This is a genomic window from Formosa sp. L2A11 (genome assembly GCF_009796865.1).
Lineage (GTDB): Bacteria > Bacteroidota > Bacteroidia > Flavobacteriales > Flavobacteriaceae > Formosa.
The window spans coordinates 2,595,218-2,825,903 of sequence record NZ_CP047028.1; the positions used below are offsets into that span (position 1 = coordinate 2,595,218).

The window sequence follows — 230,686 nt, forward strand, 5'->3', positions numbered from 1 at the left end:
GTTATGTATTATTGCTAAAGAACAAGACTTTTTAAAACGCATACTAAACAAGTCGTATAGCAAATCTATTAGTAACCATTCTAATGTACCACTCTTAATTCTGAGTATTAAAAATTTTTAAGTCAAAAAATGGTTATTTCGTTTAGTCCATTAAGAATCCTGATTTTAATAGAGTCGGGATTTTTTAATTTAAATAAGAAGGCTTAAATAAATACAATTATTAAAAAATGAGCTTGAATCTCTTCAATTAAAACGTTATAATTTAATTATATTTGAAAGGTTTTTTAACACATAGAAAATATCATTTTTTTAGACAAATAAATAGAATCTACGCCATATTATAAATGCATTTATGAAACAAGAATCACAAATTAAATACCTCAATTGTGGTACTACCATAAATATGTATGGTTCTATAAACGCAATAGCAAGAAATGCCATTTAATTTGTTAAAGCATTATAATTTACAGGAGACGAAGAAGACAACTTATTAAATAAACAACTATTATTAAATATACAAACACATGAAAATACTAGCAATTGGTAAAAATTATGTTCTAAAAGCAGAAGATTTAAAAACGACTGCAAAAAGCGGAAAACAACTTATTTTCTCTAAGCCAGAATCAAGTTTATCTAAAGACAATAAAGATGTTGAATATCCTGCATTTACAGAAAATTTAGCTTACGAAGCAGAGTTAGTTGTAGAGATTGGTAAAACAGGAAAAAATATAGCAGAAGCAGATGCCGCGTCTTATATTTCAGGAATTGCAATTGGTATAGATTATACAGCAAAAGATGTTTTAAACGATGTAAGAGAAGGAAAAGGCCCTTGGGATTTAGCTAAAGGTTTTGATGGTGCTGCACCAATTTCTCCAGTGAAAGCCATTTCAAACTTTCCAGATCTTAAAAACATTAATTTCGACTTAAAAATTAATGGTAAAACAGTTCAAGAAGGAAATACAGGATTAATTATTTACAACTTCGAAGAAATTATTGCATTCGTATCTAAATACTTCACTTTAGAACCTGGAGATTTAATCTTTACAGGAACTCCAGCTTATGGAACAGGTCAAATTCATAAAGGCGATCAATTACAAGCTTCTATTGAAGGTGAATTATTATTAGACTTTAAAATGGTTTAGTAATTAATTACCATTAAAATATTTAAAACTCGAGATTCACGTCTTGAGTTTTTATTTATAACATAAACGAATATATATTCGTTTAAATAATTACCTTTGTCTTGTGAAACAAAAAGATGAATTAAAACGAGAAGCAATTATTAACGAAACTATAGGCATAGTTTACGAAAAGGGTTTTGCAGGTGTTAAAATGGCACAGATAGCTAAAAAGGTAGATGTTTCGCCTTCAACTTTGTACGTTTATTTTAAAAGTAAAGACGATTTAATTAGTACAATTGCTACCGAAGTTTTAAAAAGCATCACACAAATAAATCAAAATCAATTGCAAAGTGATTTGCCTTTTAAACTCAAATTTAAAGCCATTTGGGTGTTTTATATCAACTTTGGTATTAATAATAGAAAGGAAATGAGCTTTATTAATCAAGTGAAGCAATCTCCTTATTATGACATGATTCCAGAAGATATTCGGAATTTAAAATCGTCTTTAGTTTTGGATTTGTTAGATGAAGGAAAACGTGAAGGTTTAATTAAGGATTTAGATAATACCATATTATCTGCACTTTTAGGATCGTTCCTTACAGAATCTGTTAAACTGATTGATACAAAAGCACTAAAATTGAATGATGTCACTATAGATGCTATGTTTCTATTGGCTTGGGATGCTATTAAGAATTAAAAAATTTGCTTAATAATCGAATAAAAATTCGATTAAAAAACACAACATGTTTAAAAAAACAATTAAAAGAATGGGAATTATAATTGGGGTTAGTATCGTATTAATAGAGGTAATAGGAATCATATTTTTATACACGAGTCCTGAATTTGGAGGTTCGCAAACAGCCCAAAAAGAAGCAAAATTTGCAAAAACTGACCATTATAAAGATGGGAAATTTGTGAATCTTGGGGCGGTAGATCTAAGTATGGGAATTAAAGAATTCGGTAAAATGTTATCAGGGTATTTTAATCAGCCAAAAAATGTAGTGCCTAATCATCTGCTTCAGGTGGAATCTATTATTCCTTCAGATTTAGAAAATTATAATGGAAAAACACGTTTATTTTGGTTTGGACATTCTACTTTTTTACTTCAAATGAACTCTAAAAATATTTTAATAGATCCTATGTTTGGCAGTGTTCCTGCACCTCATCCTATGTTAGGAACTAAGCGTTTTAGTACACATTTACCAATAGCTATAGAAGATTTACCACATATTGATGCTGTTTTAATCTCTCACGATCATTACGATCATTTAGATTATGGTAGTATTATTAAACTTAAAGATAAAGTCGATCAGTTTTATACACCGCTTGGTGTGGGCGCTCATCTAGAATCTTGGGGTATTCCTAAAAACCGTATTCATGAATTAGATTGGTGGGACACGATTGATTTTTCAGAATTAACATTTATAAATACACCGGCGCAACATTTTTCAGGAAGAGGATTAACCGATAAAGGAAAAACATTGTGGAGTTCTTGGATTATTAAATCTAATGAAGAGAATATTTTCTTTAGCGGAGATAGTGGTTATGGCCCACATTTTAAAGAGATTGGAGATAAATATGGTCCGTTTGATTTTGCGATGATGGAATGCGGACAGTACAATGCTTTATGGCACGAAATACATATGTATCCTGAAGAAACAGCTCAAGCCGCAATAGATATTAAAGCCAAACGTATGATGCCTATTCATTGGGGTGCGTTTAAATTAGCCACACATAATTGGACAGAACCTGTAGAACGTTTAAAGCAAGCAGCAAAAACACTCCGTTTAAAGTTGATTACACCACGCATAGGAGCGGCCATAAGTATTGAGAATACAAGTGAAAATTCGACAGATTGGTGGAAATAATTATTATTAACACTTAGTATTCTGAAATCCTGTAGGAATTAGGTGTCACTCTTCTGATAAATGTATATTTTTGCAACTTCAATTTTAGAACGTTAATAATTCTGAATATAAATATCTTAAGAAGATGCAATTAAAAGAATCCATAAAATTAATGCTGCTAAGTACGTTGGCTTTTGCATGTATGAACGGAGCTGTAAAATATTTAGATAATATTGGAGCCTTTCAAATTGTGTTTTTCAGATCGTTAGGATCGTTGTTTTTTACTTTTGGTTATTTATTAAAAAATAAGATTCCGTTAGTTGGTAAAAACAATAAATTACTAATTTTAAGAGGTCTTGTGGGCGTAACATCAATGTCTTTATTCTTTATGTCTACTAAATATTTACCTATTGGTACAGCGGTTTCTTTAAGATATTTAGCACCTATTTTTGCTGCTATTTTTGCGGTATTAATTTTAAAAGAAAAAATATTTCCGTTACAATGGGTGTTTTTTATTTTGGCCTTTTTAGGTGTCGTTATTTTGAAGGGATTTGATACAGATTTAAATACCTTTGGATTAACTTTAATCCTTATTGCTGCTGTATTTAGCGGATTAGTATATATAATTATTAGTAAAATAGGGAAGTCGGAACATCCTGTTGTTGTGGTTAATTATTTTATGATTATTTCTACAACCGTAGGCGGATTGGTTACTATTAATAACTGGGTAACCCCTGTAGGTTTACAGTGGTTATTCTTAGCATTACTTGGTGTTTTTGGATATTTCGGACAATTATTAATGACAAAAGCATTCCAGAATGCACAAACCAATCAAGTGGCACCCGTTAAATATGTAGAAGTTATTTTTACCATGATTCTTGGTATTACAATTTTTGATGAATCTTACCCATTTTGGTCTCTATTTGGTATTTTATTAATTATTGTTTCTCTTATTGCGAACATTGTTTATAAAGGAAAAAAGACTAAGAAATTAGCATTAGAAAACGCTAAATCTTAGTCTAGAATTACTTTAATTATTTACGAGTATACTGTGTTAACTCATTATAAATATCTGTTTTAAGCGCTCTATATTCTTTTGTGAGCGCAATATATTCTACGCGCCTCTTTTCGTGAAGTTTAGCACGGCTTATATTATATTCATTTTTTCCAAATTCTAATTCCTGACGTAAATGTTGTTCGTATTTACATAATTCGCCCATGCTGAGTGTGTTTCTGCGTCTAAAATCTTGAATTGATTTTTGAATCTTTTCACTCATTAAAAGTTGTCTGTTTAAAATACTAAACGTGTTAATTTCTGTGTTTTTATATTCTAAATCGTCTGTCCATTGCAAAATCTCAAGAATATCTTTTTTTATAAACAAACGCCTGTTTTCATCTACTTTATAATGCATATGCGTATTTATAGGATTGGATTGTAGCATAGTATGTGTTGTTATTGTGTGAGTTTAGATCTAAATATTTGGTATTCCTTTATGTGTTTTAAGTACTTGTTTTTATGTGTATTATGTTCGTAAATAAAAGCTGTGCTATTTTGCGAATCTTCACAATGTATCCACGCTCTAAATTCTTTATAATTCTGAATCCCTTTTAAAACAGAATTAATTTTAGATGTTTGTAATGCAATAGCCTTTCTTATTAAAACAGGATTAGCCGGTTTTGTATCAGAATAAAAACGGTGTAATTCCTTCTTAATACGTTTTAAATGTAGAATCCAAAATTCTAACTCACGGACACTTTGTTGATGTGTGAAACTTCTATCTATGTCTAAATAATATACATTCATAAGCCTTAAATTACAATGTCCAATCCACTATAATTGTATTCTTGTTCTACAGCTACAATTTTTAATTCTTTTGTTCCGTTAGGAAATTCCCAAGTAACACAATCGCCAATAGCGTAACCAAATAGGGCAGAACCCATTGGTGTGAGAATTGAAATTTTATTTTGTTTCAAGTCTTTATTTTGAGGAATCACTACCTGAATGGTTTTCTGCCATTCGCCTTGACTTACAGTAACAATACTGTTAAATCGAATCACATCATCAGGCATATTCTCCATATCGATAATATCTGCTTCAAGGAGTTCTGTGTTTAATTTTTGTATTGATTTTCTTGTTTCTATATCTTTAGAATACCCAGAGAGGTTAAGAATACGTTTTAAAAAAACGTATTCTTTTTTTTCTAGAATTAATTGTCCGTATTTCATTTTAATATTTTTTATGGAAAAATTCCACGTTGTATATATGCTTTTTCAATGCGCTGGATGGCTAAGCAAAATGCTGCTGTTCTCATATCAACGTTTTCTTTATTGGCATATTCATACACTTTATTAAAGGATTCTTTTAGTACTTTTTCAAGTTTTAAAATTACTTCATCCATATGCCAAAGTTCTCCGTTCCTATTTTGTAGCCATTCAAAATAACTTCCTATTACACCTCCAGAATTACATAGAATATCGGGTATAATTTCAATGCCATTTTCTATTAAAATGCGTTCACCTTCTACGTTAGTTGGTCCGTTTGCACCTTCGGCAATTAGTTTTGCTTTAATAAGATGTGCATTTTCTGCCGTAATTTGATTTCCTAACGCTGCAGGAATTAGGATGTCGCATTCTAATCCGAAGAAATCATCTTTTTCAATAGCAAAAGCATCTGGAAAAAGATTTACACTTCCTTCATGATTTTCAATATGTGCATTAAGTTGTTTTACTTCAATGCCGTCCGGTTTATATATACTTGCAAAAGCATCTTGAACGCCAACTAAAATAGCACCTTCTTGTTCCATAAAATGCGATGCCCAATATCCTACATTTCCAAAACCTTGTACAATAAATCGTTTTCCTTTAAGGGATACATTTCGTTTTTCTGCCCATAATTTAATGGTTAAAAACACCCCGTATCCTGTAGAACGGTCACGACCTTCAATACCACCAGAACCCACAGGTTTTCCTGTAACGACATGCTGATATCTAGAACGTTCTGCTGGACTTTTTGTAGACATATACGTGTCTGCAATCCAAGCCATAGTTTGTGCATTGGTATTCACATCGGGAGCAGGAATGTCATGTTCTGGCCCAATATTATCGCCCAAAGCATACGTAAAACGGCGTGTAATGCGTTCTAATTCTGATTGAGAATATAATTTCGGGTTGATTTTAATTCCGCCTTTAGCTCCTCCATATGGTAATCCGGCTAAAGAGGTTTTCCAAGTCATCCACATCGCCAAAGCTTTTGCAGCATCAATATCTACGGTTTCATGATATCGTAACCCTCCTTTATAAGGCCCTAAAGCGTTATTGTGTTGCACGCGATATCCTGTAAAAATTTCTACATTTCCATTATCCATTTTTACAGGAAAATGAATGATGATTTCATTATTAGTAACATTAAGAATGCGTCTTATATTTGGGTTTAAATCAATATGGTTGGCTGCTTTATTAAACTGCTCTAACACGTTTGCAACCATTCCTGACTCGCTTTTCTTTACTGGTAATTGGATGTCTTTTGTAATCATATAAAAATGTTTAAAACTGAAATTAATAACATGAATTAGTGATTTTCTGTTTTGGTCTGTTAGCCATATCTGAGAATAGTGCACTCTCAAATTCGCTACAAGATGTTACCTTCTCTTTCTGAGAGGTTAAAACACAGGCATTACAATGCACACATTCTGGACAGATACTATATCTTGATTTTTTCATGGTGTTTATCTTTATTAATAATAAGGAAAAGGCAAGTGTTGTGCCATTACCATTTAAAAGGGTAGAGCAAAAGCGAAAACCCCTTTAAAACGCTTGATTTTAAAGGGGTTTTGTTTAATGAAAATATAATTCGAATATTATGTGTCCGGTACAAAATTACCCGCATGAGTAAATTGTGGCCAAAAAAAGTATTAATCTTTTAACTTTTCGCGTAATGTCTTTCTGTTAATTTGAAGTATCTCTGCAGCTTTTGTTTTGTTGTTGTTACAAACACGAAGTACTTTTAAAATGTATTGTTTTTCCATGTCTTTTAGCGAAATAAAATCAGCTTCAGAAAAAGGAATATTATATTTTAAAGATTCAGGTAAAGCTTCAATTGTAACTGTTTTATCACTTAAAATAATGGCACGTTGCAATATGTTTTCTAATTCTCTAATATTTCCAGGCCACGTATAGCGTTCTAAAATAGGAAGTACATCCGGATCCATTTTTACTATTCTGTCTTTGTACTCTAATCCGTATTTATATAGAAATTTGTCTGCTAAAAGAGAAATATCTTCAGGTCTATTACGTAACGGAGGCACGTCAATTTCTACCACAGTTAAACGATAATATAAATCTTCTCTAAACGATTGATTTTTAATCATCTCTTTAAGGTTACTGTTGGTTGCTGTAATAATTCTTAAATCTATTTTTTCTGCTTTTTGCGAACCTACTTTTATCACTTCTTTTTCTTGAAGCACGCGCAGTAATCGCGATTGTACAGCTAAAGATGCATTACCAATTTCATCTAAAAAAATAGTACCGCCATTGGCTGCTTGAAAAAAACCGTTTCTATTGGTATCTGCACCAGTAAAAGCGCCTTTTACATAACCAAATAACTCTGCTTCAAGAAGGTTTTCGGGAATACCACCGCAATTTACGGCTATAAATGGACCTCTGGAAAACTGACCTTGATAATGAATGGAACGTGCTACAAGTTCTTTTCCTGTACCACTTTCTCCTGAAATAAAGACTGTTGCTTTGTTGTTTTTTACACGTTCTATAAGCTGTATAACATGATATATCCGTTTAGATTTTCCTATAATTTCACCATAGGTTTCATTAGTTAATATCTTGGTACTTTTTGTGTCAGATACCAGTTTATTCTGTGCTAAGGTTTTGTGTAAAGCATCTATTAATTCATTTTTAGTGAATGGTTTGGTTAAATATTCTACCACACCAGATTTTATAACTTTTAGTGAGTCTTGAATAGAAGGGAAGCCTGTTATTACCAGTTTTCCCATTTTTGGGTAATGTTCAGAGGTGAATTTTAAAAGCTCGAAACCATCAATTTCTGGCATGTTTAAATCTGTAATTAACACATCTATTTTAGTGTCTTTTAAAATGATAACTGCTTCGCGAACAGATACTGCTTTAAAAGTATGATATTGTAAAGATTGTAAATGGCGCTGTAGTATTTCTAAAACATGAACGTCATCATCTACAAGTAAAATATTTTCTTTTCGTAATTCCATGATTAGTAATGTTTTGGTAAATTAACAATAAATATAGCGCCTTTGCCTTTAGGCATGTTGTTTTCAACACTAATAGTGCCTTTATGACTTGCTATAATGCCATGAACTACGCTTAAACCTAATCCAGAACCATCTCCAACGGGTTTAGTTGTAAAGAACGGTTGAAAAATTTTATCTATATTCTCTTTAGAAATACCTTGACCTTGATCTGTTATTTTTAAGACTACATTTTGTTTGGTTTCCGAGATTTCTATAGTTACCAAATCGCCTGGTTTTGAATAGTAAATGGCATTTATAATTAAATTGAAAATAATTTGTGTCAGCTGAATGGTATCAGCTTTAAGGTAAATGGATTCACAATCTATTTTTACAATGTATTTTACTTGCTTTTTTTTGAAATTAGGCTCTAACAAGCTCAATGCTTCTTTAATTACAGCTACAATATTTACCTGAACCATTTCTTGAGGCATTTCGCAAGCAAAAAACATGAGTTTCTTAACAACTTCACGTGCATACATTGCACTGTTAATTATTTTATTTAAATCGTTAGCATCTTCTGTTGTTGTAATTTTAGGTTGTAATAATTCAGAAAAACCAAGAATATTTGCAAGAGGTGTATTTAATTCGTGTGCAATGCCTGCAGTAATTTCTCCCAGAATATTTAAACGATCACTACGTTCCATTTGTCGTTTTAAAACGGCCTCATTTTTTATAATTTGAAAGCGCTCTAATAAGCTTCCCAATTTTAATGCAACGTTATTTAGCAATTGTTGTTCTTCTTTTAGAAAAGAATTTTCAATTAATGATTTAGAAGAATATTTGGCTATAATACTTCCGTTTTTAGTGTTAAATAGTTTTATAGATGTTGAAATTTCTGGAGAATAAGAATCTGTTTGTCCTGTTTTTACACATGTTTTACCATATTGAATACAAATTTCGGTATGTTCTGGATACTGAAATGCATTTTTTAAACTATAAGATATTGCTTGAAAAACAGCTTCAATTTCTTCGTAATTAGCATTCACAATTATGGACGATACCTCGTATAAACAGGTTAATTCCTTAATGCGTTCTTGTAGTGCGTGTTCGGTAGTATTCATGATATTTAATTAATCTATAAAATTAATCAAAAATCACGCCCGTTTTTTATGTGAATGAATAATTTGTAGTCCATTTTTTAAGAATTTAGTTGTTTTTTAGACGAATAAATAATTCATTTAAAGGAAGATGTTTACTAATATTTTTAATGCATTTTATTTAAAAGCAATAGAATCTTTTGGTTTTATATTCATAATATTGTTTACACTTTTAGTATTACAATTTAAGTTTTAAAAATTTATGAGCAAACCACGAAAAGGCATATTAATTATACTCTCATTCTTCGCCATTTATGTTATTTGGGGTTCTACATATTTAATGAATAAAATTGTTGTTACAGAAGTAGCTCCATTTTTATTAGCAGCCATTCGTTTTTTAAGTGCAGGGACCTTAATTATGGTTATTTCTAAAGTTTTAAAGCTACCAATGCAGGTTACTAGAGCTCAGTTTATAAATTGTGTTATTGCAGGGTTTTTATTTCTGGTTTACGGAAATGGTATTTTTGTGTGGGCTCTTAAATATGTAGACAGTGGTTTTGCAGCATTAATTATGGCTACACAACCTTTGTTTGTTATTTTCTTAATGCGCATAATACAAGGCAAGAAAATACAGCCTAAATCGTTGTTGGGTGTTGGTTTCGGAATGGTAGGTATGTATTTGTTAATTAGTCAGAACACCTTAAACTTAACTCGAGAAAGTACAGTTGGAATTGTAGTTATATTTACTTGTGTTTTAGGTATAAGTTCTGCTAGTATATTTGTGTCTAAAGCAAATTTACCATCTCATTATTTTGTTACAACGGGGTACCAAATGCTAACAGCTGGTGCAACTTTATTATTAGGTAGTTTAATGTTAGGGGAAACCTGGACAAGTCCGTTAGATTGGAGTACCAGAGCACAAACAGCTATGGTTTTACTTATTGTATTTGGAAGTGTAGTTGCTTTTACAGCTTTTAATTTTTTACTAAAAGAAGTGTCTACAGAAAAAGTAGCAACATCTGCTTATGTAAATCCAGTGATTGCTTTAATGCTAGGTTGGTATGTTTTAGACGAAAATGTGAGTACACAATCTATAATTGCCGGAGGTGTTTTATTAACGGGTGTTTATTTTATTAATTCTAAGAAAAAACTTGTATTGTTTTCTAGATTTAGAAAGAATGTAAAACTTTAGTATATAAGTTTTTATATGATTTAGAACAATTGTGATTTTACGGTATCGTAATAAGAATCGCTTACTGGAATTACAATGTCATTCAGCAATAAATCACGACTTTTTAAACCCGTAACTTTTTGAGTATTTACAATATAAGAGCGATGTACTCTTAAAAATAATGAAGCTGGTAAGGTTTTTTCTAGAGATTTTAAAGATTGATAACTCATAATTTTCCGTCCCTTAAGATGAAACACAACATATTCGCTATCACTTTCTATGTAAATAATGTCTTCGAGTTTAATTTTATGTAAATCGTAACCAGATTTAACTGTAATATATTCAGATTTGGGTTTAGGCAATTGTATGGTAGCCGATTTTAGTTTATTTACTGCTTTTAAAAAACGTTCGAAAGTAATTGGCTTTAATAAGTAATCTAAAGCATCTAATTCAAAACCTTCTATGGCATAATCTGAATATGCAGTTGTAAAAATAATTTTAGTTTCTGCAGGAATCAATTTTGCAAAGTCGGTACCTTTTATATCAGGCATTTGTATATCTAAAAAAATAACATCTATAGTTTCATTTTTTAGTGTAACCATCGCATCTAAAGGGTTTTCAAAACTACCTCTAAGTTCTAAAAAGTCAAGTTTTTTTACATAGCCATTTAATAAAGTTCGGGCTAATTCTTCATCATCAATAATTAAACATTTATACATTTTTTTCTAATTTTAAAGACACACTAAATGTATTATTTACAGTTGTTATTTTTAAATCGTGACTATTAGGATATAATATAGCCAAACGTTTTTTTACATTTTCTAAACCAATTCCACCTAAAGCATCTTTATTAATAGGAGCTTCTGGTATGCTGTTCTCAATTTTAAAGAGAATGCTATGCGCGCCGGTTTCTATATAAATGGTTATAAAAGTATCTTTAATTTTTTCAATATTAGAATGTTTGAACGCATTTTCTACAAACGGTATTAAAAGCATAGGAGATAACATAATATTTGAAGAAGAGACATTAAAATATGTAGTAATAGGATATGTTTTACTACTTTTTAATCTAAATAATTTAATATAGTTATCTATATAATCCATTTCTTTTTGAAGCGAAACTTCTGGCTGTTCACATTCGTATAATACATAACGTAACATATCTGAGAGGTAACTAATGCTCTTTTGTGTTTTTTCGGTATCTATACCCGAAAGCGCATAAATGTTATTTAAAGCATTAAATAGGAAATGCGGATTAATTTGAGATTTTAATAATTTAAGTTCTGTATTTAAAGTCTGTGCTTTACTTTTTATTAAGGCTTCTTCATTTTTCTGATTGTAATATATAACCTCTACAACAGTAGCTAAAATGTAAGATAAAACAATGAGTAAATTTTGTGTAAGAAATTGAGCATTTGGTCTACGAGGATCCGGTCCTTCAAGGCCTTCTAAAGATCCTGGACCAAAGCCTAAGCCTCTAAGGCGCGGATCTGGCAATATGTTTTGAGGTGTAAAATAAGAAGCAGCTAAGTTTACTAATATCAAGATTAGTAAAGAAACACCAATAAAAAGCATATATTTTTTAGTGAACAAATATTTAGGTGCAGCAAAGAAAATAAGTAATAATATCGCTATAATTTGAGCTACAAAAGCAGACGTATTTTCTAGTAAAAAATGTGTAGCCCAAAACTGCCCAGACCATAAAATTAACCAAATGGTAAGTAGTAATACAATCTGAAAACTAAAGCGTTTTAATTTATTCATTAGTGTTTAATCTCTATTAATTTATTTCAATTGTAACCAATTAATCTGTTTACTAATACAAATTAAAGTATTTTTAAATGAATAGATACTTAATAATAGTAAGATTATAGGCATGAAATCAGCTGTTTACTTAAAGTATTATTGAATTCACTTAAAAGGTAAGGGGAGTCATTGAAAACTACAAATGTTACACAATATATAAAGACTTTCGTAATATAAAATAGAATATTATGTTTGAATTCTAATTAATAGAATAAAAAGCAAAATAACAATATGCGCTTTGTAATCCCTAAGTACAGAGTTCAGCTCATAGCAAAAATAAGGACTTGTTTACTTTAAAACGAGTCCTTTATTAGTTTAACTCGTAATCTAAACAATTTATAAAATGAGTAATAAGATAAAATTGTATCGTTTTAAAATAGTAATGTTACTTGTATGCAGTGTGTTATTTACATGTAAACAAAAACAAAAATCTATAGATGGTGTTGCTCAAAACACAAACAGACTACCTTATTATCAAGATGCCAGTTTTATGCCGTCTTGGTTTCAGGCTAACGATACGGCTTTGAAAAATTTTCATAACATACCCGATTTTTCGTTAATCTGCTACACCAGTACGCGATAGTGTACCTGTATTAAAAGCTTATGCGTTATAACACAACACCATGTAGATGGCAAAAAATGGCATTTACTAACAGGAGATTGTTCAGAAATTTATAAGTTAGGAAGAACATCTTATTTTATTGAAGAAGATTTAGGACTTACAAAAACAAACGATAATTTTCTGCACACAGAAAACTTTGTACTTATAGATAAACAAAAGCACATTCGCGAGATTTATAATGGCTTAAATCAAACCGCTGTAAAGCAGTTAATAGCAGATATTAAGACCCTGAAATCCGAATAAATTAAAATAGCAACCATTCCCGAGAAAAGTGTAGTTATCTTTGCAGAAAATTACAATATGTCAAAATCCTTTTCTAAATTAGGAATCCAAGAAGCTTTGCTTCAAAGTTTATCCGATTTAAAGATTACTGTACCCACAGATATTCAAACTAAAACCATTCCTTTAATCTTAAACGACACTAAAGATGTTGTTGCTTTGGCTAAAACAGGAACTGGTAAAACAGCAGCTTTCGGTTTGCCTTTATTACAATTAATAGATACTGAAAATTCTAACATTCAAGTCTTAATATTAGCGCCAACACGAGAATTGGGTCAGCAAATATTTGCTAATTTAACAGCTTTAGCATCACATAGCCCAGAAATTTCTATAGCTTCTGTATGCGGAGGTATTCCTATAAAACCTCAAATAGAGCGTTTAAAAACACCTACGCAAATTGTTATTGCAACACCAGGACGTTTGGTAGATTTGGTTAAGCGTAATGCTATTGATATTAAACATATTTCGTATTTTGTTTTAGACGAAGCAGACGAAATGGTAAGCGCACTTAAAGAAGATTTAGATCTTATTATTACGGAAATACCTAAATCGCGCCGTACTTTATTGTTTACAGCAACTATGCCAGGAACCATAAAGCAGCTTATTCAGAATTATATGTCTAAACATGTGGTTCAGGTAGAAGCAGACATGGATACTGTTGGTCATCAGGGAATCGATCATCAATATATAGTTGTAGAACCTATAGAGAAGTTAGAAGTGTTGCTTCATTTCTTAAAATCGAAAGAAGGACAACGCGGAATTATTTTTTGTAAAACAAAAGCAGCGGTAAATAAGTTAGCTAAAAATTTAGCAATAAATAAATTCTCATCCGGCGCCATTCATGGAAGTCTAACACAAGGGATTCGCGATCGTGTTATGGGGCAATTTAGAGAAGGCTATATAGATCTTTTAGTGGCTACAGATTTAGCAGCACGTGGTATTGATGTAAAAGATGTTGCCTTTGTAATTAATTACCATTTACCAGACGTTTACGATACGTATGTACACCGAAGCGGAAGAACGGCTAGAGCAGGAGCAAAGGGCTTATCTTTAACTATTCTACAAGAAGAAGAAGTGCAAGATATTGCAGATTTTGAAAATGAATTAGGGATTACGTTTTCTGAATTAAAGAAAGCAGATGCACAAACTTTAGAGGAAAGCAATGCTTTAATTTGGGCAAACAAAATTTTTAAAACAAAGCCTAATCGCGATGTGTCTGAAACCTTTAGAAATAAAATACACACTACATTTCATCATTTAACTAAAGATGAACTTGTAGATAAAATTTTAGCACAATATATTACAGAACATGCAGGAGTAGTTTCAAAAGAAATAGCTTCTAAAAAGAAGAAAAATAAATAATTTCGATGGCAAATTTTTTAAAAGAACAGCAGGATATTTTAAATAAACTGAATATCAAAGCGTTAAATCCTATGCAGGAACAAGCGCTTTTAGCTATTGAAAATGCAACAAATACAGTGATACTCTCTCCAACAGGAACAGGGAAAACCTTAGCATTTTTATTACCTATAATTAAAATGCTAGATCCAGAAGTAGATGATATTCAGGCATTAATTGTTGTACCAACACGCGAGTTAGCAATACAAATAGAACAAGTCGTTCGCGAGATGGGAACCGGCTTTAAGGTGAATGCCGTATATGGTGGTCGCCCAATGTCTAAAGATAAAATTGAAATTAAACATACACCTGCTATTCTTATAGGAACGCCAGGACGTATTTTAGACCATTTTAGTGCGAATCGTTTTTCTAGAGACTCTATTTTAAATTTAATCTTAGATGAATTTGATAAATCTTTAGAACAAGGTTTTGAAGAAGAAATGCGTGGTATTTTAAATCAATTACCAAATCTTAACAGACGTGTATTAACCTCTGCAACACAGGGTGTTAATATTCCTAATTTTGTAAAGCTACATCAGCCTGTAGTTTTAGACTTTTTAGATGCTAAAGTGGCTTCAAAATTATCTATTAAAACGGTAGTGTCTCCAACTCAAGATAAAGAGCAAACGCTTATAGATTTACTATTACATATTGGGCATAAGCAAGGTATCGTTTTTTGTAATTTAAGAGATAGTATTGAAAATGTAAGTGAAGCGCTTAGAAAAAAGAGAATCAGTCATTCTTGTTTTTCTGGAGGTATGGAACAAAAAGACCGTGAGCGTGCATTAATTACGTTTAGAAATGGAACCAGTCAGGTATTATTGGCTACAGATTTGGCGGCTCGTGGTATAGATATTCCAGAATTGGACTTTATTATTCATTACGAATTACCTCATGCAAAAGAAGAGTTTACACACAGAAACGGAAGAACAGCACGTGTAAATGCTAAAGGAACCGCTTATGTTTTAAGATCGAATCAGGAGCAATTACCTGAATTTATAGAGAAAACAAAGCCTATAGATATTTCTAAAAAAGTAACCTTTAAACCTCAATTTTGGGAGACCTTATTTATTTCTGGAGGTAGAAAAGATAAAATTTCTAAAGGAGATATTGCAGGATTGTTTTTTAAACAAGGTGGCTTAAAAAAAGATCAATTAGGTGCTATAGAGCTTAAACAAGATTGTGCTTTTGTGGCTGTGCCTAAAAGTATTGCAGATAGTTTGGTTGCAACCTTAAACAATTCACGACTTAAAAAGAAAAAAGTACGTATTTATGTTTTGTAAGTTATATTGTAGTTTAACGTAATTATGCTTAGACCCTGAACTAAATTCAGGGTGACGGTAAGATTAAGTCATACAGAATTTGATTAACTCCGTTGAATCTTCGATTTCAGTAGTACACAAACAGCATAAGTATTCATAATATTAGGGTGCTTGAGTGGAGTCGAAAGTCTTTTTAAGTGTATCTCGACTCTGCTCGATGACCATTAATATTCTAGTGTTTAACATAATTATTCATAATATTAGGGTGCTTGAGCGGAGTCGAAAGCTTTTTTAAGTATATCTCGACTCCGCTCGATGACCATTGATATTCTAGTGTTTAACATAAAAACATATTTATTTTATCTAAATACGCTTTTCAATTTCAGTATCAAACGCACTATGAATATGTGCTCTCATCACTAAATACCAATACATAAAACCCAACACCCATTAACAAGCGTAAAATCTAATCATAACATAACATTAATATAACATGCTGATTATTAGTTGTTTTTTATTTTAAAAAGATGATGCATACTAAAATATTAAGATGTACTTTTGCCGCTTCAAAAAATAATTGAATATGAAACGCATAACGGAATACAGAAAACTTTTTGAAGTTGATAAAAATGCAGATTTAAAGACTTTAAAAAAGCAATATCGTAGCCTTGCTAAAGAATGGCATCCAGACAAATTTCAAGCAGGAGATCCGTTAGTGGAAGAAGCTGAAGAAAAAACACGTAAAATTACAGATGGTTACCACTTTCTTGTAAGTATAGCTCCTGAAACCAGAGAAGCTAATAAAGATGTGTATAACGAAACTATTAATTCTGGTGTTGCAGATTTTCAATGGAACAGTTTAGTTCTTGAAGTTACTTTTGTAGATGGTTCGACTTACGAATATTTTGGAATAACAAAACCTGTTTATATAAAAATGATTAATAGTGATAAAGTGACTCGTTTTGCAAAACGTAACATTTTTCCTAAATACACATACAGAAAATCTAAACGTATTGTTGAGTCTGCTCAATAAGCAGATTTTATACATATTGTAGAATATAAAAGCACGAACCTCAATTGAGGTTCGTGCTTTTTTTATGGGTAATTTTTTTTAGTTGAATCTATATCTTTAATAGTATAATATGTAAATTGTAAAACACAAAGTAAACATTAGTTTATTCCGATAATAGTACTTACAAAAAGAGACTTTTGTTTGTATATAACTAGTTGTGGCTAATATAAAAAATGAGAACATTCAACGAAAGAGAAAAGGAAGTTTTAAAGATGTTGTATAATATATCCAATGACAAGTTGGAATTATTTAGCTTCCATTTACAGCATAAGTATTTTAAAGATTTGACTAATTCTGCACTTTTTCTCTTCCCAAAACGTGAAGAAGTGATCTTATATATTCCTAAAGTTCATTTTGACGACCTCGAGAAAAGAAAAAGCATTATGATGGAATTTATGGAATTCTTATCATTAATTAGTTTTCTAAAAGAAGAGCGTTTTATAAATATAATTCCTAACGAAGATGTAGGTAAGTCTGAACTACATATAATGAGAAAAGATTTTAACAATCCGAAAATTGAACAATCGACGCAAAATATAATTCTAAATGAGAATGGGGATTATATTGACACAAAACAAGCTCATCTGATTTTAGATTCTGATTCTGAAATAATATTTGAGGGTGTTGGACTTCAAAAATTGATTTACAATCAAGTGACTGAAAACTGTATGGGATTATTATTTGTTTCAGAAGAATTAAAAGAATTTGTTAGAAACAAATATATGTCAAAAGAAGATTTGAGATATAAACGTAGCCAAATTGCAACTTGGATTGGAATTTCATTAGCTATAATTTTTGGAATTCTGGGTTTGTTTAATCCATTCAATCATAAACAAAACACAGTTCCAATTGAACCTCAAGAATTATCACCAATCATTAAAAATAGTAACGAAATCCATCAAGACATACATAAAATCATTGAAATAATAGAAAAACAATAGATTCATTAACAAATTAAAAACTACACACAATAACTAAGTATTCGGCTCGCCGATAGGCCAGAGCTGAATATTGTGTTGACGAAGTCGGCAGAAGATGTCTCTTATGGGGAAAACGATGTGTTTAGGGAAGGATGCTTTGGTAATCGATTGTAGTTTACATGTTTAAACTACGCTGATTAGTCTTTATTTGGAAGAGATTGTTTCTTTTTTCGGTAACACTTAATATAATTTCACTTTATAATGGCTTAAATTTTAAGTTTAGCCATTGAGAGGTCTGTCCGCGCTTGCAGATTGTTTTTTTTAATTGACCCTATTTAATTTTTTATCTCTTAATAATACCCTCCAATTTTCGGGAGGACCACGATCGTTAAATAGTAGTATGGTATGTAGTTTTCCTTTTTTACAAACGGGACAACGACGGTGTAAAACAGGTTCGACTGTTTTAATACTCACTATCTTTTTACAAGCCAGTTCGGCTTGTAGTCTCGGTAATTTCTCTTTTTTCCAGCTGCTGCTTAAAATACCGTAATGCCGTATGCGTGTAAAGCCTTGGGTAAAATATGCAAAGCAAAGCGTCTAACAAATTCTTCACTGGACAAAGTCAACTTTATCTTTTTAGCTTGGTGCCGGTAATCTTTCGCGGTAAAAGTCACCGTTTTATTTTCACGATCTACAGCAATAATACGATGGTTACTTATTGCAATTTTATGCGTGTATCTGCCTAGATATTCAATAACATATTTTGGACTTCTAAAAGATTGTTTCGCATAGATCACCCATTTTTTACTGTACACTGTATTATAAACTTTCTTTGGGATTTTTACTTCACTTTTCCTAAGTTCAGAGATAAATTTAGCCTTAAACACCTTGCTCATAGATTTTACATTGAATAGATATTTACCTTTATTTTTTGCACTTTTCCATGTCCCTGATTTACGCCATCCACCGCCAGGAACAATACAATGCAAGTGCGGATGTAGGCTCATGTTTTGTCCCCAGGTATGAAGTATAGCAATCATACCCAGTTTAGCGCCCAAGTGTTTGGGGTTGTCTCCAAACTGTTGCAGGGTTTGCCATGCGGTTCTAAACAAACTGCTATAAATTACTTTACCATGACTCAGAGCGTAGGTATTAAACTCACTTGGAAGCGTAAAAACGATATGAAAATAAGGCACATTTAATAGTTCGCCTTCTCTGGCTTTTATCCACTGTTCACGTTTGTGTCCCTGGCATGTTGGGCAATGTCTATTTCTGCAACTGTTATAACTAATGTGTAAGGCTTGGCAACAATCGCATTTATCAATATGGCCACCCATAGCTTTGGTGCGACACCTTCTTATGGCTTGTAACCCACGGTAATGCCAAGAGGTCAGACTCAATGTTTTGAGCTGTAGCTGTTCCATTTCTAAAATGTCAGCTACTTTATGTTTACAAAACATTAATCGTAAAGTTTATCCAAGGGAGAAAATTTGGAACCACTAGGCAAATTGGCAACATGAAGATACGTGAGTGTCATCTCGATATGTGCATGTCCAAGAAGTTCCTTTAAACTGACGATATCAACACCATACTCTAATAAATGTGTAGCAAACGTGTGCCGTAAAGTATGGGCAGTTATCTGTTTAGAACTCCCTATTTTACTTCTGTTTTCTTTAATAATCCAGCGTATACCGTTGGTGGTTAATCCGCGTGATTCTCCAGCTTTAGAAACTTGGCTATTAAAAAGATGTCCCTGAGGGTTTTCTGTTGTGATGTATTTTTTTAATCCCCTAATCAGAAGCGGACTCAAAGGCACATAGCGATCTATTTTTCCTTTTTTCTTAGGAATAAACACGGTTTTACGCTCAAAATCGAGATCAGATAATTTAACAGCGCAGAGTTCGTAGCTACGCAGTCCACAACCGTAAAGCATACCTATTATCAAACGATGCTTAAGATATTTAGGCGCTTTTAAAAGGCGCTTAACTTCCTCTTTATTTAGAACACATGGTAGTTTAATATCTCTTTTAATTTGAGGAAGCGCTACACGTTTGGCTTCCATGCCCATCACTTTGTAGGCTGCTCTGAGTCCGAAAATGGTGTGTTTAAAGAAACTCTCGGAAGGTGTTTTGTGAAGTTTTTGGCAGTGGTAAAGATAGTTCTGAACGTGTTCTACCGATAGTTTTTCAGGACTTCGGTTGTAATGCAAAGCTAAGTGTGCCAAGCACCGGAGATAGTTGTTTAAAGTGCTTTTGGCTTTGCCATTAATAGAGAAACTCTGTTCGAGTTTGGTTTGAAGATGACTGAAATCCTTTACATCTGAAAAGGCGCGTTCAGCAATGGTTTTACTTTTTTTTAAACATAATAATAGATTTAAAATTTACCCATAAGTTAATAAATCTATTACTTTTACAAAAGAACCAACTTATTCTGAATCAGTCAGGAGGGCTTCCGACCGATAGGGAGGATTCGTTCAACATAGTATGTAATTTATTACTTAAACAATACGCAATCTCTTTATTTTTATGTGTTAGCAAATTTTTAGACTAATAGTTAGTCTGATAAATATAGTGAAGTGAAAGAATACTCTAAAAAATGAATTATTTGACTTAGATCAAATAGTTTGATGTAATACAACTTTATTTTTGCATATAAAATAATTAAAATGGTATCTACACAATTAAATACATTAGAGAAATTAAGTCACAATAGTCAAGAACTCTTAGAAAAAGCATTTGTACATCTTCAGAATGGAAAAGGAGTTATATTAATAGATGATAAAAACAGAGAAAATGAAGGAGATTTGGTGTTCTCTGCACATAATATGACTCTTAAAGATATGGCACTTATGATTAGAAATTGTAGTGGTATTGTTTGTCTTTGTTTAACTAATGAAAAAGCAGATTCACTTAATTTACCGTATATGGTAGAGGTAAACACAAGTAGTTTTCAAACGCCTTTTACCGTTTCTATAGAAGCAAAAGAAGGAGTAACTACTGGCGTTTCTGCCAAAGATAGATTAACAACAATACAAGTTGCGTCTAATGAAAATGCTAAGAGCCAAGATTTAGCAAAACCTGGGCATATTTTTCCTTTAAGAGGTAGAAATAATGGTGTTCTAGATAGAAAAGGACATACTGAAGGAAGTATTGATTTAATGAAATTAGCAGGCTTAAAACCAGAAGCTGTTCTTTGTGAATTAATGAACGCCGACGGAACTATGGCAAGAATAGACACGATTTCAAAATTTGCAAACGAACACGATTTAATGGTCGTGTCTATAGAAGATATTATTCATTATCGTAAATTTGTTAGAGACTTTAAATAAATGACAGACTATACAGAGCTCATTAATTTTATTAAAAAAAACGTTGAAATTGGAGATGAAGACTTAAAAATTATTTTGTCTTATTTTAAAATTATAAAAAAACATAAAAACGAGATTTTACTTCCTACTGGAAATATTAGTCAAGTTAGCTATTTTGTAAATAAAGGGTGTTTAAGGTTGTTTTTTATTGATGATAATGGAAAAGACGTTACGCGTTATATTGCATTCGAAAATCAATTTGCTACAGAACTTGTTAGTTTTATTACGAAAGAACCTGCCCAAGAAACAATTCAAGTTATTGAAGATAGCGAACTTCTTTACATTACTCACGAAGACTTTAGACATCTTATAAAAATTATTCCTAAATGGAAGGATTTTTATAGTGTTTATTTAGAAAAAGCATATGTAAATAATTCAAAAAGGCTAACATCTTTCACTACTTTAAATGCTTCAGAAAGATATAATCAATTATTTAAAATTAATCCCAATATTGTTAAACGTATACCTAATAAAATAGTGGCTTCTTATATAAATATATCACAAGAAACATTAAGCAGGATAAAGTCTAAAATCTAATTTTACCAATTATAAATTGTACAAAAAAGCACTAAAAGCTAACACTAGCCATTTCTTTCTCTTGGCACATTAATCCTTTTAGATATATGGCCTTTAAGTGCGTTTATCCTTTTATCTTTGTATTTCAAAAAACAGTATATAATGAAAAATCAACTTTCAATAATCGCTAAAATTTCAGCGAAAGCAGAACACACTGAATTTGTAAAAGACGCACTTCTACATCTTGTAAAAGCTTCTAGACCCGATAAAGGCTGTATAAACTATAATTTACTTCAGGATAACACAGACAAGAATAGCTTTGTGGTTTATGAAAATTGGAAGGACGAAGCAGCTCTAGATTTACATTTAAACACTGCGCATTTTAAAGCTTTTATGGAGAAAACAGAAGGTATGCTAAGTGAATTTACAGTGAATAAAATGACCATGATTTCTTAGACATAGAGTTAAGAGCATGTTATTAAAACAAGTATAATATGGATTTAAAATTAAAAGATAAAGTCGTATTTATAAGTGGTTCTACAGCAGGAATCGGATACGCAACTGCAGAGCGTTTTTTAACAGAAGGAGCAACTGTGGTTATTAATGGTAGAAATCAAGACCGTGTAGATTTAGCTGTTAATAAATTAAAAACAACTATAAAAGATGCGCAAGTATCTGGAATTTCTGCCGATTTTTCTAAAGTAGAAGAGATAGATGCTTTACTAGAAAAATTACCAGAAGTAGATATTTTAATAAACAATGCTGGAATTTTTGAACCTAAGGCTTTTGAAGCTATTAGTGATGCCGATTGGCTTCGTTTTTTTGAAGTAAATGTGATGAGCGGTATTCGTCTGTCAAGACATTATTTTCCTAAAATGCTAGCAAAAAATTGGGGTCGCGTAATTTTTATATCAAGTGAATCTGCTGTGTTTATTCCAGAAGAAATGATTCATTACGGGATGACAAAGACAGCACAATTAGGAGTTAGTAGAGGCTTGGCCGAGTTAACTAAAGGGACAAATGTAACGGTTAATTCTATTTTGCCAGGACCAACAAAATCTAAAGGTGTAGGCCAGTTTATTGATGATTTAGCAAAATCTGAAAACAAAACTATAAACGAAGTAGAAGCAGAGTTCTTTAAAACGCAGCGCCCAACGTCGCTTATTAGTCGTTTTGCAGCTGTAGAGGAAGTTGCCAATACGGTTGTTTATTATTCTAGTCCGTTAGCATCTGCAACTAATGGAGCTTCTATTCGTGTAGAAGGTGGACTTATAAAATCAGTTTTATAATTAGAAACTAAAAGTATTATTTATATAGCAAAATAATTAAAAACACGGAACAAAGCGTCTTAAAATAAAACGGTGTTTTATTCCTGTGTTCTTCAATTTTATCATAAAATTAAGTCTTAGATTATGTCTAGGGCTTTTTTTTATGTCTATAAGTTTAATAAAAACAAAAAAAACTCATCGATAAAAAAGGCTGTTTTGTATAGTGAAAAATGGCAAACTTCTATTGTGTTCTATATAATAAGAGTAAAGTATCAATTTTGGAGTGTAAATTAATAACACATTCAAAATAATGAAAATAGTTTTACACTTATTATGCTTTTTTAGTGTGGTAATAGCATCTGCACAAACAAACGATACTATTAGCAAACCTAAAATATGGTCTTTGGAAGATTGTATCGTTTATGCTATAGAAAATAACATCACTGTTAAAGATGCAGATTTAAATAAAAATATTTCTGAAGTTGCTTACGACAAGGCTAAATCGTCTAGATTACCAAACCTATTTGGTAGTGCATCTCAAAATTTTTCTAACGGTAATTCAATCGATCCTATTACAAGCGATTATGTAACCGATCAGATTTACTCAACTAATTTAGGGCTTTCTAGTTCTATGACGCTGTTTGAAGGTGGTCAGATTTCTAATCAAATTAAACAGAATAAATTACTTGTTAATCAGAATTCGTTTTTAGTAGAGGAAGCAAAGAATGACATTATTGTTAGCATTCTAGAAAATTATCTTCAGTTATTATATTCTAAAGAAGGCATTGCAATTGCTCAAAATAACTTAGAAGCTTCAGAAAAAGAAGTCGCACGAGCAAAAGCACGTTTAGATGCTGGTTCTATTGCTTTGAATGATTATACAGAAGCACAATCGCAGGCAGCAACAAATAAATACAGTGTAATTACAGCTAAAAACGATTACCAGCAATATATTATCGCGCTTAAACAATTATTAGAATTAAGACCAGAAGACACTTTGGAAGTTGAGGTTATAGACGATAATATGGAATTGGTTAATCTAGAAATGGATAAAATGAGTATCTATTATAAAGCGTTAAAAGTATTACCAGAGGTAAGTGCAAGCGACTTAGATATTACTATTAAAGAAAAAGATTTAGACATTGCTAAAGGCGCATATTTACCAACATTATCTTTAGTAGGAAGTGTAGGTTCTGGATATACAAGTATTTCTGATATTAATTTTTCTAGACAGTTAGATGTTAACTTTAATCAAAGTATTGGTTTGAGTTTGTCTGTACCAATTTTCAATAGAAATGAAACTAAAGCAGCTGTAAAAACGGCAGAAATAAATATTGAGCGTTCAGAAATTGAAAAACAAGCTACAGAGAAAGACATTTATAAAAAAGTAGAAACAGCTTACCAAAACGCACTATCGGCTCAAGAACAAATTATTGCAGCCAAAGCCTCTCAAGAAGCTGCATTACAGTCTTATAATTTAGCAAAAATTAAATATGAGTTGGGAGCGCTAAGTACAACAGATTTAATTATCAATCAAAACACATTTACGGCAGCACAGCAAAATTATATTCAAGCTAAATACTTAAACATTTTATATCTCCAATTACTTCAATTTTATCAAGGAAACGACATTAAACTATAAAACAACATGAAAACGAAAAAGAAAATCATAATAATTAGCATTGTTGCTGTGGTAGTTGCCATAGTCGCTTATAGTTTTATTAGTAGTGATAAAACGGTACTAATAGAAGCTAAAACAGTTACAGCTAAAAAAGGAGATGTAACCACTTTGGTTACTGCCACCGGAACAATTGAGCCTATTAATCAGGTAGATGTAGGAACGCAAGTTTCTGGAGTTGTAGAAAAAATATATGTAGATTATAATAGTGTTGTTAAAGAAGGTCAGCTTATTGCCGAGTTAGATAAAACTAACTTGAAAGCAGCTTTAACACAAGCACAGGCGTCTTACGATAATGCGGTTAGTCAGAGAAATTATATGCAAACCATTTATAACAGACAAAAAACATTGTTTGATAATAAAGTGATTAGTAAATCAGATTTTGATGATGCCACTTATAATTATGAAACAGCAAAAGGTACTGTTACACAACGTTTGTCAGATTTACAATCGGCTCAAACCAATTTAGGATATGCTAATATTTATTCACCTATAGATGGTGTTGTATTATCTAGAGAAATAGACGAAGGTCAAACTGTAGCTTCAAGTTATAGTACGCCAACCTTATTCACTATTGCACAGGATTTAAAAGAAATGCAAGTTGAAGCAGATGTTGATGAGGCTGATATAGGAAATGTTACAGAAGGACAACGTGTAACGTTTACAGTAGATGCGTATGTTGGAAAAATATTTGAAGGTACCATAACTCAAGTCCGTTTAGATTATACAGAATCGTCTAACGTGATTACTTACACAGTAATTATTAAAGCCGATAATCCAGATCTTAAATTAAAGCCAGGACTTACCACAACAATTTCTATTTATACTTTAGAATTAAAAGATGTGTTAACAGCAGAAGCAAAAGCAATAAACTTTAAACCAACTCCTCCAATTATGGAAGCTTACGATGCACAACATCAAATTGTAATGGTGCATCCAGAAGATGAAGAAGAAGGAGCAAAGCCAAGATCTGTAGACGATGAAGATGATAGTACCGCAGAGGTTTGGGTATTACAAGATAATGGAATGATATCTCCAAAAGCTGTTAAGTTAGGTGCCAGCGATGGTGTAAATGTTCAAATATTAGAAGGCATTAGTGCTGGAGATAAATTGGTTTATAGTTTAAAGGCTGAAGAAAACGGAGATATGCCTAAAGGTGGCGGAGATTCAGAGAGTCCGTTTATGCCAAAACCACCAGGATCTAAAAAGAAATAATCATGGCTAAGGAAATTATAAAAATTAAAGACTTGAAACGTGAATTCACCATGGGTACGGAAACGGTCCATGCACTTAAAGGGATTTCGTTTACTATAGAAGAAGGACAGTTTGTTACAATAATGGGGTCTAGTGGTTCTGGTAAAAGTACCATGCTAAATATCTTAGGATGTTTAGATCAGCCCACTTCTGGACTGTATGAAATAGACGGTGTGTCTGTAAAAGATTTAAGCCGAAATGAATTAGCAACCATACGTAACGAAAAAATAGGATTCATTTTTCAATCGTATAACTTATTAGCAAGAACATCTGCCATAGAAAACGTAGAGTTACCATTATTGTATAACAGTAAAGTGTCTACAGATGAACGACGAGAACGGGCTATTAAAGCTTTAGAAATGGTTGGTTTGGCAGATAGAATACATCATACACCATCTCAGCTCTCAGGAGGTCAGCAACAACGTGTCGCTATTGCAAGAGCGCTTGTAAATAACCCGGTGATGATTCTTGCCGATGAAGCTACTGGAAATTTAGATACACGAACATCTTACGAGATTATGTCATTATTTCAGGAACTAAATAAAACGCAAGGTATTACAATAACCTTCGTGACTCACGAACCCGATATCGCTATGTTTAGTAGCAGAACCATTGTTTTAAAAGATGGTCATGTTATAAAAGACGAGATGAATGATACCATTTTATCTGCAGCAGCAGAATTAGCAAAATTACCTAAAGAAGATCATTAATTATGAGATTATTAAACTTATTAAAAATCGCTTATAAGGCTATTGTACTTAATAAAGTACGAACCTTATTAACTATGTTAGGGATAATTATTGGTGTAGCTTCGGTTATTGCCATGTTAGCTATTGGTGAGGGGTCTAAAGAGAGCATAAGAGAAACTATATCTAGTATGGGATCTAATATGGTTACTATTAGACCTGGAGCAGATGTGCGTGGTGGGGTAAGACAAGATGCAAGTACAATGGAAAGCTTAAAGTTTGACGATTACTTAGCAATTAAAGAACAAACAACCATGTTAAGTTATATAACACCTGTGGTAAATGGTAGTGGTCAAGTTATTAGTGGAGCAAACAACTGGCCATCCACCATTTATGGTGTAAATCCAGAATATTTAGATATCAAGGTTTTAGGCTTACAAAGCGGAAGCATGTTCACAGATGCCGAGGTTAAATCGGCTTCTAAAGTCGTATTAATTGGTCAAACTGTTGTAGATAATGTGTTTCCTGACGGAGAAGAACCTGTAGGACAAATGATACGTTTTAATAATATTCCGTTTAAAGTTATTGGTGTGTTAGAAGAAAAGGGGGAAAATACTTTTGGTCAAGATCAGGATGATGTCGTTATAGCACCGTATACAACCGTACAGAAGCGTATTTTAGCCATAACTTTTTTACATCAAATCATGGCATCTGCTATAAGTGAAGAAGATGCTCCAGAGGCAGTAACACAAATTACTGCTATTATGAGAGAACAACACAAATTAGCAGATGATGAAGATGATGATTTTACAGTACGTTCTATGGAAGAACTTATTTCAACCTTTAGTTCAACTAGCGAAATGCTAACTATACTTTTAGTGGCAGTCGCGAGTATCTCGTTGTTAATTGGAGGTATTGGAATTATGAATATTATGTATGTATCGGTAAAAGAACGTACTAAAGAAATTGGATTACGAATGGCCGTTGGTGGTAAAGGCTCAGACATATTAATGCAGTTTTTAATTGAAGCTATTTTAATAAGTATTACAGGAGGTGTATTAGGAGTTCTTTTAGGACTTAGTGCTACGGTATTTATAGAAAAGTTTTTGCATTGGCCTACTAGTGTAGCACTGTATTCCATCATTATTTCGTTTGCAGTTTGTGCGGTAACAGGTATATTTTTCGGTTGGTATCCTGCAAGAAAAGCAGCAGCTTTAGATCCTATTACGGCCTTACGTTATGAGTAAAATTTTAGAATACGATTAATTTCAATTCATAAATAATAATATCATCTTATGAAAACAAGTATCATAAAAGTTTTGAGTTTTGGCGTTTTATTGGTTGTAATGGGCTGTAATAGCTCTAAAAAAAGCAGTAATAATACACCAAATACAGATATTCATTTTGTGTTGTCAGATACAGGACAAGATGTCTTTTATAACGATAAAGGTGAAGAGATTTCTAAACCTGAAAAGGAACAAGATTATTATGGTCAAGATGCACAATATACAGGTATCGCTTCTGCTTATAAAGATAATAAAGATGGTACGGTTACCGATTTAAATACAGGGTTAATGTGGCAGAAAACACCAGATAATAAGCGTCATAATTTTTACGATGCGTTTACGTATGTGGACGAATTAGAAATAGGAGGTTATACAGACTGGAGGTTGCCTACTATCAAAGAATTGTATTCACTTCTTAATTCAAATGGCGAACTTAATCCGAAAGATTTATCACTGTCTAAACCGTATATAGATACCAATTATTTCGATTTTAAATATGATGAAAGAATGCCTTATGCCGGACAATACTGGTCAAGTACTAAATATGTAAAAGGTCCAATTCAAAATATAGGAATAGAAGGGGCTTTCGGATTTAATTTTGCCGACGGACATATAAAAGCATACGAAACGGGTTTGTATTATAATGGAGAAGGTGGCGTAAGAAATCCTGGTAATTTAATTAGAGCTGTCCGTGGAAAAGAAAAGGTATATGGTGTTAACGATTTTGAAGTGAATAATGATGGAACAATAACCGATAGGGCCACAGGGTTAATGTGGCAACAAGCTGATGATGGACAAACGTATAATTGGAAAGAGGCACTAAACTATGCTAAAAATAGTACGCTAGCAGGATATTCAGATTGGAGATTACCAAATACCAAAGAGTTGCAAAGTATAGTAGATTACAATAAAAAAACAATTCCTGCTATAGATGAAAGTGTGTTTATATGCACAAATAAAGACAGTTGGTTTTGGACCAGTACTACCCAAGGAGATTTTAAATACACTGCTTGTTATATTGCGTTTGGAAAAGCATATAGTAAAGATAACAGTGCAGCCACAACATATTACGATTGGCATGGGGCAGGAGCACAGCGTTCAGATCCTAAATCAGGAAAGAGTGAAGATTATTTACTAGAGTCTGTAAACGCTGCAGATTCTATTAGAATTAATAATTATGTAAGATTAGTTAGAAACGTTGATTGAAATCAACATTAATGTATAAATTTTAAATTATGAAAACATTAAAAACCAGTACCATTATACGCATATTTATTTTTGCCTTGTTGTGTGGCTTTCTCATACAATCGTGTAAGGATAACAAATCGGCAAATAAAGAAGTTATAAGAGAGACTAGTAGTAACAACTATGTTCAAATAAGAACAGGACAAGTGGTTACGTATGGTGAAAATGGAGAAATTTTAGAAGGATTAAAACCCGGAGATTCTCTTTACGGTCAAGATGCTAGTTATTTAACTGGAAAACCAATGACTTATACTAAAAATGGAAATGGAACAATTACAGATAAAAATACTGGATTAATGTGGGAAGAAATTCCAACAACAGAAGGGTTTGATTGGCAAGGTGCAAAAGATTACGCCGAAAATTTAGAATTGGGTGGTTACAACGACTGGAGAATGCCAACAGCTAAAGAGCTATATTCTATTAGCGATTTTAGTGAAGGTTGGCCGTATATAGATACCACATATTTTTCGCTCGTTAATAATAAATATGTCGATAAAAGTGAACAGTACTGGGCAAGTAATAAATATGTTGGTCATACAGAAGAAGGGCAATATACTGCAGCATTTGGTGTAAACCATGCCACTGGTCATATTAAAGCATATCCAGGAGAAGAACCTAAAGACATGAAAGACCGTAAAGGTCCACCTCCAGGAAACCATGGACCTCAAGGGGAAAAAAGTGAAAACAAAGAAGTTGCAGCTAACGATAAGACTGAAGGAGAAAAAGGGGTAAAAAGAGATGAGAATAGACCACCACCTCCAGAAAATGGAGAGAGACCAACAGGTAACCCAATGTTAAAACATGTACGTGCTGTTCGTGGTAATGCCTATGGAATTAATAATTTTGTAGATAACGGAGATCAAACTATTACAGATAATGCAACGGGCTTAATGTGGGCTAAAAATGATAGCGGAAAAGGTTTAGATTGGAAACACTCCTTAGTGTATGCTGAAAATTCCAAATTAGCAGGGTATACCGATTGGCGTTTACCTAATATTAAAGAATTACAAGGTATAGTAGATTATAATTATGCGCCTGGAGCTCAGGATGTTTCAAAAGAAGGTCCCGCTATAGATCCAATATTTAATATTTCAGAAATCACAAACGAGAATAATGATCTAGATTATCCGTATTTTTGGTCTAGTACTTCTGCAAGATTTCAAAAGGGTAAACCTTTTTATTATGCATGGTATGTGGCTTTTGGACGTGCAGTAAACAATGAAGGTTTAGACTTTCATGGGGCAGGTGCAGTACGATTTGATACAAAACATGAAAACGGACCAGCAAGTGAAGGAGGAGAACGTTATTATAACTATGTGCGTTTGGTAAGAAATGTAGAATAAATAATTAGTTTAAAATAAATAAATATGAAGAAGAATATCGATTTAGGATTATTAGTGTTAAGAGTTGCCATTGCAGGTCTAATGTTATTCCATGGTATTGCCAAGTTAAGTGATTTGGATGTTATAAAGCAAATGCTAACAGAGGTTGGTATACCATCTGTATTAGCTTATGGTGTTTTTATTACAGAATTAATGGCACCTTTATTAATTATAATTGGCTTTAGAACTCGGTTAGCTTCCATTGTATTTTTCTTAGGTATGATTACAGCAATGCTCTTAGCGCATTCAGAACATATTCTTACAGTTTCAGAAAACGGAGGTTTACAGGTAGAATTATTATTGTTGTATGCTTTAGGGGCTTTGGTAATCTTTTTTACAGGACCTGGAAAATATGCAGTATCTACAAGTAAATCGTGGGATTAATTATTTTATAGAATATTATGAAAGCATTAATAGAAGAGTGAGCTTTAAATTAAAAATATAATGCAAAAGAATAAATATATAGTCGTTTTTTCTCACATCCTAGTTTGGCTTGTGCTCTTTAGTATGCCTTATTTTTTATCGTATCAGCAAGAACGTGACATTAATAGAATTACCGCTCATTTCTGGATCCCATTGGTGTTTTATGCCATGATTTTTTATCTGAATTTTTTCTATTTCGTAGATAAGTTCTTATTCACTAGAAAAATGGTGCAGTTTATCATTATAAACGTTTTTTTTATAGCCTTGTTTTTAGCATTAAAGGAACTTATTGAAGCAACGTACTTTAAAGAATTAACAGATAACGATCTTAGAAGAGAAAATGGAAAACCACCATTCGAAATGTTTATTTACATGCAAATGTTATCATACTTTGCTCCGCTGTTATTTTCAATAGCACTTAAAACAACAAAACGTTTAGTGACTACAGAAGCAGAACGTAAGGAAGCAACTAATATTAAGTTACAATCAGAAATACAACATTTACGATATCAATTACAACCCCATTTCTTTTTTAACTCATTAAATAATATTTACTCTTTAGTCGATGTTTCTCCAGAACAAGCTAAATCTACAATACATAGTTTAAGTAAATTAATGCGCTATTTATTGTATGAAACAAATATTGAGATGGTTCCTCTTTCAAAGGAAATCGATTTTATGAAAAAATATTTAGAACTCATGAAATTGCGCATTTCCGATAAAACACAAGTCATTTCAACCTTCCCTTCAGAAGGGAATAATATTAAAATTACACCTCTTTTATTTATCTCATTAATAGAAAATGCTTTTAAACACGGTGTATCTGCAAATAAGGAAAGTGAAATTTATATAGACATGTCTGTTAAAGAGCATGTTGTAGTTTTTAAAATTGTAAATAATAATTATCCAAAGCAAATAAGCGATAAGAGTGGTTCTGGAATTGGTTTACAAAACCTGAGAAAACGTTTAGAATTGCTATATCCAAACAAACATGTGTTTAAAACAGAGGTTGTAAACGGACGATTTTTTGTAGATTTACAAATAGAAACTTAAGCCTATGGAAACTTTAATACTGAGTTGTGTAATTGTAGATGATGAACCAATGGCACTTAATTTGGTTGAAAGTTATGTAAATAAAACACCTTTTTTAAATCTTATAAAAAAGTGTAGTAGTGCCATTGAAGCGATGGAGTATTTACAAAATGAAACGGTAGATTTGCTTTTTTTAGACATTCAGATGCCGGACTTAACAGGTTTAGAGTTTTCTAAAATGATTCCTAAACAAACGAGAATTATTTTTACTACCGCTTTCGATCAATATGCCTTAGAAGGTTTTAAAGTAGAAGCCCTAGATTATTTATTAAAACCTTTTGATTATGCCGAGTTTTTAACCGCAGCAAATAAAGCGAGAACTTGGTTTAATTTACTTAAAGGTTCTTCTCAAGATCAGGTTAAAAAAGCGTCTACAGATAAAAAAGAATTCTTATTTGTAAAATCAGAATACAAACAATTACGTATAAAACTTGCAGATGTACAATATTTTGAAGGCTTAAAAGATTATATAAAAATCTGGTTAAAAGATAATTCAAAACCAATTTTAACATTAATGAGTTTAAAATCGTTAGAAGAAGAACTTCCTAAAGACGATTTTATGCGTGTACACCGTTCGTTTATTGTTTCACTAAAAAACATAGAAGTGGTAGAGCGTAGTCAGATTATTATTAATAAGCAACGCATTACTGTTTCAGAACAATACAAACCAAAGTTTCTAGAATTTATTAATCAGAACTCTTTAAGTAATTAATTTTTTCTTTTTCCTTAATAATATCATCCTTAAAACTTGCCTTTTCATAGAGTGAATTACTTAATCTGTATATCTCTTTTCATAAGTTTATATAAGTAGCATACATTTATATCATAATATAAAATATCTGTTTTTATGAAATCAGTTTTATTAATTTTAGTTCTTTTTGGAGCTTCAGGATCTATTTACGCACATACAGAAACATCCCTTGTGCTTTTAGATACAATTAATACTTCTAATAACTATGTAAATTATCAAGTTTACGATAATCAAGAGAGTATTACGTTTAACATGAGAACTTCAGAACCTAGAGCAATCATGTCTATTTTACATCATGGCGTTACTATTTTCTTCGATATAAAAGGGACTGAAAAAAAGAAAGTATATGTAACCTATCCAGAAGAACCTCTAAAAATTACTGAAACACCTGAATTTGAAGTGTCTAATAATTTTCAATCAGAAGCAGATATTAAAAAGATAAGACATACCATTAAAGAACGTATTTCTCAGGATTTTCCAGAAGATGCTTTATTTGTTTCTAATCATGATAAAGAAAGCTTTAATGTGTTTTTAAATTCTATAGATATTAAGGCCATTTATAGTTACAATGAAAATAATGGCGAGTTAAATTATAGATTAACGATTCCTAAAGACAAAATTAATAACAAAAATAACTTCTCTAAGTTAAAAATTGGCGTGTATACCATTAAAAAAGAAAGATCTAACATAGACGAACAAGCAGCCAATTTTGGTAGTGGAATGAGCGGACCAGATAGTAATCAAGCTGGGCTTTCAGATACAAGAAATGACCGTGGAGGAAGTAGAAACGGACAATCTCAAAATAACCCACGTCCAGACGAATTAGATTCAAATGAAGGACCTATTGAAATCAGTTTTTGGTTTAAAGCACATATGTAATTTTTATAAAATATTAAGTTTAAATAGATTGTTGTAGTTTTGAAGCCTCAATTAAATGCATACACGGGATATTGAGGCTTCTTTTTATTTATATATTTATTTTCTTAATCGTTGAGGTTGTATACATAACTTAAATTATGTTTGCAGTTATATGGATTCACTTACACAAATCATTTTAGGTGCCGCAGTTGGGGAAGCTGTTCTTGGTAAAAAAATCGGAAACAAAGCTATGTTATACGGTGCTATTGCAGGTACAATTCCAGATTTAGATGTGTTGGCTTCTCATGTAACAGACACCGTTTCTGCTTTAGAACTTCATAGAGGTTTTACACATTCCATATTATTTTCAGTTGTATTTGCTCCCATTTTTGGATGGATTGTGTCGCGTTTCGAGCACTATAGAGATGTTAAAGGTTGGTCGTGGTTATTTTTCTGGGCGTTTATAACGCATCCCTTATTAGACGCGCATACTACTTGGGGAACACAATTGTTTTGGCCTTTAGATTTGCGTATAGCATACAAAACAATATTTGTAATAGATCCTTTATATACCGTTCCTTTTTTAGTGTTTTTAATTTTGGCAATGCGTCAAAAAAGAGGAACAAAAAAACGAAGCATGTTTAATAATTGGGGACTTATCTTAAGTACCGCTTATTTAGCAATTACAGTTGCTTTAAAAGGTTTTGCTTATACAGAATTTAAAGCCGCGTTACAAAATCAAAATATTAAATATACAGCTTTAGATACACGTCCTTCGCCTTTAAATACCATTTTATGGACGGCAAATGTAGATACAAAAGATTTTTATTTGGTTGGCTATTATTCGTTTTTCGATTCTAAGCCCATTACATTTTATAAGTACGCAAAGCATCATGAGTATGTAGATCAGTTTAAGTCTAATATTAAGTTAAAGCGCATGATTGCAATTTCTAAAGGTTGGTATACTATTTCAAAACACAATCAGCATTTATATTTTAACGATTTACGTTTCGGGACTTTAAGTATGCAACCGGATGCCCATAATTTTGTGTTTAAGTACGAAATTAAACCAGATGCCAATAATAATATCAATTTTATTGAAACACCTAAAAACAAAGACGACGCTAAACATTTAATGTCAGACCTTTGGTTGCGTATTCAAGGAAATTAAGCTTTAAATTTTAACTATAAATCTGTTTCAATTTTACCTATTATTTTAGTGTGTATTTTTTTATCATTTTTCTTTTAAAAGCGTGTGCGTCATGTTTCACTGAAAGTTGAGTGTACTTCACTTAATGTTCATTTTTCATCACGTTTTATTGTCGAAATTTGTTTTAACGACAGAAACTTTAACCTTTTGAAAAATGAAAAAAATAACTATTACATGTTTTATTGCCTTACAATTGGCTTTCATGTATTCTTGCTCGAGTGATAGCTCGTCATCAGATGATTCTGAAACACTAGAAGATGATAGCGTTGAAATTGTATTTGATGATACCGATTTTGAAACTACAGATTGGACGGAAGAAACGCATAGTAAAAGTGCCGATCCCGATTTTGATGAGGTCTTTGAAGACGAAGCAGTAAAACGTATTGATCTTGTAATAACCGAAGACCGTTGGAATAGTATGTTAGAAGATATGACAAGTCTGTACGGAACATTTGGTTCTCGTAGTAACTCCTCATTAAATGATTCTGACGAAGATCCTATTTTTGTACCAGGTGAAGTATTTTATAATGGTATAGAGTGGTATCGTGTAGGTATTCGTTTTAAAGGAAATTCAAGCTTACAGTCTAGTTGGTCTGCTGGGATTTTAAAATTATCATTCAAATTAGATTTTGATGAATTCGAAGATGATTATCCGCAAATAGACAACCAAAGATTTTACGGATTTAAGAAATTGAGCTTAAAGAATAATTACGAAGATAATTCTATGCTACGAGAAAAAGTAGCTGCAGATGTTTTTAGAGATGCTGGTTTAGCTATGTCACATACCGCTTTTTATACCGTGTATGTAGATCATGGAGATGGTCCTGAATATTTTGGAGTATATACTTTAGTTGAAGAAGTAGATGATACGGTAATAGACACTCAGTTTTCTGATAATGATGGAAATCTATATAAACCGGATGGCGATGGTGCTAGTTTTGCAGAGGGATCGTATTCTGAAGATGATTTGGTTAAGAAAACCAATGAAGATGATGCCGATTTTACAGATGTAGAAGAATTGTACGCTGCTTTAAACGCAGACAATAGAACTACAGATCCAGAAGCTTGGAGAGCAGAATTAGAGTCTATATTAGATACAGATACATTTTTAAAATATTTAGCTGTAAATACGGTAATTCAAAACTGGGATACATATGGTAGAATGACTCATAATTATTACTTATATAATAATCCAGACACCGAACGTTTATCGTGGATTCCATGGGATAATAATGAGGCGCTACAAGATGGTAATGGTCAAGGCGCAGTATCTATAGATTTTTCTGATGTAAGTAGTTCAAGTTGGCCATTAATTGGGTATTTGTACGCAGATGAAACGTATAAAGCACAGTATGATGAATATGTTCAAGAAACAATAGACGATTATTTTAGTGTTAGTAAAATGCAGTCTAAATACGCTACTTACTCGTCATTAATCGAGCCTTATGCAACTACAGAAATGGATGGTTACACATTTTTAAGTTCAAGTTCAGATTTTCAAACAGCTGTAAGCCAATTGAACAGTCACGTTTCAGAACGTGCCTCAATTGCAAGTTCGTATTTAAATAAATAGTTTTTTTAATCCTTTTAAGTTGGTTCTTAATTAAAAGCCAGTTATAAGAAATTATAGCTGGTTTTTTTATACTCTATATTCAGATATTTATTGTTTTAAGAATACAGAATTAGAAAAACGCCTAACATAATTCCTGCTAAAGGCACTAGTTTTTTTCGTTTGTTTTGTTCTTTAAAAATAAGACCACCAATAACTACAGCAATAATAATCTGGCTACGTTTAATTGCAGATAGTAGCATAATTAAAGCTTCTGGATCTTGTAAGGCTTTAAAGTAAAAATAATCTGCAGCTTGTAGTAAAACACCAACAGCAGGAATAGACCAACGAAATTTAAAAGCGTGTCTTTTTTCTGCATAAGGAAACCAAGTAATGCTTAGAATTACTAATAATATAGCAACGGTGTAAAAACAAAACCAGAATTGAAGTGTTTGCGGATTAAGGAGTAAACTTTGTATTAAAAATTTATCGTATAGTCCGCTTGACGCTCCTAAAAAAGTAGCAGCAATAATGGCAAAAATCCATTTATTACGTGTAAAGACAATACCTTCTTTTTTTCCTATTTTAGAATAGAGAATTACAGAACCTATAATTAAGAAAAAACCAATCCATTGTAAAGGATTAGGACGTTCTTGATAAATAAAAATAGCACCAATAAAGGTAAAAAATGGACCGGCAGAGCGTATGGGAGTAACTATGGTAATTGGTAAATGTTTTAGCGCTTGGTAAGCTAAAATCCAAGACCCAGCCATAATCCCAGATTTTATAAAAATTAAGCCATGTTTTTGTAACGAAATAGGTTCAATATAAAATCCGATAGATTTTGTAAAATCTGTAGCAAACTGAGAACCTAAATATAAAGGTAATAACACCAGAAATCCAGAAGATATGGTTCCTAATAACACAGGGAAAACTTCATTTCCTTGTACTGCGTGCTTTTTACATAAATTATGTAATCCTAAAAATACAGCCGATAACAGGCCTAAATACATCCACATGGGCGCAAATATAGTTTTTTAAGCGTTTTTTAGGTTCTGTTTTATTTATAATAATTTTTAAATATAGAGTTATGTGTTTTCGTTTTAATCTGTATTCCTTTTTATCTATAAATTCGGACTAATTCATCTAATTGTTAAGATTTTTAACAGTTTTAATAATGTCTAGCTCGTTGATTTGTATATTTTTGTTTTCATCAAATTAAAAATGAAATAGAATATGAAATCAGTATGTTTTGCCTTTTTTGTAATGCTTTTCGTCTCGTGTAGTTCAGACGATTCAGTATCAACAAAAGATTACTCAGAAGAGAATGATCAAGAAATTTTAGAATATATAGCGGCTAATAATTTAGATGCCACAGCTTCAGGTTCTGGATTATATTATGTGATAGATGAGCAAGGTGAAGGTGCTGAAATCACAGCAACATCAGACGTGTCTGTGAAGTATGTTGGAACGTATACAGATGGAACTGTATTTGATACATCTTCAGATGAAGTAGTCTCTTTTAATTTACAAAATTTAATATCTGGTTGGGTAGAAGGACTTCAATATTTTAAGGAAGGCGGAAGCGGTCAACTTATTATTCCTGCACATTTAGCTTATGGAAGTAACGACTATAATGGTATTCCCGGGGGTTCTGTGTTGGTATTCGATATTGAAATTATAGATTATGCTGCAGAAAATAAACAAGAAATACTAGATTATATAGCGGCTAATAGTTTAGACGCACAAGTTACAGCATCTGGTTTATATTATGTTATAGATGAACAAGGTGAAGGCGCACAGCCAACAAGTACTTCTAACGTTACCGTAACGTATAAAGGATATTACAGTGATAATGAGGTTTTTGATGAAAACACTTCTAGCACATCATTTTATTTAGAACAAGTGATTGAAGGTTGGCAAGAAGGTATTCCATTATTTAATGAAGGAGGAAGCGGTATGCTGCTTATTCCATCAGAACTTGCTTATGGTCGTTACGACTATAATGGTATTCCGGGAGGATCTGTACTTATATTCGATATAGAATTGATATCGGTAAATTAGATTCCGTTTTTTTATAATTTATAAAGCCCATCTTGTTTAAAGATGGGCTTTTTTTATGTTGAATTACTTATAATTAGAATGCTTAATTTTGAATAAAATCAGGATGAAACAACCAAAATTCTTGTAAGGTTGAATCTTTAGAATACATATTAATTTGTGCCAAAATTGAGTTTAAAAGTGTTCGGTAAGTCTCTGTTTTGTATGTGTCATAAAAAGCAGAAACGATCGGGATAAGATAAGAAATATCTATAGTCTTTAATGTGTCATGTCTCCATTTAGTACCTTCAGTAACAGGTGTTAAATATTGTAAAGCTAGAGTTAAACTCTTTTTGTTTTCAGTTTCATAATTCCACATATTCACATCTATTTTATTGGCTAGTTTTGCAATACTTATTAGTGCTTCAAGGTTAAAACAACTATAGAAAAAAGACCGTGTGCGCTCTAATTCATGAATTTGTCCACCTTCAATATTTAACATCTGTTCTAGGCTGTTTTCTGTTGCAATAACAGTATTTTTTGCTAAGGTTGTATCTCCTAAATATAAGGCCAAAGCCGCCACCTGAAATTTATACCAAGAACCGTGATTATTGGTAAGCAGACTCCCTTTTATACCCAACGGACTCTGAGTTAACCACTTTAAATAGTCACTTAGCCAAGCTGTCATTTCTGATTGATTTGTAGTTGTCCATTGTTTTGATGATGACACTAAATTTATGGCATCAGGAATAAATTGAACAATAGAGCGACCATCTAAAATACCAAAAGGTCTTGTGTTTGGTTTACCAGGAATACTTTGTCCGAATTTTAAATGCGGATTCATACGTGTTTCCGGATTTATAAACCAAGTGTCTAGCATGCTAATGGCTTTTGTAGCATATTTTTCATCTTCAGTAAAATAATACGCTAAACTTAATATGTATACACCTTTTCCCATTAACGCCAAGCGTTTTCTGTCTACAGCTTCGGTTTGGGTATCTGGATTTGTCTTTCCGTCTAACCGAATCCAAGGTAAACCATCTTCAGTTTCAGCATCTGGCCACCAATACCTGCTAATACTTAAATAATCATGCTTATCTCCAGACGGTGGCACTATACTTTTATCCATTACGGTTGGATTTTCTCTACTTAATAAACGGTTAGCTTGTTGTAAAAGTTGAGTGTAAGCATCTATTGTTTTTGAAGAAGCTGTTCCGTTATTAATCTTATTTTTAGAAGTCGCTAGACGAGTGGAATCTAAACGAATAAATGGATTTGAAAATGTTTTAATGCTGAATAGACATATAAATACAGCTACATAACATGTGGTTTGTGGTGTATTCATAAATAATATGGTTTAGTTTGTTTTATTGCTTAAATATAATCGAAATAAGAGAAGTCATTGCTTTAAAATTTAGCTAATTTGAAGTCTGTATTGAGATTAAAAAGCCGGTTGCTTGCTGTTATATTTATCGAAGAATAAAAAGTATCTTCGCATCCTAAATGTGAATATATGGAAGCAAAGACAGAAGGTGAAGTAGGAGTTGAATTGAGTGAAAAACAAATCGATGATTGCTTATATGTATTAGAACAATTAAATGCAGATACCAACTTAATTTTCGATATTCCAAAAGACAAACGCATTGCTTTAATTAAAGCAACCGGACAATTTTCTAGACCAAGTCGAGAAGAGTTTGCAAAGCGTAAAAAAGACGCTAAGAAAAATGCAAAGCGTAAAAAAGAAGTTCAAGATCGTGTTGCTCGTAAAGTAACAGGAATTCGAAATGCTCGGGAAACGCCAATTTTTATGGCGCCTAAATTATTAGCTGCAGCCGATTTAGATACTATAGAAACACCAGAGTTAGAAACACCTAGAAACTGTTACGTATGTAAAGAATCGTTTACTAAAATGCATCATTTTTACGATACGATGTGTACCGATTGTGGAGATTTTAACTACGCTAAACGCTTTCAAACCGCCGATGTTAACGGGCAAGTTGCTGTAATTACAGGATCGCGTTTAAAAATAGGATATCACATTACATTAATGTTATTACGAGGAGGAGCAACGGTTATTGCAACAACTAGATTTCCTGTAGATTCGGCAATTCGTTTTGCTAAGGAAGACGATTTCAATCAGTGGAAAGATCGTTTACACATTCACGGTTTAGATTTAAGACATATACCAAGTGTGGAAATTTTCTGTAATTATATTGAACAGAAATATGACAGACTAGATATTTTAATAAATAATGCGGCCCAAACCGTAAGACGTCCTGCTGGTTTTTACGCACATTTAATGGGTAAGGAAGAACAAGCTATTACTACGTTACCACAGGCTGTTCAAGATTTACTGTCCGATCATACCACGTGTTTAGACGAATTAAAATCACTGACTTCAGGAGCATCTTCAAATAAAAATATGCCAGTGACTTGGCATGGCCCAGAACCCGGAATTGGATTACGAGCGTCTGCAAAACTCTCTCAAATTCCGTATAGTTTCGATAATTCTTTAGTTGCAGATGAAGTCTTTCCTGAAGGGGAATTAGATGCCGATTTACAACAAGTCGATTTAAGAAAGACCAACAGTTGGAGATTGAAACTAGGAGCGATTGAAACGACTGAAATGATTGAAGTACAATTGGTAAATTCTGTCGCGCCTTTTGTATTATGTAATCGTTTGGCAGAGTTGATGAAAAAAGAGAATACGGGGCAGAAGCACATTATAAATGTAACGGCTATGGAAGGTAAATTTCATCGTGTGTTTAAAGAATCTCGTCATCCGCACACCAATATGGCTAAAGCTGCGCTTAATATGCTTACACATACAGCTTCTGGCGATTTAGCTAAAAGCGGAATTTTTATGAATGCTGTAGATACAGGTTGGGTAACAGATGAAGATCCTGCCGAATTAGCGAAAAAGAAACAAGACGAATACGATTTTCAGCCACCTTTAGATATTGTAGATGGAGCTGCTCGTGTTATGGATCCGTTATTAGATGGTATTAATACAGGCAAACATTGGTGTGGTAAATTTCTTAAAGATTACCGTCCAATAGAATGGTAAAAACTCTTAAATAAATTTCATTTTAAGTTTTTAGATCTAAATAAGTGTAAATAGGTTTTGCGTTAGTTTTATGCGTTTTCAAGTCAATAGAATCCTGATATTATGGGTAAATTGCAGTAAAATTAAGAACAATGGAAAACGTATTAGTAGTTGGTGCAACTGGTACCACAGGACATATTATAACAAATTATTTAAAAGAATCTCAAGATTTCGAACCCATAGCAATGGTTAGAAATGAAGCACAAGACAAGAGTTTTAGTGCACATAATATTAGAACAGTTCATGGCGATTTAGAAGGCGATGTTTCCAAAACAGTTTTAGGTATTGATAAAGTGATTTTTGCTGCTGGATCTGGCGGAAATAAGGTAGAAGCAGTAGATCAGGATGGCGCTATAAAAATGATTAAAGCTTCTGAAGCGGCTAATGTTAAAAAGTTTGTAATGTTAAGCTCTATGGGAGCAGATCAACCGGAACAAAGCGAAAAACTTCAAGATTATTTAAAAGCGAAACATAATGCAGATGAGTTTTTGAAGAAATCGTCGCTAAATTATACAATTATTAGACCTGGAACGCTTAATAATAACGCTGGAAAAGGTACAATAGCGTTAGCTGAAAAATTATCTAAACATGGCGAAATTACACGCGATGATGTGGCTCAAACACTCATTCAGGCCTTACGAGATGATGCCACAAATACATCTACTTTTGAAATTTTACAAGGACAAACTCCAATAGAAAAAGCTATTCATATGTTCTAAATGTGTAGAAGATTTAAATGTAAAAATGTATTAACTTGAAATTTTTATTATGATTAAACCAAGAACAGAAACACCAGACCTTACCATAAATTTAGTAAACGATACCAAATGGACACTTAGTGAACAACATCCCGAACATTTTACAATGCTTGTGGTGTATAGAGGGAAACATTGTCCGGTTTGTAAAACATATCTAGAAACCATACAAAAACACATAGAAGACTTTAAAGAAAAGGGTGTAAATGTAATTGCAATTAGTTCTGATACTGAAGAAATCGCTAAGGCTACATACAGCGATTGGAATATTGATGATGTGCCTTTAGGTTATGGCTTTTCTATTGAAGACGCACGATCATGGGGCTTATTTGTTTCTAAAGGCATTAAAAAAGAACCTGAAACCTTTATAGAACCTGGTTTGTTTTTAATTAGACCAGACCGTACATTATATGCGGCTTCTATACAAACTATGCCTTTTGCTAGACCAGAAATTAAAGCGATTTTAGGATCTATAGATTTTGTAATTAATAAAGATTATCCGGCTAGAGGAGAAGCTTAATAGATAAAATTGAGTCATACAAAAAGCCTGTAAACGTTAGTGTTTACAGGCTTTTTGTCTTTATAAATGTAAAATTATTGGTTTTATAAGGTATTTAATACTCTTAGTAAATTAGATTTTTTATTAAATAACTGATATTCAGAATCGATTTGTTTAAGTTGCGTTTCTATTAATTTAGCCTCTCTATAATTTACTAAAAATAAAGAGCCTTCTCCTAAATTAAATTTACGTTCTTCACTTTTTACAATTTGCTTATAATCTACCACTAGATCTAATAAAATATCATACTGTGTTTTGTAAGAAGCAATATTTTGAATGGTTCCATCAATCTTATTTTTTAATGTCACTTTAGTTAACGAAATATCATAAGCGATATCTTGTAACTTCATTTTTGCCATTGCTAAATCTCCGCGTTCTTTTCTTAAAAATAAGGGAAATACAACTTGTAAACCGCTTTTATAATCTGCTGTGTTAAATGCATCTAAATGTTCGTAATCGGAGGACAAGAAATTGTATTCTAGGTTAACAATTGGTAATAAATTGTTCTTTTTTAAGTTTCTATCTACTTTTAAAACAGCTTCTTTAAGCTGTAATTCTTGGAGTTTTGGATGATTTTCAATAAGTTCATCTGTACTGTTTAAAATAGAACTATTCAGTACAACATCAATAATATCAACAGTTTGTGTGTCTGGAACAATAGCGTCTTTTAATTCTAAAGGTAAATTATTCTCTAGCCATAAATAATTAGAAATATCTAAAGTAGATTTTACATAACCAATTCTAGCTTTTTCATAATCTAGCAATCTAGACTTGTAATTAATACTAGCTTCTAGAGTGTCTACCGCAGGATATTCACCAGCAAAGAAACTCTTCTTAACATTGTTTAATCTGTTTTTAGCATTGATAACATAATCACTATAGACTTGCTGTGCTTGGTAATTTTTTAGCCAATTAAAATAAGTTGTAATGGCTTCGTATAAGAACTCATTAACTAGTAACTGGCGTTTAGCTTCAACTTGCTTAGTGTATAATTTAGCCTGTTTTAACGTTGCCATACGTTTATTAGTTAATAAACCTTGTGCAAGGTTTAAAGATATTCCAGCACTGTATAAGCCGTCTTCAGGAGTGTTGTATTCTGGATTTAAATACTTACCATCAGAATTTTCATATTTAGCACTTAATTCTACACCATACCAGGTTGGAATTTTAAAAGTTGTATTTAATTTATCGTAATATTCTGTGCCCTTAAATTTCTTCCGTTTATAATCTACAGAAAGTTTAGGGTCGAAAGCTCCTCTAGCTTTTAATAGCTTAGATTCACCTTCGGTTGTTAATAAATGGGCTTGTTTTACAACAGGATGGTAGTTTTTTACGTAACCCAAATATTCTTCTAAAGATAGAATACTGTCGTTAAGCTGTGCATAATTCACAGTAACAAAAAGCAAGCATATAATAGTAAATAGTTTTTGCATTAATAACTGTTTTTATCTGTTGATGATTTTGATGCTCCTGCTGGTTGATAAAAGTTAGGAGGGAAGCTGTTAATTTGTCTCCATAATTCATACCAAATTGGCACATTATCTAATAACGCAATAGTTTGTGCTCCAGAACCTACACGTATGGCTTCTGGCCAATCTACATCATTTTCATCTGGACTAACTAATACACGATACATTCCGTTTGCACTTATAAAGTTCTCTATTGCTATAATTTTAGCACCATAAGTACCGTAAGATGCATTTGGCCATCCGCTAAATACAATTGCAGGCCATCCGTCAAACTGAACACGAACTGTTTCGCCTTTATGTAACAAAGGTAAATCTATAGGACGCACGTACATTTCTACAGCTAGTTCGTAGCTTGCAGGCATAATATTTACCAATTGTTCGCCTTCTTTAAGTGTTTCTCCAACTCCAGCTTTTAAAGCTTTATTAATGTAACCATCTAGAGGAGCCGTAATGTATAATAAACTACTACGTTTAGTATAACTCGCTAAACTACTTTGTAATTTAGACACTTCAACCTCTGCATTATAACCAATAGATTGCGCGGTATACAGATCGCTTTCAGATTTTGAAAACTTATCATTATAGGTGGCACTAATAGTTGAAATGGCTAACTCACTATTAATAACTTGATTTTTAGTGCTTAGAAATTTGTTTTGCAAAGACATTAATTTCGCTTGTGTGTCTTGGAGTTTTGCATATTTTTCTTCGACATCTTTAACCGCCTTTAAACCTTCTTTTTGAAGTGTTATAGTACGTTCGTATTGTGTTTTAGCAATATCTGTATTAATCTTAGCCGCTTCCAAATCCATACTGTCTGTGGTTACTTTTAGTCGGGCTTGAATTAATTTATTCTTTGCTTGTTCTAATTTTAAACGTCGTTCTTGTTTTAAAGCCGAAATTTGATTTTTTAAAGCATTTACTTTGTTTTTATAAGCCTCTACAGACGATGTTTTTGCTGTAATTTGGTTTCCTGTACGTTCTGTTAATTGTGTGTCAAAATACTCACTTTTAACTTCTGAAATACGAAGTATGGTATCTCCTTTTTTTACAAAATCTCCTTCTTGTACAAACCATTCTTCTATACGACCTGGAATTTGAGATTGTAAGGTTTGTGGGCGTTGTCCTGGTTTTATTGTGGTAACAGTACCTGAACTAGATATGTTTTGTGTCCATGGCAATAACATGATAAACCCAATGATTATAAAAAATACTAAAAGCAGCTTTTTTAATACTCTATGGTATTGTATGTCAAATATATACTGACCAGACTTGAATTTCTTCATGTCGATCTGTTCTGAAATGTGATTATGAGAAATGTTTAACATGTGCTATTAGAATTCGTTGATTATATTTCCATTTTTAAGTGTAATTTGTTTATTACACGTATCCTTCCAATGTTCGCTATTACTAACTATTATTAAGCTCCAAGGTCTTTCAGGATCTGTAAGTAGTTTAATAATACGCTCTGCTTCATCTTTTGGAAAATGATCTAATGGATCTTCAAATATTAATATTTTAGGTTGCTTTACTAATGCTCTTGCAATAAGTATTTTGCGTATTACAGTGTATGGTACTTGTTTTCCTTCTGGTTTTAAAATAGTACTTAAACCTTTGGGCTGTTGTTTTAAGAAATCTGTTAAACGGAGTTCTTCAAAAACCTTATATATGGTTTCGTTATCTATGTTTGGATTTCCAAAGGTGACGTTTTCTTTTATGGTACCTTCAAAAGGAAATTCGTCAGACAAGGATAATCCTAAATGTGCGCGATATTCATTTAAAAATAAACTTTCAATAGATAAATTATTTATATAAATATGTCCGTTAGTAGGTTCTAAAATACCAGATATAAGCTGAATTAAACTCGATTTCCCTGAACCACTTTCACCTTTAATCCAGATGCGATCTTTCTGATTAATTGTAAAAGATAAATTGTTTAATATGGGCTTGTTTTGTTCTGGTAATTTATAAGAAACATTAGACAATTCTATAGTTAATTCAGCATCTTGATCTATAGATTCACCTTTTTGTGCTTCTAAAGGCTTGTCTACAACCTGACCTAATTTTTCGATAGAAGTTAACACATCGTAAAAAGATTCTAAACCTAAAAGTAGTTTTTCAACAGAATTAATAATCAATAAAATTACAATCTCTGCAGCTACAAATTGTCCAATATTCATACGTTGGTCTAATACTAAAAGTCCACCAATTACTAATAAACCAGCAGTAACTAGAACTTTAAAGCTTATCATTTGTATAAACTGTAGCATTAAAATTTTAAAGTGATTCTCTCTCGCTTCTAAATAATTGTTTACTAAGGTGTCACTTTTTTCCATTGATAAATTGGTACGTCCAGAAAGTTTAAAACTAATAACAGTACGTGAAATTTCTTGTAACCAGTGGGCTACACTATACTTATATTTAGATTCTACCAAACTTGTGTCTAGTCCGGGTTGCGCGGTGTACTTAAATACAACATAAATAAGAACTAAAAGTAACAGACCAAATACCATAAAAAAGGCATGATAAAAAGAAAGCAGCACTAAAGCCAATATAATTTGTAATAGGGCAGAAGGGACATCTATTAGAATTTTAGATAATCCTTTTTGAATGGTTAACGTATCGAAAAAGCGATTTGCTAATTCGGGTAAGTAATAATTACGTAGTTCACTCATTTTAATCTTAGGAAATCTGTAACTTAAATCGAAAGATGCTCTAGTGAAAATACGTTGCTGTATGGTTTCAATAATACGCATTTGCATTAATCTTAAAGCTCCCGAAAAAGCAACTCCAGCAGTTACCAATATAATTAATACATATAGAGAGGCAGATGTTTGTGCACCTTGTAATAAGTTAATAATGGCCTGAATTCCTAGCGGTAATGACAGACCTACAATACCTTCAAAAACAGCATAATATCCGATTTGATAAATATCTTTGCGTTCTAATTTTAGAAGACCTAAAAAACGCCTCCATGGCGTTAACTCTTTAATTTTCATTAACTAATGTTTTTAGTGTTAAATCGATATAGAAATCGGAAGGTGAATGTGTCTTATTACAATTTGTAATAGATTTGAAATGATTTTTTATAAAATGTTGATGCAAAGCACCTTCTACAATGGTACTTGCAAGACTTAATGGAAAAGGATATTTTGTATTGTACTCTGATATAATTCCTGATAACCGATGAATAACACGTTTGTAAGGCATAAATGCGCCTTCCTTATTGTCTGAATCTACATTTTTTGTTAAATACGATTTAGAGTTTTCATGAATTATTATTTCATTTAAATAAACTTCATCAATATGGCCATATTTATGGTCTAGTTCTGCTGTTCTGCTTACCACATGAATCGCTGTTTTTAACTTGTCTTTAGTGTCGTTATTGCTATAGGTTTCAATGATAAGCTGACATTCTATCCAACTCCAATACCAAGAGGTTAAGTAAACTAATAATTTGTGTTTACTTTCAAAATAACGATAAATCGAACTCTCATTCGATTGTATCACTTCGCCTAGTTTTTTGAAATTAAAATCTTCAAAACCATGTTCTTTAATTAATACAATACTGCTTTCTATAATGCGTTTTCCTAAAGCGGAAGATTCTGGGTCTTTTAGATAAATACCCGTAGGAATCTCGATTTTAAAGGTTGAAAGTAAATCAATCATAAGTAATACTATTTCTCGCAAAGTTAATAGTATTACTATTATTTTAAAGTGTTTGACTATTAAATAAAAGTTAAAAAGAGTTAAGTGTATTGATTTTTAAGGGGTTAATAATTATGTGTCGTACAAAATATCGAATTACTAAAATGTGCTTTTATAATTGATAATTATATAATTAAAAACGCCCTAACCGTAATGATTAGAGCGTTCTATATTTTGAGTATTATTAAATAATTATTTATTATTTGCTATAGTAATGGCTTTTATGTTTACAAATTCTTTTAATCCAAAACCTCCATGTTCTCTTCCATATCCGGAATCTTTTACTCCTCCAAAAGGCATTTCGGGGTTGGCTAAACCAAACGTGTTAATAAATACCATACCTGTATCGAAATATTTTTCGGCTAAAAGTGTAGCACGTTTAACATCTTTAGAGAATATTCCGCCTCCAAGACCAAAACAGCTATCGTTTGCAATACGCATAGCATCTTCATCGTCTTTTGCTTTTATTAAAGCAGCTACAGGACCAAAAAGTTCATCGTTGTAAGCTGGTTGTCCTGGTGTAACATCACTTAAAACAGTTGCAGGATAGTAATATCCTTTACCTTCTTTAGGTGCTCCACCACATAATATTTTGGCTCCTTTATTTACACTTTCGGTAACTTGTTCATGTAATTTATCTCGTAAATCTGCTCTGGCTATTGGTCCTAAATTGGTGTCTTTTGCTTTTGGATCGCCCAGTTTTAATTCGGACATGGCTTTTACAAATGCATCTTTAAAGCTGTCGTAAACCGCATCTACAGCTATAAAACGTTTGGCAGCAATACAGGTTTCTCCATTATTATAAATACGTCCTTTAACTGCTTCGGTAACAGCTAGCTCAATATCTGCATCTTTAAAAATTAAGTAAGCATCGTTACTTCCTAATTCCATAACCGTTTTTTTGAGTTGCTTACCTGCTTTTTCTCCAATAATTCTACCGGCTTCTGGGCTTCCTGTTAAGGTAACACCTCTGACTAATTTATTTTCTATAATAGCATCAGATTGGTCGTGATTAATAATTAGTACTGTAAATAAACCATCTGGTAATCCTGCTGCCTTAAAAATAGATTCTAACAGTTTTGCTGTTCCTGTTACATTAGATGCGTGTTTTAGTAATACACTATTTCCTGCCATTAAGTTCGTTATAGCGTAACGAATAACTTGGTAAGACGGATAATTCCAAGGTTGTATTCCATAAATAATTCCAATAGGCGAATAGGTAATACGTCCTTTAGTGCCGTTAGCGAATTCGCGGTCTTCTGGTTTTAATACCGTTTCGGCTTGTTCTGCGGCATAATTACAAACTGCAGTACAAATGTCTATTTCTTGCTGACTTTGGGTGAGTAATTTTCCCATTTCATCAGTCATAAGTTCTGCTAATTCTGTTTTATAATGTTGTAATTCTTCACCAATAGATTTTATAATTTTTGCTCGTTTTTCAAAAGGTTGGTGTCTCCAATCTAAAAAGGCTTTTTGCGAAGCTTCTATCTTTTCGGTTACAGTATCATCCGTCATATATGTATATGTAGATAACGGTGTCCCGTCTGTTGGGTTAATTGTTTTAAACGTATCTTTTTGTGTTTCAGTCTCCATAATCTTTTCTTTTATCGTGTTATTTTGGCACCTTATTGTACCTTAACATTTGTAAAGATACCTCTGGATTTGGTGTTATCTTTGCTCTATTATAACAGATATTGACGCTAATGCAAAAGCATGAGTTCAATTCAGAAATATTAATGTATATTACTTTTACAATTTCTATATGAATAGATTTTTATTCGTTTCAATAATAGAATATTTACCAAAAAAATAGAATATTATGATGCACACCATGTATAGTTTACTCGCACAATTACCTTTAGGAACACCTAATCCAGACAATAACACACCAATAGATTTTACAAGTCCTTTTGATGTTATTGTATTTATAATCTTACCTATTCTTATGATTATTTTTTATGTGATTTGGAGAAAGAATCAGAAAAATAATAAATAAATTTAAAACTTTATTTACCTAATTCTATTAGTATTTTTGCTGTATATATTGAATTTTAAAAGTTGTTTTATAACTATTAAAATCACAAGTAATTAAAGAATACACCATGAGTTTTTTTGATACATTTTTTGAAAGTCAAGCAGAACACACGCACCATTTTCCCGAACCAACTAGCAATGGTGAAGTTAAAATAGAAAACAATACATTGATTTGCCAAGATTTTAAAGATAAAGGCATGCGTAGTTGTGTTGTGAATCTGGACGACTTACAATATGTGTATATTAAAGTGATTGATGAAAACGATAAGTATCTGTTTCTTTTCGATCACCATCAAAATGATATTCCTCTTACTTATAAAGGTTTTGAAAAGGTGTACACGCAATTATCTGAAACTTTTAATTTTAATGACGCTGTTTTTTTCGAAAATATGACTAAAACGGAACGTCTAAAAAAACAAATTTGGAGACGTAAATATCCTAAAACATATACCATTCTAGATACGAATTATAGCGATTATAACGAAGGTTTTGAAATTCAATCTCAACCAAAACAGTTTATATCTTGGGAGTCCACTTATGATGAAATTAAGGATTACGAAAATATTTACTTTGAAAAATCGCCTTACGACCAAACACTCTTAAAATTTAAATATCCAATTCGTATTGGCAATGTTATTTTAACGACGCTTCAAGCTTATTTTGATAACACGAGAACAGATGTTCCTGTGCTACATTATTATTGTAATTGCTATAACGATTTAGGGAATGATGGTAGTTATAATGATTTAAATAAGGTATTTACACAAGATTTAGTTCCCGATAAAGTGTTAAAAGGTTATGAAAGAGCAGATCAGAAAAATTGGTTCTTCGATTTGAATAACATCAAACTATCTATGTGTTATACTTACGATTCTAATTGGCAGTTTGATGGTGGAAATACATCTATAACTATTAAAAATCAGCGAGAATATCCAGAATTATTAATCGATGTCGTTTACGAAAAAGCTATTGTAATATCTGAAACCTTGTCTTTAGATGGCGATTTTAGTTGCCCTGAAGACTACATGAGAAATAGCAGAATAAAATACACGCCAAAAAGTATTACAGAGAAATTTAAAGCAGGCACTATTATATGGACAGATTCTGTGAATGAGAAAATAGGATTTGCCTCTAAAGGTTATGCTCAGGTTTTTGATTTAGCAGAAATAAAAGCCCTTAATATTCGTAATGTATTGCCAGCACGCGGAAGAGGTCGTGCAGATTTATTTGTAATAACGACAGATGATACTTTTCATACTGTGTTATCCGGAACTTGTAAAGTTTTCGATAAATATGTAGATAATTTGAAGCAATTAAGCGGAAAAATCATCATGTTTGAGCCCGAATATTACGACTGTTAATGCGCTGAAATTGAAATAATTTCTATGTTTTTGAATGAAAAAAGCAGATTTTTACATTGATTTTAAAATAAAATATTCATTTTTGATTTTCAGAATACAAACCACTACATCGTATTCTATTTAAAAGACAAAGACCATGTGCAAAGAAAAATTTATGAAAGAAGCTGTAGATGCAGCACTACGAGGAATGAATAACAACGAAGGCGGACCATTTGGTTGCGTGGTTGTTAAAGATGGAAAAATTGTTGGACGCGGTAATAATAAAGTCACCTCGACTAACGATCCTACAGCACATGCAGAAGTTACAGCCATTAGAGATGCATGCAAAAATCTAGATACATTTCAATTAGATGGTTGCGAAATTTATACTTCATGTGAGCCTTGTCCGATGTGTTTAGGTGCTATTTATTGGGCACGCCCAGATAAAGTGTACTACGGAAGCAATCAAGAAGATGCAGCAAATATTGGGTTCGACGATGCTTTTATTTATAAAGAAATTCCGTTACCGTACGAGAAACGAAGTATTCCGTTTACGCAACTTGCCAGAGAAATTGCATTAGAGCCTTTTCAAGAGTGGACTAAAAAAGTAGATAAAACAGCATATTAAATAGTATTATTTTTAAGCCTCTTTAAAGGGAAATTTATTTTCTCTATTAGAATAAGATCAATTCTAATTATAAAAAGCACGCCTAAAGTATAAGCTATTAAGTCGCCAAAACTAAATGTGCTTCCAAAAATTATACTAGCTATTCTATTTCCAGATAAACCTGTTAGTTCTAAAAAAGGAGTAAGTTGTAGTAATTCTACAAGAAAAGAAAATACTAAAACACCAAGTCCTAGTTTTATAGGTTCAATATTAAAAAAGGATTTTACTAAGACGTAAACACCTATTACGGCTAAAAAATCGCCAAACGTATCACGGATAAATCCCGAGGTTTTGGCTATTAATAGTTCTGTACAGAGTAATAAAACAAATGCGATAAAGTATTTATAATTAAAGGACATAGATTAACTTTTAGTCGGTTCATAATTTAATTTTTAAAAATTTAAAAAAGTATCAAGCCTTATAAAGCTTGATACTTTTTTTGTAAATATTATTCTCCGTTTTGCCAATCTATCTTTCTAGACGCATACATTACGGCCGCTAAAATTGCAAATAAACCAATACTACCAACTAATAGCGCGTAGCTTTCTAATTGAATGATTACAAATATAAAAGTGTATAATATGGTTAGCGAAAGACCTATAAAAAGCGGGAATTTTATATTCTTTAAAATAGATTTAGAATAGAGTGTAATTAGTACAATAACAGATGTACCAGCAATGATATAGGCTTTTAAATAACTACTATGTTCGGATATAGAAATTAGCAAGGTGTAAAACATAGTTAATGCAATACCAATCATTAAATACTGAAACGGATGAATTTTAATTTTACTCATGGTTTGTATTAAAAAGAAGATTAAGAACGTTAATCCAATCACTAAAAACCCCATATTTCGCAGAGCGTTCACTTTTCTGATATTCATCTACAGGAATCATAAAATTAACACCAAAGGCATATGCTTTTAAATCAGGAAGACCATTAAAAGATTCTTGAGAAAAAGGACGATTTATATCTAACACTTTCCATTTGGCATTAAAACCATTGGTAGAAATTTTATCAGAATTCTGAGGCAAGTATTCCCCTAAAAAATTGGCTGTTTTCCAATCAGACTGAATATGTACATTGGTTTCTTTCCCAACAGGAATAAATCGTATTTGCTTACTTCCGTTTATGTTAATATTTAAATTAAAAGGCACATCGTTTTCTATAGGTAAATCTGCTTCTTTTATAGATTTACTTTCTAATTTATGCAATTGCAAATCATCTAAATAACTAGTGTTATCTTGTTGGTATTTAGAATGTAAAGCATATTTGTTTTTGTTAAATGTAATTTCAACCAAACTATTTACACCTTTTAAGTTAGAGGTTTTAACAACCAATTTAGATTTATCCCATAAAATGTCTTCGTCTTTAATATCTTGTTCACTAAAATCGGGTTTAGTAAAACTACCAGTCACATCAATATTACTTTTATATACAGCAGTTTTATAAATACCACGTTGTTTTTCTTCTGGATTTATGGTTGATGTGATGTCTAATGTATTCGGAAAAAAGTAAGCATACTCTGTAGATGTGTAACTTTCTTTTTTAGTTTTTTTAGTGGTTTCATTTAATATTTCTTTAATATGATGCACTCGGTAAGGCACCTTTAATATTGGGCCATATAATAACACTTCTTTTCCCCATTTCTGATTAATTTCATTAACAACCTCTTCCTGTCTGTCCATTCTTTCATGAATTAGACTTTTTATAAACGATAGCGGAATTAAGAGTATCATTGTTAAAATACCAACCATTAACATTCTTGCTGTAATCGAGTTTTTTACCCATTTTCCAAATCTACTAGGTTGTTGTTTTTGTGTTTCCATTTTTTTTAGTTTTATATCTTAATATTTGTATTTTAAAAGGACTTTGAATTTCAAAGTATATAGATAAATAAAAAAAGCTAAGTGTTCTTAATTAACTTTTCTAGGGCATTAATATGTTTCTTAAATTCGGCTTTACCAAGCAGGGTAGAGGCATATTTTGTATTTGGTTTTCTTCCAATAAATTGTTTTTCAACAGTAATAAATTCAACTTTTTCTAAAGCCTTTAAATGGCTAGCTAAGTTACCATCTGTACAGCCTAATAACTCTTTTAGTGTTTTAAAATCTGCATACTCATTTACCATTAAAACCGACATAATTCCTAGTCGTATTCTATGGTCAAAAGCCTTGTTTATATTTAAAATAATGTTTTTCACAATACGTAGATTACTTTATAAGCGCCTATTATTTTCTTTCATATTTAAAGTACATAAAAATACCGTAAATAATATGCATAAACCCAAAACCAATTACCCAAAACCAAAAACCTAAACCAGGAAATAGCGCACTAATTAATCCCAAGCTAATTTCTATTAAACCTAAATATTTTACATAACCCAAAGTATGTTTAGACGCATTATATAAGGCTACACCGTAAAATACAAGCATTAAAGCTCCGGTTTGTCCATATTTTCCTTGACTTAAAATTATTAAGATGTATAAACCACCGGCAATAAGCGGAATTAAAAAACTCGCTAACAAATTTTTAGTCGTTGTGTTCCAGTAAGACTCTTTGTTTTTATTTGCTCTTTTTGTGGTTAAGAAAATAGAAGTTCCTACACTTAATACCAATACAATAAGTAGGTCTAATAAAACCAATCTAAAGACTTTTCCATCTAACATCAATGTGCCATAAGAAAAAGAGTGTACTAACCAATAGGCGTAACCTGCGCCAATTAAAGCATAAATACCTGCTAAAATACCCGATATACCACTTAATGAAATAAATCTGGATGATTTTGTCATTAAGTTTTTAATTTCCGAAATGTCGTTTAAATACTTTTCTGTGCTCATTTATAAAGAACTTTGAAATACAAAGTAAGTAAATATAAATGTATTGCACAACTAAATTTTTAAAAAGTATTTGGGCGTTACCTAAAGGTCGGGCTTTACATTATATCTTTTTATTTCGAAAAGAAAATAAAAAGGATGCCATTTCAATCCCTAACGCAAAAAGAAGCTCAAAAATATATTTTCATGTAATTAAAAAGTTTACAAACACAATTATAGTTAATATTGGTTTTAGTCCTTAAATAAAGTAACGCTGTTAAATTAAAGTTTCCTATTTTTAATGCTGTATTTACGTTATACAGCATTATCTAAATGAAAATATACTCAGTAAAATATAAAGACACGTTTGGATCTTTAAACACTAAAATCTATTCAGACGGTAGTATCTTAAATCTTACATTAAGAGGTGTTCACTTTAAAGGATATGATTTTGAAGCGCTTGAAGGCATTGTCGATAAAAGTAAATTCGAATATGCCGTGTATGACAATGGAGTAGGAGTTCTAACCAACTTTGAATTAACTACAGAAATGCCAATTGATATTCTGGATAATGGAATAGTAAAAACAGAAAACCTTATAGCATATATTGCAACAGGAAGTAATAAGAGTAGTGTCCGGTTAACATTAAAAACTGAACACGGCATATTTTTAAACAAAGTAGAATACGATTCTTTTGAAGATGCTATTCTTAATATTCAAAATCAATTACCAGAAAACGTAAAAATTAAAACCTGCTTAAGCTGTAAATATTCTAATTATCATCCTGTAGGAAATGGTATGTTTGGAGGATTAAATTGTTTTAAAAACGTAAAAGAAGATCTAGAACAGGTGTGTAATAAAAGTGATTTAATGCATTTATGGGACAAAGGTTTAGAAGAAAATAAAACCTTTAATGTTCAAGAAACAAATGTTTGTAGTTCCCATAAGTTTGTAACTAAAAATAACTGGGTTTATAAAAATTGGACCTCATAATTAAGTCTAATTTTAGTTACTTATTGTGGTTTAGGCGTTAATAAAGTCTGCTAAACGTTTTAATTAGTTCCGTAAATAATATTAAGTTACGAGTATATAATCTGTCAGTTTTAAACTAATTCTAATTTAATATTCGCTCATAATTTCAAGAATTCACAACTCTTTTTTTTGTATAAATTCAAATTAGTTTTACATTTGTATCGTGAACGATTTAATCTTAAACGATATGAATAATACTCAAACAAAAACAACCTTAATTCAAAATATTTTTAGAATTCTACTAGGAGCTTTTATGCTTTATGCAGGAATTGGACATTTAACTTTTTTACGTACAGAATTTCAATCGCAAGTACCAACTTGGATCGCCACAAATACAACTTTTATGGACTTTATTGTTCTGGCTTCTGGTGTGTTAGAAATTACATTTGGTGCACTTATGGTGCTTGGAGGAAAATTAAAAGTTAAAACAGGAATTGCCTTAGCTATGTTTTACGTCTTAATTTTTCCAGGAAACATTAACCAATATGTAAACCAAATAGATGCTTTTGGATTGAATACGGACACTAAAAGGTTAATCAGATTGTTTTTTCAACCGGTATTAGTGCTTTGGGCGTTATGGTCTACACAAGCGCTCTCATTTTTAAGAACTAAATTTAAAAAGTAAATATGGAAACCTCAATATATGATTTTTCTGCGACTAAACTGAATGGTCAAAAATTAGATTTAAGCGAATACAAAGGAAAAACAATTGTAGTGGTAAATACTGCTAGTAAGTGCGGTCTTACTCCACAATACGAAGGATTAGAAAACCTTTATAATACGTATAAAGATCAAGGATTAGTTGTTTTAGGTTTTCCATGCAATCAATTCGGACATCAAGAAAAAGGAACATCTCAAGATATTCAAGAATTTTGTCAGTTAAATTATGGTGTTAGTTTCCCTATGTTCGAAAAAATTGAGGTAAACGGTAAAAATACACATCCTATTTATAACTATTTAAAATCAAAATGCTCTGGAGGATTGCTAGGAAGCGTTATTAAATGGAATTTTACCAAATTTGTAATCGATAAAAACGGAACACCTATAAAACGTTTTGCTCCAACAACTAAGCCAGAAAAAATGGAAGCATTTATAAAAAAAATACTGTAAATATGGAAGACGTGTCAAGTCAACTTAAATTAGAAAATCAAATATGTTTTCCTTTATACGCTGTATCTAGGCTGGTTATTCAACAATATAAACCTTTACTAGACGAGTTAAATGTAACATATCCTCAATATTTAGTTTTATTGGTGCTTTGGGAACGCGAAAAAGTTTCTGTAAAAGACATTTCTGAAAAACTATTATTAGAGACTAATACGTTAACTCCGCTTTTAAAACGCATGGAAAGTAATGGTTTAATACATCGAAACCGCTCTAAAACAGATGAAAGAGTCGTAATTATTTCATTAACACCAGAAGGAAAAGATTTACAAGCTCAGGCAAAAGACATTCCCAAAGCACTTATTAATAATCTAGATTGTTTTTCTATAGAAAAAGATGAGATTTTGGTTTTAAAAAAAATATTAGACGGCATTCTAGAGAAAACAAAAAACAGTTAAACTTTTACCTATTATAAATCATAATCTTATTAATATAATCACAATAAAAAGCATCATATTTTGTGAGTCTAATATAGATTGGTTACCTTTTCTGCTAATTAATTAAAACCTCGACGTTATGTCTGCCATAGAAATGAATTCAGAGATTAATATGAAATTAATTATCTCTGGTTTACTCGTCTTTTTTGCTATTATTTTCTTTGTAGACTTACAACCCGGAAAACCAGAAGTAACATACACTGCAGCCATTGCATTTCTTATGGCATTTTGGTGGGTTACAGAAGCTTTACCAATCGGGATTACTTCATTTCTGCCCATAATACTGTTTCCAACACTTGGTGTTTTAGACGGAAAAGACATTTCAGATGCTTACATTAATTATGTTATTTTTCTATTTATTGGTGGTTTTGTTATGGCTTTGGCCATGGAGAAATGGGATCTCCATAAACGTATGGCTTTAAAAATATTATCTATAGTAGGCGGAAGTCCGTTTAGAATTATGCTCGGGTTTATGTTGGCATCTTCGTTTTTATCTATGTGGATGTCTAATACAGCCACAGCTATGATGATGCTTCCTATTGCATTTTCAGTAACTTCTGCTTTAGAAGAAGTGTATGGAGAAGGTAAAATAAGTTCGTTTGCAGCAGGTTTATTGTTGTCTATAGCGCATGCGTGTTCTATAGGTGGAATCGCTACGTTGGTTGGAACACCTCCCAATTTATCATTTCTAAGAATTTTTGAAATTATTTATCCCGATGCTCCAGAGATTTCATTCGGACAATGGATTACGTTTGCGTTTCCTATTACAGTCATGATTTTTCTGTTTTCACTCTTTTTATTGTATTTCACCTATCGTCCAAAAGGAGAAATTGAAGCTTTAGATTCTTCTTTTTTCAAAGATAAATATGAAGCTTTAGGCGCTATTAGTCCAGAGCAAAAACGTGTATTTGTTTTATTTACAGCTTTAGCATTGTTGTGGGTGTTTAGATCTAATCTTAATTTAGGTTTTATAACAGTTCCTGGATGGAGTACAATCTTTAAAAATCCTAAGTTTTTAAACGATGGAACAGTCGCTATTTTTGTAGCCATGTTACTGTTTATTGTCCCTTCAAGTAAAAAGAAAGAAGCCTTAGTAGATTGGAAAATTATGGTAAAATTACCTTGGCATATTGTGTTTTTATTTGGTGGTGGTTTTGCCTTAGCAAAAGGATTTATAGACTCTGGATTGTCTAGTTATGTTGGCGGACTTTTAGGCTCAACAAAAGGCATGTCTTCAATGAATTTAGTAGGAACTTTAACTGCTTTAATGTCTGTGCTTACAGAGTTTACCTCCAACACAGCCACTACAGAAATGCTTTTACCTATAGTTTCTGGATTAGCATCAGAGATAAAAGTGAACCCGTTATTAATTATGATTCCGGTAACCTTAGCAGCGTCTATGGCATTTATGTTACCTATTGCAACGCCTCCAAACGCCATTGTTTTTGGAACAGGGAAACTAAAAATGATACAGATGATAAAAACAGGAATCATTTTAGATATTTTTGCAACCATTATTATTGTGTTAATGACACTTTTTTGGGGAACTATTATATTTCATATAGATCCTAGTGTTTTCCCAGAATGGGCAGATCATGCAGTCAAAGTAATTCAGCATTAAATAGTAATTTAAAGAAGGTTCTATAGTTTTTATTAGTGTACAAATCTAAATCATTTAACATCTTTGTAGCATGCATACATCTATCGCGAAACACATACAAAATCATATCCATCCAAGTGCGATCGATATGCAAAAAATCTTTTCTATTTTAAATGAGGTATCTGTATCTAAAGGCGCCTTTTTATTAAAACCAGGAACCCGTGTTAAGCACGAGTATTTTGTTGTAAAAGGGTGCTTAAAGGCTTATTATATGGATGGAAAAGGAAGTAAACACATCTTGCAATTTGCTGTAGAAAACTGGTGGATTGGCGATTTTGAAGCCTTTTATAATCAGGGCAATTCAAATTTATATATTGAGGCTATAGAAGATGCGCAATTGTTATCTATTAATCACGACGCGCTTCAAGTATTATATGAAGATGCTCCCATTTTCGAACGTTATTTCAGAATTTTAATTACAAAAGCATTTATTTCTCAGCAGAAACGTATTTTATCTACACAAGAAAAGCACACACAAGAACGTTATCTCGATTTTTGTAAATCGTACCCGAGTATAGAGAATAGAGTTGCGAATTACGATATTGCAAATTATTTAGGTGTGACTCCAGAAAATTTAAGTCGTGTTAGAAAAACTTTAAAATAGTTAAATCTATCCCAATTGATATAGGTCAATGAGATTAGCTATGCTGTATTGTAAATTTGTTTCAATAACAATTTAAAAAATCACAGCTATGAGTAATCAAAATCTTTTAAAACCATATCATAAAAATATAAACCTTAAAAACAGAATCGTTATGGCACCAATGACGCGTAGTCGTGCCGATAATGAAGCTAAGGTTGCAACAGACGAATTACAGGGCTTGTATTACGAACAACGTGCTTCTGCAGGTTTAATTATTACAGAAGGCTCTCAAGTTTCTAAACAAGCAGTAGGTTATATTAATACGCCTGGAATTTATTCTGAAGCGCAAGTAGAAGGTTGGAAAAAAGTAACCAAACGTGTACACGATAAAGGCGGAACTATTTTTATTCAATTATGGCATGTTGGACGTATATCTCATCCCGATTTTCATAATGGAGAATTACCGGTTTCAGCTTCAGCTATAAATCCGCATGCTAAATCATTCACGCCAGAAGGTTTTAAAGAAACTGTAACGCCTAAAGCGATGACGATTGCAGACATTAAGCAAACAGTTACAGATTTTAAAAATGCTGCAGCAAATGCAGTAAAAGCAGGGTTTGATGGTCTCGAAATTCATTCCTCTAACGGGTATTTATTTCAGCAATTTTTTAACGCATGTTCTAATACCAGAACAGATGAATATGGTGGGAGTATAGAAAACAGAAGCCGTTTCTTCTTTGAAGTTTTAGATGCTATTAAAACAGTAATACCACAAGAAAAAGTTGGTGTGCGTTTTAATCCGTCTTTACACGGCATGTTTGGTATTACAATAGATGAAGAAACCATTCCAACATTCGAATATATCATTGAAAAATTAAACGACTACAACTTAGCCTATGTACATTTATCAGAACCGTTTACAGATGTATCTGATGTACCGTTTGCAGTGACAAATATAGCTAAACATTTCCGACCATTATATAAAGGAACGTTAATGATAAACAACGTATCTGATAAAGAGACCGGAAATAAAGTATTGGAAGATGGCGATGCCGATTTAGTGGCTTACGGTAAGTTGTTTATTTCGAATCCCGATTTAGTAGCGCGATTTGAAAACAATTTGGAGTTAGCCGAATGGGATCAAGATACCTTCTATACACAAGGAGAAAAAGGATATACAGATTATCCTAATGCCTCTAAATAGTATTAACAATTAAAACAAAACCTATGAAATTTACAAGACAAGCACATGCAGGATGGAAAGGAAGTGGAAAAGATGGCCAAGGACAGCTTACCACAGGAAGTAAAGTTCTAGATCACACACAATATTCTTTTAAAACCCGTTTTGAAGATGGTGAAAAAGGAACCAATCCAGAGGAACTAATTGGTGCAGCTCATGCTGGATGTTTTGCGATGCAATTAAGCTTTTTATTAAACGAAGCCGATTATACCGCAACAACTTTAGATGTAGATGCATCTGTTAATTTTGAAGATGGCGCCATTACTAAAATCATCTTAAATTTAGTAGGCGATGTACCTAATATAGATGCAGAAGAGTTTCAGCAAATAGCACATGAAGCGAAAGCCGTGTGTCCTATTTCAAAACTATTGAACACAGAAATTGAATTAAAAGTAACCTTAAAAAACATATAAATTTTGTCTACAACAACAGTAAAAGCATATGGTGCAACAGCATCTACAGCAGATTTAAAACCATTAGATATACAGCGTAGAGCTGTAGGAACAGACGATGTAAAGATTGATATTACGTATTGTGGTGTATGCCATAGTGATATACATACCGTAAGAAACGACTGGAAAGGATCGACATATCCCGTAGTACCTGGACACGAAATTATTGGTCGTGTTACAGAAATAGGTTCTGGCGTAAGTCGTTATAAAGTAGGCGATTTAGTTGGTGTTGGATGTATGGTAGATTCTTGCCATACTTGTGCCTCTTGCGCACAAGATTTAGAACAATTTTGTGAAAACGGAACCACATATACATACAACAGTCCTGATAAACATCTTGAAGGTTTACAAACCTATGGAGGGTATTCAACAGCTGTTGTAGTCGACGAAAAATTTGTACTTCGTGTACCAGAAAATTTAGACGAAGCAGCTACTGCACCATTATTATGTGCTGGTATTACCACTTGGTCGCCTTTAAGTCACTGGAACGTGAAAAAAGGAGATAAAGTTGGTGTTATTGGCCTTGGTGGTTTAGGGCATATGGGTGTTAAATTTGCAGCAGCATTAGGAGCGCATGTAGTTATGATTACTACGTCTCCAGAAAAAGGACACGATGCTAAACGCTTAGGTGCGCATGAAGTATTGGTGTCTAAAGATGCAGACGATATGAAAAAGCATCAAGGAAGTTTCGACTTTATATTAAATACCATTCCTGTAGGTCATGAAATGGATCCGTACTTAGCATTACTTAAAATAGATGCCACTATGGTATTAGTAGGTGCTGTAGAGCCCTTAAAACCATTCCATGGCGGAAGTCTTATTGGCGGACGTAAACGTGTTGCAGGATCTCTAATTGGTGGTATCAAAGAAACACAAGAGATGTTAGATTTCTGTGGAGAACATAATATTACTAGTGATATAGAGCTTATTGATATGCAAAATATTAATGACGCCTACGAACGTGTGACTAAAAACGATGTGAAGTATCGCTTTGTTATCGATATGAAATCGCTTAAAAAATAGTCCTTTTTTTAAGTTTAATACAAATTAGCAGTACCTAGAGTTATTTAGGTGCTGCTTTTGTGTGTATAGACAGATTTCAATTCGATTAAAACTTTAACCAAACAGATTAAGGTAACCTTATAATATTTCACACCTTTGCAAAAAATTACCCGTGTTATATAAATCAGACTGTTTATACATATGTACTGTCTATTTTTATTTTAAGCAAGGGCATTTAATTCGCTTAAATATCTAGTCCTTTTTATTTATGAAAACATACTATCTCGTCTTCGGTTTTTTTTTAATACTCTTTAATACTTATGCTCAAACCTATACTAGGGAGGAGGTTAATACTAGTATTAAGGAAAATCCGTCCTTTACAATTCATGAAGACAATTATCTTATTACAGGGGTGCCAACTAACACGGCAATAAAGTCTAGCACAGCAGATATTAAATACCAAATTAGTTTTAAGCAACTTATCTCTAGAGATCCTATAATCTGGGATTCGTATATGTTTTTAACCTATACCCAAAAAGCCTTTTGGAACATTTACGAGTTTTCTAGTCCGTTTCAGGAAATAAATTTTAATCCTACTATTGGCTTAAGAAAAGTAATTTACGATGAAACAGACCATGTAAAGGGGGTGGCTTCTATAAAGCTGAATCACGAATCTAATGGTCGAGACAGCATTTATTCTAGAAGTTGGAACCGATTAAGCATGAAATATGCTACAAATTTAAGTCATAAAAGTATATTAAGCGTAGAGGTGTGGGCGCCTTTTGGCTATCATGACGATAATTCAGACCTGTTAGAGTATGTTGGTTTGGGGCAGGTTACATATTCCCGCGAGATTACACCAGACAAGCTTAATTTTGAAATAGCCGTTAAAAAAGGCTTGAATTTAGATTGGAAAGGCGCCGTAAGATCGCGTTTGTATTATAATCCGTTTAAAACTAAAAACCAATACATCATGTTAGAGTGGTTTGCCGGATATGCCGAAAGCCTTATTGCTTACGAGAAGTTTACCAGTATGGTGCGTATAGGATTTGTTATAAAAACAAACGAATTAGATTTCTTAAAACCCATGATAAAATAAATTTAAATACAATAAATCCCTTAAACATATGTTTATGCTTAAGGGATTTAAAATAATACTCAAAGAGGTCTTAAAAATTATTAATCATCCTTAGTATTATCTATATCTAACTCTAGGTTTTCATTATCTGCACTACCTAAACTATAATGTTTATTCTCTTCATCTTTAGGAGGTTTTCCATTTGTTAATGGTCTTGCAGGACTCGCGCCTGGAATATCTAAATTCTCGGCAGCAAAATCAGGTGCGTTCTCACGCTTCTTTAAAAGCTCATCGTCTCCGTTATCTTGTCTTAAATGTCCAGACTTATCGCCTAATATTTGTTTATCTGCTTCAGTGATTTCTGGATTGTATGGCATTTTCTTATCGTTTGTTTTCATAATATATATTATTTACTGTTTACATAAAAGGCATGTATTACACCAGGTAACCATCCTAAAAGGGTTAGTAAAATGCTTACTAGTAATGTGGTACCAATACCGTGTTTTAAAAATACAGCTACAGGTGGTAAAAGGATACTAAGTATAATGGTGAGTAACGACATGGTCTTTGTTTTTTATGTTAGACTCAAAATTACATATTACATCTGCGGGGTATTAACTGAAACCATTTAAATATTGATGCTTTTAATAGGTTGAGTATGCTTTAAAAAAGCACGTTCATTTTTTTGAATGTTTTTAGAAAATAAACTAACATTTAAAATCGAAAAAAACCTATGTTTGCGGTTTCAAAATAATCCCGATATACGTGGTCTCAGATATTAAAAAGTATTGGTTTAAAACAGGAATCCTTCATGAATTTGAAGTTGAAAACCTAGGGAATTTATATGCCAAATCTTTTAATGAGTTAACAGTACCTCATAGAACCGAATTTTACCAAATTATATGGTTTAAAAAAGGAAGTCCTAAGCATATGGTCGATTTTAATCCGATAGAGATTAAACCAAATTCAATTTTGTTTGTCGATAAAAATAGTGTGCAGTGCTACGATAGTGATACACCTATAGATGGCGAAATCCTTTTGTTTAGCGATAACTTCTTTTGTAAAACAGAGGCCGATACTAAGTTTTTAAGAAGTTGTATGCTTTTTAACGATTTACATGCGCTTTCTAATATTGAAGTGGGCAGCGGACTAACAAAAATATTCAATAGTTTTTTTCAGCTTATAAAAACAGAACTAAAAACGAATGCAGATAGTTTTCAGTCAGATATTCTTAGAGGCTATTTACAGAACATATTATTAATTTCTGAAAGAGCCCGACAAAACAAACAAACCACCAAAATTAATAAGGGACCAGACTTAGAAATTGTTATTAAGTTTAGAGATTTATTAGACAGACAATTTCACGTTTTAAAATCGGTTAGTAAATATTGCATGCAGTTAAGTGTTACAGAAAAACGTTTAAATGCAGCGACATTAAAAATAATGGCTATCACGCCAAAACAAATGATAGATTCTAGAATTATATTAGAAGCTAAACGTTTGTTAGCGCATACTACAGATAGTGTTAAGGAAATTGCATATACACTTGGTTTTGAAGAGCCTACAAATTTTGTTAAGTATTTTAAGAAGCATCAAAAGGTGACGCCTTTAGAGTTTAGAAATAGGTTTAAATAAAAATTTTAAAAATGGCGTAAATTTACCATTTTTAGATGCTTTTGTATCATTTAAAATAAGACCTCTTACAAGACATTTGCACTTTAATATAACAACAAAAAAGAATCAAATTTAGTGAAATGAAATTGTTAATAGATGTATTAGGGTGGTCAGGTTCTGGCTTTCTAGTTCTAGCATATGGACTAACCCTTATAGAAAACAATAAGTACGTAAACTACTCTAAGTACTTAAATCTTTTTGGAGCCATTATAATAGCCATTAACTGTTATTATTACAATGCATTACCGTCTTTTGTTGCCAATTTAATTTGGAGTGTAATGGCTACTATGACCTTATACAAAGAAAAAAGTAAGCATCATCATTTCCTGAAACCGAAGCTTAAACTTTAAGCGTTTCAAGAGGTTTAAAATTACCATGCTCCGGATTTTTTTTATCATTTTTATCAGATAAAAACAAATTCAAATAGCAAATAAAATCCAAACCAAATATGTACTGTATTTAAGTCTTAAAATACATATATGTACAATATAAAAAAGGGTGCCATTTGGCACCCTTTTTTTGTTTTATAGAGCGGCGTAAAAAAAGATATTGGAAACATGATAATTAATCATTTTGTAATTCAGTTAAATCGGTCATAACTGAAAGGAAATACTCTAAATTTACTGTAGATGTACTATTCATGATTTTAAAACAAAGAGCGCAGAAAACGACCGAACTTTGTGTCTAGTCATTTACTGCAATTTTTAGACACTTTGTTTCCTGTATTGTCTTTGTGAAAATGCTGTTTAAAGCTATGTTTTACATTAACTTATAATACTAGTAAAGCAGAAACTTTTAGCTATAAATAAACTTTTAATGTTAATCAGATCCTTTTCTGCTTTTCTCAAAATGATTTCGAACAAAGGCCTCCTTTTCATTTTGAGTCATTTTGTCTGCAGACTCAATATCAATTCTAATATCTTTAAAATGTAAATCTTTGTTTAGAGAATTATGTAATTCTACCTTGGCATTTGTAGGACCAAATAATAGTACATGTTTATGTTTTAAAATCTGAGTGCCTATTTTGTTATAAAAATTTTCATGCATTTGTTGTCTTTTGTTGTGCATCAGACTTTCACTCCTATACAAGGCTTCTTCCTTGGTTTCTGAAGTAAATTTTGAATCAATATTGCGACATTCGTTATTTGAATTTATATCAATCAAATTAGCTGTTGAATGATCCATCCAAATACCGAGATTGTTATTTGTTTTCATATTGGTGAGTTTTAATTCTTTTTAAGGTTCCGAAGCCTTCTTGCTTCAAAGATTTTTATTGTGTTAAAAGCACTTATTTCAGCGTATTTATAGTGTTTTATTTGCTTGAATAGGGATCGCAATAGGTGTCATGCCTTCAATTCTACATGCTTTCATATCCGAGACATCATAAAAATTATCTTTTTTTGCACCTATATGTATAAGGTTATTTTTTATTCTAGTAATATAAGTCTCTAATCGTTGTAAGATTTTTAATGTTTGATAATTAAATACATCAGAACTGTTTTTTACGCAATTAATCGTTTTGTTAATAATTATTTGGATTGTCATATTTAAAGTTTTTTAATGCTCTTTAGCATACATTTCTAATATATTATTTAGGGAATCTAAATAATCTTTTAAAGCTTCTTTATTTAATTTTTCTTCCTTTTTAAGGGGGATGCCTCTCGGTATTTGATTAGTTCTGGATTCTCCTTTTGAATCTTTATTGTTATTAATCGTATGTTTTCATTGAGTTCATCTTGAGATTCCATTTTTTATATTTTAAGGTCTTAATAAAATTGCTTTTAACTTATAATCTGCTGAATTAGTCGGCTATGGTATGGTAATTCATAAATTTGCTTTGTGCCTTATTGGCAAGATTAAAATTAGCATGCGCAACTTTTGTACTTTGTGCTGCTTTTTTAAGATTGCCTTCCTGAAAATGTATAGCTGCTTTTAAATGGTTTTTTGCAGCAAGTTGTAAATACGCTGCTATTTTTCTATGGTTTTTAATCTCTTCAATGTTTTTACTTATGAATTTGGTAGAAATCTGTGTTTTATTATTTTTTATAGTGTTTTTCATTTGTTGCTTTGTTTTTTTTTAATGGTGGGTTCATTAATCTTATCCTTTTTGTTTAGTTGGTTGGTATTGCCAGTCGGGTTTGTAGGATTAGTCTGTTCTTTTACTGTTTTGAATTTCTTTCTATCTTTAATTATCCCCATGATTATGATGTTTTAAATGTTCTATCATAGTATAAGGCTTTAATCCTCTAACATTGCCAATACTATCTTAAAAACAAGGGATTATATTAAACTAGCTAGTGTAGTAACATATTTTATGAGTATTATATCTAGTAAAATATGTTATGTAAGAAGGTTGGTTGTAAAGACAAATCACTTTGTTATTTTAAAAAAGAGGTGTTCAAAATTATGCAACTATGATTTGAAAAGTATGCTCTTTATCACATTATGATTTTTAATAAACATATACTTGTTAAAGTAACTTTTTTATAGATAAAACATAATATTGGAATTAATTTGTGGTAAAACCGTAATTGAGATAATTAGTATAGGAAATAAGAGGAGTGTAGAGAGTAATAAATAAAATAGGTAATCAAAAGCTTCGGAATTTATTATTTATGTGCAGTTTTAATGCTTGTAAATATAACTATGCTTGCAAAGCAATATACGATCGATTAGTTGCCAAAGGAAAGAGTAAAAAATTAGCATTAATAGCCGTGTGTAATACCCTTACTAAAACAGGCTTTTGCCATAGCTAAATCAGGATTAACCTATGATAATAATTATAGAAGTGTTTTAGTAGAAAATTAATGCCTTTTTACTTGTTTTTTACCACAGTACTTTGTTGTAACACGTTTTTATTCCGATTATGACTTATGATTCCGTATATTTTAGTTTGTACAAATCTAATTGCTTTTTGTAATAATTGAACTGTCTAGCTGAGAAACCTAAGCAGAAAAGAAATGGTGTTAAAAGACTTAATTTCGGAAATTCTAAAGTACCAAATTCGATATTTGTGAAGTCCCAATTGTTGACTTTTAAATAAAAAAGGTAAAAAACAATAATTCCCAAAAAAATTAAAATTAAAGAAATAAGAATTCTGAATTCCCATTTTTCCATTTCTTTTTTATAAAATTTGATGTTCTTTTTTATTTCACTTTTTTTAGCCATTCAGTTATATTATCTCCATACAAAGATAAATTTCAACTGTTTGATATTCAAGTGTTTTAGTTAAGAGTTATAAACACGGTTTTAGAATATAATTTTATATTTTAGTTCGTATATTAGCAAAGTACTATAAAATATGGATATTTATGTTTTGTTTTATGAATATGTGTTTTATATTCTAATTATTGTTGATAACTTCTATTATTATGAAATTATATATCGTTAAAGGAATTGAGATTGACAGGAAAAAATCAGTCAGTACAAGTAAAAAAATAAATAGCTTTATAGGTTATTATTCAAACCTTAAAGAAGTTTATAGTCAGTTCGAGCGTAAAACTGTGAAATCATATTCTTCTATTGCAAATAAAATCAATGAGACCAACCACTATATTACTTATGATTCAAAATTTTCAATTGATCAGAAAATGATGAAGTTTCAACAAATCATAATTGAAAGAGTTCAAGTTAACAAAGTTTATAGTAAATCTAAATATATAAATTTAAGTCCGTTAATTGCTCAAGAATTGAGTGACTTCAGGTTTTAAGAACGGATTTTGAGTTTTTGCTCAAATGTCTAGTCCTGAAATATGGCTACAGGTTAAAATTGAATTTAGGCTGATAATTGATATATCATATTAGGTGTTTTATAATCTAAAGATAAATGTAATCTTATTTCGTTGTATAGATTAATTGCATTTTTTGTAGCTCTTTTAGCGTGTTGCACGTCAGTAAAGGTCTGGTCTAGGTAAAACTCATCTTTCAGGATGCCATTTACCCGTTCGGCCATGGCATTTTCGTAACAATGATTTTCTTCAGTCATGCTAATATCTATCTTTTTCCTTTTTAGTATTTGTGTATACACATTACTACAGTATTGTATTCATCTATCTGAATGATGTATGAGTCCGCTAATATCTTTAGCTTGATATATGGCCTTATTAAGTGCTCTCACGCATCCTTTTAGTTCTAAGCTATCACTTAGGTCATAACCCACTATTTTTCTAGAATACATATCCGTAATGAGAGCTAGATAGCAAAAGCCTTTTACGGTTCTGATATATGTAATATCTGATGCCCAGACCTGATTAGGTTTTGTGATTTCTAGATCTTTTATGATGTTGTTATATTTATAAAAACGATGATGCGAGTTGGTTGTTCTAGAACTATATTTCTTTCTTAAAGTGAGCATATTTTGAGACCTTAACACCTTGAATAGCGTATCTCTACCGACTTTTAGGTTAATCTTTGTAAACTCATCATTTAATGATTTTATAAGTTTACGAACACCTTCTCTAGGAAGCGATTTGCGTCTTTTCTTGACTATATTAATAATCTGTTGTTCTCGTTTTAAACGTTTATCAGCTCTGTTTTTAAACTTATAATAGGCATCTCGTTTTAGTCCAAAACAACTGGATATAGTTGATAAAGAAGCAAATCCCTTAGCTTTATCTTTTGCTTTTATTAAGGCTAGATATTGAGTTTTTTTTTGAGTTGTTGGACATTTTTGTATCCTAATTTCTCAGCCGCTACTTCCAGGTAAGATTCTTCTACCATAGCATCGAGATCCTTTTTAAGAAGTAGTTTTTTAAGCTGTTCTACTTCTTTTTGTAGCGCTTTAATTCTAGTAATTTCGTCTTTTGTTTCCACTTTTACTCTGGTGTTCATTAAGTCTTTACGTTCATACTTTTTAATCCACTCATTAACTGTTGTAGGAGCAATTGAGTAAAGTTTACAAAGGTCACTCTTTGTGTATTTGCCTGTTGTAAGTTCGGCTAAAATTTTCAATTTAAAAGGTTCACTGTACCTTCTAATTACTTTGTCATTTTTGTACATAATGTTTAAAATTATGTAGCCTTATTTCAGGACGGGTCAAAATGTGTTACAACGTTTATATGTATAAGAATAGTTGCGGGTTTGTATGCGAGGATTTTCCGAAGGAAAATCAGACGTTACAAACACGTAATGACCTTTGTTTAAGCACTAAACCGCAATTAATTTTATACGGTGTGTGTGCCCAGCATGGGCATCTTTTGATTTACCGAAAGGTAAATAATTAATCTATAGGGTGCAAGTCCCTTATGCGCAGGAGTAACGTTCTGAAGCATTAGTAAGTCGCAAGGGTGAAAACCGTGAGGTTTTATCTGAAGGAAGCGGAACTACAAAACTCGGTACTGACGAACAGAAACCGTATACAGAGGCATATTTACTCGGGTAAGCAACCACATCATTGTAACGCCCCAAGATTAACAAAAGGGTAAGTATGTAGATACGGCAGGAATTGAGGGAAAGAAGATGGCATTACCTGGAGGGCGGAGCGTAAAGAAAATGTCTGGTAGACATTTTTAGAGAACGAGCCAGCAGGCGTGAGGGGCAACTACGAGTTGGTTATTTGGAGAAGTCAGCAGAGGTCATAGTACTTACAGGAAACGAGCAGAGGCAATACCTCCGATGGACTCACAAGTAGGGAAGGACTGAACGTAATTCTCTTCAAAATTCGCATAGGAGCCCTAGTGGTAGCCTATGCTTAAACTAGAAGATAGTGCCAAGGGTGAAAAGAGCTTTGGTGTGATGATTTACGAACCGCCGTATACGAGACCCGTACGTACGGTGGTGTGAGGGGTGCACTCCGTCATTTGATGGCGGAGCCATCCACTCGATTAGCTTTAGTTTTTTATATTTCGACCGTTGATTTCATCTAATTTGTTAAATGACTTTTTCAGTTTCGCAGTCAGTTTATCCAAATCAGCTGTTTTCCCAGTTAATTTCATCTCAAAATTATCAACTCGAACCTTCGATTTATCAATTTCAGATTTGTTTACGTACGCAAATGCAAGAGTGATTTCTTGTTCAGAATCGTTTTCTTCAAACATTTCCTTAACCATATTCCAGTCAAAGTTTTTTAATTCGTCAAGATTTTCCGTTTCAACTTTTAATTCCGTTACAGCAGTTTTTGATTCTAACTTTTGACTCTTTTCAGTTTGTGCGTAAGTAACAAAAGTCATTAAAGATAAAATTCCAAGTATAATGTTCTTTGTTTTCATAATTTTTCGTTTTTTGGTTTAAATTAAAGCTAACTCCTTTTATCCAATATAAACATAGGGTTATCCCGATAAAACAATTGGATATTGTTAATTTTATGTCTAAATATATTACTTAATACTAAAAGAAGAGTACGGATAACCGTAAAACACACAATGTTTTAGCTTAAATAAATTAAAAGTGCACTAGTAAAACACGATTTACGTATACGACTAGTGCACTTTTGTTTACATACTAATTTAAGGCTTGTTTTTTGGTAACTGTTGTATGGCTATTTTACTCGTGTTTATTTGCTTTGTAGCAGTATGGTTTGTATGGCTATTGGTGCTATTTTCCTGTTGTAAGTTCGGCTAAAATTTTCAATTTAAAAGGTTCACTGTAACGTCTAATTACTTTGTTATTTTTGTACATAAGGTTTAAAATTATGTAGCCTTTTTTCAGGGTAAGACAAAATTCATTACAACTCCTTTTATACCAAATAAACATAGGTGTATCCCGTTAAGAGTACGTATTATAATTCCATCTTAAAAATAAAACAATTTAACCTAAGATAAGTACTGTAAAACCGTAATTACTCGATTTTATTCAGGTATAAGTTAAGAGCGCATCAGTGAATGTGCACTCTTAGGTGATACATAATAGAAAACATAATTTGTAGTGCACACATGTGCTTGTAAGGTGTATTACGATTTCACCATAGGACCAAGTACATCCCAAACGGTATATGCAACTAGCTTATGACCTTCAATATTAGGGTGAATACCATCGCCTTGATTCAGTTCTGGTTTACCTCCAACTTGTTCTAAAATAAACGGAATAAAGGCAATATTGTTTTCCGAAGCTAAATCTATAAAGAGTTGTTTAAAATCTGTAGTATATGCGGTTCCCATGTTTGGAGGCATTTGCATGCCCGCCAGTATAATTTTTGTATCTGGACTTTTAGCACGAACCACATCTATAATGTGTTGTAGGTTGGCTCGTGTTTCAGTAACGGGTACGCCGCGTAAGCCATCATTCGCCCCTAATTCTAATAAAAATATGTCTGGGGTTTGTTTAATTACCCAATCAATTCTGCTTTTTCCGCCTGCACTGGTTTCGCCACTAACTCCCGAATTAATCACGGTATACTCCAAGTTTAATGCATTTATAGTGTCTTGTAAAATCCCAGGATAGGCATCATCTGTATTATCTAATCCGTAACCAGCAGTAATACTATCTCCAAAACATAAAATGGTTTTGTCTTTTGGTTGTTCCGCTTCAGTCGATGTAACGGTAGTAGTTTCAGTTTTTTGGTCTTTGGCTTTTTCCGCTTTGCCATCACCACAAGAATACAGGGCTAGGGCTAAAATAAAATAACAAAACTTTAAGAGTTTAGAGACCCTAAACCCAGGGTGATTTGATTGCAATTGTTTATTTTGAGCCTCGCACATAAATAGTGATTTAAATTAAAGATTAGATGTCAAAGATATTAAAGATAACTGGGTTAGAAAAAACTTATACCAGCGGTAACAAACAATTAACGGTATTACACGACATTTCGTTTGATGTCGAGCAAGGGCAAATATTTTCTATTGTTGGACCTTCTGGAAGCGGAAAAACCACCTTATTGGGGTTATGTGCAGGTTTAGATCAGGCTAACGGTGGTACAGTGGAATTATGCGGACAAGATTTAGCGACCTTGAATGAAGATGAACGCGCACAATTACGAAACAAAAACGTGGGGTTTATATTTCAGAATTTTCAGCTTTTACCTACGTTAACGGCTTTGGAAAATGTGAGTGTCCCTTTAGAACTGCAAGGCGATAAAAACGCCACTCAGGTAAGTTTAGACTTGTTAGATAAAGTCGGTTTGGGCAGTCGTGTGCATCATTATCCGTCGCAGTTGTCTGGTGGCGAACAGCAACGTGTGGCTTTAGCACGTGCGTTTGCCAATAAACCAGCGATATTATTTGCAGATGAACCTACGGGGAATTTAGATGAGGAAACTGGAGAAAAAGTCATTCAATTGCTTTTTGAACTGAATGCAGAACACGGCACCACTTTAGTGATTATTACCCACGATTTAGAGTTAGCCAACCGTACCCAACACATCTTAAAACTTAAAGGTGGAAAAATTATTACGAACCAACCCACTACTGCGCTTTGATAGATTCTAACACCTCAAAAAACATACAACTCCGATGGCTTTTTAAAATGGCTTGGCGGGATGCCAAAGCGAGTAAAGTCCGTTTACTATTATTTATGGCCTCGATTATATTGGGAATTGCAGCGGTGGTTTCCATTCAATTATTCAGTTCTAATTTACAGGATAATTTAAAGAGCCAATCTAAAACCTTAATGGGTGCCGATTTTATAATCGACTCCAAACAAGAACCGACAGCGCGAGCACAAGCCATTATCGATTCGTTACAACCGCAGGCTTCCGAAGTGAATTTTGTGTCCATGATTGCCTTTCCAAAAAGTGGCGGAACCAAATTGGTAAAAGTTCAGGGAATTGCTGGCGATTTTCCGTTTTACGGTGAAATCGATGCCGAACCTGCTTCTGCATCAACCACGTATCAGACCTCAGGTGGTGTGTTGGTTGATGCCACACTCATGATACAGTTTAATGTAAAAACGGGTGATTCTATTAAAATCGGGGAACTGACGTTACCTATAGTAGGGGCTTTAAAATCTATGCCGGGGAACTCGGGCATTTCCAGTTCTGTAGCACCTCCAGTGATTATGCCACGGGATTTGGTAGCCGCCACCAAGCTGTTACAGTTTGGAAGTCGGAAAGAATACCAGTATTACTACAAAGTATCGGACACGGTTAATTTAAAACGTTTAGAAGACCGTTTAGAACCACTATTAGATTTAGAAAATGCCGATTTAGATACGCATACCGGAACCTCTAAACGTTTAGGTAAACGTTACGAGAATGTGGGGAATTTCTTAAATCTAGCGGCCTTTATAGCCTTGTTACTAGGCTGTATTGGGATTGCGAGTTCGGTACATATTTATATTAAAGAGAAACTTAAAGCCATTGCCGTTTTAAAATGTATGGGCGCGTCTAGACTGCAAAGTTTTTTGATATTCCTCATTCAAATTGGAGGTATCGGGATTCTTGGTGGCGCTATAGGGGCGTTAATAGGTGTGGGGCTACAGTTGGTATTTCCGTATTTATTACAAGACTTTTTACCCTTTACATTAGAGATTTCCATTTCGGTAGTACCCATTTTAATCGGGATCTTACTCGGCTTGTTTATGTCGGTGTTATTTGCACTCTTACCTTTATTACGCACCTGGTTTGTATCGCCTTTAGATGTGTTACGGGTGAGTGAAGATGGGGCACAAGAGCCATTATGGGTACGTCTTTCTGTATTTACAGCCATTTTAGTATTTCTGTTTTTATTCTCGTTTTGGCTGATAAAAGATGCTCTTTATGCGCTTTCATTTGTAGGAGTCACGGTAATCACTTTTGCTTTATTAGCAGGTGTTGCCATAGGATTCACGCGTTTAATCAAGCGCTATTTTCCAAAGCATTGGAGTTTTACAGCCAGACAAAGTGTACTGAATTTATTCCGACCAAACAATCAGACCGTCGTGTTAGTGATTGCCATTGGATTGGGAACATTTTTAATCAGTACCCTATATTTTACCAAAGACATTTTATTGGCAAAAACCGAAGTCGGCGCCCAGTCCGATAGCGCTAACATCATCATTTTAGACGTGCAACCAGCCCAGCGCGCGGCCATTTCGCAACGCATACAATCTAAAAATTTACCTGTGCTTAGCGACATCCCGTTAGTAACGATGCGCATGCAACGGATTAACGGACAATTGGTAAACGATATTCGCCAAGACAGTACACGGCAAGTCCGTGGTTGGGTGTTAAGTCACGAATTTAGAACCACCTATCGCGATACCCTAATCGATTCGGAAACCCTAATAGCAGGGGAGTGGACGCCGAGATTAGATACTGGTGAATCGGTGGTGATTTCCATTTCCGATAACCTCGCCAACGATGCCAATTTAGAGGTAGGCGATTCGGTAGTTTTTAATGTACAAGGTGTACTTATGGAAACTACAGTGGGAAGTATCCGTCAGGTCGATTGGTCTCAAGTGCAACTAAACTTTACCGTGGTCTTTCCGGCTGGCGTGTTAGAAGACGCGCCACAGTTTAATGTGTTAACCACGTTGGTGCCCGACGAAAACAGTTCGGCTGCCTTACAGCAAGATTTGGTGAGCCGTTTCCCGAATGTCTCTATTATCGATTTACGACAAATATTTACGGTGGTAGAAGGCATCTTAGAAAAGGTCTCTTGGGTGATTAGTTTTATGGCGTTCTTTAGCATGTTTACGGGGATTATTGTGTTAATAGGATCTATACGCACCAGTAAATATCAGCGTATTAAGGAAAACGTATTATTACGAACGCTAGGCGCTAAGAATATCCAAATCTTAAAAATTACAGCTTTAGAATATCTCTTTTTAGGACTTTTAGGAAGTTTGGTTGGTATTATTTTAGCCTTAGTAAGTAGTTTATGTTTGGCATTACTTGTTTTTAAAGAACCTTTTGTGCCATCTGCAATTCCATTTCTGGTGTTCTTGCCAGGTATTACTGCATTGGTATTGGTAATTGGTTTAAGTAATATAAGAACGGTATTAAAAAGCTCGCCTTTAGAAGTATTACGTAAAGAAGCATAAATTTAATAAGTATTGATATAAAAAAAAGGTGTTATAATCATGACTGATTTATAACACCTTTTATTATTTTGTATCTTTTTTAAAAAGAGATTTATTCTTTACCAATAGAATCTATAGCACTATCGTTTCCTAAACCTTTAGGATTGTCTCCCCATTTATTAGGACCAACTTCACTATCTGTAGCCATAAGAACAATTAACCATATCCAACCTATTATTGGAATACATGAAAGTAGAAGGAACCATCCACTTTTTCCAACATCATGTAATCTTCTTACAGCAACTGCTATACCAGGTATTAACACAGCTAATGAATATAAACCAGAAATTCCACTAAAAATTGAAGAATCAAATAGGTAACCCAATATGGTTATACCCCAAGAAATAAGCATGTTTATTAATACAAACATCCAATATTCTTGACGTCTTGCACGTCCTTTAAAGTCTGCATAATGTTCTTTAATTACTTTTAAATACCAATTCATTTTATTTATTAATTAAGGTTAGTTTAGCTAATGTAAATAAAAAAAGGTGTTATAATCATGATTGATTTATAACACCTCTTATTATTTTGTATCTTTTTTAAAAAGAGATTTATTCTTTACCAATAGAATCTATAGCACTATCGTTTCCTAAACCTTTAGGATTGTCTCCCCATTTATTAGGACCAACTTCACTATCTGAAACAGCTAAGTATAAATTATAGAAAGGGATTAATAAAAACCATCCACTTTTTCCAACATCATGCATACGTCTTACACCTACAGCTATACTTGGAATAAGAACAGCAAGACTATATATAGTTGATACGAATGATAAAATAGATAAATCTAAAAATCCTGAAATTAAGTCAAGAGCGTAAGATATAATAATGTTAAATAGGAAAAACATCCAATATTCTTGACGTCTTGCACGTCCTTTAAAATCTGCGTAATGTTCTTTTACTACTTTTAAATACCAATTCATTTTATTTGTTAATTAGGGGTTAGTTCAGCTAATGTAGTAAAAATTATACATTTTTTAATATGTTAAAAAATTTCCTACTTTATGTTCTCTGCTTAAAAAAGTCCTCTAGACTTTAATTCTAAATATTTATTTATGGTGTCTCCTGTTAAATTTTGAGGTTCTGTTAATACCGATTGAATACCATATTTTTGTAATGCTTTTACAATTCGTTTTTTCTCGTGCATAAATTTTTCAGCAATAATGGTATCATACACCTCTTGTATGTTTTCTGATTTAGAGTTGATTACCGCATTTAATGCTGTGTTTTTAAAGAAAACCACTAAAAGTAAATGGTTTTTTGCCAATGCTCTTAAATAAGGTAATTGCCTGTTTAAACCATCTATGGTTTCAAAATTTGTATATAGAATAAGTAAACTTCTGTTGGTTATTTTTCGCTTTACCACAGCATATAAACTACTAAAATCCGACTCAGAAAAATCTGTTTTAATATTGTATAATGCTTCAGAAATTAAACTCATTTGCGAGTTTCTTTGTTCGGCAACGATAATATCTTCTAGTTTTTTAGAAAACGATAGCATACCTGCTTTATCTTGTTTTCTTAAAATAACATCGCTAATGGCTAAGGTTGAGTTTACCGCATAATCAAGTAAACTTATATTATTAAAATGCATTTGCATTACACGTCCTTTGTCGATAATAGAATACACAGGTTGCGATTTTTCTTCGACATATTGGTTAATCATTAATTGATTACGCTTTGCTGTTGCTTTCCAGTTTAGAGTTCTAATATCGTCTCCAGATACATATTCTTTTATTTGTTCAAACTCTAAGGAATGTCCTATGCGTCTTATTTTTTTTGTACCATAAGAAATAGTCGAATCTGTAAAAGCTTTAAAACTAAAAGCTCTTAATTTTAAAAACGACGGATAACATTTTAGTTCTTTTTGGTCTCCTAAAATATATTTTTTAGTTGCTAATTGCAGCGGAGTAGAGGCGTAGGCATTAATATTTCCAAAACTATAAATACCGCGTTCTGTAGGTTTAAGGTCGTAATGAATGGTTTTGTTTTCGTTAGCACTTAGTTTTAAATTAAATATAAAATCGCGCTTTTGAAATTGAAAAGGAAGTTCTTCAATAATAGATAAATGACTTACAAAAGCATATTTATTTTGTGCATGAAGTGTGATTTTATTGTCGTCTCCATTAGATAATCTTTCTGGTAATACGCGATCTATAATGATACCGTTTGTTTTATTAAAAAGGATAATTATATCTACCAAAACCAAAAGAGATAGTGTGAACAGGAGTATTTTAGAGACGTAAAAAACAAAGGGCACAAAAAATCCAACCACAAATAGCATTGCGATAACAGCTAAAATGTAGAAGAATCTATTGTTTAAAAATAAAGCACTGTATAGTTTTTTCATTTGGCTATCTCGGGATCTCTACGGCTTCAATAATTTGTTCAATAATTTGTTTGCTAGATAATCCTTCCATTTCTCTTTCTGGAGTTACAATTACTCTGTGTTGTAGCACAGGAATGGCTGCTCTTTTAATATCTTCTGGTGTTACAAAATCTCTACCTTCTATAGCCGCAAATGCTTTAGATGCTTTTAAAATAGCAATACTTGCTCTGGGTGAAGCTCCCAAATATAAAAAGGAGTTAGATCTTGTATTTACCACAATATTGGCAATGTATTTTAGTAAATTATCTTCTAAATTAATTTGATTAACTAAGGCTCTATACTGTTCAATTTTTTCTCCAGTAATTATAGCTTCAATTTTTTCAATCTTATCTGCATTTACTAAAGCTTGTTCTCTAATAATAATTTCTAACTCTTCGTCTGCAGTAGGATATTCTATATTAATTTTGAATAGAAAACGGTCTAATTGGGCTTCTGGTAATCTGTATGTTCCTTCTTGTTCTATAGGGTTTTGAGTTGCTAAAACAATAAAAGGTTCTTTCATTTTATAGGTTTCGCCGTCTATAGTTACTTGTTTTTCTTCCATGACTTCAAACAAAGCAGCTTGTGTTTTTGCTGGCGCTCTGTTAATCTCATCAATTAAAATCATACTAGAAAAAATAGGACCTTTTTTGAATTCGAAATCGGATGTTTTTGCATTAAAAACAGAGGTTCCTAAAATATCCGATGGCATTAAATCTGGAGTAAATTGAATACGACTAAAATCGACATCCATAGTTTTAGATAGTAATTTAGCTGTAATGGTTTTTGCAACACCAGGAACACCTTCTATTAACACATGTCCGTTTGCTAAAAGTGCAACAATAAGCAAGTCCATCATGTCTTTTTGGCCTACAATAACTTTCTTTAATTGCTGCTTTATGTTATGAACAGCTTCTTGTAGTTCAGAAACATCTATTCTGTTTTTAAATTCTAAATGCTCTGAAACTTCAGTGTTAATTTGATCTTCCATGTGTTATATTTTAAAGAAATTTTCTATCATTTTATTTAGTATAATTAATTCATTTTCTGAGCAATCGTACTTCTTATTTAAATCGATTATAGTATGTATTAAATATTTTGTACTCTGTAAGTCGTTATTAGATTTTAACGCGAGGTTTTGTATAAATTGACTGTTTAAATTTGTTGTACTGATTAAGTATTTTTCTCTAACTTTTTCTAAGAAGTAAGCAATCTTTTTATCGACTAGATTTTTATGATCTTCTTCTTTTAAATATAAATTAGAAATGGTTTGAGTAAACTCTACAGTCGAATTTTGTAACGGCTTAATAATTGGAATGGCTCTTTGTTTTCGTCGGGCATTAAATACCATAAACAACAGTAGTCCAATGCTAGACACAGCCAAAAACCATGTTAATGTAGAATGTTGTAAAAAGAATTTAAAAATAGACTCTTGATCGTCGTCTTTAGGCGGACTATATTTACTAGATTTTATTTGCGGATCCCATAAAATATCTGCCGAAGGTAAATAAGAAAACACATGTTCTGCATAAGCTTCGCGGCCATTTATCATGTTAAAATTTGTAAAGACAACAGGATTTGTATGTAAATATATGGCGCCTTCTCCATAATAAATTTTTATAAAATTAGGTTGCTTTTTTCCTGCAACATCTAGTGTGCCTAAAACAATGGTGTTATTGGTATTGTAGGTGTCGAAATACTGTTTTCTAATGTTTCTATCGAAGGTGTACGTTTCGTTTTTAAATACCTTGTTTTCTAAATACAGTGTGCCTTTTAAAACTTTTAAATCTTCTGGAGTAAAAGCATTTTGGTCAAGGTTTTTGGTCGTAAATTTTAAGGTGTCTTTTAAATGCTCGTCAAAATAATTAAGAGATAAAAAAACAGTATTACCACTTTTTACATGGTCTAATAGATAATCTTCTCCGTCTGAATCTAGTTTAGTAGCATCAGATTTTATACATATATAATTCCCGAAATTATTGTCTTTTACATTCTCAAAGAGATAATCGTAAATGTTTTCTTTTAGATAATGTACATTCTTTCCAAACAGTGTTTCGGCTTCATTATAAACAATATAGGTTCCAAACGGACTCTTATTTTTTTCTTTAAAATTCTCATGCCAATCTGTTTTATTACAACTTGTTAGGCTAAATAAAATAATTAAAATCAGGTAGGTTTTTATGTTTGTAAAGAAACTCAATGTATAGAATTAAAAATGGATTTATATTTCTTTTCTACCGTCTTAAAGGTCTGTGAATCTATAGGGAACTCGCCATACCAAACGTAACTGTATATGTGAGATACGTCGGAAAATTGAGATCTAATTTCTTTGTTTTCAATTTCAAAGACATATTCTGTATTGGTTTTGTCTTTATGGTATGAGATGGTTTTTTTATCAGATAATTTTTTTAATAACGATAAGTAATAATATCGGGTTGCTAATCTAAAATCGGTATCTGAGATTGCTTTTTCAAGGAGTTTGCTAAAATCTGTATCATGAATATTTTCGTCTTCATAAATTAATTGATCTGCAACTTTTTTTGTTGCACTTTTAAAGCTCCAAAAACCAACATCTGAGCCAATAAAGGTTTTTAAAATAATAAAGACCACAATCGCTCCTAAAATAAATGGAAAGATAGAGGTCATAAAATCTAAAAAAACCGCTAGAAAATTAACCCCATCTGTAGTCAGTTTAGAGTTTTTGGCTTCGTTTTTAGGTGCTTTTAAATTATCTACATATTTAAAATCGTTACCATTATATTTTTCTTTTAAGTTGGTTTTAAACGACCGGTTTGTTTCAATATCTGTGTTTTTATTACACACAATCGAATCTATTTCAACCTGATAATTATCTTGTAAATGTGTAGAGAAACCATATGTAGTGGTTATAAATAATAGTAGGAGTAAGCACGTTCTCATCATCTTAAGGCGTGTTTTTTTGCTACTTTAAAAGGTAGAATAAGATAATAATAACTAATAGTAACTAAACTAAATATAATAATTGCAAAACACATAACAACGGGCATTTTATTAGAATACCTTGTAATATATCCTTCTAAAAGTGCTGCCATAATGGTAAACGGAATGGTGCTTATAAAAATTAAGAACGCTTCTCGAGCGCCTATTTTAAACGACTGAAAGCGTTTTAATGTCCCCGGAAATAATATACTTGCGCCAATAATATAACCTGCTGCTGCTTCTATAATCATTCCGAAAATTTCGTAAGTTCCGTGAATCCATATCCCTTTTATACTATCAAAAAAACTATTGTGCTGATAAAAGAAGGCTTGAAAAACAGCAACCATAATGGCATTATAAGCAATATAAAATCCTGTTCCTATACCTAAAAACAGTCCAGAAAGAAACATATTTAAACCTACACGCTGGTTGTTGTCGTAAATACCAATAAATGTTCCCCAATTACTACCGCCTTTGTAAATAGCCATAGCATCTCCGCTTTCAATATTTTCTAGGGTTTGGTCTATATAACTATTTCCTAAAATTTGTCTCGCAAAAGAATCGTCGTTAAACGTAGATAATAAGCCAATAAAAAAACAGATAAAGAAAAATATAAATGAAATGTAAATGTATTTTCTATGCTTGTATGTGAGAAGCGGAATGGTGTCGAAAAAGAAATTTAAAACGGTATTTTTAGCTCTCCTTTTTGTGTGATAAACCTTATCGAAACTCGATTTTGCAAGCTTATTTAAATAGGTAGTCACTTTACTTTTAGGGTAGTAGGTTTGTGCATATACTAAATCGTTCATGATTTTAATATGCAAATCGGTAATATCGTCTGGGCTTTTTTTATCTTTATTTAAACTTATTTGTTCAAATTCAAGCCATTTTTCTTTATTTTGCTTTATAAAAGCGACTTCTCTCATTAAGGCGAATTTAAACATTGCATGAAAAGACTCCAAATAAAAACAGCACAAAATGTAGACATCAATTTTACCATGGCTAACGTAGGGCAGCGGTTGTCTGCTTTTATTATAGATAATATTATAAAATTAGCATATATATATCTTGCTTATACATATTTAGACTTCCATGTTATTGAAAACACAATGGAAAGCGATCAATGGTCTATAAAAGCTATAGATATTTTAATCTTTTTACCAGTTACTTTTTATTCGCTTTATTCTGAAATATTATTAAACGGACAAACTATTGGAAAGAAATTACTTAAAATTAAAGTCATAAATATAGATGGGTTTAAACCTTCTATATTAGATTATTCCATCCGTTGGTTTTTAAGAACTATAGATTTTAATTTTTTCTCGTTAATCTATATATACATCGCGTCTTTAGGATTAGGGTCTGAATATGAATTGTTGATTTTTATATTTTTATTAGGAAAACTGGTAGGCTTTTTAATGATTATTTTCACGAAGAAACATCAGCGTTTTGGAGATTTAATGGCAAATACCGTTGTTGTTTATCTAAAAGATGACGTGAAATTTTCTGATACTATTTTAGAAAAAATCACTGACACTTATAAGCCGTTGTATCCGGCTGTTATTAGATTATCGGACAATGATGCCAGAATAATTAAAGAAACATTTAAAACGGCAAGCAAAATTAACGATTACAGTACTTTAGTAAAATTAAGAACTAAAATTATTGAAGTTACAGGTATTAAAATGACTCATAAAAGTGATAAGGAATTTATAGATGTTGTTTTAAAAGATTACAATTACTACACTCAAAGTATGTAATAGAATTAGTGAGAATGAATCTGTTTTTATCTTAAAAAAAGATTCTCAAGATAACCAAATCACGATACGAGTATTCTTATTGTAAAAAAAATCATCACTAATTATAACGGAACCATTTGGTTAGAGAGTGAAGAGGGTGTTGGTACTACTTTTTTCTTCACGCTTTTAAAACCGTAAACGATCTTACTATTTTTGTTTAATAAATTTTAAAGGTCTAAGGCTTACAAAAGCCACTGTATACACGAGTAGTAAGAGTAAATACCAAGCATTACTCACTAAGTCCAGATAATCTATTTTGCCTTTCGAAAAGCTTAAAATCATTAATACTTGTGCACCGTAAGGTAATAACCCCTGAGAAATACAGGAGAAGATATCTAAAATAGAGGCTGTTTTTTTGTTGTCTAAATGGTATTCATCATTAATAGTTTTACTAATCGGACCAGCAATAATAATAGAAACTGTGTTATTTGCTATAGCCATATTAATGGTACTTACTAAGGTTGCAATTCCTAATTCTGCTGTTTTTTTACTTTTAATTAGCTTTCTAATATGAGTTAAGATATAATCTATACCTCCATTTTTTTCAACTAAAGCAGCCAAACCTCCAGTAAGCAACGATAACAAAAAGATTTCTGTCATATTTGTAAAACCTTCATAAGTAATTTTAGTGGCTTCTAAGAGTGTAAAATCGCCGTAAATTATACCTAAAAGACCAGCAGATAGTGTTCCTAATAATAGAGTTACAAACACATTAACGCCTACAATAGAGAGTATAATAACCAATACGTAAGGCAGTATTTTTATAACCGAATAACTATATACTACAGCCTCAGAGTCTGCTGTTTCTAAGCCTAAACCTTGAAAAATTAATATGGCAATGGTAAATAGCGCTGCAGGAATTGCTATTTTAATATTCTGTTTAAATTTATCACTCATTTTACAACCTAAAGATTGGGTTGCTGCGATAGTGGTGTCTGAAATTACCGATAGATTATCTCCAAACATACTTCCGCCTAAAAGCGCACCACATAAAATGGCTAAATCTGCACTACTTTTATCAGAAAAACTAACAACAATAGGGGCTAGCGCTACAATTGCTCCTACAGATGTTCCTGTAGATACAGATAAAAATCCTGCGATAATAAAGATTCCAACATAAATATATTGAATAGCAATATAGTCTAATCCCAAATTTACAATAGCATCTACACTACCTGTTTTACTTGCAACGGCAGCAAATGCACCTGCAAGTAAGTAGATTAAACACATGGTTAAAATTTTAGTATCGCCACAACCTTTTAGAATAGTTTCTATTTTAGAATTAATAGATTGTTTAAACATTACAAAAGCAACGATTATACCACCTATAACGGCAACCGGAGAAGGTAAAGCATAAAAATCGTCTTGATAGATACCAACACCTAGAAACGTAAAAACGAAAACGAGTAAAGGGATTAATGCTGAAAACTTGGGAGTAGTTATTGTATTAGCCATGTCTTATTCTTTTTAGAAGGAGTATAGTAGCAAATACGTAGAAGGATGAATTAACATTTGTTCCAAATAATTGGCTTATCTATTTAGCACCTTGCTCGTTATTGCAGGTTGCTATCTCCTTTTTATTGAGATTCTTGATAATTATTTAAGTTGGCGAAAATACTATATAAATCGATAGGGGATTCTTAAAAAATGTTAAATTTAATAAGCTGTTTTTTATGTTAAGTATTTTTGATTGTTTGCTTTTAAAGCACTTTCTAAGTGCTATTAAATTATAACGTAATTTAAACTTCAAAATAGAATAAAAAAGCGTTTTAATACTGTTGTAATAAACAGCATTAAAACGCTTTAGATGTATTTATCTATATTCAGGGTTCGAGAAATTCCAACGGGTACCATCATCCCAAGCTTCCCTTGAATTTCCATATGCCGGATAACCATCTTGCTCTTTTAACATTTTAGCTAAATGCATTAAGTTATAACTCATAAAAGTTGTATTACGATTAGTGAATTCTGAATCGTAGCCTACTGGCGGATCTATAGTTTTTCCTTTCCATTCGGTATCTCCATAACTAGGTCCGGGGCCGACAGAACCAATCCAACCTGCATCTGCTTGTGGCGGAATACTATATCCCAAATGTTGTAATGCATATAACATACCCATAGCACAATGTTTTACACCATCTTCATTCCCTGTGATTATACAACCACCAGCTTTACCATAATATACATATTGACCTTTATCGTTTTGATAACTACTCATGGCATACAAGCGCTCTATTAATTTAGAAGCGACCGAAGACCGTTCTCCTAACCATATGGGTGTCCCTATGACTAAAATATCTGCAGCTTTAATTTTTTCGTAAATACCTGACCATTCATCTTTTTCATAACCTTCTGTAGTCATATCTGGTTGCACACCTGCTGGAATATCATAATCTGCTAGGCGTATTGCTTCAACAGTAACGCCTTCAGATTTCATTATATTTATGGATACATCCATTAGATTACGGGTGTGACTTACTGAGGGTGATTTTTTTAAAGTACAATTAACAAATACGGCTTTTAAATTACTGAAATCTATTTTTTTCATGAGTTCTTGTCTAAAATTAGTGTAGGTTATTATATGATGCAAAACATTAATAATTAAATGAACGTTTTGTTTTATGTTTGAAATGTTAGTCTAATTAACTATGATAGTAATAATATAATTTACGTCATTTTAACATGTGCTAAAAGACATAAAGTGATTTGTTTTTCCCAATGACCTTGGCTGTAACCATACCAAAAACAATATATGGGATAAGGAAAGCTGTTAATCGTATATTTATAAATCCATTTAATGAAGCCATTCCAATTTGTGTACTAATAAGTACAAGCACACCAAATACAATTCCCTTTAACCAGATATTTTGAATATGTACTTTGGGAGCAAAAACAAATACATACCCTAATCCAAAGAGTATTCCTATTACGAAATGCATTATCCAGCCTATAACCAAAGAAACATCCATTGCCTTCGCTAATAGCTCCCAAGGAACCATTTTAGGCAGTCCTATGTTTGGTGCGACTGCCATAATAATTGTCATTGCCACCGTGCCCAAAATGCTTGCTGCGATATACTTTGGAATTTTATTATTCATAATACTTCTATTTTTGTATTCAATCTGGCATATATTTTATCCCTGAGACTGTATTAACAGAAAAGGGGGTACTCACATTTTCATAAAAAGTAAGGTACAAGAAGTATTTAGTTAGTATTGACTCATTCCGTTATACTATTGCCGTAATTAAAATACGTCTCTTTTATAAGACAGATTTAAATCTGTTTAAATACTAATTTGTAATGCATAGTTTAAAAAAAATACATTTAAATGTCTCTCAAACATTTAGCGTTTGATCTTAAAAAATAGGCGCATTCGCATAGGCTACTAAATTAAAACCGTTACTTTTATAATTCTTAATTTATAACATGTCAGTCCCCAATAAATTTTCGTTAGTCAATCCTAATAAATGTCCTTTTTTCTACGGTTATATTGTCCTTTTTATAGGAAGTATAGGTATTCTTGCCAGTATTCCTGGGCAAACGGTTGGTGTTTCTGTGTTTACAGATCCTGTAAAAGATGCTTTGGGCTTAAGTCGAAATCAGTTTAGTAATGCTTATATGTTTGGAACCTTATTAAGTGCCTTTTTTGTCTCTAAAGCAGGAAAATTATTCGACCGTTTTGGTGCACGTTATGTGGCTTTTTCAGCGGCTATACTTTTAGGTTTATCTTTAATTTTATGTTCTATTTCTGTACAAATTAGCGAAACTATAAAAGGGATATTAAATGTGAATTCATGGGTTGTACCTTTTGGAGTAATGTGTGTCTTGTTTTTCTTTATTCGTTTTAGCGGACAAGGCGTGTTAACAATGGCATCGCGAAATATGATTATGTTGTGGTTTGATATCAATAGAGGGAAAGTAAATGCAATTAGTAGTGTGACTGTATCTTTAGGCTTTTCGAGTTCGCCATTAGTAATGAATTATCTTATAGAAAACCATGGATGGGAACGTAGTTGGCAAATACTAGCCGTGTGTTTATTTATTTTTAGTTTTTGTATTCTTCAGTTATACAGAAATAAGCCAGAAGATTTTAATTTAATCCCCGATGGTGTTCAAAAAACAATTAAAAAAGTAGTTGAAGCTCCTAAAAAAGCAGTGAGAGATTTCACTTTAGCCGAAGCTAAAAAAACTCGTGGATTCTGGATGTTTGGTATGGTAATTTCCTTTAATAGTTTCTTTGCAACAGGATTTACCTTTCATGTAGTGTCTATTTTTGCAACTCAAGGTTATACAAGAGCTCATGCCATTGCTATTTTTATTCCTGTTTCTATTATTGCCTTATCGGTGTCTACCTTTTGTAATATTTTAAGCGATTATATTAGTCATAAAATATACTTATACGTTATGTTGTCCGGAGGTGTTTTAGCATCTTTAGGTTTGTTGTTTTTAGCAAGTCCAATGGGAGTGTATGCTTTAGTAGCAGGTTTAGGAATAATGAGTGGGTTATTTGCTGTAATTAACGCTGTAACTTGGCCTAGATATTATGGTCGATTGCATTTAGGTGCCATTACCGGAAAAGTAATGAGCTTTTTAGTTATTGGTAGTGCTATTGCGCCTAGTTTGTTTAGTTATTGCTTTACAACATTCGGGTCTTATACTTATATTAGTTATATGGCTTTAACTTTTTTATTGTTTTTAATTATTGGATCTGTGGTAGTTAAGAATCCGCAATAATGGTTCTATTATTCCCTATTTTATGATATATAAAGATTCGTACTAATTTGTATATTGAATTCGAATCTAATACTTTAAAAATATATCTAAACAACATTAAATAGTGCACACATTTTAGTAATAATATTATCATTTTAGACATTTAAAAATAACATATGAGACTATTAGTATTCTTATTATTTATATCAAATTTCACATATGCTCAATATTGGGGTGGACAAGAAATTAATGAATCAGATTTAACCGATTGGATTCCGACATTTGAGACTGATTATACAGGGATTTACCATTTTGGAGAAAGCGAAAGTGAGTCTGATTTTTATTTATTTTTTGAAGGGGATTATATAATTGGACAGGTTCAGAATGGATATTGAGAAGATGAATCCGGTATCAGGAAAAGTAATTATATAACACTATCAAACATCTCAATAGATAAAAAAGGAAAATTTACTAGTGATCAATATTCGGGGCAATTTATTATATATAAAACAGAATCTGGAAACAACATAAAAGGACTTAGAATTAATAACCCTTGGACGAGATGGATTGAGAATAGTAAATTTGAAATTGGATATAGAAAAGCTCTTAAGTTTGAATACATTTATTATGGAATGTATAATCAAGCATCTTCTAGAAAATTAAATATTGAGGAGTTAAATAAAATGGACTCTAAAAGTTTAAAATTAATGAGAAATGAAATTTTTGCTCGATACGGTTACATCTTTAAAAAGGGAGGAGAAATGGATACATATTTTAGAAAGCAAAAATGGTACAGACCTGAACATAAAAAAGTTGAACAGTTTTTAACCGAAATAGAACGGTATAATATAGAGCTGATTATACATAACGAGTAAAATTATGTGAGAACTTCAAGAACGTTTATTTGCTAATTTTAATTTAAAGAATGAACTTAAATTATGGATTATTAAAAAGCATATTATTCACAGTAAAAATGATAAAGATATTTCTATCATTCGACTGTAAAATCTATATGAGGCCACCAAGAACCAAAGAAATTTGGGAAAAACGGAAACCAATTATATTAAGATACTTTTCATCAAACTGTACATTATCACTAACATCACTTTTTTAGTTTGATGTTTTACCATCAGGAATTTTTATTTTAAGCCGCGTTTAATAAAAATTACTCTTTTTTAACTTTTAATTGCTTTTTAAGTTTTTCCTTAAACATAATAGCAGCACTTGTATAACCACCTTCTGTACCATCTACAAAATGAATATGTTTTTTTCTTTATCTTCGATATAACAAGACATTATAGACGCGTGAGTAATATGCATACCATAAATAATTTTATGTTCAGATTCTAAATTGTCCAGTACAATTTTTAACGTATTTACTTGCTTATCTGTTCCAGAAATTACAGTGTTTAGAAAACCGTCTAACATTATGGTATCAGACAATTGGGTAACTCGATATTTATATAGTTTACCTGTTTTATAGAACTTAAAATAAAATAGCCCGAATAATGTAACTAGCCAATTACTAATTAAATAACGGAATTGATAAGTTCCAATTTTTGCATACATCTCACTTCTAATTTTATCTAAAGATGTATTTAGTTTTAATTTGATAGTAGAAATAGGATTACGCTTTTGTAAATCGCCAAAAATAAGGTCTATCTCTTTTATAATAGTACTATATATTTCGGCTTGTTTTGTTTCATCATCACAATCTACAAGCAGACATATTACTTTTTTATCTGTTTGGTTAGGATAAATTTCGTCCCATCTGCATTGCATGCCTTCCAAATTGGGTTTTATATTTTCTTGAGTGTTGTTTTTAGATGCTGTAAAACATTCTTTTATTATGTGTTCTGCATATTTCAATCCATTACCCAATACTACCGGAGTTGTAAGATATTCATTTTGCTTTAGTTTTGTAATTTTTAAGGTTACGTTATTAGCATAAACATTTTCAACATCTAAATGTCCGACGCGTAAATTAAGCTGAAACGTTTCATTTATAGCACTTGTTCTTATATAAATCAGATCTTAAAAATAACAATTCTCAACTTAATCTTAATCGATTTTTTAATAAAAAGCTAGCGTTTTAATTTTGTCTATAACACAATTCCCTCATTAGTGACATTGCCTATAATTAAGATTTTGAATATCCGTTTTCATTCAATTAATTATTTAAGAATAAAACGGAATTATCTCCTTTGGAATTTAGAAAACAATTTAATTAGGAACAGATATGGTTTTAAACGTTACTATTACCAACAAGACTTTCTAAAGCATAATGTAATCTGTTTTGGGCATTGGCTTGCGATCCAAAAATAGAACGAAACAGTTCACCATGTTCTGAAATTAGAATCCATTGTGGTGTGCCTTCAGCATTAAATTGGTCGAATACCTGATGCTCTCGATCTATATAAATAGGAAACGGAATTTCGCCACTTGTAAACACGCTTTTAATATTTTCTTTTGTGCCTTCTCTGTTTTTAAAATCGGCATGAATTCCTATTACTTGAATAGAAGGGAAGGTTTGCTTAAATTCGTAAGCCAAAGGAATAGCACGTCCTGTACAGCCTAAACAATCGTTATTATAGATAATAAGTAACAGAACTTTATTTTTATAAGCAGACATTAAATCTGTAACATGGCCATCTAAATCTAAAACGGTTATGGATTGTATTTCTGTACTCATAAGGGTATCTGTTTAATAAGGAATACAAATTTAGGTTTTAATTATTTTATACAACACTTAATAGCTTTCATCTTAAATTCATTTAAAGGATTTTACTCATTTTAATATTTTTATTTATGGAACGTGCTATTTAAAGACATCATAAAATTTGAAACGCAGTAGTTTTGATAAACTTATATTTTTTGTTTCATTTTCAGTAATAAATAAAAATGAAAAAATGATTTTGAAGACCACACTAATATTCTGAATCTTTTCAAGAAGTGAAACTATTAACAAAACAGTATAATGTTTTTTATTTCTGATATATCGTCCTTCATATTTAAGCTGAAGAAGATCTCTAAAAAAATACTACATTGCATATATTCTCGCTAAGAGAAGTCTAAAAGCAGACCTTATGGAATACTTTCTTTCTATTGTTATCATCCTTTTATTACTACTTCAAAGATCTAGGTCTAACAAAGATCGTACACGGTTACAAGAAGATATAGATGCGTTAAATGACAAGTTAAATAACTTAAAAGACTTATTAAGCGCCGATAAAACATCTAAACCAATTGAAAAAGAAAAGGTTAGCGCTATTGTTAAAGATACGGTTAAACCAGCTTTAGAGGTTTCTATACCGAAGCCAGTAGATAATCCGGAAGCTTCAGACAAAATATATAAACCAACGTATACTAAAGCGGCAATGCTATCTGTAAAAGATATAAATGTGATTAAAGCAATATTTAATGCAGCTATAGACACAGACGATTTTACAAAACTGATGCCACTTCGTATTAAAATAATAGACGTTTTAGCATTACATGACTTTAAAGCACAATCTGACAAAGCATTTATAAGTACCATAATAGCAGATTACGATTACTATATTGCACACCCCTTAGAGGTGAAATTACCAAAAGAAGAAGCAACTAAAGCAGAAACTCCAGCTACCGATTTAAACACATTAGAATCAGAGACACAAGTAGTGTCCGAAATGCCTATTGTAAAAGAACCAAAGCTTACTTTTTGGGAGCTATTTAAACAGAAAAATCCTGATTTAGAGAAGTTTATTGGAGAAAATCTAATTAATAAAATCGGAATTTTAATCCTCGTTTTAGGGATTAGTTACTTCGTTAAATTTGCTATCGATAAAAACTGGATTAACGAACCTGCACGTGTAGGTATTGGTATTTTAGCGGGAAGCTTGGTGCTTTTTATAGCTCATAAATTACGACAAAAATATGCACCCTTTAGTTCGGTGCTTGTAGCAGGAGCGATTGCCATATTTTATTTTACAATAGCCATCGCTTTTCATGAATACCAACTCTTTGGGCAAGAAGTAGCTTTTGCTATTATGGTTGTAATTACAGCGTTTAGTTGCTTAATTTCCTTGTCTTATAATCGTATGGAACTCGCCATATTATCGCTTATTGGCGGATTTTTAGTGCCATTTATGATTAGTACAGGAAGTGGGAATTATCTTGTTTTATTTACTTATATAGCCATATTAGATATTGGAATATTGATTCTGGCCTATTTTAAAAAATGGCAATTATTACATATTCTTGCTTTTGCTTTTACCATTTTGTTATTTGGTGCTTGGGTATTAAAAGACACGAATACTAGTACGCCACATTACTTGGGAGCTTTAGTGTTTGGTTTTGTATTCTATATTATTTTTATAGTGACCAATATTATAAATAATATAAGATCTAAAGGAAGCTTTACCACCACACAGTTAACCATGCTTACTATTAATAACTTTGTGTTTTATGGAATTGGCATGCTGGTTTTATCCGATTATAAACCAGAATATACAGGACTTTTTACAGCTTTCTTAGCGGTGTTAAATATGGCATATTCCGTACTCTTATTTAAGAAATTTGGTTTAGATAAAAGAGGAATTTATTTATTAATAGGTCTGAGTTTAACCTTTATAACATTAGCAATTCCGGTACAATTTTCGGGACATAGTATTACTATATTTTGGGCTGTAGAAGCGGTTATGTTACTCTGGTTAGCACAAAAATCTAGAATTAAAAGCTATAGTTTTGCTGCTGTTGTTGTACAAACCTTAATGCTTGGGAGTTTATTAATGGATTGGGAAGTGTATTTTATAAATTCAGATTTAGCAGTTGTTCTTAATCCTATTTTTATAGCAGGAATTTTAGTCGTTGTATCTTTTGTAGGTGTAAACTTGCTATTGCGTAAGGATACAGAAAAAATATCTAAATTCGGATTACATTTTAATCCAGTATATTATAGAAAACTAAGCTGTATTCTTGCCGTAATTACAGGGTATTTTGTAGGTCTAGCCGAAGTTATTTATCAGTCTTTTCAGTATTTAGAATTTAATGATGTTCTAGCAATTTCTGTGCAATACCATATTTTATTTACAGCCGTATTTTGCTTTGTTTTGTATATAAACAGATCGGTTAAAACAGATAAACTTATTAATGTTTTAGCAGTTGTAAATATTGTTGCCTTTGCCGTGCTTTTTATGCAGATTCCATTTTCAGAAATAGAAGACAATATTGTTTATGGGGAAAATAACCATATTGCATATTATTTGCATATGGTTTGCTTTGTCTTTATTATCTATTTTTGGACTTTAATATACCGGACAAATAGCACTAAAAAGGTGTTTTCAATTTTCAATCATAAATTAGCTTTGTGGCTTGTGGTTTTTGTGTTGGTGCTTCTTACAAGTTACGAGGTGGTATTGCAGGGGCTTCATATTATGGATTTTTCATCAGATCAAGATTTACTAAATACTAGTTATGAAATGGTTTCTTCTGCACAGTATAAAATTATAAAAACTGGGCTTCCAATATTATGGGGAGTCTTAGCGTTTATATTGTTATTATGGGGAATAAAAAAGCAATTAAAACATTTACGTATTATTGCACTGTCTCTTTTAGGGTTAACTATTGTAAAGTTATTTGTTTATGATATTAGTAATGTTTCTGAAACAGGAAAAATTATTGCATTTATACTATTAGGTGTTCTTATTTTAGTTATTTCGTTTATATATCAAAAAATCAAAGTTCTAGTTACAGATGAAGATAAAACAGCAGAAAATGAAACTATTGATTAAACTCTTATTTATGCTTTGTGTGGTTACGGCTTTTGGTCAGGAACACACAGTAACAGGAAAAATAGATGTTGTAAAAACAGATGGTTTGCACCTTATTCCTATTCCGAATACCGTGCGTTCTTATGCTACTGCTAACATGCGAGATTTTAGAATTTTAGATGCTAAAGGGAATCAGGTACCTTATTTTGTACAACCGGAGACTTCGTATACAAGTACAATGGTTTCTAATTTTACTGAATTTTCTATTATTTCAACTAAACGCGTAATAGATACGAGTGCAACTTATGTATTTAAAAACCCTAATAAAACTATTAAACAAGCTGTGCTTTCTATTGCTAATTATGAAGGCAGTAAATACTATAAATTAGAAGGAAGTGATGATAAAATTCAATGGTTTGGAATTGTAAATAACGGCGAACTCCATGATCTGAATCATCCTGAAAACACGAGTGTTTATAAGGTAATCGATTTTCCAATATGTAATTATCCATATTTAAGAATTGTGTTTAACGACCGTAATTCTTTACCACTAAATCTCTTAAAAATAGGAGAAGCAACTGCTAAAACTGTGAATTTAGTACCTGCAGAAAAAGAAAAACTTACTGTAAGTGCTATTTCATTTTCAGAGCAAGATAAGATTACACAAATGCATATTAGTTTTGAGAGACCAGAAGTTCTAAATCAGATTAAATTAGATATTACTAGTCCCGATTTTTATAGTCGAAAAGCAACATTGTATACACTTGGAGAACGTGATGTAAAAAGAAGTGTAGAAACTTATCGTCAGCAAATTACATCCTTCGAGATTAGATCAGATAGTCCGTTGGTGTTTGATATTCCGAACACTTTAGCACAAGAAATATATTTAGATATTGAAAATAAGGACAATCCTAAATTGCAAATTCCAAACATTCACATTACCCAAACGCCTATTTATGTGGTTGCTAATTTAAAAGCAGAACAGAAGTACACAATTACCGCTGGTAACCAAACATTAAAGGCACCTGATTATGATATTTCTGAAGTAGCACATACAATAAAACGAGCTTTACCTATTGCAAGAATTAGTGCTGTAACTTATATGGCGCCAGAGAATACTGTAGAAGCAACAATTTCTATATGGCAACAACCTTGGTTTATGTGGTGTTGTATTGGTTTTGCAGCGCTTATAATTTCTTATTATGCTTTTAACTTAATTAAAGAGCTAAATAACAATAAAAAATAATTGTGTTTCTGTCTAGATAAAAAGGCAACTTGAACCTTTTATAAAAGACAAAAACTTGAAGATATAGAAACCTTGAGTTAGGTTATTTGTTCTATATTTTCAAGTTTTCTGTTTAGTCTTAGTTTTTCAATTATATCTATCTATTTATATAAAGTTACAATTTAAGAAAGGGTAGTAAGATGATTATTAGACTTTAATAGTACTTTATGATTGTTTTTGGATTTGTTTTAGACTTTACTTTTTATTAAAACCGCTATGTCGAATTAGTTTAAGCCGTTAATTTTAGATTCTAATTATTTTTATTAAAAGATAAAAAGGTAAACAGAAACTGATATTTTCCATTCAAATTATCTTTAAGTATTTTAAATGCTTTGGTAAGGTGACCTTCAACTGTTTTTATAGAAATACCTAGATAGTTTGCAATCTCCATATTGGTTAAACCTTCCTTTTTACTCATTATTAAAATTTGTTTACATTTTTTAGGAAGTACCTGAATCTCTTTTTCTAACAATTCAAGTTTTCGATTTAAACTTTCATCATATTCTTGTTTAATAACGGTAGTTAATGTATTAGAAAACGTTTTTTCTAGTAAATAGGTTTCTCTGCTGTGTTTTTTTATGTAATCTAAATATTTGTTCTTAATAGCTTTATACAACCAACCTTTTAATAAAGTGTCTACATTAAGGTCTTCTCTTTTCTGCCATAATATAAAAAATGCGTCTTGAACAAAATCTTTGGCTAAAAGTTCGTCACGACACAAACTCTTAGAATAAATATACAATTCGTTATAGTGTAAATCTACAAATTGAATAAACACCTTTTTATCGCCTTTTTTTATTGCGATTATTTCATTGTTTTTATTCATTTTGTTAGGATTAATTGTGTGTTTAGTTGTAAACGCCTTAAAATTATCAATAAATTTTTAAAATAAGCAAGGGTTTTGTAAAAACCAATCGTTTCACTAATAACAATTCGACAATCCTCAATTAACTATGCTAAAAAATAAACATATTTCGAGAATTATAACAAAGTTTTTAGATAAGACAGCTAATTCTGAGGAAATTCAAGAGTTAACGACTTGGGTTAAGCAGAATCCGTCTGCCTTTAAAGATTATGTAGAACTTCATTATTTAATTACTAGAGATATAAACAAAGGAGAAGCAGAATTTTATAAAAGTGAATTGCTTTCTAAATTCGACAATCTTTTTAAGCCAAAACAAAATAAACGTGAGTGGTTAAAATACGCTGCCATTTTTATAGGTGTATTAATAACATGTTCTACATTTTTATTTTTAAAGCACGGAAATACAGATGCAAACACTCAAGAGGAAGTTACCATTACTTTTAGTAACGGTACAAAAGAGATTCTTACTAATACTATTTCTAATATTATTTCTAGTTCAGATAAGCCTATAGCAAAACAAGAAGGCTCTAAGATTATTTATAATAAACAGAGTATCGATAAGAATGATAAAACCCAATCTCTTGTATATAATACAGTGAATGTGCCTTATGGTAAAAAATTTCAGGTTGTATTATCAGATGGGACAGAGGTTTCTCTTAATTCGGGAACGTCTTTTACTTACCCAACTGCTTTTTATAACACAGGAGAAAGACAGGTAGAATTGGTTGGTGAAGCTTATTTCTCTGTAAAATCAGATTCATTAAGACCATTTATGGTTAAATCTAAAGAGATAGTGACGCAAGTATTAGGAACAGAATTTAATTTTTCTAGTTACCCTGACGATAAAGCAACTTATGTGGTTTTAGTAGAAGGACGTGTTGCTGTTTCTAAAACAGACTATCCAGAAGCAACAGCAATGGTTTTAAAACCTAACCAAATAGCATATTACGAAAAATCGTATACAAATATAAAAATTAAGGACGTAGATGTAAGTCGTTACATCGCTTGGAAAGATGGCGGTTTATATTTTAAGAATGAAGACTTTTTTCACATTGCTAAAAAATTAGAAAGACATTATTCTGTTAACATTGAAATTAAAGATGAAACCTTAAAAACCGAAAAATTTACAGGGCGTTTTAAAACAGAGAGTATAGAAGAAGTACTAAAAGGTTTTCAAAGAATTAAGGAATTTGAATACGCTTTAAAAGATGAAAAAATAATATTAACTCAAAAAAAATAAATAATATATGATATAAACCTAAATAACGAATTGGAGTATTTTGAAAAAACCATCAAGACTCCAAAATAATTTAATAGCAAAAAAAATAACCCATTAAACAACCACCTAAAAATATGAAAAACGCACTATACAGAAACTATTTTAGAGCAAAAATAGATCTGAAAATAAAAATATCCACACTGTTTTTATTTGCTGTCTTATTTCAAGTTAGCGCGAACACTTCTAACGATTTACAATTCATTTCAATGAAAATGGAAAATGCATCTATTGGAACTGTTTTTAATGAGATAGAAAGAAGTACCGATTATAATATTCTTTACAAAGACTCTACACTTGATTTAAATAAAAAAGTCACTGTAGATGTTGTTAAGGTTGAAATAGGAACTTTAATGCATATTATATTAAAAGAAAGTAACGTTTCGTTTGAAGTAAGAAGAAAGTTAATTGTACTTATAGAAAAAGATAAAAACGCTATAGCAAACAGTATTCAATCTATAAAAGAAAATCCTATTAAAGTAACAGGTACTGTTACAGACGAAAATAATTTGCCTTTACCAGGTGTTAGCGTTGTTATTAAGGATTCTATGAAAGGTGTTTCTACAGATTTTGATGGAAACTACACATTAGATGTCCCTACAGGAAAAGTATTAGTTTTTTCTTATGTTGGTTATGAAACCAAAGAAATAACTGTTGGCTCAGAATCTATAATACATGTATCTATGGTTCCTGGTGTAAATAGCCTTGATGAAGTTATTATTACAGCCATAGGGACTAAACAATTAAAAGACAAATCTGGATCTACAAGTTCTTCAATCCAATCAGATAATATAGAAAAATCTGGAGAAACGGGTTTAATTAATTCATTAGCAGGTAAAGCTTCTGGTGTTCGTATTGGAAAATCTAACGGAGATCCAGGTGCTGGGTCATCAATTCAAATACGTGGAGCCAATACCATTCAAGGTGCTAGTCAGCCTTTAATTGTTTTAGATGGAATTCCTGTTAGTAATGATAATATTGGAGATGTTAGTGTAAGTCAGCAATCCAGATTAGACGATATTAACCCTAAGGATATTGCCTCTGTGCAAATTCTAAAAGGGGCATCTGCAGCAGCACTTTGGGGATCTCGAGCAGCAAATGGAGTTATCATGATAACCACAAAAAGTGGTCAACTTAATAAAAGACCTACCGTTCAATATTCTTTTTCTCAATCTTACGACAACATAAATGTTCGTACACAACTTCAAGATCAATACGGACAAGGTAGAAACGGTGAATTTAATGTTTCTTATGGGGAATCTTGGGGAGATAAAATAGCAAACCGTTCTGGTGAAGCAGATATTGTAGATACTTCAGGAGCATCTTTTGTTTCTAATACAACAGGAAATAAATATTATTCAATAATTACAAAAAATGCTAAAGAAACTTACAAAAATAGTAATTATAATAAAGTATTTAGAACAGGTGTTTATACACAAAATAATATTTCTGTAAATGGTGGTGGTGAAAAGGCATCTTACTTTTTTAGTTATGAAAACTTAGACCAAGACGGTATTATAGAAAATTACGATTATAAAAGACAAAATATTAGATTGAATACTAAATTTCAAGTTACCGATTGGTTAACATGGAATAATAGAGTGTCTTACACAAATACTAAATCTAACAGAATAGTACAAGCGGGAGAAAATACTAATGGCGTGTTATTAGGGCTTTTAAGAGCATCTCCAGATTTTGATATTACAGATTATAAAGGGACATATACGTCTGCTAACGGAGAGATTTTTAATAATCGCCAACGTTCTTACAGAAGACATCTTGGAGAAGCAGAAAATCCTATCTATAATAATCCGCTTTGGACAATAAATGAACAAAAAGCTCCGAGTGATGTTAATCGATTTATTATTAATCCAGAATTAACTATAGATCCTGTTGATTGGTTAAAGGTTATTTTAAGAGGAGGTATGGATTACTATAATGATACGCGAAGTGAATTTTATCCAATAGGATCTGCTAGTAGCACCAGAAGTGGTGGATATTGGACGCAAACAGATATTGTAAACAAAGAACTTAATTTTGATGGAATTGCTATAGCAACTCACGATTTTAGTGAAGATTTAGGTGTGTCTGCTACATTCGGGTACAACATTAATGATAGAGATAGAGTTGTTAACTATAATACGTTAAGTCCTTTTGCTGTAGATTCAGATTTAGCAACTCCAGATTTAAATCCTGACCAATCTTCTACGTCTTGGGATAGAACAATTACAAAAATAAGATCTAACCGTGGTTATGGAATATTAGGATTCAATTTGTATAAACAATTATTTATTAATTTCTCAGGTGCTTTAGAAGCCGCTTCTACAATTAAGGGGAGTTTTTTCTATCCTTCGGTAGATTTAGCATGGCAATTTACAGACCTTTTAAATACCGATTTTTTAAGTTTCGGAAAGTTTAGAGCATCATGGGGAAAAGTAGGTATTCAGCCAGAACCTTATAAATTTGAAACTTTGGCAACTACAGGTTTTTCTTCTTTTGGAGGTGCATTTATGGTAGATTCTGAAAAAGGAAATTCTAATTTAAGACCAGAGATTAAAACAGAATGGGAAGTTGGAGGAGATTTAAGATTCTTTAAAAATAGATTATCATTAGGAATTACATATTATGAAAATAAAACTAAAGACATCTTATTTGCTGTAAAAGCGAATCCGAGTTCTGGTTTTAACTATAATTATAAAAATGCTGCTGTTATAGAAAATAAAGGTCTTGAAATAGATCTTACCGGAAGATTGGTTGAAACAGAAGATTTTAAACTTTCATTTAATACAAATTACAATAACAATAAAAATAAAGTAGTTGATATTGCAGGAGCAGAAACTGTAGATATTGGAGGTACATCTAAAGCTGTTAAAGGATATGCAATGAGTTCTTTTTATCTACCAGGAACACTTCGTAATGCTGACAATAGCTTAGATCTAGATGCTAATGGTTTTCCGCAATTAGATACCCAAAGTCGTGTATTAGGAGATCCAAATCCGGATTGGAGAGGTGGTTTAGGAATGAAATTCGAATATAAAGATTTTGATTTTAGTTTTCTATTTGAACACTCTCATGGCGGAGATTATATAAACCGTACTAATATTGTGCTTTACGGTTTTGGAAATCATGCAAATGTTGCAAAAGAGGTTACTTTATCTGAAAATATGGTAAATGTTAATGGAGATGTTTTTGCTGCAGGAACAACAGTTAGAGGTAATGTAAAAGATTTTGGAGCAGGAAACGTATTGCTTGACGAATCTTGGTACCGAGGAATTGGTGGAGGATTAGGTTTTAATAAAACTAATGACCTTTATATAGAAGATGCTACTTGGACCAAACTACGTAATGTTACTATTGGTTATACGTTTTCTAAACTTAAAATAAGTAAAAAACTAGCTTTAGAATCTTTAAGATTTTCTGTTACAGGACGTGATTTAATTTTATGGACAGATATTATTGATGTAGATCCAGAAACGAACAATTACGGAGTAAGTAATGCCTTTGGTATGAACTATTTCAATAACCCTGGAACACGTTCTGTTTTGTTTAATATTCAAGCTAACCTATAAAAACTCAATTAATATGAAATCAACATATAAAACATTACTATTGATTTTCACTGCCTTTGCTTTTTTAGGTTGTGAAAGTGTAGTCGACGATTTAAACGATAATCCAAATCAGTTAACCCTAGACGATATAGACGCAGGTCTATTCTTAAACGGGGCAGAACTTTCTAATATAAGTATTCAATTGGGATCTTACAGCAGAATGGCAGGATACTGGTCTGGTCAATTGGTAGGGTATGAGCAAACAGAACTTGAACGCTACCAATATAATGTTACGAGTAGTACATTTGATTGGGATGGATACCAAAGTGTATTAACGCCTTTAAGAGAAATACAAGAAAGAACTACAGATAACCCATTATTGTTAGGGATTTCTAAAGTTGTTGAAGCTCATATGGTAGGAACCTATGCGTCTTTATTTGGAGATATTCCTTATTCTGAAGCACTTACAGATATTGAAAACCCTGTTTTTGACAATCAAACTTACGTTTTTGAACAATTGCAACTGCTTTTAGATGAAGCTATTGCAGAACTTGAAAATGCAGGAGGTTATGGAGTACTCGAAGATTATATTTTTAATGGAGATAGTGAAAAGTGGCTAGAATCTGCTTGGACGCTTAAAGCGCGTTACTATACACATACTAAAGAATATAGTTTAGCTTATGCAGCTGCTTTAAATGGTATTTCATCTAGTTCAAATAACATGATGTTTAACCCACTTGATATTACTGGAGAAAATAGTACAAAAAACAAATATTATATTTTACTAGAATCAGGACCTTACACAGGAACTAGCGGTAGTTATCTAGAGCAATTGTTAGATCCTACAAGTAGTGTGTCTCGTAATAATTCTAAAACAGACGAAACGGCTAGAGGTTTATATTATACTATAAATCAGACAACAGGAGATTCTAACCTTGGTATTGCTCAAGAATTGGAGCCACAACCCATGATAACGTATAGAGAAAACCTACTTATTTTAGCCGAATCTGGATTTAGAACAAATGGGTTTACTACTGGTTTAGATCATTTAAATACATTGCGTGCATTTTTAAATACAGGAAGTTTTCTTAATACCAATTTTGCTTCAGAATCTTTTACTTATGAGGCGTATACTGCCGAAGATTTTAATGCAGGAGGAATAGAAAACATGGATAATATTGATGCAGATGATGCTTTGCTTCGTGAAATAATTGAAGAGCGTTATGTTTCTGGATTTACAACTTTTATGGCTTTTGATGACACACGTAGGTTACAAAAATCAGATTCAGATCTTGCTGTACCATTTCCTTTAAATGTAGCTACAAGCACGCAAAATGTAGAACGTATGTTATACCCAGAAGATGAAATTTTATCTAATTCAAACGCGCCATCAGAACCCGGATTGTTTGCTGATACAGAGGTAAATCAATAATCTTAAACATATCATATGAAAATCGATAAAACAAAATCTGTTACAATGTATGGTATGACTTCTTTTAAGAAGGTCTTCCAAACGAAAAGTGTAGTATTATGTTTGCTAACTGCCACTGTATTTTTTCAAATACAGTGCAGTAGTAAAAAAACAATAGTAGATAAAGAGCAATCTCTTGTTGTAAAAGATATATTCGATCCAAGTTGGTTAGAAGCTACAGAAGGAAATATGCCTTTAGTTATAAGTGTGCCTCATGGAGGTTTAATTTCTCCTGCAGAAATACCAGATCGTACTTGTGGTACAAGAGAGAAAGACGACAATACTAATTTGTTGGCTTACCAAATTAGTGAAGCCTTTGAAAAACAAGGAAAAAAACCGTTTTTAATTGTATCTCAAATTGCGAGAGCTAAAATTGATTTAAATCGTGATATGGACGAAGCGACTTGCGAAAATGCCATGATGAATTCTACTTGGTACCAATATCATAAATACATTGAAGCTGCAATTTCTAAAGCTGTAGCCCAATATGGTTATGCACTTTATATAGATTTACATGGACAAAGTCACCCTGTAAAACGATTAGAACTTGGTTACACGTTACGTAAGTCGGATTTAGAAACTAATAGTATGAGCACGACAGCTATAGAGACTAAATCTTCGCTTCAGAATTTATTAAATATGACCGATAATCAAACGCTTAAAGACTTGTTAATCGGCGAAAATGCGTTAGGTACTTTTTTTGCATCTAATGGTTATCCTGCAGTTCCGAGTTTACAAGATCCTTTTCCAAAATCTGACGAAGCATATTTTACAGGAGGTTATAACACCAGACGTTACACCTCTTTAGATTATCCTAAAGTATTTGGACTACAAATAGAAGCTAATTATAAAGTTCGTGCTTCTGAAGTTAATAGAAAGGAATTTTCTGAAGCTTTTGTGACATCTATCACAGATTATTTAGGCGTTGTAGAGACCTTAATTAAATAATTTTTAAATAGATAGTATTGAATAACACTGGAGCGTTCACTCTCAATAATCCAGTGTATAATAAAATCTACCTCATCTGTTTTAAATATAATTTAGAGTAAATGAGGTAGGATTTTATCTGCAAATTAAGTTATAACAGTAATTTTTAATATACTTAAAAATGAACAATAAAAAAGTTTACAGGTTTCTTATGCTTTTCAGCATTTTTATGTTTGTAAAACAAGGGTATAGTCAAGAAACCTTTCCTAAAAATGATGTTACAGATACCAGGCCACAAACGGTAGCTTTTACAAATGCTACTATAATAGTAAATCCAACAACTACAATAGAAAATGGTACGTTATTAATTAAAGATGGTGCAATTGTATCTGTTTCTAATACTACAGAAATACCAAAAGGCTACACACAAATAGATCTTATAGGGAAATACATATATCCTTCATTTATAGATATGTTTAGTACTTATGGTCAACCAGAAGTTAAACTTCCAAAACGTGAAAATCCATTTATAAAAAGAGAACAAATACAGTCTAGTACAAAAGGCCCATATAATGCTAATGAAGCTATTAAATCTAATTATAATGGTACAGCATATTTTAGGGTAAATGAAAAACGTGCACTTAAATTAAGAGCACAAGGTTTTGGTGCTGTAGCTAGTATGCGACCAGATGGTATTGCACGTGGTACTGCAACATTTGTTGCTCTAGGAAATGAGAACGAAAATAGCATGGTATTAAAAAACAAAGTTGCCAGTCATTATTCGTTTGATAAAGGAACTTCAACACAAGATTATCCCATTTCTCCAATGGGATCTATTGCTTTATTAAGACAAACGTTTTATGATGCAAAATGGTACGTCTCTAATTCTTCACGCACCTTTTCAGATCTTACTTTAGAGGCTATTGAAAACAATAAAGATTTACCACAAATTTTTGAAGCTAAAGATTGGTTAACAGATATTCAAGTGCATAAAATTGGACAGGAATTTAATATGAATTTCATTATTAAAGGTGGAGGAAATGAATACCAACGTTTAGAAGAAATTAAACAGTTAAATTCATCTTTAATAATTCCTATAAATTTTCCTTCAGATTATAATGTCACAGATCCTGTTATTACAGACAAGATTACATTAGCCGATTTAAAACATTGGGAATTGGCGCCTTCAAATCCATCTCATTTAGAACAAGAAGGCATTTCGTTTGCTTTAACGACATATCCGCAAGAAAACCCATCACATTTCCTTGAAAATTTACGTAAAGCCGTTGCTTTTGGATTAACTAAAAAACAAGCACTATCTAGTCTTACCACAACACCTGCAAAACTCCTTAAAGTTGATGATTTAGTTGGAACATTATCTAAAGGAAAATTAGCTAATTTTATTATTGCTGATGGTGATATATTAGAGAACCAAACATTGCTTTTAGAAAACTGGGTAAAAGGTAAACCTTATATTATTCAGGAAACTATAAATAAAAATTTTGTAGGAGCATATATTTTAAATGTTGGCTCTATTAAAACAGAATTAAAAATAGGCATTAATAAGGGGAAATATATAGCGACTATTAGTTCTACAGATGGATCTGAAGATAAAGCAGATTTTAGAATGGATGGAGATCTTCCTATTTTACAATTTGTAACGAATAATTCTCAATATAATTTAAAAGGATGGCAGGTTTCAGAACCAAATAAAATTGTTTTTAAAGGCACAGGAACACTTAATTTTAAAGACGAAATAGTGTGGTCTGCAGAAAAGACTGCTAATGACAAGTTAAAAGATAAGAAAGAATCATCAAGTGATTTTGATAACTTAGGCGCTGTTTTTTACCCGTTTTTAGCCTTCGGAAATACAAGTAAAATAACTTCAGAAAATATCCTAATTACCAATGTAACCATCTGGACAAATGAAGAATCGGGTATATTAGAAGGGACAGATATACTACTAGAGGGTGGTAAAATATCTAAAATAGGTAAAAATTTGTCTGCAGAAGGCTCTCAAATTATAGATGGAACAGGAAAACATCTTACACCTGGAATTATAGACGAGCATTCGCATATTGCCTTAAACGGAATTAATGAAATTGCACCAAATTCTAGTATGGTGCGTATGGATGATGTTGTAGACTCTGAAGATCCTGGTATTTATAGAGCTTTGGCAGGAGGTGTTGTTGCAGCACAATTATTGCATGGATCATCAGATCCTATTGGAGGCCAGTCGGCATTAATTAAACTTAAATGGGGAGAATCTCCAGAAGGACTTATAATAAAAGATGCAGATCCTTTTATAAAATTTGCATTAGGAGAAAATCCAAAACGCTCAAAAAGTGGACCTTCTATTCGGTTTCCTAGAAGTTTAATGGGAATGGAACAATTCTATACAGATGCATTTACAGAGGCGTTAGCGTATCAAAAAAAAAGGGATACTTATAATCAATTAAGTAAGAAGCAGAAAGCAAAAGCAGTTATGCCTAGAAAAAACTTGGTGCATGAAGCGATGTTAGAAGTTATAGAAGAGAAACGCTTTATTTCATCACATTCATATCAGCAAAAAGAAATGCTTATGCTTATGGATGTTGCAGATCGTTTTGGCTTTACAATTAATACGTTTACTCATGCCTTAGAAGGTTACCGTATAGCCGATAAAATGCTTGAACATGGTGTTGGTGGTAGTACGTTTTCCGATCGTTGGAATTTTAAGTGGGAAACACGAAATGCAATTCCATATAATGCCACAATAATGAATACTGTTGGTGTTACTACAGCAATAAACTCTGATAGTGGAGAAACCATTAGACATTTAAATCATGAAGCCTCTAAGGCAATAAAGTATGGTAATACATCTCAAGAGGATGCATTAAAAATGATAACATTAAACCCTGCAAAATTATTACACTTAGACGATACTATGGGAAGTATAAAAGTAGGAAAGTCTGCAGATGTTGTCTTATGGTCAGGTCCGCCATTGTCTGTTTATTCTAAAGTAGAAAAAACAATAATTGAAGGCGCCATATACTTTGATATTGAAAAAGACAAAACACTTAGAACAACCATGCAAAATGAAAGAGCTCGAATTTTAAGTAAAATGGATGGATTAGAAAATGGTGCAAATCCAACAAAAATTTCAAAAGAAAAACCAGAATTTGATTGTGAATATATTCAAATGGGCAATTAATTAAAACATTAAAAATTATGAAAGCTAATAAATTATATATCCTATTGCTGTTAATAATGTCCGCTTCATTTTCAAATCATGTATTCGGACAATGGATGCCCGAAGTAGCAAAACCTCAAACAGAACCCATTTTATTATCTGGAGGAACAGTGCATACTGGAGATGGTCTTGTTCTAGAAAATACAGCCGTTGGTTTTGATCAAGGCAAAATTACCTATTTGGGAAAAGAAGACGATTTAGGAACAAAAAAAGACACCTATAAAATTATAGATATTTCAGGACAGCATGTGTATCCTGGTTTTATTCTACTAAATTCTACTATCGGAATTCAGGAAATAAGTGCAGTTCCACACTCTAACGACGTTTTGGAAGAAGGCGATTTTAATCCTAATTTAAACACCATGTATGCATACGATGCCGGATCTACATACATACCAACATTACGTTTTAATGGTATTTTGTATGTAGAGTCTATTCGACCTCGCGGTGTAATATCCGGCACATCGTCTGTCATGGAACTCGATGGTTGGAACTGGCAAGATGCGGTATTTAAAAAAGAAGCTGCAATTCATTTACATTGGCCTTCGTCTTTAAAAGCAATAGTAGATAAAGAAACAAATACGCTTCAAATGCTGCCAAATCCATCTTATAAAGACGTAAGAGATAAACTTGAAAGCTTATTCATAGCATCTATAGCGTATCGCGATACCAAGGAAAAACCAATCAATTTAAAACTAGAAGCATTAGAAGGATTATATTTAGGGAATAAAACGTTAATAATTCATGCTACCGAACCTAAAGAAATTATTGAAGGTATTTCTTTTGCTCAAAAGTTTGGAGTGAAAAATATTGCTTTGGAAGCTTCAAATGCGGTTTTAAAAGTGAAATCATTTTTAAAAGAAAACAACATTCCTGTTATACTTCCTCCAACGTATAATTTACCACGATCTTCTGATTTGGATTACGATACATATTATGCTCTACCTAATTTACTAATGAAGGATGGTATTGTAGTGGCATTAAATCATTCAGGATCTTTATCTAACGCCATGAATTTACCTTTTTACGCAGGAACAGCTGCAGCTTTTGGTTTAGATAAAGAAGAGGCTCTTAAAACAATTACGTTAAATCCTGCCAAAATACTTGGTATAGACGATAGGGTGGGAACCATAACAATGGGTAAAGATGCCAGTTTATTTGTGTCTAATGGAGATGCGCTTGATGTACAATCTAACGCCTTAACAATGGCATTCATTAGAGGAAAAAAGCTAACGTTAGATGGCCCGCATCAAGAAAATTTTAAAATTTACTCAGAAAAATATAGTCAAAAAAATTAATTTACTCAATGTATGTATTTAAAACAAATTAAAATCGACTCTATTTTTAATTTAAAGATGAAGAACACACTACTGTTATTTTTCATGTTTAGTGCTTGTATTGGTTACGGGCAGAAGGAAAAATTTAAGGGACAAGGCCCTATAAGTATTGTTGAAACAGATTCTAAACCGGTACAAAAACAATGGAAAGGCGCATTTAAATTTCCTGATAACGAGGTTACATTTTCTAATGAATTTGAAGGCGCAAGATTAAACGGAATTACCCAAAATAACGATAGTACGTATACGGCTTTAATTACTTCAGAAAACACACCTATAAACATTAGTCCTTGGTATGCGTTTAAAGTGTGGTCTAAGAAAAAGCAAACTATAGATGTAATATTAACGTATCAAGAATCTATAAAACACAGGTATTACCCAAAACTTAGTAAAGATGGAATTAATTGGTCTGTGCTAGATTCTTTACGTTATACAGCATATGATATTGAAAATACTAAAACATTTGGAAGTAGTGCGCTGCCTTTGAAAGTAAAATTACGTTTAGATATTGGCCCAGATACGTTATGGGTAGCAGGGCAGGAGTTGCAAAATTCGCCTCTAGTGAATAGCTGGATGGATAGTTTAACCCAAAGAAAATATGTTATAAAAAGTGCTATAGGACAAAGTACTGAAGGACGAGATTTAAACATGATTAGTGTAGGGAATACAGATTCTAAAAACATGATCATGATTATTTCAAGACAGCATCCTCCCGAGGTTACAGGGTATTTGGCAATGAAAGCTTTTGTCGAGACTATTGCATCAGATTCTAAATTGGCTAAAAAATTCAGAAAGAAATTCGGAACTTATGTAGTGCCTTTAATGAATCCAGATGGCGTAGATAATGGCTTTTGGCGACATAATGCGGGCGGAATAGATTTAAACAGAGATTGGGCTAATTTTAATCAGCCAGAAACCCGAGCAGTAAAGAATTTTATGGAAGATTTGGTTGCCAAAAATAACGGAAAGTTCTATTTTGGAATCGATTTTCATTCCACTTGGGATGATATTTATTATACCGTAGACCCTAATTTAAAAGGAAATATGCCAAATTTAGTGTCTGATTGGTTGGATAAACTAAAGGAAAATATAGAAGGTTACGATCCTAATATAAGTCCGAATGATAAATTGGTTCCAACGACAGTTTCAAGAAATTATTTTTTCATAGAATATGGTGCAGAAGCTTTAGTTTTTGAAGTTGGAGATAATACACCTCGAGAATTTCTTAAAGAAAAAGCGGTTACAGGCGCTAACGAACTCATGAAATTAATGTTAGAGAATATTAAAAACAAATAGCATTTACAACAAAAATAAATACTTATGAGAAAAATACTTTATCTACTCACACTCTTACTGATTTTTACAAACTGTAAGCAAAAAGAAACAATTGTTGCTCCTACAGGTTTGGTTACAGAAAAAGCCATGGTTGTTTCCGCTCGTGAAGAAGCCTCTAAAATTGGAGCCGAAATTATACAAAAAGGAGGAAATGCTTTTGATGCTATGGTGGCAACAGAACTTTCTTTGGCTGTAGCTTATCCATTTGCAGGAAATCTTGGAGGCGGAGGTTTTATGGTATATAGAACAAATAATGGGGAAGTTGGTGCTCTAGATTACCGTGAAAAAGCACCATTGGCAGCACATAAAGACATGTATTTAGATTCTTTGGGAAATGTAATTCCAAAAATGAGTACATCTGGAGGGACAGCATCTGGAGTTCCAGGAACGGTTGCAGGTGTTATGGCTGTGCATGAAAAATTCGGAAAATTGCCCTTAAATGAAATCATGGAACCCATTATAGCTTTAGCTAAAAAAGGTGTTGTGGTTACCGAAAAACAAGCAAAAAGATTAGAAGGTACACGAAATCGATTTATTGAAGTGAATGGAGAAAGCACAAAATTTGGTCAATTATTTAAGGAAGGAGACACAATAAAATATCCTGAACTCGCTAAGACTTTAGAGATTATTATGACTGAAGGAAAAGATGGTTTCTATAAAGGAAAAGTAGCTCAAAAATTAGCCGCATTTATTCAAGAACATGGTGGTTTAATTACAGAAGAAGACATGGGTAAATATGAAGCCAAGTGGAGAGATCCGATTGTGTTTGATTATAAGGAACTTAAAATTATATCTATGAGCCCGCCAAGTAGTGGAGGTGTAACTATGAACCAGATTTTTAAGATGATGGAACCTTACGATGTTGCTAAATTTGGACATAATTCGGCACAAACTGTTCAGTTATTTACAGAAGCTTCAAGACGCGCTTATGCCGATAGAAATTATTATTTAGGAGATCCCGATTTTGTAGATATTCCTTACGATATGTTATTAAACGACAAATATCTTAAAGACAGAATGTCTAATTTCTCTTTTGATAAAGCAACATTGTCTTCAGAAGTTAGTCACGGTGATGTCCAGATTTATGAAAGTATGGAAACTACACATTATTCTATTGTAGATAATGAAGGTAATGCTGTTTCTGCAACAACAACGTTAAACGGAGGGTATGGTTCTAAACTTTATATTGAAGAATTAGGCTTTTTTATGAATAATGAAATGGACGATTTTAGTTCAAAACCAGGCGTTCCTAACATGTTTGGTTTAATAGGAGCAGAAGCCAATAGTATTGCTCCAGAAAAACGAATGTTAAGTAGCATGACGCCAACAATTGTAGAAAAAGATGGTAAATTATATATGGTTGTAGGTACACCTGGAGGTTCTACAATTATTACAGCCGTAGCACAGACTATTTTAGATGTTTACGAATTTAATTTAAGTATGCAAGATGCTGTTAATGCACCGCGTTTTCATCACCAATGGTTACCAGACCAAATTATTTTTGAACCAGAGGGGTTTTCAAGTGATTTAATAGAAGGGCTAAAAACTAAAGGTTATATTATTAATGAAAAAAGAACACCAATAATAGGTAAAGTTGATGCTATTCGGGTGCTTTCTGATGGGAATTTAGAAGGTGGAGCCGATAAACGTGGAGATGATAGTGCTTTTGGATTTTAACATTCAAAATTTAAAAAGCACATAATAGTAGAGTTTTAGTATGTAATAATTAAAGCACATTTTTATATTAATATATAATATTGACTATTAATAAAATACATTTTTTTTTAGTGCAATAGCATTTTAAATTGTTTAAGAAAAGCTTAATTATAGCCATTTTCAGTATTAAATTTCGGACTTTTGAAGTCTGATAAATTAAATATTATTTTTATGAAACGCATACTATCTCTATTAGTTATATGTATATTATATAGCTGTTCTCCTAAAATTGCTGAATCTAGTAGTTCAGTTAAGAAAGACTCCGAATCAATTAATTATGAGCAGTATAATGGGACACAAGAAAATACCGTATTAGCAGTTTTATGGTTACAAATGTCTTCAGAATATAAAGCTTTATGTTATCAATCTTACGAACTTGCTCGATTACAATTAGATCAATCTCTTTTAAATAATAAGAGCAATAAACCATTAGCTATAATTACAGATATAGATGAAACAGTACTTGATAATAGTCCGTATTCAGGAAAGTCTATTGAAACGAATAAAGGATTTGATTATGAAAGTTGGGACGAATGGGGAGCGTTAGAATCTGCAGAACCTTTAGCTGGAGCAGTCGATTTTTTCAACTATGCGGCTAGTAAAAATATAACAGTTTTTTATATTTCTAATCGTAAAGATAATCAGAAAGACGCAACCATTTCTAATTTAAAAAAACAAGGATTACCTTTTGCAGATGCGCAACATGTATTACTTCAAACAACGACTTCTAATAAGGATGAACGTAGAAATAGTGTATTAGAAACACATGATGTCGTGATGTATATCGGAGATAATCTTGGTGATTTTAGTAGTGTTTTTGATCATAAAACAACTTCAGAACGACATAAAATTACAGATAGTTTAAAAGTTAAATTTGGGACATCGTATATTGTGTTACCAAATCCTATGTATGGTGCTTGGGAATATGGTTTGTATAACGAAAACCCTTATGGTATTTCAGAAAAAGAAAAAGACTCTTTAAGAAAAGCTAAATTAAAAACGTATTAATTTTTAGCCGTTCAGGATCTATTATTTAGCCGTAGCATTTACTAGAAACATAAAAAAGAGATAAACAAATCTTAATGATTTATTTATCTCTTTTTTATATATAATAAGAAAATATTATCCTCTTCTTCGTTCTAGCAATACAAACATCATTAAAGCTAGCATAACTCTATCATCATCATCACTGTCAAGTTCTCCTACTTTAGAAACTTCAAAGTTTTTTCCAAAGAAAGATTTTAATTTTTTTAGTTCAACAATAGTTTTACCACTTGTGTTTTTTACAAGGTAAGTGGGATTAAAAAGGTATCCTGTAAAGAAACTTAAAACAGGAACTTCACCTATTAAAGAGTCTAAAACTTTAATCAAAGGGTTTTTCTCATTGATAATATATTGTTGTTTTTGGTGCTGATCAATAATTTCATAATGAGCATTCCATAAAGATTTCCATCCTTTTCTTACAACTTTACCAAATTCATTATCTTTATCATCATAAAAAGAATAAGCAGTAGAGAAGTCTAACCATTTATCGGCCTTAATTTTATAGTTTAATTTACTTTTAGAGTCATCATTAAATATGCTTATATCTTCTTTAAGCTTAAACATTTTTTGACGTACATAAGCAATAGGCTTTCCGCTACTGTCTTTAGCTGTAAAATCATTAGCTAAAGTAGATATTTTAAACTCGAAAGTAACTGGGAATTTAATGTCTTGCATGTGGTTTTTTTAGAATTTTTTTTATAAAAATAAGAATTAATTACAATCTACTTGAAGACTTTTTATTTAAAAAGTATTATTTATCCTCACAACATTTTTCACAAATTCCCTGTATTAATACTTGAGAAACTGTTACTTTTCTATTTGGTATATTAGGAATAGCCATACTAATAGGTAAACAATCTACTCGGCCACATTTTAAACATTGAAAATGAGGATGTACATCTTTGTGTTTTGTAGACGAACATCCATTACATTTAGCATACCATTTAAGGCCTTCTTTACCTAGAAATGAATGCAATACACCATCTTCTTCCAGTTTATCTAACACTCTATAAATTGTTGTTTTATTAAACTTAGAATCTAATTGTTCAATTAATTGCTTTGCCGAAATCGCTTCATCACTTGTATTAAACTCATTAAGTAAAGCTTCTACAGATTTCGTTTTTCTTATCACTCCCATGAAACAAATATAATGCAACTTGGTTGTAGTAACAAGTTTTTTATTTATGTTTGCAACTCAGTTGCATTAGTATTTATGATATTCACAAAACAAAAACCAGACGAGTTAGGTGCACTTGCAAGTACACTTTGCTTAATTCATTGCGTGGCTACGCCATTTCTATTCATCGTTCAAAGTTGCTCAGTAGCTTCTTGCAACGATACACCAACGTGGTGGGGATTTATAGATACATTTTTTCTAGTTATTTCCTTTTTTGCCATTTACCGTTCAACACAAACCACAAATAGTGATTGGATTAAACCTGCTTTATGGGCAAGTTGGGGCGTATTGTTTTTCATTATTGTAAACGAAAAAATGACTTGGTTTCCAATACCAGAATATGTTATTTATATACCTGCAATTGCATTAATCACATTGCATTTATACAATAGAAAATATTGCCAATGTAATACAGATACATGTTGCACAAATGAAAGATAAAGAACAGATTACAATTACAGGAGATAATCATATATCGACTAGTGTAAACACACCTTTACGAGCAGATGCCTTTGAAAAAACAGATGCCGAAAAGATTGAGAACATCCAACATCATTTTAAAATGATTATGGAAGAATTGGGATTAGATTTAACAGATGATAGTTTATCTGGTACACCATACCGCGTAGCTAAAATGTATGTAAAGGAATTATTTTATGGATTAGATCCAAAAAATAAACCCAAACTATCCACTTTCGATAATAAGTATGGTTATAAAAAAATGTTGGTCGAACAGCATATTACAATAGATTCGGCTTGCGAGCATCATTTTTTACCTATTATTGGTTATGCACATGTTGGATACATTCCTACAGACAAGGTTATCGGACTCTCTAAAATAAATCGTTTGGTAGATTATTATGCACGTCGTCCGCAGGTTCAAGAACGTTTAGTACTTCAGATTTTGAATGATTTACAAGACGCTTTGGGAACCCAAGATGTTATTGTTTCTGTTACAGCAAAACACCTTTGTGTGTCGTCTAGAGGTATAAAAGATCAAAGTAGTTATACTACGACATTAGAATATGGTGGTCGTTTTACAGATCCTGCGACTCGACAAGAATTCTTAAATATTGTAGCCCAAGAAACATTATAATAGTTATTAAAATAACTGTGAAATAATAAAAAACAACGTGATAAATACTGTTATATAACAACTATTTATAAAAACTCATGGAAGCAATTATTACCATTGTTGGTTTTCTAGGTGCTGGAAAAACAACATTATTAAAACATATAGTAAGTAATGTTATTGCACATAAATGGCAACCTTTTATTGTTTTAAACGATTATGAAAATGCTAATTTAGACGCTGTACAATTTACAGAGAACCTCGATCCTAAATGGGTAAGAGCACTTACAGGAAGCTGTATTTGTTGTAGTGGTATAGACCAACTTAGAAATTACGTAAACCGTATTCCAGAACGTCCCAATGGTATAACTTTAATAGAAGCCAATGGTACATCAGACGCTTGTGCACTTATGGAGTTTCTTGGAGTAGGATTAGAAGCACGGTTTTTACCACCTATACAAATATCTGTTGTAGATGTTAAACAATGGCAAAAACGAGCACAACATAATGACCTCGAAATAAATCAAGTACAAGTATCATCTCTAATTGTGCTTACACATTTAGAAAATACCACAGAAAATAGACAAAAACAGGTTATAAGTGAATTGGAAGCATTAAATCCTTTTGCAAAAATTACCACTATAAATGGTATTGACATTGAAAAACTTCCAGAACTTAATCCGTCTAAATACAAAGCTAAAAAACTAGATCACAGCAAAGCGCATTGGTCTTCTTGCTCTGTAGACTTGCCTGTTTTACCGGACGAAAGTTGTATTTATAATATCTGTAAAGCACTTCCAAAAAGTATTCTTCGTGTAAAAGGCTGTACCAAAATTGGTACGGATGATGGCTATACATATTTTGAAAGTACACCTAGTGGAGATGTCTTTGTTAGACCTTTTAATGGCGTTCCTATATCCGGATCAAAATTGTTAACTATTGGTCCGGGGAGCGCGCCTTATGTTTTAAAAGAAGCTATAGAATCTAGTCTCAATTTTATAAAATAGTTAATATTCATTTAAACCATAAAGGCTCAAAATTAGTATATACATGAAAAAATTACCCGTTACCGTTTTAAGTGGTTTTCTTGGTGCTGGAAAAACTACATTATTAAATCATATACTGCATAATAAAGCCGGACTAAAAGTAGCTGTAATTGTTAATGATATGAGCGAAGTAAATATTGATGCTCAATGTATTGAAAATGAAAACACGCTTTCTAGAACCGAAGAGTCACTTGTAGAAATGTCTAACGGTTGTATTTGTTGCACACTTCGGGAAGACTTAATGATAGAAGTTGAAAAACTAGCTGCACAAAACAAATTTGATTATTTACTTATAGAAAGCACAGGCATAAGTGAACCTATTCCTGTGGCTCAAACCTTTTCTTTTGAAAGTGAAGACGGAAACATAGATTTAAGTAAGTTTAGCTATATAGACACGATGGTAACTGTTGTAGATGCGTTTAATTTTTTAAACGATTTTTCTAGTGCAGATTATTTAGAAACTAGAGCGCTTACAGATATTGAAGGCGACGATAGAACTATTGTAAACCTGTTAACCGATCAGATTGAGTTTGCTAATGTCATTATCATTAATAAAACAGATTTAGTAAGTCCCGATAAGTTAAAAGAACTGCAAAGCATCATTCATAAATTAAATCCAGAAGCTAAAATTCATATAACTAAGCAGTCCAACATTGCATTAGATGCTGTAATTAATACCGGTTTATTTAATTATGAAAAAGCAGAAGCTTCAGCAGGCTGGTTAAAAGAACTTGAAAATGAACACACGCCAGAAACCGAAGAATATGGTATTAGTTCACTTGTGTTTAGAAGTCGGAAACCATTTCATCCGGAACGTTTCTTAAATTATTTAAACACCCATTTTCCTCAAAACATCATAAGAAGTAAAGGTTTGTTTTGGTTAGCCTCAAGATCACATCAAGCGTTGTTGTGGAGTTCTGCTGGAGGATCTTGTAAAGCAGATTCTGCCGGAGTTTGGTGGGCATCTATGCCTTTTTCAGAACGCATGGATTATGCTGCTTTTAATGACAATAAAACAGAGATTGAAACTGACTGGGATGTGTTATATGGCGATCGAAAAATCGAATTGGTGTTTATTGGTCAGTATTTAAATAAACAAGATATCATGCATCAACTTAAATGGTGTTTACTTACAGATGAAGAAGTTACATTATGGAAAAATAATGCATTTCCTCAAGACGATCAATGGCCAATAGCAAAGTAACAGATATAATTTTCAGAATGATACAAACAGATCATCTTACATTTCAATATAAAAAAACAGATCGCGTTTTTCGTTTTCCAGATATCACTTTAAGTAAGCAAGAACACTTACTAATCTTGGGAGAGTCAGGTATTGGTAAAACCACTTTTTTACATCTTTTAGCTGGTATTTTGAAACCTAATACAGGTAAAGTTGTTATAAATAACGTAGATATTACGACTTTAAAAGCTAATAAATTAGATCTATTTAGAGGACAAAACATAGGACTTGTATTTCAGAAAAAACATGCCATAACATCTTTAAATGTGTTAGAAAATTTAGAAGCCCATTTATTTTTTAGTGAAAAATCAAAACATCTTAATAAGATTGAAACGGTATTGTCACAACTAGATTTATTAGACTTTAAAACAAGTAAAGTAAATGCGCTTAGCGAAGGCCAATTGCAACGTTTAGGTATTGCTTTGGCTGTAATACACGAACCACAAGTTATTTTAGCCGATGAGCCAACCTCTAGTTTAGACGATACAAACTGTAAAAAAGTTATAGAATTATTAATAGAACAAGCCGCACAAACTCAGGCTAATTTAATTGTAATTACACACGATCATAGAATAAAATCTTATTTCCAAAACACCATCACATTATGAATATTTGGAAAATTAGCATACAAAACATTAAGACAAAACCCTTATATACCTTTTTAAGCGTTTGTATTTTAGCACTTAGTATTACGCTGCTTTTAGGAATTCAGCAGTTAAAAAATGGGTTTAAAAACCAGATAGAAACTAATTTAGGTAAAATAGATTTAGTTATTGGTGCTAAAGGGAGTCCGCTACAATTGGTTTTAGCATCGGTATTACATTTAGACAATCCAACAGGAAATATTTCTTACGCAGAAGCTAATAAAATAGCTAAAAACCCAAGAATTAAGCTAGCCGTACCTATTTCTTATGGCGATAATTATAAAGGCTATAGAATTGTAGGTACAACACCAGATTTTCTAACTATTTATAACGCCGAATTAGAAACAGGACGTCCAGTTAAAGCGGCTATGGAGGTTGTTTTAGGTGCAACTGTAGCAAAAAAACTGAACATAAAAGTAGGAGACACCTTTTTAAGTTCTCACGGTTTAGTAGAAAATATAATGGATGTGCATGATGATGTATTAACTGTGGTTGGTGTATTAAAACCTACTCAAAAAGTTATAGATCGTTTAATCGTTACTAATTTAGAAAGTGTTTGGGATGTGCACCATCATGAAGATGAAACAGCAGAACATCACTCGGAACACCATCATCACGAAACCGATAATGGAGAGAAAGAAATTACATCTTTATTAATTACTTTTAAAAGTCCGAGATCGCTGTTAACTTTTCCTAGAAAAATTAATATAAGCACTAACATGCAAGCCGCATTGCCTAAGTATGAACTTCATAAACTCTATGAGTATACAAGTATTGGATTTAAAACCATTTCTTGGATTGCCTATTTAATTCTTGTAATGTCTTGCTTAACCATTTTTATAAGTCTGTATAAAATGGTAAAAGAACGTGCTTTCGATTTGGCCATTTTGCGTACTTATGGCGCTAGCAATTTTCAATTAATAAGAATGGTCTTGTATGAGGGATTAATAATCGTTTTTTTAGCATTTTTATTGGGCTATATATTCGTTAAAATGGGATTAACTATAGCGCTTCATTTTATAAGCTCTAATTACCAACAAAACATACTTGAAGAATTGCCCTTTATGGAGGACGTATTACACTTAGGCGCACTCGTACTCTTAATGGTTGTAGCATCAGCTTTACTGGCCATTTATCCTATAATAAAAATGAATATTTCAACAATTTTAAGTCATGAAAAATAAAATTTCACTTATAATTATACTCTTGTTTAGTGGCTTATGTTTAAGTCAGCAAAAAATAACTTGGAACGATTTATCAAAAGTCAATTTTACAGATAAATACTTTCCCGATTATGACGAATATTATATGTATCCTACATTTTTATCTTCCGTTAAGGTTTTAGCAGGAAAACAAATAACAATTACTGGTTATTTTTTAAATATTGCACCAGAAGAAAACTTATATATCTTATCTAAAACACCAATGTCTTCATGCTTTTTTTGTGGTCAAGGCGATCCAAATACGGTAATTGAAGTACAATTTAAAAACCCACCTCATTTTAAAACAGATGCTATTGTATCGCTTACTGGTACACTTACATTGAACAGAGACGATGTAGAACATTTTATTTTTATTCTTAAAAACAGTAACGGACAGCTTGTAAATTAAATAACACCACATAAAGATGAACAGAAGAAATTTTTTAAAAAAAGGATCGCTATTAACGGTAGGAACAGCATTATTACATCCTTTTAATAGTGTTGCGAATCAGCTTCAATATGATGTTACAAACACAAATAAAAAAGCTAAAAATATTATCATCATTGTTAGTGATGGAATGAGTATTGGAACGCTGAATATGGCCGATTTATACCTCTCTAGAAAAACAGGAAAAGGCTCAAATTGGTTAGATTTATATAAAAATAATAAAGTAAATAGAGCACTTATGGATATGGCATCTGCAAGTTCTATTGTTACAGATTCTGCAGCAGCAAGTTCGTCTTGGGGCGGAGGTGTTCGTATTGATAATGGTGGTTTAAATGTGAGTAAAAACGGAGAAGAACACCTTCCTATTTGGCAGAAATTTAAGTTAGCAGGTAAAAAAGCAGGTTGTGTTACTACGGTTCCTATTACACATGCTACTCCTGCAGGTTTTTGTGTGAATTCTAAATCCAGAAACGCCCAAGAAAACATTGCAGAAATGTATTTAGAGCATAAATTTGATGTGATGATGGGTGGAGGGAACGAATACTTTTCTTCAAGTAAACGAAAAGATAAACAAGATATGTATCAAAATTTTGCATCTAAAGGATATCAGGTTGTGAAAACAAAAAAAGAGATGTTCTCGGCTACAATTGATACACCAATATTAGGTGTTTTTGATGACAGTGCATTGCCTTATGCTATTGATAGAAAAAACAGTAAGGAATTAGAGCAAAATATACCAACGCTTGCAGAAATGACTCAGAAAGCGATTGATGTGATGAAAGATCATCCTAAAGGTTTTGTGTTGCAAGTAGAAGCTGGAAAAGTAGATTGGGCTGCTCACGGAAATGATATTGCAGGATTAATACACGACCAAATAGATCATGACGAAGCCATACAAGTCGCCATGGATTTTGCAGAACAAGATGAAGAAACTTTAGTGATTATAACCACAGATCATGGTAATGCAAATCCAGGCGTTATTTACGGATCTGATGCCAATGATAATTTTGACGCTATTCAGAACTATAAACATACAAATGAATGGATTTTAAATGGTATTGGTAAAGAAACATCTATATCTCAAGTAAAAGAAAGAGTTAATTATGTAAATAATTTTACGCTTTTAGATAACGAATGCAAACAAATGTTAGATTATTACAAAGATATACAAACTAACGACGGACTTTATAACCCGAAGCATTTACCGTTTAATATTTTGGCAGAAATGCAAAAAAAACATAATTCTGTAGGTTGGATTAGTATGCAACATTCTGCAGATTATGTAGAATTAGCCATGTTTGGTCCGGGAAGTCAGCTACTAAAACCATTTATAAAAAATACAGATTTACATTATTTAATGCTTGAAGCTGCTGAAGTAGAAAATGCATTTTAATCTAGACTTTTAAAACAATAGCATATTACCCAAGAATAAAAAGACTAACACGAACTACTAACATATTTTACATTATTAGTTCGTGTTATACTAAATTTTATATCATTTCGTGTATTCGTAATTAAGGAATTCTGTATTAAATACAATGCCTTATTATTCGGCTTTTATTCCATTTTTTTCTACAACAAATACGCCCCAATCGGCTATAGATCGAATTACAGGAATTAAGGTTTTTCCAAAATCTGTTAACGAATATTCTACCTTTAAAGGCGGTTTAGTGGTGTATACTTTACGTTTAACAACACCATCGTCTTCTAACGTTTTTAATTGTAAACTTAATGTGCGTTCGGTTACTGTGGGCATTTCTTTACGTAATTCATTATATCTAAGCGGACCATCAATTAAATGAAACAAAATCACGGTTTTCCATTTTCCACCTATAACACCCATCGTTAAACTTGCACAACACGGATACTCTTTTCCTTTAAATATATACATAACTTGTCTTTTCTAATGCAAAGATATAACACTATATAAAAGTATACAACTATATTTTTTATAGTAAAAAAATGTTATTTTAAATTACTGAATATCAGTTTATTATTTAATTTGTTTTATACTATCCTTTTTGACCGTTATTGCGAGGTTTAAATACTATATATACTTTTGTCACTACAAAAATGATAGTATAATTTAAAACATATAAAATGAATTTACAAGACACACTAAACTGGAGGTATACAACTAAAGAATTTGACACAACCAAGAAAATATCTGATGCAGATATGGGTCAAGTTAAAAATTTATTAAGAATGAGTCCTTCAAGTGTTAACCTTCAACCTTGGCATTTTATTATTGCTGATACGACAGAAGGTAAAGCACGTATGGCTAAAGGAACACAAGGCTTTTTTCAATTTAATGAACCTAAAGTAACCAATGCTTCTGCTGTTGTCTTGTTTTGTTCAAAAGTAGAAACAGATAATGACTACTATAAACATATTGCTGATACAGAAGATAAAGATGGAAGATTTCCGAATGAAGATATAAAAAACGGTTTTTTAGGTGCAGTGAAAGCTTTTGCAGGAATTCATAAATACGATTTAAAAGACCTTCAGCATTGGATGGAAAAACAAGTGTATTTAAACATTGGAAACTTTTTATTGGGAGTTGCAAGTTTAGGAATTGATGCGACTCCAATGGAAGGGATAGATGTAAAAGCTTTAGACGAAGAATTCGGATTAAGAGAAAAAGGTTATACTGCTTTAGTTGCTGTTTCAATAGGCTATAGAGCTGCATCTGATTTCAACTCTACAGAAAAAACTCCAAAATCTAGATTAGCAGAGAATGAAATAATTACTGTGCTATAAGATTTGTAACAAATAATTATGAGGCACTTTCTATATAAGTGCACATGATTTTTACAAATTATTTTAATAGAATTTTATGATATTTCTCTAAGTTAAAAATGAATATGGTGTTATATTTAGTCTTTTAATTATAAAACGTAAACAATGAAAACATTATATGAAGCAACTACGGTTGCAACAGGAGGAAGAAAAGGATCTGTAAAATCGGAAGATAGCCCAATAGATTTTAAATTATCAGTTCCTAAATCTATGGGAGGTGATGGTGGTGAAGGTGCTAACCCAGAACAATTATTTGGAGCTGCTTATGCTGCATGTTTTGGTGGTGCAATTCAGGATGTAGCTAAAAATGAAGGTATTAAAATAGATGAAGATGCTATAAGTGTAACGGCTATTATTGGATTTTGTCAAGGTAAAAAAGGATTTTTACTTGAAGCAACTTTAGATTCTTACATTCCTGGAGTAGATTTAAAAACGGGAGAAGACTTGATAGAAAAAGCACACGAAATGTGTCCGTTTAGTAAAGCCACTCGCGATAATATTACAGTGACTTTAAACTTATTATTAGACGAATAATTTTCGTTCTACCTTTTAGAATATATTAAAAGCTTGCCATTTGGTAAGCTTTTTTTGAACCCATAACTCGGGTTTAAATACTACAAACGCGAACTATATTTTAATATATGCAGACTTCAATAAAACCTTATTATTTAATATTTTTTTCATTCATAACCTTTGCTTTTTCTCATATTATGTATGCCCAAGACTTGGAATTTGAGCAAATAGAATCTTCTCATTTTCATAATTTATATAAATTAAATGAAAATTTATATAGATCTGAACAACCGTCTAAAAACGGTATGAAAGAATTAGAAAACAAAGGAATGCTTTCTATTGTAAATCTTAGAAGGAGAGAAACAGACGAAAAGAAACTGAAAAATACAGACTTAAACCTAAGTAATTTGCCATTAAAAGCGGGTAAATTAAATTTCGACGATATTTTTAATGCATTACAAACCATACAGCAAGCAGAGAAACCTGTACTTGTACATTGTTGGCATGGATCGGACAGAACCGGAGCAATTATTGCTGCATCTAGAATGGTTTTTGAAAACTGGAGCAAAGCACAAGCCATTGCCGAATTTACAGATAAGCGGTTTGGTTATCACAAAAAGATGTATCCTAATTTAATACCTTTGTTAAAATCTTTAGATCTGGAATTACTCAAAGAAAAGTTAGCGCAGTAAAATTTTAAAACAGACCTCACAGCGAGTTAATTTATGATGGCTATAGGAGGGAAGCAAACTCAGAATAAAATATAATTTCATATTAAAAAGCTAAAAATATCAGAAGTGTTGTTTTAATTTTGTGTTTCAAATACGTTGCATAAATTCAGAAATTTGTTAGAAAAGAGACAGCAATTACCCCAAGAACACGCTATAGATACAGAGTATTTTATTTATTGTTTAGAAGCGGTTCAAGACACAGAGATAGATCACGTTACCGAAGCACAAGAAAGCTTAGAGCACTTGGCCTTGACCTATGAAATAGCAAGTATTCATAAAACATGCGACACTATTGAGGGATTTGAAGACAGTTTAAATACACTTATTTTAGACGATCATAATTTTAAAGACTACGAAATAATTTATTTGGTTATTCCTGGTGAAGCGAATAACATTTGTTTAAATGATTATTACTATAGTTTGCAGGAAATTGCAGAACTTTTTGAAGGTAAATTAATCGGAAAGATTTTACATTTTTCGAATGCAAAAATTCTAGATTTAGACGAAGAAGAATCTCAATATTTTTTAGATATTACAGGCGCAAAAGCAGTTTCTGGCTATGGTAACACCTACAATGGCATAAATAGTTCTAACCTAGATAAAGCATTCTTCAACTTATTTAAAGAAGATGATAATATGTTTGAAGTTGTAGAAGAATTACACCAAAGACATTACGCAGTCTGCAAATCACTCGATTTTAGATTGTATTATTAACTCTATATTATGTATTAATTGTTGTTAAAAACTTAATTATTTAGGTCGATAATTACAAGTTTATAATTTACACATTTATCATCTTAAAACAATAAACACAATTTAAATATAGTAATTTAAGTAGGTTATTAATAAGGTATTCATAATAAGAAACCATCAAGTTTTCAATTTCACAAATACGTATAGATTATATCTAAAAATCAGATAATATTGATAACTTACCTTTAAATTAAAAGATTGAATTGGAAATAAAAATAAAATATCTACGAAGAGAAATTCTTGCAGGTCTAAGCTCTTTTCTTGCTACATTTTATATTGTTATTGTAAACCCAGCTATTTTATCTAAAACTGGAATGCCTTTTTCTGCAGTAGTTACATCTACAGTGTTAGTGTGTGCTTTTGGAAGTATTATGATGGGGATTTATGCGAAAAACCCTATTGTTATAGCGCCAGGTATGGGGCTTAATGCATTTTTTACTTATACTGCGGTTCTGGGGCTAGGGATTAGTTATGAGGTCGCTTTAGGTGCTGTTTTTTGGTCTGGTATATTATTTTTAATACTAAGTATTTTAAAAGTAAGAGATAAAATAATCAACTCTATTCCAAACACTTTACGATATGCAATTGCTGCAGGAATAGGAATTTTTATATGTTTTATAGGTTTCCAAAATGCGGGCTTTATTATTAAGAATCCAGCGACTTTAGTTGGTATGGCTTCACTAAAAGACCCTATGTCTTTAACTTTCTTATTTGGTTTAGGATTTACTGCGGTATTAATTTCTAAAAAAGTAAAAGGAGCGATAGTATATGGTATTGTACTTACTACTATACTTTCTTACCCAATAGGAAGATGGTGGGGAGATGCTTCTGCTGTTAATTATGGAATAAATACAATTGTTAATTATAATGGTTTTTTTGCATTACCAGATTTTAGTATGTTTTTAAAAGCAGATATATTAGGTTCTATTCAATATGCTGCCTTACCTATAATTTTTGTTTTTGCATTCACAGATTTATTTGATAGTCTTTCAACCTTTGTCGGTCTAGCCGAAGCGTCTGGATATAAAGACGAAGATGGAAACCCTAAAAATTTAAAACAGTCTCTTTTTGTTGATGCTATTACAACTATTTTTTCTGGACTTGTTGGTACCAGTTCTGGAACAGCATATATAGAATCTGCAGTTGGTATACGTGAAGGAGGAAAAACGGGTCTCACAGCCATTACAGCAGGAATTTTGTTTTTACCGTTTCTATTTTTATCTCCATTACTTTCTATAGTTCCTAGTATTGCAAGCTCTATAGCCTTAATTTTAGTAGGTTCTTTTATGATGAAACCCATTTCTAAAATTAATTGGAATATTTCAGACGAAGCAATACCTGCTTTTTTAACTATAATTTTAATACCATTAACCTATAGTATTACAACTGGAATTATATTTGGTTTTTTGAGTTATACCCTATTAAAATTCTTTTCTGGAAAAAAAGAAGATTTAAACCTTACCCTTATAATTATAAACCTTTTATCCCTTATTTTTTTATGGCTTTAAATAGAATACTATTCTGTATTACATTTTTTATTATCTGTACATTACAGGCACAACGCATAGCTATTATGGGGGCTATGGACGAGGAAATAGAATATTTAACACAAGAATTAAAAAATAAAAAAGAAATAAAAAAGAATGGCGTTACCTTCTTTACAGGAGAATTAAGAGGCAAAGAAATAGTCTTATTAAAGGCAGGTATTGGTAAAGTTAATGCGGCATATAGTACTGCAATTTTAACGTCTAATTTTAAATTAAGTAAACTTATTTTTACGGGAGTTGCTGGTGGTTTAGCACCAAATATTTCTCCAGGCGATATCGTGATTTCCGATAAAATAATTCAATATGATTTCGGAAAACTTCAAGAAGGTAAATTTGAAACATGGCCAACAAGAAATTTGGCTCTAGACAATAAAAAAAATCCTTTATATTTTAGTGCAGATACAATACTCTTAGAAGATTGTGAAAAAGTATCTAAAAATATGACGTTAAAACCATTAAATGGTAAAGTGCCACAGATATTAATAGGTACAATTGCAACAGGAGATACCTTTGTTAGTGACTCTAAAAAAGCTAAAGAACTATTTTTAGAATTCAATGCGCTTGCAACCGAAATGGAAGGAGCTGCAGTTGCTCAAGTATGTAATATGCTTCATTTGCCATTTATAATTATACGTTGTTGTAGTGATAATGCTAATACCAAAGCGCATACAGATTACCCGAAATTTCTTAGTGTAGCTTCTATTAATTCTGCGCAAATGGTATTGCAAATACTAGAAGAATCCAACTAAATTATATAAATTTTGATATAGATTATTGCTAAAAAAAAGCTTTGACCAAGAATTTGTTTTAAAAATAAATTATAGAGTAGAGTAGAAGTAAAATTTTAAGTACAGTTTCTATAAAAATGAAAACATTCTGGGATATTATGTTATGTATACTTTGCTTTGATAAAAAAAGATAACGGAATAACAAGCTTCAATCTTGATATTACATGCTTTAACTTATTTAAAGAAGATGATGATATGTTTGAAGTTGTAGAAGAATTACACCAAAGACATTACTCGATTTTAGATTGTATTATTAATACAGCTAAAACACCTACTGTTTCTCACTTAAATATTTCCAATACCGCTTAGGTACATGTTGTATGTGTAGTTTCATGTTTTTCCGAGATGCGATGTTTGTACTTTTAAAATAATCGTTCCATAATTGCTGAAACTCTAATTCAATTTCAGCAAAGATATCTGTCGATGTTTTAGATGGATCGAAATCAGCATCAAATTCAAGGGTAATGATATCTACCTGTTCCAAATCGTAATAAATGCCATACTTCCGTTTTAAATCGTAAATCAGCCACTTTTGGTCGGCATAACGGTTTTTAAAATGATTTCTTATAAGCGGCAACACATTAAAATCGGGTTCTATATTTGCAAAATAAACACCATCTTTTGTCAGTTTAAACCGCACAAAAGCTTCCATTCTGTGTTTTTCTCGCCCTACGTTTTTTGTCAGTTTAGAGATTTCTAAAATATGCACGTTGGTATAATCAGATCCCACATTGATTTTGGAAGCAAACACATAAACCATGGCTTGGAATAAGGTATCTTCTACAGTAGGTTTTTCACTCAGAAACGCATAATAAAAACGGCGTAATTCATTAGCAGATAGTTTCTGTTTTAAGCCTCTCCACACGCGGTTTGCTTTCTCTGCGTCCGTATACACGGTTTCGGAACTCCCAAATAAAGGCTGTTGAAACCGCTGAGCAGTAACTATAGTCACTGTTTTTAATTTCATCTCGAACCCTGTAAAAACAGCGGTTAAGAATCCATCAAATGTGCCGTCGTAAATTAGAGTGGTTTCCATAATAGGGGACTATCCAAAAAGATTTAATTGGTTACTAAGCATGCTGGTGTATTTACTCTTTGTGTTTTGTAAGATTAACCCTTTAATTTTTTCGGCAGTGAGATCACGAGTTTCAAATTGGTTAGACGCACAAATTAAAAAATATTGCGCACGATTTAAGGATACACCAAGCGCTTTTAAATGGTCCCAATTCAGTTTTCTGTAACGTCTGGCACTTAATATTTTAAATACCGATTTCATCCCTAAACCCGGAATTCTGGCTAGCATGCGCTTATCGGCTTTATTCACATCTACAGGAAATTCGTGTAAATTCCGTAAAGCCCATCCCAATTTCGGATCGATATCTAAATCTAAATGTTGATTGTCTTTGTTTAAAATTTCTTCAATATTAAATCCGTAAAACCGCAATAGCCAATCAGTTTGATACAGTCTGTTTTCACGTAACATAGGTACAGGCGTGCCAATTTGAGGTAAACGCGTATCGTAACTAATAGGCACATAGCCCGAATAGTACACCCGTTTTAAATTGAAATTCTTGTAAAAGTAATTGGAAGTGTACATGATTTGCATATCATTTTCACCACTCGCGCCCACAATCATTTGTGTACTTTGCCCAGCAGGCGCATATTTTGGGGTGCTTTTAATCAGTTTCTTTTCACTTTTATATTGAATGATTTCATTTTTAACCTTTTCCATAGGTTTAATAAAATCGGCTCTGTTTTTGTCTGGAGCTAACAATTTTAAACCTTGTTCTGTCGGAATTTCAATATTAACACTCAATCGGTCGGCATATAAACCCGCTTCCCGCATGAGTTCGTCACTGGCACCGGGAATAGATTTTAAATGAATATAACCATTAAAATTTTCTTCTAACCTTAATTTTTTGGCCACAGACACCAAGCGTTCCATGGTATAATCGGCGCTTTTAAAAATGCCTGAACTCAGAAACAAACCTTCAATATAATTACGTCTGTAAAAGTTTATAGTTAAATCGACCACCTCTTGTACTTGAAATGCCGCCCGTTTAATATCGTTACTTTTGCGTGTTACACAATACGCACAATCGAATATACAATGGTTGGTGAGTAGTATTTTTAATAAGGACACGCAACGCCCATCTTCGGTATACGTATGGCAAATACCAGAATTCGATGCATTACCCAATCCCTTGTTGGTGTTGGCTCTATTGCTTCCGCTAGAGGAGCAAGACACATCGTATTTAGCAGCATCTGCAAGGATATTTAACTTTTCTTGTACACGTTCAAAAGACATACTTAAGCATTTAAGTTTAAGGCGTAAAGCTACAACTTAATTGTATTAAAAATGAGTTGTGTTTTAAATAAATATCATTATAGTGTAAATAAGTATCTCATATTATGATATGTTATTGTGTAATTTATTATATTTGACATTGAAAATCAACCCATTGAATTATGAATCGCATTAAATCCGTATTAGAAGACAAAGGCATCAAGCAAACCTGGTTGGCCGAGAAGTTGAATAAGAGTTATAATATGGTGAATTCTTATGTGCAAAATAGGAGGCAACCCAGTTTAGAACTCTTGTATGAGATTGCTAATATCCTGCAAGTTGAAGCCCGAGATTTATTAGATGTGAACAAAGCGGTGTTTAATGCTACGGTGGAAAGTGATACCGTAAACATTCCATTAATTGGATCTGTAGCTTGTGGATTACCCATTTTTGCAGAAGAACATATTGAAGCCCAAATCCCGATTTCTACACAATTGGTAAAAACGCCATCCGATTATTTTTTGTTAAGAGCAACTGGAGATTCTATGAATACGAAAGGTATTGATAGTGGCGATTTACTACTCATTAAACGCCAACATACTGCCGAAACTGGAGATTTAGTGCTTGCCTTAATTGACGACGAAGCCACAGTTAAAGAATTTAGACAAAACGGAAGTACCATTGTCTTAAAACCACATTCTACAAACCCGAAACATCAGCCCATTATATTAACCACCGATTTTAAAGTTCAGGGTATTGTTACGGAAGTGATTAAAATGTAATGTCTAATGTCTCATAGAATTAAACCTTAAAATAAGGTAACACCATTCAAAACATTATTGAATAGCATCTAAAAAAGGAGCCATGTCTAATAACTTAATATCGTCGCGTTTACGTAATTCTCTTAAAAACCAACCTTTATGTCCAGCACCATAAGTGATTAAGATGCGTTTGCCCTGATAACGGTGTTTTTCTAATGCTTTTTCAATATTCCAGTAGTGTGCAATATTAATATTTTCCCAGCCACCTAAACCAAGCTCATCATTAAACAATGTATTATAAGGCTGTAGTCCTATATTCTGTATGCTGTCATAGGTGTTTGTATGAATAAAATACGGATTGTTTACTTTGCCGCTTGCTTTATATAAAGAATCTGAACGTTTATTTCCTTCAACATATGCCGCCCAATCGGCAGCTCTAGTTGTGTCTTGACGTATAGCTCTTAATTTTTGTCCACGTTCTACGGCCATAGTACGTGTCCATCCAGCAGTAGGAATAATTTCAAAATCCATGTCTTTAGATAACGGAAACACTACGTTTACATACTCAGGAAACTGTCTGGTACGAGGTTCAGAAATACTATCGTCTTTTATAAAGCCGTCCATAGCTATTTTAAAGTGTTTTGGAGGAATTTCAGTTAGTATATAATCTGGATTTATCTCTCGAATTAACTTTTTTAAATAAGCAACATTGTAAACACTATCGGTAAGATGACCACCGTGAATGGTTCCTAAAACAATGACTTCATTTTTTAATTTTTCTGTAGCGTTTGTAGTCTCACTTTTAGTCTCGGCTTGTTTACAGCTCGATAGTGTAAAAAGTACAAGTAATACTGTACAAACGTTAATTGTAATGTGTTTCATGTAGAGGTGGTGTTTAATAAAAATTGAAGATATAAAAAACGATTAAAACAGCACTAGTATTTTTGTTGTAAGCCGGACTATAAGGGGAATTTAACAGTATTTGGTCTTGTTTATAAGGTGTTCGAGCGAAGTCGAGAACAAGAATATACGTTATATCACAATTAACTTGCACGTAATCACTAACGATATAAAACACTCAGGTGTTATTATATCTGTGATTAAGTCAAATAGCGCTGAAATGCGCTATTCCGCTAATTGTTATAATTTGTATTATAATGTTCTGCGTTATGTAACTTGAGCTTGGGTTAAAAGCGAAAGTTATTAATATAGTTTCTTAAAAAAATTTATTCTTAAAAGTTTCTTCTGCGATGTTAATGGAACACGCTTTTCACGAAGCGACGATAGGAGAGTAGTGGAATGTGTGTGAAATGGAAATGTTTTTATTATTAATTTTTAAAATTGTAGTTTTCAGTAACTAATTGATAATACTTTTGTATATTTTTACCACAAATAGTTTTATATCATAAAATGGCAGCAGCTGAACAAATAAAAAGTTTAATTAAATCTTTTAGTGAAGGTGATAATTCACGTTTCTATGCTACAGCTATGCAAATTGCAGCAGCTGAAGCACGCAAGGGACATCAAGAACTTGCTGAAGAGTTAAAAAAATTAATTCAAGATTCTAAAAAATTAAAAATTAAAGAAAGCAAGATAAAGAGATTAGCTGTCAATCCTGCACAAAAAGAACTTAATGATTTATTAGAATTTTCAAGACCTGATGATAAATTGAAAGACATGGTCTTATCTATGAAGTTAAATAAATCTATTCAAAGAGTTTTAGATGAACAATGTCAAATAGAAAAATTAAGACAGCATAATTTATTCCCAAGAAAGAAATTATTATTAACAGGACCTCCTGGTTGTGGTAAAACAATGACTGCTAGAGTAATCTCTAATGAATTGAGTATTCCTCTTTTTGTAATAAGACTTGATGGTCTAATTAGTAGATATATGGGAGAATCAATAGCAAAACTTCGTTTAGTTTTTGATACTATGAAAGAGTTTAGAGCTGTTTATTTATTTGATGAATTTGATAGTATTGGTACTAACAGAAGTCAAGGGAATGAAGTTGGAGAAATAAAAAGAGTTCTTAATAGTTTTTTACTTCAAATTGAGAAAGATGATTCTAACAGTTTAATTATTGCTGCAACTAATATACCTGAAAATTTAGATGAAGCTTTATTTAGACGATTTGATGACATTATAAATTATCCCTTACCCACAGAAGAGCAAATCTTTAAATATTATAAAAGAGAGTTTTTAAATAACAAATTAATAAACAACAATGTTCTGATTGAGCTTTCTAAAAAATCTATTGGATTAAATTTTTCAGACTTAGAAAAGATCTGTCAAGACTTTCTTAAAAATATTATTATTTACGGAGAGGAAGAATCAAGCTTAGAATTTTTATTTGAAGTAATTGACTCTAGAAAAACATCTTTCTAATATAATATGTCAAATTTAAATCACATTTTTCTTAATGGAAATAATACTTCTTTGCCATATAGCACATATGGTGGTGGACAATTCCATTATAAAGAAGATAGAGACAGAAGAGAACACGGTTTAGGCTTAAAAAGCTCCTTTAGTTCTGCTGTATCTGAATTTACAGACGGAAATGAAGAATATGAATTTGTTTATATAGAGTTTGAATCTGCATTAAATTTCGAATTAGCTTTTGATAGTTTTGAAGATGTTGCCGGAAATTATAGACTTGCATCTTGTAAAGCTCAATTTAGGGCTGATTCTGAAGGTAATCAACAGATTATTTATAAAATTGCGGTTTATTTAAATAAAAAAGCCGTTTCTAATTTTTTGAATAAAGTTGAAAAATATTTAACAGAAGAAACAATAACAGGTAAACCAAAAAATCAAAAATTAATTGCTAATATAGAAAATATTAGAGCAGCTACTTTGGAGAGCTTTTGGCAAGAACCAGAAATAGATTTTCCAAACTCAAATGAAAGTATATGGTGGGAAGTTTGGTTTAGTTGTGCTAATAAAGAAGTTGTAGAAGAAACTTTGAATTCATTATCCACAGATACTATTTTAACAAATAATAGGCTACTTGTGTTTCCAGAAAATATAGTAGGCTTAATTAAAGCTACTCCTGAAGAACTAGGAGAAAGTTTACTTTATATAGATAATTTAGCAGAAATTAGAAAACCAATTGAAACCGCAGATTTCTTCACAAATCTTGATAAAGATTGGGAAGGTGATTTTGTAAGTGATTTACGTAGTAGAATTAATAACCAAATAGAAGAAAATAACATCTCTGTTTGTCTTTTAGATTCAGGTGTTAATCGTGTTAATCCTTTATTAGAAGATTTAATTCCAGAAAGAAATTTAGACTCAGTAAATCCGACTTGGACAAACTCTGACTCCTATAGACAAGGCCACGGAACTCCTATGGCTGGTCTTATTATATATGGGGATTTGAATGAACCACTAACTTCTAGTACGCAAATCAATATTTCTAACAATATAGAAAGCATTAAAATTGTTGATCGGACAGCAAATGATCCAGATTTATATGGACAGATAACACTTGAGGCAATATCTATCGGAGAAATTATGAATCCAGGTAACAAAAGAATCGTTTGTTTAGCAGTTACTTCTCCTGATAATAAATATTTAGGGAGACCATCATCTTGGTCTGCAGCAATTGACCAAAAAATGTTCGGCTCAATTGTAGAAAGAAATAACAATACTATTATTTTAGTTTCAAGTGGAAACTTGTCCTATGCTGATAGGTTAAATTATCCTATAGCTAATGATGACCTGTCAATAGAAGATCCAGCTCAAGCATTTAATGCTATAACAATAGGCGCTTACACAAATAAGGATAGATTAGATACTGCGACTTATCCTGGAGCACAACTTTTAGCTCAAAGAGGTCAAATGTCTCCATGCAATACAACTTCAATAAGTTGGAATAAAAAATGGCCAAAGAAACCTGATGTTGTTTTTGAAGGAGGAAATGATGGTATATTTAATACAGGTATATTAGATGAAGAATCATTAAAACTATTGTCGACTGGAGTAGGAGGTACAGGTAGATCTTGGCTGACAACTATGGCTGACACAAGTGCAGCTACAGCATTGGCTTCAAGGTTTGCATCTGAATTATACCAAAAATATCCAAGTTACCTACCAGAAACCATTCGAGCTTTAATAATTCATTCAGCTGATTGGAATAATATAATGCTGAATAATAGAAGTTTAGAAAGTTTGTCATCAGAAGATAAATCTAATCTTTTAGCTAGAGTTGGTTATGGAATACCAAATTTAGATAAAGCCAAATATAGTGCTGAAAATTCTTTAAGTATTATAGCTGAAAGAACTTTAAAACCTTTTAAGTTTGAAGATAGTAGAGTGAAAACAAATATTTTTCATTTATTTGATTTGCCTTGGCCAACAGATATATTGTCTGATTTAGCTGAATTGGATGTAAAACTAATAGTGACTTTATCATATTTTATTGAACCAAATCCAGGAAATAAAAGATATGCTAGTGACCAATCATATAAATCACATGGTTTAAGATTTAAAATGATTGATAAAAATGAAAGTCAAGGGGCTTTTAAATCTCGAGTTAGTAAATCTATAAAAGATGAACAAGATGATTATGTCGCTGAAGGTAGTGAGAATTGGGTATTGGGAAGTCTTGTAAGAGATAAAGGTAGTATCCATAAGGATATTTGGGTTGGTTCAGCTGCCGATTTAGCGTTAAGAAATCAAATAGCAGTTTATCCAGTTGGTGGATGGTGGAAGAATAGAAAAAAACTCAAACGTTATGATTCATCGGTTAGATATAGTTTAATTATTTCGATTGAAACAAATGAAGCTGATATTGATATATATAATGATGTATTGAATCAGATTTCAGTTTCTATACCTATTGATGTATAATTATTATGTAAAATAGAATATCGATTTTAACTTGGCCTCATAAAATTTTGGTAAAACAATAAGGTGAAGTGAGCGTATATATTTTAGGGATTTAGTATTAAAGATTCTTAATAGCTCTAAATACGCAATGAATTTCAAAGCAATCTTGATGAGTTACAATGTTTCCTAAAATATAGCGTAACGAGCCGTAATTGTTTCCAAAAGTTTATGCAGTCTTGAATTTTTGTTTCTTTTGTTTCAAGACAAAAGATATTATTAAAACTTAAAGATTTCAAAACATTAATTTCTATTTTATATAATGTAAATAGTTACAATTAAAAAAAGATGAATAGTAACTAGAATATAGTAAGTGCTTAGAATTTTATTTTTCTTAAAATTTAAGCTCTTACGGAATGCTACGAGAATCACGTGAAATTTTTTATTACGTAAATATTATCGAATACGTGAATTTTCTAAAGAAGCAAAAGTCTAGCTTTTAAATTGCGCTGGCAAGCGTTGGATAATTGTGTGTAAAATAAATTGCCAGAGCAATTTGATTTTATAAAACAATCGAGCGCTTGGTGGCGGCTATTTTACATAACGGCTAATTATAGATACAAATGTTTTTTAAACGCTGCGAAGCAAACCGCTTATTAGTCTAATGACCCAAGTTCCAATTAATCTTATGAAAACGAATGCTTCTGGGATATTTTACATAATATAGAATTATAGCTATCATTTTTTTTATAAATAGAATGTGTAGTACTAAACATCATAATTTCTCCAGCTCGCCATCTGTGTTATAAATAGCTTAATCCACCGGATAAACCTATTTATAATTTGTACTATAATTTATATTATGTAAAATAGAAAATTAAGAATGCTCTCGCACCCTTTTCATTTATCTTTCTACACGTCCGCCAGTATTTCCAGCAATTAAGTGTTCTACATCTTCAACGGTAGCATAATTTATATCTCCAGGAAATGTATGTTTTAATGCACACGCTGCAGTTGCAAATTCCATGGCTTTATAATCGTCAAAGTTTAATAGTCCGTAAATAACGCCTGCAGCAAATGCATCTCCAGTTCCTATACGGTCTACAATATGAGTAATTTCAATAAAATCTGTTTCTTTAAATTCTTTACCGTTCCAAATTCTACCTTTAATTTTTTGCCAAGATGCGTTTATAGATACTCTAATCTTATCAAAAACTTTCTCAACATTCGGATATTTTTCAATTAAGGCTTTACTTGCAGCAACAAAATCTTCATTACCGTAACCAAATTCTGAATCTAAAATTTCATTAATTTCATTTATACCACCAATAAAAATGGTAACATATTGCATTAAATCTCTTATGGCATCTTTAGGATCTACACCATATTTCCAAAGTCCGCTTCTGTATGTCGGATCTGAAGACACAGTAATTCCTTTAGCTTTCGCAGCTATTAATCCATCTTTTAATGTATCGTAAGCACCTCTGGATAATCCTGGTGTAATTCCCGTCCAATGAAACCAATTTCCTTTTGCCAAGGCTTTGTTCCAATCTACCATGTCTGGAGTTACGCCAGAAAATGCAGAATTAGAACGATTATACACAATGGTACTTGGGCGCATTACCGCACCAACTTCTAAGAAATACATACCTAAAGGTCTGCTTGTTCTATAAATATCTCGTGTATCTACATTGTATTGTCTTAAATACCCGATGGCTGTATTTCCTATAAAATCATCAGAAATACAAGATATATGCTTCACCTTATTTCCAAAATTAGCTAATGAAATGGATACGTTAATTTCTGTTCCACCAAAATAGTATTCTAATAAATTGGTCTGTTTCATCTTCTTGTTTCCCAACGGAGAAAGGCGCATTAATACTTCGCCAAAGGTTACTATTCTGTTCATTTTAAAGTTTGTTTTGTTTTTACAGATAAAGATATGGTATTGTTTAAATAATTAAAATGTTTACAATTGATAATTTTATATTTAAAACCATACTACGTTAAAGTCGTCTTAAATATATCTATTAAAAATGAATGTTTATTCTTTTTTTATACCTTTGAACTCTAAATAAAGCATAATGACAGTTTTAAAAAAGAGTGAGATTAAACGCGCAGCATTGGTTAAGGCTACCATTAATTTGGTTAATAATCAAGGGTTTCACGCGGCTCCTATGTCTAAAATTGCGAAAATGGCTAATGTGTCTCCGGCAACCATTTATTTGTATTTTGAAAATAAGCAAGACTTAATTAATCAGGTATACAAAGAAGTTAAAACTGAATATGTGGCTTATGCTTTTGAAACGTATTCTGAAGATTTATCTGTACCAGATGGATTTGAATTGGTTTGGAGACGTATGGCAAAATATAAATTAGATGATATTGAAAAAGGTTTTTTCTTATCGCAATGTGAAAATACACCTATGATAGATAACGATAGTAGACAGGAAGGTGTAAAAAATTTAACTCCCCTACTCGATTTATGGGATCAGGGTATTGCACAAGATATTATAAAACCCATGTCGCACCATATACTATATGCTTTTAGTATTTATCCTTTAGCATTTTTATTAAATGCACAAAAGCGAGGCGATTTTAAGATTACAAAAAAACATTTAAACGAAGCTTATCTAGCAGCTTGGTCAAGTATAAAGAAATAATAAACAACAATATAAAGAAATAAAAATATGGAATTATTAGATAAATTAAATTGGAGGTACGCTGCTAAAGCGATGAATGGAGATGTAGTGTCTCAAGATAAAATAGATCGTATTTTAGAGGCGGCACGTTTAGCACCAACGTCTAGTGGTTTGCAACCTTTTGAAATTTTAGTAGTTAAAAATAAAGATATTAAGGAGCAAATTAAACCCGTAGCGTGGAATCAGCCTGTAGTAACAGACTGTTCTCATTTACTAGTTTTTGCAGCTTGGGATACGTATACAGCAGATCGTATTAACGAGGTTTTCGATTTAACAAACAAAATTCGTGGTTACGAAAATGAAGGTTTTGAAGCGTACAGACAAATGTTGTTAAGTACTTACCCACAAAAAGATGCAGAAGAGAATTTTACACATGCCGCTAAACAAGCGTATATCGCTTTCGGGATGGCTATCGCACAGGCTGCTTACGAAGGTGTAGATACTACGCCAATGGAAGGTTTTGATCCTGAAGCTGTAGATAAAATCTTAGGATTAAAAGAAAAAGGATTACGCAGTGCCATTTTATTACCACTTGGGTATAGAGACGAAGCCAACGATTGGTTAGTTAACCAAGTAAAGGTTAGAAAAAGCACAGAACAATTAATAACAGTAATAGAATAAATATAAGAGATTATGAATCATACTATTTTATTAAAAAACAGACCACAAGGAACACCACAATTATCAGATTTTGAATTTCAGAAAGATGATAAAGCGTTAAATATTGCTGAAGGTGAATTATTATTAGAAGCAAAATACATCTCGGTAGATCCGTATTTAAGAGGACGAATGAGTGATGCAAAATCGTATGTACCACCATTTAATTTAAACGAACCTATTGCTTCTGGAGTTGTTGCTCAGGTAAAAGCGTCTAAAAACAAAAACTTTAGTGAAGGCGATTTTGTTTCTGGATTATTAGCTTGGAAAACAGAACAAATTTCTAATGGCGAAGGATTAAACAAAGTGAGTCCAGATTTGGCACCACTTAGCGCCTATTTAGGTGTTTTAGGAATGACAGGATTAACAGCATTTTTAGGATTACATGAAATAGGAAAACCTAAAGCTGGAGAAACATTATTAGTTTCTGGAGCAGCAGGTGCTGTAGGTAGTGTTGTAGGACAGATTGGAAAAATTTTAGGCCTTCGCGTAGTTGGAATTGCTGGTACAGACGAGAAAGTAAATTTATTAAAAAAAGATTTTGGTTTCGACGATGTTATAAACTATAACACAACTACCGATATGTTACAAGCTATTAAAACCACATGTCCAGATGGTGTAGATGTGTATTTTGATAATGTTGGAGGAGCTATCTCAGACGCGGCATTATTTAGTATTAATCGTTTTGCTCGTATTATTATTTGTGGCGCTATTTCTGTTTATAATAAAACAGAAACACCAACAGGCGTTGCTGTTCAACCATTTTTAGTTAAAAACAGTGCTTTAATGCAAGGTTTTATTGTGTCTAATTATGCTGATAAATTCCCAGAAGCCATGAAACAATTGTCTGAATGGTTAGCAAAAGGACAATTAAAATATACAGAAACTATAGTTGACGGTTTCGAAAATACACCACAAGCTTTTATCGATTTATTTAGCGGAAAGAATAAAGGTAAAATGATTGTTAAAATATAATACGTTTATATCGTGTTCTTAGTTTTGATTACTAAATTTGGCATACTGTTTTAACTGTGATTTCATACTAAAAGTATGAATACAGTAATCAAATTCAGTTTGACAGAATAAAAAATATAAAGCTAAATAAAGTATAAAAATGAAAAATTTAAAAGAACAAACTGATGCTAAAATTGAAGAAGGAAGATTAAAAAATCCTGACTTTATGAAGCGCGTAGATGAATGCATTGCAGAATCTAAGGCATTTGAACAAGGTGAAAATGCAATTAGAATTGGAGAAGAAGCTCCAAAATTTAAGTTGCCTAACGCTAGAGGTAAAAATGTTTCGTTAGAAAACTTACTAGAAAACGGTCCTGTAGTGATTACATTTTATCGTGGTAACTGGTGTCCATATTGCAATCTACAAATTAAAGCGTTACAAGATATTTTAGGCGAAATTCATGAATTGGGTGCAAACTTAGTTGCTATTAGTCCACAAGTGCCAGATGAAAGTTTAACAAAAGATGAAATAACTGAAATGGATTTTGGTGTATTATCAGATCAGGATGCAAAAGTTGCTTATCAATATGGTGTGGCTTGGGAAGTACCTGAATTTTTAGCAGAACATATGCGTGTAGATCGCGAATTAGATTTAGAAAAAATAAATAATGGTAATGGAACGATGTTACCTATTCCTGCAACGTTTGTTTTAGGACGTGATGGTATAGTAAAATGGAGATTTGTAGATGTAGATTATAGAACACGTTCTGAACCAAGAGATATTATTGACGCTTTAAAGAAGCTGTTTTAACGTATTAGTTCGATAATCGTAAAATAAAAAGAAATCAGGATTAAATACATAAAAATTAAGAATGATGAACAATTTTGAATTTAAGAATCCGACTAAAATTATTTTCGGCAAAGATACTATCGCAAAATTAGCCGAACAATTACCAACAGATGCCAAAGTATTGGTGTTATATGGAGGCGGAAGTATTAAGAAAAACGGAATTTACGATCAGGTAAAAACCGCTTTAAAAGATATTGAACATGTCGAGTTTGGCGGTATTCCTGCCAATCCAGAATATTCGGTATTACTGAAAGCCTTAAAGGTAATAAAGGAAGAAAAAATTACTTATCTATTAGCTGTTGGTGGTGGTTCTGTAATAGACGGTACCAAGTTTTTATCGGCGGCTGCTTTATTTGAAGGCGATACACCTTGGGATATTTTAACCAATGCAAAACCAACATTAAAAGCCATGCCTTTTGGCGTTGTACTTACTATGCCTGCAACAGGTTCTGAGATGAACTCGGGTGCTGTAATTACAAATAAAGAGACTAAAGAAAAATTAGGAATGGGCGGTGCAGGATTATTTCCTCAGTTTTCTATTCTAGATCCTCAAGTGATTACTTCTATTCCACATCGTCAATTAGTAAACGGTATTACAGATGCATTTACACATGTTTTAGAACAGTATATGACGTATCCTGCGGGTGCTTTACTACAAGATCGTTTTGCCGAAAGTATTATGCAAACATTACTTGAAGTCGCTCCAAAAATATTAAAAGATCCATCTGATTATGACGCGGCTTCTAACTATATGTGGAGTTGTACAATGGCCTTAAACGGATTGATTCAAAAAGGTGTACCTACAGATTGGGCTGTTCATGCCATGGGACACGAGCTAACAGCGCTTTTTGGAATAGATCATGCAAGAACATTGGCTATAATTGCACCAAGTCACTATCAATATAACTTTGAAGCTAAAAAAGAAAAATTAGCACAATATGCAGAACGTATTTGGAATGTTACAGAAGGAACTTTAGAAGAAAAAGCTTACGTTGCTATTGAAAAAACGGAACACTTTTTTAACCAAATGGGCATAGACACTAAGTTATCTAAATACACAGATAACTATGAAGGAACTGCAGAAATTATTGCCAAACGCTTTATAGAACGTGGTTGGCTAGGTTTAGGAGAGCATAAAAGCTTGAAACCAGAAGATGTCGAAAGCATAGTAAAAATGGCTTACTAATTTGTTTAGACATTATATTATTAATTTAAAAATGTAACAAAATGAAAATATTATTTGTTTTAACATCTCACGATAAATTAGGAAATACAGGTAAAAAAACAGGCTTTTGGGTTGAAGAATTTGCAAGTCCATATTATACCTTATTAGATAAAGGAGCAGATATAACAATTGCGACTCCAAAAGGTGGAAAAGCACCAATAGATCCAACAAGTGACACTCCAGATGCGAGTACCGCAGCAACAGAACGTTTTAAAAAAGATACAGATACACAGTATAAAATAGATCATACTTTAGTGTTAGCAGATGTAAAAGCTAGCGATTTTGATGCTGTTTTTTATCCTGGTGGTCATGGACCGCTTTGGGATTTAGCAAACGATAAAAATTCAATTAAATTGATTGAAGATTTTAATGCTGCGCAAAAACCAATCGGATTTGTATGTCATGCGCCTGCTGCTTTAAAAGGTGTTAAAAATACAGATGGTACACCTTTAGTAAAAGGAAAAACAGTTACAGGTTTTTCTAATTCTGAAGAAGCTGCTGTTCAATTAACAGATGTTGTACCTTTTTTAGTTGAAGATATGCTTAAAAAAAACGGCGGAACATATTCTAAAGGAGATGATTGGGGTGTTCATGTATTACAAGATGGTAATTTAATTACGGGACAAAATCCAGCATCGTCAGAGTTAGTTGCAGAAAAATTGTTAAGCAGTTTAAACTAATAACTAATCTCTATTTTTTTAAGAGTTAATATAAAAAAGCCTTCAGTCTAATTTAAGATTGAAGGCTTTTACCTTTATTAATGCAAGTCTTTTTATAAGAACGCTCGTCACCCTGAATTTAGTTCAGGGTCATATTTTTTGAGCTAAATAGTTTTGCTACTTGTGTGATGCTGAAACACGTTCAGCATGACGAAGCGTAATCATCATCTTAACGTCACCCTGAATTTATTTCAGGGTCTCATTATTAGATTCACTTAATAATTGTAGTTGTATTTCCTGTGTGATACTGAAACAAGTTCAGCATGACGAAGAGTTTATTTATATATTTTAGTTTAACAAAAAAGCCTTCAGTCTAATTTAAGATTGAAGGCTTTTACCTTTTATTAATGCAAGTCTTTTTATAAGAACGCTCGTCACCCTGAATTTAGTTCAGGGTCTTATTTTTTGAGCTAAATAGTTTTGCTACTTGTGTGATGCTGAAACACGTTCAGCATGACGAAGCGTAATCATCATCTTAACGTCACCCTGAATTTATTTCAGGGTCTCATTATTAGATTCACTTAATAATTGTAGTTGTATTTCCTGTGTGATACTGAAACAAGTTAAGCATGACGAAGAGTTTATTTATATATTTTAGTTTAACAAAAAAGCTTCCAGTCTAGTTTAAGATTGAAAGCTTTTACTTTTTATGAATGCAAGTCTTTTTATAAGAATGCTCGTCACCCTGAATTTAGTTCAGGGTCTCATTTTTTTGAGCTAAATAGTTTTGCTACTTGTGTGATGCTGAAACAAGATCAGCAAGACGTTAAATTCAACTTTCCGTTACCATAAATTCAGTTCAAAGTCTCACATCATCTTATTCGTCATCTATCAAAATCTTGATTCTTGAATCTAACAGTGAAGCAGTCTAAGTATCTAGTATCTGAACACTTTTATGTTTTATAAATAAACACGAATGGTTATCGAGCGGAGTCGAGATACATGTAAAAGGCTTTCGACTCCGCTCAAGCATCCTATAAATTCATATATGAATTGTTAATTGACAAAGTTTGTAAATCTTGAATCTAAAAGCGCATCGATCTAGCATCTATTTTAAATAGAAATCTCCTTAAATTTAATACCCAATTCTTTATTCATTTCATGAATACGTTTTAACTCACTTCCAAGAATTAAAGCAATTGACTGTCCGGTTTTACCAGCACGTGCTGTTCTTCCGCTACGGTGTGTATAATATTCTATATGTTCAGGAAGCTGGTGGTGTAATACAAAAGCCAGATCGTTAACATCTATACCTCTAGCAGACACGTCTGTAGAGATTAGCACACGTAAATTTCCTTTTTTAAAGGCACGCATCACTTTTTCGCGATCGCGTTGTTGCATATCTCCTTCTAAGGCTTCAACAGAAAGTCCATCTTCTTTTAAAAATTCAGTTAAAGCTTTTGTTCCTGCTTTTGTTCTACAGAAAATGATACCACGATCGTCAGGTCTAGCATCTAAAAGCTTTGTAATAATATGTTGTTTTTGTTCTATAGTCGTCGTAATGTAAGTGTGTGAAATATTCGCATTTACCAATTCGTTTTTATTGATAACTACACGTATAGCTTTATGTGACATATATTGGTCAATAATTTGCTGTATTCCAGACGGAATAGTAGCAGAAAATAACCACGTATTTTTAGACATTGGTGTGTGGTCTAAAATTTTAGTTAATGCATCTTTAAATCCCATGCTTAGCATTTCATCTGCTTCATCTAAAATCACCGTATTTACTTTTCTTAGATCAATAATTTTACGATCTAATAAATCGTTTAATCGTCCAGGAGTAGCTACAATAACATGAGTTGTACGCTTTAAATTCTGAATTTGAATGTCTATTTTTTCACCACCATAAACACCTTCAACAAAAATTTTAGCATCGGAATATTTCGTAAACTTAAAGAGTTGTTTTTTTATTTGCTGAACCAATTCACGTGTAGGCGCTAATATTAATGCTTGTACATGTTTAGATTTTGGATCTATATTTTGTAGCATTGGCAAACCAAATGCAGCTGTTTTTCCGGTACCTGTTTGTGCTAATCCAATAAAATCGGTTTTAGATTGTAATAAAACAGGGATTGCTTTTTCTTGAATTTCAGACGGATGTTTAATCCCTAATTCTTTTAAAGCTTGTATAAATTCGTGTTCTACACCTAAGTGTTTAAATGATGCCATATTGTATATTTCTGTTTGCAAAGGTATACTAATTTAAAGTGCATTCTAATACAATTTTTGATTTCTGAATTGTTGCCCATATTTAGTTTATCTTTGTGGCAAATTATATCTATGCATTCTAAAAACAAGCATAAAAAATCATACGATTTTGAAGCATTAGTACAAGCACATTCTAAATTAAGTTCGTTTGTATTTACTAGTCCATTAACAAAACAAAAAACCATTCATTTTGAAAAAAGTGATGCTGTTTTTCATTTAAATAAAGCCATTTTAATTGCCGATTACGATTTGACAGATTGGAGAATTCCTAAAGGCTATTTATGTCCGCCAATTCCTGGTCGTGCAGATTATATTCATCATATTCATGATTTATTAGAAGTTGAAAAACTTACTGAGAACGTAAAAGGTTTAGATGTTGGTGTTGGAGCAAATACCATCTACCCTATTTTAGGCGCTCAAATTTACGATTGGAAAATGGTAGGTTGCGATACCAGTGTTAGTGCTGTAGAAAGTGCAAAACATAATGTAGGTTTAACGCCTTCGCTACTTAAAAAAATAGAGATTAGACATCAAACTGATCCTGCAAATATTTTTGAAGGTATTATTAAAGCCGATGAGAAATTTACATTTACTATGTGTAATCCTCCATTTTTTGGCTCAGAAGAAGAAGCAACACGCACTACAAAACAAAAACTTAAAAATCTTAAAAAAGCCGGTCCTGCAGAATTAAACTTTGGCGGTCAAGCACATGAGTTGTGGTGTAATGGTGGTGAAGCTTTATTTATTAAACGAATGATTAAGCAAAGTGTTGCGTTTAAAGATCAAGTTAACTGGTTTACAACTTTAGTGTCTAAGCAAGAAAACTTAAGTAAGTTGAAAAAGCAATTAGAAAAGCTAAAAGCGACTTATAAAACCATTTCTATGGAACAAGGAAATAAGAAAAGCAGAATTTTGGCTTGGACTTTTAAAGAAGAAGTAGCGTCTTAAAAAACATATAGAATAAAAAATAAAATGCGTATTCAGTTATAATTGAATACGCATTTTTTGTTTTTATACTTCAACATAAATGGTTATCTAGCGGAGTCGAGATAAAGTTAATTAAGGCTTTCGACTCCGCTCAAGCACCCTATAAATTAATAAATGCGTTGTTAATTAACAAGTTTGTAAATCTAGATTCTTGTATCTAAAAGTGCAACAGTCTAATATCTAAAGTCTAATTGCTTTTAAGTTTTATACTTCAACATAAATGGTTATCGAGCGGAGTCGAGATAAAGTTAATTAAGGCTTTCGACTCCGCTCAAGCACCCTATAAATTAATAAATGCATTATTAATTAACAAGTTTGTAAATCTAGATTCTTGTATCTAAAAGTGCAACAGTCTAATATCTAAAGTCTAATTGCTTTTAAGTTTTATACTTCAACATTAAATGGTTATCGAGCGGAGTCGAGATAAAGTTAATTAAGGCTTTCGACTCCGCTCAAGCACCCTATAAATTAATAAATGCATTATTAATTAACAAGTTTGTAAATCTAGATTCTTGTATCTAAAAGTGAAACAGTCTAATATCTAAAGTCTAATTGCTTTTAAGTTTTATACTTCAACATTAAATGGTTATCGAGCGGAGTCGAGATAAAGTTAATTAAGGCTTTCGACTCCGCTCAAGCACCCTATAAATTAATAAATGCGTTGTTAATTAACAAGTTTGTAAATCTAGATTCTTGTATCTAAAAGTGCAACAGTCTAATATCTAAAGTCTAATTGCTTTTAAGTTTTATACTTCAACATTAAATGGTTATCGAGCGGAGTCGAGATAAAGTTAATTAAGGCTTTCGACTCCGCTCAAGCACCCTATAAATTAATAAATGCGTTTTAATTAACAAGTTTGTAAATCTAGATTCTTGCATCTAAAAGTGCAACAGTCTAATTACTATTAAGTTTTATACTTGAACATGAATGATTATCGAGCGAAGTCGAGATAAAGTTAATTAAGGCTTTCGACTCCGCTCAAGCACCCTATAAGGATGATTAAGAAATCTACTATTACAGAGAAGTCAGAGATACTGAATCAAGTTCAGTATGATGTGTAAAACTAAAAATGTCCTTCAGTATAAATTGAAGGACATTTTTATATAATATATGTAAGAATCAAGTCTATATTCTTAGCTCTAACAGCAAAGGTCTTAAGTCTAAAAAAAAACTAGTCTTCTGGAGGAAAACCGTTTATTTCTTCAAATAATTCATCGAAATTTTCACGAATATGTGCTCTTAATTTTTTACGATAATCTTCGCGTAACCATTCTACAAAATTAAAAGTACTTTTACTAATACATTTTGTGTAACGTTGTATGCGGTAATCAATATCGTCTCCTAGTTTTTTAGCCAAATCTAAGGCGTCATACATGTCTTCACTGTTTTCTATACAGATATAAGCATGATGATGAATAGAACGTTCTAAAACAACCTTTGAAGATTCTCCTTTTCTAATAGAATCTATGTATGTTTTTTTAACATCGAAATACACCGAGTTAGATTTACCAAATTCTTCACGAAGATCTTCTGGCATTTCATATCTAAAACTTTCTTCTAATTCTTCATCACTCATAATTCCATCTAAATAGAAATTAGGAGATCTAAATATTTTTTGCCAATCTAAATCTGCTCCCCACGGTCCGAAACGGTGGAAATTATTACCTAAATCGATAACATTAAATTTAGATTTATTTTTTAAGATACGAGAACCACGACCAATCATTTGGTAGTATAATGTTAACGATTTTGTTGCACGATTCAGGATAATAGAATCTACAGTAGGCTCATCAAAACCTGTAGTTAAAATACTTACCGATGTTAAAATAGCATCTGGTGTTTCTTTAAACCACTTTAATATTTTTTTACGTTCACTTTTTGTATTGGTATTATCTAAATGTGCAACATTGTATCCTGCAGCTCTAAAGGTGTCGTATACATGAAGCGACGTGTTAATACCATTATTAAAAATTAATGTTTTTTTATGTTTAGAACGTTCTTCGTAAGCCTGAATTAATTTACCAAGCATGTCGCTATTGGTATATAAATCTTCTGAAGATTTTACGGTATAATCACCATTTGCTCCAACTACTAAAGACGTTAAACCTACATTGTAAGAATAGACTTCTGCACGTGCTAAGAATTCGTTTTCTATTAAAGATTGAATGGTTTCTCCAACAATTAACTCGTTGTAGTTGTCATTCATTGGTAATTTAATATTCGAACTTAAAGGTGTTGCTGTAACTCCTAAAATAAACGATTTTTCAAAAAACTTAAATAATTTGGTGAATGAGTTGTAATGCGCTTCATCAATAATAATTAAACCAACATCAGAAATATCTAATTTACCATCATTTAACCTGTTATTTAAGGTCTCTACCATCGCCACAAAACAACTAAAATCTGCTTGATCTTCTAGATTTGCTTTACTGTGAATAACTTTGTTAGATACACCAAATTCGGTTAACATACCCGAAGTTTGTTTACATAATTCTATACGGTGCGTCATGACAAGCACCTTTTTGTTATGATGTTTTAGGTATTGCCTTACTATTTCAGAAAAGATAACAGTTTTCCCTCCACCCGTTGGTAATTGATATAATAAATGGTAATCTTCGGGCGCTTCTTCAAAACATTGAAATATCTTGTTTATGGCTCCACGCTGATAACTATATAAATCTTTTCCGGCTTTTCTTTCTGCTATATCTGTAGCTTTGACTGACATTTTATAATAACTTTTAAGGAATGCAAAAATAAGGCCTTTTCTAGCCTTTTTATGCATGATTCTTTAGAAATTATTAAAAACGCATCAATTATTGCTATAAACACAAGAATGACAGGGTTTTGAGTGAAAAACTATAAAAAAGTTCTATTAATATTGACAAGATTTATGACAAAATAAACAGAAAAATAATAGGTTTTCTTCTTATTCCTGGTCTTATTAATTATTCTTGTTTTGTTACTTTTATAAATTGTAAAACAGATAATGAATGCATGCAATTAATCAGCGATATATTGGATATTTAAACACGCCTGTACTTTGGACAGGAGAAAATAGTTTGGGCATTCATCAATTTATAATGCCTGAACATAATACAACTACATTTAATGTTTCTGTAGAAAACCGATTGCGTTTAGGAAAGCTTGTAGAGCGTTTTGTGGGATTTGAATTAAATCAGTTTAAAAACATTAACATACTGACAGAGAATATTCAAATTCAGCAAGAAAAACGCACTTTAGGAGAATTAGACTGTATTTTAAAACAAGATAATCAGCTTATACATTTAGAAATCGTTTACAAGTTTTATTTATACGATCCAGAAGTTGGTACCACAGAATTAGATCACTGGATTGGCCCAAATAGAAAAGATTGTTTGGTAGATAAACTAGTAAAATTGAAAGATAAGCAATTGCCATTATTATATCATCCTGAAACAAAAAAGTTTTTAGATACATTAGAAATCTCTTCTAAAGATATTGTACAACAAGTGTATTTTAAAGCGCAGTTATTTGTGCCACATCATTTAAAAGCTAACATCTTCCAGTCCTTAAATCCAGATTGTGTTCAAGGATTTTATATTTCTTATAACAACCTTAATCAGTTAAAAGATTGTAAGTTTTACATGCCAAAAAAAACAGATTGGTTATGTGCTATTCAAACACAAATATCGTGGTGTAGTTATTCTAATTTTGTAAATGAAATTGAACCACTAATTGCAACTAAAACAGTACCTTTATGTTGGATTAAATATCCTAATGGTTTAACTAAAAAATGCTTTATAGTTTGGTGGCTATAAAGCATTTTTTATGGGCTAAACTGAAAATAAATTTAAGTTATTATTTTATGTATTCTACTTTAAATTGTAAGATAATAAAATGATTGATAAGGCTTAAATGGGTTGTTGTAAACCGTCTTTTAAATTGTATAATTTATTCTTTATTTTTAGTCCTTTTAAAATATCTATGGCCTGAGCACTTCGTTTACCAGATTGACAATACACTAAAATAGGTTTATTAGTATCGAGTTCAAAATAACGTTTATCTAATTCTTTTAACGGAATATGATAATCGTGAGATAAATGAAACATACTGTGCTCTTTTGGTGTTCTAACATCTAAAACAAACAAATTATCTTTATGCTTTAAATATTCATCGAAGGTTAACGATTTTAAAGATGTATTTACATTAAAATTTTCATCAACATCGGCAATATAAGTAACATGAGAATGCACTGTTTTGTCGTAAGTTAAAATATTCTGATTCATACTTAAGGCATTAAAAACTAATAGTTTTCCTGATAACACCTCTCCTATTTCACAAATCATTTTAATAACCTCGTTAGCTTGTAATAACCCAACAATTCCGGGTAAAACACCTAAAACTCCGGCTTCTTCACAACTTTGAGAGTCTGGCGCTGGTTTTGGAAATAAACATCTGTATGTTGGTCCGTTTTTGTAATTGTAAACAGTAACCTGTCCTTCAAACTTAAAGATAGAACCAAAAACTACAGGTCTTTCACTTAAAACAGCCGCATCATTTATTAAATATCGTGTATTAAAATTGTCTGTACCATCTACAACAATATCATACTGTTTAAATAATTTTATAGCATTAGATTTGCTTAAACGGTCTATATAAGATTTAAACTTTACAAACTTATTAAGTTGTTCTAATTTAGAAATGGCACAAGACACTTTAAATTTTCCAATGTCGTTATAACCATATAGAATTTGTCGTTGTAAATTGGTTTGATCTACACTGTCATGATCTATAATTCCAATAGTTCCAACACCTGCAGCCGTTAAATATTGTAAAATAGGACAACCTAATCCTCCTGCCCCAACAACTAAAACTTTAGCTGATTTTAATTTATTCTGACCTTCTACGCCTATGTCTTCTAAAGCTAAATGACGCTTATATTGTAAATTCTCTTCTTTATATAACATGCTGTAAATTTAATAATTATTGCCAATTGTTCTCCCAATCTTTCCAAACAACTTCTAATCCTTTTGATTTTAACATTTTGGTAAATGTTTCTGTAGACCGATCGTCTGATATTTCGAACTGTTCTAACGACTGTTTTTCAACAACATAACCACCTGGATTTGTTTTAGATTCTGCACTAATCGATGTAATGCCTAAATTTACAATATGATTTCTAAACAACTCACTTTCTCGAGTAGACATTGATAATTCTAAATCTTCATCTAAGAGCCTAAAAGCACAAATTAACTGGACCAAGTCACGATCGGTCATTTCTATTTTAGGTTCTAAACCTCCTGAAAATGGACGTAAACGCGGAAAAGACATGGAGTATTTTGTTTTCCAATAGGTTTTTTGAAGGTATTTAAAATGAAGCGCTGTAAAAAAACTATCTGCACGCCAATCTTCTAAGCCATATAAACTTCCTAATCCTATTTTATGAATTCCTGATTTTCCTAAGCGATCTGGAGTGTCTAAACGGAAATCAAAGTTCGATTTTTTACCTTTAGGATGATGTTTTTTATATTCTTCTCTATGATATGTTTCCTGATATACCAACACAGCATAGAGTCCGTTTTCTATTAATAATTCGTATTCTTCTTGATGTAACGGTTGTACTTCAATACTAATATTAGAAAATTCAGAACGCATAAGTGTTATAGCATGCTTTAGATACGCTACACCTACCGTACGATTGGCTTCTCCTGTTACCAATAAAATATGATCATAGCCTTTTGCTTTTAAAAAAGCAGTTTCTCTAAGAATTTCAGCATCTGTTAAGGTTCTACGCGGAATCTTATTCGTCATACTAAAGCCGCAATACGTACAAATATTCTGACACTCATTACTCAAATACATGGGGGCATACATTTGAATGGTATTTCCAAAACGTTTTTTTGTAATTTGCTGACTTAGTTGTGCCATATCTTCTAAATACGGTGCGGCAGCTGGTGAAATCAAGGCTTTAAAATCTTCTAAATCTCGAACAGATTTTCCTAAAGCATGCAACACATCACCTTCAGTTTTGTTATAAATACCTTTTAAAGTATCGTCCCAATTATATTGATCTAAAACAGTTTTAAAAGTGCTCATAATCTAGTTATTTAAAAAACTTGTTAGTGGGCTACTTGCTTCTGAAATGTGTTTTATTGGTGCTAATTTAGAGGTGTAAGCCATGCGTCCTGCTTGAACACCTAATTTAAAAGCTTTACCCATTTCAATAGGATTTTGAGACACAGCAATGGCTGTATTTACAAGTACGGCATCTGCGCCTAATTCCATAGCAAAAGCAGCATGAGACGGACTCCCAATTCCGGCATCTACAATAACAGGAACATTACTTTGTGCAATAATAATCTCAAGAAATTCTAATGTTTTTAAGCCTTTATTACTTCCAATTGGTGCACCCAACGGCATCACGCATTGTACACCAACATCTTCCAAACGCTTACATAAAACAGGATCTGCATGTATATAAGGCATGACTACAAAACCTGCTTTAACTAACATCTCTGCTGCTTTTAAGGTTTCAATCGGATCTGGTAATAGGTATTTAGGATCTGGATGAATTTCTAATTTTACCCAATTAGTATTTAGTGCTTCACGTGATAAATTTGCAGCAAAAACAGCTTCTTCTGCAGTTCTTACTCCTGATGTGTTTGGTAATAAATGTATCGATGAATCATTTAAATGAGATAATATATCATCTTCTAAATCAGTAGTATTAACACGTTTTAAAGCAACAGTAACTAACTCGCTTTCTGAAACCAAAATAGCATCTCGCATGATTTTAGAATTACTGAATTTTCCCGTTCCTGTAAATAAACGTGAACTAAATGTTTTGTCTGCAATCGTTAAATTATCATTCATCATCGTCCGTTTTATCCATTTTATAAACCTGCTCCTGAGTGCTTGGTCCGTTTAAGATTTTATTAAACGCACTAATCGTATTAAAATCTTTAGAAATGCTTGTAGATACAGCAACACCGTAAATTCCTGTATTTATAAGTTCAGGAAGATCGTTATAGGTAATACCGCCAACGGCAATAAGTGGTGTTTCTGTTTGTAGTGCTTCAACAATTATTTTATATCCTGAAGCACCTATAACGGGGCCTAGATTAGACTTAGTTGTTGTAAACCTAAACGGACCTAAACCTATGTAATCTACATTTTTAGAAATAAGATTTTTACAATCTTCTAATGTATTTGCTGTACCACCAATAGTGAACCATTTTCCTAAATAGTCACGTACTTCAAGAGGGCAACCATCATTTTTTCCTAGATGAACACCATCAGCATTTACAGTTTTTGCTATTTTATAATAATCGTTTATAATTAATCGCGTCTGAAAATGCATGGTAATTTCTCGCGCGCGTTCTGCTGTTTTTAAAACAATAGCTTCATCAAAATTTTTCATTCGTAATTGAATCCAATCTGCTCCTGCAGAACATGCTGCTTGAACATATTCTAAATGTTGTTCGGCAGTGGCTCCTTGTGTGATATATTGTAATTTGCTAATCATAAGTATTTGTAATTATGTGTTCCTAATAAAGAATGATTTGAATTTAAAAATTGTTCGGTGTACTGTTTTGCTAATCGGCAAGCATCTTCTAATTCCATTTGTTTTGCAAAATTTGATGCTAATGCTGCAGATATAACACAACCACTTCCGTGTTTCTCGTGAATGGTATGTACGCCGGGTCTAAAATTAATTTGAACAATACCGCTATGGTAAATTTCGTCCCAACCTTTTTTATCTGTGCGATGGCCACCTTTTAAATAAATATTTGTTTTCTCTGAAATATATTCGATAGTTTCTGAGATGGATTTATCAGGAAATAATGCTTGAATTTCATTGTAATTAGGCATAATAAAATAGCAGTGTTCTAAAACAGCATTAAAAGCGTCTAAGTCTATATTTTTATGAAATTTAAATCCAGAACTGGCATTAAGAATGGGATCTAAAATAATCTTAATCTTAGGATTTAACCGTATTAATGTTTGTACTACTTTTAAAAGCACATTCCAAGATTCTATAATTCCTATTTTTACAACAGTTACGTTATAGCGTTCAAATAATGTTTCAATTTGATTAATGATTACAGATTCTTCAATCCAAGTACATGTCTTAAAATCTATATCATTTTGAACGGTTACCGCCGTGCACACCGATAAACCATATAAACCATGCGCTTCGAATGTTTTAATATCTGAAGTAATTCCTGCTCCGCTTGAAGGATCCAGTCCGGCAATGGTTAATATGTATGTTTTGTTTGTCATTAATATACGTTTAATTCTGTTATGTGACTCTGGATATGTTTCAGGGTCTTATTAATTTTTAGCTATTTGTTTGATACTGAAACAAGTCCAGCATGACGGAGCAACTTCATTTCGTCACTAAAAGTTGATTGTACTGTCACTCTGAGTTTATTTTAGAGTCTCGCATTTATTTGAATTCTTTTTCATTTATTCTAGGTAATCGTTGAGCTACTTGTGTGATGCTGAAACAAGTCCAGCATGACGAAGCAACTTCATTTCGTCACTAAAAGTTGATTGTACCGTCACTCTGAATTTAGTTGAGAGTCTCACATTTATTTGAATTCTTTTTCATTTATTCTAGGTAATCGTTGAGCTACTTGTGTGATGCTGAAACAAGTTCAGCATGACGAAGCAATTTTATTTTATCACTAAAAGTTGATTGTGCCGTCACTCTGAATTTAGTTTAGAGTCTTATCGTTTTTCAGGTACGTGTTACGGACTCTCAATACTCAAAATTGACTTAACATCTTCTTAAATGTTTCTACAGGAGTTTTACTATTCCAAATACCACCTAAAACACCAACACCTTTATAACCTAGTGTTTTAAAAGTATCGATATTAGTATCAGTGACACCTCCCATACCAATAATAACTTTATCAATATGGTTAACATCAAATCCTCTGCCTTTGTAACCCGCTTTTGAAATAGATGAAAATACAGGACTTAATAAATGGTAATCGAATTCGAAATAGCATTTTTCAAGTTCTTCTGGTTCATGAAAAGAAGAACTTATAGTTTTACCAAACATGTTTAGGTTTTTAAAGTATTGTCCCGGATTATCGATATGATCTATGCGTTTTTGTTCTTGAAAATGAATACCTTTTAAATTATAAGAATTTATTAATTCATGAAAATAATGCACTACAATTCTGTCATGGAATTTCTTATCTATTAGATTTAAATACGCAATATGTTCTTCTAAATTTTTGTTAGGTTTCCTTAAATGATAATACTGTAAACCTTCTTGAAATAACTGCTCTAATATTTCAATTTCATTTGGTAAATCGGTTTCTGGTGCTATTAGGATTATCATGTTTCTTTAGTATTTATCTGTCTTAGTGCTTTATGAAATGCTGAAACAAGTTCAGCATGACGTAATTTTTATCTTATCGTTACCCTGAATTTAGTTCGGGGTAACATTATGTTTAGTTTTTTTGTGATATAGAAATGGATTCAGAATTATCATCGATCGTTACTCTGAATTTCTTTTAGTTTCTTGCGTGATACTGAAACGAGTTAAGTATCACGCACTCTGTTCTGGGTTAGGGATTGTAGCGACATCCTTTTGCTGTTTTGCAAAAGATATAGCGTAAAGCCCGACCGCACTTTTTAGTGTGGTAACCTCCAAAATAAAACATTAAAGATACACTTCGCTCCCTTTGTTCTTGAATTCTTCAGATTTTTTTTCCATTCCTTTTGTAAACACTTCGTCTCCAATTATTTCGTTTACAGCAGCAAAATCACGAACTTCTTGAGAAATCTTCATTGAACAAAATTTTGGTCCACACATCGAACAAAAATGCGCAATTTTAGCACCTTCGGCAGGCAAGGTTTCATCATGATATTCGCGAGCTAATTCTGGATCGAGGGCTAAATTAAACTGGTCTTCCCAGCGGAATTCAAAACGTGCTTTACTTAATGCGTCGTCACGATGTTGCGCTCCTGGATGTCCTTTTGCTAAATCTGCCGCATGTGCTGCTAATTTATAGGTCACTACACCTGTACGCACGTCGTCTTTATTGGGCAACCCCAAGTGTTCTTTAGGTGTTACGTAGCACAACATGGCACAACCAAACCAGCCAATCATGGCTGCTCCAATTCCAGAAGTAATGTGGTCGTAACCCGGTGCAATGTCTGTTGTTAATGGACCTAAAGTATAAAAAGGCGCTTCTTCGCAAGCTTCTAATTGTTTGTCCATATTGGCTTTTATTTTATGCATTGGCACGTGTCCTGGACCTTCAATAAAGGTTTGCACATCGTGTTTCCAAGCAATTTTTGTAAGTTCGCCAAGTGTTTCTAATTCTGCAAATTGCGCTTCGTCATTAGCATCGGCAATACAACCTGGGCGCAAACCGTCTCCAAGTGAGAAAGCCACATCGTAAGCTTTCATAATCTCACAAATCTCTTCGAAATGCGTGTATAAAAAACTTTCTTTATGATGTGCTAAACACCATTTTGCCATAATAGAACCACCACGAGAAACAATGCCTGTAATACGTTTTGCCGTCATGGGCACATAACGTAAACGTACGCCTGCATGAATGGTAAAATAATCTACACCTTGCTCGGCTTGCTCTATTAAAGTGTCTCGAAAAATCTCCCATGTTAAGTCTTCGGCTTTACCATTTACTTTTTCTAAAGCTTGGTAAATTGGTACCGTTCCGATTGGCACTGGAGCGTTTCTTATAATCCATTCTCGTGTTTCATGAATGTTCTCTCCTGTAGATAAATCCATGATATTATCTGCGCCCCAACGGCATGCCCAAACGGCTTTTTCTACTTCTTCTTCTATACTTGATGTTGTTGCCGAATTTCCAATATTTGCATTAATTTTCACTACAAAATTACGCCCAATAATCATAGGTTCGCTTTCTGGATGATTAATGTTTGAGGGCAATACAGCACGACCACGAGCAATTTCTTCTCTTACAAATTCTGCTGTGATTTTATCAGGAATTGATGCCCCAAAATCTTGTCCTTTATGCTGTTCAGACAAACGCGTTACTTCGTTAATTTTCTGATTTTCACGAATGGCAACATATTCCATTTCTGGTGTTATAATACCTTGACGCGCGTAATGCATTTGCGACACATTTTTACCTGTTTTAGCTTTAAATGGTTTTTTAACATCTGTAAATCTTAAGTGGTCAAGCTCAGAGATATTTAAACGTTCGTTACAATAATCTGATGAGAAGGCATCTAATTGTTCTACATCTCCGCGCTTTAAAACCCAAGATTCACGAATACGTTCAATACCTTTATGGATATTAACTGCTTTTTCTGGATCGGTGTATGGTCCAGATGTGTCGTAAACCGTTATAGGTTCATTTTTAGTCCGTTTTTTTGTAATAGAATCGACTGTGTCGCTAAGTTCAATTTGTCGCATAGCAACTTGTAATTCTGGAAACAATGTACCTTGAACGTAGATTTTTTTAGAATTTGGAAACGGATTTCTGGTTACACCATTTTGTGGTGCTGTGTCTTTTTTTTTCATGGTTATTCATTAAATTAAAGTGTAAGACATTGTGTTTACACAGTATTAATTAGATAAAATAAGATTGTGATCTAAAAAAGAAACAGTACTAACCACCTTGAGTGGCTTGTATAATCAGGATATTATCGTTATTTAAAACTCTCGTTTTTTTCCAATTATTTTTAGGAATAACCGTGTTGTTAACAGCCACAGCAATACCATTTTTAATAGGACTGAGTTTAGAAACGATAGTTGCAAGCGAAGTATCTTCGGCAACCTGATGAATAGCATTGTTTACGTTTATAGATATCATAATCTTGATTTAGATAAATTTCCATAAACTTTTAAAGGATAACCGAAATTGAAAATCGGTTTTAGTGAAATGATTTTGAAAAGACTGAACTTTTTCCTCCGGCTGTATTAACAGCGTCAGGTTCAAAGGATATTTCTCAAACTACTTCGTAGTTACTCCTAAAGTTTATTTTATTATTACAAATTTAAATGAAATTAATTGAAATAAACGAATCATTTTAGATGAAATTTAAAAATAGTTTTGCTGTTTTATAACTTGTTTCCCTTAATTTTGCCATTCGAAAAATAAATGCATGCCACTACCCGATTATAAAAAACAACTCCTTCCTACTTTAAAAAAACACTTTGGATACGATCAGTTTCGTGCTCAGCAACAAGAGATTATAGAATATGTTCTTGAAGGTAACGATGCTTTGGTTATTATGCCAACTGGAGGTGGAAAATCGATGTGTTTTCAAGTGCCTGCCTTACTTTTTGAAGGTTTAACTTTAGTTGTATCTCCGCTTATCGCGTTAATGAAGGATCAAGTAGATGGTTTAAAGGCAAATGGTATTCAGGCTAATTTTTATAATAGTAGCCAGTCTGCAGAAGAACAACATGCTATTTTAGAACAAGTTATTAATGCTCAATTAAAGCTTTTGTATGTCGCTCCAGAAAGTCTTGCTGGTTTATCTAATATTTTAAACGAACGTTACGTAAGTTGTATCGCAATTGATGAAGCGCATTGTATTTCGTCTTGGGGTCATGATTTTCGTCCGTCATATCAGCAACTCGGTTTTTTAAAGAAATCATTACCAAATATTCCAATTATAGCGTTAACTGCTACTGCAGATAAGGCGACGCGTCAGGATATTTTAGATCAATTAAAAATTCCGAATGCACAACAATTTATTTCATCTTTCGATAGACAAAATATTTCTTTAGAAGTCCGTTCTGGAACAGAAAAAGTAAAACAGATTATCAGTTTTGTAAAAAAACATGCAAATGAATCTGGAATTATTTATTGTTTAAGCAGAAAAAATACAGAGGAACTTGCTAAAAAATTAAATAGTAATGGTGTACCTGCAACAGCATATCATGCAGGACTTAGTTTTAACGAACGCAGTAAAGTTCAGGAAGATTTTGTGTACGATCATACACAGGTAGTTTGTGCCACTGTCGCTTTTGGAATGGGAATAGATAAATCTAATGTGCGTTGGGTAATTCACCATAATATGCCTAAAAACATAGAAGGGTATTATCAAGAAATTGGTCGTGGTGGTCGTGACGGATTGCCTGCTCACGCCCTATTGTTTCATAGTTACGCAGATGTAATTCAGTTACGTCGTTTTGCTTCTGGAGCTTCTAATGAAGAAGTTCAGATTGCAAAATTAGAACGTATGAAACAGTTTAGTGAAGCGACAACTTGCCGCAGAAAAATTTTATTAAGCTATTTTGGAGAGTTGCTTGAGGAAAATTGTGGAAACTGTGATGTTTGTAAAAATCCGCCACAAATTTTTGACGGTACCATTATCGCTCAAAAAATACTTTCTGCTGTATATCGTCTTAAAGAAAAAGAAGCTATCGGAACCATTTTAGATGTATTACGAGGCTCTCAGAATGTAAATATTTTAGAAAAAGGATATAATAACTTAAAAACCTTTGGAATTGGTAAAGATATTGCCTGGAAAGATTGGCAACATTTTATTATTCAGCTTATGAATCAGGGGTATTGCGAAATAGCATTTCATAAAAACAATGCGTTACAGCTTACAGAGTTTTCCAAAAATGTATTATTTAAAGGTGCAAAAGTATCTTTAACACGTCCTGTACATATTGCAGAACCAAAAGTTAAAGAGAAAGTAAAACGCACAAAAACGAAACGAAAAAGTATACCTACAAACGATACGCTGTTTGAACGTTTACGACAATTGCGTTATAAAATCTCTAAAGAAGAAAACATTCCGGCTTATCTTATTTTTAGTGATAAAACACTAATTGAAATGGAGCGAGATCGCCCAATGAGTATCATGGACCTTATGGATGTAAGTGGTGTTGGACAACACAAAGCAGAAACTTATGGCGATGAGTTTATTGAAGAAATCATGAAATTTCTTGGATCTAAACCTAAGAAAGAGAAAAAGCGTTCTACACATTTAATAACTTATGATTTGTATAAAAAAGGCTTGTCTATAGAAGAGATTTGTATGCAAAGAAAATTAAGAGACACAACCATATATTCGCATATTGCAAAACTTCATAGTGACGGGAAAGATATTAATATTTATGATTTTGTATCGAAACGCGAAGTTGAAGATGTTAAAAAAGCAAAACAAAATATAGAAGGATCAACTTCATTAAAAGCGTATTACGACTATTTTGATGAACAATTAGATTACTTTAAAATTCGATTAGCATTAAGTGTTATAGATAAATAATTTCAATCGTGTTTTTACTAAAAATCATTTCAGTTTAAATAGAGTTTCTTAAATTCGTAGCTACCATTATTCGCTTATGAAACAATTAAATCAACCATTATATTATTTATTTATAACCTGTGTATTTTTATTTACAGCGTTTAGTTACGGACAAGATTCTACAGATGTAAAGGCCCCCAAAATAGAAATTGAATACACCGATGAAGGTTTTGAATTTAAAACTTCCGATGATAAATTTGCACTTCATATACAATCGCGGTTACAATTTAGATTTTCTACACCAAGTGATGAAAACCCAATAACTAATGATGAAATTTATTCAGATAAAGAAACCGTTTTTAAAATAAACAGGGCGCGATTAAAAGTTGGTGGTCACGCATTTCAACCTTGGTTAAAGTACTATTGGGAATACGAATTATCTGCAGGGAATCTTATGGATTTTAGAGTGATGATTGAAAAATATTCGTTTTTCAAAATTAAAGTAGGACAATGGAAAACATATTATAACAGAGAACGTGTTATTTCTTCAGGAAAACAACAAATGGTAGATCGTTCTATTTTAACACGTCCTTTTACTTTAGACAGACAACAAGGGGTTGAATTTTTTGGAAGAATTAGCCCTAGTAAATATGCCGATTTCACGTATAATGCTTCACTTTTAACAGGAACAGGACGTGGCTCTGATGTGAATGATGACAATCATTTAATGTATGTTGGTCGTTTGCAATATAATATAATGGGGCGTGAATTAAGTTTTACAGGATCAGATTTGGCTTATCACGATAAATTTACAAGTTTAATAGCTGTAGCCGCTGCCACGAATAGAAGTCCGTATACGCGATTTTCGCAAGCTGGTGGAGGACAATTAGAAGGGTTTGAAGAAGGAGTAGATGGACAGTATAGAACAAATCAATATCTATTAGAAACAGCATTTATGTATAAGGGATTATCTTGGCAAAATGAATTTCATTCTAAAGAAATTCATGATTTTGTAAACGATAAAACCACAACTTTAAAAGGAGCTTATTTTCAAACAGGATATTTCTTTAATAATATATGGTCTAAATTTCCTAAGCCTTTAGAACTTGCTGGACGTTATGCTTATTACATTCCTAATACAGATCTATCTGATAATCTGGAAGAAGAATTTGCTTTTGGTGGAAATTGGTTTTTTAAGGGACATAGAAATAAACTAACGGCAGAAGTTACTTATTTTGAATTTCAAGCAAATACAGATTATCTAGATAGTGGATGGCGATTTAGATTACAATGGGATATCTCGTTTTAAAACTGTTGACAAAAGGCGTATAACCCATAAGAATTACTAAGAATATGTGCGTGAAAATTAGTATTTTTCGCAATATTTTAATCCAAATAAATTATCAGTATTTTGAAAGTATGTATTGCTGAAAAGCCAAGTGTTGCCAGAGAAATTGCATCTGTTTTAGGAGCTAATACTAGACACGATGGGTATTACGAAGGTAATGGTTATGCGGTAACCTACACGTTTGGTCACCTATGTACTTTATTTGAGCCTAACGACTACAAACCATACTGGAAAAGTTGGGATTTAAATAATCTTCCTATGCTTCCCGATAAGTTTAAGACAAAAGTAACGTCGGATTCGGGAATACAAAAGCAATTTAAAATTGTAAAAAGTCTTTTTGATAAAGCAGAACTTGTTATAAATTGTGGGGATGCTGGTCAAGAAGGAGAATTAATACAGCGTTGGGTTTTAGACCAAGCAGAATATAAAGGCGAAGTACAACGGTTATGGATTTCCTCATTAACTACAGAAGCTATTAAAGAAGGTTTTGAGCATTTAAAATCGTCTAAAGATTACGACAATTTATATTATGCCGGATTTTCTAGAGCGATTGGAGATTGGCTTTTAGGAATGAATGCTACTCGTTTATACACCCTTAAACATGGCGGATACAAACAAGTACTTTCTATTGGACGTGTGCAAACACCTACTCTAGCCATGGTTGTTAATCGTTTTAAAGAGATAGAAAACTTTAAACCACAACCGTATTGGGAATTGCAAACCATGTATCGAGATACTTTATTTAGTTATGAAGAAGGGCGTTTTCTTAAAATGGAAGATGGTGAAATTCTGGCAAATAAAGTTAAAGAAGACGATTTTGAAATTGTTTCGATAACCAAAAAGAAAGGAACAGAATATGCACCTAAATTATTCGATTTAACAGGATTGCAAGTCTATTGTAATACGAAGTTTGGGTTTTCTGCAGATGAAACTTTAAAAATTGTTCAGAAATTATATGAACAAAAAGTAGTAACTTATCCAAGAGTAGATACTACGTTTTTACCAAATGATGTATATCCTAAAGTACATGGTATTCTTCAGAAACTAACAAAATACAACACCTTAACAGAACCGCTTTTAGGAAAGAAAATAAAGAAATCTGCAAAGGTATTTAACGATAAAAAAGTTACCGATCACCACGCTATTATTCCAACAGGAATTCAGATTAATTTACAATACAACCAACAACAGGTTTACGATATTATTGTAAAACGATTTATTGCCGTATTTTACGACGATTGCTCTGTGTCTAACACCACAGTAATTGGGAAAGCAGCCGATGTTAATTTTAAAACAACAGGAAAAGAAATTCTTAAAAAGGGTTGGCGTGTTGTATTTGAATCGGCAGACAAAGAAAAAAAGGAAACAGGTATTTTACCAACTTTTGAAAAAGGGGAAAAAGGACCGCATACACCTTCGTTTTTAGAAAAACAAACCAAGCCACCAAATCAGTTTACAGAAGCAACACTTTTAAGAGCTATGGAAACTGCAGGCAAGCAGGTAGATGATGATGATTTAAGAGAATTAATGAAAGAAAATGGTATTGGAAGGCCGTCTACGCGTGCCAATATTATTGAAACATTATTCCGAAGAAAATATATTGTCCGTAATAAAAAGCAATTGTTACCTACAACTACAGGTGTGCAGTTAATTGATGTGATTCAGAACGAATTATTAAAATCTGCCGAACTTACGGGGCTTTGGGAAAAGCAATTAAAGGATATTGAAAAAGGAGATTACAATGCAGGAACGTTTATAAATAACATGAAACGCATGGTAGACGAATTGGTTTACGAAGTACGTAGCGAAACCAAACGTGCCAATATATCTTATGAAGCCACAGTAAAAAAGAAAGCCGCTAAGGTTGTTGCAAAAAAACAAGCTGGAATTTTAACAGAAACTTGTCCGAAATGTAAACAAGGAACCTTGATAAAAGGAAAAACAGCTTACGGTTGTAGTGCTTTTAAATCTGGATGTAAATTTGTTTTACCGTTTACTTTTAATGATAAAAAAATATCTGAGAAACAATACATCAGATTGCTTCAAAAAGGATCTACTGTTAATCTAAAAGGGTTTAATGTAGATGGAGAAAAAGTTGAAGGTTTATTACGATTTAATGATGATTTTAAATTGGTTTTAGAACCTAAAGTTGTTGTGAAAAAACAAGTTAAAGAAGCTGCTGTTCCCGATACGTTAACCTGTCCGAAATGTAAAAAAGGCACCGTTGTAAAAGGAAAGACGGCTTATGGTTGTAGTGCGTTTAAATCTGGATGTGACTTTAGAGTTTCTTTTGATGATGTTAGAACAAAATCTGCTGGAGAAAAACTAACTAAAGAATTAGTGTTTAAAATTTTAAAAGAATCTGTTTAAAGCTATGCATCATCATTATAAAATATTTAAACCTTATGGTTATTTAAGTCAGTTTGTAAATAACGGAAAGAAACAAAATAGTAAAAAACTGCTTGGTGAATTGGGAACGTTTCCAGAAGGCACAATGTCTATTGGTCGCTTAGACGAGCATTCTGAGGGTTTATTATTATTAACTACAGATGGCAAAATATGTTACTTTGTAAACAGTTCTAAAGTAGATAAGGAATATTATGCTCAAGTAGATGGAGATATTACAGAAGACGCTATAGAACAGCTAAAAAACGGTGTTGAAATAGGTATAAGCGGAAAGAAATACAATACAAAACCTTGTCCTGCTTTTAAATTAACCCAAATACCTGATTTGCCTGAACGTGGGAAAAAATTAAGAGACGATAGACATGGCTCAACATCTTGGGTATCTATAACTTTAAACGAAGGTAAATTTAGACAAGTTCGTAAAATGACTGCTGCTGTAGGCTTTCCAACATTACGTTTAGTACGTGTTCGTGTTGGTGATATTACTTTAGAAGGCTTACAACCTGGAGATTCTATAGCATTAGAAGATGTAAAGGCAGCATTAATATTAAACTCCTAAACGTTCTAAAACATTTTTTTTAAAGGTTTCTCCTATTGGAATTCTCATCTCGTTTTGAAGTACAATTTTAGTTTTTTGTAACGCTTTTATTGCATTTACATTTACTATAAAAGATTTATGTACACGTAAAAAATGATTATTTCTAGGTAATTTTTCTAACATATCTTTAAAGCTTAAAAGCGTAATTACTGCTTTGTTATTGCCTTCGATATGAATTTTGATATAATCTTTTAGACCTTGGATATAAGTAATCTCTTCAGTCTTAATTTTAATATTTTCGTATTCCGATTTCACGAAAATAAAATCGTTTTCTTGTTTTACAGGAGTCACTTCATTAGAAGAAAGACTTGAAGGTTTTAAATTTAGTAACTCGTATTTTTCTTTTGCTCTCGCAACGGCTTTTATAAATCTATGAAAAGGAATAGGCTTTACTAAATAATCTGTAGCATTTAAATTAAAACCATCTAATGCATATTGCGGATAAGCCGTTGTAAAGATAAATTGAGGTAAATTCTCAATAGATTTTACAAGATCTATACCACTTAGGTTTGGCATCTCTATATCTAGAAAGACCAAGTCCACATGGTGTTTATTAAGCTGTGTAATGGCTTCTAAAGGATTGGTACATTTTGCAATAATGTCTACACCGCCTATTTGATTTAAATAAGATTCTACAACATCTATAGCTAAAGGCTCATCATCTATAATTATACATTTCATACCGTTAGATTTAGGTCTAAATGTACAATAAATTGATTACTGACTTCTTTAATTTCTAGTTTATGTTGGTTTGGATATAGCAATTGTAAACGTTCTTTTGTGTTTTGTAAACCAATTCCAGAGTTTTCTGGATCTTGCTTTCTATTCCCAATTAAGTTAATGCTTTTAAAATCTAAATTATTACCATTAACGTTAATTTCTATACATACAAAAGTGTTTCCTTTAAAATCTGTACCGTACTTAAATGCATTTTCAATAAATGAAATTAATAATAAAGGTCTAATTTTTTGTTGTAAAATACTCCCTCTAATATTTAGAGTAACATCTTGATTTCTGGCAATTCTTAAGCGTTGTAATTTTAAGTAATTCTGTATGTAGTCTAACTCGTCACTCAATTTCACAAAATCATTATCTGCTTGGTATAACATATAACGCATAAGTTCCGAGAGCGTAATAACTGCTTCGGGAGCGTCATTAGATTTTTTACTTGTTAATGAATAAATACTATTTAAAGAATTAAATAGAAAATGTGGGCTTAATTGATTTTTTAAAAAATGCAATTCGGCCGAAGATTTTTGAGATTCAATTTCTTTTTGAAGTTGAATGTTTTTGTCCCATTCAGAATACATCTTAATAGCTGTACCTATAACAACTAGAATAAGATTGAATAAGATAGGTAAACCAAAACGGAAGATTCTAAAGTTTGGTCTTTTGTAATCTTCTAATTCTGTTAAATGAGTAAGTGCTGGTTTTGGAAGTACAAATTCTATTAAAACCACGCCTATTACTATTAGACTAATAACAGATATTAGATAATAATATTTTTTTTTGTTCAGTAAAAATTTAGGAACTAAATATAGGTAGTTAACATAAAACACTAAGATACCTACAATTAGAAAATTTAAAAAGGTAAAGGGGAAATTACCTGTGTTAAAATAGACCTGAAGAAAGAATAGAAATAAAAAAATCGCCCAAATAACAATATGTATCAAGCCTTCTTTTTTTAAGTTTCTCAATAGATTTATTGATATACTCATTTCTTGATTAGTATTGTTAATTTAAACAATTTAGGATAATTTTATTTTCTTTTAACTCTTCTAAAGTTATTGTTGGAGCAACTTTTTCTTCAAGTTTACTAATAACAATATCTGCTATTTTATTAGCATCATCTTCATTGCAAAATGAGATGTTTTCAGAAATAGCTGGTATGTAATCTTGTTTAATTAAAAGTTTATCGTTCATAGTTATTTCGTAGCCATAACCAGAATTTGTTTTATAAACTTTTGAATTGAATATTGAAGATGAACTCTTATTTGTTTGAAAAAATATGGCTACTATTAAGATAATTAAACCAAAACCAAATACGAATTTTAAAATATTCTTCATAAAATTATTAATTTAATCCCAAGATATGCATCACTATACCTTGGGATTTAAAAATAAACAAATTAAAAAACAAACAATTATAGTAACCTTAAAAAGGCTAGCTAAAATTAATCTTCGTCGTCGTAATCCTCTTGAGGAAACAACTCGTAATTATCATCTAAGTATAAACTTCCACTTCTTCCTAAAAGAACGAAAGCTCTATTTCCGTTAGAAAACGCTATTGCATCTTGACGAGAATAACCTTCTAAACCTGTAATATCTTCCCAATCATCTTTTGCTGGATCGTATTCCCAAGTACTATTAAGAACACCTCCATTATAACCAGATACGATATAACCTAATCCATCTATTGTAAATCCAACAGCATTAGATCTAACAACGTTATAATCGTCTTCTTCATCTAAGTCTAATAAACTTGTAAATACTTCTGTAGTTGGATCAAAAACCCAGAAATCAGTTTTATATAAACCATTACTTACACCCTGTTCCGATATATACTTTATCGTTAATAGTAAATGTTGTTCCAAAACGACGTTTTTCTCCACCAAATCCTACTAGTTCAGACCATGTATCTGTAGTTGGGTTGTATTTGTAAAAATCTTTTCTATCATTATCACCATCGTAACCTGTACCAACATATCCTGTACCATTACCAGCAAATCCTATAGCAGCTTGTCTTACACCACCCATATAATCAGCTTTCTGTGTCCATACATTACTACTTGGGTTGTATGAGTAAAAATCTGATAATTCATCAACACCATCATATCCAGTACCTAAATAACCAATTCCATCAATAGTGAATCCTGTAGCAGAACTTCTTTCAACACCTGGGAAATCAGCTTTTTGTACCCAATAATCACCGTCAATATTATATTGCCAAAAAATCATTTAAATAATCATCTCCGTCATATCCTGTTCCCATATAACCTAAACCGTCAATAACAAAACCAACGACATTGCTTCGTGGTACACCATCGAATACAGATCGTTCTACCCAGTTTCCTCTATCGTCATCGTCATCACTTGAACAGTTAAACAGACTTAATGTTAGTACACACAGCACTAAAATTTTTGTTGAATTTGTAATCATATTTAGAATCATTTATTATAATTTATTGCTGACTTAATTTTGATATCAGCATCTTTTAAATTAGAACCTCAAATTTACATGCAATAGAGGCAGTTTAAAAATAAAGTAGATAGGCTGAGCATTTGTCTATACAAACACTGTTTCATACTCGATGAATACAGTAATACTTATAAATAGTCTAAATGTAACAGTTTGAAGATATATTATAGGGTTTTGTCTAACAATTTTCTAATCTAATTTATAAGATAGTAAGTTCGCAAGATTTTAAAAATGAAATATGAATTCAATTTTTTTTAGAGCGCTATTTTGCGCCTGTTGTTTTGTAACGCTTTTAGTATCCTGTGACGCTGATCTAACATCTGTAGAAGAAGTAGGTGAAGATTGGATTAATAACGGTACTAAGGTGTATTATATAGACACCTTGACGGTAGAGACTTCTACATACAAATTTGACTCTTTAGCAATTACAGGAGTTAGCCAATATATTATGGGTAGTTATACAGATCCTGTTTTAGGAGGCATTAAGGCAACACCTTATCTTGAATTGTATACAACAGATTTCGATATAGATGAAGATGCAGTTTTTGACTCTATAGCCTTAATATTAGATTATACAAATTATTATTATAATGATACGCTGTCAAGACAAAAATACAATGTATATGAGGTTTTAGAAGAGATAACACAAGATGATGACGATAATTATTATTATAATACTACAGATTTTGATTTAGGAACAACGTCTCTTGGAACTGCAGATTTTCTCCCTACTCCTATTCGTGAAGATTCAATCCACTATACATTAAACAATAGTTTTGGACAAGCTATTTTTGACGATATTCAGGATAATATAATTAATAATGTTGATGAATTAACTGAAAAATATAAAGGTATAGCAATCGTATCGGATGATAATAATACGGCGGTCTTAGGAATTAGTACAGGTTCTAAATTACGTTTCTTTTATACAATACCAGACGAAGACATTGTAGAAGAAGGAGATGAATCTTATTTTGACATGACTTTTAATTCTGCAAATAGTTTTCATAGCATTACACAAACTAGTATTAATTCTAATTTAACGAGTTTAGATGATCAGGCAGAAGAAGTATCTAGTAAAGTTACAGACAATACTTCTTACATTCAGGCCGGATCAGGATTAGCTACACGAATAGACATACCTTATATAGAAAGTGTAAATTCTATTAAAGGCTCTGGAGCTATTATGGATGCTAATTTAAAAATATCTATAAAACATAATACAGATACTGATAACCTATCTATTAGAGATTCTTTAAATGTGTATATTATAGACCAATTTAACGATACTTCTTATCAACTTATAGATTATACAGGAAGTGTTGTTTATGGTATTCAAACAGACGATGAAGTTGGATTAAATAACGGTTATATCACATATGTTATTCCTATAAAATATTTTCTTGATTTAAAATTAAATGAAGTCAACGCTGACAATCTTTTTCTTGGTATTACTAGTCAAGGTTACAACGACTCTGTAGACCGTTACATTTTAGAAGGTGAAGATGCAGAAAACGATGACACAAAAACAACTTTAGAATTAAACTATGCATTATACGACGATGACTATGAATATTAATAAATTATTAACCACAATCACACTATGCTTTTTTACTTCTTTATCTGTTTTATCGCAAAGTAATTCGCTTACAAGTTCTCCTTATTCATTATATGGTTTAGGAACATTTAACTCGACTTACACAGGAAAAACATCTGGAATTGGTGGTACTGGTATAGCAACTAGTTCTAGTAAATTTATTAATAATTTAAACCCGGCTTCTTTAGCTTCTGTGCCTTTAAAAACATTCTTTTTCGATGTAGGTATGAAGTCTGAATATGGTGTGCAAATAGATGGTGGTGTTAGTGAAACTAAAAATGTAGCCAATTTTTCTAATATGGCATTTGCTTTTCCTTTAAGCAAAAAGTCAGGTGTTAGTTTAACTCTTATTCCATATACTAATGTAGGTTATAGTTTATCAAATATTAAAACAGATATTGAAGGAACAACAAGTTATTTTGTTAGTGATATTGATGGTTCTGGAGGATTAAATAGTTTAAAATTAAATTACGGATATTCACTATTAGATAATTTAAGTATAGGAGCTACAGGTTCTGTATTATTTGGTCAGATTATAGAAAACGAAATAGACTACATAGGGTCTAATGTTTTAACCATTTACGACGCTAATAGTTATTCTGGCTTTCAATTTGGTGCAGGTGTACAATACGAGCCTATAAAAGATGTTACAGTAGGTGCTGTAGTTACATTTCCTAGTTTAATAGGTGGTAGTAAAGAAACCACTGTATCTCAATATTATGATGATGAAATTCAGTACTCAGACGACTTAGATGATTTTGAACTACCTTTAGAAGTTGGATTTGGTATACAAAAAAGATTCTTAGACCAAGTAGATGTTGCTATAGATTATAGAATGAAATACTGGACTAATACAGACCAAACAGATGACTTAGGTACATTTGTAGATCAGAACATTTTAGCTTTAGGTGTAGAATTTGCTCCTAGTGCAAATCCGCTTAAATTCTGGAATAATGTAGAATATCGTGCTGGTTTTAATTACGATTCTGGAAATTTAGAAATAGACAATAAAAAGATATATAACTACGGTGCTAATATAGGAATAGGAATTCCTTTAAGCTATGATGGGTTATCAATGTTAAACCTATCTTATACGTACGGGAAAAAAGGCCAAGTTTATGATGGCCTTATTCAAGAAAATTACCATTTAATTACTCTAAACTTAAGTTTAGCAGGACAATGGTTTGTTAAGAGAAAGATACAATAAGAGTAAAAAAATAAATAAATGAATGCGGTTAAGTTAAATTTTCTTAACTCGCACCGCATTCATTCCTTTCATTCCACGTTCTAATTCAAACTGAACTTTATCATTTTCAATAATAGTATCAATTAAACCACTTACGTGACAGAAATATTTTTCTGAATTTTCTGCATCGATAATAAATCCAAAACCTTTAGAACTATCAAAGAAGGAAACTTTTCCTTTACGTATAGGATCTACTTCTTCAATATCACTATCATCTTTCTTAGGAATTCCTAAAACGATATCGTCTGCATCTACTTTTATCTTTTCAGATGGATCTGGTGGCGTATCTGTTAAATTACCATATTGATCTACATAGGCAAACTGAATACCTTGACTGTCTTTAGATTCAGCTTTTCTAGCTTCTTTTTTCTTTAATTTTTCTTCACGCTTTTTTTGACGTGCTTTTTCTTTTTCGATTTTATTGTACGTCTGTTGAGACTTAGCCATAAATTTACTACTTGTTTTAAATTGAAGATTATGTTATTTGAAATGAATGATTTAATTCTAAGAAAATAAGTTAAAGCAATTCATATTTCTACAAATATAATGTAAGTATTTGAATTTGATTAACACATAACAAAAAACTATTTTATTAAATAGTTAAGAAGAAATTTATTTTTGTTATTTTAAAACAATTACGACGTGTTTTTTTTGTTTACTTTTTTACTATAATAAGAGAGCCTTTTACGCCCTTTGCAAGGTTCCAGGTGTTACCCGTAATGTAGTTACCATCGTCATCCAAAACTTTAAATTCTGCAGTATTAGGTCCAGAAGTTCCTGTATTCAATGCCTGAAATTCAATTTTATTTAATCCCGGTTGTAATTCTACTGTAATACCAGTAAATCCAGTTGTTAATAAAGCATTAGACTTAATAATATCGTCATTAAAATACACCATTACTCTATCACCATCAAAAGCTTGATAATCTCTGTAAATTATATTTACCGATTTAGATTCTGTTTCAAAATCACCAAAGTACTGATCTTCTAAACTCCCAATTGCATTAGGATTTGCAGCTTCAGATTCGGGCATTTGTAATTGTTTATCTAAATTACCTTGAAACAATTCTGCTGGATTTGCATATTCTTTTTTATTAAACATAGAAAATTCTTCTTCTACATTTAAATCAGGACGTTTATATACCGTTAATCCATTTACCTTATTAGAAGTGTTAGACTCATCTGGAGACGGAGCTTCAAGAGGTTTTATATCTAAACTATTGGTTTCTGTTGCTTGTCCTTCTTCGCTTTCAATAGCAGGAATGCTTATAGAATTTGGAAGTTTAGTATCTATTTGTGACCATACAGATGTTGAAACGCATAAAAATGTAAAAGGTATAATAAAGTGTTTCATTAGTGTAAATTAGTGCAATTCAAAAATAATTTTTTAATTCTAAACCTAACCATAATCATTCCTAAAATATGTTAACATTAATACTCTTTTAACGAATTGAAATGTGTTTATTCCCGGAATAATAATTTTATCATCATTTTATGTTAGAGTTTTAACTAAAATAAACTTATTAATATATAATCTATCTTCAATTAAAAATGAGTAGACTTAATCTATCTTTTTTATATCGTTTTCAATTTAAGTTTTACTACATAGTTAAAGTTAAATAATTAGAGTTATATATTGAAAATCAGGAGTTAAATAGTCTTAAAAATTGTTTAAATTTTCTTACGTTGTTTTTTGTACATTTGTAGAACTAGCTTAGTAAAATAGATATATATGAATAGTATTCCAAGTGTAGATTTAAAATCTTTTATTTCTAACGACCCGATTAAAAAACAACAATTTGTAGACCAAATAGGTCGCGCTTATGAAGATATAGGTTTTGTTGCTTTAAAGGGACATTTTTTAGACGAACAATTAGTGTCTGATTTATATTCTGAAATAAAACATTTTTTTGATTTACCAGAAGCAGATAAAGCTAAATATGAAATTGAAGGTATTGGTGGACAACGTGGCTACACCTCTTTTGGAAAAGAACACGCTAAAGGTAAAACGGAAGGCGATTTAAAAGAATTTTGGCATTTTGGACAATATGTAGAAGATGATGATAAATTAGACGAAATATATCCAGACAACGTAATTGTTTCAGAACTTGCTAACTTTAATACTGTTGGAGAACAAGCATATAAGATGCTTGAAAAAACTGCTAAATATGTTTTACGTGCTTTAGCTCTATATTTAGATTTAGAAGAAACATATTTTGATACGTTTATAAAAAACGGAAATTCAATTTTACGTCCAATTCACTACCCTCCTATTGCTACCGAACCTAAAGAAGCTGTTCGTGCAGCTGCTCACGGAGATATTAATTTAATTACCTTATTAATGGGAGCTCAAGGTCGTGGTTTACAAGTTCAGAATCACGAAGGCGAATGGATTGATGCTATTGCACAACCAGACGAAATTATGATTAATGTAGGAGATATGTTGTCAAGACATACCAATAACAAATTAAAGTCTACCATACACCGCGTTATTAATCCGCCTAAAGAATTATGGGGAACTTCTAGATATTCAATTCCTTTTTTCATGCACCCAATAAGTGAAATGAAATTAGATGTTTTAGAAAATTGTATAGACGATAAGCATCCGAAACAATTTGATGATATTACTGCAGGCACATTTTTATATGAACGCTTAGTAGAATTAGGTTTAATTAAATAATATAATATTTCCTTGCTATGGATTTAAAAGACCAGTTAAAAAACCTGTTTCCCGAACATGAAGAAGCGCCTCAAGAAGCATCAACTTCAAATTCCAATTTATGGATTCAAGACGATCCTATTCTTTGTAAATACGAGAAACGTAAAGGAAAACCTATTACTATATTAGAAGGTTATACTGGTGCCACAGAAGATTTTAAATTATTAGCTAAAGACCTTAAAAAGGTACTAAGTGTTGGAGGAAGTTTTAAAGACGATAAAATTATTATTCAAGGCGATTACCGCGATAAGATAATGACTATTTTAAAAGAAAAGGGGTTTAATGTTAAACGTGTTGGAGGTTAAAATATGGATTCTAAAACTTTACATATCACAAATGGTGGTGCACTCACTAATTACCTGAAAGAGCTAGAAATGCATGGCGATATTTTAACATGGCATGAAATGCTGTGTGAAGGGCCTACAATAGAGCATATTAATTCTGATGAATTTATAGAAATAAGACGTCAATTTTTACACGATTTTTATGATATAGAAGCAGATATTATTAAATTAAAACAAGATTTAGAAGTATTAGATAACATTGAAAATTATACTGAAATCATACTTTGGTTTGAATATGATTTATTTTGTCATATAAACTTAATAGGTGTTATTAATTTATTACTTCAAAAGAAAATAAAATTACCAATGTTTTTAGTCTGTAGCGGAAGAATACATGGTATTAAAGAACTTAAAGGTTTAGCAGAGTTAAGTTCTTCTCAGCTTACAGATCATTACGAAGCGCGCGTAAGATTAACAGCAGAAGATAAAGATTTAGCACGAACACTCTGGCAACTTTATAATGGTAAAGATCATAATTTATTAAAACCTTATATTGTTAAGCATTCGTCTTTCGATTATTTAAGCAATTGTTTAAAAGCACATTTACAACGTTTTCCGAATTCTGAAAATGGGTTAAGCGAATTAGAACTTAATATTCTTAAAATAGTTAATTGTAGAGAAATACATTCTAGAAATCACTTAATGGGATATGCATTAAACTATCAAGGATTTTACGGTTATGGAGACTTACAGTTCGAGCGCTTAATAGACAGACTTGCAGTGTTTTTTAACGAAACCACCCAAAGCTTAACGTTAAACGAAGACGGAAACAAAGCCTTAAATTATAAAGCGAATTACGAGGCTCTTATTCGAGATAAAATGGTTTACGGTGGCGTAAATAAGAAAGATTTTAATTTCGATATCAAATTAAATAAATTAATACAAGCAACTGATCATGAAAATTAAAGAATCAGAATTAATTTTAAATCCAGATGGTAGCATCTATCATTTAAATTTAAAACCAGAACACATTGCAGACACCATAATATTAGTTGGCGATCAAGATCGTGTGAGTAAAATCACTAAGTATTTTGATTCGGTTGAACATTCTACACAAAAAAGAGAATTTAAAACCGAAACCGGATTATATAAAGGCAAACGTATTAGTGTAATTTCTACTGGTATTGGTTGCGATAATATAGATATTGTTTTAAATGAATTAGATGCTTTAGTAAACATCGATTTTGAAACCAGAACACTTAAAACAGCATTAACATCTTTAAATATTATTCGTGTTGGTACTTCTGGCTCGTTACAAAAAGAAGTTCCTGTAGATTCTTTTGCATTAAGTGCTTGTGGATTAGATTTTTCTGGTATGCTTCATTTTTATGATATTGAAAGTATTAGAAACAAACCTTTTGAAGATGATTTTGTGGCGTTTACAAAATGGAATACAAACAAATCGACTCCAGTTTTAGTTAAAAACAGTAAAATGTTAGAAGATATATTTGCTTCTGAAAAAACAAAATCGGGTGTAACAGCTACAGCAAGTGGTTTTTACGGGCCACAAGGTCGTGTTTTAAGATTAAAAACCGAAGATCCTATTTTAAATGATAGATTACACGATTTTGATTTTGAAGGTCTTAAGGTTGTTAATTTTGAAATGGAAACTGCAGCTATATACGGTTTATCTGCTCTTCTTGGTCACAATGCATTGTCTTTAAATGCCATTATTGCAAATCGTGCTACAGGCCAATTTAGTAAAGATCCAGGTCTATTAATAGAACATTTAATTACATATACTTTAGATAGAATTACAAATCTATAGAAGGTTATAATCTAACTAATTATGATTGTTTTGGTTTTAACTTTTGAAAAAATAACATTGATTACATCGAAAAATGTATAATAACTTAGGTCAGTTAAAAAGTAATTCATAAGTTTAATCAACCAACTTATGAAAATATGCTATTAACAATTGTATCTGTTGTAGCACTACTTATTATTATCAATATTTTATTATTAGCTTTTAGTTGTAATAAAGTGACCAGTAGTGTTAAAACTAAAGAAATAGAGCCCGTAAAAAAAATCCCTACCAAAGAATCTCAGACTGTTTATTACGCTGCAACAGGGAGTTAGTTTTACTAAAATGTTTGTTCCCAAACCAATATCCTCTATTCGCACTTAAAGGAGACGGATGTCCTGAGGTTAAAATGAAGTGTCTTTCTGTGTCGATTAATTTAGATTTCTTTTTAGCAAATCCGCCCCATAATAAAAAGACAACGCCTTCTTTTTTCGTATTTATAAGCGAAATAATATGGTCTGTAAACGTTTCCCATCCTTTTTTCTGATGACTTCCTGCGGCATGTTCTCTAACGGTTAATGTCGCATTTAATAACAGTACACCCTGATTTGCCCAACGCTCTAAATTTCCGCTTTTAGGATAACTTTTCCCTAAATCGCTTTCAATTTCTTTAAAAATATTTTTTAATGAAGGCGGATGTGCAATACCATCTGCTACAGAAAAACATAAACCATTAGCTTGCCCAGGACCATGATAAGGATCTTGTCCTAAAATAACAACCTTTACATCTTTAAAAGCACAAGAATTAAAGGCATTAAATATTTCATTTTCTGGAGGGTAACATACATGAGAAGCATATTCGTCTTCAACAAAATGCCATAAACTTTTAAAGTATGGTTTTTCAAATTCAGGTTGTAAACGTGTGAACCAATCAGAGTTAATGTTTTTTGACATAATTTGTGTTCTTAAAAGTTCAAATGTAAAAATAGTATTATCTTTCGTGTCATAAAAAATCAAAAAAAACACGTCTTTTATGAAGGCTATTAAATTTCCTACTGCTTTAACCGTATTACTTATTATAGCTGCTGTTGTAGCACTCTTAACATATATTATTCCTGCTGGAAAATACGACCGATTAACGTATAATAAAGTGACCAATACATTTACGCAAGTAAAGAAAACAGAACGTTTAGTTTTACCTGCTACACAAGAAACTTTAGAAACTTTAGATATTAAAATTCCGATTGAAAAATTTACAAACGGAGATATTTTTAAACCTATAGGAATACCAAATACGTACCACACTTTAGAGGCCCAACCTCAAGGTATTATGGCTTTTATACAATCGCCAATAAAAGGTATTATGGAGGCTATAGACGTTATACTTTTTGTATTAATTATAGGTGGCTTTATAGGAATTATGAATTTTAGTGGTGCTTTTGAAGCCGGTATTTCTTCACTTGCCAGCACATTAAAAGGCCGAGAATATATTTTAATAATTGTGATTACATTTTTAATTGCTGTTGGAGGTACAACCTTTGGTCTTGCCGAAGAAACTATTGCCTTCTACCCTATTCTTATTCCCGTATTTATTGCTGCAAAATACGATGCTATGGTTGCCTTAGCTTCTATTTATATAGGGTCTTGTATTGGAACTTTAGCGTCTACTGTAAATCCGTTTTGCACTATTATTGCTTCAGATGCAGCTGGAATTAATTGGACAACCGGTTTAACTACACGATTAGTTGTGTTGGTTTTAGGCTTGTTAATTTGTTTGATATACATTATTCGTTATGCACAACGCGTTAAAGAAGATCCTTCTAAATCTATTATTTTCGATCAGAAAGAAGAAATAGAAAGTCAATTTCCTTTAACAAATACGGATTCTGCTGTTGCATTAACATTAAAATATAAAGTAATTTTAATCTTATTTTTAATGTGTTTTGTGGTCATGATTTATGGTGTATCACAATTAGATTGGTGGTTTTTAGAAATGACAACTGTTTTTCTTGTAGGCGCTATTATTATAGGAATTATTGCTAGAATTAAAGAAGCTGTATTTGTAGATACCTTTATTAAAGGAGCGAACGATTTACTAGGTGTTGCCTTTATTATTGGGATTGCACGTGGTGTTACCGTTTTAATGGAAGATGGTTTAATTAGCGATTCTCTATTGTTTTATGCAAGTTCTTTAACCGAAGGGATGAATAAAGGTGTATTTATAAATGCTATGCTTTACATTTATAGTGCGTTATCTTTCTTTATTCCGTCGTCTTCAGGAATGGCCGTTTTAACTATGCCAATTATGGCGCCTTTAGCAGATGGCGTTGGTATTGGTCGCGATTTGGTTGTAAGTGCGTATCAATTTGGAATGGGATTGTTTGCTTTTATTAATCCAACAGGACTAATTTTAGCTTCTTTAGCCATTGTAAAAATTGGTTTCAATAAATGGTTACGTTTTGTTATGCCTTTAGTTGGGATTTTGTTAATTTTCATCATGATTGTATTAACAATTTCAGTCTATATTTAGAGGCTTAAACCTATTTATTTCCTTAAATTTGCTTCTTTTTAAAAGTTTCAAAATTTAGGATGATAAACATTCACCAAAAGACATTACAAGATTTAGAGTTTCAGACTGTTCTAGAACAAGTTAGCGAATACTGTATTACAGCTTTAGGCCATCAGGCAGCTCTTAATATTTTACCTTTACCACAGAAAGAAGACGTATTACACGAGCTTCAATTAACACATGAATATGTATCGTCTTTTTATAACGATAATCGTATTCCAAATCATGGTTTCGATGATATTACTAAGGAAATAAAACTTCTTAAAATTGAAAACACATATTTAGAAGTCCATAGCCTTAAAAAAATTGTGGCCATATCTCAAGCTACAAATGAAATAATCGTATTTCTTAAAAAATTCCAAGAATACTATCCCAACTTATATCAAAGTGCTTCTCATATAGAAATTACAAAAGTAATTATAGATAATATAAATGCTATTGTTGACCGATTTGGTGAAATTAAAAATAATGCATCACCATTATTATTTGGTATTAGACAAACCATGAATAAGCTTAAAGGCCAGATAAATGGAAGTTTTTCTTCGGCTTTAAGTATGTATCAAGGACTTGATTATTTAGACGATATTCGTGAATCTGTTATAGAAAACAAACGTGTTTTAGCAGTAAAAGCCATGTATAGACGTAAAGTAAAAGGGTCTATTATGGGAAGTAGTAAAACAGGAAGTATTGTTTTTATAGAGCCTGAAGCTACTTTAAAATATACTCGAGAATTACACAATTTACAGTTTGAAGAAAAAGAAGAAATTGTAAAAATCCTTAAAAGCTTAACCAATTTTATTCGTCCGTTTTTAGGATTATTACAAGACTACCAATCGTTTTTAATAAAAATAGATCTTATTGCTGCAAAATCGCAGTACGCTAAATCTTTAAATGCTATTCTTCCAGAGATTACCGAAGAGCGAAGTATGTTTTTACGAGACGCTTATCACCCTTTATTATTTTTAACAAATTCTAAAAAAGGAAAAACAACATATCCGCAAACCATTACCTTGAATGAAAATAATAGAATTATTGTTATTTCAGGACCTAATGCCGGTGGGAAAAGTATCACCTTAAAAACAGTAGGTTTATTACAAGTTATGTTGCAAAGTGGTATGTTAATTCCTGTGCACGAACGTAGTAAAACGTATATATTCGATCGCGTTTTAAGTGATATTGGAGACAATCAATCTATTGAAAATCATTTAAGTACCTATAGTTACCGATTAAAACAAATGAACTACTTCTTGAAAAAGTGTAATAGTAGAACATTGTTTTTAATTGATGAATTTGGTACAGGTTCAGATCCTGAATTAGGAGGAGCTCTTGCAGAAACTTTTCTAGAAGAATTTTATCAGCGTGAAGCTTATGGGATTATTACTACGCACTACTCTAACTTAAAAATTTTAGCTAACGAATTGCCATACATGCAAAATGCAAATATGCAGTTTAACAATAAAACCCTAGAACCTATTTTTAAACTGGTTTTAGGACAAGCAGGAAGTTCGTTTACGTTTGAGGTTGCCCAGAAAAACGGCATTCCATATAGTTTAATAAACAAAGCTAAAAAGAAGATTGAAGGTAGTAAAGTACGGTTTGATGCTACAATTGCTAAGCTTCAAAAAGAGCGTAATAAGTTAGAACAAACAGAGCGTTCTCTTAAAGTTAACGAGCAGAAAAAATTATCTGAAGCAGAGAAATTAGAAGAAACAAATACTAAAATTCAGAAAAAACTAGAAAGCTATCAAGAGTTATACGATAGTAATCAGCGTTTAATTTATTTAGGACAGAAATTGAATGATATTTCTGAGAAGTACTTCGATAATAAGCGTAAAAAAGAAATGCTAGACGACCTGTTTAAAGTGGTACAAATAGAAAACTCTAAACGCAAACGTGTTACCGTTAAAGAAAAGAAAATTCAGAAAGCTAAAGAGCAAAAAGTAGTTGTTGAAGCCGAGAAGAAGGTTGAAGTTATTCGTCAGAAAAAGAAAATAGCGAAGCAAAAAGCTATTGAAGCTCCAAAACCAAAGGTAACTTTAAAATTAGGAGATCGCGTTCGTATGATTGACGGAAAAGCTATTGGAAGTATAGATACTATAGAGAAAAATAAAGCCTTTGTAAATTATGGTATTTTTACAACCAATGTAGATATAGATCAATTAGAACTTGTTGAAGCAAAAAAATAAATACAATACTAAAATAAGTAAAGCACTATTTATCAGTTTATTATAGAATTTATAATTTAAGAGTAATTACAAATAACCATGAAAACCAGTAGGTTTAATAAGTAAAAAATATTTTTTTAAATTTTCAGGGTCAGATGAAACATTAGAAAATTATATTTAATACACTCAGCCTTTAAATTTTTAGCGTTATCTTTTAAATATAGAATTGCTTTAGGATATGTATTTTAAATACTAATAAATTATAAACTCAAATACTTTATAGAATGATTAAATTACATAAAAATGAAGAACTAGTCCTTTTCGATGGGGTTTGTAATTTATGCGATCATTCTGTTCAATTTATAATAAAACACGATAAAAAGAACCGATTCAGATTTACTACTTTACAAGGAAAAACGGCGCAACCAATAATAAAATCGTTTAACATAGATACAGATAAAACTGATTCAATTTTATTATATACTCCTAACAATAAGCTTTATACAAAATCAAGTGCAGCTTTAAAAATAGCCTCAAAATTAAGTTTCCCTATTTGTGCATTAGCTATATTTTTAATTATACCAAAGTTTATTAGAGATGCTGTTTACGACTATATTGCCAGAAACAGATACCAATGGTATGGAAAAAAGGAGGCTTGCATGATTCCTACAAAAGCTTTGAAAAATAAATTTCTAGAATAAAAGTCAACTATTTTGAAGGTTTTTATGTAAAAATAGCTGTTCTAGTGTAAAAGTATTAGACTATTAATATGAAGAATACTACGGTGCATTTTACGGGTATTATAGTCATCTATTAACATATGTAAGCACTGGAAGTTATATGCCAATGACTTCTGCAACTACAACGGTTAAAACGTATGTTATAGAAACTGTAACTTAGATGAAGAAGAAGGGAAACAACTTGTTGCTTTAGTAACATCTAGTCTTGAAAATCCTTCAAACATTAGTGAAAACGCTGCAGAATATGCTAAGAAAATTAAAAAAGCTTTACAAAACTAAAGTCAATTTTTAATCTAAAAAAAAAGCCTCATAATAATTTATGAGGCTTTTTTTTTGTGAATTATTTTTACAGTGTTAAGACGTTTTTAAAAGATCTGTAAGTACTTCTTTAAATACATCTATAGGCTGTGCTCCTGTTATTGCACTTGCTCTATTAAAAACAATAGTTGGCACAGAGGTTATTCCCATGTTTTTCCAATATTCTTCTTTAGTTCTTACTTCAGATTGTGCTGCTTCCTGATCTAATAAAGCGAGACCTTCTTCTGCATTTAAACCAACGTCTAATAACGCTTGTTTTAATATGGCTCTATCAGACACATCTTTTCTTTCGCTAAAAAAGGCTGTCATTAAACGCATTTTTAAATTGGTTTGTTTTCCAAAAGTATGTGCGTATTCAAGTAAAATATGAGCTTCGAACGTATTTACCATGCGCATCTCATCAAAATAATCAAATGTAAATCCAAGTGCTTCACCTGTATCTGCCATATTTTGTTGCGATTCTTTTTGTTGTTCTAAAGTTGCACCATATTTTTCTTCAATATGTTCCTGAACGTTTTGGCCTTCGGCAGGCATTTTTGGATTCAATTCAAAAGGTTGCCATTCAATGTCTACTTGATCTTGAACACCTAACTCTAAAATTGCTTTTTCCAATCGTTTATATCCAATTGTACACCATGGACAAACTACGTCTGATACTATATCAATTTTTAATTTATTTGTCATTTTAAAACTATTATAAGTTATTAATTATAAACTTTATAAAACCCCATTAATCTGATTTATAATTATTTATTGTACTTACTTAAATATAAAGTTTAACTATTTTGTTATACAAATAAACCTTCCATAAAAAATATGGAAGGTCTAAAGCTATTAACATGTAAATTAGGTATTACAATATTATTTTTTCCAAGCAAAAGGCTGAAAAGGAGCATCTACAGGTGTATTTGCTATATGATTTGTGTAGTTACTAATTACTTTTTGAGATAATCCTAAAATAATTTCTAACACTTGTTGTTCGCCATAACCGGCTGCATAAAATGCATTTAAATCTTCTTGAGATACATGACCACGATTTCTAACAATAGTTAAAGTCATGGTGCGTAAAGCTTCTAATTTAGAATCTTCAAGAGGTGTTTCGTTACGTAAAGCTTCAGTAATAGTATCATCTACTTTCATCATTTTTGCTATTCCTGTGTGTGCAGGTACGCAATAATGACATGCATGTTCTACGTTTATAGCTTGCCATACTACTGTTAATTCGTCTTCATTAAAAGATGTCTTAGTAAATAACTCATGTAATGTTTGGTATGCTGTAAGTGTTTGTGGAGAACCTGCTAAAACACCATGTAAACCAGGAATCATTCCATATGCTTTTTGTGAATTTTCTAATAATCCTTTGCTTTCTTCTGGTGCCGTTTCAATATTGTGAATTTGTAATGTTGTCATAATTGTGTGTTTAATTTTATATTTATTATTATTTCTAAACGTTCGTTTAGTTATTTGGTAAAAAAAATGTTTAAATGTTTTTAAAGGTCATTTCAATATAATCTTCAATTTCTTTTTTAGAATTAACTCTTGCAGCTGCTGCTAAACCATGTTTAGCCAAAAGCAAATAATTAGCTTGTTCTAATATGGCTGCTTCGCTTTTTGTACTATCCTTTTTAAGCTTATCTATAATGATTAGCTTTAGGTTATTCATAAAAGCATTCATTTGTTCTTTTATAGCTTTATCTTCTTTATTAGAAAACTCATTATATGTATTTGTTATCAGGCAACCTTTAATATAGTCGTCATTAAAATTAGAACTTACAGAATCGTAAAAAAATTGTTTAATATCTTCAATTCCGTTGGGTGCATTTTTAAATTTTTCGAATATATTACTTATTTTTTCTTTGTAACATTTTAGACACTCAAGGAATAAACCGTTTTTATTTCCGAAACTAGAATAAATAGAAAACTTGTTAATGCCCATTTCTTTTTCAAGCATTTGCATAGAAGTTGTTTCATAGCCATTTCTCCAAAACAATTGCATTGCTTTTTCTACGACTTCTGTTTCTATATATTCTTTCTTTCTTGCCATTATTTTTAAATACAGTATAAAACTAAACAATCGGTTAGATAAACGATGTTATTTAACGTTTAATTAAGTATAAGGATGTTTGTAAACATTAAACTAAAAAATTAAGACTCTATATTTAAAGTGCTTAAATATAGAGTCTTAATTGAATTTATAGCTATAGAAACCTATAGTTTAAAAAGTGTTATTTTTTTTCGTAATTATCGTCCCAATCTTTTTCTTTAGGATCTCCTAAACGCCCTTCTGAATTAGCAACAATCATTGAAACGGCAGCATCTCCTGTAATATTTACAACAGTACGACACATATCTAACGGTCTATCTATAGCGAAAATTAATGCTAATCCAGCTTCGGGAATACCTGCTTGAGCTAAAACAATAACCAACATAACCATACCAGCTCCTGGTACTGCAGCACTTCCAATTGAAGATAATGTAGCAGTTACTATAATACCTAATTGTACACCTAAACTTAATTCTATACCAAAGGCTTGCGCTATAAACACGGCAGCAATGGCTTGATATAAGCTTGTTCCGTCCATATTAACAGTGGCCCCAATAGGTAGTACAAAACTAGCAACCTCCTCTTCTACGCCTAAATGTTCTTCTACACGTTCCATAGTAAGCGGCAATGTTGCGGCACTACTACTTGTTGAGAAAGCTAAAAGTTGTGCTGGAGAAATTCCATTAAAGAAGAATCTTGGTGTTTTTTTTGTAAAAACATAAACAAGAACAGAATATGTGAATATCATAATGGCTAATCCCGTAATCACACTAAAAGCATACCAACCTAAAGCTTTAAATAAATCTGCACTAGGAGCTTCTACAACTAAAGCTGCAAGTAAGGCAAATACACCATAAGGTGCAGCTAACATAATTATATCAATAAGTTTTAAGATAACTTCATTAAAACCATCAAAAAATTCTTTTACAGGTTTAGCTTGCTTTTCGGGAATAAGTATTAATCCAATACCAAAGAAAATGGCAAAGAAAATAACTTGCAGCATATTTCCGTTGTCTGATGCTGCTTGAAAGATATTACTTGGCACAATATCTTCTAGAGCTTGTAAAGGGCCTGCTTTTTTTTGTTTTTCAGCCTGTGCTATTCTAGAATCCGCATCAGTTTTATAATTTTCTACAAGTTGCGCTCTTGTCTCTGCTGTAATAGAATGTCCTGGTTTTACTATGTTTACAATAGCTAGACCAATACACACAGCAATTACAGTAGTTAAGATATAGATTCCGATGGTTTTTCCTCCCATTTTAGAGAGTTTAGAGATGTCTTTTAAATCTGATACACCTTTAATTAAAGAGGCTAAGATTAAAGGCACAGCAATAAGTTTTAAGGAATTGATAAACATGTTACCAAATGGCTTAATCCAATTTCCAATAAATGTTGCTCCCCATTCAAATTGAGTCATTAGTAAGGCGAATAAAACACCTACCCCCATTCCTATTAAAATTTTCCAATGTAGTGCAAGCTTCTTCATAGTGTGATTTTAATATTTTTTGTTTTATTGTTAAATTTATAAGTTATCACAACATAAAAAAAGGTTTTCTATACATTTTGTTCTGTTAAAATCCTATTGAACTGAAAATGTGTAGAAAACCTCTTAAATATATAATGATTCTAAGTTTAGTTTATTGATATACTTTATCTAATAAAAAATAATCTGCTATAACCAATGCCGCCATAGCTTCTACAATTGGTACAGCTCTAGGAACAACACAAGGATCATGTCTTCCTTTTCCATCCATTTTTACAATATTACCGTCTTTATCTATGGTTTCTTGCGTTTGCATAATGGTTGCTACAGGTTTAAAAGCCACTCTAAAGTAAATATCCATACCATTACTAATACCACCTTGTATACCTCCAGAGAGATTTGTTTTAGTTGTACCGTCTGGGTTATATAAGTCGTTATGTTCGCTTCCTTTCATTTTAGCACCACAAAACCCACTACCGTATTCAAAGCCTTTTACAGCGTTTATAGAGAGCATGGCTTTACCTAATTCTGCATGTAATTTATCAAAAACAGGTTCTCCTAATCCTAAAGGGACATTTTTAATTACACAAGTAACTGTTCCTCCAATGGTATCTCCTGCTTTTCTAATTTCTTTAATCTTAGAAATCATTTTATCTGCAGTTTCCGTATCAGGACAACGTACTATATTACTTTCAATATTATTAAAATCAATATCTTGATAAGGTTTCTCCATAAAAATATCTCCTACAGACGATGTAAAAGCATGAAATTCCATACCTTTTAATACCTGTTTAGCAACTGCTCCAGCTACAACACGACATGCTGTTTCTCTCGCTGAACTACGTCCGCCTCCTCTATAATCGCGTACACCATATTTTTTTTCATATACATAATCGGCGTGCGACGGGCGAAAAGAATCTTTAATATGAGAATAGTCGTGAGACTTCTGATTAGAATTTTCAATAATAAACCCAATAGATGTTCCTGTTGTTTTGCCTTCAAAAATACCTGATAAGAATTTTACTTCATCCGGTTCTTTTCTTTGAGTAACAATAGCAGATTGACCAGGTTTTCTGCGATTCATTTCTACTTGAATAGCGTCTAAATCTATTGTAATACCTGCAGGGCATCCATCTAGAACTCCTCCTAAAGCAACACCATGAGATTCACCGAAAGTGGTGATTTTAAATATTTTTCCAAAGGAATTTCCTGCCATAACAAATATTATTTTTCGCTAATTTAAATGTATTATTACGAAAAATAAAATAGAATGCCAGGAATTGCTAAATAAAATAAATACCCTTAGATAACATTAAGTTTACAAAAAGCTATTTATTAATTAATTAGCAGTTTAAGTTAAGGTAACATGTGTTTAAGTATTTTGTATAAATAATCTTATAACACCCTGTTATTCTTGAAAATTAAGCGCAAAATTGAAGTTGCTGTTATATCTGATGTCCATTTAGGGACATTCGGTTGTCATGCCAAAGAGTTATATGCCTATTTAAATAGCATTACTCCTACTAAACTAATTTTGAATGGAGATATTATTGATATTTGGCAATTTAACAAACGTTATTTTCCAAAATCTCATATGCAAGTCATAAAAAAAATAATGGATATGGCTTCTGAAGGTATTGAAGTGATTTACATTACAGGAAACCATGATGAAATGCTTAGACGTTTTAGTGGCGCTACAATTGGTAATTTTTCTATAGTTGATAAATACGTCACAGAATTAAACGGAAAAAGTGCTTGGTTTTTTCATGGAGATATTTTTGATGTTTCTATACAAAATGCCAAGTGGCTAGCAAAACTTGGAGGTTATGGTTACGATTTTCTAATCTTAATTAATCAGGTCATTAATTGGTGTTTAGCGAAAATGGGGAAAGAAAAATATTCACTATCTAAGCGTATAAAAAATAGTGTAAAAGGCGCTATTAAATACATAAATGACTTTGAAGCTGTAGCCACAGATTTAGCCATAGAACAAGGTTACGACTATGTGATTTGCGGACATATACATCAGCCAAAAATGTTAATCAAAGAGAATAAGAACGGTAAAACAATGTACTTAAACTCTGGAGATTGGGTTGAAAATTTCACCGCTTTAGAATACCAATTTAAACGATGGAAAGTGTATAACTACAATCACGATAAACTCTCCCCTTTTTTTGTAGACGAAGAGTTAAAAGACATGGATATGCAAGATCTAATCGCCGCAATAACAATAGTTGATAAAAAGAAGAAAAAGAAGACCTCTAAAAAAGAGAAATTAGAGTAAAGCACGTCTTAAAATAGTTACAGGATGAAGTGCTTCGCGTTGTGTTCCGTCTTTAATTTGGTGTCTACAACTTGTTCCATTAGCCGAAATAATAACATCTGGAGCTGCTTTTCTTACCGCAGGGAATAACGTTTGTTCTCCAACATTCATACTTACCTCGTAATGTTCTTTCTCGTAACCAAAACTTCCTGCCATTCCGCAACAACCACTCGGAATTATTGTGGCTTTATAGCCTTTAGGTAGATTTAAAATTTTAAACGTTGATAATTGATTACTCATTGCTTTTTGATGACAATGCGAATGTATTTTTATAACTTTTTTATCTGTATGAAATTGCTCTGAAGTAATGTTTCCTTTCTCGACTTCAGAAAACAAGAAATCTTCTATTAAAAAGGTGTGTTTTGCAATATATTTTGCAGCGTCTTTATCTTCTGCCAAAATAATATATTCATCTTTAAAAGTAAAAATTGCAGAAGGCTCTATTCCTACTAAAGGCGTATCTTCAGAAATTAAATCTTTATAAATATTTACATTTTTAGTCGCACAATCTTTAGCTTGTTCTAAAAAACCTTTTGATATAAATGCACGACCAGATTCTTCATGTTTAACGAACTTTAAATCGTAATTTAATCCTTGTAATAATGCAATAGCATCTAAACCAATTTGTGTATCTAGGAGGTTTGTAAATTCGTCTACAAAGATATGAATTGTTTTAATGTGTTTTTTACCAACCTCTTTATTGTCAATGTTTTTAATGTGTTTATTTAAACTTTTAGAAGACACTAATGGCATACTTCTTTTTTCGGCTATTCCAAAAACACTTTTAATTATATCTGATGTGAATTTAGTTTTAAAGAAGAAATTTGTTATACCTGAAACATGTGTAGATAATTCATTTACTTTGTTGTTATAAGCAAATAATTTTGAACGAAAACTAAAGCCATTTTCTTTCTGATATTGATATAAAAATTCAGATTTCATACTGGAAATATCTACAGTACTTGGGCATTCATTTAAACACGCTTTACAGCTTAAACATAAATCTAAACTTTCTTTTAATTCTTCATGGTTAAACGGATTTTCACCAGATCTTGTATTCGTTAAAAACTCACGTAAGGCATTGGCTCTTGCACGCGTTACATCTTTCTCGTTTCTAGTAGCACGATAACTTGGGCACATTGTTCCGCCTAATTCTGGTGGTTTTCTACAATCTCCACTACCATTACATTTTTCGGCTTGTCTTAAAATACCTTCAGAATGCGAAAAATCCATTAACGTTTTTATCTCCGGTTCTTTACGGTCTGGAACATAACGTAAGTCTTCGTCCATAGGAAAAGCATCTACAATTTTGCCTGCATTAAAAATATTATTAGGATCGAAAACCGTTTTAATACGTTTTACAATTTTGTAATTATCGTCACCAATCATTAACGGAATAAACTCTGCCCGAACAATTCCATCTCCATGTTCCCCAGACATAGAACCGCCATATTTTTTAACCAAATGTGCAACGTCTGTAGTAATTTTTCTAAATAACACTACATCTTCACTCAGTTTAAGGTTTAAAACGGGACGTAAATGCAACTCTCCTGCTCCGGCATGTGCATAATAAATTGCTTTCTGGTTATAGCCTTTCATTAAGGCTGTAAATTCGTTTATATAATTGGCAAAATCTGGTAAAGCTACAGCTGTATCTTCTATACAAGCCGCAGATTTTTTGTCGCCTATAATGTTACCTAATAATCCTAACCCCGCTTTTCTTAACTCTATAGCTTTATCTATATCTTCATCAATAAGTGTAACGTTAGCGTAACTTAATCCTTCTGTTTCTAATGCATTTATAAGTGCTTTGGCTTGTAACTTTACATCTGATTTATCGTTACTTTTTAATTCGCACATTAAAATGGCTTTAGGATCGCCAACTACAAATTGTCTGTTTTCTTGTTGTTTTAAATTGTTTTTGGTGCAATCTAAAATGGTTTTATCCATCATTTCACATAAATACAAATGATGTTGCATACATGTTGTTGTAGCAATTAGTGCATCTTCAATACTTTTAAAGTGCGCTGCAACCATAACACGTTCTGTTGGAGGTAATACATCTAAATGCAATGTAATTTCTGTAGAAAACGCTAAAGTCCCTTCGCTTCCGGATAACAAATTACACATGTTAAACGGTTTAGATGATTCTTTAAAAACAGAAGAATCTATTAATTTATCTAATGCATAACCTGTATTTCTACGGTGAATTTCAGGTTTAGGGAATTCTTTATGAATTTTAGTTCTTACTGTTTCAGAGTCTAATTCAGACAAAATGGTCTTATAAATTTCGCCCTCTAAATTTTTTAAGTTTGTTTTTTCTTGAAACTCTTCTGGTGTTAGATTCCCGAAAACAGCATCGCTCCCATCGCTTAAAATGGTTTTTAATTGCAAGACTTTATCTCGAGTTACTCCATATTGAATAGATGTTGTTCCAGAAGAATTATTACCTACCATTCCGCCAATCATACAACGATTAGATGTAGATGTGTCTGGAGAGAAAAAGAGTCCGTATGGTTTTAACTGAAGGTTTAAAAAATCTTTTACAATACCTGGTTGTACCGTTACTGTTCGTGCTTCTTTATTAACTGAAATAATTTTTGTGAAATGCTTAGAAACATCTACAACAATACCTTCTCCCACACATTGTCCTGCTAACGAGGTTCCTGCTGTTCTAGGAATTAACGTTACATTATTAGTGTTTGCAAAAGCGATTAAAACTTTTAAATCGGCTTCATGTTTTGGATATGCAACTGCTAAAGGTAATCTTCTGTAAACAGAAGCATCTGTAGCATAAATAGATTTCATTAAATCATCGAAAAATAATTCACCATCTAAGGCTTGACTTAATGTGTTTAAATTGAAAGAAACTGCTGTAGTCATGATGTTATTAAGTAATACGAAACATTGTTAAGGGAGAATAAATGTAGAGATTGTAACTATAACAAACAACCTTATTAACTTAAAACTATTTTTAAACAATAAAACGCTTCAGTTTAATAAATAAACTGAAGCGTAATTGTATGTTTTAAAAGTGGTTACTGTAATAGATGTAAACTCTTTTCTAAAGTTTCCTCGTATAATTTTTCATATTGAGGCACTATATTATGTATATCGAATTTATATGAACGCTCTTTTGCATTCTGTTTGAATTCTTTCAATCTATCTTCATCACTTAAAATATAGACTGCATTTTTACTCATATCCTCAACATCTCCAACATCACTTAAAAATCCTGTAACACCATGTACATTAACTTCTGGGATTCCACCTGTATTACTAGAAATAACAGGAACACCAGAGGCCATAGCTTCTAATGCTGCTAAACCAAAGCTTTCTGTTTCTGATGGTAATAAGAACAAATCACTAAAACATAAAATTTTATCTATTTCGTTACTTCTACCAAAGAATACTACTTTCTCTAAGATTCCCAGTTCTTCACATAAGTTTTCTGCATCTTCTTTGTCTGGCCCATCACCAATTATCATTAGTTTTGCTGGGATTTCTTTCTGTATATTATAAAACACCTTAATAACATCTAAAATTCGTTTTACGGGTCTTAAATTACTAATGTGTGTAATGATTTTTTCATTATCCGGAGCCATCATGCCACGTTGGCAATCTGTAAATGAATGTTTATATTTTTCAATATCAATAAAATTAGTAATCACATTGATATCCTTTTTTATATCGAATAATCTAAACGTATCTTCTTTTAAACTTTCTGAAACAGAAGTCACAGCATCAGACATATTTATACTAAAAGATACTGCTGGTTTATAAAACGGATGACTTCCAACTAAAGTAATATCTGTACCATGAAGTGTAGTAACTACAGGAATATAGATGCCTTCTTGTTCCAACATTTTTTTAGCCATAAAAGCAGCATACGCGTGCGGAATTGCATAATGCACATGTAGAATTTCAATTTTATGAAGCTTAACCATATCTACCATTTTACTAGATAAAGCGAGTTCGTAAGGCTGAATGGAACAAAGGGTATTCAGGTACTTTAACCTCGTGAAAATGTACTTTATTACTTAATAAATCTAACCGTACTGGCTGATTATACGTAATAAAATGAATTTCGTGTCCGCGTTTAGCTAATTCTAAACCCAATTCTGTGGCAACTACGCCGCTTCCTCCAAATGTAGGATAACAATTTATTTCCTATGCGCATCTTAATTTATAATTGCTTCGTAAATAAGTTCTTGAATATCTGTTCTAATATTTTCTCGTAATAACATATTAATCTCTGCAGATGGATATGTTCTGTTGGCCATAAATACATATACTAAATCTTCATCGGGATCTGCCCAAGTATAGGTTCCTGTAAATCCAGAATGTCCAAAACTTTTCATAGACACACAACCACACGTTGGACCACTTGTACCTAATTGTGGTTTATCGAATCCTATACCACGTCTATTTCCTTTAATAGAATAATATGTTTTATTAAACATATCTATAGTTTCTGGTTTAAGATAGCGTTTATCTCCGTAAAAACCCTTTTGCAAATACATTTGCATAATTTTAGCTATATCGTTGGCATTACTAAAAATTCCAGCATGGCCACCTACTCCATTTTGCATTGCTGCTCCCATATCATGAACATAACCTTGTACCACTTGATGGCGATAATAGGTGTCCTTTTCTGTAGGTACAATAACTTTCATAGGAAACTTTAAGTACGGATTATATGTGGTATAATTCATCCCTAAAGATTCATAAAAATGAGTTTGGACCAATTCGTCTAATGTTCTGTCGTAATAAGTTTCAATAAATTTCTTTAAAATGTAATAAGGTAGGTCACTATAGCGATATTTTAACTTTGTAAGCAAGTCTGTATCCATAATTATTTGTTGCATTTTTTCTGGATAATCTCTTTTTAGGTATAAATTATTAAACACTTTTATACTGAAAAGTTCGCTTGGAGCATTACTATAGTACTCTGGACTTGGCATTTTAGTAGAATCTAGTGTTGCTACATAAAATGGAATCCAAGGTTTTAAACGTGCATAATGCGATAACATTTGCTTTAAGGTAATATTTTCTTTATTTGATCCTTTATATTCTGGAATTAACTCTGATAATGTTGAATTTATTGAAATTTCATCATCTTTTTCTACAATTTCCATTAATAAAGGTAAAGACGCTACAATTTTTGTTAGCGAAGCAATATCGTATAAATCGCTACTTTTTACAGGTTCAGAATTTTCATCATAAGTGTGTCTTCCAAAATTCTTATTGTATATTACTTTTCCTTTTCTAGCTACTAAAACCTGAACTCCAGGCGTCATGTGTCCATCTATAGCGCGTTGGGCAATGGCATCTATTTTATGAAGTTTTTCAGAATCTATTCCTACACGTTCGGGAATCGTGTAACCTAAACGAGATATTGAAGTAACATCTATACCATCTCCAGCCTTTAAACCATTTCCTACAGAAACAGGAAGTTTACCTTTAGCATCTATAGCTCCAAAAATAATTTGTGCAGATTTTTCTTGAGCAACTACGCTGTTTTGATAACTAACTACAATACTTTCTATATTGTCTATAGTTGGTAAATCCAGCAATGCATAAGGTTTTACAAAAACATCTAAAATAACATGGTGTGTTTTTGAAATACTATCTAATAACTGAACTTCATCGGTTGTAAATTCATAATCTTTCCAAGGTGAAGCATTAGAGCGATGTAAGCCCACAATAACCGTGTTATAATTAACAAGCTTATCTTTTACATATTGGTAAGAATCTGATAGTACTTCGTGAACTTTAGCATATTTTTTTAATTCATTAAAAAACGGACTTCCATCATCATCTCCCATTTTTATATAAGCAATAGATTTTTTATCTAAATCGCGAATAGGTAAAATGTCTTTATCATTTTTTACAACTGTAATTGCATTCTCAAATAATTTTTCATTTAAAATATCATCATCTAACCTGTTTAGATCTTTAACTAAATTTTTGGTATCTATAGGTTTGTAATGATTTAATCCCATCTTATATTTAGACATTAATATTTTCTTAACCGAATACGCTAAACGGTCCTCAGTTATAATATTATTGTTATAAGCTTCTGTAATTTTTTCTATTGCTTTTGGTACATCTTCAGAAATTAATAAGATATCATTTCCAGCCATAAATGCAGCTAAATCTATATCGCCAGGACTACTAAAATTAGCAACACCTTTCATTTCTAAAGCATCTGTTAAAATTAAGCCTTGAAAGCCCATTTTTTCTTTTAATAAATCGGTAATTATTGCTTTAGATAAAGACGATGGAAAATCGGGTATACTATCTAAACTTGGGACATTTAAATGTGCAACCATAACACTTTCCATACCGTTTTTAATCATTTGTCTGTACGGATACAATTCTATAGAATCAATTCGCTTTTTAGAAAAATTTATGGTTGGTAACACTTTATGAGAATCTGTTTCGGTGTCTCCATGACCAGGAAAATGCTTTCCTGTTGCCATAACTCCTGCACTATGCAATCCTTTCATAAAAGCAACAGCATCTTGAGTAACTTCTTCTCTTTCTTCTCCAAAAGAACGATTTCCTATAATTGGATTTTTCGGATTTGTATTAATATCTATGTCAGGACCAAAATTAAAATGAATCCCTAATCGCTTACAATGTTCGCCAATGTGTTTTCCTGTTTGCTCAATAAGTTGCTTGTTTTTTATGGCTCCTAAAGTCATATTCCAAGGAAATGCATACGTTGAGTCTAATCGCATACTTAATCCCCATTCTGCGTCCATACCAATTAACAACGGAACTTTAGATAAACCTTGATAGGTATTATTAAGTTTAGCTAATTTTACAGGACCACCTTTAGAATAAATAATACCTCCAATATGATTGTATTTTATTAAAGTTCTAACACTATTTACGTCTCTAGTATTAGCCGTTGTCATGGCGCGAACCATAAATAACTGTCCAATTTTTTCTGGAAGCGTTAAGCCATTATACACACTATCTACCCATTTTTTTTGAGCAATAGCATCTTTGGTAACTAAGGGATTTGTAGGATTTTGACTAAAAGAAAGTTGACAACTAAAAAAGATGAGGGAAATATATATAATTCTGTGCATGAAATTCAATTTGATTGTAATTACAGCTTAACTGCAAATAGTAAGCCAAATTACCATATTTAAAATGAAGTTAAAAAGACTTTATGATAGAATTATAAAGAAATAGTTAACAGTTATAGATACAATAGCGGTAATATGTTATACTGAAATTATTAAGATTAATTTGACTCTTTTCTGAGTGCAAGTAAAGTTATAAAAATAAAAAGCTTCACTTAATTTAAATAGAAGTGAAGCTTTTGTGTATGATATTGTATGTTAACCAATTAATCTACTAAATCTATATATCTATCGTGATATCCTAATAAATATAAAACACCATCTAAACCAATGCTAGAAATAGAACTTTGCGCATTGTCTTTTACTTTAGGTTTGGCATGAAAAGCAATTCCTAATCCTGCTAGATTAAGCATTGGTAAATCGTTAGCACCATCTCCTACTGCAATAGTTTGGCTAATATTTATGCCTTCTTGTTTCGCAATGTCTTGTAAATATTCTGCTTTTTTGTTTCCATCTACAATTTCACCAAGGTAACCACCTGTAAGTACACCATCCACAATTTCTAATTGATTAGCATATACATAATCTATACCTAATTCTTTTTGTAAATAATGTCCGAAATATGTAAAACCACCAGATAAAATGGCCGTTTTAAAACCGTAACTTTTTAAAGTATCTATAAGACGTCGTGCTCCTTTTGTAATGGGTAAATTTACAGCAACATCACGAAGAACATCTTCGCTTAATCCTTTTAAAAGTTTCATGCGTTTTTCAAAACTTTCATTAAAATCTATTTCCCCTTGCATTGCAGATTCTGTAATTGCTTTAACTTCTGCACCAACACCTGCTAATTCTGCAAGTTCGTCAATAACTTCTGTTTGAATTAAAGTAGAATCCATATCAAAACACACCAAACGTCTGTTTCGTCTGTAAATATTGTCTTCTTGAAAAGCGATATCTACATTCAATTTACGAGAGATTTCCATGAATTTCTCTGTAATATCAGACTTATCTTCAATATGCCCTCTAATAGATAATTGTATAGATGCTCTTGGGTATTCTTCATCTGTAACTAAAGATAAACGACCTGTTAATCGTTTTATAGCATCGATGTTTAAGTTTTTATCTGAAACAACTTTAGTGACTTCTGAAATTTGTTTAGCCGATAACCTTTCTCCTAAAAGCGTTACGATATAGCGATCTTTTCCTTGTAGTGTTACCCATTTTTCATACTCGTCTAGAGTAATAGGTGTAAACTTTGCATTGATACCAAGTTCGTAAGCTTTAAACAATATATTTTTTAAAACGGCAGCCGATTTTTTCTTTGATTTAATCTTGAATAAGATTCCTAAAGATAATGTATCATGAATATTCGCCTGTCCAATATCTAGAACTTTTGCTCCGGATTCTGCCAAAACACCTGTTAAGCTAGACGTTAATCCTGGCCTATCTTGTCCTGAAATGTTTAATAAGATAATCTCATTATTCATAATATTGTTTTGGTTTTTTAGTTGAAAAAATTAAAATGCCTTTTAGTTTTAGCACTATAATAAACATTAATAGCTTTTATATCTTGAAAATCAGACTATTTAATAAATCTGTTATGCCAACTATCGCTTGCAGGAACTTCCCAATTTTCATTGTATTCTGCAATATTAGTGACTAGATTGTTAAAGACAATTGTTTTTTTAGAGACTGCTTTATCTTTAGCCATTTTTCTAAATTCGGTTAACGTTTTATAAGCAACAAATTCTCCTTGTTTATAAGATACATTCATTTTGTCTAATAAATCTACATTATATTCTTTCTCTAATTGTTGAATAAAATGCACAGAAGCATCTAACGAACATCCTGAAGCATTGTTTACTTCTTGATTTAAACCAAGAATAATAAAACGCTTGTATTTAATTTCGTATCCAGCACTTAAATCTGCACCATGCGCAGTCCAATTTTCTATAAAGACATCTAATTTAGATTTTATTTCTTCTAATTCTTGATCTGAAAAAGAACGATTGGCTTGATAAATCCAAACTTTTGAAGTTTCCGGTAATGTATTAAAATCTACTAACATCTTTTATTTCTATGTATTTAATCAGTATTCTATATTCCAAATTCGTTAAAGAATTCTTATAAATCTTGTGCGTTTGCAATAAGTTCGGCTATGTCCATAACTTCTACATCTGCTTCTTTGTCTTTTGCTTTTACACCATCCGTCATCATTGTATTACAAAACGGACAACCCGCAGCGATAATATCTGGTTTTACTTCTATAGCTTGTTCGGTACGTGCAACGTTAACTTCTTTATCGCCTTTTTCTGCATCTTTAAACATTTGCGCACCACCAGCACCACAGCAAAGTCCTTTACTTTTGCAGTTTTTCATTTCGACTAATTCGGCATCTAATTTTTTAATTAAGTCTCGAGGAGCTTCGTAAACATTATTTGCACGACCTAAATAACACGGATCGTGAAATGTTATACGTTTACCTTTAAACTTTCCGCCTTCAATAGTTAATTTACCTTCGTCTAATAGTGATTTTAGAAATTGTGTGTGATGCATCACTTCGTAATTTCCTCCTAATTCTGGATACTCATTTTTTATGGTGTTAAAACAGTGCGGACAAGCCGTTACTATTTTTTTTACCTCATAAGCATTTAAAACTTCAATATTAGTTACTGCTTGCATTTGAAATAAAAACTCATTCCCTGCACGTTTTGCGGGATCTCCAGTACAACTTTCTTCTGTACCTAAAACCGCAAAATCTACATGCGCTTTGTTTAATAATTTTACAAATGCCTTGGTAATTTTTTTTGCTCTATCATCAAAACTTCCAGCACAACCAACCCAAAACAAAACGTCTGGTTGCTTGCCTTGAGCCATATATTCTGCCATTGTAGGCACTTTTAGTAATTCGCTCATCTTTCTTATTTTGATTTTATGTGTTTATAAACTTTAAGCATATTAAAACTTATTCGTCTTTCCAATTTAAACGATCCATTTGGTTGTAAGGCCATGGTGCACCGTTGTTTTCTATGTTTGTCATCATGTTATTTAGCTCTACAGGAGCAGCAGACTGTTCCATTACTAAATAACGTCTCATATCTATAATTATAGATAATGGGTTTATACTAACTGGACAAGCTTCTACACAAGCATTACACGAGGTACATGCCCAAAGCTCTTCATTAGTTATATAATCTCCAAATAATTGTTTGCCATCGTCGTTAAAAACACCATTATTAGCATCTATATTCTTACCAACTTCTTCCAGACGATCTCTGGTGTCCATCATGATTTTACGAGGCGATAATTTTTTTCCTGTTTGGTTGGCAGGACATTCACTAGTACAACGTCCGCATTCTGTACATGTATATGCATTTAATAATTGTACCCAATTTAAATCTTGAACATCGCTAGCTCCAAATTTAGCAACTTCTTCTTCTCCAGACTCGTTTTCTGCAGGAGGTGCAAACGGATCTGCATTAGGATCCATCATCATCATCACTTCTTTAGTTACAGCTTCAAGATTATCTAATTCACCTTTAGGTTTTACACTACCATAATATGTGTTTGGAAATGCTAAAAGAATATGTAAATGTTTAGAAAAGTATAAGTAATTCAGGAATGTTAGAATACCAATAATATGAATCCACCATGCTGCTCTTTCTATAATATGAAGAGTGCCTTCTGAAAGACCGCTAAATAGAGGCGCTATAAATTGACTAATTACATTACCACTATTCATAGCTTGAAAATGTACATCGGTTGCATTCATAACAAGAAACAATGTCATTAACACCATTTCGAAATATAAAATAATATTTCCATCGTTTTTTGGCCATCCTTTCATTTCTGGCTTCCAAAAGCGTTGTAATTTAATTACGTTTCTTCTAATCCAAAATATAATTACAGCAACAAAAACTAAGCTTGCTAAAATTTCGAACGCACCAATTAAACATCCGTAAACAACTCCTAAACCTGAGAAAATACGGAGTGTTCCGAAAAGGCCATCGATTATAATTTCTAAGACTTCTATATTTATAATTACAAACCCTACATACACAATAATATGTAGAAAACCAGCTATAGGACGATGTACCATTTTACTTTGCCCTAAAGCAATTCTGGCCATGTTTTTCCAACGCTGGGAAGTATTATCGCTAACGTCTACATCTCGACCTAAATTAATGTTTCGTATTAATTTCTTTACATTTTTTGCAAAGTAACCGATACCAGCAATTAAAATTATCGCGAATAATATGTTAGGAATAATGCTCATAAATTAATTAGTTATTAGTTGTATGTACTTCTATATTAGTCCCGTTATCTTCTGCTTGATTCTCTAAAGCATCAAAATCGTTTGGTTTCTTTCCGAAAACAGAAAAATGAATATAACGTTTAGGATTAAGTTTCATATCCTGAAGTAATTGCTCTAATTGAAGCGTGGCGCCTTCTAAGTTATTATATAATTGGTCGTCTTTTAATAACTTACCTAAAGAACCTTCTCCTTTATTTACATTATCTAATACGCCATTAAAAGAAGCTAAAGATTGCTCTAAATTTGTTACTACACCAGAAATATTAGTTGCAGCTAAAGAATCTGAAATCTTAGAAAAATTACTTGTCGTATTATTTAAATTAGATAATGTGCTGTTTATATTAGCTTCATTACTCGTTAATATGCCATTTAAAGATTGAGAAGTCGATTTAAACGATGTTATTGTTTGGTCTAAAGATGCAATAGCATTTTTAAGATTTGTTGTTGTTTTATCGTCAAAAATATTACTAAAACTTAAAAGTAAAGAATCTGCATTTTGTGTTAACGATTCTATTTTCTTTTGTAATGGTGCTAATTTTTCTCCAACAACATCTGTTAATCCAGATTTTCTACTTGCAACTAAATAATCTTCATCTTTTGCTAATTCTGCATTATCTAAAGCAGGAATAATGGCTATAGATTTACCACCAATTAAGCTAGTATCGTAAAGTTCGGCAGTACTATTTTTAGAAAATGAATAATCATTATCTATAAGAAGTGTAACTACTAAAGTTGCATCGTCTTTTAATCTAATTTCCTTGACTTTACCAACGGGTAAACCACTAATTGTAACGGGAGTCGATAATGTTAAACCTTCTACATTATCGTAGTTAACATAAAATGTTCTAGAAGAAGAGAATAAATTTTCACCTTTTAAAAAATTAATTCCAAATATTAAAAATATAATCCCTGCAATAACAAGAACTGCTATTTTGATTTCTTTTGATATCTTCAAAGCAATGTTTTTAGTTAATAAACAAAATTAGAAATAATAAAATTAGGATTCACTAATTTGAAGCTGTTTTTAAAGCTTGATCTATATGCACCTGCTCTCCGTTTTTAAAAGCAACTATAAAACTGGTATTAAAACCTTTTGCTTTTGCTCTAGATAATAAACTTTTTGCTTCGCTATAAGTTGCAGAACTACCGTAATAATATTTATACATTCTACCTACTTGTCCTCTAGTTATAGGTTTTAATCCGTTAAAATTATAAGGTTTAGTTTCTAATTTAGTAGAACTTGCGGAAATTTGCACTTTAAATTCTACCTTACTAGATACTTCGGTGTCTTCTATAACTTCTGGTTCTGGCGTTTTTACAGCGACTTCTTCTGGTGTAATGGCTGTAACAGCTTTCGCTTCAGGCAGCTTCTTTGATTCACTAATATTTTCACCGACATTTAAATCTAATGTTTTTTTGTATTCTAAAATAGCATCTGCTATTGCTGTCGAAACTTGAGCTTGTCCTTTACTAGAATTTAAATAGTGACCTTCTTCGTTATTTGTTATAAAACCAGTTTCTACAAGTACACTAGGCATATAAGTATTGTGCATAACCCATAAACTAGCCTGTTTTACACCTCTACTTTTACGTTTTAATTTATTTGTAAAATTATTTTCAATCATGCTAGCAAGTAAAATACTATGATCTATATAGTCTTCTTGCATTAATGTTAGTCCAATTAAAGATTCTGGAGCAGTAGGATTAAAACCGTCATAATGAGCTTGGTAATCATCCTCTAAAAGAATTACTTCGTTTTCTTGTTTAGCGACATCAAAGTTTCGTTTTGTATTAGCTACACCTACAACATAAGTTTCAGAACCATAAGCTTGTGAAGTGTGTGCATTACAATGTACAGATACAAATAAATCTGCATCTGCTTGATTTGCAATTTTTGCTCTTCCTCTTAAAGTAACGAAAACATCGGTTTTACGGGTATAAATGACTTTAATATCAGGGTTTTTCTCTAACTCTGCTCCTATTTTTAAAACAATTTTTAAAGCAACTTCTTTCTCTGTAAACCCGAATTTGGTAGGCTTTCCTGGATCATGACCACCATGTCCAGCATCTAAAACAACAACGAATTTACTGGTTTTAAGAGATTTATCACTAGTGAATGCTGTTAAAAAGAAGAAACATATAATTGGTAATATAAATATAATAGATTTTGTTTTCATAAATACTATAACTGTAAAGGCAACTGTTTATTATTAAAATTTAGTGAATATTAATCGTTCTCAAAAAATATATATGTAATTTTGGCTTTTTTAAAACACTATTTTTAAACTTTACAAAAATACATTTAAAAGCATTGCGTTCAAACAACTTTCAAATACTTTTAGCTTTAAGTTTTACAGTGCTTATCAACACTTTTAGCTATTCTCAAGACTTGCCTAAACCTGTAAAGGTAATAAAACCGACAACTAAAGAATCTCCTTTTATAAATCCAACAATTAGCGTAGATAGCTTAGCCGCAAAAACAATAACAGAACGCGCTCAAGATAGTATTTTAGTTGATAGTTCAAATCATAAAAAAGAATTTTTAACCGATATCGTTAAATACTCGGCTAAAGATTATACTTCATTTAATAGATTAGAACAAAAACTATACCTCTATAATGAGGCTGAAGTAGATTATCAAGACATGAACATTAAAGCTGGTGTTATTGTTATTGATTATAGTAAAAATGAAGTGTACGCTGGTCGCATAAAAGATTCTACTGGAGCTATGATACAGAAACCTGTATTTACACAGTCTGAAAGTGTTGTAGAACCCGATTCTATTCGTTTTAATTTCGATACTCAGAAAGCATTAATTTATAATTCTAAAACAGAACAAAGCGGATTTAATATTTTGGCCCCTATTGTAAAAAAAGAAAACGATTCTGTTATTTACATGGCTAGAGCTAAATTTACAACTTCAGAAGATATAGATAACCCTGAATATTATTTTAAAGCCAGTAAGATTAAATATGTTCCGGACGAGAAAATTGTTGTGGGTCCAACGCATATGGTTATTGCAGATGTTCCTACACCAATTGCGGTACCTTTTGGATTTTTCCCTTTAACAGATACACAAACCTCTGGTATTATTATTCCTAGTTTTGGTCAAGATAGTGATCGTGGTTACTTCCTGCAAAATGGAGGTTATTATTTTGCCATGAGTGATTATGCCGATTTAACCATTTTAGGAGATTATTATACCAATGGTAGTTACGGTTTAAATATTGAAAGTAATTATGCTTTAAAATATAAGTTTAGAGGTAGTATGTCTTTTAGGTATGAAAGTCTAATAGATAGTGAAAAGGGATTCCCTGACTACTCAAAATCTACTATATATAATATTCGTTGGTCGCATAGTCAGGATTCGAAAGCAAGTCCAAATTCAAGTTTTTCTGCTTCTGTAAACTTAGGGAGTAGCTCCTATTATCAGACTTCTGTAAATTCTTTAAATACAGGAAACTATTTAAATAACACATTATCATCTTCTGTAGCATATTCAAAAACTTTTAGTGGAGCGCCACAAGTAAATGTTAGTGTTGCCGCAACACATTCCCAAAATACAACCACAGAAGTTATAAATATGTCGCTTCCAAATATATCTGGTAGTGTAGATAGAGTTTATCCTTTTGCTCCAAAAACAGGTACAAAAAGTGGTATTATAGATAATATAAATTTTCAATATTCTGTAGATGCTGAAAACCAAATAGAAACTACAGATTCATTATTCTTCAAGCCTCAAATGTTTAAAGATGCAGAAGCAGGTGTACAACATAGTATACCGGTAAGCACCAATTTTAAACTTTTTAAATACTTAAGTTTAAGTGCAGGAACATCGTTTGAAGAAAACTGGACATTTAAAACTATAAATAGATATTACGATCAAGATTTAGGCGAAACGGTAACAGAAACTGTAAATGGTTTTGATGCCTATAGAACCTATAATTTTAGTACTAGTTTAGGAACCACTATTTATGGTATGTTCGATTTTAAGGGCAAAGGAAAAGATCCTAAAATACAAGCGATAAGACACGTAATGAGGCCCTCTATTAGTTATAGCTTGACACCTTCATTCGATCAATATTACGATACATACGAAGTTATTTCTACTGAAGGTACAGAACTAGAAACATATTCTCGTTTTGAAGAATCTATATATGGTGCGCCTAATCAAAATTTCTCGTCTTCTGTAGGATTTTCTTTAGCAAACAATTTAGAAGCTAAAGTAAGAGATAATGATAGTACTGCTACCGAAGCTAAAAAAATTACACTTATAAATAGTTTAACATTTTCTACATCTTATAATTTTGCAGGAGATTCTTTAAGATGGAGTCCGCTTAGAATTAGTGGAGGAACATCTATTTTAGATAGTAAAATGAATATAAACTTTGGTGCCACTTTAGATCCTTATGCATTAGACAATAACAATACTAAGGTAGATGTTTATAATATAAATAATAATGGAAGTTTATTTAGATTAACTAGTGCTAACTTAACTTTAAGTTACTCACTATCTAACGAATTGTTTGGAGGAAAATCTCAAGACGACGACAAAGGCATACAAGAAAACCTTCGTGGAGGTGGTAGAGATGATGACTTATTTGGTGTATCTCAAGATTTTGCCAATAATAATTTTTTCGATGATAAAGAAGAAGACGAGGATGAAGAGGATAAGGAAAATAATAATAAGTTCTATAATTATAAAATTCCCTGGACCTTAAACTTAGCTTACGCCGTTAACTATTCCAATTCTGCAAGGAATAACGAAATTTCATCACATTCCTTAATGTTTTCTGGAGACGTAGCGCTTTCTCCACGTTGGAGTGTTGGAGCTTCTTCAGGTTACGATTTTAAGGATATGGGATTCACATATACACAATTACGTTTAGAACGTGATTTATTAAGTTGGAAAATGAATTTTAGTTGGGTACCTTTTGGAACAAGTAAATCTTGGTACTTCTTTATTGGAATAAAATCTAGTATCTTAAGTGATCTTAAATACGATAAACGTTTACAATCAGATAAAAGTCTATAAATTTATATATATGAAAACAATTATTACAACACCAGATGCTCCTGCTCCTATTGGTCCTTATAACCAAGCTGTATTAAAAAATGGTATGTTATATGCTTCAGGTCAAATTGCAATCGATCCAGCAACTAGCGAATTGGTTTTAGATGATATTAAAACTGAAACGACTCAAGTTATGAAAAACATGGAAGCGATCTTAAAAGCTGCCGACATGACTTTTGAAGATGTTATTAAAACCTCTATTTTTATTAGTGATATGAATAACTTCGCGCAAATAAACGAAATCTATGGTCAGTATTTTAATGAAGCTACTGCTCCTGCAAGAGAAACTGTAGAAGTTGCTAACTTGCCTAAATTTGTTAATGTTGAAATTAGCTTTTTAGCTTCAAAATAAAATTCTATTTTAAAATATATATGCCCAAACTTGATAAAAGTTTGGGCTATTTTTTGCAAACTATTTTCTTGTAAAGAACTTTAATGTACTTTTATAAAGTAATAAAATCCCACTTGTATGCGTATTGAAAATGAAATAAAATTAGGCTTTAAAGATGTTATGTTCCGTCCAAAACGATCTACATTAAAAAGCCGCTCACAAGTAAGTTTAGATCGCGAATTTACATTTTTACACAGTCAGACTAAATGGACAGGAGTTCCCATTATGGCAGCTAACATGGATACTGTAGGTACGTTTTCTCTAGCCTTAGCTTTAGCAAAACAAAACTTGTTTACAGCCATTCAAAAACATTATAGTTTAGAAGAATGGAATACATTTATTGCTGAAGCTCCCGAAGGTATCGAAAATTATATAGCAGTAAGTACTGGAACAAATGTAAAGGATAGTGAGAAACTAAAACAAATTTTTGAAAAACATCCGCAACTGCGTTTTATATGTATTGATGTTGCTAACGGATATTCTGAACATTTTGTGAAATTTGTAAAGCAAACTAGAGCACAACATCCTGATAAAGTAATTATAGCTGGAAATGTAGTTACAGGAGAAATGGTTGAAGAATTACTACTCTCTGGTGCAGACATTATTAAAGTAGGAATTGGCCCTGGATCTGTTTGTACTACACGTGTTAAAACAGGTGTTGGTTATCCTCAATTATCGGCTATTATAGAGTGCGCAGATGCTGCACATGGCTTAGGCGGACAAATAATAAGTGATGGTGGTTGTGCTGTTCCAGGAGATGTCTCTAAAGCTTTTGGTGCTGGAGCAGATTTTGTTATGCTTGGTGGTATGCTTGCCGGACATGAAGAAAGTGGCGGACAATTAATAGAACGCGAAGGCAAACAATTTAAACAATTTTATGGAATGAGTAGTGAAACCGCTATGGATAAATATGTAGGTGGAGTTGCAGAATATAGAGCAAGTGAAGGAAAGACCGTAGAGGTTCCTTTTAAAGGCCCTGTAGAGCATACTTTACAAGATATTTTAGGTGGAATACGAAGCACTTGTACTTATGTTGGTGCAGAGCGTTTAAAAGAATTAACAAAACGCACAACATTTATTCGTGTTGCAGAACAAGAAAACCAAGTGTATACAAAGTAATAAGAACTATAAAATATTAGGTATCTTTAAAACCTATTAAAAACAAAAATCTCGAGTTATTAGCTCGAGATTTTTGTTTTATAAGTTGAATATATTAATGCTAATATTCAACAATTTTATCTACTACTAATTGTTTTAAAATAGAGTCGCTATCTTCTAATTTATACTGTATTTGTCTTGACTTTCCTGTAAGGGTATTGTTTTCGTAAATAGGAAAACGTTGTATAAAAGTACCTTCAACCATTGCAAATTCATCATGACCATTATAACCTATATTAGCGTCTTCATGCTCTGCAATTTTAGAAACCTTAATTATACTTATAGATTTTTCATCATTTACAGAAAAACCAAAGACTTCGCCTTTAGCGTCTGTTCCTGATGTTGTATAAACTAGTATTTCAGGAAATGTATCGTTATTTAAATCATCTATTTCTACGTTCGTTATCTCTCCTTTAACATCACTTATTTTAGAAGGTGCTATATCTATTCCTCTTGGAGTAATTGTTATTACACCATTATTTTCTTCAATAAGATAAAACACATCGTTATAACTTAAAGATCTAGAATACTCAATTTTATCAATTTGTGTTGTGTCTAAATCACCTTCAAATTTTGCATAAGTTCCGGATAAACTAGCTCCTCCATTACAAAAAGAATGTAATGCGTATTCTTCTGTTTCTGGATCTGTAGATATGCTTACACCTTCTTTATTAAACGTAAACAAGATATTAATACCATTTTCAAGAACCTTTAAAGTACTATTGCTACTAGCATTACCAATGGCATCGAATGTACAAGTTCCTCTTTTTTTGTCTCCTCTAGAGCGTATAGTAATTTTAGTTCTATAATCGTCTATTGGTTTAATCATTATAGCAACCCAATCATGACCATTATCTTTTTTATTGTAATCATCATTTACATAATTACCATAATAAGTCGTATCTAATTTAGCAATAATAGATTCTTTTTCAACCTCTATCGATGTTGTTTTAAGGTGTCCTTTGGCAATAACATCATCGTCTTTACTCCAAGTAAAAGCACTACCATTAGTTAATAAAGTATAACCATCTTTATTTTTATATGTTGTGCCATTAGCACTTTCTATATGTTGTAAAATAAAATCTTTATTTTCTTTAGTATCGTGTACTGTAATCTTACCATCTGCACTACCTGAATTTGCAATGATTACATATTCGTTTTCATTGTTATCGGATACAAATATGGTTGAAGAACTAGATTCTACTATTTCTAAAGCAGATAAACTTGTATCTTTTTCTTGCTTACAAGACGTAAGACAAAAAGAAATGGTAAAAGCACTTATAATGAAATGAATCTTATTAAAACACATCATAATTAACTGTTTTGTAAATAGTTGAAGTATTAAATTTAATTAAAAATAAAATATATAGCATTATATAAATACTATTTTTTTTAGTTTAAATAAATAAAACATTTTCAATTAAAATTATTTTAACGATAAAAAGGGATGACAAATAAAATTAAAATTATGTTATATATAACATAATCATGGAGATAATCTATCTTTTTTCCAATCGTAATTATCTTGTAATTTATATCGAATACGATCGTGTAATCTATTAGGTCTTCCTTGCCAGAATTCTAGTTCTACTGGTTTTACAATAAAACCACCCCAATAGTCTGGTCTTGGAATTTCTTTACCTTCAAAAGATGTTTCTAAATCTTTTAATTTAGAGTCTAAAAATTCACGACTTTCTACAACTTGACTTTGGTGAGATACAATAGCTCCTAATTGGCTTCCTCTTGGGCGAGATTCAAAATAACCATCGCTCATATTTGGTGCTATTTTTTCTGCAATACCCTTTATTATAATTTGTCGTTCTGCTTTTGGCCAGAAAAAAGACAAACACACATGTGGATTTGCTAAAATAGCTTTTCCTTTTTCACTTTCGTAATTGGTATAGAAAATAAAACCTTCGTAAGTATAACGCTTTAAAAGCACTACTCTACTCTTTGGAAAACCATCTAATCCCATAGTAGAAACTGTCATGGCATTAGTTTCGTCTTCTAAAAAGTGCTGATCTACATCCATAAACCATGTTCTAAACAACTCTAATGGATTTTCTGGAGTATCTTCTGCTAGAAGTTCTCTTTTAGCGTACGTTTTTCTATAATTACTTAAATCTTGTTCTTCCATAATTGTAATATAATTATAAATTAAACTTTAAATACTTTACCAGCGGCAGCAATATCTACAGGTTCGAAAACCTCCTGAGCTTCTGTTATAAATTCACTTAAATCGTCGTAACGTGTAGAAAAATGACCTAAAACAAGTTGCTTTGCATGTGCTTTTTTCGCAATACTTGCGGCTTGTTTAGCTGTACAATGTTTAGTTGGAAAAGCATTTTTTTCGTGTTTTTCTAAAAATGTAGATTCATGATATAATAAATCGACATCTTTTATAAGTGGCACAATAGACTCTGTATAAACCGTGTCGCTACAAAATGCATAACTTTTAGGTTTAGAAGGCGCAATTGTTACATCTTTATTTTTTACTAAAACACCGTCTTCATTTATAATGTCTGCACCTTGTTTTAATTTTCTGTAATAAGCAGTATGAATATTATCGTCTAAAATGGCATCCATATCTAGCATACGTTCTCCCGTTTTTTCTTTAAATAAAAATCCGTTAGTATATACACGATGTTTTAATGGAATGGTATGCACTTCAACAGTGTCATCTTCATAAATTAATTTAGATTCTTTTGATGTTAATTCGTGAAATATAAGTTTAAAATTAGTCCAAGAGCCACCAAGTTTCATTTGAAGTGTAATGACTTCCTCTAATCCTTTAGGGCCATAAATATGTAAATCGGTTTCGCGTGTTAATAATCTAAAAGTAGATACTAATCCTACAAGACCAAAATAATGATCGCCATGAAGGTGAGATATAAAAATATGTTTTATTCGGTTAAATTTAACCTTATATTTTCTAAGTTGTACTTGGGTACCTTCTCCACAATCAATTAAAAATACGTGGTTTTTAATTTCTAAAACCTGAGATGTTTGATGCGCCGAAATACGTGGTGTTGCACTATGGCAACCAAGAATAGTTAATTGCATAATTAAAATCCTAAATCGCGTTCCATGTCTTCCATCTCTATAATATCGTAGGCTTCCTCTAAAGTAGGCACAACTACTATTTCTTCTATAGGCTGCTCTAAATTTGTTTTGTCTGAAACCAAAACAAAAGAATGTTTAGCTTTTCTATGTGTATTAGAAATTTGAAGAAATTCAATAATCTGTTCTAAAGTCAGTTTATCTAAAGACGATAGATTAACAATAACATTATCGTTTTTAAATTTTGAATACGAATCCTCCATTTTTTTTACTAATTGTGCTGGAGTCGCATGTTCTTGAGTAACAATTGTGGTGTTACCTTCCGTATTTAAAACCATATTATTGTTTTATTTTTGAAGCTAATAAATATATTACAGCCATCCTAATTGCTACACCATTTTGTACTTGATCTAAAATAATGGCTTGATCTGAGTCTGCAACATCACTCGTAATTTCTACACCACGATTAATAGGACCTGGATGCATAATTGTAATTTCTTTATTTAGACTATCAAGCAATGCTTTATCTACACCAAATTGTTGTGTATATTCTCTTGTAGAAGGGAAATAACTAATATCCATACGTTCGTTTTGTACACGAAGCATATTAGCGACATCACACCATTCTAAAGCTTTACGTAAATCTGTTTCAACTTTTACTCCAAGTTTGTCTATATACTTTGGAATTAATGTTTTTGGACCGCAAACCATAACTTTTGCACCCTGAAGTTGTAAGGCATATATGTTAGATAAAGCCACTCTACTATGTAGAATATCTCCAACAATAACTATATTTTTACCTTTAACTTCGCCTAAACGTTCGCGTATAGAATACGAATCTAATAAGGCTTGTGTTGGATGTTCGTGTGCACCATCTCCAGCGTTAACAATACTTGCTTTAACATGTTTAGATAGAAATACACCAGCTCCAGGATTGGGATGACGCATAACCACCATATCTACTTTCATAGATAAAATGTTATTTACAGTATCTATTAAGGTTTCCCCTTTTTTAACCGAAGATTGAGATGCTGAGAAATTAATTACATCTGCAGATAATCGTTTTTCAGCAAGTTCGAAAGATAATTTCGTTCGCGTAGAATTTTCGAAAAACAGATTTGCAATAGTAATATCTCGAAGTGAAGGCACTTTTTTAATAGGCCTATTAATAACTTCTTTAAAATGATCGGCAGTTTCAAAAATTAACTGAATATCTTGTTTGTTAAGATATTTAATACCTAGTAAGTGATTTACACTTAATTCGCTCATCTTAGTCTAATTATTTATTAAGTACACGGCATCTTTATCGCCTTGTTCTTGCCATTGTACTATTACTTTTTCTTTATTTATAGCATCTACTTGTCGGCCTCTATAATTTGGCTGAATTGGTAAATGTCTACTAAAACGTCTATCTATTAACGTTAATAGTTCTATTTCTTCTGGTCTCCCAAAAGATTGAATTGCAGTAAGCGCAGCACGAATACTTCGCCCTGTATATAAAACGTCGTCTATAAAAACAACATTTTTATTTTCTACTACAAAATCTATTTCGGTGGTATTGGCTTCCAGAGGTTTGTCACTTCTTCTAAAATCATCACGATAAAAAGTAATATCTAAAAGGCCTAATTTAAGATCTTTAATCTTATAATCTTCTTTTAGAATTTTGGCTAGCCGTTTTGCTAAAAACTTCCCTCTAGGTTGTAATCCTACTAAAACGGTATTGGTAAAATCGTTATGTTTTTCAATAAGTTGACAAGCCAAACGATGAAGAATGATGTTTACCTCTGTTGCATTAAGTAACACTTTTTGACTCATATTGTTTCGAAACGTATTTGCTTAACAAAGGTAATGTAAAAATTTAATACTTGGGTTTCCCTAGCCCATAAAACATAAAAAAAGCCTTCCAAAAATTGGAAGGCTTTTAAATTATAAATGGTTAGAAAGATTATTTTCCTTCCATTTTGTCTTTAAGAGCTTGTAAAGCATCGTTTGCATCTCCTAAAGTTGGTTTAGATTCTGCAGCAGCAGCAGACTGTTTTTTAACAGCAGCTTTTACGTTAGCAATCTCTTCTTCTTTAAAGATAGCAGTATGCGAAGCAACTACTCTTTTAAATTCTTTGTTGAATTCAATGATTTTGAATTCTGCTGAATCTCCTTTTCCTAATTTAGAACCATCTTCTTTCTCTAAGTGACGAGAAGGAACGAAAGCAACGATATCTTCGTTAAAGTCGATAGTAGCACCTTTATCTACAACTTCTGCAATAGCAGCTGTATGTACAGTACCTACTGCGAATTCAGTTTCATATTTATCCCAAGGATTAGCAGTAGTTTGTTTATGACCTAAAGATAATTTACGTCCTTCAACATCTAATTCTAATACTACAACTTCTAATTTATCTCCTACAGCGCAGAATTCAGAAGGGTGTTTAATTTTCTTAGTCCAAGATAAATCAGAGATATAAATTAATCCGTCAATTCCTTCTTCTAATTCAACAAATACACCAAAGTTTGTAAAGTTACGTACAATACCTGTATGCTTAGAAGCTAATGGGTATTTAGTAGTAATATCAGTCCATGGATCTGGAGTTAATTGCTTAATTCCAAGAGACATTTTACGTTCTTCTCTATCTAGAGTTAAGATAACTGCTTCAACTTCGTCTCCAACAGATACGAAATCTTGAGCTGAACGTAAGTGAGTAGACCAAGACATTTCAGAAACGTGAACTAAACCTTCAACACCTTCTGCAACTTCGATAAATGCACCGTAATCTGCGATTACAACGACTTTACCTTTAACTTTGTCTCCAACTTTAACTTCTTCTCCTAAAGCATCCCAAGGATGTTTAGATAATTGTTTAAGACCTAATTGGATTCTTGATTTATCTTCATCGAAGTCAAGAATAACAACGTTTAATTTTTGATCTAATTCAACGATTTCGTTAGGGTGATTAATTCTAGACCAAGAAAGATCTGTAATGTGAATTAATCCGTCTACTCCACCAAGGTCGATGAATACACCGTAAGAAGTAATGTTTTTAACAACACCTTCTAATACTTGACCTTTTTCTAATTGACCAATAATTTCTTTTTTCTGTTCTTCAATATCTGCTTCAATAAGCGCTTTATGAGACACAACAACGTTTTTAAATTCGTGGTTGATTTTCACAACTTTGAATTCCATTGTTTTGTTTACATACTGATCGTAATCTCTAATTGGCTTAACATCGATTTGAGAACCTGGTAAGAATGCTTCAATACCAAATACATCAACGATCATACCACCCTTAGTTCTACACTTAACAAAACCGTTAACGATTTCACCAGTATCATGAGCGTTATTTACGCGATCCCATGCTTTAATTACACGAGCTTTTCTGTGAGATAATACTAATTGTCCTGTTGCATCTTCACGCACATCAATTAATACTTCTACTTTATCTCCAACAGCTAAATTAGGGTTGTAACGAAATTCGTTTAACGAAATTACACCTTCAGATTTTGCGTTGATATCAATAATAGCGTCACGATCAGAAATGTGTACTACAGTTCCTTCTACGACTTCGTCATTTAAAGTGTCAACGAAATTTTCTGCTACTAATTTTTCAAATTCTTTTAATTGAGAATCTTCAACTTCATCAATACCTTCTTGGTAATTGTGCCAGTTAAAATCTGCTAAGAATTTTTCAGGGTTTGCTTGAGCTTCAGAGATTTGTGGAGCTTCTACAGATTGTGCTTCAGTTGCTTCAACTTCAGCTTGTTTTGCTTTTTCAGCCATTAAATAATAAATTAATAATGCTTTTGCTTTTTGCTTTCGCGTAAACTAACTACATTACATCTTGTATCCTATATATTCTTGGAAGATTTAAGCGACGAACACATAGAAGTGTTATATATAAATTTTTCAGTTCCTCTTATCTTTCCAACTGTCGCTAAAAGGAGTGCAAAATTAATTATATTTTTTCTAATAGCCTAATATTTGTTATTTAAATTAAAGTCCTGAAAACAAGTGTTTTATTCCTAATTTCTAATTGTAGAAAAAATTACAGCTTCTTAAAAGAAAATTAATATCTTGTCAACTCTAAAAAAATACATTTATTATGACAGCAAAAGCAAAATATCAAGACGTTCTTGATTTAGGAGAAGCTCTAAAAATTCAAAACGGAGATGTTTCTGAAGAAAATGGAGTTTTAAAAGTAAAAGGTACTGCTAAAACACAGTATGATAAAAATCAACTTTGGGATAAAATTAAGGCTATTGGAGGTGATAACCCTACAGATATAATGGCTAATATAAGTGTTGAAGACACTAGTGTATTTCACAGACATACAGTAAAAAGCGGTGATACTTTAGGAAAGATTGCTAAACAATATTATGGAGATGCTTCTAAATACCAAGCTATTTTTAAAGCTAACACAGATATTCTTAAAAATCCTGATGTTATTTACCCAGATCAAGAATTAGTTATTCCAAATTTATAATTGGAATCCTTTTTAATAAAAAAAGAGCAATCTACTAGATTGCTCTTTTTTTGTTTATGCTTTTATAGCAGCATCTACAAGTTTTAATATGTGATCGAACTGTTCTTTTATAGTTGCGTTAGAATTATCTATAGCAATGGCATCTTCTGCCTGCATTAAAGGAGAATCTTCTCGAGTACTATCTAAATGATCTCGTTTTTGTACATTTTCTAATACGGCTTCAAACGTAATGTTTTCACCATTATTTTTTAATTCATTGTAACGACGTAAAGCGCGTGTTTCTGCAGTAGCTGACATAAATATTTTAAGTTCTGCATCCGGAAAAACAACAGTTCCAATATCTCTACCATCCATTACAACACCTTTATTAATGCCAATATTTTTCTGTATTTTCACTAATTGCGCTCTAACTTCTGGAACTGCAGCAACAATACTTACTAAATTAGAAACCTCTAGAGTACGTATGCTTTTCTCGATATTTTCATTATTTAAATATACTTCGGCAAACCCCAATTGGTCATTAAACTTAAAAGTAACTTGAGCGTTAGGTAATTCTGAAATAAGTGTTTCTCTGTTAAAATGCTCTGGAGTTATCATTCCTTTTTTCATTGCAAAAAAGGTAATTGCACGATACATGGCACCAGAATCTACATATATATAGCCTAAAGATTTTGCTATTAATTTAGCAATTGTGCTTTTTCCTGTCGACGAAAATCCGTCTATAGCAATTGTAATTTGTTTCATTATTGTAAATCTATATTAATTCCGAAATAGCTTGAACTTGCCGCACTTGAATATTTGGCATAGGTATAACTAAATCGCATTCTATTCATTTTAATTCCTATTCCTGCAGATAATCCAGAAAAATTTCGCTCGTCTACGATACGTAACTCCTCGCCTCTTCTAAAACTATAACCTAAACGAATATTAAATCCGCTATCGGGAAACAATTCTGCTCCTAAAATAGTATGACGAAAAACATTTTGTACAAAAGTAACATCTTCTTCGGTCTGGTTGCCTTCTAAATCAGTTTCTACTCGAGCTGGATTTGCAACAGCAATAGGCCATTCTTGTAAGTTTTCTAGAGTAACATGCCAACGAATTGGTACATTCTCTAATTTTTGAGAAAAACCTAAATCTATTTCAAAAGGTAAAGGTTCGTTTTGACCTGCATAGGTTGTAATCTGAGTTCCGAAATTTCTAACCACTAAGGCGGCGTTAAAATTTAATTTATCGTCTATATAAATCAGTCCTAAATCTACAGCAGCACCTAATGACGAATACTGCTCTAAAGTAGATGTGATAAATTTTAGATTAGCACCAACATAAAAATCTGAATACCCAATACGCGTTGCATAACCCAAAGACAACGCTGTCTCGCTACCAGTAAACGTTCCGGTTTCATTTCCGTCTTCATCATACCCATCAAATTCGCCATAGTTTACATACGTAATCCCTGCATGAAGTGTTTTTGTACGCCTGTCGTAAGTATAAGCGTATGCAGCAGTACCATAACTTACTGCACCTAAATGACTGGTATAGTTTAGAGCAAGCTGATTATCCATTTTAACATTAATTGTTGCAGGATTATATAATGCTTGGGTGACATCGTAATCTACATTAGTAAGGACTTTACCACCTAAAGCGGCTTGGCGTGGAGATGACACTAAATTTAAAAATTGATAAGTTGATTCGCCTCCCAATTGAGCGGATGCGATACAACTACAACAACCAATAAATAATAGTGCTAATTTTCGCCTCATACGGATGCAAATTAAATAAATCTTAAGTTTAAAACGTCGATTTATCAATTATATTTTTACATATAAAGAATGTTTTATACACTAGCTTTATATGTTTCTGTAACTTGTTTAAATCAAAAAAAGCATCTAAAACATAAAGTCTTAGATGCTTTTAAATTATATATTAAGGTAAGTCCCTTATTTGTAAACTATAATGTCTTTGCGTTTTTTACTTTCTCGTCTGTCAAAGCAAATTTTAAAACATCACTCATGTCTGTTACATAATGAAAGGTTAACCCTTTTAGATATTCTTGTTTTATTTCTTCAATATCTCTTCTGTTTTCTTCGCATAGCATGATTTCTTTAATTCTAGCACGTTTTGCTGCAAGAATTTTTTCTTTAATCCCTCCAACTGGTAATACTTTACCACGAAGTGTAATTTCTCCTGTCATGGCTAAACTACTTTTAACTTTACGTTGTGTAAATAAAGATACTAAAGACGTTAACATGGTTACACCTGCACTTGGTCCATCTTTAGGTGTTGCTCCTTCTGGCACGTGAATATGTACATTATATTTATCGAAAACATCAGGATTTAAGTTTAATTCTTCTGCATTTGCTTTAATATATTCCATAGCAATTGTTGCAGATTCCTTCATTACTTTACCTAAATTTCCGGTAATACTTAAATTCCCTTTTCCTTTAGATAGAATGGATTCTATAAATAGTATATCCCCACCAACACGCGTCCAAGCTAAACCTGTAACTACACCAGCCACATTATTATTCTCGTATTTATCGCGTTCTAATTTTGGTCCGCCTAAGACTTCAATAATATCTTCGTTAGAAATTTTTACGTTGTACTCCTCTTCCATTGCAATGTTTTTGGCTACATAACGTACCATTTTTGCAATTTGTTTTTCAAGACCACGAACACCAGATTCTCTAGTATACCCTTCAACTATTTTTTCTAATTGAGGTTTTCCTATTTTAACATCTTTCTCTGTTAAACCGTGTTCTTTTATTTGTTTTGGAAGTAAGTGACGTTTTGCAATTTCTACTTTCTCTTCAATAGTATATCCTGTAACATTAATAATCTCCATACGGTCTAATAAAGCCGGTTGGATTGTATTTAAACTGTTAGAGGTTGCCACAAACATTACTTTAGAAAGGTCGTAACCTAATTCCAAGAAATTATCGTGAAAGGCGCTATTTTGTTCTGGATCTAAAACCTCTAATAATGCAGAAGACGGATCGCCTTGATTAGAATTAGTTAATTTATCAATCTCATCTAAAACAAACACCGGATTAGAAGTTCCTGCTTTTTTAAGACTCTGTAAAATACGACCTGGCATAGCACCAATGTATGTTTTTCTATGTCCGCGAATTTCTGCTTCATCACGTAATCCTCCTAAAGAAATACGCACATACTCACGCCCTAAAGCTTCTGCAATAGATTTTCCTAAAGATGTTTTACCAACTCCTGGAGGTCCGTAAAGACATAAAATTGGCGATTTCATATCGTTACGTAATTTTAAAACCGCTAAATATTCAATAATACGGCGCTTAACATCTTCTAAACCATAATGATCGCGGTCTAAAATACGTTGTGCACGTTTTAAATCGAATTTATCTTTACTAAACTTATCCCAAGGTAAATCCAAGAATAAATCTAAATAATTACGTTGTATAGAATACTCGGCAACTTGCGGATTCATACGTTGCATTTTCGCTAATTCCTTATCGAAATGTTTCGCAATAGTTTCGCTCCATTTTTTCTTTTTAGAACGGGCTCTCATTTCTTCAATCTCTTCTTCATAACTTACGCCACCCAATTCTTCTTGAATGGTTTTCATTTGCTGATGTAAGAAATATTCGCGTTGTTGCTGGTTCATGTCACTCTGAACCTTTAACTGTATGTCGTTTTTAAGTTCTAATTTTTGAAACTCAACATTCATATAACGTAACGTCTCTAGCGCGCGCTCTTTAAGATCGTTTGCCTCAAGAAGACTTTGCTTTTCTTTTACCGTTAAATTCATATTAGAAGCCACAAAGTTTATTAAAAACGAATTGCTTTCAATATTTTTTATAGCAAAAGAGGCTTCAGTTGGAATACTTGGGCTTTCTTTTATTATTTGAAGCGATAATTCCTTAATAGAATCTATAATAGCATCAAACTCTTTATTTTTATTTTCTGGTTTAACTTCAGGAACTTCAGAAATTGTAGCTGTTAAATATGGTTCTTCAGAAATGACTTCGTTAATTTTAAAGCGTTTTTTACCTTGTATAATAACGGTTGTATTTCCGTCAGGCATTTTTAAAACACGTAAAATACGAGCAACTGTTCCTGTTTCATGAATATCTTTAGCTCCAGGATCTTCTACTGCTTCGTCTTTTTGAGATACTACACCTATTACTTTTCCGCCTTTATTGGCATCATTAATAAGTTTAATAGATTTATCTCTACCAGCAGTAATAGGAATAACCACACCTGGAAATAACACTGTATTTCTTAAAGAAAGAATTGGTAAGGTATCTGGAAGTTGTTCTTTATTTATTTCTTCTTCATCTTCGGGTGTCATTAAAGGAATTAATTCTGAATTCTCATCAAATTCCTGAAATGACAAACTGTCAAGACTTAAAAAATTAGATTTTTTCATATATAGATTTAAGTCAATCTGTCATAATTACGTAATCAAAACAGATTGTTTTATTTTTATTAATATTTTGATAATTAAATACCACCTTCAAAACTAGCTTATTAAAGCTGTAGTTTCTAAAATAGTCGTCATATATTTTTCAATTAATATGCCAAGCTAAATTATTTTGAAAAACTTTTATTGAATAACTGTAACAATAAAGTAATACCTTCATCTTTATAACAAACCAATAGAATATTTTTTAGTTGTCACCAACCAACCAACATATCGATTTATTAATAGCACGCTGTAAAACAGGAAGCCAATCTGCACAATTGGAAGTTTACAACAGATACTATAGTGCTATGTATAATACCGCTTTTAGAATTGTAAAAAACAGTTTTGAAGCAGAAGATATTATGCAAGATTCATTTTTAACGGCATTTACAAAGTTAGAGTCGTTAAAAGATATAAAAACTTTCGGAGGTTGGTTAAAACGTATTGTTGTTAATAATAGTATACAACACTTTAATAAAAATAATAAATATGAAGATGTGCCTTATGATACTGTAATGTATAAAATTGAAGATACTCATGTAGATACTGCTCAGGACGAAGAAGCTAATACGCAAGCTAAATATGTATTAAAGATGATGAATACATTAAAAGATAATTATAGAATAGCGCTCACTCTGCATTTAATTGAAGGTTACGATTACGAAGAAATTTCGAGTATTATGAATGTGAGTTATGCCAATTGCAGAACAACCATTTCTAGAGCAAAAGAAAGTTTAAGACAAAAATTACAACACGTCGTTTAAAAATAAAGATTATGAAGCAAGAAGATAATTTAGACCATCTTTTTAAAACGTTACAAAACGATTTTGATGTTGAAACACCTAATACACATCACGAAGATCGGTTTTTAGCAAAATTAAAAAAGCAAAGTATAGCTGTTAAGCCGGTTAAAAAAACATATCCGTTTTTAAAACCATTATTAGCAGTAGCTGCCACAATAGTATTACTAATTACATTCACTTTTGCGTTTCAAAAACAAGACCAAGAGCATGCAGATTTAGCGAGTGTATCTCCAGAAATGGCAAAAACACAAAGTTTTTTTACAGCTACTATTTCTCAAGAATTAAAAGAATTAAAAAAAGAAAATGCACCAGAAGTGCAACCCTTAATACAAGATGCTTTAAAACATTTAAATGTGCTTGAAGCAAATTACGAAACTCTAAAATTAGATTTAACAAAGAGTGGCAACGATAAACGCGTAATCTATGCCATGATTGCAAATTTTCAAAGTAGAATTGAAATTTTAGAAAGTGTTATGGAAACTATAGACAATGTAAAACAATTAAAAAATATTTCAAATGAAAATGAAACAGCCATATAATATTATATTTTTCTTCTTACTCATCCCTTATTTAGCACTGGCAAACAATCCCATAAAAGCTAAGTATTCTGAAGAAAAAGTAATAAAAAAAGAGTTTAAAGTAAATCCTAATGCCACGTTAAGTATAGATAATAGCTATGGAAATGTAGATGTTATTACCTGGAATGAAAACCGTATTGTGTTCGAAATTAGAATTACTACAAATGGAAGTAATTCAGAAAAAGTTCAAAACAAGCTTAAAGATATTACTGTAGCGTTTAATGCATCGCCTACTTATGTGTCTGCAAAAACAATATTTAGTAAAACAAAATCTAATTGGTGGGATTGGAGCGGTTCAGACAATATAAACATGAAGATTAATTATATTGTAAAAATACCAATTACTAATAATGTAGATTTAAGTAACGATTATGGAGCGATTAATTTAGATAAACTTGAAGGTCATGCAAAAATAAATTGCGATTACGGTAAAATTACAACCAAAGAATTAATGGCAGATGATAATGATATTGAATTTGATTACACTACTAATTCTTATTTTGAATACATTAAAAGTGGTAAAATAAATGCCGATTACAGCGGATTTACAGTTTCTAAAACAAAAGATCTTTTTATTGAAGCAGATTACACCAACAGTAAAGTTGAAATTGGAGAAAATGTAAGTTATAACTGTGATTACGGAAGTATAACTATAGATAAAGTAAATTACTTTAAAGGAGAAGGCGATTACTTAACGGTTGTTATTGGAGACGTTTATAAATCGGTTACTATTGATGCTGATTATGGCTCTATAAAAATTAAAAACATGTCGGCCAATGCAAACAATGTTAGTATAGATTCTGATTATGTGGGTATTAAAATTGGCTACGATTCTAACTACAATTTTAATTTTAAACTAGATTTAGAATATGCAGATTTAAGAGACCAAGAAGGGTTTCAGTTTAACGTAAAACGTATTGAATCTAGCGACAAATATTACGAAGGATTTTACGGAAGTGCAAATTCTGGAAATACAATTAAAATAGATTCTGATTACGGAAGCGTCTCGTTTATTAAAAATTAATATAATTATGTGATCAATCCGTTTCTAAAGAAACCTGAATAACAATTAAATAGAATATTTTTATATCAATAAGAATAACCATAAAACCGAATCATCAAATCAATCAAAATATGAAAACAGTAAATTTTAAAATTGCAATTATTTTTGCAACACTAGCCATCTCGTTAAACTCTTGTGTAAGTATTAATAAAGGAATACAAGGTAATGGAGAATATATTACAGACCAAAGAACAACCTCTAGTTACGATAATGTAAGCTGTTCTGGATCTATGAACTATATTTTAGTACAAGGAACTGAAGGGCAAATTACAGTTGAAGGAGAATCTAACTTAGTCCCTTATATTATAACAGAAGTACAAGGCAATACTTTAACAGTAAGAACAGAAGATGGAATAAACTTAAGTCCAAGTAATAATAGAGACATTATAATTACAATTCCATTTAAAGATCTCTCTGAAGTGTCTCTAACTGGTTCTGGAGATTTAATTAATCATGATGTTATTTCTTCAGAAAATTTAAAAGTAGGAATTACAGGTTCTGGAGATGTTATTTTAGATATTAATACCACTCATGTAGAAGGTAGCGTAACCGGATCTGGAGACTTAACATTAAATGGAAAAACAGAAAGCTTAAATTTTAGTGTAACAGGATCTGGAGATTTTCATGGTTACCGTTTAGAATCTAAAAATGCAGATATTTCTGTAACTGGTTCTGGAGATGCAGAAGTTATGGCAACAAGCTTTTTAAAAGCACGTGTATCTGGATCTGGAGATATTGCTTATAAAGGACATCCAGAAAAAGAAGACACCAAAGTATCTGGTTCTGGAAGTATAGAAATGAATTAAAAACAAATAGTCTATAGCTAAAAAAAGCATTCTTAAACGGATGCTTTTTTTATACTTAAATTTTAGATTTTATCTTCTTTTGGGACTTTAAATAAGAGTATAATTCCAACTAAAAAGAACACAAATAAAAACAGAATAGCATTTCGCATACTCCCCGTAATTTGATCTATAGTTCCATAAATAACCATTCCAATTACAATTCCTATTTTTTCGGCGACATCAAAAAAACTAAAATACGATGTTGTATCGTCTGTCTCTGGTAATAACTTAGAATAGGTAGATCTGGCCAAAGCCTGAATTCCGCCCATAACTAAACCAACACACATTGCTGTAATATAAAATTGAGTAGGTGTTTTTACAAAATAACCATAGAAACACAAACACATCCATATAAAATTAATAACAATAAGTGTATTAATGTTTCCAAATTTCTCTGAGGCTCTAGACGTTAAATAAGCACCTAAAATGGCAACAACTTGAATAACCAGAATACTTACAATAAGTCCCATTGTTTTTTCTTGTTTACCGCCCCAATCTACTTCTTGTTCTCCAAAATAAGTAGCCACTAACATTATAGTTTGTACGGCCATACTAAACACAAAAAAAGCTCTTAAGTAGCGTATAAGTCTGGTGTTTTCTTTTATTTCGGCAAAAACAAGTTTTAATTCCTTAAAACCATTAAATAATACAGATTTTGTAACCTTATTTCCTGTTTTAGTTCCTTTTGGAAGTATATAATAGGTATACTGACTAAAAACAATCCACCAAATACCTACGGTAATAAACGAATATCGCATGGCTTTCATAGCAGCTTCTCCTTCTGTACCCGTTATTCCAAATAAGTCTGGTTTCATAACCATAGCCAGGTTTAAAACCAATAACAACACACTACCTATATACCCTAAAGAATATCCTTTGGCACTAATTTTATCTTGTTGTTCTGGAAAAGCAATATCAGGTAAATAGGAATTATAAAAAACCAAACTTCCCCAATACCCAATTAATCCAAGAAAATAAAAGGATAAACTCACATAAATATAATCTAAACTAAACCAATTTAAGCCAATACAAGCTAGGCCACCTATGTAACAAAAGAATTTCATAAACACTTTTTTGTTCCCAATAAAATCTGCAACACCAGAAAGTAAGGGCGATAAAAAAGCAATAACTAAAAAGGCAAAAGCTGTAATGAAAGAGATAAGTGCCGTATTTTTAATATCTGTGCCAAAAACATGTATGTGTTTATTATCTGTTAAAAATAGCGCACCATAAAAAATAGGAAATATGGTAGATGCAATTGTTAAAGTGTATACTGAATTTGCCCAATCGTAAAAAGCCCAAGCATTTAATAATTTTTTACTTCCTTTTGGATATGTTTTCATTTTTATAAAATAGAAATTTGAAAAAAATCAAAATTAAATTAAGAATTGTAGTCTTATGTTAATTTATAAAAGATGTTACCCCAAATTTTTTAGCTTCTGCAATAGCTGTAGGAACCATTTTTGTTAATTCAGAAATTCGACTAGCATTAGCTGGGTGTGTACTTAAAATTTCTGGTGTATTGCTAGTTTCCATACGTTTCCATAATTCTGGAGCTGCTTCTGGATTATAACCAGCAATAGCCATTAAAATAATACCAATTCTATCGGCCTCAGATTCATGACTTCTACTAAACGGTAACATACCTGCTACATTAGATCCTATACCGTAATATTGATTAAACATATCTCTGCTTTGTTCTTCTGTAAAAGCGACATTTCCAGCCAAGGCAATACCTTGTTGTATATAAGCAGCACTCATACGTTGCTGTCCGTGATTTGCTAAAGCGTGTGCAACTTCGTGTCCCATAATAGCTGCAATACCAGCATCTGTCTTTGCAACAGGTAAAATTCCTGTATAAAACACTATTTTACCACCAGGCATACACCATGCGTTTTTTGTACTATCTTCTACTAAATTATATTCCCATTTATAGTTTTTTAAATATCCAACATAACCATTAGCATTTAAATAACGTTCTGCAGCTTTTGCAATGCGTTGTCCTATTCTGGTAATACGAGCAGCATCATCTGTGCCCTTTACTATTTTATTTTCTTCAAGAAAAGTATCATACTGCTGAAAAGATGATGCAAATAAATTATCATTCTTAACAAAAGCCATTGTTTGTTTACCTGTAAATGGATTGGTTGCACAAGATGCAAAAACTAACATACTAGCAAAAAAACAAACACGGGAAGTGAATTTCATAAATATCTCTTTTTTTTTAATCAAAAATTATTAAAGTCTAATATTTTGTAATATTAAAAAACTAATAATATAATTATTTCGTAAGTATAGGCATATAAAACGACAATTTAAATAAAACAAATGTAATATGAAACCTATTTTATTTTTATACTTAGCAATATGTCTTGTTTCTTGTAATGGATTTTCTCAAAAAAAAGACACTAAAACTTCAGCCTATAAAGTTGAAAAAAGTAATGCAGAATGGAAATCAGAACTGACTGCCACACAATATCGAGTTATGAGACAAGCTGGTACAGAAACTCCGTTTTCTAGTCCGATAAACAAAATTTACGAAGCGGGAACTTATGTGTGTTCTGCTTGCGACACACCTTTATTTGAAAGCAATACAAAATTCGATTCAGGTACAGGTTGGCCAAGTTTTAATAATTACATAAAAGGAAATGTTCTTTTTTCTGAAGGCGGAGGCGGCATGTACGGTACCGAAGAACATTGTGCAGTTTGTGGAGGTCACCTAGGACACATCTTTAACGATGGCCCTAAACCTACAGGAAAAAGACACTGTATTAATGGAGTGGCTTTAAAATTTGTACCAAAGTCTTAAATTATTCATCAGACTTTAATTTCTTTTTATACGGACGAATAATTAATCGCGCTTCTCTATCAAATCGGATATAATTGTACACCCAATTTATAAATACAATTATGCGATTTCTAAATCCGATTAAAAAGAAAAGATGTACAAACATCCAAACAAACCAAGCAAAAACACCTTGAAATTTAAACTTTGGCATATCTACCACAGCTTTATTTCGTCCAACAGTAGCCATAGCACCTTTATCTTTATATATAAAAGGAGTTAATGGTAAACCCTCCAACAAGCGTTTTAAATTATAACCTAATTGTTTCCCTTGTTGGATTGCCGGTTGGGCCATCATGGGGTAACCGTTAGGATTAGAAGCGGTCTCTACTTGTGCAATATCTCCTATCGCAAAAATATTTGGACATGTTTTTAACTGATTAAATTCGTTAACTATTATTCTATTACTCCTAGATAAATCGTCTGCATGAATTCCTTTTATAGAAGCTCCTTTAACGCCTGCGGCCCAAATCATGGTTGCTGTTTTAAAAGTGACATCTGTATTTGTAGTTACCGTTTTACCATCGTAATTAGAAACACGTGTATTTTTCCAAATGTTTACACCAAGGTTTTCTAAGAAAGCTTCTGCTTTTTCTGAAGCAACTTCACTCATCTCTTTTAAAATACGATTACCAGATTGTACTAAATTTATCTGTACCAAACGGGTGTCTAAATCCGGATAATCTTTAGGTAAGATACCCTTTTTAATTTCTGCTAATGCACCAGCGAGCTCTACTCCTGTTGGCCCAGCTCCTACTATTACAAAGTTCATTAAAGCAATACGATCTTGTAAATTTGTGGTAAGTAGTGCTTCTTCAAAATTTTCTAGAATTAAACTTCTTAAATTTAAAGCCTGCGGTATGGTTTTCATCGCCATACTATTAGTTTCTATAGATGTATTTCCAAAATAATTAGTTTCAGATCCTGAAGCAATTACCAAGTAATCATATTTTAAATCTCCAATATCTGTAATTATATTATTTTTAGCCGAATCTATTTCTGAGACATTTGCCAATCTAAATTGAAAATTAGAATAATCCTGAAGAATTTTACGAATGGGATAAGCAATAGAGTCAGGTTCTAAACCGCCAGTAGAGACTTGATAAAGTAACGGTTGAAAATTATGATAATTATGCTTGTCTAAAAGTACGACCTGTACGTCCTGTTTAGATAATACTTTTGCTAAGGAAACACCAGCAAAACCGCCGCCAATTATTACAATACGCGGATTACTTGTTTGGTTTATATTCATATATAGTTACTTACAAAACAAAGGTAATAAAAGATCTATTTTTTTGCTTATCTAAATTCATTATTTGGATAAGGTTTCGTAAATTCGTAGCACTAAACGATTTAATGAATTAATCATGAGTAAATACGATATTATTGTTCTTGGAAGTGGTCCTGGAGGCTACGTAACCGCTATTAGAGCGTCTCAATTAGGTTTTAAAACTGCTATAGTAGAAAAAGAAAACCTAGGTGGTGTCTGCTTAAATTGGGGATGTATTCCTACTAAAGCCCTTTTAAAGTCGGCTCAAGTATTTGAATATTTAAAACATGCAGGAGACTACGGTTTATCTGTAAAAGAATTCGACAAAGATTTTGGTGCCGTTGTAAAACGTAGCCGTGGTGTTGCCGAAGGCATGAGTAAAGGTATTCAGTTTTTAATGAAAAAAAATAAAATTGATGTCATTGAAGGTTACGGAACTTTAAAACCTGGTAAAAAAATTGATGTAGATGGTACTGAATATAGTGCAGATCACATTATTGTTGCTACTGGTGCACGTTCTCGTGAATTACCTAACTTACCTCAAGATGGTAAAAAAGTTATAGGTTACCGTCAAGCAATGACTTTACCTACACAACCAAAGAAAATGATTATTGTTGGTTCTGGTGCAATTGGAGTAGAATTTGCATATTTCTACAACTCAATGGGTACAGAAGTAACTGTAGTTGAATATTTACCAAATATAGTTCCTGTTGAAGACGAAGATGTTTCTAAGCAATTAGAACGTTCTTTCAAAAAAATTGGAATTAACGTTATGACTTCTGCAGAAGTTACATCTATAGACACTAAAGGAAAAGGTGTTAAAGCTACTGTAAAAACAGCTAAAGGAGAAGAAGTTCTTGAAGCTGATATTATTCTTTCTGCTGTAGGTATTAAAACTAATATTGAAAACATAGGTTTAGAAGATGTTGGTATCGCTGTAGATCGTGATAAAGTTTTAGTTAACGATTTCTACCAAACTAATGTACCTGGATATTACGCTATTGGAGATATTACTCCTGGTCAAGCTTTAGCTCACGTTGCTTCTGCTGAAGGTATTTTATGTGTTGAAAAAATCGCTGGTTTACATGTAGAACCAATTGACTACGGAAACATTCCTGGTTGTACTTATGCATCTCCAGAAATTGCAAGTGTTGGTTTAACAGAAAAGAAAGCAAAAGAACAAGGTTACGACATTAAAGTTGGTAAATTCCCTTTCTCTGCTTCTGGTAAAGCAAGTGCTGCAGGAAATAAAGATGGTTTTGTAAAAGTAATTTTCGATGCTAAATACGGCGAATGGTTAGGTTGCCATATGATTGGTGCTGGAGTTACAGATATGATTGCTGAAGCTGTTTTAGGTAGAAAACTAGAAACAACTGGACATGAAGTATTAAAAACTATTCACCCTCACCCAACAATGAGTGAAGCGGTAATGGAAGCTGTTGCAGCTGCTTATGGTGAAGTAATTCACATCTAATAAAACAAAAATTATTACTATATAAAAAAGGAGATTCTATTTGAGTCTCCTTTTTATTTGACATTTATTTATTAAATCTAACAGTTAAAGTCCTTATTTATAAAACAAAAAAGTCTCAGATAATTCTGAGACTTTTTTGTAATAAATATTTGAAATAGATTTAGAACATGTACCCTAAACCAAACTGCCAAACATCATTTTTACCATCAACGTTTTCAAAAAGCGTATCGTCTTTAAAAATACTAGTTAAGCCCATAGTGTAACGTGCACTTAAAAATACACCACTATCAAACTTATAAGAAGTACCAAAGGCTAAGTTGGTGTCGAAATCTTTCACATAAGAATCTTCATTATTAACATTTAAGTCACCTCCATCAGAATTTGGATCTGCATCAAACTCTTCATTAATTTTAAATCCAAACTGCGGACCAGCTTCTACACTTAACCCTTTTATTAAATACACTTTTAATAATAATGGCACTTGAATATAATCTAATTGATACTCTACATTATCACTCGTATCAAAAACATTATCCTGATCACGTTCTAAAATATCGAAACCTTGTCCTGAATAAAAAATTTCAGGCTGAAAAGAGAATCTTTCAGAAATTGGCAGTTCTGCAACTAAACCTGCATTAAAACTTGTTCTCGAATCTACATCTTCAAAATCATCTCCACTAAGCTTAGAAAAATTAACTCCTCCTTTTACTCCCAATTGAAATGCTTTAGAATCTGATTGCGCATGAACCGATGTAAATGCAAATAATAATACGCCTGTAAATACAATAATTTTTTTCATCATTTTGATTGTTTTTTATTTGAGTTTAAAACAAATTTATAGACCGAAAACCTAACACCAATAGGGGTTAACAGCATATTAACAAGATTTTAATTTCTTCAAAAAAACAATCGTAAATATATATTTCACCAGTCAACTCTATTCCTAAAATTATTGACTCTGTTGTAATAATGTAAAGATTTTACACTTTAAATAAAATAGTTGGTTGTTAAAACTAATTTAAAAATCGGATGTTTTATTTCATTTAAAATGACATTATATCATTTTTACTATGTTTAAATAAGCTGTATTTTGGCTGAAGAATTTATCTTAAATATTTTAAAAGATTTAGGGTAAAATATAATCTTGTTTTTACCTTTATAAAAAATATAACATGGAACTAAAGCAAATTATTCAAAATAGACGCTCTGTCTTCCCTGATCAATATAATTCTAAGCCAATCTCTAAACAGGTCATTATGGAGCTTCTAGAAGCTGCAAATTGGGCACCAACACATAAACGCACAGAACCGTGGCGTTTTAAGGTCTTAGAAGGTGAAACCAAAATAAATTTAGGTGTGTTTTTGGCTGAGAAGTTTAAGGAAACCGCAGATAAATTTTCTGAATTTAAGTACAATAAGATTAAAAGGAATTCTAAAAATGCCGGTGCAATCATTGCCATTTGCATGGAAAGAGATCCTGAGGAAAGTATTCCTGAATGGGAAGAAGTTGCTGCAACAGCCATGGCTGTGCAGAATATGTGGCTTACTGCAACAGATTTAGGACTTGGAGCCTATTGGAGTTCTCCTGGCTTAATAGCTTCTATAGGTGAGTTTTTTACGCTTAAACCAAACGAAAAATGCTTAGGATTTTTATTTTTAGGATATTATGATGGGCCAAATCCAGAACGCACACCAAATCCTATTGAAGATAAAGTGGAATGGTTATAATTTTATAAATAATAAAAAGATTATAACATAATTATAAATAAGGTTGCAATTTTATAAACGCGTATTTCTTTAGAGAAATTACAAAGCTGTAAAATTGCAATTTCATTTTTATAGGTTTGGAGTGATTTTTATGTTTTCATTACTAAATTCTAAACCATATTCCTGTTTATTATTTACAATAATAGCTTCAAAAGGTTCTGCTACAATTTTTATGGATGTTGGAAACCAAAGATCTTTTAAATTATAATTTGGTAATAGAAAAAGCCCTTCTTGCGAACCATTTGTTCCAAATATTTCAAAATCACCTTTCCAAAATGTTGTATTTAATTCTGTTTCTAGTTGGTTATTTGTCTTTTTAATATCAGCTGTAGGTATTCCAATTTCATTAACACATAAAAAATGAGAAGCATTAAAATTGGTTTCTTCAATAGTATTTAAATCATATCTTACAATACATTCAGCTATATTTCCACTACCATCATAAAAATAAAAAGAGTCTGCATTCCACGTTTTAAAGTTCTGAATCTTTCTACCATTACCCAAGGCTATAATTTCTGTTCTGTTTTGCATCCATTCTAAGGCCTGATGTAACTGGTTTGAAGGAATTAAAAAACAATAATGATAGTTGTATGCTTTCTCAGATTTTTCAAAAATTAATTCACTCCAACCAATTTTTACAGAGAATGCATTTTCGTTCTGCTCTTCTATTTTAAAACCTAAAGTTTCAGAATAAAATTTTAATTCGGACTCTAATGTATTTGTATAAAGTTTTAAAGTTTTAAATTTCATAACCTATATAAAGTTAGTCTAAAGTGTAAACAAGATTTTGAAGACAATCTTTTATAAATAGATAATTAAAATAGTTACAAAAAGCTTTGTATGGCTAGTTCGTAGCTCTGTAAACCAAAACCAACAATAACACCTTTAGCTACTGGAGAAATATAAGAATGATGTCTAAAAGCTTCTCTAGAAAAGGTATTAGATATGTGCACTTCTATAACAGGAGTTGTTATTGCTTTTATAGCATCTCCAAGTGCAACAGATGTATGTGTATAAGCTGCTGCATTTAAAACAATACCATCGTAACTAAAACCAACTTCATGTATTTTATTAATAAGTTCCCCTTCTATATTAGATTGAAAATACGACAACTCTACAGTATTGTATTTTTCTTTAATTGTTTCAAAGAAATCTGTAAACGTTAAATTCCCATAAATTTCAGGTTCACGTTTACCTAATAAATTTAGATTAGGACCGTTTAAAATTAAAATTTTTTTCATAAAGTAAAAGTATAAAAGAATACGGCATAAAAAAAGGCGAAAATTTAATTTCGCCTTTTTTAAATATTTTTATTTACTGTTTTTAGTTTAAATTAACTGTTAAACCAAGGCTAGCTGCAGACCATGTCCAGTCGTTTGAAATCCCTGAATAAGAAAGGTTTACTTGAACTAATTCAGATAAATTATAACCAACCATAGGTCTAAAGTAAAGACCTCCGTCAAATTGATCACTAGCACCAATGGCATAACCTAAATCGGCACCCATTACGATACCATTATTTAGTCCAAATCGTGTAGCGGCTGCAATAGGAAAATATCTAAAATCGTCACCTTCATTTATAGGCCCCCAATTACTGTTTTCTTCTTTATTAAAGTAAATGCCGTAACCAGCTGCAACACCAAAAGCAAAATTTCTATGCACTTGGTATAAATAATTTACATCTAATAAAACTCCGGCAGATACAACATCACTTGCAGAGTTTAGTGGCATAGAACCGCTTACTCCAATGTTTAAGCCGTTTTGAATATTTAGTCCTGTGAATACAGCACTAATTCCGCTGGGTTTCCAACGATCCATACTAAATTCGGGATTCTCGAACGCTGATGGTTGAGCGTAAATTCCGCATACGCAGAACAGTAGAATAATTGTAGCAACAATTTCTCTTTTCATAATAAGTAGGTATTATTTAATATTAATAGGTTTGGGACTACTAAATTAATAATTTAAGATTAATTAACAATAAAAATTATGATATTTATATATAAATAATTTAAAAAAAATGTCTTATTTTATAGTATGAAATGGGAAAATGCACTTAAAGATTATAGCTTATTTTTGAAAATTGAGCGTGGGTTATCAACAAATTCGGTAAATAGCTATGCTTTAGACGTTAAGAAACTAATAACTTTCTTAGAAAAAAGTGAAATATGTAAATCTCCCATTACTATAAATTCAGATTTAATTCAAAAATTTATTTACGAATCTGCTAAAAATCTGAACGAAAGGTCTCAAGCAAGACTTATTTCTGGCCTTAGAAGCTTTTTTGACTATCTAATTTTTGAAGATTACAGACCAGATAATCCTTTAGAGTTGATAGAGTCGCCTAAAATTGGACGAAAATTACCAGATACTTTAAGCGAAGAAGATATAGATAATTTAATTGGAGCTATAGATTTATCTTCTAATGAAGGTGAACGAAACCGGGCCATTTTAGAAACACTTTATAGCTGCGGATTGCGTGTAAGCGAATTAACGAACTTAAAAATTTCTGACTTATACTTTGACGAAGGTTTTATAAACGTGACAGGAAAAGGAGATAAACAGCGTTTTGTGCCCATAGTTCCATCTACTATTAGATACATAAACATCTATTTAAAAGAAATTCGTCCGCATTTAAACATTCAATCCGGTCATGAAGACACTGTGTTTTTAAATAGACGCGGTAAACAACTTACACGTGCCATGATTTTTACCATAATAAAACAGTTGGCTGTAAAAATAGATTTAAATAAAAAAATATCTCCACATACCTTTAGACACTCCTTTGCGACACATTTACTTCAGAATAATGCCGATTTAAGATCTATTCAGTTATTGTTAGGTCATGAAAGTATTACCACTACCGAGATTTATGTGCATTTAGACAAGAAACATCTTGCCGAAGTGGTAGAAAAATTTCATCCTAGAAAATAAAAAAGGTCCAGATGCGAACATCTAGACCTTTTAAATCCTTTATTTATATTTTTTTAATTCTTTAACCATGCTTCACGCAACGCGTTTTGTTGTGCTGTAGCATCTGGATTTTGTTTTAATACTTTTCCTGTGGTATACGATTTTGTTAATTTAGTTTTAATAACAACTTCTTCTCCATTTCTGTCTAAAACAACTTCTATATCATCTCCAGGTTGCATAGTAATCATTTTTTGAAGCATATCGTTTGCATTCACAACAGTCATTTCTTCGCCATTAACACTTTTAATAACATCGTTTGGTAACACACCTTGTTCGTTCCAGAAACTATTATCTTTAACTAAATCGCTAAAAAATATAGTTCTTTTTACAGGATCTCCTCCAAGAATTAAGTTTCCGTTATTTAATAAATAGTTAGTTTCAACTTTACCATCTCCTTCAACCAAACCTACTTTATTAAAGTAAACATTATAATCTATTGGAGTCGTTCCTTCTACGTGCTTTTTAAGAAATTCACCAATAGAAGGATAAGTAATTGCAGTAATTTCATCAATAATTGTATCGTCATCAAACGGTTTGTTATTACCGTATTTCATAGATAATTCTTTCATTAAAGATAAAACACTACGCTGTCCGTTACTTTCTTCTCTCATAATAATATCAATACACATACCTATTAATGCTCCTTTTTGGTATACATTATAATAGTTAGAAGCGTAAGGTTCGTCTATTACATTTTCACTCATTTCAGTAAAACTCATAGTATCGTCCATACGTAACGACATATTTATTTTATCTACTAATTTAGAATAAAATGCAGGTTCGTCTATTAACCCTTGATTGACTTGAAATAAAGTTGCAAAATATTCTGTTATGCCTTCATACATCCATAAATGTTTAGAGAATGTAGGTTTATTATAATCGAAATATTGAACATCTCCAGAATGCACACTTAAAGGTGTTACAATATGGAAGAATTCGTGAGACACCACATCTATCATGCTTTCGTCTAAAGATTCGTCAGTTTCAGATTCTTGTAATACAACTACTGTAGATGTATTGTGCTCTAAAGCTCCAAAGCCTTTTGGCTGATCTTCTCCTTCTCCGGCTAAATATAAAAAGATATCGTAACGTGGTGTGGTATTAATATCTCCTAAAAATGCTTTTTGTGCTTGCATCATTTTTTCCATTGTAGCACGTAATTTCTTTGCAGTATGTGCTTTTGTTGGAGAATACACGCTTAAAACAATTTTAATATCTCCTACTTGAAATTCTTCTACATCTAAATCCCCATACATCATTGGGTTATCTGTAATATCAAAATATCTGGGTGCAACATAACTTGTCGTTACAACTTTACCATCTTCGCTTGTCGTTTCGTTAACTTTTTGTAATGCAGACGAACGTTTAAAAGACTTTGGCGATTGGATATCTAAAGTATACTGGTTATTCTTTAATGAATCGAAATAACCAATAAATCCATGTAAATTTAATACATAATTATTAGGCTCTATATTTGTTCCTGATGGAGAGAAAGGCTGCTCCCCTCCTATTCCTCCAACTTCTTCAATATCGAATGTATCATTAACATAATACGTAATGTAATCTAAATTCTCTGCGTTGGCGATGGTCCAAGAATTTACATCTATTTTATTCGTAGGAATTTCTACACCTTCGTAATTAAAAGCTTTAAAACTGTCTATATATTTTCCAAAATCACTAATAGCATAAGTTCCTTGCACAACACGAGGTAACCTGTAAGTCACTGTATCTTGAGTAAAACGACCTGGATTTATTAACACGGGAGCTTTGTCGTCTACAACTTTAGTAAGATTAATAGATGTAGCAATGGGTGTGGATAAAGCTGCTTCTGTATTAGACACCTTTTTTGTGGAGCCACAACCTACAAGTACAATACTTGCAAAGGCTAAAGCTAAAAATTGATTTTTCATAAACTTTTGTTTGGTTTTTCTTATTTGTGCTCCAAATTTACAATCTGTTACAAAAAACGGATATAACATTTTGTTAAAAAAAATATTTTAGAATTTATAATATTTTAAGTTTTTCACTGAATTTTAAAATTTTGCTATTAAATCTGTAAGCAATTATTATCTTTGACAAACATATTTTAGGAATGCAGTTTAAACACCCC

218 protein-coding genes, 5 pseudogenes and 2 riboswitches (2 of these 225 cut by a window edge) are annotated in these 230,686 nt (G+C 31.8%); of the genes and pseudogenes, 119 read left to right on the top strand and 104 right to left on the bottom strand.

Features of this window, described 5'->3' with window-relative positions; genetic code table 11:
* From GQR95_RS11295 to GQR95_RS11315, 5 genes are all read left to right on the top strand, one after another.
* Window positions 1–121 carry the 3' end of a universal stress protein gene (locus tag GQR95_RS11295; protein ID WP_159023258.1) on the top strand. Its footprint begins 731 nt before the window's first position, so only the last 121 of its 852 coding nucleotides appear in the window; its start codon lies beyond the left edge, outside the window; the stop codon is at window positions 119–121.
* A 403-nt stretch (window positions 122–524) separates the two neighbouring features.
* Window positions 525–1,142, top strand: coding sequence for a fumarylacetoacetate hydrolase family protein (locus GQR95_RS11300; RefSeq protein ID WP_159023259.1), 618 nt, complete (start codon window positions 525–527; stop codon window positions 1,140–1,142).
* A 103-nt stretch (window positions 1,143–1,245) separates the two neighbouring features.
* Window positions 1,246–1,818, top strand: coding sequence for a TetR/AcrR family transcriptional regulator (locus GQR95_RS11305; RefSeq protein WP_159023260.1), 573 nt, complete (start codon window positions 1,246–1,248; stop codon window positions 1,816–1,818).
* A 46-nt stretch (window positions 1,819–1,864) separates the two neighbouring features.
* Complete coding sequence (locus GQR95_RS11310) at window positions 1,865–2,989, top strand: MBL fold metallo-hydrolase (RefSeq protein WP_199269588.1); 1,125 nt, start codon at window positions 1,865–1,867, stop codon at window positions 2,987–2,989.
* Window positions 2,990–3,113: 124 nt separating this feature from the next.
* Window positions 3,114–3,986, top strand: a complete 873-nt coding sequence (locus GQR95_RS11315; RefSeq protein ID WP_159023261.1) for a DMT family transporter — start codon at window positions 3,114–3,116, stop codon at window positions 3,984–3,986.
* A gap of 16 nt (window positions 3,987–4,002) precedes the next feature.
* On the opposite strand, the gene GQR95_RS11320 is transcribed toward GQR95_RS11315, so the two are convergent.
* The 7 genes from GQR95_RS11320 to GQR95_RS11350 form a co-directional block, all read right to left on the bottom strand.
* Complete coding sequence (locus tag GQR95_RS11320; RefSeq protein ID WP_159023262.1) at window positions 4,003–4,410, bottom strand: hypothetical protein; 408 nt, start codon at window positions 4,408–4,410, stop codon at window positions 4,003–4,005.
* Between the two features lie 11 nt (window positions 4,411–4,421).
* Window positions 4,422–4,772 carry a hypothetical protein gene (locus tag GQR95_RS11325; protein WP_159023263.1) on the bottom strand — a complete coding sequence of 117 codons (351 nt, stop codon included), beginning with the start codon at window positions 4,770–4,772 and terminating at the stop codon, window positions 4,422–4,424.
* Window positions 4,773–4,777: 5 nt separating this feature from the next.
* Entirely contained in the window at window positions 4,778–5,194 is a 417-nt protein-coding gene (locus GQR95_RS11330; RefSeq protein ID WP_159023264.1) for a GreA/GreB family elongation factor, read from the bottom strand.
* Window positions 5,195–5,205: 11 nt separating this feature from the next.
* The gene (locus GQR95_RS11335; protein ID WP_159023265.1) at window positions 5,206–6,501 is read right to left on the bottom strand and encodes a Glu/Leu/Phe/Val dehydrogenase; all 1,296 of its coding nucleotides are present in this window, start codon (window positions 6,499–6,501) and stop codon (window positions 5,206–5,208) included.
* Between the two features lie 22 nt (window positions 6,502–6,523).
* Complete coding sequence (locus GQR95_RS11340) at window positions 6,524–6,688, bottom strand: hypothetical protein (protein ID WP_159023266.1); 165 nt, start codon at window positions 6,686–6,688, stop codon at window positions 6,524–6,526.
* 191 nt (window positions 6,689–6,879) lie between these two features.
* Window positions 6,880–8,205: a sigma-54 dependent transcriptional regulator gene (locus GQR95_RS11345; protein ID WP_159023267.1), complete on the bottom strand. Its 1,326-nt coding sequence runs from the start codon at window positions 8,203–8,205 to the stop codon at window positions 6,880–6,882.
* 2 nt (window positions 8,206–8,207) lie between these two features.
* Window positions 8,208–9,305: a sensor histidine kinase gene (locus GQR95_RS11350; RefSeq protein ID WP_159023268.1), complete on the bottom strand. Its 1,098-nt coding sequence runs from the start codon at window positions 9,303–9,305 to the stop codon at window positions 8,208–8,210.
* Between the two features lie 238 nt (window positions 9,306–9,543).
* Between GQR95_RS11350 and GQR95_RS11355 the strand changes: the two genes are divergently transcribed.
* Window positions 9,544–10,473: an EamA family transporter gene (locus GQR95_RS11355; protein WP_159023269.1), complete on the top strand. Its 930-nt coding sequence runs from the start codon at window positions 9,544–9,546 to the stop codon at window positions 10,471–10,473.
* 20 nt (window positions 10,474–10,493) lie between these two features.
* Here the strand turns inward: GQR95_RS11355 and GQR95_RS11360 are convergent, their stop codons facing one another.
* The gene (locus GQR95_RS11360) at window positions 10,494–11,171 is read right to left on the bottom strand and encodes a LytTR family DNA-binding domain-containing protein (protein WP_159023270.1); all 678 of its coding nucleotides are present in this window, start codon (window positions 11,169–11,171) and stop codon (window positions 10,494–10,496) included.
* Window positions 11,164–12,216, bottom strand: coding sequence for a sensor histidine kinase (locus GQR95_RS11365; RefSeq protein WP_159023271.1), 1,053 nt, complete (start codon window positions 12,214–12,216; stop codon window positions 11,164–11,166). Before GQR95_RS11365 ends, GQR95_RS11360 begins: the two co-directional genes overlap by 8 nt.
* Before the next feature lie 385 nt (window positions 12,217–12,601).
* Between GQR95_RS11365 and GQR95_RS16620 the strand changes: the two genes are divergently transcribed.
* The 5 genes from GQR95_RS16620 (at window position 12,602) to GQR95_RS11390 (ending at window position 17,832) form a co-directional block, all read left to right on the top strand.
* Window positions 12,602–12,841: a hypothetical protein gene (locus GQR95_RS16620; RefSeq protein WP_199269589.1), complete on the top strand. Its 240-nt coding sequence runs from the start codon at window positions 12,602–12,604 to the stop codon at window positions 12,839–12,841.
* Window positions 12,842–13,180: 339 nt separating this feature from the next.
* Entirely contained in the window at window positions 13,181–14,521 is a 1,341-nt protein-coding gene (locus GQR95_RS11375) for a DEAD/DEAH box helicase (RefSeq protein WP_159023272.1), read from the top strand.
* A 5-nt stretch (window positions 14,522–14,526) separates the two neighbouring features.
* The gene (locus tag GQR95_RS11380; RefSeq protein WP_159023273.1) at window positions 14,527–15,840 is read left to right on the top strand and encodes a DEAD/DEAH box helicase; all 1,314 of its coding nucleotides are present in this window, start codon (window positions 14,527–14,529) and stop codon (window positions 15,838–15,840) included.
* A gap of 562 nt (window positions 15,841–16,402) precedes the next feature.
* On the top strand, window positions 16,403–16,852 hold the full coding sequence (locus GQR95_RS11385; protein ID WP_159023274.1) for a KTSC domain-containing protein: 450 nt from the start codon (window positions 16,403–16,405) through the stop codon (window positions 16,850–16,852).
* A gap of 212 nt (window positions 16,853–17,064) precedes the next feature.
* A complete protein-coding gene (locus GQR95_RS11390) occupies window positions 17,065–17,832 on the top strand; it encodes a hypothetical protein (RefSeq protein ID WP_159023275.1) in 768 nt (255 codons plus the stop codon).
* A 300-nt stretch (window positions 17,833–18,132) separates the two neighbouring features.
* On the opposite strand, the pseudogene GQR95_RS11395 reads toward GQR95_RS11390, so the two are convergent.
* A pseudogene (locus tag GQR95_RS11395) lies at window positions 18,133–19,271 on the bottom strand (IS91 family transposase).
* Window positions 19,271–20,035: a tyrosine-type recombinase/integrase gene (locus GQR95_RS11400; RefSeq protein ID WP_159021492.1), complete on the bottom strand. Its 765-nt coding sequence runs from the start codon at window positions 20,033–20,035 to the stop codon at window positions 19,271–19,273. Before GQR95_RS11400 ends, GQR95_RS11395 begins: the two are co-directional and overlap by 1 nt.
* A gap of 441 nt (window positions 20,036–20,476) precedes the next feature.
* Between GQR95_RS11400 and ribB the strand changes: the two genes are divergently transcribed.
* The 16 genes from ribB (at window position 20,477) to GQR95_RS11480 (ending at window position 36,400) form a co-directional block, all read left to right on the top strand.
* The gene (gene ribB / locus GQR95_RS11405) at window positions 20,477–21,139 is read left to right on the top strand and encodes a 3,4-dihydroxy-2-butanone-4-phosphate synthase (protein WP_159023276.1); all 663 of its coding nucleotides are present in this window, start codon (window positions 20,477–20,479) and stop codon (window positions 21,137–21,139) included.
* Window positions 21,140–21,715 carry a Crp/Fnr family transcriptional regulator gene (locus GQR95_RS11410; RefSeq protein WP_159023277.1) on the top strand — a complete coding sequence of 192 codons (576 nt, stop codon included), beginning with the start codon at window positions 21,140–21,142 and terminating at the stop codon, window positions 21,713–21,715.
* Between the two features lie 141 nt (window positions 21,716–21,856).
* Window positions 21,857–22,150 (top strand): putative quinol monooxygenase, encoded by a 294-nt coding sequence (locus GQR95_RS11415; RefSeq protein ID WP_159023278.1) that lies wholly within the window; start codon window positions 21,857–21,859, stop codon window positions 22,148–22,150.
* 38 nt (window positions 22,151–22,188) lie between these two features.
* Window positions 22,189–22,983 (top strand): SDR family NAD(P)-dependent oxidoreductase, encoded by a 795-nt coding sequence (locus GQR95_RS11420; protein WP_159023279.1) that lies wholly within the window; start codon window positions 22,189–22,191, stop codon window positions 22,981–22,983.
* Between the two features lie 289 nt (window positions 22,984–23,272).
* Window positions 23,273–24,604 carry a TolC family protein gene (locus GQR95_RS11425; protein ID WP_159023280.1) on the top strand — a complete coding sequence of 444 codons (1,332 nt, stop codon included), beginning with the start codon at window positions 23,273–23,275 and terminating at the stop codon, window positions 24,602–24,604.
* A 6-nt stretch (window positions 24,605–24,610) separates the two neighbouring features.
* Entirely contained in the window at window positions 24,611–25,855 is a 1,245-nt protein-coding gene (locus GQR95_RS11430) for an efflux RND transporter periplasmic adaptor subunit (RefSeq protein WP_159023281.1), read from the top strand.
* 2 nt (window positions 25,856–25,857) lie between these two features.
* The gene (locus GQR95_RS11435) at window positions 25,858–26,604 is read left to right on the top strand and encodes an ABC transporter ATP-binding protein (protein WP_159023282.1); all 747 of its coding nucleotides are present in this window, start codon (window positions 25,858–25,860) and stop codon (window positions 26,602–26,604) included.
* Window positions 26,605–26,606: 2 nt separating this feature from the next.
* On the top strand, window positions 26,607–27,827 hold the full coding sequence (locus GQR95_RS11440) for an ABC transporter permease (protein ID WP_159023283.1): 1,221 nt from the start codon (window positions 26,607–26,609) through the stop codon (window positions 27,825–27,827).
* A gap of 48 nt (window positions 27,828–27,875) precedes the next feature.
* Window positions 27,876–29,072, top strand: coding sequence for a DUF1566 domain-containing protein (locus GQR95_RS11445; protein ID WP_159023284.1), 1,197 nt, complete (start codon window positions 27,876–27,878; stop codon window positions 29,070–29,072).
* A gap of 29 nt (window positions 29,073–29,101) precedes the next feature.
* A complete protein-coding gene (locus tag GQR95_RS11450; protein ID WP_159023285.1) occupies window positions 29,102–30,454 on the top strand; it encodes a DUF1566 domain-containing protein in 1,353 nt (450 codons plus the stop codon).
* A gap of 24 nt (window positions 30,455–30,478) precedes the next feature.
* Entirely contained in the window at window positions 30,479–30,877 is a 399-nt protein-coding gene (locus GQR95_RS11455; RefSeq protein WP_159023286.1) for a DoxX family protein, read from the top strand.
* Window positions 30,878–30,937: 60 nt separating this feature from the next.
* On the top strand, window positions 30,938–31,969 hold the full coding sequence (locus tag GQR95_RS11460; RefSeq protein ID WP_159023287.1) for a sensor histidine kinase: 1,032 nt from the start codon (window positions 30,938–30,940) through the stop codon (window positions 31,967–31,969).
* Window positions 31,970–31,973: 4 nt separating this feature from the next.
* Window positions 31,974–32,720 (top strand): LytTR family DNA-binding domain-containing protein, encoded by a 747-nt coding sequence (locus tag GQR95_RS11465; protein WP_159023288.1) that lies wholly within the window; start codon window positions 31,974–31,976, stop codon window positions 32,718–32,720.
* Between the two features lie 135 nt (window positions 32,721–32,855).
* Complete coding sequence (locus GQR95_RS11470) at window positions 32,856–33,638, top strand: hypothetical protein (protein ID WP_159023289.1); 783 nt, start codon at window positions 32,856–32,858, stop codon at window positions 33,636–33,638.
* A 151-nt stretch (window positions 33,639–33,789) separates the two neighbouring features.
* A complete protein-coding gene (locus GQR95_RS11475; RefSeq protein WP_159023290.1) occupies window positions 33,790–34,788 on the top strand; it encodes a metal-dependent hydrolase in 999 nt (332 codons plus the stop codon).
* Window positions 34,789–34,981: 193 nt separating this feature from the next.
* Window positions 34,982–36,400, top strand: coding sequence for a CotH kinase family protein (locus GQR95_RS11480; RefSeq protein ID WP_159023291.1), 1,419 nt, complete (start codon window positions 34,982–34,984; stop codon window positions 36,398–36,400).
* Between the two features lie 95 nt (window positions 36,401–36,495).
* Here GQR95_RS11480 and GQR95_RS11485 read toward each other — a convergent pair whose 3' ends face one another.
* Window positions 36,496–37,395 carry a DMT family transporter gene (locus tag GQR95_RS11485; protein WP_159023292.1) on the bottom strand — a complete coding sequence of 300 codons (900 nt, stop codon included), beginning with the start codon at window positions 37,393–37,395 and terminating at the stop codon, window positions 36,496–36,498.
* Window positions 37,396–37,612: 217 nt separating this feature from the next.
* Here GQR95_RS11485 and GQR95_RS17090 point away from each other — a divergent pair, with 217 nt between their 5' ends.
* The gene (locus tag GQR95_RS17090; protein WP_159023293.1) at window positions 37,613–38,440 is read left to right on the top strand and encodes an FKBP-type peptidyl-prolyl cis-trans isomerase; all 828 of its coding nucleotides are present in this window, start codon (window positions 37,613–37,615) and stop codon (window positions 38,438–38,440) included.
* An 82-nt stretch (window positions 38,441–38,522) separates the two neighbouring features.
* Here the strand turns inward: GQR95_RS17090 and GQR95_RS11495 are convergent, their stop codons facing one another.
* Window positions 38,523–39,761 (bottom strand): alginate lyase family protein, encoded by a 1,239-nt coding sequence (locus GQR95_RS11495; RefSeq protein WP_159023294.1) that lies wholly within the window; start codon window positions 39,759–39,761, stop codon window positions 38,523–38,525.
* A 168-nt stretch (window positions 39,762–39,929) separates the two neighbouring features.
* Between GQR95_RS11495 and GQR95_RS11500 the strand changes: the two genes are divergently transcribed.
* The 3 genes from GQR95_RS11500 to GQR95_RS11510 all read left to right on the top strand — a co-directional run bounded on the left by GQR95_RS11500 (window position 39,930) and on the right by GQR95_RS11510 (window position 42,797).
* Window positions 39,930–41,483 (top strand): SDR family NAD(P)-dependent oxidoreductase, encoded by a 1,554-nt coding sequence (locus GQR95_RS11500; RefSeq protein ID WP_159023295.1) that lies wholly within the window; start codon window positions 39,930–39,932, stop codon window positions 41,481–41,483.
* A 131-nt stretch (window positions 41,484–41,614) separates the two neighbouring features.
* A complete protein-coding gene (locus GQR95_RS11505) occupies window positions 41,615–42,241 on the top strand; it encodes an SDR family oxidoreductase (protein ID WP_159023296.1) in 627 nt (208 codons plus the stop codon).
* Between the two features lie 49 nt (window positions 42,242–42,290).
* The gene (locus tag GQR95_RS11510) at window positions 42,291–42,797 is read left to right on the top strand and encodes a redoxin domain-containing protein (protein WP_159023297.1); all 507 of its coding nucleotides are present in this window, start codon (window positions 42,291–42,293) and stop codon (window positions 42,795–42,797) included.
* An 83-nt stretch (window positions 42,798–42,880) separates the two neighbouring features.
* Here GQR95_RS11510 and GQR95_RS11515 read toward each other — a convergent pair whose 3' ends face one another.
* From GQR95_RS11515 to GQR95_RS11535, 5 genes are all read right to left on the bottom strand, one after another.
* A complete protein-coding gene (locus tag GQR95_RS11515; RefSeq protein WP_159023298.1) occupies window positions 42,881–44,269 on the bottom strand; it encodes a TolC family protein in 1,389 nt (462 codons plus the stop codon).
* Complete coding sequence (locus GQR95_RS11520) at window positions 44,269–45,630, bottom strand: HlyD family secretion protein (RefSeq protein ID WP_159023299.1); 1,362 nt, start codon at window positions 45,628–45,630, stop codon at window positions 44,269–44,271. Before GQR95_RS11520 ends, GQR95_RS11515 begins: the two co-directional genes overlap by 1 nt.
* Window positions 45,631–45,636: 6 nt before the next feature.
* Complete coding sequence (locus GQR95_RS11525; protein WP_159023300.1) at window positions 45,637–47,301, bottom strand: peptidase domain-containing ABC transporter; 1,665 nt, start codon at window positions 47,299–47,301, stop codon at window positions 45,637–45,639.
* Window positions 47,291–47,971 (bottom strand): TetR/AcrR family transcriptional regulator, encoded by a 681-nt coding sequence (locus tag GQR95_RS11530; protein WP_159023301.1) that lies wholly within the window; start codon window positions 47,969–47,971, stop codon window positions 47,291–47,293. Before GQR95_RS11530 ends, GQR95_RS11525 begins: the two co-directional genes overlap by 11 nt.
* A gap of 231 nt (window positions 47,972–48,202) precedes the next feature.
* Complete coding sequence (locus tag GQR95_RS11535) at window positions 48,203–49,603, bottom strand: NAD-dependent succinate-semialdehyde dehydrogenase (protein WP_159023302.1); 1,401 nt, start codon at window positions 49,601–49,603, stop codon at window positions 48,203–48,205.
* Between the two features lie 226 nt (window positions 49,604–49,829).
* Between GQR95_RS11535 and GQR95_RS11540 the strand changes: the two genes are divergently transcribed.
* The 3 genes from GQR95_RS11540 (at window position 49,830) to GQR95_RS11550 (ending at window position 52,012) form a co-directional block, all read left to right on the top strand.
* Window positions 49,830–50,006 (top strand): adenylosuccinate synthetase, encoded by a 177-nt coding sequence (locus GQR95_RS11540; RefSeq protein ID WP_159023303.1) that lies wholly within the window; start codon window positions 49,830–49,832, stop codon window positions 50,004–50,006.
* 106 nt (window positions 50,007–50,112) lie between these two features.
* Window positions 50,113–51,405 (top strand): hypothetical protein, encoded by a 1,293-nt coding sequence (locus tag GQR95_RS11545; protein WP_159023304.1) that lies wholly within the window; start codon window positions 50,113–50,115, stop codon window positions 51,403–51,405.
* Window positions 51,406–51,541: 136 nt separating this feature from the next.
* Window positions 51,542–52,012: a nucleoside deaminase gene (locus GQR95_RS11550; RefSeq protein WP_159023305.1), complete on the top strand. Its 471-nt coding sequence runs from the start codon at window positions 51,542–51,544 to the stop codon at window positions 52,010–52,012.
* On the opposite strand, the gene GQR95_RS11555 is transcribed toward GQR95_RS11550, so the two are convergent.
* From GQR95_RS11555 to GQR95_RS11570, 5 genes are all read right to left on the bottom strand, one after another.
* Window positions 52,009–52,410, bottom strand: coding sequence for a DUF2809 domain-containing protein (locus GQR95_RS11555; protein WP_159023306.1), 402 nt, complete (start codon window positions 52,408–52,410; stop codon window positions 52,009–52,011). The two genes, GQR95_RS11550 and GQR95_RS11555, sit on opposite strands and share 4 nt — an antisense overlap.
* Window positions 52,411–52,499: 89 nt before the next feature.
* Window positions 52,500–52,847, bottom strand: coding sequence for an inner membrane CreD family protein (locus GQR95_RS17095; RefSeq protein WP_370514469.1), 348 nt, complete (start codon window positions 52,845–52,847; stop codon window positions 52,500–52,502).
* A complete protein-coding gene (gene creD / locus GQR95_RS11560; RefSeq protein WP_370514470.1) occupies window positions 52,840–53,880 on the bottom strand; it encodes a cell envelope integrity protein CreD in 1,041 nt (346 codons plus the stop codon). Before creD ends, GQR95_RS17095 begins: the two co-directional genes overlap by 8 nt.
* 77 nt (window positions 53,881–53,957) lie before the next feature.
* Window positions 53,958–54,254 carry a transcriptional regulator gene (locus tag GQR95_RS11565; RefSeq protein WP_159023307.1) on the bottom strand — a complete coding sequence of 99 codons (297 nt, stop codon included), beginning with the start codon at window positions 54,252–54,254 and terminating at the stop codon, window positions 53,958–53,960.
* Window positions 54,255–54,282: 28 nt separating this feature from the next.
* Window positions 54,283–54,891 (bottom strand): hypothetical protein, encoded by a 609-nt coding sequence (locus GQR95_RS11570; RefSeq protein ID WP_159023308.1) that lies wholly within the window; start codon window positions 54,889–54,891, stop codon window positions 54,283–54,285.
* 309 nt (window positions 54,892–55,200) lie between these two features.
* On the opposite strand from GQR95_RS11570, the gene GQR95_RS11575 reads away from it, so the two are divergent.
* From GQR95_RS11575 to GQR95_RS11620, 10 genes are all read left to right on the top strand, one after another.
* A complete protein-coding gene (locus GQR95_RS11575; RefSeq protein ID WP_159023309.1) occupies window positions 55,201–55,860 on the top strand; it encodes a DUF6304 family protein in 660 nt (219 codons plus the stop codon).
* 226 nt (window positions 55,861–56,086) lie between these two features.
* Window positions 56,087–56,524, top strand: a complete 438-nt coding sequence (locus GQR95_RS11580; RefSeq protein ID WP_159023310.1) for a hypothetical protein — start codon at window positions 56,087–56,089, stop codon at window positions 56,522–56,524.
* 2 nt (window positions 56,525–56,526) lie between these two features.
* Window positions 56,527–57,009 (top strand): glutathione peroxidase, encoded by a 483-nt coding sequence (locus tag GQR95_RS11585; RefSeq protein WP_159023311.1) that lies wholly within the window; start codon window positions 56,527–56,529, stop codon window positions 57,007–57,009.
* 2 nt (window positions 57,010–57,011) lie between these two features.
* A complete protein-coding gene (locus GQR95_RS11590) occupies window positions 57,012–57,461 on the top strand; it encodes a MarR family winged helix-turn-helix transcriptional regulator (protein WP_159023312.1) in 450 nt (149 codons plus the stop codon).
* Between the two features lie 118 nt (window positions 57,462–57,579).
* Window positions 57,580–59,121, top strand: a complete 1,542-nt coding sequence (locus tag GQR95_RS11595; RefSeq protein ID WP_159023313.1) for a DASS family sodium-coupled anion symporter — start codon at window positions 57,580–57,582, stop codon at window positions 59,119–59,121.
* Window positions 59,122–59,191: 70 nt separating this feature from the next.
* On the top strand, window positions 59,192–59,764 hold the full coding sequence (locus GQR95_RS11600; RefSeq protein WP_159023314.1) for a Crp/Fnr family transcriptional regulator: 573 nt from the start codon (window positions 59,192–59,194) through the stop codon (window positions 59,762–59,764).
* 88 nt (window positions 59,765–59,852) lie between these two features.
* A complete protein-coding gene (locus GQR95_RS11605) occupies window positions 59,853–60,947 on the top strand; it encodes an alkene reductase (protein ID WP_159023315.1) in 1,095 nt (364 codons plus the stop codon).
* A 23-nt stretch (window positions 60,948–60,970) separates the two neighbouring features.
* On the top strand, window positions 60,971–61,396 hold the full coding sequence (locus GQR95_RS11610; protein WP_159023316.1) for an OsmC family protein: 426 nt from the start codon (window positions 60,971–60,973) through the stop codon (window positions 61,394–61,396).
* A 3-nt stretch (window positions 61,397–61,399) separates the two neighbouring features.
* Window positions 61,400–62,458 (top strand): NAD(P)-dependent alcohol dehydrogenase, encoded by a 1,059-nt coding sequence (locus tag GQR95_RS11615; RefSeq protein WP_159023317.1) that lies wholly within the window; start codon window positions 61,400–61,402, stop codon window positions 62,456–62,458.
* Window positions 62,459–62,705: 247 nt separating this feature from the next.
* Entirely contained in the window at window positions 62,706–63,536 is an 831-nt protein-coding gene (locus tag GQR95_RS11620) for a phospholipase A (RefSeq protein WP_159023318.1), read from the top strand.
* 80 nt (window positions 63,537–63,616) lie between these two features.
* On the opposite strand, the gene GQR95_RS11625 is transcribed toward GQR95_RS11620, so the two are convergent.
* Window positions 63,617–63,913 carry a hypothetical protein gene (locus GQR95_RS11625; protein WP_159023319.1) on the bottom strand — a complete coding sequence of 99 codons (297 nt, stop codon included), beginning with the start codon at window positions 63,911–63,913 and terminating at the stop codon, window positions 63,617–63,619.
* 8 nt (window positions 63,914–63,921) lie between these two features.
* Entirely contained in the window at window positions 63,922–64,077 is a 156-nt protein-coding gene (locus GQR95_RS11630) for a YqaE/Pmp3 family membrane protein (protein WP_038529340.1), read from the bottom strand.
* A 203-nt stretch (window positions 64,078–64,280) separates the two neighbouring features.
* Here GQR95_RS11630 and GQR95_RS11635 point away from each other — a divergent pair, with 203 nt between their 5' ends.
* Both GQR95_RS11635 and GQR95_RS11640 read left to right on the top strand, forming a co-directional pair.
* Window positions 64,281–65,150 (top strand): helix-turn-helix transcriptional regulator, encoded by an 870-nt coding sequence (locus tag GQR95_RS11635; protein WP_233265920.1) that lies wholly within the window; start codon window positions 64,281–64,283, stop codon window positions 65,148–65,150.
* Between the two features lie 119 nt (window positions 65,151–65,269).
* Entirely contained in the window at window positions 65,270–65,539 is a 270-nt protein-coding gene (locus tag GQR95_RS11640) for a hypothetical protein (protein WP_159023320.1), read from the top strand.
* 469 nt (window positions 65,540–66,008) lie between these two features.
* Here GQR95_RS11640 and GQR95_RS11645 read toward each other — a convergent pair whose 3' ends face one another.
* The 3 genes from GQR95_RS11645 to GQR95_RS11655 all read right to left on the bottom strand — a co-directional run bounded on the left by GQR95_RS11645 (window position 66,009) and on the right by GQR95_RS11655 (window position 67,248).
* On the bottom strand, window positions 66,009–66,404 hold the full coding sequence (locus GQR95_RS11645; RefSeq protein ID WP_159023321.1) for a hypothetical protein: 396 nt from the start codon (window positions 66,402–66,404) through the stop codon (window positions 66,009–66,011).
* 87 nt (window positions 66,405–66,491) lie between these two features.
* A complete protein-coding gene (locus tag GQR95_RS11650) occupies window positions 66,492–66,734 on the bottom strand; it encodes a hypothetical protein (protein WP_159023322.1) in 243 nt (80 codons plus the stop codon).
* Between the two features lie 256 nt (window positions 66,735–66,990).
* On the bottom strand, window positions 66,991–67,248 hold the full coding sequence (locus GQR95_RS11655) for a hypothetical protein (RefSeq protein ID WP_159023323.1): 258 nt from the start codon (window positions 67,246–67,248) through the stop codon (window positions 66,991–66,993).
* A gap of 514 nt (window positions 67,249–67,762) precedes the next feature.
* On the opposite strand from GQR95_RS11655, the pseudogene GQR95_RS16835 reads away from it, so the two are divergent.
* Both GQR95_RS16835 and GQR95_RS11660 read left to right on the top strand, forming a co-directional pair.
* A pseudogene (locus GQR95_RS16835) lies at window positions 67,763–67,997 on the top strand (IS110 family transposase); the annotation flags it as partial.
* Between the two features lie 563 nt (window positions 67,998–68,560).
* Window positions 68,561–68,899, top strand: coding sequence for a hypothetical protein (locus GQR95_RS11660; protein ID WP_159023324.1), 339 nt, complete (start codon window positions 68,561–68,563; stop codon window positions 68,897–68,899).
* 65 nt (window positions 68,900–68,964) lie between these two features.
* Here the strand turns inward: GQR95_RS11660 and GQR95_RS11665 are convergent, their stop codons facing one another.
* The 5 genes from GQR95_RS11665 to GQR95_RS11685 all read right to left on the bottom strand — a co-directional run bounded on the left by GQR95_RS11665 (window position 68,965) and on the right by GQR95_RS11685 (window position 72,823).
* Window positions 68,965–69,216: an integrase core domain-containing protein gene (locus GQR95_RS11665; RefSeq protein ID WP_255473220.1), complete on the bottom strand. Its 252-nt coding sequence runs from the start codon at window positions 69,214–69,216 to the stop codon at window positions 68,965–68,967.
* Between the two features lie 18 nt (window positions 69,217–69,234).
* Window positions 69,235–69,543, bottom strand: coding sequence for a DDE-type integrase/transposase/recombinase (locus GQR95_RS11670; protein ID WP_159023326.1), 309 nt, complete (start codon window positions 69,541–69,543; stop codon window positions 69,235–69,237).
* 278 nt (window positions 69,544–69,821) lie between these two features.
* On the bottom strand, window positions 69,822–70,187 hold the full coding sequence (locus GQR95_RS11675) for a transposase (protein WP_159023327.1): 366 nt from the start codon (window positions 70,185–70,187) through the stop codon (window positions 69,822–69,824).
* An 830-nt stretch (window positions 70,188–71,017) separates the two neighbouring features.
* Entirely contained in the window at window positions 71,018–71,395 is a 378-nt protein-coding gene (locus GQR95_RS11680) for a hypothetical protein (RefSeq protein ID WP_159023328.1), read from the bottom strand.
* Between the two features lie 681 nt (window positions 71,396–72,076).
* The gene (locus tag GQR95_RS11685) at window positions 72,077–72,823 is read right to left on the bottom strand and encodes an arylesterase (protein ID WP_159023329.1); all 747 of its coding nucleotides are present in this window, start codon (window positions 72,821–72,823) and stop codon (window positions 72,077–72,079) included.
* Window positions 72,824–72,849: 26 nt separating this feature from the next.
* On the opposite strand from GQR95_RS11685, the gene GQR95_RS11690 reads away from it, so the two are divergent.
* Window positions 72,850–73,539: an ABC transporter ATP-binding protein gene (locus tag GQR95_RS11690; protein WP_159023330.1), complete on the top strand. Its 690-nt coding sequence runs from the start codon at window positions 72,850–72,852 to the stop codon at window positions 73,537–73,539.
* A 47-nt stretch (window positions 73,540–73,586) separates the two neighbouring features.
* Complete coding sequence (locus tag GQR95_RS11695; RefSeq protein WP_159024295.1) at window positions 73,587–76,082, top strand: ABC transporter permease; 2,496 nt, start codon at window positions 73,587–73,589, stop codon at window positions 76,080–76,082.
* Window positions 76,083–76,173: 91 nt separating this feature from the next.
* Here GQR95_RS11695 and GQR95_RS11700 read toward each other — a convergent pair whose 3' ends face one another.
* The 7 genes from GQR95_RS11700 to GQR95_RS11730 form a co-directional block, all read right to left on the bottom strand.
* On the bottom strand, window positions 76,174–76,566 hold the full coding sequence (locus GQR95_RS11700) for a DUF805 domain-containing protein (RefSeq protein WP_159023331.1): 393 nt from the start codon (window positions 76,564–76,566) through the stop codon (window positions 76,174–76,176).
* Window positions 76,567–76,675: 109 nt separating this feature from the next.
* A complete protein-coding gene (locus tag GQR95_RS11705; RefSeq protein ID WP_159023332.1) occupies window positions 76,676–77,047 on the bottom strand; it encodes a DUF805 domain-containing protein in 372 nt (123 codons plus the stop codon).
* A 92-nt stretch (window positions 77,048–77,139) separates the two neighbouring features.
* Window positions 77,140–78,474: a DUF58 domain-containing protein gene (locus GQR95_RS11710; protein WP_159023333.1), complete on the bottom strand. Its 1,335-nt coding sequence runs from the start codon at window positions 78,472–78,474 to the stop codon at window positions 77,140–77,142.
* A gap of 4 nt (window positions 78,475–78,478) precedes the next feature.
* The gene (locus GQR95_RS11715; protein ID WP_159023334.1) at window positions 78,479–79,483 is read right to left on the bottom strand and encodes a MoxR family ATPase; all 1,005 of its coding nucleotides are present in this window, start codon (window positions 79,481–79,483) and stop codon (window positions 78,479–78,481) included.
* A gap of 3 nt (window positions 79,484–79,486) precedes the next feature.
* Window positions 79,487–80,692, bottom strand: coding sequence for a DUF4350 domain-containing protein (locus GQR95_RS11720; protein ID WP_159023335.1), 1,206 nt, complete (start codon window positions 80,690–80,692; stop codon window positions 79,487–79,489).
* Window positions 80,689–81,414: a DUF4129 domain-containing protein gene (locus GQR95_RS11725; protein WP_159023336.1), complete on the bottom strand. Its 726-nt coding sequence runs from the start codon at window positions 81,412–81,414 to the stop codon at window positions 80,689–80,691. Before GQR95_RS11725 ends, GQR95_RS11720 begins: the two co-directional genes overlap by 4 nt.
* Window positions 81,411–82,376 (bottom strand): stage II sporulation protein M, encoded by a 966-nt coding sequence (locus GQR95_RS11730; protein ID WP_159023337.1) that lies wholly within the window; start codon window positions 82,374–82,376, stop codon window positions 81,411–81,413. Before GQR95_RS11730 ends, GQR95_RS11725 begins: the two co-directional genes overlap by 4 nt.
* 21 nt (window positions 82,377–82,397) lie before the next feature.
* Between GQR95_RS11730 and GQR95_RS11735 the strand changes: the two genes are divergently transcribed.
* Both GQR95_RS11735 and GQR95_RS17100 read left to right on the top strand, forming a co-directional pair.
* Complete coding sequence (locus GQR95_RS11735; RefSeq protein WP_159023338.1) at window positions 82,398–83,210, top strand: RDD family protein; 813 nt, start codon at window positions 82,398–82,400, stop codon at window positions 83,208–83,210.
* 78 nt (window positions 83,211–83,288) lie between these two features.
* Entirely contained in the window at window positions 83,289–83,387 is a 99-nt protein-coding gene (locus GQR95_RS17100) for a hypothetical protein (protein ID WP_370514552.1), read from the top strand.
* Window positions 83,388–83,396: 9 nt separating this feature from the next.
* Here the strand turns inward: GQR95_RS17100 and GQR95_RS11740 are convergent, their stop codons facing one another.
* The 3 genes from GQR95_RS11740 to GQR95_RS11750 all read right to left on the bottom strand — a co-directional run bounded on the left by GQR95_RS11740 (window position 83,397) and on the right by GQR95_RS11750 (window position 86,347).
* Entirely contained in the window at window positions 83,397–84,704 is a 1,308-nt protein-coding gene (locus GQR95_RS11740) for a Na+/H+ antiporter NhaC family protein (RefSeq protein WP_159023339.1), read from the bottom strand.
* A gap of 46 nt (window positions 84,705–84,750) precedes the next feature.
* Window positions 84,751–84,850: riboswitch (SAM-I-IV-variant riboswitch) on the bottom strand.
* Between the two features lie 212 nt (window positions 84,851–85,062).
* Window positions 85,063–85,797 (bottom strand): flavodoxin family protein, encoded by a 735-nt coding sequence (locus GQR95_RS11745; protein WP_159023340.1) that lies wholly within the window; start codon window positions 85,795–85,797, stop codon window positions 85,063–85,065.
* A 139-nt stretch (window positions 85,798–85,936) separates the two neighbouring features.
* Window positions 85,937–86,347: a DUF6789 family protein gene (locus tag GQR95_RS11750; protein ID WP_159023341.1), complete on the bottom strand. Its 411-nt coding sequence runs from the start codon at window positions 86,345–86,347 to the stop codon at window positions 85,937–85,939.
* A gap of 329 nt (window positions 86,348–86,676) precedes the next feature.
* Here GQR95_RS11750 and GQR95_RS11755 point away from each other — a divergent pair, with 329 nt between their 5' ends.
* The 3 genes from GQR95_RS11755 to GQR95_RS11765 all read left to right on the top strand — a co-directional run bounded on the left by GQR95_RS11755 (window position 86,677) and on the right by GQR95_RS11765 (window position 88,838).
* Complete coding sequence (locus GQR95_RS11755; RefSeq protein ID WP_159023342.1) at window positions 86,677–87,984, top strand: nitrate/nitrite transporter; 1,308 nt, start codon at window positions 86,677–86,679, stop codon at window positions 87,982–87,984.
* Window positions 87,985–88,139: 155 nt separating this feature from the next.
* Window positions 88,140–88,358 (top strand): hypothetical protein, encoded by a 219-nt coding sequence (locus GQR95_RS11760; protein ID WP_159023343.1) that lies wholly within the window; start codon window positions 88,140–88,142, stop codon window positions 88,356–88,358.
* 237 nt (window positions 88,359–88,595) lie between these two features.
* A complete protein-coding gene (locus GQR95_RS11765) occupies window positions 88,596–88,838 on the top strand; it encodes a YARHG domain-containing protein (RefSeq protein WP_159023344.1) in 243 nt (80 codons plus the stop codon).
* Between the two features lie 290 nt (window positions 88,839–89,128).
* Here the strand turns inward: GQR95_RS11765 and GQR95_RS11770 are convergent.
* Window positions 89,129–89,994, bottom strand: a pseudogene (locus GQR95_RS11770) (DUF3095 family protein).
* A 214-nt stretch (window positions 89,995–90,208) separates the two neighbouring features.
* A complete protein-coding gene (locus GQR95_RS11775) occupies window positions 90,209–90,655 on the bottom strand; it encodes a redoxin domain-containing protein (protein WP_159023345.1) in 447 nt (148 codons plus the stop codon).
* 394 nt (window positions 90,656–91,049) lie between these two features.
* Between GQR95_RS11775 and GQR95_RS11780 the strand changes: the two genes are divergently transcribed.
* Entirely contained in the window at window positions 91,050–93,734 is a 2,685-nt protein-coding gene (locus tag GQR95_RS11780) for a DUF2339 domain-containing protein (protein WP_233265921.1), read from the top strand.
* On the top strand, window positions 93,718–94,959 hold the full coding sequence (locus tag GQR95_RS11785; RefSeq protein WP_159023346.1) for a DUF3999 family protein: 1,242 nt from the start codon (window positions 93,718–93,720) through the stop codon (window positions 94,957–94,959). The genes GQR95_RS11780 and GQR95_RS11785 overlap by 17 nt, the downstream gene beginning before the upstream one ends.
* 289 nt (window positions 94,960–95,248) lie before the next feature.
* On the opposite strand, the gene GQR95_RS11790 is transcribed toward GQR95_RS11785, so the two are convergent.
* Window positions 95,249–95,824, bottom strand: a complete 576-nt coding sequence (locus GQR95_RS11790; RefSeq protein WP_159023347.1) for an RNA polymerase sigma factor — start codon at window positions 95,822–95,824, stop codon at window positions 95,249–95,251.
* Between the two features lie 127 nt (window positions 95,825–95,951).
* Between GQR95_RS11790 and GQR95_RS11795 the strand changes: the two genes are divergently transcribed.
* From GQR95_RS11795 to GQR95_RS11835, 9 genes are all read left to right on the top strand, one after another.
* On the top strand, window positions 95,952–97,103 hold the full coding sequence (locus tag GQR95_RS11795) for a FecR family protein (RefSeq protein ID WP_159023348.1): 1,152 nt from the start codon (window positions 95,952–95,954) through the stop codon (window positions 97,101–97,103).
* Between the two features lie 113 nt (window positions 97,104–97,216).
* Window positions 97,217–100,708 carry a SusC/RagA family TonB-linked outer membrane protein gene (locus GQR95_RS11800; protein ID WP_159023349.1) on the top strand — a complete coding sequence of 1,164 codons (3,492 nt, stop codon included), beginning with the start codon at window positions 97,217–97,219 and terminating at the stop codon, window positions 100,706–100,708.
* Window positions 100,709–100,721: 13 nt separating this feature from the next.
* The gene (locus tag GQR95_RS11805) at window positions 100,722–102,119 is read left to right on the top strand and encodes a SusD/RagB family nutrient-binding outer membrane lipoprotein (protein WP_159023350.1); all 1,398 of its coding nucleotides are present in this window, start codon (window positions 100,722–100,724) and stop codon (window positions 102,117–102,119) included.
* A 15-nt stretch (window positions 102,120–102,134) separates the two neighbouring features.
* Window positions 102,135–103,106: a hypothetical protein gene (locus tag GQR95_RS11810; protein WP_159023351.1), complete on the top strand. Its 972-nt coding sequence runs from the start codon at window positions 102,135–102,137 to the stop codon at window positions 103,104–103,106.
* Window positions 103,107–103,266: 160 nt separating this feature from the next.
* The gene (locus GQR95_RS11815) at window positions 103,267–106,278 is read left to right on the top strand and encodes an amidohydrolase family protein (RefSeq protein ID WP_159023352.1); all 3,012 of its coding nucleotides are present in this window, start codon (window positions 103,267–103,269) and stop codon (window positions 106,276–106,278) included.
* Between the two features lie 17 nt (window positions 106,279–106,295).
* The gene (locus GQR95_RS11820) at window positions 106,296–107,615 is read left to right on the top strand and encodes an amidohydrolase family protein (protein WP_159023353.1); all 1,320 of its coding nucleotides are present in this window, start codon (window positions 106,296–106,298) and stop codon (window positions 107,613–107,615) included.
* A gap of 57 nt (window positions 107,616–107,672) precedes the next feature.
* Window positions 107,673–108,950 (top strand): M14 family metallopeptidase, encoded by a 1,278-nt coding sequence (locus tag GQR95_RS11825; RefSeq protein WP_159023354.1) that lies wholly within the window; start codon window positions 107,673–107,675, stop codon window positions 108,948–108,950.
* 24 nt (window positions 108,951–108,974) lie between these two features.
* Window positions 108,975–110,666: a gamma-glutamyltransferase gene (gene ggt, locus GQR95_RS11830; RefSeq protein ID WP_159023355.1), complete on the top strand. Its 1,692-nt coding sequence runs from the start codon at window positions 108,975–108,977 to the stop codon at window positions 110,664–110,666.
* A gap of 210 nt (window positions 110,667–110,876) precedes the next feature.
* Complete coding sequence (locus GQR95_RS11835; protein WP_159023356.1) at window positions 110,877–111,713, top strand: 5'-nucleotidase, lipoprotein e(P4) family; 837 nt, start codon at window positions 110,877–110,879, stop codon at window positions 111,711–111,713.
* A 114-nt stretch (window positions 111,714–111,827) separates the two neighbouring features.
* On the opposite strand, the gene GQR95_RS11840 is transcribed toward GQR95_RS11835, so the two are convergent.
* Together GQR95_RS11840 and GQR95_RS11845 are read right to left on the bottom strand one after the other, a co-directional pair.
* Window positions 111,828–112,424 (bottom strand): hypothetical protein, encoded by a 597-nt coding sequence (locus GQR95_RS11840; protein WP_159023357.1) that lies wholly within the window; start codon window positions 112,422–112,424, stop codon window positions 111,828–111,830.
* A gap of 76 nt (window positions 112,425–112,500) precedes the next feature.
* Entirely contained in the window at window positions 112,501–112,887 is a 387-nt protein-coding gene (locus tag GQR95_RS11845) for a Fur family transcriptional regulator (RefSeq protein WP_159023358.1), read from the bottom strand.
* A 75-nt stretch (window positions 112,888–112,962) separates the two neighbouring features.
* On the opposite strand from GQR95_RS11845, the gene GQR95_RS11850 reads away from it, so the two are divergent.
* The 8 genes from GQR95_RS11850 (at window position 112,963) to GQR95_RS11885 (ending at window position 119,974) form a co-directional block, all read left to right on the top strand.
* Window positions 112,963–113,367 (top strand): MerC domain-containing protein, encoded by a 405-nt coding sequence (locus tag GQR95_RS11850; protein ID WP_159023359.1) that lies wholly within the window; start codon window positions 112,963–112,965, stop codon window positions 113,365–113,367.
* Window positions 113,357–114,022 carry a GTP cyclohydrolase I FolE gene (gene folE, locus GQR95_RS11855; protein WP_159023360.1) on the top strand — a complete coding sequence of 222 codons (666 nt, stop codon included), beginning with the start codon at window positions 113,357–113,359 and terminating at the stop codon, window positions 114,020–114,022. The genes GQR95_RS11850 and folE overlap by 11 nt, the downstream gene beginning before the upstream one ends.
* 77 nt (window positions 114,023–114,099) lie before the next feature.
* Window positions 114,100–115,005: a GTP-binding protein gene (locus GQR95_RS11860; protein ID WP_159023361.1), complete on the top strand. Its 906-nt coding sequence runs from the start codon at window positions 114,100–114,102 to the stop codon at window positions 115,003–115,005.
* A 43-nt stretch (window positions 115,006–115,048) separates the two neighbouring features.
* Window positions 115,049–116,248 carry a GTP-binding protein gene (locus GQR95_RS11865; protein ID WP_159023362.1) on the top strand — a complete coding sequence of 400 codons (1,200 nt, stop codon included), beginning with the start codon at window positions 115,049–115,051 and terminating at the stop codon, window positions 116,246–116,248.
* 17 nt (window positions 116,249–116,265) lie between these two features.
* The gene (locus GQR95_RS11870) at window positions 116,266–116,895 is read left to right on the top strand and encodes an ABC transporter ATP-binding protein (RefSeq protein WP_159023363.1); all 630 of its coding nucleotides are present in this window, start codon (window positions 116,266–116,268) and stop codon (window positions 116,893–116,895) included.
* Window positions 116,892–118,115, top strand: coding sequence for an ABC transporter permease (locus tag GQR95_RS11875; RefSeq protein WP_159023364.1), 1,224 nt, complete (start codon window positions 116,892–116,894; stop codon window positions 118,113–118,115). The genes GQR95_RS11870 and GQR95_RS11875 overlap by 4 nt, the downstream gene beginning before the upstream one ends.
* Window positions 118,105–118,542, top strand: coding sequence for a hypothetical protein (locus tag GQR95_RS11880; protein WP_159023365.1), 438 nt, complete (start codon window positions 118,105–118,107; stop codon window positions 118,540–118,542). Before GQR95_RS11875 ends, GQR95_RS11880 begins: the two co-directional genes overlap by 11 nt.
* A 16-nt stretch (window positions 118,543–118,558) precedes the next feature.
* Complete coding sequence (locus tag GQR95_RS11885) at window positions 118,559–119,974, top strand: alkaline phosphatase (protein WP_159023366.1); 1,416 nt, start codon at window positions 118,559–118,561, stop codon at window positions 119,972–119,974.
* Between the two features lie 153 nt (window positions 119,975–120,127).
* Here the strand turns inward: GQR95_RS11885 and GQR95_RS11890 are convergent, their stop codons facing one another.
* The gene (locus tag GQR95_RS11890) at window positions 120,128–120,472 is read right to left on the bottom strand and encodes a helix-turn-helix domain-containing protein (RefSeq protein WP_159023367.1); all 345 of its coding nucleotides are present in this window, start codon (window positions 120,470–120,472) and stop codon (window positions 120,128–120,130) included.
* Window positions 120,473–120,681: 209 nt separating this feature from the next.
* On the opposite strand from GQR95_RS11890, the gene nfsB reads away from it, so the two are divergent.
* The 6 genes from nfsB to GQR95_RS11920 all read left to right on the top strand — a co-directional run bounded on the left by nfsB (window position 120,682) and on the right by GQR95_RS11920 (window position 125,673).
* Window positions 120,682–121,341, top strand: coding sequence for an oxygen-insensitive NAD(P)H nitroreductase (gene nfsB, locus GQR95_RS11895; RefSeq protein WP_159023368.1), 660 nt, complete (start codon window positions 120,682–120,684; stop codon window positions 121,339–121,341).
* A gap of 144 nt (window positions 121,342–121,485) precedes the next feature.
* Window positions 121,486–121,914 carry an organic hydroperoxide resistance protein gene (locus GQR95_RS11900; RefSeq protein ID WP_159023369.1) on the top strand — a complete coding sequence of 143 codons (429 nt, stop codon included), beginning with the start codon at window positions 121,486–121,488 and terminating at the stop codon, window positions 121,912–121,914.
* A gap of 107 nt (window positions 121,915–122,021) precedes the next feature.
* Window positions 122,022–122,585 (top strand): dual specificity protein phosphatase family protein, encoded by a 564-nt coding sequence (locus GQR95_RS11905; RefSeq protein ID WP_159023370.1) that lies wholly within the window; start codon window positions 122,022–122,024, stop codon window positions 122,583–122,585.
* Window positions 122,586–122,738: 153 nt separating this feature from the next.
* Window positions 122,739–123,338: a DUF6642 family protein gene (locus GQR95_RS11910; RefSeq protein ID WP_159023371.1), complete on the top strand. Its 600-nt coding sequence runs from the start codon at window positions 122,739–122,741 to the stop codon at window positions 123,336–123,338.
* 242 nt (window positions 123,339–123,580) lie between these two features.
* Window positions 123,581–124,885 (top strand): NCS2 family permease, encoded by a 1,305-nt coding sequence (locus tag GQR95_RS11915; protein ID WP_199269590.1) that lies wholly within the window; start codon window positions 123,581–123,583, stop codon window positions 124,883–124,885.
* On the top strand, window positions 124,876–125,673 hold the full coding sequence (locus tag GQR95_RS11920) for a 5'-methylthioadenosine/adenosylhomocysteine nucleosidase (RefSeq protein ID WP_159023372.1): 798 nt from the start codon (window positions 124,876–124,878) through the stop codon (window positions 125,671–125,673). The genes GQR95_RS11915 and GQR95_RS11920 overlap by 10 nt, the downstream gene beginning before the upstream one ends.
* 310 nt (window positions 125,674–125,983) lie before the next feature.
* Here GQR95_RS11920 and GQR95_RS11925 read toward each other — a convergent pair whose 3' ends face one another.
* Both GQR95_RS11925 and GQR95_RS11930 read right to left on the bottom strand, forming a co-directional pair.
* Window positions 125,984–126,748 carry a TIGR03915 family putative DNA repair protein gene (locus tag GQR95_RS11925; protein WP_159023373.1) on the bottom strand — a complete coding sequence of 255 codons (765 nt, stop codon included), beginning with the start codon at window positions 126,746–126,748 and terminating at the stop codon, window positions 125,984–125,986.
* A gap of 9 nt (window positions 126,749–126,757) precedes the next feature.
* On the bottom strand, window positions 126,758–128,020 hold the full coding sequence (locus GQR95_RS11930; RefSeq protein WP_159023374.1) for a putative DNA modification/repair radical SAM protein: 1,263 nt from the start codon (window positions 128,018–128,020) through the stop codon (window positions 126,758–126,760).
* Between the two features lie 161 nt (window positions 128,021–128,181).
* On the opposite strand from GQR95_RS11930, the pseudogene GQR95_RS16845 reads away from it, so the two are divergent.
* Window positions 128,182–128,361, top strand: a pseudogene (locus GQR95_RS16845) (helix-turn-helix transcriptional regulator); the annotation flags it as partial.
* Between the two features lie 12 nt (window positions 128,362–128,373).
* On the top strand, window positions 128,374–128,781 hold the full coding sequence (gene lexA, locus GQR95_RS11935; protein ID WP_370514553.1) for a transcriptional repressor LexA: 408 nt from the start codon (window positions 128,374–128,376) through the stop codon (window positions 128,779–128,781).
* A 54-nt stretch (window positions 128,782–128,835) separates the two neighbouring features.
* Here the strand turns inward: lexA and GQR95_RS11940 are convergent, their stop codons facing one another.
* Window positions 128,836–129,642: a hypothetical protein gene (locus GQR95_RS11940; RefSeq protein ID WP_159023376.1), complete on the bottom strand. Its 807-nt coding sequence runs from the start codon at window positions 129,640–129,642 to the stop codon at window positions 128,836–128,838.
* A 528-nt stretch (window positions 129,643–130,170) separates the two neighbouring features.
* Here GQR95_RS11940 and GQR95_RS11945 point away from each other — a divergent pair.
* Both GQR95_RS11945 and GQR95_RS11950 read left to right on the top strand, forming a co-directional pair.
* Window positions 130,171–131,148 carry an AAA family ATPase gene (locus GQR95_RS11945; protein ID WP_159023377.1) on the top strand — a complete coding sequence of 326 codons (978 nt, stop codon included), beginning with the start codon at window positions 130,171–130,173 and terminating at the stop codon, window positions 131,146–131,148.
* A gap of 6 nt (window positions 131,149–131,154) precedes the next feature.
* The gene (locus GQR95_RS11950) at window positions 131,155–133,614 is read left to right on the top strand and encodes a S8 family peptidase (protein WP_159023378.1); all 2,460 of its coding nucleotides are present in this window, start codon (window positions 131,155–131,157) and stop codon (window positions 133,612–133,614) included.
* An 880-nt stretch (window positions 133,615–134,494) separates the two neighbouring features.
* Here GQR95_RS11950 and GQR95_RS11955 read toward each other — a convergent pair.
* The gene (locus tag GQR95_RS11955; RefSeq protein WP_159023379.1) at window positions 134,495–135,499 is read right to left on the bottom strand and encodes a sugar kinase; all 1,005 of its coding nucleotides are present in this window, start codon (window positions 135,497–135,499) and stop codon (window positions 134,495–134,497) included.
* Between the two features lie 175 nt (window positions 135,500–135,674).
* Between GQR95_RS11955 and GQR95_RS11960 the strand changes: the two genes are divergently transcribed.
* The 6 genes from GQR95_RS11960 (at window position 135,675) to GQR95_RS11985 (ending at window position 140,658) form a co-directional block, all read left to right on the top strand.
* Window positions 135,675–136,253 (top strand): TetR/AcrR family transcriptional regulator, encoded by a 579-nt coding sequence (locus tag GQR95_RS11960; protein ID WP_159023380.1) that lies wholly within the window; start codon window positions 135,675–135,677, stop codon window positions 136,251–136,253.
* A 27-nt stretch (window positions 136,254–136,280) separates the two neighbouring features.
* Window positions 136,281–136,913: an NAD(P)H-dependent oxidoreductase gene (locus tag GQR95_RS11965; protein ID WP_159023381.1), complete on the top strand. Its 633-nt coding sequence runs from the start codon at window positions 136,281–136,283 to the stop codon at window positions 136,911–136,913.
* 12 nt (window positions 136,914–136,925) lie between these two features.
* The gene (locus GQR95_RS11970) at window positions 136,926–137,924 is read left to right on the top strand and encodes an NADP-dependent oxidoreductase (protein ID WP_159023382.1); all 999 of its coding nucleotides are present in this window, start codon (window positions 136,926–136,928) and stop codon (window positions 137,922–137,924) included.
* A gap of 139 nt (window positions 137,925–138,063) precedes the next feature.
* On the top strand, window positions 138,064–138,714 hold the full coding sequence (locus GQR95_RS11975) for a peroxiredoxin-like family protein (protein WP_159023383.1): 651 nt from the start codon (window positions 138,064–138,066) through the stop codon (window positions 138,712–138,714).
* A 64-nt stretch (window positions 138,715–138,778) separates the two neighbouring features.
* Complete coding sequence (locus GQR95_RS11980; RefSeq protein ID WP_159024298.1) at window positions 138,779–139,939, top strand: iron-containing alcohol dehydrogenase; 1,161 nt, start codon at window positions 138,779–138,781, stop codon at window positions 139,937–139,939.
* 41 nt (window positions 139,940–139,980) lie between these two features.
* Complete coding sequence (locus tag GQR95_RS11985) at window positions 139,981–140,658, top strand: type 1 glutamine amidotransferase domain-containing protein (protein WP_159023384.1); 678 nt, start codon at window positions 139,981–139,983, stop codon at window positions 140,656–140,658.
* Between the two features lie 1,092 nt (window positions 140,659–141,750).
* Here GQR95_RS11985 and GQR95_RS11990 read toward each other — a convergent pair.
* Window positions 141,751–142,869: a DEAD/DEAH box helicase gene (locus GQR95_RS11990; RefSeq protein WP_159023385.1), complete on the bottom strand. Its 1,119-nt coding sequence runs from the start codon at window positions 142,867–142,869 to the stop codon at window positions 141,751–141,753.
* Between the two features lie 111 nt (window positions 142,870–142,980).
* Here GQR95_RS11990 and rlmF point away from each other — a divergent pair, with 111 nt between their 5' ends.
* Window positions 142,981–143,856 carry a 23S rRNA (adenine(1618)-N(6))-methyltransferase RlmF gene (gene rlmF / locus GQR95_RS11995; protein WP_159023386.1) on the top strand — a complete coding sequence of 292 codons (876 nt, stop codon included), beginning with the start codon at window positions 142,981–142,983 and terminating at the stop codon, window positions 143,854–143,856.
* A 1,211-nt stretch (window positions 143,857–145,067) separates the two neighbouring features.
* Here rlmF and GQR95_RS12000 read toward each other — a convergent pair.
* The gene (locus tag GQR95_RS12000; RefSeq protein WP_159023387.1) at window positions 145,068–146,621 is read right to left on the bottom strand and encodes a DEAD/DEAH box helicase; all 1,554 of its coding nucleotides are present in this window, start codon (window positions 146,619–146,621) and stop codon (window positions 145,068–145,070) included.
* Window positions 146,622–146,886: 265 nt separating this feature from the next.
* Here GQR95_RS12000 and GQR95_RS12005 point away from each other — a divergent pair, with 265 nt between their 5' ends.
* Complete coding sequence (locus GQR95_RS12005; protein WP_159023388.1) at window positions 146,887–147,693, top strand: DUF1853 family protein; 807 nt, start codon at window positions 146,887–146,889, stop codon at window positions 147,691–147,693.
* Window positions 147,694–147,786: 93 nt separating this feature from the next.
* Here the strand turns inward: GQR95_RS12005 and moeB are convergent, their stop codons facing one another.
* The 8 genes from moeB to thiS all read right to left on the bottom strand — a co-directional run bounded on the left by moeB (window position 147,787) and on the right by thiS (window position 155,704).
* The gene (gene moeB, locus GQR95_RS12010; protein ID WP_159023389.1) at window positions 147,787–148,842 is read right to left on the bottom strand and encodes a HesA/MoeB/ThiF family protein; all 1,056 of its coding nucleotides are present in this window, start codon (window positions 148,840–148,842) and stop codon (window positions 147,787–147,789) included.
* A gap of 16 nt (window positions 148,843–148,858) precedes the next feature.
* Complete coding sequence (thiH, locus tag GQR95_RS12015; RefSeq protein ID WP_159023390.1) at window positions 148,859–149,971, bottom strand: 2-iminoacetate synthase ThiH; 1,113 nt, start codon at window positions 149,969–149,971, stop codon at window positions 148,859–148,861.
* Between the two features lie 3 nt (window positions 149,972–149,974).
* On the bottom strand, window positions 149,975–150,748 hold the full coding sequence (locus tag GQR95_RS12020) for a thiazole synthase (RefSeq protein WP_159023391.1): 774 nt from the start codon (window positions 150,746–150,748) through the stop codon (window positions 149,975–149,977).
* A complete protein-coding gene (locus GQR95_RS12025) occupies window positions 150,741–151,400 on the bottom strand; it encodes a thiamine phosphate synthase (protein ID WP_159023392.1) in 660 nt (219 codons plus the stop codon). Before GQR95_RS12025 ends, GQR95_RS12020 begins: the two co-directional genes overlap by 8 nt.
* Window positions 151,397–152,158 carry a hydroxymethylpyrimidine/phosphomethylpyrimidine kinase gene (locus tag GQR95_RS12030; RefSeq protein WP_159023393.1) on the bottom strand — a complete coding sequence of 254 codons (762 nt, stop codon included), beginning with the start codon at window positions 152,156–152,158 and terminating at the stop codon, window positions 151,397–151,399. Before GQR95_RS12030 ends, GQR95_RS12025 begins: the two co-directional genes overlap by 4 nt.
* 488 nt (window positions 152,159–152,646) lie before the next feature.
* Window positions 152,647–153,231: a thiamine phosphate synthase gene (locus GQR95_RS12035; protein ID WP_159023394.1), complete on the bottom strand. Its 585-nt coding sequence runs from the start codon at window positions 153,229–153,231 to the stop codon at window positions 152,647–152,649.
* 324 nt (window positions 153,232–153,555) lie between these two features.
* Complete coding sequence (gene thiC, locus GQR95_RS12040) at window positions 153,556–155,412, bottom strand: phosphomethylpyrimidine synthase ThiC (RefSeq protein ID WP_159023395.1); 1,857 nt, start codon at window positions 155,410–155,412, stop codon at window positions 153,556–153,558.
* 88 nt (window positions 155,413–155,500) lie between these two features.
* On the bottom strand, window positions 155,501–155,704 hold the full coding sequence (gene thiS / locus GQR95_RS12045) for a sulfur carrier protein ThiS (protein ID WP_159023396.1): 204 nt from the start codon (window positions 155,702–155,704) through the stop codon (window positions 155,501–155,503).
* A 76-nt stretch (window positions 155,705–155,780) separates the two neighbouring features.
* Window positions 155,781–155,874: riboswitch (TPP riboswitch) on the bottom strand.
* A gap of 122 nt (window positions 155,875–155,996) precedes the next feature.
* On the opposite strand from thiS, the gene recQ reads away from it, so the two are divergent.
* From recQ to GQR95_RS12065, 4 genes are all read left to right on the top strand, one after another.
* Window positions 155,997–158,120: a DNA helicase RecQ gene (gene recQ, locus GQR95_RS12050; protein WP_159023397.1), complete on the top strand. Its 2,124-nt coding sequence runs from the start codon at window positions 155,997–155,999 to the stop codon at window positions 158,118–158,120.
* Between the two features lie 76 nt (window positions 158,121–158,196).
* A complete protein-coding gene (locus tag GQR95_RS12055) occupies window positions 158,197–159,408 on the top strand; it encodes an OprO/OprP family phosphate-selective porin (protein ID WP_233265922.1) in 1,212 nt (403 codons plus the stop codon).
* Window positions 159,409–159,510: 102 nt separating this feature from the next.
* Window positions 159,511–161,817, top strand: a complete 2,307-nt coding sequence (locus GQR95_RS12060; RefSeq protein WP_159023398.1) for a type IA DNA topoisomerase — start codon at window positions 159,511–159,513, stop codon at window positions 161,815–161,817.
* A 4-nt stretch (window positions 161,818–161,821) separates the two neighbouring features.
* Window positions 161,822–162,412, top strand: a complete 591-nt coding sequence (locus tag GQR95_RS12065) for a pseudouridine synthase (RefSeq protein ID WP_159023399.1) — start codon at window positions 161,822–161,824, stop codon at window positions 162,410–162,412.
* Here GQR95_RS12065 and GQR95_RS12070 read toward each other — a convergent pair.
* The 6 genes from GQR95_RS12070 to GQR95_RS17115 form a co-directional block, all read right to left on the bottom strand.
* Window positions 162,401–163,132 carry a LytTR family DNA-binding domain-containing protein gene (locus GQR95_RS12070; protein ID WP_159023400.1) on the bottom strand — a complete coding sequence of 244 codons (732 nt, stop codon included), beginning with the start codon at window positions 163,130–163,132 and terminating at the stop codon, window positions 162,401–162,403. The two genes, GQR95_RS12065 and GQR95_RS12070, sit on opposite strands and share 12 nt — an antisense overlap.
* The gene (locus tag GQR95_RS12075) at window positions 163,129–163,911 is read right to left on the bottom strand and encodes a sensor histidine kinase (protein WP_159023401.1); all 783 of its coding nucleotides are present in this window, start codon (window positions 163,909–163,911) and stop codon (window positions 163,129–163,131) included. The genes GQR95_RS12070 and GQR95_RS12075 overlap by 4 nt, the downstream gene beginning before the upstream one ends.
* Window positions 163,912–164,185: 274 nt before the next feature.
* Window positions 164,186–164,518, bottom strand: coding sequence for a DUF4907 domain-containing protein (locus GQR95_RS12080; RefSeq protein ID WP_159023402.1), 333 nt, complete (start codon window positions 164,516–164,518; stop codon window positions 164,186–164,188).
* Between the two features lie 107 nt (window positions 164,519–164,625).
* The gene (locus GQR95_RS17105; protein ID WP_370514473.1) at window positions 164,626–165,063 is read right to left on the bottom strand and encodes a hypothetical protein; all 438 of its coding nucleotides are present in this window, start codon (window positions 165,061–165,063) and stop codon (window positions 164,626–164,628) included.
* Complete coding sequence (locus GQR95_RS17110; RefSeq protein ID WP_370514474.1) at window positions 164,990–165,409, bottom strand: Kelch repeat-containing protein; 420 nt, start codon at window positions 165,407–165,409, stop codon at window positions 164,990–164,992. The genes GQR95_RS17105 and GQR95_RS17110 overlap by 74 nt, the downstream gene beginning before the upstream one ends.
* Complete coding sequence (locus tag GQR95_RS17115) at window positions 165,390–165,611, bottom strand: hypothetical protein (RefSeq protein ID WP_370514475.1); 222 nt, start codon at window positions 165,609–165,611, stop codon at window positions 165,390–165,392. Before GQR95_RS17115 ends, GQR95_RS17110 begins: the two co-directional genes overlap by 20 nt.
* Window positions 165,612–165,888: 277 nt before the next feature.
* Here GQR95_RS17115 and GQR95_RS12090 point away from each other — a divergent pair, with 277 nt between their 5' ends.
* The gene (locus tag GQR95_RS12090; protein ID WP_159023403.1) at window positions 165,889–167,229 is read left to right on the top strand and encodes a DUF4270 family protein; all 1,341 of its coding nucleotides are present in this window, start codon (window positions 165,889–165,891) and stop codon (window positions 167,227–167,229) included.
* The gene (locus tag GQR95_RS12095; RefSeq protein WP_159023404.1) at window positions 167,219–168,454 is read left to right on the top strand and encodes a hypothetical protein; all 1,236 of its coding nucleotides are present in this window, start codon (window positions 167,219–167,221) and stop codon (window positions 168,452–168,454) included. The genes GQR95_RS12090 and GQR95_RS12095 overlap by 11 nt, the downstream gene beginning before the upstream one ends.
* 33 nt (window positions 168,455–168,487) lie before the next feature.
* On the opposite strand, the gene GQR95_RS12100 is transcribed toward GQR95_RS12095, so the two are convergent.
* Both GQR95_RS12100 and GQR95_RS12105 read right to left on the bottom strand, forming a co-directional pair.
* Window positions 168,488–168,940, bottom strand: a complete 453-nt coding sequence (locus GQR95_RS12100) for a cold-shock protein (RefSeq protein ID WP_159023405.1) — start codon at window positions 168,938–168,940, stop codon at window positions 168,488–168,490.
* 208 nt (window positions 168,941–169,148) lie between these two features.
* Window positions 169,149–169,847 (bottom strand): hypothetical protein, encoded by a 699-nt coding sequence (locus GQR95_RS12105; protein WP_159023406.1) that lies wholly within the window; start codon window positions 169,845–169,847, stop codon window positions 169,149–169,151.
* 378 nt (window positions 169,848–170,225) lie between these two features.
* Here GQR95_RS12105 and GQR95_RS12110 point away from each other — a divergent pair, with 378 nt between their 5' ends.
* From GQR95_RS12110 to GQR95_RS12125, 4 genes are read left to right on the top strand one after another with little or no spacing between them, the layout of a single operon-like run.
* A complete protein-coding gene (locus GQR95_RS12110) occupies window positions 170,226–171,173 on the top strand; it encodes an isopenicillin N synthase family oxygenase (RefSeq protein WP_159023407.1) in 948 nt (315 codons plus the stop codon).
* A gap of 17 nt (window positions 171,174–171,190) precedes the next feature.
* Window positions 171,191–171,517: a translation initiation factor gene (locus tag GQR95_RS12115; RefSeq protein ID WP_159023408.1), complete on the top strand. Its 327-nt coding sequence runs from the start codon at window positions 171,191–171,193 to the stop codon at window positions 171,515–171,517.
* A 3-nt stretch (window positions 171,518–171,520) separates the two neighbouring features.
* Window positions 171,521–172,462 carry a DUF1835 domain-containing protein gene (locus GQR95_RS12120; protein ID WP_159023409.1) on the top strand — a complete coding sequence of 314 codons (942 nt, stop codon included), beginning with the start codon at window positions 171,521–171,523 and terminating at the stop codon, window positions 172,460–172,462.
* Window positions 172,452–173,324: a nucleoside phosphorylase gene (locus tag GQR95_RS12125; protein WP_159023410.1), complete on the top strand. Its 873-nt coding sequence runs from the start codon at window positions 172,452–172,454 to the stop codon at window positions 173,322–173,324. Before GQR95_RS12120 ends, GQR95_RS12125 begins: the two co-directional genes overlap by 11 nt.
* 264 nt (window positions 173,325–173,588) lie before the next feature.
* Here GQR95_RS12125 and ung read toward each other — a convergent pair whose 3' ends face one another.
* Window positions 173,589–174,254, bottom strand: a complete 666-nt coding sequence (gene ung, locus GQR95_RS12130) for a uracil-DNA glycosylase (protein ID WP_159023411.1) — start codon at window positions 174,252–174,254, stop codon at window positions 173,589–173,591.
* Between the two features lie 79 nt (window positions 174,255–174,333).
* On the opposite strand from ung, the gene GQR95_RS12135 reads away from it, so the two are divergent.
* From GQR95_RS12135 to GQR95_RS12145, 3 genes are all read left to right on the top strand, one after another.
* A complete protein-coding gene (locus tag GQR95_RS12135; protein WP_159023412.1) occupies window positions 174,334–175,830 on the top strand; it encodes a YfcC family protein in 1,497 nt (498 codons plus the stop codon).
* A 59-nt stretch (window positions 175,831–175,889) separates the two neighbouring features.
* Window positions 175,890–178,055 (top strand): DNA mismatch repair protein MutS, encoded by a 2,166-nt coding sequence (locus GQR95_RS12140; RefSeq protein ID WP_159023413.1) that lies wholly within the window; start codon window positions 175,890–175,892, stop codon window positions 178,053–178,055.
* A gap of 263 nt (window positions 178,056–178,318) precedes the next feature.
* Window positions 178,319–178,735 carry a thiol-disulfide oxidoreductase DCC family protein gene (locus GQR95_RS12145; protein WP_159023414.1) on the top strand — a complete coding sequence of 139 codons (417 nt, stop codon included), beginning with the start codon at window positions 178,319–178,321 and terminating at the stop codon, window positions 178,733–178,735.
* Window positions 178,736–179,128: 393 nt separating this feature from the next.
* On the opposite strand, the gene GQR95_RS12150 is transcribed toward GQR95_RS12145, so the two are convergent.
* From GQR95_RS12150 to aroC, 5 genes are all read right to left on the bottom strand, one after another.
* The gene (locus GQR95_RS12150) at window positions 179,129–179,776 is read right to left on the bottom strand and encodes a DsbA family protein (RefSeq protein ID WP_159023415.1); all 648 of its coding nucleotides are present in this window, start codon (window positions 179,774–179,776) and stop codon (window positions 179,129–179,131) included.
* A 177-nt stretch (window positions 179,777–179,953) separates the two neighbouring features.
* The gene (locus GQR95_RS12155) at window positions 179,954–180,502 is read right to left on the bottom strand and encodes a carboxymuconolactone decarboxylase family protein (protein ID WP_159023416.1); all 549 of its coding nucleotides are present in this window, start codon (window positions 180,500–180,502) and stop codon (window positions 179,954–179,956) included.
* Window positions 180,503–180,572: 70 nt separating this feature from the next.
* Window positions 180,573–181,136: a TetR/AcrR family transcriptional regulator gene (locus GQR95_RS12160; RefSeq protein WP_159023417.1), complete on the bottom strand. Its 564-nt coding sequence runs from the start codon at window positions 181,134–181,136 to the stop codon at window positions 180,573–180,575.
* A gap of 181 nt (window positions 181,137–181,317) precedes the next feature.
* Complete coding sequence (locus tag GQR95_RS12165; RefSeq protein WP_159023418.1) at window positions 181,318–182,622, bottom strand: dicarboxylate/amino acid:cation symporter; 1,305 nt, start codon at window positions 182,620–182,622, stop codon at window positions 181,318–181,320.
* 151 nt (window positions 182,623–182,773) lie between these two features.
* The gene (gene aroC, locus GQR95_RS12170) at window positions 182,774–183,835 is read right to left on the bottom strand and encodes a chorismate synthase (RefSeq protein ID WP_159023419.1); all 1,062 of its coding nucleotides are present in this window, start codon (window positions 183,833–183,835) and stop codon (window positions 182,774–182,776) included.
* 198 nt (window positions 183,836–184,033) lie between these two features.
* Between aroC and GQR95_RS12175 the strand changes: the two genes are divergently transcribed.
* Window positions 184,034–184,903 carry a UDP-2,3-diacylglucosamine diphosphatase gene (locus GQR95_RS12175; protein WP_159023420.1) on the top strand — a complete coding sequence of 290 codons (870 nt, stop codon included), beginning with the start codon at window positions 184,034–184,036 and terminating at the stop codon, window positions 184,901–184,903.
* On the opposite strand, the gene GQR95_RS12180 is transcribed toward GQR95_RS12175, so the two are convergent.
* The 9 genes and pseudogenes from GQR95_RS12180 to GQR95_RS12220 all read right to left on the bottom strand — a co-directional run bounded on the left by GQR95_RS12180 (window position 184,895) and on the right by GQR95_RS12220 (window position 198,537).
* Window positions 184,895–187,825 (bottom strand): FAD-binding and (Fe-S)-binding domain-containing protein, encoded by a 2,931-nt coding sequence (locus tag GQR95_RS12180; RefSeq protein WP_159023421.1) that lies wholly within the window; start codon window positions 187,823–187,825, stop codon window positions 184,895–184,897. The two genes, GQR95_RS12175 and GQR95_RS12180, sit on opposite strands and share 9 nt — an antisense overlap.
* Window positions 187,826–187,980: 155 nt before the next feature.
* Window positions 187,981–189,109, bottom strand: a pseudogene (bshA, locus tag GQR95_RS12185) (N-acetyl-alpha-D-glucosaminyl L-malate synthase BshA).
* Window positions 189,110–189,123: 14 nt separating this feature from the next.
* On the bottom strand, window positions 189,124–192,045 hold the full coding sequence (locus GQR95_RS12190; protein WP_159023422.1) for a glycoside hydrolase family 3 N-terminal domain-containing protein: 2,922 nt from the start codon (window positions 192,043–192,045) through the stop codon (window positions 189,124–189,126).
* 263 nt (window positions 192,046–192,308) lie between these two features.
* On the bottom strand, window positions 192,309–193,532 hold the full coding sequence (gene serB / locus GQR95_RS12195) for a phosphoserine phosphatase SerB (RefSeq protein WP_159023423.1): 1,224 nt from the start codon (window positions 193,530–193,532) through the stop codon (window positions 192,309–192,311).
* Window positions 193,533–193,627: 95 nt separating this feature from the next.
* Window positions 193,628–194,113 (bottom strand): ABC transporter ATPase, encoded by a 486-nt coding sequence (locus GQR95_RS12200; RefSeq protein WP_159023424.1) that lies wholly within the window; start codon window positions 194,111–194,113, stop codon window positions 193,628–193,630.
* Between the two features lie 56 nt (window positions 194,114–194,169).
* Window positions 194,170–194,961, bottom strand: a complete 792-nt coding sequence (locus GQR95_RS12205; RefSeq protein WP_159023425.1) for a (Fe-S)-binding protein — start codon at window positions 194,959–194,961, stop codon at window positions 194,170–194,172.
* Window positions 194,962–195,010: 49 nt separating this feature from the next.
* Complete coding sequence (locus GQR95_RS12210) at window positions 195,011–196,321, bottom strand: (Fe-S)-binding protein (RefSeq protein ID WP_159023426.1); 1,311 nt, start codon at window positions 196,319–196,321, stop codon at window positions 195,011–195,013.
* Between the two features lie 7 nt (window positions 196,322–196,328).
* On the bottom strand, window positions 196,329–197,315 hold the full coding sequence (locus tag GQR95_RS12215) for an MlaD family protein (RefSeq protein WP_159023427.1): 987 nt from the start codon (window positions 197,313–197,315) through the stop codon (window positions 196,329–196,331).
* Between the two features lie 52 nt (window positions 197,316–197,367).
* The gene (locus GQR95_RS12220; protein WP_159023428.1) at window positions 197,368–198,537 is read right to left on the bottom strand and encodes an N-acetylmuramoyl-L-alanine amidase; all 1,170 of its coding nucleotides are present in this window, start codon (window positions 198,535–198,537) and stop codon (window positions 197,368–197,370) included.
* Window positions 198,538–198,671: 134 nt separating this feature from the next.
* Between GQR95_RS12220 and GQR95_RS12225 the strand changes: the two genes are divergently transcribed.
* The 3 genes from GQR95_RS12225 to GQR95_RS12235 all read left to right on the top strand — a co-directional run bounded on the left by GQR95_RS12225 (window position 198,672) and on the right by GQR95_RS12235 (window position 202,944).
* On the top strand, window positions 198,672–201,395 hold the full coding sequence (locus GQR95_RS12225; RefSeq protein WP_233265923.1) for a putative LPS assembly protein LptD: 2,724 nt from the start codon (window positions 198,672–198,674) through the stop codon (window positions 201,393–201,395).
* Between the two features lie 10 nt (window positions 201,396–201,405).
* On the top strand, window positions 201,406–201,786 hold the full coding sequence (locus tag GQR95_RS12230; protein WP_159023429.1) for a Rid family detoxifying hydrolase: 381 nt from the start codon (window positions 201,406–201,408) through the stop codon (window positions 201,784–201,786).
* A 117-nt stretch (window positions 201,787–201,903) separates the two neighbouring features.
* Window positions 201,904–202,944 (top strand): GMP reductase, encoded by a 1,041-nt coding sequence (locus GQR95_RS12235; RefSeq protein WP_159023430.1) that lies wholly within the window; start codon window positions 201,904–201,906, stop codon window positions 202,942–202,944.
* 100 nt (window positions 202,945–203,044) lie between these two features.
* Here the strand turns inward: GQR95_RS12235 and GQR95_RS12240 are convergent, their stop codons facing one another.
* The 7 genes from GQR95_RS12240 to rpsA form a co-directional block, all read right to left on the bottom strand.
* Window positions 203,045–204,295 (bottom strand): hypothetical protein, encoded by a 1,251-nt coding sequence (locus GQR95_RS12240; protein ID WP_159023431.1) that lies wholly within the window; start codon window positions 204,293–204,295, stop codon window positions 203,045–203,047.
* Window positions 204,296–204,469: 174 nt separating this feature from the next.
* A complete protein-coding gene (gene pdxH, locus GQR95_RS12245) occupies window positions 204,470–205,120 on the bottom strand; it encodes a pyridoxamine 5'-phosphate oxidase (protein ID WP_159023432.1) in 651 nt (216 codons plus the stop codon).
* 20 nt (window positions 205,121–205,140) lie between these two features.
* A complete protein-coding gene (locus tag GQR95_RS12250) occupies window positions 205,141–206,046 on the bottom strand; it encodes a ribonuclease Z (protein ID WP_159023433.1) in 906 nt (301 codons plus the stop codon).
* 2 nt (window positions 206,047–206,048) lie between these two features.
* On the bottom strand, window positions 206,049–206,381 hold the full coding sequence (locus GQR95_RS12255) for a ribonuclease Z (RefSeq protein ID WP_159023434.1): 333 nt from the start codon (window positions 206,379–206,381) through the stop codon (window positions 206,049–206,051).
* Window position 206,382: 1 nt separating this feature from the next.
* The gene (locus GQR95_RS12260) at window positions 206,383–207,312 is read right to left on the bottom strand and encodes an aspartate carbamoyltransferase catalytic subunit (protein ID WP_159023435.1); all 930 of its coding nucleotides are present in this window, start codon (window positions 207,310–207,312) and stop codon (window positions 206,383–206,385) included.
* Between the two features lie 6 nt (window positions 207,313–207,318).
* Complete coding sequence (gene pyrR / locus GQR95_RS12265) at window positions 207,319–207,858, bottom strand: bifunctional pyr operon transcriptional regulator/uracil phosphoribosyltransferase PyrR (RefSeq protein ID WP_159023436.1); 540 nt, start codon at window positions 207,856–207,858, stop codon at window positions 207,319–207,321.
* Window positions 207,859–207,988: 130 nt separating this feature from the next.
* Entirely contained in the window at window positions 207,989–209,818 is a 1,830-nt protein-coding gene (rpsA, locus tag GQR95_RS12270; RefSeq protein ID WP_159023437.1) for a 30S ribosomal protein S1, read from the bottom strand.
* A gap of 322 nt (window positions 209,819–210,140) precedes the next feature.
* Between rpsA and GQR95_RS12275 the strand changes: the two genes are divergently transcribed.
* The gene (locus GQR95_RS12275; protein ID WP_159023438.1) at window positions 210,141–210,521 is read left to right on the top strand and encodes a LysM peptidoglycan-binding domain-containing protein; all 381 of its coding nucleotides are present in this window, start codon (window positions 210,141–210,143) and stop codon (window positions 210,519–210,521) included.
* A 54-nt stretch (window positions 210,522–210,575) separates the two neighbouring features.
* Here GQR95_RS12275 and cmk read toward each other — a convergent pair whose 3' ends face one another.
* The 3 genes from cmk to lon all read right to left on the bottom strand — a co-directional run bounded on the left by cmk (window position 210,576) and on the right by lon (window position 214,923).
* Window positions 210,576–211,265 (bottom strand): (d)CMP kinase, encoded by a 690-nt coding sequence (gene cmk, locus GQR95_RS12280; RefSeq protein WP_159023439.1) that lies wholly within the window; start codon window positions 211,263–211,265, stop codon window positions 210,576–210,578.
* Entirely contained in the window at window positions 211,265–212,284 is a 1,020-nt protein-coding gene (gene porQ, locus GQR95_RS12285; RefSeq protein ID WP_159023440.1) for a type IX secretion system protein PorQ, read from the bottom strand. The genes cmk and porQ overlap by 1 nt, the downstream gene beginning before the upstream one ends.
* 188 nt (window positions 212,285–212,472) lie before the next feature.
* Window positions 212,473–214,923 carry an endopeptidase La gene (gene lon / locus GQR95_RS12290; protein WP_159023441.1) on the bottom strand — a complete coding sequence of 817 codons (2,451 nt, stop codon included), beginning with the start codon at window positions 214,921–214,923 and terminating at the stop codon, window positions 212,473–212,475.
* A 245-nt stretch (window positions 214,924–215,168) separates the two neighbouring features.
* Between lon and GQR95_RS12295 the strand changes: the two genes are divergently transcribed.
* The 4 genes from GQR95_RS12295 (at window position 215,169) to GQR95_RS12310 (ending at window position 218,209) form a co-directional block, all read left to right on the top strand.
* The gene (locus GQR95_RS12295; RefSeq protein WP_159023442.1) at window positions 215,169–215,723 is read left to right on the top strand and encodes an RNA polymerase sigma factor; all 555 of its coding nucleotides are present in this window, start codon (window positions 215,169–215,171) and stop codon (window positions 215,721–215,723) included.
* An 11-nt stretch (window positions 215,724–215,734) separates the two neighbouring features.
* The gene (locus tag GQR95_RS12300; RefSeq protein WP_159023443.1) at window positions 215,735–216,301 is read left to right on the top strand and encodes a hypothetical protein; all 567 of its coding nucleotides are present in this window, start codon (window positions 215,735–215,737) and stop codon (window positions 216,299–216,301) included.
* Entirely contained in the window at window positions 216,279–217,364 is a 1,086-nt protein-coding gene (locus GQR95_RS12305; RefSeq protein ID WP_159023444.1) for a hypothetical protein, read from the top strand. Before GQR95_RS12300 ends, GQR95_RS12305 begins: the two co-directional genes overlap by 23 nt.
* 110 nt (window positions 217,365–217,474) lie before the next feature.
* Window positions 217,475–218,209 carry a head GIN domain-containing protein gene (locus tag GQR95_RS12310; RefSeq protein WP_159023445.1) on the top strand — a complete coding sequence of 245 codons (735 nt, stop codon included), beginning with the start codon at window positions 217,475–217,477 and terminating at the stop codon, window positions 218,207–218,209.
* Window positions 218,210–218,271: 62 nt separating this feature from the next.
* Here the strand turns inward: GQR95_RS12310 and GQR95_RS12315 are convergent, their stop codons facing one another.
* Both GQR95_RS12315 and GQR95_RS12320 read right to left on the bottom strand, forming a co-directional pair.
* Window positions 218,272–219,591, bottom strand: a complete 1,320-nt coding sequence (locus tag GQR95_RS12315) for an MFS transporter (protein WP_159023446.1) — start codon at window positions 219,589–219,591, stop codon at window positions 218,272–218,274.
* Window positions 219,592–219,649: 58 nt separating this feature from the next.
* Complete coding sequence (locus tag GQR95_RS12320) at window positions 219,650–220,456, bottom strand: M48 family metallopeptidase (protein ID WP_159023447.1); 807 nt, start codon at window positions 220,454–220,456, stop codon at window positions 219,650–219,652.
* 127 nt (window positions 220,457–220,583) lie between these two features.
* On the opposite strand from GQR95_RS12320, the gene msrB reads away from it, so the two are divergent.
* Window positions 220,584–221,057, top strand: coding sequence for a peptide-methionine (R)-S-oxide reductase MsrB (gene msrB / locus GQR95_RS12325; protein ID WP_159023448.1), 474 nt, complete (start codon window positions 220,584–220,586; stop codon window positions 221,055–221,057).
* A 1-nt stretch (window position 221,058) separates the two neighbouring features.
* Here the strand turns inward: msrB and GQR95_RS12330 are convergent, their stop codons facing one another.
* Window positions 221,059–222,345, bottom strand: coding sequence for an NAD(P)/FAD-dependent oxidoreductase (locus GQR95_RS12330; protein WP_159023449.1), 1,287 nt, complete (start codon window positions 222,343–222,345; stop codon window positions 221,059–221,061).
* Between the two features lie 115 nt (window positions 222,346–222,460).
* Between GQR95_RS12330 and lpdA the strand changes: the two genes are divergently transcribed.
* Complete coding sequence (gene lpdA, locus GQR95_RS12335; RefSeq protein ID WP_159023450.1) at window positions 222,461–223,837, top strand: dihydrolipoyl dehydrogenase; 1,377 nt, start codon at window positions 222,461–222,463, stop codon at window positions 223,835–223,837.
* Between the two features lie 160 nt (window positions 223,838–223,997).
* Here the strand turns inward: lpdA and GQR95_RS12340 are convergent, their stop codons facing one another.
* Window positions 223,998–224,639, bottom strand: coding sequence for a porin family protein (locus GQR95_RS12340; protein WP_370514478.1), 642 nt, complete (start codon window positions 224,637–224,639; stop codon window positions 223,998–224,000).
* A 370-nt stretch (window positions 224,640–225,009) separates the two neighbouring features.
* Between GQR95_RS12340 and GQR95_RS12345 the strand changes: the two genes are divergently transcribed.
* On the top strand, window positions 225,010–225,564 hold the full coding sequence (locus GQR95_RS12345) for a nitroreductase (protein WP_159023451.1): 555 nt from the start codon (window positions 225,010–225,012) through the stop codon (window positions 225,562–225,564).
* A 108-nt stretch (window positions 225,565–225,672) separates the two neighbouring features.
* Here GQR95_RS12345 and GQR95_RS12350 read toward each other — a convergent pair whose 3' ends face one another.
* The 3 genes from GQR95_RS12350 to GQR95_RS12360 all read right to left on the bottom strand — a co-directional run bounded on the left by GQR95_RS12350 (window position 225,673) and on the right by GQR95_RS12360 (window position 227,514).
* Window positions 225,673–226,353, bottom strand: coding sequence for a VOC family protein (locus GQR95_RS12350; RefSeq protein WP_159023452.1), 681 nt, complete (start codon window positions 226,351–226,353; stop codon window positions 225,673–225,675).
* A 74-nt stretch (window positions 226,354–226,427) separates the two neighbouring features.
* Window positions 226,428–226,844 (bottom strand): type II 3-dehydroquinate dehydratase, encoded by a 417-nt coding sequence (aroQ, locus tag GQR95_RS12355; RefSeq protein ID WP_159023453.1) that lies wholly within the window; start codon window positions 226,842–226,844, stop codon window positions 226,428–226,430.
* 82 nt (window positions 226,845–226,926) lie between these two features.
* Window positions 226,927–227,514 carry a hypothetical protein gene (locus GQR95_RS12360; protein WP_159023454.1) on the bottom strand — a complete coding sequence of 196 codons (588 nt, stop codon included), beginning with the start codon at window positions 227,512–227,514 and terminating at the stop codon, window positions 226,927–226,929.
* Window positions 227,515–227,640: 126 nt separating this feature from the next.
* On the opposite strand from GQR95_RS12360, the gene xerD reads away from it, so the two are divergent.
* The gene (xerD, locus tag GQR95_RS12365) at window positions 227,641–228,537 is read left to right on the top strand and encodes a site-specific tyrosine recombinase XerD (protein ID WP_159023455.1); all 897 of its coding nucleotides are present in this window, start codon (window positions 227,641–227,643) and stop codon (window positions 228,535–228,537) included.
* Window positions 228,538–228,590: 53 nt separating this feature from the next.
* On the opposite strand, the gene GQR95_RS12370 is transcribed toward xerD, so the two are convergent.
* Entirely contained in the window at window positions 228,591–230,486 is a 1,896-nt protein-coding gene (locus GQR95_RS12370) for a peptidase M61 (protein WP_159023456.1), read from the bottom strand.
* A gap of 182 nt (window positions 230,487–230,668) precedes the next feature.
* Between GQR95_RS12370 and GQR95_RS12375 the strand changes: the two genes are divergently transcribed.
* Window positions 230,669–230,686, top strand: the beginning of a protein-coding gene (locus GQR95_RS12375; RefSeq protein WP_159023457.1) for a BatA domain-containing protein. Its footprint extends 1,908 nt past the window's final position; 18 of the gene's 1,926 nt are visible here — the first part of the coding sequence; it begins with the start codon at window positions 230,669–230,671; the stop codon falls past the right edge of the window.

What these genes read in the sequence shown, in the direction of transcription:
- GQR95_RS11300 (WP_159023259.1), top strand. Translation starts at nt 525, where the DNA reads ATGAAAATACTAGCAATTGGTAAAAATTATGTTCTAAAAGCAGAAGAT.
- GQR95_RS11310 (WP_199269588.1), top strand. Translation starts at nt 1,865, where the DNA reads ATGTTTAAAAAAACAATTAAAAGAATGGGAATTATAATTGGGGTTAGT.
- GQR95_RS11315 (WP_159023261.1), top strand. Translation starts at nt 3,114, where the DNA reads ATGCAATTAAAAGAATCCATAAAATTAATGCTGCTAAGTACGTTGGCT.
- GQR95_RS11320 (WP_159023262.1), bottom strand. Translation starts at nt 4,410, where the DNA reads ATGCTACAATCCAATCCTATAAATACGCATATGCATTATAAAGTAGAT.
- GQR95_RS11325 (WP_159023263.1), bottom strand. Translation starts at nt 4,772, where the DNA reads ATGAATGTATATTATTTAGACATAGATAGAAGTTTCACACATCAACAA.
- GQR95_RS11330 (WP_159023264.1), bottom strand. Translation starts at nt 5,194, where the DNA reads ATGAAATACGGACAATTAATTCTAGAAAAAAAAGAATACGTTTTTTTA.
- GQR95_RS11335 (WP_159023265.1), bottom strand. Translation starts at nt 6,501, where the DNA reads ATGATTACAAAAGACATCCAATTACCAGTAAAGAAAAGCGAGTCAGGA.
- GQR95_RS11340 (WP_159023266.1), bottom strand. Translation starts at nt 6,688, where the DNA reads ATGAAAAAATCAAGATATAGTATCTGTCCAGAATGTGTGCATTGTAAT.
- GQR95_RS11345 (WP_159023267.1), bottom strand. Translation starts at nt 8,205, where the DNA reads ATGGAATTACGAAAAGAAAATATTTTACTTGTAGATGATGACGTTCAT.
- GQR95_RS11350 (WP_159023268.1), bottom strand. Translation starts at nt 9,305, where the DNA reads ATGAATACTACCGAACACGCACTACAAGAACGCATTAAGGAATTAACC.
- GQR95_RS11355 (WP_159023269.1), top strand. Translation starts at nt 9,544, where the DNA reads ATGAGCAAACCACGAAAAGGCATATTAATTATACTCTCATTCTTCGCC.
- GQR95_RS11360 (WP_159023270.1), bottom strand. Translation starts at nt 11,171, where the DNA reads ATGTATAAATGTTTAATTATTGATGATGAAGAATTAGCCCGAACTTTA.
- GQR95_RS11365 (WP_159023271.1), bottom strand. Translation starts at nt 12,216, where the DNA reads ATGAATAAATTAAAACGCTTTAGTTTTCAGATTGTATTACTACTTACC.
- GQR95_RS16620 (WP_199269589.1), top strand. Translation starts at nt 12,602, where the DNA reads ATGAGTAATAAGATAAAATTGTATCGTTTTAAAATAGTAATGTTACTT.
- GQR95_RS11375 (WP_159023272.1), top strand. Translation starts at nt 13,181, where the DNA reads ATGTCAAAATCCTTTTCTAAATTAGGAATCCAAGAAGCTTTGCTTCAA.
- GQR95_RS11380 (WP_159023273.1), top strand. Translation starts at nt 14,527, where the DNA reads ATGGCAAATTTTTTAAAAGAACAGCAGGATATTTTAAATAAACTGAAT.
- GQR95_RS11385 (WP_159023274.1), top strand. Translation starts at nt 16,403, where the DNA reads ATGAAACGCATAACGGAATACAGAAAACTTTTTGAAGTTGATAAAAAT.
- GQR95_RS11390 (WP_159023275.1), top strand. Translation starts at nt 17,065, where the DNA reads ATGAGAACATTCAACGAAAGAGAAAAGGAAGTTTTAAAGATGTTGTAT.
- ribB (WP_159023276.1), top strand. Translation starts at nt 20,477, where the DNA reads ATGGTATCTACACAATTAAATACATTAGAGAAATTAAGTCACAATAGT.
- GQR95_RS11410 (WP_159023277.1), top strand. Translation starts at nt 21,140, where the DNA reads ATGACAGACTATACAGAGCTCATTAATTTTATTAAAAAAAACGTTGAA.
- GQR95_RS11415 (WP_159023278.1), top strand. Translation starts at nt 21,857, where the DNA reads ATGAAAAATCAACTTTCAATAATCGCTAAAATTTCAGCGAAAGCAGAA.
- GQR95_RS11420 (WP_159023279.1), top strand. Translation starts at nt 22,189, where the DNA reads ATGGATTTAAAATTAAAAGATAAAGTCGTATTTATAAGTGGTTCTACA.
- GQR95_RS11425 (WP_159023280.1), top strand. Translation starts at nt 23,273, where the DNA reads ATGAAAATAGTTTTACACTTATTATGCTTTTTTAGTGTGGTAATAGCA.
- GQR95_RS11430 (WP_159023281.1), top strand. Translation starts at nt 24,611, where the DNA reads ATGAAAACGAAAAAGAAAATCATAATAATTAGCATTGTTGCTGTGGTA.
- GQR95_RS11435 (WP_159023282.1), top strand. Translation starts at nt 25,858, where the DNA reads ATGGCTAAGGAAATTATAAAAATTAAAGACTTGAAACGTGAATTCACC.
- GQR95_RS11440 (WP_159023283.1), top strand. Translation starts at nt 26,607, where the DNA reads ATGAGATTATTAAACTTATTAAAAATCGCTTATAAGGCTATTGTACTT.
- GQR95_RS11445 (WP_159023284.1), top strand. Translation starts at nt 27,876, where the DNA reads ATGAAAACAAGTATCATAAAAGTTTTGAGTTTTGGCGTTTTATTGGTT.
- GQR95_RS11450 (WP_159023285.1), top strand. Translation starts at nt 29,102, where the DNA reads ATGAAAACATTAAAAACCAGTACCATTATACGCATATTTATTTTTGCC.
- GQR95_RS11455 (WP_159023286.1), top strand. Translation starts at nt 30,479, where the DNA reads ATGAAGAAGAATATCGATTTAGGATTATTAGTGTTAAGAGTTGCCATT.
- GQR95_RS11460 (WP_159023287.1), top strand. Translation starts at nt 30,938, where the DNA reads ATGCAAAAGAATAAATATATAGTCGTTTTTTCTCACATCCTAGTTTGG.
- GQR95_RS11465 (WP_159023288.1), top strand. Translation starts at nt 31,974, where the DNA reads ATGGAAACTTTAATACTGAGTTGTGTAATTGTAGATGATGAACCAATG.
- GQR95_RS11470 (WP_159023289.1), top strand. Translation starts at nt 32,856, where the DNA reads ATGAAATCAGTTTTATTAATTTTAGTTCTTTTTGGAGCTTCAGGATCT.
- GQR95_RS11475 (WP_159023290.1), top strand. Translation starts at nt 33,790, where the DNA reads ATGGATTCACTTACACAAATCATTTTAGGTGCCGCAGTTGGGGAAGCT.
- GQR95_RS11480 (WP_159023291.1), top strand. Translation starts at nt 34,982, where the DNA reads ATGAAAAAAATAACTATTACATGTTTTATTGCCTTACAATTGGCTTTC.
- GQR95_RS11485 (WP_159023292.1), bottom strand. Translation starts at nt 37,395, where the DNA reads ATGTGGATGTATTTAGGCCTGTTATCGGCTGTATTTTTAGGATTACAT.
- GQR95_RS17090 (WP_159023293.1), top strand. Translation starts at nt 37,613, where the DNA reads ATGAAATCAGTATGTTTTGCCTTTTTTGTAATGCTTTTCGTCTCGTGT.
- GQR95_RS11495 (WP_159023294.1), bottom strand. Translation starts at nt 39,761, where the DNA reads ATGAATACACCACAAACCACATGTTATGTAGCTGTATTTATATGTCTA.
- GQR95_RS11500 (WP_159023295.1), top strand. Translation starts at nt 39,930, where the DNA reads ATGGAAGCAAAGACAGAAGGTGAAGTAGGAGTTGAATTGAGTGAAAAA.
- GQR95_RS11505 (WP_159023296.1), top strand. Translation starts at nt 41,615, where the DNA reads ATGGAAAACGTATTAGTAGTTGGTGCAACTGGTACCACAGGACATATT.
- GQR95_RS11510 (WP_159023297.1), top strand. Translation starts at nt 42,291, where the DNA reads ATGATTAAACCAAGAACAGAAACACCAGACCTTACCATAAATTTAGTA.
- GQR95_RS11515 (WP_159023298.1), bottom strand. Translation starts at nt 44,269, where the DNA reads ATGCAAAAACTATTTACTATTATATGCTTGCTTTTTGTTACTGTGAAT.
- GQR95_RS11520 (WP_159023299.1), bottom strand. Translation starts at nt 45,630, where the DNA reads ATGTTAAACATTTCTCATAATCACATTTCAGAACAGATCGACATGAAG.
- GQR95_RS11525 (WP_159023300.1), bottom strand. Translation starts at nt 47,301, where the DNA reads ATGAAAATTAAAGAGTTAACGCCATGGAGGCGTTTTTTAGGTCTTCTA.
- GQR95_RS11530 (WP_159023301.1), bottom strand. Translation starts at nt 47,971, where the DNA reads ATGATTGATTTACTTTCAACCTTTAAAATCGAGATTCCTACGGGTATT.
- GQR95_RS11535 (WP_159023302.1), bottom strand. Translation starts at nt 49,603, where the DNA reads ATGGAGACTGAAACACAAAAAGATACGTTTAAAACAATTAACCCAACA.
- GQR95_RS11540 (WP_159023303.1), top strand. Translation starts at nt 49,830, where the DNA reads ATGATGCACACCATGTATAGTTTACTCGCACAATTACCTTTAGGAACA.
- GQR95_RS11545 (WP_159023304.1), top strand. Translation starts at nt 50,113, where the DNA reads ATGAGTTTTTTTGATACATTTTTTGAAAGTCAAGCAGAACACACGCAC.
- GQR95_RS11550 (WP_159023305.1), top strand. Translation starts at nt 51,542, where the DNA reads ATGTGCAAAGAAAAATTTATGAAAGAAGCTGTAGATGCAGCACTACGA.
- GQR95_RS11555 (WP_159023306.1), bottom strand. Translation starts at nt 52,410, where the DNA reads ATGTCCTTTAATTATAAATACTTTATCGCATTTGTTTTATTACTCTGT.
- GQR95_RS17095 (WP_370514469.1), bottom strand. Translation starts at nt 52,847, where the DNA reads ATGAGTAAAATTAAAATTCATCCGTTTCAGTATTTAATGATTGGTATT.
- creD (WP_370514470.1), bottom strand. Translation starts at nt 53,880, where the DNA reads ATGGAAACACAAAAACAACAACCTAGTAGATTTGGAAAATGGGTAAAA.
- GQR95_RS11570 (WP_159023308.1), bottom strand. Translation starts at nt 54,891, where the DNA reads ATGAGCACAGAAAAGTATTTAAACGACATTTCGGAAATTAAAAACTTA.
- GQR95_RS11575 (WP_159023309.1), top strand. Translation starts at nt 55,201, where the DNA reads ATGAAAATATACTCAGTAAAATATAAAGACACGTTTGGATCTTTAAAC.
- GQR95_RS11580 (WP_159023310.1), top strand. Translation starts at nt 56,087, where the DNA reads ATGAATAATACTCAAACAAAAACAACCTTAATTCAAAATATTTTTAGA.
- GQR95_RS11585 (WP_159023311.1), top strand. Translation starts at nt 56,527, where the DNA reads ATGGAAACCTCAATATATGATTTTTCTGCGACTAAACTGAATGGTCAA.
- GQR95_RS11590 (WP_159023312.1), top strand. Translation starts at nt 57,012, where the DNA reads ATGGAAGACGTGTCAAGTCAACTTAAATTAGAAAATCAAATATGTTTT.
- GQR95_RS11595 (WP_159023313.1), top strand. Translation starts at nt 57,580, where the DNA reads ATGTCTGCCATAGAAATGAATTCAGAGATTAATATGAAATTAATTATC.
- GQR95_RS11600 (WP_159023314.1), top strand. Translation starts at nt 59,192, where the DNA reads ATGCATACATCTATCGCGAAACACATACAAAATCATATCCATCCAAGT.
- GQR95_RS11605 (WP_159023315.1), top strand. Translation starts at nt 59,853, where the DNA reads ATGAGTAATCAAAATCTTTTAAAACCATATCATAAAAATATAAACCTT.
- GQR95_RS11610 (WP_159023316.1), top strand. Translation starts at nt 60,971, where the DNA reads ATGAAATTTACAAGACAAGCACATGCAGGATGGAAAGGAAGTGGAAAA.
- GQR95_RS11620 (WP_159023318.1), top strand. Translation starts at nt 62,706, where the DNA reads ATGAAAACATACTATCTCGTCTTCGGTTTTTTTTTAATACTCTTTAAT.
- GQR95_RS11625 (WP_159023319.1), bottom strand. Translation starts at nt 63,913, where the DNA reads ATGAAAACAAACGATAAGAAAATGCCATACAATCCAGAAATCACTGAA.
- GQR95_RS11630 (WP_038529340.1), bottom strand. Translation starts at nt 64,077, where the DNA reads ATGTCGTTACTCACCATTATACTTAGTATCCTTTTACCACCTGTAGCT.
- GQR95_RS11640 (WP_159023320.1), top strand. Translation starts at nt 65,270, where the DNA reads ATGAAATTGTTAATAGATGTATTAGGGTGGTCAGGTTCTGGCTTTCTA.
- GQR95_RS11645 (WP_159023321.1), bottom strand. Translation starts at nt 66,404, where the DNA reads ATGAAAACAAATAACAATCTCGGTATTTGGATGGATCATTCAACAGCT.
- GQR95_RS11650 (WP_159023322.1), bottom strand. Translation starts at nt 66,734, where the DNA reads ATGACAATCCAAATAATTATTAACAAAACGATTAATTGCGTAAAAAAC.
- GQR95_RS11655 (WP_159023323.1), bottom strand. Translation starts at nt 67,248, where the DNA reads ATGAAAAACACTATAAAAAATAATAAAACACAGATTTCTACCAAATTC.
- GQR95_RS11660 (WP_159023324.1), top strand. Translation starts at nt 68,561, where the DNA reads ATGAAATTATATATCGTTAAAGGAATTGAGATTGACAGGAAAAAATCA.
- GQR95_RS11670 (WP_159023326.1), bottom strand. Translation starts at nt 69,543, where the DNA reads ATGCTCACTTTAAGAAAGAAATATAGTTCTAGAACAACCAACTCGCAT.
- GQR95_RS11675 (WP_159023327.1), bottom strand. Translation starts at nt 70,187, where the DNA reads ATGTACAAAAATGACAAAGTAATTAGAAGGTACAGTGAACCTTTTAAA.
- GQR95_RS11680 (WP_159023328.1), bottom strand. Translation starts at nt 71,395, where the DNA reads ATGAAAACAAAGAACATTATACTTGGAATTTTATCTTTAATGACTTTT.
- GQR95_RS11685 (WP_159023329.1), bottom strand. Translation starts at nt 72,823, where the DNA reads ATGTGCGAGGCTCAAAATAAACAATTGCAATCAAATCACCCTGGGTTT.
- GQR95_RS11690 (WP_159023330.1), top strand. Translation starts at nt 72,850, where the DNA reads ATGTCAAAGATATTAAAGATAACTGGGTTAGAAAAAACTTATACCAGC.
- GQR95_RS11695 (WP_159024295.1), top strand. Translation starts at nt 73,587, where the DNA reads ATGGCTTGGCGGGATGCCAAAGCGAGTAAAGTCCGTTTACTATTATTT.
- GQR95_RS11700 (WP_159023331.1), bottom strand. Translation starts at nt 76,566, where the DNA reads ATGAATTGGTATTTAAAAGTAATTAAAGAACATTATGCAGACTTTAAA.
- GQR95_RS11705 (WP_159023332.1), bottom strand. Translation starts at nt 77,047, where the DNA reads ATGAATTGGTATTTAAAAGTAGTAAAAGAACATTACGCAGATTTTAAA.
- GQR95_RS11710 (WP_159023333.1), bottom strand. Translation starts at nt 78,474, where the DNA reads ATGAAAAAACTATACAGTGCTTTATTTTTAAACAATAGATTCTTCTAC.
- GQR95_RS11715 (WP_159023334.1), bottom strand. Translation starts at nt 79,483, where the DNA reads ATGGAAGATCAAATTAACACTGAAGTTTCAGAGCATTTAGAATTTAAA.
- GQR95_RS11725 (WP_159023336.1), bottom strand. Translation starts at nt 81,414, where the DNA reads ATGATGAGAACGTGCTTACTCCTACTATTATTTATAACCACTACATAT.
- GQR95_RS11730 (WP_159023337.1), bottom strand. Translation starts at nt 82,376, where the DNA reads ATGAGAGAAGTCGCTTTTATAAAGCAAAATAAAGAAAAATGGCTTGAA.
- GQR95_RS11735 (WP_159023338.1), top strand. Translation starts at nt 82,398, where the DNA reads ATGAAAAGACTCCAAATAAAAACAGCACAAAATGTAGACATCAATTTT.
- GQR95_RS11740 (WP_159023339.1), bottom strand. Translation starts at nt 84,704, where the DNA reads ATGGCTAATACAATAACTACTCCCAAGTTTTCAGCATTAATCCCTTTA.
- GQR95_RS11745 (WP_159023340.1), bottom strand. Translation starts at nt 85,797, where the DNA reads ATGAAAAAAATAGATTTCAGTAATTTAAAAGCCGTATTTGTTAATTGT.
- GQR95_RS11750 (WP_159023341.1), bottom strand. Translation starts at nt 86,347, where the DNA reads ATGAATAATAAAATTCCAAAGTATATCGCAGCAAGCATTTTGGGCACG.
- GQR95_RS11755 (WP_159023342.1), top strand. Translation starts at nt 86,677, where the DNA reads ATGTCAGTCCCCAATAAATTTTCGTTAGTCAATCCTAATAAATGTCCT.
- GQR95_RS11760 (WP_159023343.1), top strand. Translation starts at nt 88,140, where the DNA reads ATGAGACTATTAGTATTCTTATTATTTATATCAAATTTCACATATGCT.
- GQR95_RS11765 (WP_159023344.1), top strand. Translation starts at nt 88,596, where the DNA reads ATGTATAATCAAGCATCTTCTAGAAAATTAAATATTGAGGAGTTAAAT.
- GQR95_RS11775 (WP_159023345.1), bottom strand. Translation starts at nt 90,655, where the DNA reads ATGAGTACAGAAATACAATCCATAACCGTTTTAGATTTAGATGGCCAT.
- GQR95_RS11780 (WP_233265921.1), top strand. Translation starts at nt 91,050, where the DNA reads ATGGAATACTTTCTTTCTATTGTTATCATCCTTTTATTACTACTTCAA.
- GQR95_RS11785 (WP_159023346.1), top strand. Translation starts at nt 93,718, where the DNA reads ATGAAACTATTGATTAAACTCTTATTTATGCTTTGTGTGGTTACGGCT.
- GQR95_RS11790 (WP_159023347.1), bottom strand. Translation starts at nt 95,824, where the DNA reads ATGAATAAAAACAATGAAATAATCGCAATAAAAAAAGGCGATAAAAAG.
- GQR95_RS11795 (WP_159023348.1), top strand. Translation starts at nt 95,952, where the DNA reads ATGCTAAAAAATAAACATATTTCGAGAATTATAACAAAGTTTTTAGAT.
- GQR95_RS11800 (WP_159023349.1), top strand. Translation starts at nt 97,217, where the DNA reads ATGAAAAACGCACTATACAGAAACTATTTTAGAGCAAAAATAGATCTG.
- GQR95_RS11805 (WP_159023350.1), top strand. Translation starts at nt 100,722, where the DNA reads ATGAAATCAACATATAAAACATTACTATTGATTTTCACTGCCTTTGCT.
- GQR95_RS11810 (WP_159023351.1), top strand. Translation starts at nt 102,135, where the DNA reads ATGAAAATCGATAAAACAAAATCTGTTACAATGTATGGTATGACTTCT.
- GQR95_RS11815 (WP_159023352.1), top strand. Translation starts at nt 103,267, where the DNA reads ATGAACAATAAAAAAGTTTACAGGTTTCTTATGCTTTTCAGCATTTTT.
- GQR95_RS11820 (WP_159023353.1), top strand. Translation starts at nt 106,296, where the DNA reads ATGAAAGCTAATAAATTATATATCCTATTGCTGTTAATAATGTCCGCT.
- GQR95_RS11825 (WP_159023354.1), top strand. Translation starts at nt 107,673, where the DNA reads ATGAAGAACACACTACTGTTATTTTTCATGTTTAGTGCTTGTATTGGT.
- ggt (WP_159023355.1), top strand. Translation starts at nt 108,975, where the DNA reads ATGAGAAAAATACTTTATCTACTCACACTCTTACTGATTTTTACAAAC.
- GQR95_RS11835 (WP_159023356.1), top strand. Translation starts at nt 110,877, where the DNA reads ATGAAACGCATACTATCTCTATTAGTTATATGTATATTATATAGCTGT.
- GQR95_RS11840 (WP_159023357.1), bottom strand. Translation starts at nt 112,424, where the DNA reads ATGCAAGACATTAAATTCCCAGTTACTTTCGAGTTTAAAATATCTACT.
- GQR95_RS11845 (WP_159023358.1), bottom strand. Translation starts at nt 112,887, where the DNA reads ATGGGAGTGATAAGAAAAACGAAATCTGTAGAAGCTTTACTTAATGAG.
- GQR95_RS11850 (WP_159023359.1), top strand. Translation starts at nt 112,963, where the DNA reads ATGATATTCACAAAACAAAAACCAGACGAGTTAGGTGCACTTGCAAGT.
- folE (WP_159023360.1), top strand. Translation starts at nt 113,357, where the DNA reads ATGAAAGATAAAGAACAGATTACAATTACAGGAGATAATCATATATCG.
- GQR95_RS11860 (WP_159023361.1), top strand. Translation starts at nt 114,100, where the DNA reads ATGGAAGCAATTATTACCATTGTTGGTTTTCTAGGTGCTGGAAAAACA.
- GQR95_RS11865 (WP_159023362.1), top strand. Translation starts at nt 115,049, where the DNA reads ATGAAAAAATTACCCGTTACCGTTTTAAGTGGTTTTCTTGGTGCTGGA.
- GQR95_RS11870 (WP_159023363.1), top strand. Translation starts at nt 116,266, where the DNA reads ATGATACAAACAGATCATCTTACATTTCAATATAAAAAAACAGATCGC.
- GQR95_RS11875 (WP_159023364.1), top strand. Translation starts at nt 116,892, where the DNA reads ATGAATATTTGGAAAATTAGCATACAAAACATTAAGACAAAACCCTTA.
- GQR95_RS11880 (WP_159023365.1), top strand. Translation starts at nt 118,105, where the DNA reads ATGAAAAATAAAATTTCACTTATAATTATACTCTTGTTTAGTGGCTTA.
- GQR95_RS11885 (WP_159023366.1), top strand. Translation starts at nt 118,559, where the DNA reads ATGAACAGAAGAAATTTTTTAAAAAAAGGATCGCTATTAACGGTAGGA.
- GQR95_RS11890 (WP_159023367.1), bottom strand. Translation starts at nt 120,472, where the DNA reads ATGTATATATTTAAAGGAAAAGAGTATCCGTGTTGTGCAAGTTTAACG.
- nfsB (WP_159023368.1), top strand. Translation starts at nt 120,682, where the DNA reads ATGAATTTACAAGACACACTAAACTGGAGGTATACAACTAAAGAATTT.
- GQR95_RS11900 (WP_159023369.1), top strand. Translation starts at nt 121,486, where the DNA reads ATGAAAACATTATATGAAGCAACTACGGTTGCAACAGGAGGAAGAAAA.
- GQR95_RS11905 (WP_159023370.1), top strand. Translation starts at nt 122,022, where the DNA reads ATGCAGACTTCAATAAAACCTTATTATTTAATATTTTTTTCATTCATA.
- GQR95_RS11920 (WP_159023372.1), top strand. Translation starts at nt 124,876, where the DNA reads ATGGCTTTAAATAGAATACTATTCTGTATTACATTTTTTATTATCTGT.
- GQR95_RS11925 (WP_159023373.1), bottom strand. Translation starts at nt 126,748, where the DNA reads ATGGAAACCACTCTAATTTACGACGGCACATTTGATGGATTCTTAACC.
- GQR95_RS11930 (WP_159023374.1), bottom strand. Translation starts at nt 128,020, where the DNA reads ATGTCTTTTGAACGTGTACAAGAAAAGTTAAATATCCTTGCAGATGCT.
- GQR95_RS11940 (WP_159023376.1), bottom strand. Translation starts at nt 129,642, where the DNA reads ATGAAACACATTACAATTAACGTTTGTACAGTATTACTTGTACTTTTT.
- GQR95_RS11945 (WP_159023377.1), top strand. Translation starts at nt 130,171, where the DNA reads ATGGCAGCAGCTGAACAAATAAAAAGTTTAATTAAATCTTTTAGTGAA.
- GQR95_RS11950 (WP_159023378.1), top strand. Translation starts at nt 131,155, where the DNA reads ATGTCAAATTTAAATCACATTTTTCTTAATGGAAATAATACTTCTTTG.
- GQR95_RS11955 (WP_159023379.1), bottom strand. Translation starts at nt 135,499, where the DNA reads ATGAACAGAATAGTAACCTTTGGCGAAGTATTAATGCGCCTTTCTCCG.
- GQR95_RS11960 (WP_159023380.1), top strand. Translation starts at nt 135,675, where the DNA reads ATGACAGTTTTAAAAAAGAGTGAGATTAAACGCGCAGCATTGGTTAAG.
- GQR95_RS11965 (WP_159023381.1), top strand. Translation starts at nt 136,281, where the DNA reads ATGGAATTATTAGATAAATTAAATTGGAGGTACGCTGCTAAAGCGATG.
- GQR95_RS11970 (WP_159023382.1), top strand. Translation starts at nt 136,926, where the DNA reads ATGAATCATACTATTTTATTAAAAAACAGACCACAAGGAACACCACAA.
- GQR95_RS11975 (WP_159023383.1), top strand. Translation starts at nt 138,064, where the DNA reads ATGAAAAATTTAAAAGAACAAACTGATGCTAAAATTGAAGAAGGAAGA.
- GQR95_RS11980 (WP_159024298.1), top strand. Translation starts at nt 138,779, where the DNA reads ATGAACAATTTTGAATTTAAGAATCCGACTAAAATTATTTTCGGCAAA.
- GQR95_RS11985 (WP_159023384.1), top strand. Translation starts at nt 139,981, where the DNA reads ATGAAAATATTATTTGTTTTAACATCTCACGATAAATTAGGAAATACA.
- GQR95_RS11990 (WP_159023385.1), bottom strand. Translation starts at nt 142,869, where the DNA reads ATGGCATCATTTAAACACTTAGGTGTAGAACACGAATTTATACAAGCT.
- rlmF (WP_159023386.1), top strand. Translation starts at nt 142,981, where the DNA reads ATGCATTCTAAAAACAAGCATAAAAAATCATACGATTTTGAAGCATTA.
- GQR95_RS12000 (WP_159023387.1), bottom strand. Translation starts at nt 146,621, where the DNA reads ATGTCAGTCAAAGCTACAGATATAGCAGAAAGAAAAGCCGGAAAAGAT.
- GQR95_RS12005 (WP_159023388.1), top strand. Translation starts at nt 146,887, where the DNA reads ATGCATGCAATTAATCAGCGATATATTGGATATTTAAACACGCCTGTA.
- moeB (WP_159023389.1), bottom strand. Translation starts at nt 148,842, where the DNA reads ATGTTATATAAAGAAGAGAATTTACAATATAAGCGTCATTTAGCTTTA.
- thiH (WP_159023390.1), bottom strand. Translation starts at nt 149,971, where the DNA reads ATGAGCACTTTTAAAACTGTTTTAGATCAATATAATTGGGACGATACT.
- GQR95_RS12020 (WP_159023391.1), bottom strand. Translation starts at nt 150,748, where the DNA reads ATGAATGATAATTTAACGATTGCAGACAAAACATTTAGTTCACGTTTA.
- GQR95_RS12025 (WP_159023392.1), bottom strand. Translation starts at nt 151,400, where the DNA reads ATGATTAGCAAATTACAATATATCACACAAGGAGCCACTGCCGAACAA.
- GQR95_RS12030 (WP_159023393.1), bottom strand. Translation starts at nt 152,158, where the DNA reads ATGACAAACAAAACATACATATTAACCATTGCCGGACTGGATCCTTCA.
- GQR95_RS12035 (WP_159023394.1), bottom strand. Translation starts at nt 153,231, where the DNA reads ATGATAATCCTAATAGCACCAGAAACCGATTTACCAAATGAAATTGAA.
- thiC (WP_159023395.1), bottom strand. Translation starts at nt 155,412, where the DNA reads ATGAAAAAAAAAGACACAGCACCACAAAATGGTGTAACCAGAAATCCG.
- thiS (WP_159023396.1), bottom strand. Translation starts at nt 155,704, where the DNA reads ATGATATCTATAAACGTAAACAATGCTATTCATCAGGTTGCCGAAGAT.
- recQ (WP_159023397.1), top strand. Translation starts at nt 155,997, where the DNA reads ATGCCACTACCCGATTATAAAAAACAACTCCTTCCTACTTTAAAAAAA.
- GQR95_RS12055 (WP_233265922.1), top strand. Translation starts at nt 158,197, where the DNA reads ATGAAACAATTAAATCAACCATTATATTATTTATTTATAACCTGTGTA.
- GQR95_RS12065 (WP_159023399.1), top strand. Translation starts at nt 161,822, where the DNA reads ATGCATCATCATTATAAAATATTTAAACCTTATGGTTATTTAAGTCAG.
- GQR95_RS12070 (WP_159023400.1), bottom strand. Translation starts at nt 163,132, where the DNA reads ATGAAATGTATAATTATAGATGATGAGCCTTTAGCTATAGATGTTGTA.
- GQR95_RS12080 (WP_159023402.1), bottom strand. Translation starts at nt 164,518, where the DNA reads ATGAAGAATATTTTAAAATTCGTATTTGGTTTTGGTTTAATTATCTTA.
- GQR95_RS17110 (WP_370514474.1), bottom strand. Translation starts at nt 165,409, where the DNA reads ATGATTTTTTGGCAATATAATATTGACGGTGATTATTGGGTACAAAAA.
- GQR95_RS17115 (WP_370514475.1), bottom strand. Translation starts at nt 165,611, where the DNA reads ATGATTACAAATTCAACAAAAATTTTAGTGCTGTGTGTACTAACATTA.
- GQR95_RS12090 (WP_159023403.1), top strand. Translation starts at nt 165,889, where the DNA reads ATGAATTCAATTTTTTTTAGAGCGCTATTTTGCGCCTGTTGTTTTGTA.
- GQR95_RS12095 (WP_159023404.1), top strand. Translation starts at nt 167,219, where the DNA reads ATGAATATTAATAAATTATTAACCACAATCACACTATGCTTTTTTACT.
- GQR95_RS12100 (WP_159023405.1), bottom strand. Translation starts at nt 168,940, where the DNA reads ATGGCTAAGTCTCAACAGACGTACAATAAAATCGAAAAAGAAAAAGCA.
- GQR95_RS12105 (WP_159023406.1), bottom strand. Translation starts at nt 169,847, where the DNA reads ATGAAACACTTTATTATACCTTTTACATTTTTATGCGTTTCAACATCT.
- GQR95_RS12110 (WP_159023407.1), top strand. Translation starts at nt 170,226, where the DNA reads ATGAATAGTATTCCAAGTGTAGATTTAAAATCTTTTATTTCTAACGAC.
- GQR95_RS12115 (WP_159023408.1), top strand. Translation starts at nt 171,191, where the DNA reads ATGGATTTAAAAGACCAGTTAAAAAACCTGTTTCCCGAACATGAAGAA.
- GQR95_RS12120 (WP_159023409.1), top strand. Translation starts at nt 171,521, where the DNA reads ATGGATTCTAAAACTTTACATATCACAAATGGTGGTGCACTCACTAAT.
- GQR95_RS12125 (WP_159023410.1), top strand. Translation starts at nt 172,452, where the DNA reads ATGAAAATTAAAGAATCAGAATTAATTTTAAATCCAGATGGTAGCATC.
- ung (WP_159023411.1), bottom strand. Translation starts at nt 174,254, where the DNA reads ATGTCAAAAAACATTAACTCTGATTGGTTCACACGTTTACAACCTGAA.
- GQR95_RS12135 (WP_159023412.1), top strand. Translation starts at nt 174,334, where the DNA reads ATGAAGGCTATTAAATTTCCTACTGCTTTAACCGTATTACTTATTATA.
- GQR95_RS12140 (WP_159023413.1), top strand. Translation starts at nt 175,890, where the DNA reads ATGATAAACATTCACCAAAAGACATTACAAGATTTAGAGTTTCAGACT.
- GQR95_RS12145 (WP_159023414.1), top strand. Translation starts at nt 178,319, where the DNA reads ATGATTAAATTACATAAAAATGAAGAACTAGTCCTTTTCGATGGGGTT.
- GQR95_RS12150 (WP_159023415.1), bottom strand. Translation starts at nt 179,776, where the DNA reads ATGACAAATAAATTAAAAATTGATATAGTATCAGACGTAGTTTGTCCA.
- GQR95_RS12155 (WP_159023416.1), bottom strand. Translation starts at nt 180,502, where the DNA reads ATGACAACATTACAAATTCACAATATTGAAACGGCACCAGAAGAAAGC.
- GQR95_RS12160 (WP_159023417.1), bottom strand. Translation starts at nt 181,136, where the DNA reads ATGGCAAGAAAGAAAGAATATATAGAAACAGAAGTCGTAGAAAAAGCA.
- GQR95_RS12165 (WP_159023418.1), bottom strand. Translation starts at nt 182,622, where the DNA reads ATGAAGAAGCTTGCACTACATTGGAAAATTTTAATAGGAATGGGGGTA.
- aroC (WP_159023419.1), bottom strand. Translation starts at nt 183,835, where the DNA reads ATGGCAGGAAATTCCTTTGGAAAAATATTTAAAATCACCACTTTCGGT.
- GQR95_RS12180 (WP_159023421.1), bottom strand. Translation starts at nt 187,825, where the DNA reads ATGACTACAGCAGTTTCTTTCAATTTAAACACATTAAGTCAAGCCTTA.
- GQR95_RS12190 (WP_159023422.1), bottom strand. Translation starts at nt 192,045, where the DNA reads ATGCACAGAATTATATATATTTCCCTCATCTTTTTTAGTTGTCAACTT.
- serB (WP_159023423.1), bottom strand. Translation starts at nt 193,532, where the DNA reads ATGAATAATGAGATTATCTTATTAAACATTTCAGGACAAGATAGGCCA.
- GQR95_RS12200 (WP_159023424.1), bottom strand. Translation starts at nt 194,113, where the DNA reads ATGTTAGTAGATTTTAATACATTACCGGAAACTTCAAAAGTTTGGATT.
- GQR95_RS12205 (WP_159023425.1), bottom strand. Translation starts at nt 194,961, where the DNA reads ATGAGCGAATTACTAAAAGTGCCTACAATGGCAGAATATATGGCTCAA.
- GQR95_RS12210 (WP_159023426.1), bottom strand. Translation starts at nt 196,321, where the DNA reads ATGAGCATTATTCCTAACATATTATTCGCGATAATTTTAATTGCTGGT.
- GQR95_RS12220 (WP_159023428.1), bottom strand. Translation starts at nt 198,537, where the DNA reads ATGAAAACAAAATCTATTATATTTATATTACCAATTATATGTTTCTTC.
- GQR95_RS12230 (WP_159023429.1), top strand. Translation starts at nt 201,406, where the DNA reads ATGAAAACAATTATTACAACACCAGATGCTCCTGCTCCTATTGGTCCT.
- GQR95_RS12235 (WP_159023430.1), top strand. Translation starts at nt 201,904, where the DNA reads ATGCGTATTGAAAATGAAATAAAATTAGGCTTTAAAGATGTTATGTTC.
- GQR95_RS12240 (WP_159023431.1), bottom strand. Translation starts at nt 204,295, where the DNA reads ATGATGTGTTTTAATAAGATTCATTTCATTATAAGTGCTTTTACCATT.
- pdxH (WP_159023432.1), bottom strand. Translation starts at nt 205,120, where the DNA reads ATGGAAGAACAAGATTTAAGTAATTATAGAAAAACGTACGCTAAAAGA.
- GQR95_RS12250 (WP_159023433.1), bottom strand. Translation starts at nt 206,046, where the DNA reads ATGCAATTAACTATTCTTGGTTGCCATAGTGCAACACCACGTATTTCG.
- GQR95_RS12255 (WP_159023434.1), bottom strand. Translation starts at nt 206,381, where the DNA reads ATGGTTTTAAATACGGAAGGTAACACCACAATTGTTACTCAAGAACAT.
- GQR95_RS12260 (WP_159023435.1), bottom strand. Translation starts at nt 207,312, where the DNA reads ATGAGCGAATTAAGTGTAAATCACTTACTAGGTATTAAATATCTTAAC.
- pyrR (WP_159023436.1), bottom strand. Translation starts at nt 207,858, where the DNA reads ATGAGTCAAAAAGTGTTACTTAATGCAACAGAGGTAAACATCATTCTT.
- rpsA (WP_159023437.1), bottom strand. Translation starts at nt 209,818, where the DNA reads ATGGCTGAAAAAGCAAAACAAGCTGAAGTTGAAGCAACTGAAGCACAA.
- GQR95_RS12275 (WP_159023438.1), top strand. Translation starts at nt 210,141, where the DNA reads ATGACAGCAAAAGCAAAATATCAAGACGTTCTTGATTTAGGAGAAGCT.
- cmk (WP_159023439.1), bottom strand. Translation starts at nt 211,265, where the DNA reads ATGAAACAAATTACAATTGCTATAGACGGATTTTCGTCGACAGGAAAA.
- porQ (WP_159023440.1), bottom strand. Translation starts at nt 212,284, where the DNA reads ATGAGGCGAAAATTAGCACTATTATTTATTGGTTGTTGTAGTTGTATC.
- lon (WP_159023441.1), bottom strand. Translation starts at nt 214,923, where the DNA reads ATGAAAAAATCTAATTTTTTAAGTCTTGACAGTTTGTCATTTCAGGAA.
- GQR95_RS12300 (WP_159023443.1), top strand. Translation starts at nt 215,735, where the DNA reads ATGAAGCAAGAAGATAATTTAGACCATCTTTTTAAAACGTTACAAAAC.
- GQR95_RS12305 (WP_159023444.1), top strand. Translation starts at nt 216,279, where the DNA reads ATGAAAATGAAACAGCCATATAATATTATATTTTTCTTCTTACTCATC.
- GQR95_RS12310 (WP_159023445.1), top strand. Translation starts at nt 217,475, where the DNA reads ATGAAAACAGTAAATTTTAAAATTGCAATTATTTTTGCAACACTAGCC.
- GQR95_RS12315 (WP_159023446.1), bottom strand. Translation starts at nt 219,591, where the DNA reads ATGAAAACATATCCAAAAGGAAGTAAAAAATTATTAAATGCTTGGGCT.
- GQR95_RS12320 (WP_159023447.1), bottom strand. Translation starts at nt 220,456, where the DNA reads ATGAAATTCACTTCCCGTGTTTGTTTTTTTGCTAGTATGTTAGTTTTT.
- msrB (WP_159023448.1), top strand. Translation starts at nt 220,584, where the DNA reads ATGAAACCTATTTTATTTTTATACTTAGCAATATGTCTTGTTTCTTGT.
- GQR95_RS12330 (WP_159023449.1), bottom strand. Translation starts at nt 222,345, where the DNA reads ATGAATATAAACCAAACAAGTAATCCGCGTATTGTAATAATTGGCGGC.
- lpdA (WP_159023450.1), top strand. Translation starts at nt 222,461, where the DNA reads ATGAGTAAATACGATATTATTGTTCTTGGAAGTGGTCCTGGAGGCTAC.
- GQR95_RS12340 (WP_370514478.1), bottom strand. Translation starts at nt 224,639, where the DNA reads ATGATGAAAAAAATTATTGTATTTACAGGCGTATTATTATTTGCATTT.
- GQR95_RS12345 (WP_159023451.1), top strand. Translation starts at nt 225,010, where the DNA reads ATGGAACTAAAGCAAATTATTCAAAATAGACGCTCTGTCTTCCCTGAT.
- GQR95_RS12350 (WP_159023452.1), bottom strand. Translation starts at nt 226,353, where the DNA reads ATGAAATTTAAAACTTTAAAACTTTATACAAATACATTAGAGTCCGAA.
- aroQ (WP_159023453.1), bottom strand. Translation starts at nt 226,844, where the DNA reads ATGAAAAAAATTTTAATTTTAAACGGTCCTAATCTAAATTTATTAGGT.
- GQR95_RS12360 (WP_159023454.1), bottom strand. Translation starts at nt 227,514, where the DNA reads ATGAAAAGAGAAATTGTTGCTACAATTATTCTACTGTTCTGCGTATGC.
- xerD (WP_159023455.1), top strand. Translation starts at nt 227,641, where the DNA reads ATGAAATGGGAAAATGCACTTAAAGATTATAGCTTATTTTTGAAAATT.
- GQR95_RS12370 (WP_159023456.1), bottom strand. Translation starts at nt 230,486, where the DNA reads ATGAAAAATCAATTTTTAGCTTTAGCCTTTGCAAGTATTGTACTTGTA.